A 230,686-nucleotide genomic window follows, 5' to 3' on the forward strand; every position below is an offset into this window, starting at 1 on the left:
GTCGTGCTTTTCAAGGACAAACTTACTTTGGAATTCCAAACTTCATCGAAGACAATTTTGAATTCTTTGTAAACCTTAACCCGATACTAATTTTTATACTGACTCCGATGGTAACTGCATTGACTTCAAAGAAAAATACGTACAATATGATGATTATCGGAACATTTGTAATGGCATCACCAACATTTATTCTTGCTATTGGACCGAATCTGTACACTTTACTTGCCTACATTACTTTGATGACTATTGGTGAAGCAATGTGGCAGCCAAGATTTCTGCAATGGGTAGCTGAAATTGCTCCAAAAAATATGACGGGAATTTACATGGGGATTGGTCAGTTTCCCTGGTTTTTAACAAAAGTGATAACCAGTATTTACTCAGGATGGTTTTTAATGAATTACTGTCCGGCAGATACATTACCTTCTCAGATGAATACTGAAACGATGTGGCTCATATACGGATTCATCGCTATCGTTTCACCTGTTGGTTTGCTGCTCGCAAAAGGATGGATGCAAAAAGGATTTAAAGTAAAACACCAGGACAGCAAATAAGATTGGACTGAAATTATTTTCAACCTGACGGAATTATAAATTTAAAAACTTTGGAGGGGAAAATGATAAAAAGATCACACGATAAAATAATATTATTGTCAATAATTCTTTTTGTTTGTTCATTCCACTGCTGTTCGACTGTGAGTTATAAAGAAATTTACCCGATTCTTGCAGATGGGAAATATGACAGCGAATTCCCATACAAAGGCGCATCAAATGAATTGAGAGAAATAAGTTCTACAGTTCACAGAATTAATAGCAGTGTGATATATAAAACTTATACATTCGACAGTAATTCAAATCTAACTCTCAAAAATTTAAAAAGCATTGACCTGCAGGAAGTTGCAATTAGTGAAGGTTATGCAGATCAAACAAATTCAGGTACCGGAACTATAATTTATTTTAATGAGGGAAAAGTAGCTATTCTCACCTGTGCTCACGTTGTTGATTTTCCTGATACAGTAATCTCATTCATACCAAATTCTGGTGGTGAATTATCGGATAAAATCCAGGTCATCTTTATAAAAGAAAGACAAAATATTTATGTCGTTGGTTTCCCTGAAGGCGGTGAGTTTGAATTAATTGTCTCAGATAAAAAAATGGATATCGCAATCATAGGCAAAGATTACAAAATACTTTCTGATTTAAAATTTCCTGTATTTAATTATCCTTTTGGAAAAAGTAAAGAGTTGGATTGGGGATCGTTTGTTTACATTTTTGGATATCCAATCAATAACCAGATGATAACAAAAGCAATCGTAAGTAATCCAAACAAAGATGAGTTTGGTTCATTCCTTGTTGACGCTGTAGTTAACAATGGGATGAGCGGCGGAGTTGTGCTTGCTATCAGAGATGGCGTTCCCAATTTTGAATTAGTCGGAATCATTCAATGGGTTCCTGAGGAAGAGGAAAATATTCTTGTTCCCAAACCTTTAAAAAATAATGAGCGTTACAGTCCTATCGTTCCATATTCAGGCGATGAATATGTAAAAAGATTTTCTTCAATCAGGTATGGTATTGCAAGGGTAATTTCTGCTGAGAGAATCAGTACATTTATCACAGATCACAAAACCAGGTTAAGCAATAAAAAATATTATCTGGATAGATTTTGGAATTGACCAGACATCGGATTTGTGCGAAATTAGTAATAATTATTCAAATCAAAATATTTTTTAAAATCTAAGATATTGAAGTAACTTTTTAACGTGTAGTGTAGTCTTAATAATATCCTTAGAAAATATCCGATGAAAAAAATTTTACAAAAAGAACCAATAAAAATAAATTGCCCGCACTGCAAGCAGGAATCAACCGATGCCTGGATTTGTCAGATGAGTACAGTTTTAGGTGTAAGATATGCTTATTTATGCAGTAATTGCCAAAAATTTCTGGGTATATCAAAAAGTCCTATTTCAACGGTAACTCAAACAAACGGAAAAATAATATTTGCCTGAATTTTTTATCAATCTATATTCTCAAGAATAACTCCCCCACCGTAACAAATAACACTATCTGTTAAATCTCCGGATGTTCCATCATAAAAAACTGCAAACTGACCGGGTGCAATTCCATTATCTGAATCAGACATTTCAACTTTAACATTTCCATCATCCTGCCATTCAACCATGCAATCATGCACTTTTGCTCCGTGACGGATCTTTACTTTGAGTTGTGTTTTTTCAGCAGGAACTTCAGCGATCCAATTAACTTTTCCGACTAAAAATTCTTTGCGTTCACGATCAGCCAGATTCTGATTGGAGACATAAACAATATTTTTCTTAATATCTTTTTTTACGACGAACCACGGACCTCCGCCAAGTTTCAATCCGGATCTTTGTCCTATTGTGTAGTAATAATATCCCGGATGTTTACCTAAAATTTTTTTTGATTCAATATCAATAATATCTCCTTCAATTTCACCAAGATGATGCTTGATAAATTCTTTAAATTTAATCTGTCCGAGAAAACATATTCCCTGGCTGTCTCTTCTTTCCATAGTTGGGAGATTATAATTCTGTGCGAACTTACGGATTTCAGTTTTTTTGAATTTACCAATCGGAAAAAGAGCTCTTGACAATTGTTTCTGCGTCAGGTAAGCTAAAAAATATGTTTGATCTTTGATCGGATCGGGAGAAGTTTTAAGGAGAAATTTTCCGTTTACTAGATCAACTTTTGCATAGTGACCGCTTGCTACTTTTTCAAACGAGCTGTCAATCTTATCATAGAACTCACCAAACTTTATCAGGCTGTTGCAAAAAATATCAGGGTTTGGCGTTCTTCCCTCTTTAATTTCTGAAATCGTATAGGAGACAACATTATCCCAATATTCAGTCTGCAATGGAATTACTTCAAGAGGAACATCAGCCTGTTCACAGACAGCACGCGCATATCTGAGATCTTCCTCCCATGGACATTCGCCGAGAAATGAGAATTCATCCTGAAGCCAGATCTTGAGGTAAAATGCTGTTAACTGATGACCTTCTTCTTTTAACAGACGGAGTGCAACCGAACTATCAACGCCACCGGAGAGCAAAACTGCAACTTTCATCTTTTGATTTTCTGCTTTCCCTCAACAATTCGCTGAAGAACCTGATCGTATAGCGGACGATTTACTTTACTTATTAAGATTGTAGCAAGCTTGGCTGATTTATTTAACCTCTGATAAAATCCAAAACATAAATTCTTGTTTTCAGCACATACTTTCATAATTCCTGTGAGTTTGTTTTCAAAAATTCCGCCTGAAAGAGATTTTATATCTTCATAATGAAAAACTATTTCTTTTCTTGAAAGAAAAAAATCTGAACAAATAACTTTCTGCTCATCAACTTCAATTTTATACGGCAGGATTTTTTTGAGTTTCATGAAATGTTTGTTCAGAAAGTATATTATAAGCAAATTTATAACCAGAGGAACAGTAAAAATAATTTCTTCTTCGAGGAATGTGATTAGAGCAACAGAATAAAGGATTACTATCGGAGTAACTATTAAATTTCCGTACCGGAAAACAATCCTGAATAAAAAAGGATAAGTAAATACCTGATGTTCTATTATGTTTTGATTCATAACTTGAACTTAAATTTACAAATCAATGGGCTAACTTTGAATTCATTTACTGATACCTCAAGCAAACTAAATGTTAGATTCAAATTGAATTCATAAAAGAAAAGCCCGCGGATGCGGGCTGAATCAGAAAGATCTAAAAACTGATTTATTGAATGACAGCTCCAAGTCCCTTTATTTGATAAATCGTCATCGGACCGGTGATTGTTGAAGGATCAAACGTTTCACCTTTTTCTTCTGCAATATGCTCAAAATGTTCAATGGCTTTTTCCTGAGTGAGTTCAATTTTATAAATTGTGCCTTCAACTAAAGCTGTTTTACCTTTTGCTTCAACGGGGAAAACAATGTCGCCGTCTTTAACTTTTACTTTTATCTTCTCACCTTCCACATCTGATTTTATTTCCATCCAGCATCCCATATTCGGGCAGACATCTAAAACTTCTCCTTCGACCAAAACTGTTTTATCGAGAAAAGATTCAGGGTCTTCCAGTATGGCTGAAATATTTGTCTTCTCGGTAAGTGTTAATTCAGCACCCAATTTATCTTCTTCTGTTTGGGCAATTGTTAAACCTAAACTTAAAAGCAGAAATGAAATAAATAATTTGAACTGCATAGTTACTCCTTCAATTAGTTATAATGAATTATTTGAATTTAATAGAGACCGGTTTTTCAATTTCGATTTTCATTCCTGGAAATTTTTCCATGAACTGTTTCATTTCTTCAATGTTTCCAGGTTCATTGTTTCTGAATTCCTTAAATGCTTCTTTGTTCTTCATCATTTCACCTAAGTCCATTTCGAACAGAGTAATAGTAGATCCATTTACGTAAGATGCATTGCTGCTTGTAATATCTCCATCAACTTTAATTGAAATATTAATTTTCATTCCATCCATCATCTTCAAAGCTTCTTCACTCATTTCATCATCATTTTGCTCTGTAACTTCGTCTGTACTGTCTGAATAAACAGAATCTTGACTGAAATTAATCGGCGGACGATCAATAATAAGTTCTGAAACATCACCTTTTATAAATTTAAAGAAATAGTATTCATCGGAGTCTTCACCTTCACTCATCTCCATTTTTGAATCCGGATCAGGTTGAATTCTAATTTTTGAAATATCATCAAAAGAATATATTGCTTCGTATCCTTCCCATTCGTCATTGCTGATAAATTCATGAGAAACATAGTTTACATTGTCGCCGTATTCCTTTGCATCAGCAATAATTTCGTCATCTTTAAAAATTGAAAATTCTTCTTCAGCAGATGTAGATGAATCCTGAAAGGCGATTGCAAATTCTTTCATCATATTGACAAAGGTTTTACTCATCAGCACTTTTTCATTAATAATTCCGCTTCCATCTTTTTTTAGATTGATTGTGGTATCGACCTGAAGACAGCCAGCTAATAAAAAGGTTAATAAAGTTATGTTGAATAAAAATATTAATTTTCTCATAGTTCTTCCCGGGTTTATAAAAACTAATTCGTATTGTGTAAAGATACAGATTTCCTGATATTTTGGTCAGATTTCAAGCAGGTTTATTGTTTAGTATATGATAAAATTGACAGGAAAAGGAGATTTCTGTTTTTTATATTTCACAATGAATTTTAACACATTAAGAATTGTCCCATATCAAATATAAAAACTACGTATTGATCAGAATTACTATTCTGATACTTGTCAGCCTTGTGCTATTTCTTGTTCCGGATTTCAGGAAAAGTATAGATAATGAAATTGAAAATTTATTCATTAAAACAAGAGGTCAGATAGAACCAGACACAAATATTATTATAATCCATTTTTCAGAAAACGACATAGCAAGGATTGGTCCCTGGCCCATTAAAAGAAATTATTATGCACTTCTCATAAATCAACTTACACATCTTGGAGTAAAAAAAATTGGTCTTGAGGTTTTCCTCAGTTCAAGATTAGTAACACAATCTGTTTACGATAATCTATTGATGAAGGAAATAGAGAAATCCGGCAAGGTAATATTGAGCTGTATTGCAGGCAGTATTGTTGAGAAAAATAATTTGTTCGTAACTGATTCACTCAGCTACCCCAGCCCAAAATTATTGAATGAAAAACTTCTTACAGGTCATATTAATTATCTGAAAGAAGATCGCTATGAAATTCCACTTAACATTAGACAAAACGAGGTATATGAAAAAGCGTTTTCATTGCAACTTTCCGGAAAACAACTTGATCAAAAATCTGTCATTGTAAATTTTGTTTCATCCTGGAATAGTTTTAAGAAGTATTCCGCGCTTGATTTTGCAGAGCTTGTTTATTCACAAAGCAATGAGCTTAAACTATTTAAAAATAAAATTATAATTATTGGTATCAGTGATCCGCAAATTGCTTCTGCAATTCAAACTCCCTTTGACGAACAAATGCCAGGTGTTGCGCTGCACGCTTTTGCACTTGATAATATTCTGAACTCACGCGATGTTGATAATAGATTCTATGTTCTATCCGCAACAACTTTATTGTTGATAATTCTGGGGTTAATCATTTATAGAAGTATTTACAATAATAAGAATATAACCATCTATCTGTTCGCTGTAATTTCTGTAATTATTGGTTCATTTGTTTTAATAAACTTTTACTACTGGAAAATTTCACTTTCCTTTTTCTTTATCCCGCTGTTAGCTATAATCATTACCGATATATCGCTTTACTTTATTCAAGGTAAAGAAGAACTCAAAGGCGCACTTGATGAATCAACTGCATTAAGAAATTTACTTCATTCCAAAGAGAATCAGCTCAACACACTTCAGAGAGAAATAAAAGAATCCGGTAAGGAATCATCACAGCTTATTGAAAAAATAAATTCACTTCAAAGTGATATTAAAAAGCTAAAGGGAAGTGAAGATGACAGGTCACAAGCAGGAATTATAGTTAGTGGAAAAGTTGAAAATTTTTATGGTATTATTTATTCATCAACTTTAATGAAAAGAGTTGTTGATTTAATTCAGAAGGCAGCGCCAACTGATGCAACAATTCTGATTACCGGTGACAGTGGAACTGGTAAAGAACTCGTCGCAAAAGCAGTTCATTCTCTAAGCAAAAGGAAAGATAAAAATTTTATTTCTGTTAATTGTGCAGCTTTAAATGATTCACTGCTCGAAAGCGAATTGTTTGGATATGAGAAAGGTGCGTTTACAGGTGCAGTAACGGATAAACAAGGAAGATTTGAACTGGCTGATGGCGGAACAATATTTCTTGACGAGATTGGTGAAACTTCTGAAAACTTTCAGTCTAAACTGCTTCGCGTATTACAATCAGGAGAAATCGAAAAAGTTGGTTCAACAAAACCAAACTCAGTTGATGTCCGCGTAGTCGCTGCCACAAATAAAAATCTTTCAGCATTAGTGAAGGAGAAATTATTTCGGGAAGATCTTTATTACAGGTTGAATGTCATCAATATTGAAGTTCCTCCTTTGAAAGACAGAAAAGAAGATATCAACCTTCTGGCAAAAAGTTTTATTGAGGCTGAAAATTCCAGCCTGCAAATTTCTGTCTCTGCACTGCAAGCACTAAATGATTATAACTGGAAAGGAAATGTAAGAGAACTTGAATCGGTAGTAATGCGAGCAATTATTTTTACTAAATCAGATGGTCGTAATTTAATTCAACTCGCTGACCTTCCAAAAGAAATAGTAAAAGAAACAACTTTTGGATTTGACGATATAGTACTGGAATCTTTAAGAAGCAAAAAGTTTTCACACTCCGCGATAGTTGAAACAGCAAGGGAACTTGGCAATGTGAACAGAACTCTGATCTCCGAAAACTTAAGAGGTCTTGCATTTAAAATATTGGTCGAATGTAACTTCAATATTGATAAAGCGATCCTGACAATCTCAGAATCCGGTGATAAAGAAACCAATGACAGAGTTCGGGATAAATTACAAACATTCATCAAAAACATCGAGAATGACATATTAAAGTCCGGAGTAAATAATTTCGAAGCCGTTAAAAAGAAATTTGCATCGAAGTATAAAAACCTGCCTGTTAAATTTCATTTATATTTGGACAAAGTCATCCAGAATAAAATTGAGCGATTATTATAACTAACATTGAAATACCGGTCTTTCAATTATTAAACCGTTCATTTAAATTTATAAGAAAATTGGGAAGGTTAACTTAATTTAATGTCGGTATTAATATTTTTTTCGGAGAGATAATGAAACAATTAAAATTTACAATTCTTTATATCATTCTTTTTATTTCACCATATCAGCTAAACGCTCAGGATTCAACTGGAACGGAAGAAACCTGGGAATGGAACGAATTTGATGAATGGACTGATTGGCATAATAAAAGACCTGCAATTTCATTAAACTATGGAATATCTGATATTTCGCGGACAGATGTGGAAGCACCCTTCGCAGATAACCATCTGATTGAACTTAAACTTGGATACAGCTACACCAAAATTTCAAAGTATGCTGATTATATCAATAAAAGCAATTTCAATTATTTATTTCTGAATCGTAATTCAACGGCACTTGCAGGTGGCTCCGATAATATCTCAGATATTGTAACTAATAACTGGCAGTTCGGTGCTGGCTGGTCAGATAGCTACGGATATATACTTAGTGAATCTACTTCGATCAGTCCATATTATGCTTCTTCATTTATCTGGACAAATCTGGATTTTTCTGATGATACACTTAGTCCAAATGACGAGAGAATCAAAGAACTTTACGATGAATCGTTTCGATTTGGTTCTGGTAGTGAAGCAGGCATTCGTTTCCAAACAGCAAACTTAATATCCATTGATGCGGGTTATGAGAGATCTATTGTTTTTGAAAGACACTTGTTCTGGAAATGGGCTGGCAGTGCAATCATTGAAGCTGCAGCTAACGGCGTGCTTGATGTTTTTATAAAAGAAATTTTTAAATCTTCTCCATCGGCAGGACCGATTGTGTTTTTTATTTTGAAGAGTGCTTTAGGTTATGGATTGTATGAACTTCGGCAGGAAAAGATGAATTGGCCATTCCCGAGTGCCCCACCAATTGCAATGGATAACATAAAGTTTGGTGTGACGTTAACGTTTTAACTTTCAAACATGCAACCATGCATTCACGCAGCCGATCAAGCGTTTAAGAGACGTTTGCATGGATGCATGAAGTTATTGTCTGAATATAATTTTAATATTAACGATTTCCGATTTACTTCCGGTTCTGACAGGTGGTCCCCAGGTTCCGGCTCCCGAAGTTACATAATAATGTGTATTACTTTTCTTTTTATATCCCCAACTAATTTCGTAAATCAAATTTGTGATGATATTTGCCGGCCAAATTTGACCATGATGAGTGTGACCAGAAAATTGTAAGTCAATTCCGTTTTTTTCAGCCTGTTCTAATTTAACAGGAGTGTGATCTAAAAGGATTTTTGGAAGGGACTTCGTTGAACTACGTTCGCTTAAATTGTTTGCATTTATTGATTGAATAATCTGCTCAAGAGATTTTCTCTCTTTACCGGTGAACTGTTTCATCACTACATCTTCCCTGCCGATAATATAAAAGCTGCTGTCAATCAAAACATACTCATCACGAAGAACTTTTATTCCCAAATGTTCAGCATATTTAACTGATGCTTCAACTCTATTAATAAATTCGTGATTTCCGTTGATTGTGTAAATACCATATTTCGGATTTAGTTTTCTAAATGACTCGCCTATTTTTCTTTGTTCAAGTACTTCTGCTTTATCATCAACTATATCGCCTGCCAGAAGAATTATATCCGGATTAAGCGAATTCATTTTGTTAATGATTCTGGATAGTAATCTCTCGCCATCAATCGGAGAAAGGTGTAAATCGGAAGCAGCAGCAATGTTGATCTCTGATAATTTTCCATCACCTTTCGGAAAAGTAAACTCTAACGTTTTAACTGTAATATCTCGCTTGTTCAGATTACCTAAAAAAACAATGAGGCTAACAAGTGCAATGATAACAATTGCTGTTATCTTTTTTGTCTGCTCATAATTATCGTGAAGAGATTTTGGAAGAAAATTAAAAAAATGTTCTGCCAGCCTTATTAAATCCAGACCAAGCAAAAGCAAAATGAAGTAAACAAGAAAAGCAAACCAGATTGCTCCAACTGCAAGCCATAAATCATAAACAGCAGGGTGCAGAAATTTATAGAGAACCTTTGCAAAAACGTATCCGTATGCAACAATAATAAACGCCGCTACATAAAAAGGTTTTAGAGCGGGAAATGTATGAAGTGTTTGCCATCCCCTTATAAAAACGTAGTAATTAAGGGCAGTGTAAACCGTGAAGAATATTGTGAAGAATAAAGCCATTTTGCCAAATATATTATTTGAATAAACGTTAAGATAGACTTAATGGTTCAAATGATGAACTGTGGAAAAGTTTTTGTGATTTGAAACAAAACCATCGCGGACAAAAATTAACAGGACAGTAATCTGAGGACAGCTTTCTGCCCGCAATGGTAAGGAGGCTATGCTTATTTGTAGGAATTTAAAACTTTCATATAATTTGCTCGTTCAAATTTTGCCGGATCTTCAACATTCATATAACTCATACTTCCTCTCATCTGTTCGAGAGATTCATATTCTTTTTCTTCCATCCATAATTTAATTTTAGAAGTAACATCGGCAATGTGACCAATTCCAAACTTCAATAAACAGGAAAGCATCTGAGTTACTTTTGCACCAGCCATTATCATTTTAATGACGTCCTCCGCCGTATAAATACCGCTTGTTGCAGCAAGATCAGCATTTGTTCTTCCGTAAAGTATTGCAATCCATCTCAGTGGAAGTCTCATTGCAAATGGAGTACTTAGAATAACATTTGGTTCAACTTCCAGCGTATCGAGATTGATATCCGGCTGATAAAATCTGTTAAATAAAACCAACCCATCAGCACCGGCTTTGTTTAACTCTTTCGCCATATGTGCAACTGAACTGAAAAAAGGATGCATCTTCACTGCAATTGGAATTTTAATTTCTGATTTTACTCTTTTGACAATGTGAACATATTTTTTTTCAAGTTCTTCACTCCTCTGATCAAGATCAGTCGCAAGAAAATAGATATTCAGTTCAAGACCATCCGCACCAGCTTGCTCAATTTGTTTTGCATAATCTATCCATCCACCAAGTGACTTGCCATTCAGGCTCGCTATCAATGGTATATCAACAGATTCTTTTATTTTTCTTATATGATTAAGATATTCTTCCGGACCCATTTTGTATTCGAAAGGTTCAGGAAAATAGCTTGTTGCTTCAGCAAAGCTTTCGGCTGAACCATTTGTATGATGATGAAGTTCTAAGGATTCATGTTCAAGCTGTTCTTCAAACAAAGAATAAAGAACAACTGCTCCGGCACCTGCATCTTCCATTAATTTAACACCTGATAATTCCTGAGATAATGGACCTGCTGAAGGAACAATAGGTGATTTTAGTTTTAAACCTAAGTATGTGGTTGATAAATCCATTTTAAAACCTTTGAATTATATTTTCAAATTATTCCAGATTATTTTTTTCAGCTTTACCGTTTCCCGGATCCCAGGAAGCTAATCTTACGTACTCTTTCCACCGGTTTGTTACATCTTCCTGCGCTTCGTTCATCAATTGTTCAGCAATCTTGGGATGTGATTTGGTAAGCATCTTAAATCTGGTTTCCATATATGTAAAATCTTTAACTGGTATCTTAGGATCTTTAGAATCGAGTTTGAATGGATTCTTACCTTCTTTTGCAAGGTCCGGATGATACCTGTAAAGCTGCCAGTAACCTGAATCAACAGCAGCTTTCTGGTTCTCCATACCTTTACCCATATTAATACCATGAGCAATACAATGACTGTATGCAATAATCAATGAAGGTCCGTCATAAGCTTCCGCTTCGATGAACGCTCTGAGCGTATGTTGATCATTTGCGCCCATTGCAACTTTAGCAACATAAACATTACCGTATGTCATCGCCATCAAACCAAGATCTTTTTTAGCGGTTGGTTTACCGGCAGCAGCAAACTTTGCAACAGCACCGCGTTGTGTGGCTTTTGAACATTGTCCACCAGTGTTTGAGTAAACCTCTGTATCGAGTACTAATATGTTTACATTTTTTCCTGAAGCAAGAACGTGATCAAGTCCGCCAAAACCAATATCGTATGCCCAACCATCACCGCCCATAATCCAGACAGATTTTTTCACAAGATAATCAGCTAAGCTTAACAAATGTTTTAAATCGCTTGCTTTTTCACCGCTTACAGATTTAAGAAGATCATTTAATATTTTCTTCAGAATATCAACTCTTTCCCGTTGCTCATAAATTTCCGCTTCATCTTTCTGTGATGAATTTATAATTGTATTTACCAGATCTTCACCAATATCATTTGCATATTTTCCAAGTAGTTCTTTTGCCTGTCCATTATGCTTATCAATTGCAAGACGGAAACCAAAACCGAACTCAGCATTATCTTCAAATAAAGAATTAGACCAGGCAGGTCCTCTTCCATCTTTATTTGCTGCCCAAGGAGTTGTTGGTAAATTGCCGCCATAAATTGAAGAGCATCCTGTTGCATTTGCAACGATAGTTCTGTCACCAAATAACTGGCTTACAAGTTTAACATAAGGAGTTTCACCACACCCTGAACACGCACCTGAAAATTCAAATAATGGTTCGAGGAATTGTGAATCTTTTATCTTGGTAACATTAATTTTTTTTCTGTCGAGATCGGGAATTGAGAGGAAGTAATCCCAATTAACTCTTTCCTGATTACGAATCGGAATTTGCTCAGACATATTAATTGCTTTAAGGCGTGTTTCCTTTTTATTTTTTGCAGGACAAAAATCAACGCAGAGTTCGCAGCCTGTGCAATCTTCCACAGCTACCTGCAGCGAGTAATACATATTCTCGCCGTAATCTTTCGATTTGAATTTTGTGTACTTAAATGTCGGAGGTGCATTTTTAATATATGACTCATCAAAAACTTTTGCACGTATTGTAGCATGTGGACAAGCAATAACACATTTGTTGCATTGAATACAAACTTCAGGATCCCAAACCGGAACTTCCAGAGCAATATTTCTCTTTTCCCATTTTGTTGTTGAAAGAGGGAATGTTCCATCGATTGGGAATTTACTCACAGGAATGTTATCGCCATCGAATCCTATAATCTTTGCTGTTACATCTTTCACAAATGCAGGAGCGTTAGCACTAACTGGTGGTTGCATCTGAATCTTGCTTGTAACTTTATCAGGGATGCTCACTTCAAACAGGTTAGCAAGTGTTTTATCGACAGCATCGAAATTCATTTGAACTATTTTATCACCTTTTACGCCGTAAGTTTTCTTTATTGAATCCTTAATTAATTTAATTGCTTCTTCTTTAGGAAAGATATTTGAGATAGCAAAGAAACAGGTTTGCATAATGGTATTGATTCTAACACCCATTCCGGTTTCTTCACCAACTTTATAAGCATCAATGATGAAGAACTTCATTTTCTTCTGGATAAGATCTTTCTGAACGTTTTCCGGCAGTGAATCCCAAACTTGCTCTTTCGGCACTTTAGTATTTAAAAGGAATGTGGAGCCTTCCATTGCTCCTCTGAGCATATCAAGTTTTTCCAGAAAAACCTGCTGATGACAGGCAATAAAATTAGCACGATTAATAAGATATGTTGATTTTATTTCTTTAGGTCCGAAACGCAAATGAGATATAGTCATTGACCCTGATTTCTTAGAATCATAAACGAAGTAGCCTTGAGCAAAGTAATCAGTTCCTTCACCAATTATTTTAATCGAGTTTTTATTTGCACCAACCGTTCCATCTGCACCCAATCCGTAAAACTTTCCTTTGAAAGTTTCTTTTGCTTCAACGGAGAAATTAGGATCGAACTCCAAACTTGTATTTGTAACATCTTCTTTAATACCAACAGTGAAATGATTTTTCGGTTTGCTATTACCCAGATTATCAAGTACTGCTTTCACCATTGCCGGAGTAAATTCTTTTGAGGACAAACCATATCTTCCACCAACAATTTTTGGATAATTGAATTTAAGTTCTCCTGCAACAAATTTTTCTGAGATTGAGTTTACAATATCAAGATAGAGAGGTTCACCGGAAGCACCGGGCTCTTTAGTTCTGTCTAATACTGCAATTGCTTTGACTGATTGAGGAAGTGAATTAATAAAATGATCAATTGAAAATGGTCTGTATAATCTGACTTTTATTAAACCGACCTTCTCTCCTTTTTGATTAAGATAATTTACGGTTTCTTCAGCAGCATCAGAACCGGAACCCATCATTACAATAACTTTCTCTACATCCTTTGCACCAACGTAATCAAACAAATGATATTGTCTGCCAACTAATTTTGCAAATTTATCCATCTGCTGCTGAACAATTCCCGGGCAAGCAATGTAAAATGGATTAACAGTTTCTCTCGCCTGAAAGAAAACATCAGGATTTTGTGCGGTACCACGAAGAACCGGATTGTCGGGAGTGAGTCCTCTTTTTCTGTGAGCAATAACCAAATCATCATCAATCATTGCATGCATATCATCTTTAGTCAACTCTTCAATTTTCATAACTTCATGTGAGGTACGGAACCCATCAAAGAAATGCAGAAATGGAATACGTGCATTAAGAGTTGCAGCCTGAGCTATCAGAGCAAAGTCCATAACTTCCTGCGGATTGTTGGAAGCTAAAAGAGCAAATCCGGTTTGTCTTGCTGCCATAACATCACTATGATCTCCAAAGATAGAAAGTGCATGTGCTGCTACAGTTCTGGCAGAGACATGAAAAACGGTAGAAGTTAATTCTCCTGCTATCTTAAACATATTAGGTATCATCAACAGCAAACCTTGCGAAGCAGTAAAAGTTGTTGTTAATGCACCGCTCTGCAATGCACCGTGAACGCTACCTGATGCACCACCTTCACTCTGCAGTTCGCTGACTGAAGGTACTATTCCCCAAATATTTTTCTTACCTACTGCTGACCAATCATCACAATGCTCACCCATATTTGATGAAGGAGTAATTGGATATATCGCAATTACTTCGTTTGTATGAAAGGCTGTATAAGCAGCGGCTTCGTTTCCATCAATAGTTACTTTATTCCGATTCATTTCTCTTCCATTTATTTATTAAAAAGCGAGGAAATCTGACTACACACTGATTCCAACTATTATACCAGCTAAATACTTTTATTAGTTGTTTTATTAGATGCTTTTTTTTTCAAAAGTGGAAATGAGACCATATAACTAAAACTGAATTCCCACTTTTAAGAATGATATAATACTTATCTGTCCGCACAATGAATATGCAACTACACCTGTTAGTATTACTGATAAATCATTAGTCAATCATTTATAAATAATTATTATATTAACACAGTATTTTCATCTGCTGTTTACAAATACTATTAATTACTATTCATCCAAATAATAGGAGGATAAATGGATCAGAACAACTTACCAGGTTCCTTTAGACAAGAAGTATCAGTCGGCGATTGGATGATAACTCTGCTTATCACCGCTTTGCCATTAATTGGTTTAATCATGCTTTTTGTTTGGGCGTTTGGAGATGGAACAAATCCGAGTAAAAAAAATTGGGCAAAGGCTACATTAATTTGGTATGCGATTTGGTTCGTTCTCGTAATTATTTTCTTTATTATGTTTTGGGCGTTCATTAGTGCAATGTTAAGTGGAATGAGTGGAACATATTCTTAATTAAATTTACTTTAAAAAATAATATGAGGGCTTTATGCCCTCTTCTTATTACAGAAATTTTGAGTTTCATTCTTGAAGTTTTGTTACCTTATTTATCATTCAATTAAAAGTTGAACAATGCTGCAACTTTAAATCACAAGGAAAATTAAAATTTCTTTATCCAATAAATCTGGTTCGAATAAAAAGCGATTTGATTTTATAGATCAGTTTCGCGGTTTCGTTGGCATACTGATGCTTCTTGGTCACAGTTCGTACTATTTCAATTCAATCTGGTTATATCTCGATCCTGCCGATCCGTTAATTCCTAACTGGGAACAATTTGCCCTTAGATACATTGGCTACATCTGTGCACCCGGTTTTCTAATGATGAATGGTGCGATGGTTTGGTGGACATACCAAAACAGAATATTAAAAGGATCAACAGATTGGAATGCAAAATGGCATTTAATTCAACGTGGATTATTTCTCGTACTTGTTCAGATTACCTGGGTAAATTCTTCGTGGAGCGGATTCGCATCATTTAAACCTGATCACCTTGGAATTATTTCTACTATTGGTTTTGCAATGTTACTTCTCACAATAATTGTTAAAATGAAATGGCAAATCAGGTTAGCCATCGCAATAATTATTTTACTAGTCCATCCGCTGCTATTAAGGATTCAGTACAATCCTGATATTTACTGGCAGCAGATTTTAATGCAGTCATTTATTGATTCAGGTGATTTCAATAAATATCCGATTCTCCCATGGTTTGCGCTCGCAACACTCGGTTCAGTTATGGCAACGGGCTGGTTAAAGAGCTGGCAGTCGGATAAAGAAAAAATAATTTATAGTTTCATTATTGGTTTCGCTTCATTGCTAATAGCTACATTTATAAGAATGGAAAGAGGGTACGGAAACATCTTTCCATTTTCTGATTTTGGTTCATTTTCATTTTTCTTTGATCAGAAATATCCACCAAGTTTATTTCATAATCTATGGTTCTTCGGTTGGGTTGTGATAGGTGTCGGTACCATCATTTTCATTAATATGTATTTTCAAAATTTGCTGAAATTTTTATCGTTAGTTGGCAGAGTTCCGCTATTTTTCTATTGTGTTCATCTCGCTTTACTCGGAATATTTTCAAAAAGATTTGATCTGTACTATCGCGAAGGTTACGTCACTGAAACTTTAATCGGGTTTGTAATCATGATGATTATTATGCTGCCGCTGACAAAATGGTTTGGTGGAGTTAAACAACGAAGCAAGAATTACTTAATAAAAATGATCTGATGAAAAAAATAAAAGCGCAAAAATATTTTATTTATAATATCGTTTGTCTGGTTATAATTTTTCTACTTTTAATTCCAGGTTGTGCAAGCCGTGAGAGAAGACCGGTTATTCTTGCTGATTCAACATATTATTATAACTCGACTCTTGAAAAAGATTCCTCCGCTGGAATTTCACTCAGCAATAAAATCAGCAAAAAAACAGGAAGACCAATTAAACCCGGTACAATTTTCAAATTGGATGATAATGCAAAATTATTTGCAAGTATCGAAAACAACTTTTCAAAAAATGAATTATCAATGCTTCACATAGATTGGATTGATTCTGAGGGTAATTCTTTTTATAGAAAAAGAATTGATATTTATCCAAAAGATTCGTTGTTGTTGATATCAAGCTCAATTTCTATATCACCTGAAAAAAGAGAAAAAGGAAATTATTCAGTTCGGTTTTATTTGTTCAGGGAACTTTTTGCTGAAAAGAAATTCCAACTTGTTGATTCTTCAACTTACTCAAAACTATTTCCTCCAAAAGAAAAATCAAAATCCGAGAAAAAACAGCAAAAGAAAATTAAAAAGAAGAAAGTAACAAAATCCAAAACCAGCATCGAACAGGTGAAAGCAGAAATAATTTTATGTAAAAAGCTGAGTGAAAAAACCGGTAAGCCAATTGGTGTTGATTCAATATTTGTGATCGGAAACAAAGCCAATGTGAAAGCAGTTGTAAATATTACAAAGCCCGATGTAAAAGCTAATGAACAAATGAAGTTTTATTTTGAGTGGAGCGGACCGGATAATGAAACATTTTATAAAAAAAGAATAGTTTATACAACAAGCAGCCCAACATTTACAATTTCGAATTCAATTTCAGTCACGCCTGAAAAGCGAATACCAGGTGTTTATAAAATTCAGGTAATTTATAAAAAGAAAGTAATAGCTAATCAGGAATTTATACTTGCTGCACCGGAGAAATGAAATTCAATTTCAGGGAACAGAAATTACAACCAAACCTTCCACTTCATCCGCTACATAAATGTAATTATCCTTTAGTGCCACTGCCAAAGCATATTTTGTCTCAACAGTACCAATCCGAACAGGAGAATACAGATTTGACACATCAAATATTTGAAGTCCTCGTAATTCCGTCGTCAGAAAAATTTTATTATTATCATAAACCACTTCCTTCGCATATCCACCTGCAGAATATGAGTTGATTATTTTCACATTTAAAGTGTCGGAATAATCAACTGTAACAAAACCCCCTGTTCCACAAGCAAGAAATGCAATAGGAAGATCCGAATGAATTGCTACATCTTCGGCATAACCCGGTGTATCAAGCAAATCCATAAGCGGATAAATATTAAAGCCATCCTGAAAGTCTGATATATTAAAAATCGTAAATCCAACTTCGCCGCAAGCAACAAACAGTAAATTACTATCGGCTGAAGCTTACAAACTGATTGTGCATAACCAGGGACAAAGAATGTTTGTCTGAAATCAGGGTATGTGGGGTTGTTTATTTTTGTAATATTTACACCTTCTTCACTAACGGCAGTAAAAAGAAAATCGCCCATAATATGAAAATTTTTTGCGGGTGCAATAGCACGAATTTCCGGTATGATTAAAGGATTCATTGGATTAGATACATTTACAATACCAACACCAAAACCACCAGCCGCAAGATAGATCACACTGTCTTTATTAATTAAATTGTATGCGTAACCTCTCAAGCCATAAATCAACTCAGAAATAAATTTAGGTTCTTTCGGGTTTGAAACATTTAAAATCATTAATCCTCCCTGACCCTGTGATATATATGCTAAAGAATCTTTCAAAAAAATATCCTGTGCATATCCTGTGGTAGCATATTTGGTAACTATTTTATATCCTCCATCTCCGCCAATAATTGATTCAGGATCATTCGGGGTACCACAAGCAATTAAAAATAAGAGAATAAAAAACAGAATCACTTTAAATATATTTAGCATAATTATTCTTTCGATAAATATTTGAGTTACTCTTTAAAATTTCAGTGTGTAATTAAAATTTATACCAACACGATACTGTATGTAATCTTTTTCGTCCGAAACATATTCTTTATTCGCTTCAGCGGCAGAGCTGGATTCTCTTTTAAACCAATGATAAAATGCAGTTGCTGAAAAGTTATCCATCAAATTAAAGTTATAATTAACAAAAATGCGATAATTGTAATCATAACGACCGGCATGGAGAGGGTCCAATTCCAAATAATGATCGGTTGTATAAAAAGCTCTTAAATATTGAAAATCGATACTGATGTCATTATTCCGTGAAAAAACTTCTGGCAGGATATAATCAAATCCTGCATAATAAGCATGCTCGAAGTTTGTTGCATCAGAATCGTCTGAATCTTCTTTTGTTTCTGTTGGTTCATCAAAACCTTTTGCATCAGAAGTTGAATACAGGTAACCAATATTGACATCCAGATTTTTGAATAATGATTGGTAAATCCTGAAACCATAAATATAATCGTTACTATCGTATTCTGTGTTAGATTCATCAAGGTAATATCTGTCATAAGTAAAATAAACACGGGCTCGTGTCGTCTTCCAATCAAATATATGTTGCAGCCAGAAACTGAAATCATCTTTTGAAAATATATATGGTCGGAATGTTTCAGGCGTGAATCCATAATACATGACCCAGTCTTCATCTCTGAAATGACGTACATAAAATTCCGGCAGATATGAATACGAAGCTGAGAGAGAAGTTGAAGTTGTTATATACTGACGCAGAAATATGTTATAAGTTTCCCATGTCTTTATTGAGTTAAGAGTGTAAGCATCAGAATCATAGCCTGCACCAAGAATAGTTTTTAAATTCCCGATTATATTATCAGTATAAGTAAGTCCGACCGAGTAACTCCAAACAAGATCATCAACAGTTTCTATGTGAAATCTTCCTTCGTCTTCCAGATTTTTAAATCTGTCAATATATTTTTGTGAGTATTTCAGGATGTTGCTGTCATAGTACGGTCTTACAGAGAAACTCAGGCTCCAATTATCAACCTTTTTCTCTTTATTCGTTTTCTTTTTTTGACCATATAATTCATTACTGCAGATTGAGAATAATATAATAAAACAAAAAATTAGAAAGCCGTATTTGGTCAGGGTGGGATTATTTGTTCTTGTTAACACTTAATTACTTTCCAATCTGATATCTTTTTTAGGAAATAAAATTCTTCCGAGGATTAAATATTTATCGAGGGTGATGATTTCATAACTATGAACACCTGATGGTACAGTAATATAAATTTCATTTGCTTTACCCGGAGTTCTTTTCCCGTCGTTCCTGTACTTTGTAACATCAGAACGGTCTGAACAAAGCATATATGTATTCTTTAATTTCTTATCTTCCCGTACTTCCACACGATAGTTTAATTTACCTTTCAGTTTATAATCAAACTCAACACGATTTAATATCCTCAATGTAGTTGGACCATAAATTTTAATTTTCATTGGTTTATCGGAGGAATATCTGAAGTATGTTACAATATCCTCGTCTGTAACAAGACTTACAGGCTGGTTTGGATATGATGGTGATAAAGAAACCCAATCAATTTTTTTCTCCTTTGTTGCAGTAAAAAGAGAACGAGTAAATATTTTTATTTCCTCCGAACCACTCCATAATTCAATTGAATTTTCACCACGTGATAATTCGACTAATATATTTTCACCGACTGTCGGATATCCAGATATAGTATTCTTAAACTTAGATTTTTCATCAGCGTTTACATTATTGAAATCGACTTTTATTTTATTGCCGCCATTTATTCTGTAATAAACTATGTAATCTAAATCATTCTGATCTTTACTGACTAACTGACAACGAGTAATAATTTTTAACTTACCCGGACCCCTTGTAGTAAGCAAAAGCGCTTCTTTGTTTAATAGCGGATAATATTTATAACTTTCATTCGCAACAATAATGAAAACAGAACTGCTGGCATTTTTGGGAATGAGCACTTTTGTTTTCGGTGCCCCTAACGCAGTTATCTGTATCACAAAGAATGATAGTATCAGGAGAAACTGAAATATGGAATATTTATGCTTCATTTTTTTCAAAGTAATAAATCAGAATCTTGATGATCATTTTCGGAAACTTTCTGCGGAGTTTTCACTTGTTCAGTACCAAGCTGATGACGTTTTCGTTCCATTAAATAGACGAAGCCAATTGCAACTGTCAGAAACAAACTAACTCCGGCAGTTAGCAGAACACTGTATCTTTTTTGAATAAAAATTTCTCCTTCACCTTGACGTGGCAGTGGAGATGGATTTATTGGTAATCCATACTGCTGCGCCAACTGATTCACATTCAATAAGTGAATTACAGGAATATTTTTCTCAGCCATATAAATCAGCAATCCTCTGACCGGATAGTTTTTCATTGGTAGAATTTTTGAAAATCCGGTTGGTATAAACTTGCTGTTCTCTACAGATCCAATACTTGAAATACCTCCACCAACATTTATGAAAGCTTTTATTTTATCTTTCTTCCTGTATTTGTTATACAGTTCGATCCGTTTCTGAATGCTGCTTTCAAGATGCTCTTCATTTATAAATTCAATTTTGTTTCTATTTATTGCATCAACTATTAATTGTCTCCCTTCCGGGCTGAGACCTCTGCCTCTGTCAAGACCTCCGCCAATTGACGCAGCAACTGATTTGTTTTTAAATATTCCGCGATTGTATAATGATCTCTCCATGTCGAGCCAGGTATAATAGGGATCATTCGCACCCCAATTGGATGCACCAACTGATGTGATAATAATTGGTTTCAGTTTTAATGTTTGTAAAGCTGAGTGAACTGCTATGTTGAGTCCGGGAAATGAACCGGTAAAAGCAACTGCCACAACATCATTTTTTTCAAGTTCTGCTTCCTTAAGCATATCAACAACGACGGCTGCAAAATTTGGATTTGTTGCTGTAAGTTTTGCTTCAATATATCCGCGGTCAGTTGTGATTGGGGTAATATCCTGACCTATTAAAGCAGTTTCATTCGGATCATTTATAACATCTACAAATACGCCTTTGCGCATTCTTGATTCTTTTAAATAATCCATTGCTTCTTTTGCCAGCTTTGAAGCTTCAAATTTCTGTTCGTAGAATTTGAGTTTGACATCTTCCTTGTCATATTCAACGGCAAGAAAAGCCATTAGCGCCAGCAGTGATAAAACACTCAGAACAGTTTTCGATCCTGAATTTAAATTTTGTATTTGCAATTTCTATTCAAAAATTTATGTTGGTAATAATTCACCGTTAAAAATTAAAATTACAATCAACCTAACGAGTACTGAAGTAATGAAGAGAACACAAAGAGTTCTGTAAATTCCCTGCTTTCCAAACCAATGAGCGATCAAGCCAGGGACTACCCATCCGACTGCTTGCAATTGAACCATATTCGAAGTTAACTCAATCAGTAAAAATTGCCGCGAAAAATTAGCAAGTAAACATCCAACAAGCAGGCACACAACCATCTGTCTCCGCCCGTAGAGAAATGTATAGTGTCCAAGAATTTTAACAATCAGATATGTTGACAAACTTACCAGGATAATTCCAATAAGTCTGTCCGGTTGAGAAAGCTGCAGTGCAATGTATCCGGGGACAACGATTCCACCTGCTGCCAAACCAAAAACTTCATAAGAAAGTAAGCTGAATATTAAACCGAGTGTGATTGCTAGTTCAACCATAAACAACGCTCCTGTTCTCAAAAAAGTCAGCCACTTTTCCACCCATTCCACCCATATTACCAACAGCTACAACAGTTGATTGCTCAGTTGTATAAGCAAGAATCGCTTCGAATACTGCTTCTGGTTCATTCCAGCCAAGATTAATTATTTTATTTCGCTGTACTCCATTGGAAACAGATAACTCTTCAACAATTTCTGAGGATTGTCCAATCAGAATTAAATTATCGAACTGATTTTTTAGTTCACGTCCAACCATTGCAGTTAATTGTTTCGCTCTGTCTAACCTATCCTGCCTTGTATTTAGCAGTATCATTTTAATTCCCCGTAACTCGTTTTCTGCTCGTAATTTTTCCCAGATCATCAGAGTTGATTGAGGATCATTTGCTGCAAATGCATTATAAAAATTAATTTTTTTATTGAAGGCGTTTACACTTGAGAGTTTCAATGCGCCTGCATCAGGAATTGCTTTATACATTCCGTTAAGCGCTGTTTTTCTTTCAATACCCAAATGCAAACTTACTGCAAGAGCAAGAGCTACGTTTTCTTTGTGTTCTATATAACTGAATCCTTTCATCTCTTTCTCAGTTACAAGATCAGGCTCGGCTAATTGAATTTTGCAATTTCTTTTATCGGCTATTTCTTTCAGCTTATTAAAAACTATTTTTTCAGCAGTTAACAAATATTGATTTTTTGGTATGGTGTTCCCGAGTGCTGTTGCAATTTCCGGGAGAGAATATCCCATTACATCGATGTGGTCTAATCTTACATTTGTAATCACAGCTAATGTGGAGTGCAGCATTTTATTTTCAGTAATCCATTGATACTGAGGTTGAACAGCCATACATTCCATAACGATAGCTTGTGCATTTCTTTTCGATGCAAACCTTGTAATTGAGAGTTGTTCAATAATATTAGCTCCGGCTTTACGATAAATTCCCACTTCGCTGCCGTCTTCAAGGATAAGTCGTGGATATGTTCCGGTAACTTTTGTTATGGTTTTTATACCGCTTTCACGCAGAGCAGCACCAATTAGACGTGTTACGCTTGATTTGCCTCTCGTGCCATTGATATGAACACGAATCGGGATTGAATGAATTCTTTTTTGATGAAAATAAAATTCAATCAAACCGTAGAGAGAAAGAATAATTAATACAACCAGCAGTACAGTAAAAACGTACATATAGAATAAAAATTCTCTCTAAATTATTTTCTCTTCAGTGCTATTGAAGAACAAATTTCTTTTGCCATTATTATTTAAGCAGAATCATTTTCTTTGTCTGTACAAAACTGTTAGCCTGCATTCTATAGAAATAAACTCCTGATCCAACTTTGTAACCTGAACTGCTTTCACCATTCCATACAACTTCGTATCTGCCTGCAGATTGAATACCCTCGTGCAAGATATTTATCAGCGTTCCATTGATATCGTATATACTTATTTTCACATTTGATTGTTCCGGGATCGAATAACTAATTCTTGTTTCAGGATTAAAAGGATTTGGGAAATTCTGATCCAATGAATAAGCAGTTGGTATTAAATGATTAATTTCTTCATCATCGTCAACCGAAACTATAGTCGGTGACTTTGTGGTAAATTTAATTGCGATGCCGTTAACTAATTCATTAGCAGTAGCATCATAATATTCATTGTATAAATAGGAAATACCAATGTCTTCGTTATTGTTCTCAATTCCCACTGTGCAGCTTCCGGGTTCTTTAACTACATTATATTGCAATAATAATTCGCCGTCACCTGTGGGTGTTGGATAGTAAGATGGATCGAGAAGAATAATTTGAAAGGTTTCCTTATCTTCAAGATCTGTATAATGCGGCACTGTATCCCATTCTACTATAAACCTATGATTAACAGGATCGGAGTAATAATAAAGTCTTCCTCCTCCCTGTGGTCCGTTAGAAAAGAAATCATCCCAGAAGACTGCAACCATATTATTGATCGTATCCAGACAAGGAAGCGAATAGTTCAAAGACTTAGTTTGTGTCCCGCTGCCGAATGCAATCCAGCCATCGCCGCTAACTCTTAATTGCGAAAAATCGTTTCCGTAATATTTAAAGTTGAATGGCAAATTAACAGTTTGAGTAAAATCACTCAATCCGCCAGGTTTAGGTATTACCGTTCCAATAGTTTTGATTTCAACCCAATTGAATTCGGGGCGTTGTTCCCAAAGCATATCATGACTTGAATATGCATAATATCCATATCCATCCGGTCCAGTTGGGTCAGAAGCTGTAGGCATGGAAACCGGAAGAGTTATTGGCTCAGTTAATATGTATGGATACAATCCATTCTGAGTTTCGAGCTTTAGTGAAAAGGCAGCGTTATATTGAACGGGACAATTTTGGCTTACGGTTATTGTATAAGTATCGGATTCATTAATTGAATTGCTGTCTGGCAAAATTGTACCGAATATAGCTATCGAATCAACAATTGTCATATATGGGTCGTTGGTGCTGATGGTTCCTTTAACATCAGGTGCTATATCATCTCCAATATTTAAAATTTTAAATCTCACCTTAACCGTTTCGCCCGGATCCATTCTGTAATTTTGAAGAACATTTCCTGCATCATCTACAAAAAATTCGTTGAAATCCAGATTACATCCATGAACAACTGCATTATAGTTATAATCCCAGGAAGTTGTCGTACTTACTATGTGCAATTTAAATGGAATTATTGAACCGACAGGACATTCTGGTTCTATAAAAAATTGAAATGGTGCACCAGTTATTGAATCGTTAGGCGCGATATTTCCAAAAACGATAGAATCAACCACCATCTCAACATTAGTTATCGAATCCGGAATAGATAAAACCGCATAAACGTTGTTAGATATTATTGAACCCCAATTTTTAAGAGTATAAGTGATTGAACAATTTTCATTCGGATTTATGAGACCATCATCGTTTCCATCAAGATCTGTAACAACTGGATTTCCGTAAGGCGTTACATTTTCTGCGCCGAGACTTACATTAATTGTATCTTCACTTGGAATAACGTTCCCACCTGTCACAACCACATTGAGAGTACCGGCCGTATTAGGTGTTATATCCAAAGTAGCAATTCCAAGCCCATCAGTAATTGCAGTTTCATAAACACCATTTCCTGAAATACAAACTCGTGCACTACCAACAGGTAATCCGCTTGATGTGTTCTTTACTGTTATTTGTACTTGGTTATATCCTACAAATATTTCATTTGGATGAGTTACAGTAACCTGATTAGGAATATCTTTCCAGATATGCATACTTGGATCGCCAAGCACACAATAAATCTTATAATGATATTGAACATAGGAATCCCCTCCCCCAAAACGTTCATACATTAATAGCTTTCCTGCTAAGAGAGCTTCACCAGGACTTTCAAGATTTGGCTCAAAGGTACCCGGTTGTGGAAACATCCCCGTATAAATTCCTTTGTCAATTGCATTATTATAAGCTGTGTGCGTATTGGAAGTTGGACCAATAAATGCACAACCACCTCTTAATGGTCCTGTGAGTGAACCCATTTCAAGCCAGGCTTCGCCAAAACAATTACCTGCATCGAACATTGCAGCACCGCAGCCGATATTTGTAACAAAGGTTAACTTATTGGAGTTATTTAAACTATTTACGTGTGATGTTCCAAAATAATAACAGTTTGTATGCCAGCCATCATCCCATCCTTCACCACGATAATTCAGAAAACTTCGACCATTATTAAGAGCTGATACAATGTCGTTTACATCGTAGGTACACTGAGAATTACTCATCATAGTATCTACTGAAGTAAATCCCCCATACAATCTCATACGGTCTGCAGTAAATCGTTTCGTTGTAACTTGTGAAGAATAATTATTATTTGAACAAACTGTTGCTTTTTTATACCATGCGGTCTCTGTCGTGTAAGGATATTTTTCATACTTTAAAAATTTATTTACCATTACCTGCAGAATCTGCTCCCCTCCTCCATTGGTGCCATTGTAATTAGTAAACCGACCAATCATCATTTCAGGGAAGTAATCATTTCCTTCGAGTTCAACAAAGTAATCTTCATTAACAAATGTCCATCCATCACCCGTCCAGTATTTTACAGGTGCATTACCAACAGGTGAACCATAATCTCCGATAAGTAATATGTAATCAGGAATATTCTCCCAAGTGGTGTAAACATTTAGAATATAATTCTTAATAATATCGGCGTTAGACTGATTTGCTCCAATCTCACTAAATTTTGTGATAAAAATTTCTGTTCCTGATTTGTGTTTCCATTCAGCATAGGGCTGAAATTCTTCTATATACATGTCCGGCATTATGCACAACATAATATCATGACCGTTTTCCATTCCATTGTATCTCCGCTGCAGCATTTCTTCATAATTAAAAATATATTTTCTATAAAGTTTAGCAAATGATGGAGCAATTGGTCTATTCGGTGTAGTTTTAGGATTAATACTCATCCCAGGAGTATAATTAATTTTAATTGTTATTGATGACACTGCTTGAATTTCATGCTTTGCAGGTGAATAACGAATTGGGAAAATTGAAATGCGAGCTATTCTAAAATCTCTGAAAACAACCGGGTCATCAGCTTTTGCATAGGTGCTTGGATAAACATCTTCAGAAGCATAAGTCAGAGCATTTTCTGTATAAGGAGTTTCTGGCTGCACTTCCCTCCAACTTTCTCTTGCCGGAGGAATATTAATTCCCTCGAAAACCTGAACTGGTGAAGTTTCAATAACCTCAATATTCACAGAACCATCATTGGGAATTGCCAGAATTTTTGTGATGTGAGAAATTTCAGGAAAACCAACATCAGATATTATGCCTTCACCGCCGCAATTTATCTCGTGATAAATTTTTCCATCAGAAGTAAATTCGTTAATCCGGAAGCCTGGTAAATCAACTTTGATTATCGCACCCGATGCATCATCACTTATTAACTGAACAACCGGAGGTGAATCAGCAATGGAATATTTATCGACTGATATCCATTGTGCAAATGAAATGGAATGCAGAAGAATAATTACAACGCAACCAAGTGATCTGATATTAATCATCACCTTATCTCCATGAATATTTTTTGAAAAAAGTTATTTCTCAAACGGATACGAAGTACGGATGAAACGCAATCTTATCAATAAAATTAGTTGGAATTTTTAATGTTAACAACTATTGTTATAGTATTTTTTTCGTTCGGCTAAAGCATCCGCAAATCGCATTCCTTAAATTTTACCGCAATTTGCAAGGTTTTTTATGAGTGATAGTAAAATGGAAATGAGTTATGTAAAATTTGAAGTTATGATTCTCCCAAAAATTAACTATGCCGGATGATCATAATATCGCCATCTTTAACTATATATTCTTTTCCTTCTAATCTCCAGGTTCCTTGTTCTTTTGCCTTTGCAAACGAACTAGCAGAAATAAAATCATCGTAGCCAACTACTTCGGACCGAATAAATTTGTTATAGAAATCTGTGTGAATTTCACCGGCTGCTTGTTGAGCTGTATAACCTTTTTTTATTGTCCATGCCCGGCATTCAGTATCTCCACAAGTAAAGAATGACTGAAGACCTAATAAGTCATACGCCTCTCTGATTATACTGTTCAATGCTGATTCTTTGATACCATACTCATTCATAAAATCTGCTGCTTCTTTTTCTGATAGTTCAGACATTTCCTGTTCGATCTTTCCAAAGAAACAAAGTGCTTTTGTATGAACGCTTAACTTTTTCTTTGTAAGTTCATCGAGATATTTTGATGCCTCAGCCACCTGGGATTCATCAAGATTAAGAGCAACTAACATTGGCTTAACCGAAAGAAGTTGGAATGATGCTAATATTTTTAATTCATCATTTGTAAGATGAGCATCTCTTAAAGGTTTTTCTTCTTGCAATATTGAATTACATTTCTCAAGCAGTAGCAATTCACGCTTTAATTTGTCATCCTGTGTTTTTTGAATTTGTTTTTTGATTGAATCAATTCGTTTCTCAACTATTGCGAGATCCGAAAAAATAAATTCGGTCTCGAATGTTTCAATGTCTCTCATCATATTTACTGAACCATCGGGATGAGGGACAATCTCGCTATTAAATAATCTGACTACCTGGATAAGAGCATCATTTGTTTTCACTTTACTTAAAAAATTACTCGTGAACTGTGTTGAACCGCTATCTCCCTTAATCAACCCAACTACGTCAAGAACTTCAATCGTAGCACTTGTTTTCTTTTTTGGATTAAAAATTTCTGTCAACTTATCAAGTCGTGCGTCTGGAACTTTTATAATCGACTGGTGGGTTTCTGCTTTTGCCATGGCGGATGCATCAAGATGACTTTTTGTTATGGTCTGAAATAAAGTTGATTTTCCGGACTGTGGTAATCCTACTATTCCTATTTGCATTTATTCTTCTTTTTCAAATGATTTTATATATCAAATATAACGAACTCATTTTTATTATATTTTTTTTTAATTTAAGGAATAATTATCAATCATTTTTTGAAAGAGTAATGATGAAGCAAAACCTAATTACCCTGACGATTACAATTTTAACATTTATTGTTTTACAATCCTGCAGCACAGTTCCATTAACAGGAAGATCACAGCTTAATATGATACCAAGCAGCGAAATGCTCTCAATGAGCTTTCAACAATATGATCAGTTCTTAAAAGAAAATAAATTAAGCACGAATCAGACTGAAGTTAATTTAGTAAAAAATACAGGAGTAAAAATTCAGCATGCTGTTGAGAGATATATGAAAGAAAATAATTTATCTGACAGATTGAATGGGTACAAGTGGGAATTTAATCTTGTTAAAGACGATCAGGTAAATGCATGGTGTATGCCCGGTGGAAAAGTTGTTGTTTATACGGGGATTCTTCCTGTTACAAAAGACGAAGCTGGTTTGGCTGTAGTAATGGGTCACGAAATTGCCCATGCAATTGCTGAACACGGAAACGAAAGAATGAGTCAACAGTTATTACAGCAGGCTGGCGCGGTTGGTTTAATGGTAGCAATGAAAGAAGAGCCAGCACAAACACAGGCACTATGGCTTTCGGTTTATGGAGTTGGAACTACAGTAGGAATTATGCTTCCATACAGCAGAACTCAGGAAAGTGAAGCTGATCATCTCGGATTAATTTTTATGGCGATGGCTGGATACGATCCACACGCTGCACCCGAATTCTGGAAAAGAATGGCTGCATCAAAACAAGGTGGACAACCGCCTGAGTTTCTTAGTACTCATCCATCAGATCAAACAAGAATAAATGACATCACCTCCTGGATTCCTGAAGCGATGAAATATTATAAAAAGTAATCGCGCTAAAAATCTTAAATGATATTTTCAAAAATGTTTTATGATTGACTTTGCGGAAAGAAAGATTAATAAACTTCTGATTAAAATTGACAGGACAACTTGTATTGCCACACAAAACTATATCAAAGCAGCACCAAATTTCTTTGAACTTGATGATGAGAGAATTTGTGCATTTAAGGATTCAACAGAAACTACACCGAATGAAGAAATTATAGAAGCTTGTTCAGTCTGCCCGGTTCAGGCTTTATATGTACTGGATGAAAATGGGAAACAGCTTGTCCCTAAATTTTTGTAGATTTTAATTTTTTTAGTTTACCAGTCCATTACTTTTTTATCACTCCAGAATAATCCTGTTTTATCAATAGGAGTTTCAGTTGCAAGCCAGACAATAGTCTCCGCACCCTTTTTCACAGAACGGGTTGCTGTCCAGCCACCCATATCTGTTCTAACCCAGCCGGGACAAACCGAATTAACTGCTATCTTTTTTCCTTTTAATGCTGAAGCAAACTGTTTTGTAATTGCATTTAATGTTGTTTTAGAAATACTGTAAGCAGGTGCATAACTATCCATATCATGGAGAGCACCGGCATTACTTGAAACATTAATTATCCTACCTCCTTTCTCCAAGAATGGAAGAAATTCTCTTATAACTATAAATGCACCAATTGAATTTGTATTTAACACACTACGGAACTCTTCGGTAGAAAGTTTAATAATTTCAGAATCTTTAAATATTGCGGCATTATTAATTAAAACGTCCAACCGAATTTTTAGCTTTTCAAATTCAGATGCTGCAATCTTAATACTTTCTTCATTGGAAACATCCATCTGGATGAAGTCAGCTATAATTTTTTCATTCCTTAATTTTTCAACTTTATCATTCCCTTTATCACTATTTCGCGCAGACAGGAAAATGTGATAACCAAGTAGTCCTAATTGCCTGCAAACTTCCAGACCAATTCCACGATTGCCTCCAGTTACAAGAACAGTTTTAAGAATTGATTGCCCCATCAATCTGAACTTAGATCAATTATTTCCAACTACTATCTTAAAATTAAATATTGGAGTTCCAAGAGCGCCCCACAATCTCACCCATATCGGAAGTAATTGTTCTGTTCCTCTTGCTGTTGAAATGTCTCCCATATCTATTATATCATTTTCATTCCAACCGAAAGTTGTTAAAAGTTTTTTGATTTCGGATTTTGCACCTCCATCATTACCATTAAGAAAAATATTTGTTGGTTCTGGCAATAATTTTGGATTCACCATCAGATAAGCAGTTAATGTGTTTAGACTTTTCACAACTTTAGTTTTGGTAAATGTTCTTTGGATAAGTTCACTCAGAGAATCTGTATTACTGATTGTTAAAGTTGGAGGCATTCCTTTTGAAAAATCAAGTGGGTTGGAAATATCAAGTAATATTTTATTTGAAAGATTATTTTCACCAGCTAATTTAAGAGCATCGATTGAACCGGTACCACTTGTTGCATTAACAAGCAGTTCTCCGAATGACGCAGCTTCTGAATAAGTTCCAAGCTGAACTTTTGAATTATTTTTCAGCCATTCGTTAAATGGTGGTCTTCCAAAATTATCCTTCCCGGTTTTTGCAAGTGTCGCTTGTTTATCTCTTGTTCCAATGAACACCTGATGACCAAGTTGAACTAACTTTTCCGCAATAGTTTGTCCTACCACACCGGTACCAAAAATTCCTATTTTCATTTTTAACTCCTTAGTTTATTTATAATTATTTGCATCCAATCTAATAAAAAATAATTTAATGAGTCAACTATTTCCATATACTTACTAATGCTCATCCCGGATTTAAAATCATAAATCAGATATATTTTATTAATGCACATTTCGATTATCTCTATTATTTTCTGAATGGTTAATATTTAAAACACTAACTTTAAAGAAAGGAATAAATATTTTTTTCAAATGGAATACTCTGAAACCTTTTCGAAACTCAGATCACTTTTCTTTTCAAATGGACCAATCGCTCCGCAAGGCATAAAATTTGGCGATGTTGTTATTTATAAATTTAATTTTCATTCCTCATCCTACGATCTGCTTCCAGGAAACAACAACTATTATTGCAAAAAACACAATATAAATTTTAACAACTCATTCACGTTCTTCAATGATGTCGGGACCATTCAAAACGGAGTTCATATTGAAGATATTGCTGTAGAAGAAAACAGGAACTTCAGCTACTACATATTAAAACCACAGAACCAAAACAAGATTAAGAAAGTTACATTCCTCTTTCATGGTTTCAACGAAAAAAACTGGGATAAGTATCTGCCTTGGGCTGAAGCAATCTGCGCAAGAACACAAAGTGCAATTGTTTTTTTTCCAATAGCTTTTCACATGCAGCGCTCGCCGCTTAGCTGGAGTGACAAAAGAAAAATGTATGAGTTGAGCGAAAAGAGAAAAAAGAAATATCCAAACATTATCAATTCCACCCTATCGAATGTTGCAATTAGTATGAGGCTTCATTCAATGCCTCAAAGATTTATCTGGTCTGGATTACAGACATATTATGATGTAATCAACTTTCTGGAAGATTGCAGAAATAATAAGCACGAATTGATCGATAAACAATTTTCATTTGACATTTTTGCATATTCGATTGGTGGTCTGCTTGCACTTATACTTAAATTATCAAATCACAATAACTACTTTGATGATTCAAAAGTATGCTTGTTTTGCAGTGGTGCTGTTTTTAACCGTCTTTCTCCAGTCTCAAAATTTATTTTGGATAGTGAGGCAAATGTTGCTCTTTACTCATACCTCATCGAACATATTGATATTTTTTTAAAAAGAGATGCTCTGCTTCATCATTACATTGAAGATGATCATTTTGAAGGGAAAGTTTTCCGCTCAATGCTCGATTACCACAATATGAGAGAATTCAGAGAAGCGCTTCTCAGAAAATTTGAAAAGCAAATCTATGCAATTTCGTTGAAGAAAGATTCCGTTATTCCTTCGTTTGAAATAATGAATACGTTAAACGGAGCGTTCAGGGATATTCAAATTAAAGTTGAAGAGCTTGATTTCAGTTACGATTACATGCACGAAAATCCCTTCCCTGTTAACCACAAGTACTCAGCGAAGATTGATGAAAATTTTACGAATGTATTTGAAAAAGTAGGAAAGTTTTTAAGTGCCTGATGGGAGTATGATAACTCATCTAATAATTACTGTACATATCCCAACCTTTAAAACTCAATATTTTTTCAGAATAATTATAGAAGTTTATTTTTATTTATTATTATTGCGGTAAATAATTAGTTACTACCAATTTTAGGACCGTGCAATGGACATATCATATTTGCTGTCAAAACGATTTTTTTTTATTGATACTCTTCCAATTTATAGGATGAGAACAGAATAACAATAAAAATAAAACAACTACTGACAACTCAACAACACATCGACTAATGCTTAAACATATCAAACTTATAGAGACAATATTTTACGTCAACGACCAAGAGGTAAGTTGCAAGTTTTATCAAAATCTATTTCGTATGCAGGCAGACCTAAATGTTCCGGGTATGACAGAATTTCACTTGTCAGTCAATTGTAAAATTGGGCTAATGCCAAATAAAGGAATTGCAAAAATATTAGTAGACAAAATACCGCATCCAGACAGCGGGAATGGGATTCCGAGATGTGAACTGTATTTGTATGTTGAAAATATTCAGCTTGAATTTGATAATGCAATTAAAAGTGGGGCAAAACTAATAAGTCCTATTATTGAAAGAGACTGGGGAGACAAGGTTTGCTACTTTTCCGATCCGGACGGACATATCATTGCATTTGCGGAGAAAATGGAGAAAGAGAACTAAGTGAACTCAAAATTTATAACTGTAACTTGCAACACCACACCAGACTAATGAACCACTGTTGGTAACACACGTTTTGCGTTGTGCGGGCTGGCGTGCAAACCTGTAACTTTGTACTTCTAATTAACATTAATAATAAATTGAAACTTTGTACTTTGAAACCCGCCGATGTTAAAACAGTAGAGCTTTATTCATCACTGATACTCATCCCTCCAAAGGAGTCCTTTGGACAACTTTTAACCGGCAATGTATCCGTTGTGGATAGTTGAAGAGTTTTTATAAATTTTCCTGTTGTCCGTACGCATTATCAACGGCGAGATTTAACTCTGAAATTTGGACAGTGGTTAATTAATTGAACTCCTCTTTTTGTAAATAAATTATAATAATGTTTTATAAATTACTTGTAGTGATTTTTTAATATAAGAAAAAAATTATGACAATAAATAATATAAAAATTCCTGATGAACGATTAAGAAATATCTGCCAAAAATATCTTGTCAAAGAACTGGCGGTGTTTGGTTCAGCTTTAACTTCTGATTTCAGAAATGACAGTGACATTGACCTACTCAACATATTTCATGATAAAGCGGAACACAGTCTTTTTAGTAAAGTTCGGATGAAAGAAGAATTTGAAGAATTGTTTGGAAGACCTGTTGATCTTATAAGTCGCAGAGCAATTGAAAACAACCGTAACTTATATAAAAGAAAAGCAATACTTGAAAATCTAAAGGTAATCTATGCAGCGTGACATCAGCTATTTTTCAGATATACTTGAGTCATCTAAATTAGCTGTTAATTACCTGAAGAAAATTTCTTTCCAAGAGTTTACACGGGACACAGCAATTCAGGATGCTGTAATTCGCAGAATCGAAATTATTGGTGAAGCTCCAAATAGAATAAGCGACATATCAAGACAAATGTATGTTCATTTACCATGGATTGAGATGAAAGGAATGAGAAACCTCTTAATATATGATTATGACGAAATTGACCTCAAAGAGGTTTGGAACACCGTTAAAAATGATTTACCTTTTCTTATAAAAGAAATTGAAAAGATTCTGAATTAACTGTACTCATCCCAGTTTTTCAACATAAATTTAAACTACCCAAATTTGATCTTTTTTTTCAGTCTCATTTAATTCTTATTATTGTGTCAAATAATAACTGAATAAATTTTCGTGAGTACCAATATGAAAATTAAATTATCAAATTTCTCATTTACTTTTATTTTTCTATTTCTGCTGTTTAATAATTTAATAAGAGGTCAGGAATGGAATACCGATGAGAAAGATTTAACAAAAAGAGTTGAACAGTTCTTATTTTTTGCGGGTAATTACGATATTGAATCGATGTCAAAAATGATGACGGATCATGCAAACGTAGGAATTGCAAGGTTAAAAGATGGAAATAATTTTATAATCACGATGACAATTCAACAATATTTTGAAGAAACGCAAAAAAGAACTCTTCGACCTTACTTCGAACCGGTAAACGAATTTACCATTCATATTGATGATGAACACTTAGCTTTTGTAAGAGCGGATGCAATTCTTTACGCTTATGGAGTACCCCAATCGCATAATTTAGACTACTTTATCTTAATGAAAGAAAATGATGTGTGGAAGTTTTTAAGTCTATCATATACTCCAACTCCAATTCCGTAGAATAAAAAGATTTTTAATCTGAATATTTTTGGAAGAAGTTATGCACAAGCCTGGTGCAGTCAAAGACCCGAATTCGTTTCTTTATTTTTTGCAGAAGGCGGATCATTAACAATAAATGATAGAAATCCAGCAACCGCCAGAGAAGAAATTTCAAAAGTAGCTGAGAGCTTTATGACTGCCTTTCCTGATATTATTGTTACAATGGATAGTCTTGTTACCACTTCAGAAGGTGCAGAGTTTTATTGGACGTTTACCGGAACTAATACAGGTCCGGGAGGAAGCGGTAAGAAAGTGAAAATCAGTGGTGTTGAAATTTGGCAGCTTGACGATAACGGACGAATAAAGAAATCACAAGGAAGTTTTGATACAGAAAAATATAATAGACAAATTAAGAACGGATCTGAAAATAAATGTAAAACAACAACCTTCAACAAAAAACTGACTAACATTTTTATATGATGACACTTAAAATTGAAATAAGATGAGAAAAATAATTGCTGCAATCAATATGACGCTTGATGGGTTTTGCGACCATACAGCAATCATCCCGGATGAAGAAATACATCAACATTATGCTGATCTATTAAGTAATGCAGATGCCGTTCTATATGGAAGGATTACATATCAACTTATGCAATTCTGGCAAACGCTGATAAAAAATCCTTCAGGAGAAAAATCAATGGATGACTTTGCTGTTGCCATGGATAAAATTCCAAAAATTGTTTTTTCAAATAAGTTAAAAAATACAGATTGGGAGAGCGCGAAACTTGCAAAACAATCTCTTGAAGAAGAAGTTTTAAAACTCAAAAATTTCGTCAAAGATGGAGACAAAGACATTTTCGTTGGTAGTCGAAGCTTAATCATACAGCTAATGAATCTAAATTTAATTGACGAATACCAACTGTGCGTTCACCCTGTCATTGTAGGAAAAGGACTACCATTATTTGAAAACATAAATGGCAAAACTATTTTTAAACTAATAAGAGCCAAGATTTTTAGTAGTGGTGCAGTAATACTTTATTATGAACCGACAAATACAAGAACAACGAACCGCTAACAAGATTACTGTAAAAAGACAATAACAAACTACAGACAACAGAGAACTTTATGAGAAAAATAATTTCATTTATGCATATATCGCTTGATGGTTTTGTAGCAGGACCGAATGGAGAACTCAACTGGGCTAAAGTTGATGAGGAAATTTTTGATTTTGTCGGCAAACGGATAAGCAAAGGAGACACTGCATTATATGGACGATTAACTTATCAGATGATGGAAAGCTACTGGCCCACCGCCGGTGACAAGCCGACAGCAACCAGGCACGACATTGAACATTCAAAGTGGTATAGTAAAGTTCATAAAGTTGTTTTATCAAAAACCATGAAAGACGTGAGTTTACTCAACACAGAAATAATTAGCGACAACCTTTCGGAGAAAATAAAAAAAATAAAACAACATGGAGATGATGATATCTTGCTTTTGGGAAGCCCGACAGCAACTCATTCGTTGTTTCAATTGAACTTAATTGATGGATATTGGTTGTTTGTTAATCCGATTATACTTGGGCAAGGCATTCCACTATTTGTAAATGTTAAAGATAGTATAAAACTAAAACTATTGACTACCCGACAATTCACTTGCGGAGTAACTGAACTGAATTACACAGTGGATAGAGAATGAATGAAAATACAAGATCAAATCAAAGAGTATATTGCTAATCAACCTGAACCAAAGCGTACAGACATTAAAGTTTTGCACAAACGCATACTTCAAATATTGCCCAAATGTAGATTATGGTTCTTAGATGGCAAAGATGCTAAAGGTAAAATTGTTTCCAATCCTAATATCGGATATGGATTTTACACCATAAAATATGCTGATGGAACTACCAGAGAGTTTTATCAAATTGGATTAAGTGCAAACAAAACCGGAATTTCTGTTTATATACTTGGTATTGATGATAAAACATACTTACCTAAAACGTTTGGTAAAAAATTAGGCAAGGCAAGTGTAACAGGGTATTGCATTAAGTTTAAATCGTTGAAAGATATAAACATAGATGTACTTGAAACAGCAATTCGCTACGGATTTAAATATTAATTTTATTATTTTGGTTCGGTGCGACAACAAATAAATTCTCTTATTCTTAGCGATACTCATTCAAGTTTTTATTTCAAGATGCTAATTGATTGAAGAAAATCAAGCAGGTTTTTTATTTTGGATAAATTTTAATAGTTTGCTGAAAAAAATCCGTCGGAAAAAGGACTTCCCGCAATCAATTTATTTTATTAGTTTCTATTCGGTTTAGCTCCTTTTTAAGATGGCTTTCCCGCAGTAGAATTACAAATTTTATATTCGATTTTTATTATTGCGGTAAACAATTAGTTATAGGCAATGGCAGACCAATAGCACTACAAATCTCAACAGACGAATAAAATGAAAGCAATCATAAAATCAACAGTAATTGCAACTCTAATTGTAACTGGAATTACTTTAACATCTTGCAACAGCAATAACAATCAAAAACAGGAAACAATGGAAACAGAAGTTCCAAAAATCAGTGAGTTCGCAGTAGGGGAAGAAAACACAGGCTTCGCACAGTACTTTTCTGGCAGGTCGTGGCTTGCACCATTAACAAGCAACAAAGACCTAAACGTACCAATGTTCAACGTAACCTTTGAACCGGGTTGTCGCAACAACTGGCACAGTCACACAGGCGGTCAAATTCTTGTTGCCGTTGGCGGTGTGGGATATTATCAGGAACGTGGTAAACCAGCCGTTCGTATGGAGGTTGGCAAAGTAATAGAAATCGCCCCCAATGTAGAACATTGGCACGGAGCAGCACCCGATAGTTGGTTTTCACATATCGGAGTAGAATGTAATCCTCAAATTAATAAGAACACTTGGTTAGAGCCAGTTTCTAATGAAGAATATAAACAAGCAGTGAGTGAAGCAGTAAAATAATCCTCCAAATTATGAGCAAAGGTAAGATTGTAAAGTGGATTTTATTTTTGGTTTTAATATTAAATGGACATACGATGAATGCACAAAATAAAACGGATAGCCTAAACCAACAGCAACAAAGTTTAGTCATCATTTCTGCACTGACGGCAACAGGAGATTTGGAAAATCTGAAAACCGAATTGAATAATGCATTAGACGATAAAGTTTCCATAAACGAAATAAAAGAAGCATTGGCACATCTATACGCTTATTGTGGTTTTCCTCGAAGCCTAAATGGATTAACCACTTTAATGCAAGTTGTAGAGAAACGAAAAAAAGCAGGTAAAAGCGATGTTGTTGGTCGTGAAGCAAGTCCGATTTCTACAAATAAATCAATGCTTGAAATAGGAACGGAAGTACAGACAAAATTAGTGGGACAACCTGTTTCAGGTGGTGTTATGGAGTTTGCCCCTGTTATTGACCGTTATTTAAAGGAACATCTTTTCGGTGCTATTTTCTCAAGCGATATACTGAACCACCAACAAAGAGAATTAGTAACAATTTCTGCATTAGCCTCAATGTCTGGAACGCTTGGACAATTACAATCACACATTGGAATTGGAATGAATACAGGACTTACAGAAAATCAGTTCAATCAAACTTTCAATTTGATAGAAAAGTATATTGGCAAAAAACAGGCAGACGATGCAAGAGCAGTACTTTCAGAAACAATTAGAAAATAAAAATATGATACTAAATGAAAAATACACCCTTTCAAATGGGTTAGAAATTCCAAAAATAGCACTTGGAACTTGGTTCATTGGCGATGAAACCGTAGCACAGGTAGTAAAAGATGCCATCGAAATTGGATACAGACACATTGATACGGCTCAGGCGTATGGAAATGAAAGAGGAATTGGCGAAGGACTAAAGGCTTGCAGTATAAAACGTGAAGATTTGTTTATCACCACAAAACTGGCGGCAGAAGTAAAATCATATAATGACGCTGTTGCTTCCATAGCCAATTCATTAAAATTATTAGGACTTGATTATATAGACCTGATGATTATTCACAGCCCTAAACCTTGGGCTCACTATGAAAAAGAAAACCGTCATTTTGATGGCAACCGTGAAGCGTGGCGAGCTTTGGAAGATGCGTATAAAGCAGGAAAAATCCGCTCAATTGGAGTATCAAATTTTCAGATTATAGATATTGAAAACATAGTTGCAGGCTGTAAGGTAAAACCAATGGTCAACCAAATATTAGCCCACATCAGCAATACACCTTTTGAGTTGATAGATTACTGCAAACAGAACAACATCCTTGTTGAAGCCTATTCACCGATAGCGCACGGAGAATTATTGAAAAATGAGCAAGTAGTAAAAATGGCTGAAAAATATGGAGTAAGTGTACCGCAATTAGCCATTCGATACTGTCTTGATTTGGGGCTATTACCGTTGCCAAAGACAACCAATCCAAAGAATATGAAGAATAATGCGGACGTAGATTTTGAAATATCAGCAAACGACTTGGAGATTTTAAAAAACATAGAGCCGATAAAAAATTATGGTGAAGCAAGTAACTTTCCTGTGTTCTGGAAATAATCTACCCTAAGCCACAGCCTATAACAAGGTATTGCCAAAAGCGGGGCTGAACGGCTTCGATTGGACATTTGTGCAAGGTTCAACTTTCGTTCTTAGATTAAACTTTAGTGCTAAAAATCCCCGCCTTCGGTAATACCCAAACTGTTACTGATACTCATCCCAACTCTTAACCGGTAATGTATCCATTGTGAATTGCTGAAGTGCTTTTATAAATCTTTTCGTTGCCTGCACGTTTAAACGCAGGCAAGGTTTACCTTTAAAATTTGGATAAAGGCGATTTTCCCGTAATTTTGCCCTTGTAATTTAAACAAAGGTAAAATTCGTCCTCGTTAATAGGAAAAAAATGAAATTTGAGGCACAAAAACCATATAACACTCTTCCCGATTTACCACCGAAAGGTGATATCGAAACAAAAGAAATTCTAAAAAAAACAATTTCTGCAAGCAGGGCTTTATCAGAATTAAAGGGGGCAATAACGAATCTTCCTAATCCATTATTATTTATCGACACCATAAACTTACAGGAAGCTCAGGCTAGCTCTGCAGTTGAAAATATAGTAACTACTCAGGATGCATTATTTCAGGCAGCAGTGGCTGAGAAGAAAATTATTGACAATGCCATCAAAGAAGTGATACACTATAAGGATGCTTTATGGCATGGATTTGAAGAAATAAAAAAGAAACCAATTCTGACTACGAACCTTTTTATCTCTATAATGAGAATCATAAAAGAAAATCAGTCGGGAATCAGAAGCCTGCCAGGAACTCAATTGAAAAATCCTGCAACAGGAGAAATAATATACACTCCACCTGAAGGAGAAAAGTTAATCAGAGAAAAACTGAAGTCGTTGGAAGTATTCATCAACGAAAATATCAATATTGATCCGTTGATTAAATTAGCCTTAGTACATTATCAGTTCGAAGCGATTCATCCATTCTTTGATGGAAATGGAAGAACCGGAAGAATTATTCTGCTTCTTTATTTAAAACTCTGTGGACTTATTGATTTACCCTCCTTGTATTTAAGTGGTTATATTTTAAATAACAGGAGCGAATATTACAAACGATTGAGAAATGTAACTGAAAAAGATGATTGGGAGAACTGGATAATATATATTCTTGATATGATCGAAGTGACTTCGCAAAAAGGAAGTGAAAAAATTTTGTTAATCGGAAAATTAATGTCTGAGCTTGGAGAGCAGATACGTGAAAAATTACCCAAAGTTTATTCGAAAGATTTGCTCGAAATATTATTCAGGCTACCGTACACAAAGAGAAACTTGCTTGAAGCCGCAGGATTGGGAAATGTTAAAACTTCCGGGGGTTATTTGAAAAGTTTAGAAGATGCAGGCTTTTTAAAAAGTATTCAAGTTGGTAAAGAAAAATTGTTCTTAAATTATAAATTAATGGAAGTACTCAAAAGTTGATAAAGTTTCGCTAGCGAAATTAACTACTGATACTCATCCCTCCAAAGGAGTCCTTTGGACAACTTTTAACCGGCAATGTGTCTGTAGTAAATCAATTAAAATTCTATTTTTGTAAATAAGTTATAATAATGTTTTATAAATTACTTGTAGCGATTTTTTAGTGGAAGATAAAAATTATGACAATAAACAATTTAAAAATCTCTGATGAACGATTAAGAAATATCTGCCAAAAGTATCTTGTCAAAGAACTGGCGGTTTTTGGTTCAACTTTAACTTCTGATTTCAGAAATGACAGTGACATTGATCTACTATACACATTTCACGAGAAAGCGGAACACAGTCTTTTTAGTAAAGTCCGGATAAAAGCAGAAATTGAAGAATTGTTTGGAAGACCTGTTGATCTTATAAGTCGCAGAGCGATTGAAAACAGCCGTAACTTATATAAAAGAAAAGCAATACTTGAAAATCTAAAGATAATCTATGCAGCGTGACATCAGCTATTTTTCTGATATACTCGAATCATCAAAATTAGCTGTTGATTACTTGAAGAAAATTTCTTTCGAAGAGTTTACACGGAACACAGCTATTCAAGATGCTGTAATTCGCAGAATTGAAATTATTGGTGAAGCTGCAAATCGAATAAGTGACATATCAAGACAAATGTATGCCCATTTACCATGGATTGAGATGAAAGGAATGAGAAATCTCTTAATTCATGAATATGACGAAATTGACCTCAAAGAGGTTTGGAACACAGTTAAAAATGATTTGCCTTCTCTTATAAAAGAAATTGAAAAAATTCTGAATTAACTGTACTCATCCCAACTCTTTACCGGTAATGAGTCCGTTGTAAATTGCTGAAGTGCTTTTATAAATCTTTTAGTTGCCTGAACATTTGTGAACAGAGGAATATTTAGGTCAACAGCTTTTCTTCTGATAATGTAATCACTGTCAAGCTCAACTTTCTCTGCTGTCTTCGGGATGTTTATCACCATATCAATTTCACCATTGCTGAGATAAGTTAGAATTGAAGGTTCCTTCTCATCAAAAGGTCTGTAAAGAACTTCAACATCAATTCCATTCAGCCTGTAATAATCAGAAGTCCCTTTTGTGCCGTAAAATTTCAATCCCATTTCTTTCAATGCAAGAATATCTTCAAGAAGTTCTGCTTTATTTTTTGGAGTTCCTGTTGAAAGAAGAGCAGCTTTCTGCGGAATTTTTTGTCCGGTTGATAAAACACTTTTCAGAAATGCTTCGTTGAAATCATCACCAAGACAAGCAACTTCACCTGTTGATGACATTTCAACTCCGGTAACAGGATCAGATCCTTTCAATCTGGTAAATGAAAACTGAGAAGCTTTTACCCCAACATAATCGAGATCAAAGGATGACTTATCAATCTTAGCAACTTTCTCACCGAGCATAATTCTCGTTGCAATATCAATGAAATTTATCTTCAATGTTTTGGAAACGAACGGAAAACTCCGCGATGCACGCAGATTGCATTCGATCACTTTCACATCGTTATCTTTTGCAATAAATTGAATATTGAATGGTCCGTTAATTTCAAACTCCTTTGCAATATTCTTCGTGATAATTTTTACTCTTCTCATCGTTTCGAGATAAGTTCTTTGCGGCGGGAGAACAATAGTTGCATCGCCAGAATGAACGCCCGCATTTTCAACGTGTTCAGCAATTGCATAACAAAAAAGTTCACCGTGATCAGCAACTGCATCAATTTCAATTTCGCGCGCATCAGTAATAAACTTACTGATAACAACGGGATGTTCTCTGTTCAACTCTGTTGCTTTTCGTAAATATGTTTCAAGTTCATCTTCTGTAAGTACAATACTCATCGCAGCACCGCTGAGTACATAACTTGGACGGATTAAAACAGGATAACCAACTTTTGCAGAAAACTTTTTCGCATCTGCAAGAGTTGTAACTTCATTCCATTCCGGTTGATCAATTTCCAGTTTATCCAGAATTTTTGAAAACTTATGCCGGCTTTCGGCATTATCAATCTGGATTGGTGAAGTGCCGATAATTTTTACACCAGCATTGTGAAGCTTCATTGCAAGATTATTTGGAACCTGTCCACCCATTGAAACAATAACGCCTTCAGGATTTTCGAGATCACAAATATCAAGAACTCTTTCCAGTGTTAACTGCTCGAAATATAATTTATCGCAAATATCATAATCAGTACTTACGGTTTCAGGATTGCAATTAATCATAATTGATTTGTTGCCACTATTGTTAATGGCATTTACCGCAGTCACACAACACCAATCAAACTCAACAGATGAACCAATTCTATAAGCACCTCCACCAATCACAGCTATCTGTTGTTTTTCCCTGCCTGCCGGCAAGGCAGGATTTACCGATATATCATGTTCATTTCCGTGATAAGTTAAATAAAGATAATTTGTTTGCGCCGGATATTCGGCAGCCATTGTATCAATTTGTTTTACAACCGGAAGAACACTAAGTGCTTTTCTTTTTCGTCTTACTTCATCTTCAGTTGAATTAACTAATTCAGCAATTTGAAGATCAGAAAATCCATTTTGCTTTGCTTCTTTCATTAAAGTGAAATTGAATTCAGTGATTTGTTTTTGTTTCAGCTTTGATTCTGTATCAACAATATTTTTCATTTTAAAGAGAAACCAGGGCGTGATCCTAGTTAGCTGATGAATCTTTTCAACTGAATATCCTCTTTGCAATGCAACTGCGATAGCAAAAATTCTTTTATCGGTTGGCTGAGATAGTTCTTTATCAAGATTCTCAAACTGCAAATCGTTGCATACAAATCCTTTCAGACCAACATCAAGCATTCTGATTGCTTTCTGCAGAACTTCTTCAAAACTTCGTCCGAGTGACATAACTTCACCAACTGATTTCATCTCCGAACCAAGCTGAGTGCTCACCTGTTGAAATTTTTGTAAATCCCATCTGGGAAATTTTAGAGCAACATAATCAAGTGCAGGCTCAAAGCAGGCAGAAGTTTCCCGTGTAATACTGTTTTCAACTTCATTCAATGCATATCCGAGTGCAAGTTTTGTTGCGATAAATGCAAGCGGATAACCAGTTGCTTTTGATGCGAGCGCGGAACTTCTGCTTAGTCGAGCATTAACTTCAATTATTCTGTAATCATCCGAGTTTGGATCAAGTGCGTATTGAATATTACATTCACCGATTATTCCAATATGACGAATTAATTTTATTCCAATTGAACGAAGCTTGAAATTTTCTTGCGCTGAAAGTGTTTGCACCGGTGCAATTACAACACTGTCTCCGGTATGAATACCCATCGGATCAATATTTTCCATTGAGCAAGTAGTGATGCAATTATCATATTTGTCACGAACAATTTCGTATTCAACTTCTTTCCAGCCGTAAAGTGATTCTTCAATTAAAATCTGATTAGTGTATTTGAAAGCTTTCTCAGCTTTTTCTTTCAACTCCATTTCATTATTTACAATTCCTGAACCAAGTCCGCCAAGTGCATAAGCAATTCTCACCATCACTGGAAATCTGATTTCGTTAGCTGCGTTTATTGCTTCATCAATATTTTTTGCAGTTTTACTTCTCGCAACTTTCAACCCTATTTCTGTACACTTGTTTGCAAACAACAGTCTGTCTTCAGTGTCTTTGATTGCTTCAACCGGTGTTCCGAGTACCTGAACATTATGTTTTTTAAGAATTCCTTTGTCAAATAATTGAACGCCAACATTTAACGCTGTCTGTCCGCCAAATTGCAAAAGAATACTTTCCGGTTGTTCTTTTTCAATTACTCTTTCAACAAACTCAGCAGTGATCGGAAGGAAATAAACTTTATCTGCAAAGTTAGCGGAGGTTTGAATCGTAGCGATGTTAGGATTAACAAGAACGGAAGTAATTCCATCTTCCTTCAATGCTTTGATTGCTTGCGAGCCGGAGTAATCGAACTCACCTGCCTGGCCTATCTGCAAAGCTCCCGAGCCGAGGATTAATACTTTTTTTGGTTTTCGTTTTTTTATCATAAAGTTCTATCCAATGTCATTCTGAACTTGGTTCAGAATCTTGATTCTGATTTCAGATCCTGAAATAAACCTGCCTGACGGCAAGACAGGTTCAGGATGACAGTTCTTGTTTTTGTCATGCTGAACTTGTTTCAGCATCTTTATCCATTAAATCTATAGATAAATCTGTCCATTCCTTATTTAGTGATTCAATCAAATTTATTTTCCATCGCCTGTGCCAGTTCTTCAATTGTTTTTCTCGATGAATTGCATCTTCAATGCTATTACACGTTTCATAGTAAACTAGTTTTGTTATATTGTATTTTCTCGTGAATCCTTCAATTAATTTATTTTTATGTTCATACATTCTTCTTACCAAATCATTTGTAACTCCAATATAAAGTGTCTTTGAGGTATTCGTTAATATGTACACATAATAATTTTTCAAAATGAATTAATATCCTACAAACCCAGATCCTGAAATAAATTCAGGATGACAGTCCTTTTTCTTGTCATATTGAACTTGTTCAGCATCTTGATTCTGATTTCAGATCCTGAAATAAACCTGCCTGACGGCAAGACAGGTTCAGGATGACAGCCTGCTCTTTTGTCATTCTAAACTCGTTCCTCTCAAAAAAGTCCATTAGTCAGAATTTAAATTTTTACTCTCATAATCTGAAACAAACCTGTATTATTGTCAGGTAGGTTCGGAATATTCCAACAACATTCTTATTTAATCATTATTTTTTAAGAGGGAGAACTCGAATCCTGTGTCTTGCTTCATCCACTACCACAAGAGTTCCTTCTTTCAAGTAACTTTCTACTTGTTTTAAAACCAAGATCAGTTTCTTTCCAAAATATTCAGGAGTGATATTATTAGATCTAATTTGTATCACACTCGGACCATTTTCGCCCGAATGAGCTAAGATTGCTCCAAAATCTAAATCGTGAGTTAATATTACATAATTGTTCTTCTTTGCATATTCAAACAGGATTGAATCAGATTCGCTGCCCTTACCAATCTTTGACCAATGAACACATTCAAATCCCGCCTCATTAAGATAATTCTCCCAAGAAGGGGAAAGATTCATACCAATAAGTATTTTCATTGAGAGAAAAAATTATTTGAAGTCGAAAGGGATTTCTTTTTCTTCAACCCGCCATGCAGCATAATTTAGTGCCTGCTGTATATCTTCTGCTTCAAGGTAAGGATACAGTTTAATTACTTGATCAAAAGTATTTCCTGCAGCTATAAGTCCAACAATTGTCCCGACAGTCACTCTTAACCCACGAATACATGGTTTCCCACCCATAACTTCCGGATTAATTGTAATTCTATCTAGTTTTTCCATTGTAAATCCTATTAAAAATAGTAGTGGTTCTTAGAAAATTAAGTAATGTAAAATTAATAAAATAACCTTTAATAGCTCATTGTTTAATGTTTGCAGCTTTATTTCAATGCACGCACAAACATATCAAAAATAAATTCACAGTCATCAGGACCGGGAGAGGCTTCCGGATGAAACTGTGCTGCAAAAAATGGTTTTGATATATGAATTATTCCTTCGTTAGTTCCATCATTATCATTAATAAACCATTCACGCCAATCCTGCGGAAGTGAATCTGATTTAACTGCATATCCATGATTCTGTGAAGTTATGTAACATCTTTTCGTTCCCATTTCATTGCACGGCTGGTTGTGTCCACGATGACCGTATTTTAATTTATATGTATCAGCACCTGCAGCAAGCGCAAGTATTTGTGAGCCAAGACAGATTCCAAGTATTGGAATATTTTTTTCCATGGCTTTTCGAGTATGTTCGATTGTGGCAACATTCATCTTCGGATCACCGGGACCATTTGACAACATTATTCCATCGGCTTTTATACTCGTAAAGTCATAATCGTATGGAACCCGAATTACGGAAATGTTTCTTCCAAGAAATGCACGGATAATATTATTCTTTGTTCCGCAATCAACTAAAATTATTTTTTTACTTCCGGCAGAATATTCAACAGGTTCATTTACAGAAACTTCTTTTACCAGATCAGTTTTATTTGGATCTGAATAAGTTGTAGTTGTACTTTCATCGAAAACAATTTTTCCAAGCATTGTTCCTTTATCACGAAGTTTTCTTGTTAACATACGAGTATCAATTCCTGTGATAGCTGGAATCTTTTCTTGCTTCAGCCAATCGCCAAGAGATTTTTTTGCACTCCAGTGAGAAAATTCATTCGAGTAGTTTGAAACAATTAATCCACGAACTTGAATTTTGTCGGATTCAAAATTTTTGGAAATGCCATTTGAACTTTCTTTATCTGGAATTCCATAATTACCAATCAATGGATATGTACAGACAAGTATTTGTCCTCTGTAAGATGGATCTGTTAATGTTTCGGGATAACCAACCATTCCGGTATTGAAAACAACTTCACCATTTGTGTTACCTTCATAACCAAAGCTGATTCCTTCAAATTCGGAACCATCTTCCAGAATTAATTTTACATTATTTTTTAGAGATGATATTTTTTCAAAAGATGTCATCTCTTCAGTTTCAATTTGATTCATCATAATAAATTCAGGCAAAAAAATAGTCCGGGTTTGCCGGACTGGTTAATTCAAACTTAAGATCAGTATTATCAGAGTATTATTTTTTTTGTTCACTAATAGTTAAGAATATTTTGACAAATATAATTCCAGTTGATAACTAATCCAATCCGAATCGAGCAAACATAAACTTTTCGTTTAGGAAAAATACCTGTTGCATTTAATTTAACTTTTATTATAATTGTACTGAAAATTAATCTGTTCTTAACAATAGAGATATTTTTTGAAGATACTCTTAACAGTTCTAATCTTATATCCTTCACTTTTCAATCGTATAATCAACAAATTTTATTTAAACTATTCACACAACCATTAATGAGTAAAAAACCAAAGATTTTTATTCTTGATACGAATGTCATTCTCCACGATTCATCCTGTATTAATCAGTTTGAGGAGAATGATGTCGTAGTTCCACTGACTGTTCTTGAAGAACTTGATCAGTTCAAGAGAGGAAGTCAGGTTATTAATCTTAACGCAAGAGAATTTTCCCGCACACTTGATTCGCTAACCGGTCAGGATATTTTTAACGGTGGTGTTTCGATGGGTGAAGGAAGAGGACAATTGCGTATTGCAATTTCACGAGGACTTTCACCCGAAATCCGTGAAGTATTTAAAGAAGACACACCTGATCACAGGATACTTGGAACCGCACTTGAATGGCAAAAAAAATATAAAGAAACGAATATCGTAATACTTGTTACTAAAGATGTAAACCTCCGGATGAAAGCTAAAGCACTTGGAATTCCTGCTGAGGATTACACAACAGATCGGATCGGAAGTATCGAAGAACTTTACAGCGGTAAACAAGTGATAGAAGATTTTGATGATGATAAAATTATTGAGCTTTTCCAACCGCCGTTTGAAGTTCCCGCAGAACCTTTGCTCGACAGGTTAAATGGCGAAGCTTTTGCAAATAAATATTTTATCCTTCGAAATGGAAATCGTTCTGTGCTTGCTAACCTTGACCAAGACAAAGAACATCTGAGAAAAATTGATAAAAATGTTATTTATGGAATCACTCCACGAAATGCCGAACAAACTTTCGCTGTCGATGCTCTAACAAATCAGGATATTCAATTAGTTTCCTTAACTGGAAAAGCCGGTACTGGAAAAACTTTACTTGCATTAGCAAGTGCACTTCACGTAAGAAAATATTATCGTCAGATTTTTGTTGCACGACCCATCGTTCCACTTAGCAACAAAGATATTGGATTTCTTCCCGGTGATGTTGAAAGCAAGCTTGCACCTTATATGACTCCGTTGTGGGATAATTTGAAAGTAATCCAGGATCAATTTCCTGAAACAGATAAAAATCATCAGCTCATAGATTCATTAATTAAAGAAGAAAAATTAGTAATCGAAGCTTTATCCTACATAAGGGGAAGAAGTTTGCAAAGAATTTTCTTTATAGTTGATGAAGCACAAAACTTAACTCCGCACGAGATTAAAACAATTATCACTCGTGCAGGTGAAGGTTCAAAATTAGTTTTTACCGGAGATATTTACCAGATTGATCATCCGTATCTTGATGCACAATCGAACGGGCTTTCATATCTGATTGATAAATTCAAGGGTCAGAAACTTTACGCACACATAAATCTTGAAAAAGGTGAACGCAGCGAACTTGCTGAGTTAGCGAGTAATTTGTTGTAATTGTCATCCCGAACCTGCCTTGTCGTCAGGCAGGTTTATTTCGGGATCTCTTTTTGTATTCAGATTCTGATACCGGCGCAGATCCTGAAACCAGTTCACGATCACTTTGGTCATTTCGATTACACCATCATCTTCTATCAATTTTCTTGTAACTATTCTTCCCCGGTTTTCATTATACAATTTTTCTTCATTTTCATTTTGCCGATATTAACTTAGTGTAGAAGTAATAAAACATTTTCCGGATTTTATCAGAAATTAAAAAAATGACAAAGCAATCAGAAAATAGTATCAATCCACTCATTTCAATCATTATGGCTGTTTATAACAGAGATGATTATATCCGAAGAGCAGTTGACTCTGTGCTGAATCAATCTTACGATAACTGGGAACTGATTTCTGTTGATGATGGAAGCCGTGATTATTCTGCTTTTCTTCTGGAAGTTTACAAAGCATTCTCGAGTAAAATTAAAGTTGTATTGCAAAAACATAAATCTCTACCTTCTGCAAGAAATAATGGAATAAAACATTCAAGTGGCAGTTATATTACTTTTCTTGACAGCGATGACGAATTTTCAATAGACCACCTAAAACTGCGAATGGAATATTTGATTAATAACCAGCAAATAGATTTGCTTCGCGGCGGTGTAAAAATAATCGGCAATGAATTTGTACCTGATAAAGATAATCCTGATCAGCTTATTCATCTTTCAAGGTGTGTAATTGGTGCAACGTTTTTCGGGAAGAGAGAAGTTTTCACAAAACTTGAAGGATTCAGAGAGATTGCATATAGTGAAGATTCAGATTTTCTTGAAAGAGCAAAAAATTATTTCAATATAATGAAGATTGATTTTCCAACATACATCTATCACAGAGACACGCCTGATAGCATTACGAATACATTTATCAAAAATCAATGATTAACCATTAAGAAGTTGATAAGATGAGGAGTAGTTGGTATGAGAAATACTTAAAGCCCACTCCTAAATGATATTGTTCAAAATATAGTTCATCATTCATTATTCTTTATTCGATATTCAATCTTCATTCCAATAACGAATATCGAACAAGGAATTTCGAAGTCTGAAATGCCGAATAAACACTGGACTTACTTCAACAAAACCATCTTCTTAGTCTCAACAAGTTCCCCAGCTTTTCCATCTTTGTTTTGCAAAGCCGAGACAAGCAACTGATAAAAATAAATCCCATTGGAAAGCCTCACCCCGTCCCTCTCCAAAGGAGAGGGCAGAACGATTTTTCCAACTTCATTTTAATAAAACTAATTTCTTTGTTTCACTAAATTTCTGTCCTGAGCTTGTCGAAGGATCACCTGCAGTTAATCTATAAAGGTAAACTCCACTTGGAAGGTTACTGCCATCAAATTCTATTTCATATTCTCCAGCTGGTTTTTCTTCGTTGACGAGTGTTGCGACTTCTCTTCCGAGAACATCGTAAACTTTTAAAGTAACAAAACCGATTACCGGTAACCGATAACTGATTAGCGTACTAGGATTAAACGGGTTGGGGTAGTTTGGGGAAAGTGAAAACTCATTTACAAATGGAATCTCCACTTCTACAATTTGTGAATATTCAAACGTACCATCGTAATCAATTTGTTTAAGTTTGTATTGATATTTACCTGGCTTAATATTGTTATCGGTGAATGAGTGCTTAGCTTCTGTTGTTGTTCCGTGTCCTGGAACAAAACTAATTATATTCCATCCATTGCTTTGTAAATTACTTGATAAGTTGTTGTCCGGCCAATTGTTCCGTTAAGCGATAAAGATTTCGGTTTACTTCCGGGTGATGTTGAAAGCAAACTTGCACCGTATATGACTCCACTTTGGGATAACCTGAAAGTAATCCAGGATCAATTTTCTGAAACAAATAATAATCATCAACTCATAGATTCATTAATTAAAGAAGAAAAATTTGTAATCGAAGCTTTATCCTACATAAGGTGAAGAAGTTTGCAGAGAATTTTCTTTATTGTTGATGAAGCACAGCATTTAACTCCGCACGAAATTAAGACGATAATCACACGTGCCGGAGAAGGTTCAAAATTAGTTTTCACCGACGATATTTATCAGATAGATCATCCTTACCTCGATGCACAATCGAATCGGCTTTCTTATCTGATTGATAAATTCAAAGGTCAGAAACTTTACGCTCACATAGATCTTGAAAAAGGTGAACGAAGCGAACTGGCTGAATTAGTAAGTAACTCATTGTAATCTATTCTTAGAATCTGATAGATAAGTAAGACTTTACTGAGCATTAGCCGGTACAGATTTGTTTACATCCTCAACATCAAAGTATTCTTCTAAAATAATCTCGGCTTCAGCTTTCTTGAAATTATCTCTAATCAAGTTCTTTAAATCTTGAATCGCCCCTGCATGAATTTCCTCATCCAAATCTTCATTAAGCTCGATGGTTTGCTCGTACTTTAATTTCGCTTTTTCAAATTCTCCCAAACACAAATAGCTAAGAGCAATATTGTATTGCGCGTATAATGCAGTTGAGTCCAGTGCAATTGTTTTTTGGGAATATTCAATGCACTTTTGATAATCTCCCTTTAAATAATAAATCCATCCAACACTACCAAACGCATAAGTACACGTTGAATCATTTGCCATTGCAAGATCAAAAATTACTAAAGCTTTGTTGTAATCATCTTTTTTATAATAATCATAAGCCACAGTTGAGTATAACGTACAATTGTCAATATAGTTTTTAACTCTGCTTCTATAAATTTTCCAGTGATGATCTAAATTATTTAGAATGGACAGATACTCAAACCTAAATGGACCAATTTCAGGATACTTTTCTAACTCCATTAAGGTTGTATAAGAAGCCAGAGCATAATCATAAATAACATCGATAACATTAATATTTTCAACTTTGAATGAGATTCCCAATGAACTGTAATCTTTATCAGAGTAACGCTTTACAGATTTCGATTCCGGATTATCTTTAGAAAGAAGTTCGAGTGCTACTTCCTGATCACCATCATTTAATGCTAAAATATAGCCTTCAATTACAGCAACGATTTCTTTCTTTATATCAGGGTTGATGTTCAAATCGTTTAAATTACTTGGAGGGATGTATTCTTTGCTAATCAAAGTTGAATCCAGGTCAACACCAAAATAGGCAGATAAATTTGTTAACAAATTTTCGACCCCTAGTTGCTTTTGAAAATCGATTTGCCAACCAGTCATTTCTTCTACCTTCAATACATCAGAAACAAATGACATGTAATCTTCTTTGGATACAAAATTTTCATTGAGATTAAATTCCCACCTGATGAGAACTGAATCCTGGAATTCTTCAATAACTTGTTTAAAGCTGAAGTAATTATTAATGACTGAATCGCTTTCAGGACAGTTTTTTATTAATGAGTATTTCCACGGGGCTATCAGCAATTCGTTACCTTTAAGTGTAAATTTGAACGGAAAAACATAGTCAAACCGACGTTCCTCTTCGAATGGAAGAGTAATCGAAAAAAAGACAAATGCTAAACTAATACTGCTTGAATAATGAAATAATGTGTATTCTTTCGTTGGTTGAAGATAATCGAATGTCATAAATTGTTTATACCCATCTTCGTAGTTTAAACCATTCTCATGATTAATATCCTGAACTTTGGCTACTTGATAAAAGTAAGAATCAAATAATTCTTTTAGAAAGTTTTCAAATTCTGATTTCGAATAATATTCCAAAAGACTGGAAAAATAATCGTTGAAAACACCTAGTCCTTCCATTTCTATAATTCCACTTAATGAATCGTCATGGGCATTCATAGTTAAATTGAAAATACCGATATTCTTTTCTGAGACAACTGATGGTGTTAACATAAATCGAACATCATTTTCATCTAGCACCAATGACCATCTGTTTTGGTTATTATAACCAAGATGTGGGTATGCATCAAGTTCAGATGTAGGATCCAGCCAAAACTCAACGCTATCTAATTGTACAAAAACAATCAAGTGATCAAAATATTGTGTCGGTAAAAACTTTTGATGTTCTCTGTAAGAATATGTACTGATTAATGCCGGATAAGCTGTAATATTAACAGCCTGAAGGAGTGACAATAAAAGAACAACCTGGTCTTTACAGTCACCATATTTATTTCTTAGCACATCATCAGCAGAATGTGGCTTAAGACCACCACGATCAAGGTCAGCCTGAATGTAATCGACTTCTGTTCTTACATAATCATAAAGTTTTTTAATTTTTTCCGTAGATGTTTTTTCATCAGCAGTAAGCTCAGATGCTTTCATCTTTAATATTTCCGAAACAGAAATTTCAGAACTAATTATAGAATAAACCCAATCTCCAAAAATTTTCCAATCAGGAATTGAACTGACCGTAATCAAAGGCATAACTTCATATAGAGAAGGCATTCTACTTTCAAGCTTAAATGATGGCAAATCCTGAAGTTCCCAGGTGTATATTGCCATACCATTCTCTATTTTCTTTTCTTCATCAATTTCAGCATTGATTACTTCTGCCCGGAAAGATTCTGTTTCAGAAACGGAAAGTGTAAAACGCGATAGTTTAACCGGATCAATTCTCAGGTAGTACGGATCACTTAAACTATAAAGAACATAATTGAAACCGAATGATTCGAACCAGTAATTTGCAACCATATGTAATTTCATTTTAGCTGTAAGCTGGTATTCAAAAAATTTTCCTGGCTTTAATGCTGGAAGAGAAAATGCAATTATTTTTGAATCAGTATAAGTGTTTACCCCGAAATAATCAGGATAAGTTTTTATCTGGATTGCGTCCTTGGAAACTTCAATAAAGGATTCGTCCGAATCTATTGTTCGCGCATAATCCAGTTTCAAGTCCTCATAATAGCTATTAAACGTCACTGGGATCTGGTTATAATCTTCTTTAGCTTTTTCGTCAAATATTTGTCCAATTACATGATAGGTAACACTAAACAGTCCTCCTTCATCGACAGTCATCTCTGCTTCTCTCAAATGAATTACCGCACCCGTATCACTTTCAGCACCGGTTGTGTTTTCTATAATGGCTTTCGCTTCCGGACTTATACCTGATTTTTCTTCGGTTGGATTAAGTTCATTCTGCGAATTTATATTATTTATCCAGAGTGAGTTGAGTGTTATGATAAAAACAAATTTTTTCATTTTTACTTATACTAAGTTTGTTGAAATTATTTTTTAGAAAGTTTGGTTTACGTAACGCCTATTTAAATTCTCATCAATTCAATTTTGTCATAGTATTGTAAGATATTTGTAAAAAAAAATTCACTGACTATTAAAGTTATTTTATAAAAACCATCTTCATTGTTTCAACGAATTCGCCAGCTTTTAGCTGATAAAAATAAATCCCGCTTGCAATATCAGGACTGGAGTCCTGACCTACGATGAACTCAACTTCATACTCACCAGCAGGTTTTTCTTCGTTAACGAGTGCTGCGACTTCTCTTCCGAGAACATCGTAAACTTTTAAAGTAACAAAACCGATTACAGGTAACCGATAACTGATTACCGTACTTGGGTTAAACGGGTTGGGATAGTTTTGCTCAAGAATAAATTCAGAAGTCACTAAATTATTTGTTTCATCAATAACATTAATAATATCAGATAAATTGCGCTTCCAAACTCCTTTCCCCCGTAAACCAATAAAAATGTTTGAGTCCTTAACAGCATATGAACTAACACCAATATCAGGTAAACCAGTGCTATAGTTATACCAGTAAGTTCCATTATTTGTAGATGCAAAAAGTCCCCCATCAAAATTACCGGCATAGATTTTTATTCCATCATAAAAGAGGGACCATATATCCAAATTTGTAAGACCTGAGTTTACCCCAGACCAATTTGATCCAAAATTTGTAGAAATGAATACCCCTCCGCCTGTTCCAGCAAAAATATTTGATCCGTTATAAGTCAAAGAAAGAATATACGTGTATGTTAATCCTAAGCTTACTTCCGTCCAATTTAAAGCATTATCGTTAGACACAAACACTCCCTCAGTAGTACCTGCGAATATATAAGTACCATTAATAACAAGGCAATTAATCTCTGGATTTGTTAGCCCGGTGTTCATTAATGACCAAGTGCTACCATTACTCGGTGATCGGAATACACCGTAACCCGTTCCCGCAAATAAATAATTTTCGTTTCTTGATAAACAAGAAATGAATGTGTCAACAAGTCCAGTACTTGTCCAAGTTGAACCGTCATTTGTTGATTTAAAGATTCCGACTTCAGTACCTGTAAAAAGATTGTTTCCACTGACCATCATACATTCTACATCCTCACCTATTATTCCAGAACCTGTTTGAGACCAGTTTGTGCCATTGTCAGTTGATACAAGCACCCCACCTCCCCATGTCCCAGCAAAAAGTTTAGTACCTTTAACTACAAGCGAAGATATGACTGAATTTGCAATGCCACGACTGGAATAGACCCAACTGGTCCCAAAATTTGTTGAGAGAAAAACTCCATTATAAGTTCCTGCAAATAAAATATTTTCTCTAAAAACTAAACTTCCAATATGTCTGTTTAATAAACCGGTGCTAACTTCATTCCATGTCGATCCATTATTTGTAGAACGAAATATACCGTCATAAGTTCCAGCAAAAAGATTACTGGCACTATTTGTTATAGAGGTAATATAGAAATTAGTTAAACCGGAGTTTACTTCAACCCAGTTTGCCCCATTGTTTGTAGAACGAAAAACACCACCAGCAGTACCTGCATAGAGATTCATACCATTAACTGCAATTGTATACACTAGTTGATTTGTTAATCCATTGCTTGCTGGATTCCAGCTTACTCCATAATTCGTCGATATGAAAACTCCTCCATATACACCCGCAAAAAGATTGTTCTCTTTGACGACTAAAGAATATATTCTGGTTTTTAAACCTGAGTTTGCTTCAATCCAATTTGTTCCATTATTTGTTGAAATGAAAACCCCGCTATCAGTACCTGCGAACACATATGTTCCATTATTGGCTAAAGATGAGATGAATTTATTTGTTAGGCCTAGACTCATCTCAATCCAATTTAATCCATTATTTGTGCTAAGAAAAATTCCATCGCCTGTTCCGACAAAAATATTTGATTCACTTACAGTAAAAGAACTTATTATGGTATTTGATAATCCCGTATTCACCCCTATCCAATCTTGACCATCGTTTGTAGATCGAAAAATGCCGTCATAAGTTCCAGCAAAAATCATTGTACCACCAACAGCAAAAGAAGTGACTCCACCACCATACGGCCCATTAGTTTGTTGCCAGGCATTCTGTGCAGATATAGTAATCGAAAGAATAAAAACCATGAGAGATATTTTAAGGATTCGCATTCTACACTCCAATAAAATTATACTTAACAGAAACTTAAGAAAATAAAACGTGAATGTCACGTTAGATTAAGATTAAGAGTATGAGTAAGAGAAAGAAAGGCGTATTCTTACTCTTAATCATACTCTTTCTCTTACTCTTACTCTGTGATTCTTATCCTTGTATTTCACTCATCAATCCATTAATTTGATGTTTCGATTTCTGACTAAAACAAACAAAAAAACAGGAAATTTGCTCTGATTAGTGTAATTGTCATTCCGGCGATTCCGACATAGTCGGAAGAGTCAGGAATCTGGTTCACCAGAACGCCCCTCAGATGCTGGACAAGCCAGAATGACAACACTCTCGTTCCAAGCTAATTGGAGTAATAAGTAAAAATTCTAACATTTATTAGAGTATAACTAAGGAAAATTATGGCTAATGATTATAAAAAAAGTCCTGAAATTGATGAAGTAGAAACCAGAGAATGGCTTTACTCGCTTGATTATGTTTTTGAACACGGCGGACCAGAAAGAGTAAAAGAACTTTTACAGCAGCTTCAGATCCGCGCTCACAAAGCCGGTGTTCAGATTCCGTTCACTGCAAACACTCCGTACATAAATACAATTCCAAGAGAAAAGCAGCCACCATTTCCGGGCAACCGTGAAATTGAAAGAAGAATAAAATCACTTCTTCGTTGGAATGCTATGGCAATGGTTGTTAAAGCAAACAAGTTGGAAGCAGGTATAGGAGGGCACATTTCGACTTATGCAAGTGCTGCAACTTTATTCGAAATCGGTTTTAATCACTTTTTCAGAGGAAGAGGAAATGGATATGAAGGTGACCAGGTTTACTTTCAAGGTCACGCATCTCCGGGAATTTATGCTCGTGCATTTCTCGAAGGAAGAATTTCAAAAGAACAATTAAAAAATTTCAGAAACGAATTTGCAGAAGGTGGTGGATTGTCGTCCTATCCTCATCCATGGCTGATGCCAAACTTCTGGGAATTCCCAACTGTGTCAATGGGACTCGGACCAATTATGGCAATCTACCAGGCAAGATTCAACAGATATCTTGAAGACCGTGGATTAAAGAAAGATACTGGCAGCAAAGTCTGGGCATTTCTTGGTGATGGTGAAACAGATGAACCCGAAACTCTCGGTGCAATCACGCTTGCATCAAGAGAACAACTTGATAATTTAATTTTTGTAATCAATTGTAATCTTCAAAGACTTGATGGACCTGTTCGCGGAAATGGAAAAATTATTCAGGAACTCGAAGCAGCTTTTCGCGGCGCAGGTTGGAATGTGATAAAAGTTATCTGGGGCGAAGATTGGGATCCGCTTCTTGAAAAGGATAAAGATGGAAAGCTTATTAAGCGAATGGGTGAAGTTGTTGATGGTCAGTACCAGAAATACACAGTTGAAGGCGGTGCATACATTCGAGAACATTTCTTTGGTGTTGATGAAGAGTTGAAAGATATGGTTGAAAATATGTCTGATGAAGAATTGAAAAAAATGAAAAGAGGCGGACACGATCCTGAAAAAGTTTATGCGGCTTACAGCGCTGCGGTAAATCACGAAGGTTCGCCAACAGTTATTCTGGCAAAAACAATTAAGGGTTACGGACTCGGTGAAAGTGGTGAAGGGAAAAACATAACTCACCAGCAGAAAAAATTAAATGAAGATGAAATGAAAGAATTTCGTGCACGTTTTGGAATCCCGATTTCTGATGAACAGATCATTAATGATCCTTTCTTCAGACCTGATGAAGACAGCTCTGAAATAAAATATCTTACTGAAAGAAGAAAAGCTCTCGGCGGTTATCTTCCTTCAAGAAAAACAGATATTAAACCGTTAAAAACACCAGATGAATCTCTCTTCGAAGAATTCTATAAAGGAACTGAAGGTAGAGAAGTTTCAACGACAATGGTGTTCGTAAGAATTCTTGCTAAACTTCTTAAAGACCCTGAAGTTGGAAAACTAATAGTACCAATCGTTCCTGATGAAGCGAGAACATTTGGAATGGAATCACTCTTCAGACAGATTGGAATTTATGCGCATGCTGGACAGTTATACGAACCTGTTGATGCCGATAGTTTGCTTTATTACAAAGAAATTAAAAACGGACAAATACTTGAAGAAGGAATTACCGAAGCTGGCTCTATGTCTTCTTTCATTGCTGCAGGAACTTCCTATCTTACTCACGGATTGAATATGATTCCGTTTTTTATTTATTACTCTATGTTTGGATTGCAGAGAGTTGGTGATTTAGTTTGGGCTGCCGGTGATGCCGGAGTGAGAGGTTTTATGCTTGGTGGAACTTCCGGCAGAACAACATTGAATGGCGAAGGTTTGCAGCATCAGGATGGACATAGTCATCTTCTTGCTTATGCAGTTCCTAATATGGTTGCGTATGATCCTGCTTTTGCATTCGAGCTTTCAGTTATTATAAGGAACGGAATAAAAAGAATGTTTGAAGATCAGGAAAGAATTTTTTATTACATTACTTTGATGAATGAAAACTACCCGATGCCTGAAATGCCTGAAGGTGCGAAGGAAGGAATTCTGAAAGGAATGTACAAGTTCAAGTCTTCATCAATGAAGGACACTAAACTGAAAGCACAATTATTTGGAAGCGGAACAATTATTAATCAGGTTCTGCACGCACAGGAAATTCTTGAGAAGGATTACAATGTTTCAGCAGATGTGTGGAGTGTTACTAGTTATAAAGAATTGAGAAGAGAAGCACTCGATATTGAAAGATGGAATATGCTCAATCCAGATAAAAAGCAAAAAGATTCATACATCACGCAAATACTTGCGAAGGAAGAAGGTGTATTTGTAGCAGCTTCTGATTATGTAAAAGCGTTACCCGATTCTATTTCAAAATGGTTTCCTCGTAAATTGCATTCACTTGGAACTGATGGATTTGGAAGAAGCGCATCGAGAAAAGCATTACGGGATTTCTTCGAAGTTGATTACCGTCATATTGTTTATACAACACTCGGTGCTCTTGTTAAAGAAGGAAAAATAAAAGATACTGTTCTGGAAAAAGCAAAAAAAGATCTGGATATAAATCCGGATAAATTAAACCCGATGGTATCGTAGATAAGATTGAATAGCCACGGGCTTTAGCTCGTGGTTAACATAGCCAGGCTATAAATTGGTTTTAACCAAAACCTATTTTTATTTTGGCTAAAGCCAGGAAAATATTGATGGCTAATTTTTCCCCGACCTGAAGGTCGGGGCTATTTTGATTGAAATAAAAATCTAATAAAATAAATGGCAACAGAATTTAAACTACCTGAACTTGGTGAAAATATTGAATCAGCCGATATAGTAAATGTGCTGGTAAAAGTCGGCGATTCGATTGAAAAAGAACAATCAATTATCGAGATTGAAACTGATAAAGCAACTATAGAAGTTCCATCGAATGTTTCCGGAAAGATTACTGAGGTACTTGTTAAACAAGGCGATTCAGTAAAAGTCGGACAAACAATTATTAAAGTTGATGAAGGGGCTTCGTCTGACGACTACGCCCTCTTAAAAGGGTTAGACGTTAAAGGAGAATCAAAAACTGAATCAAAGTCACAAGCTAAAGCAGAGATAAAGAAAGAAGAGAAAAAACCTGAATCCAAAAAAGAGATTAAAGAACAAACTCAAACCGGTTCAGGAAATATTGTTGAGTTCAAAGTTCCGGATCTGGGCGAAAATATAGTTTCTGCTGATGTGATTAATGTTCTTGTTAAAGTTGGTGATACCATTGCAAAAGATCAGGGTGTAATTGAGATTGAAACCGATAAAGCTACTATTGAAGTTCCTTCTTCAGTCGAAGGAAAGATTATCAACGTGAATGTGAAAGCCGGAGATAAAATAAAAGTCGGCGATATACTTATAAAAGTGGAATCAACTTCTTCAGTTCCGGCCGCTAAAAAAGAACCGGTGAAAGAAAAAACAGAAGAAGTTAAAATTGAATCTCCTGCTACAATTGAAATTCCAAAAGGTGAAGTAAGTGAATTGAAAGTTGGCGAGCATGATGATCAGCCGCCGATATTAAAAGGCTCCGCCCCTGCAGCTCCTTCTGTAAGAAGAATTGCCCGTGAACTTGGAGTTGATATAAATAAAGTTCCTGGTTCAGGTCAGGCAGGAAGAATTTCAATGGATGATGTTAAGTCTTTTGTGAAAAAAATCATGCAAGGCAAAGGCGAAGCAATCGGATTTGGAATAAAGAAAGAAACTTTACCGGATTTTAGCAAATACGGAAAAATTGAACGCACGGCAATGAGCAAAATTCGTGAGAAAACTGCAACTCATTTAAGTTATGCATGGTCAGTTATTCCTCACGTTACACAATTCGATAAAACTGATATTACTGAATTCGAGAAAGATAGAAAAGAACTAAGTAAAAGAGTTGAAGAGCACGGTGCAAAGCTGACTGTAACAGGGATACTTATCAAAATTATTTCTGAAGGATTGAAAAAATTCCCCCAGTTCAACAGCAGTATTGATATGGATAAGATGGAAGTCATTTATAAAAAGTACATCAACATTGGAATTGCTGTTGATACGGAGAATGGTTTGCTTGTTCCGGTTATAAAAAATGCTGATAAGAAAAATCTAATTGATATTTCTGTTGAGCTGAACCAGTTAGCTCAGAAGGCACGCGATAAAAAATTATCACTTGATGAAATGCAAGGTGGTTGTTTTACAATTACTAATCTTGGTGGAATCGGTGGAACATATTTTACTCCGATAATTAATTCACCTGAAGTTGCAATTCTAGGAATATCCCGTGGGAATTATGAGCCTGTTTACAAAAAGGATGGAAGTTTTGAGCCGAGACTAATGCTTCCGCTTTCTCTTTCTTACGATCACCGGATTATTGATGGTGCTGATGCGATCAGATTTTTACGATGGGTTTGTGAAGCACTTGAAGAGCCATTGAAAATTTTTATGTAAGTTACAATAATTTTAATAGAACGCTGATGACGCTGATTGAGTAGATCAGCGCAGATCAGTTAAATCTGCATTATCTGCGTTCCATTTCTTAAAAGAAACTAATATGAGTGAACAAATTAAAATATGCGTAATCGGTGCCGGACCCGGTGGTTACGCTGCTGCTTTTCTTGCGGCTGATCTTGGAATGAATGTAACATTAATTGATAAAGAAAAAAATCCGGGCGGTGTTTGTCTTTACCGTGGCTGCATTCCATCGAAAGCACTGCTTCACGTTGCAAAACTTCTTGATGAAACTGAACATGCAAAAAACTGGGGAATAGAATTTTCGAAACCGAATATAAATCTTAATAAACTTCGTGAATGGAAAAATAAAGTTGTTGAAAAATTAACAAGCGGAGTCGGTTCAGTCGCAAAATTCAGAAAAGTAAATTACATACAGGGAACTGCATCATTTAAAAATTCCAAAACTTTGATCATTGAAAAAAGTGATGGCACAAATGAAGAAATGAGTTTTGATAAAATAATAATCGCAACAGGTTCGAGGATTACAACTATTCCATCACTTGATATTAAAAGTAAAAGACTACTTAATTCAACTTCTGCACTTGACCTTCCGGCAATTCCAAAATCACTTCTGGTAATTGGAGGAGGATACATTGGATTAGAACTCGGTTCAGTTTACCAGGCACTCGGTTCAAAAGTTTCTGTTGTTGAAATGCTTGATGGATTGCTTCCCGGTGCTGACCGCGATCTTGTTTCCCATCTCTCGAAAAGATTAAAAGAAAAATTTGATACTATTCTGCTCAACTCAAAAGTAGTCGAGATGCGGGAATCCGTTCCTTCGGGAAAGGAAGTGAAAGATGGAATACAAGTTAAGATTCAGGATGCAGAAGGAAAGATTACAGAACAAATTTATGATTATGTTTTAATGTCTATTGGAAGAAGACCTGATACAACTGGGCTTGCATTAGAAAACACAAAAGTAAAAGTAAACGAACGGGGATGGATAAAAGTTAACAACCAGATGCAGACAGACGATCCTGATATTTATGCGATTGGTGATATTGTTGGCGAACCGATGCTTGCTCACAAAGCTTCTCACGAAGGAAGAGTTGCTGTTGAAGTAATTGCAGGACACAAATCAGCATTTGAACCAATGGCAATTCCTGCTGTTGTCTTTACAGATCCGGAAATAGCGTGGGCTGGTTTAACAGAAAATCAGGCAAAAGAAAAAAAGATTGATTATGAAGTTGCAAAATTTCCCTGGGCTGCATCTGGACGAGCAGTTACACTTGACAGAAATGATGGCGTAACAAAAATCTTAGTTGATCCATCTTCACAAAGAATTCTTGGAATTGGAATTTGTGGTCCTGGTGCCGGTGAATTAATTGCTGAAGGAGTTCTTGCAATTGAAATGGGCGCAAACTTAACCGATCTTAAACTTACAATTCATCCTCATCCTACTTTATCAGAAACAATTATGGAAGCCGCTGAGGTTTTCTTTGGACAGAGCACACATGTTTACAGACCGAAGAAGAGTTAGTGTTAATACTCAACTCAACCCTACCCTTATCTTAAAAAGAGAAGGGATTGTTACTACTCACGTCGCATAATTAGGAAGCTTGTCAACAACATCAATTACACATCCGATTGACAATAATTCTCTTTCTTTCTAAGAGAGACCTGCCTGCTGGCAAAGGAAGGGATCAGAGAGAGTTCTTGCAAGCATTTAAACGATTTATGAATCACCTTTCGCATTGTTTAAGTAGGCTTGTTTTGATAATTTTCCACATCAATAATTAGAAATTAAAAGAGACAAAAGAATAGTTTATGACGAAACCACAGATATGGGTAGCAGCATTTTTAGCAGCGTTTATTTTACTTTTTATACTTCAGAGAGTAACGAAAAAAGAAGAAGCTCCATCACGTGATCTTTCTTCTCAAATGAATAATCAAATGACTGAAGAAAATACAACGGAGTTAAATGGAGCTCAGCTTATTTCAAATTTTGGCTGCACAAATTGTCACGGCAGTGATCTTGCTGGAACTAAAATGGCTCCAGCACTAAAAAATCTGTCTCAACATTGGGGAAAAGAATCTCTTCTTAATTATTTACGAAACCCAAATGATTTTATGGATGAAGCACGATTTAAAGAATACAGAGAAAAGTATCCAAACCAGATTATGCCTCCGTATGGAAATAAAAATATAAAAGATCTCGGAAAGATTGTTGATTATCTTTTACAGAAGTAGTGTTTCTTTTTTAAAAATATATTTTGAAACTACTTTTTGTAACCCTGTGTAATTTTGTGGATCTCGTGTTACACCTGGACTGACGGCACTAACATTATCTTAATCATCACTTTCAACTTTATTCATAAGATTAGAGCTTATCAACCTTAGATTACATTCAATATCTAAAATAAAAAGTTAATTTGCCTTTGAGTTTCTTTTTAAATTGTTTTGAGCATATGCTCATAATTTATTTTTAGAAAACAATGCCAAGACCAAGAAAACACAGAAGAATCTGTTGTAATCCATCAGCATATTATTTCAAGCCTCGGGAAATTCCAATGTATGAACTACAGGAATTTATTCTTGATCATGATGAACTGGAATCATTGAGACTTGCTGACCTACTTGCCTATTCTCACGAAAAAGCAGCAAAGAAAATAAAAATTTCCAGGGCTACCTTCGGACGGATCGTTGAAGCTGCACGAAAAAAAGTTACTGATGGAATCTTAAACGGTAAGGCAATCAGGATAAATGAAAATCATTAACTAAAAACTTAATATAATGTTCTACTCAAAAACGGAGATATTAAAATGAATAACCAGGCAAATACTTTCAAAGGGAAAATTGCAATCGCAACGAACGACCAGCATAGAGTAACAGGACACATTGGAAGGTGCAGAGCCTTTATGGTTTATGAAATTGATGGTGAAAAAATTGTGAATAAAGAATTGCGAGAGAATAATTTCACTAACCACAGAAGAGGCGGTGAACATCACCATTCTCATGGAGAAGGCGGTGAACACAAACACACTCACCTGATTGAAGGATTAAAGGATTGTAAATATTTAATATCAAGCGGAGGAGGATGGCGAGTTGTCGAGGATTTAAAGCTGCACAACATTTCGACTCTCTTCACAGATGTTGAAATGATTGAAGATGCCGTGAATATGTTCATAAAGGGTGAACTTAAAAATGAATCGAATTTAGTTTGTGACCATAATCATTAGAGCAGAAAATATGTACGGGGAAAAGCTAACTTCAGCTTAAATTTGGTATATGAAAATTAAATGTTTTCCAATCGTACTCATTCTTTTTATTGCGCAATTCGTAAACGGTCAGAGTTCCGTTTTAACTGGAAAGATTATCGATTCAAAAAACGAAAATAACATTCAAGGGGCTTCTGTTTTTATTTCCTTCAACTACTTCACATACACCAATGGTAATGGTGAATATAGAATAGATGGACTCTCACAAGGACTGCATGAAATTAAAATTTCCTGTCTCGGATATAAACCTCTTTCGACACAAATAAAAATTGATTCAACTTCACTTCAAAAAGATTTTCAACTTGAGCCATCATTAATCGAATTGGATGAGGTTGTTGTTAGTACAAACAGAACAGAAAATTATCTTCGCAACTCCCCTTTTGCTGAATTAGTAATTGATAATGATGAAATTCAGAAACGACCAGCAGTTTCATTAGCTGATATTCTTCAGAATGAACCGGGAATTTCTTTAGTGCGTGATGGAATTTGGGGAACGGAACTCAACATCAGAGGTTTAAGTCGTGAAAATATTGTCACATTAATAAATGGAAACCGGATAGTAACTTCAACAGATATTGCAGCAAGATTATCAATGATTGATTTAAATGATATTGACAGAGTTGAAGTTATTAAAGGCGCTTCTTCTTCAATTTACGGATCCGGAGCCACAGGTGGAATTGTAAATATAATTACAAAGTCACCGCAGTTTTATAATAAATTTTCTCTTAACGGGAATGTGTCAGGTGAATATAATACTGTCAATGATCTTTCAATATTCAGTGGATCTTTTTTGGGTGGCAGCTCTGTCTGGTCAGCAAAAATTTCCGGCTCATACAGAAATGCTAAGAACATTCAGACACCAATCGGCGAATTGAAAAATAGTCAGTTTGAAGATTATACTTTTTCCGGTGCATTGAATATTTATCCGTTTGATAATCACAAATTAATACTTGATTACCAGTTATTCAGAGCAGACAATGTTGGAGTTCCGGGTGCTTCAGTATTCCCCGATAATGCTGATGTCAGATATCCCTTTGAAAGACGTCAATTGATTTCTGCAGGATATGATATTCAAAATATTTCAAAAACATTTTATAAGCTTTCAGCAAAATATTCCTATCAGCTTATTAACCGTGATGTTGAAAACATCCCTCACACCGTTCAGAATATTCCGGCATCGGGAAATAATCCTGCGAGAAGAATAAGTGTTTTAAAAATCACACCGGGTGCTGATCATAAAAATAATAATGCACAACTCCAGGGAAATTTCTGGCTGTTCGATGATCATAATCTCGTTGCAGGATTGGATTATTGGGATAGAAGTTACAATGGTGAACGCGAGCGATATCAGTTAATCGAAATTCTGGACTCAAATGGAAATGTGGTTAATACAACAAACAGGGTTGTAGGTGAAAAACCAATTCCGAATTCAAAATATAGCAGTCTTGGAATTTTTGCTCAGGATGAATTTAAACTTTTTGATGACAAATTATCGACCACGATTGGCTTGCGTTATGATTACATCAATATATCTGCAGAGGAAACTTTAAATCCACTTTATGTAATTACAAATGGTAATTTAGATACAACTCCTCCCAGTCAGGAAGTTTTGTGGGAAAGCACTGAAGCAAACAATTCTTCTTACAGTGGAAATCTTGGTTTCATTTATTCAGTCTTTACTGATCTGGATTTGACATTAGGATTAGGTTCTTCGTTTCGTTCACCGTCACTTGAAGAAAGATTTCAATACATAGATCAGGGAAGCGTTGTTCGAGTTGGTAATCCTGAGTTAAATCCTGAGAAAGGTCTCACAACAGATTTTGGTATCAGATATTATTCAAACAATCTTAAAATAATTTCTAATGTATTTTACAGTTACTATAATGATCTTGTAACAGAAGTTCCCGGTACTTTTGATGGAAGAAACGCATTAATCAAAACAAACATTGGTGAAGCAAGAATTTATGGATTCGATTTCCGGACAGATTATAATTTCTGGAAAGATTTTATTTTTTATTCAACAATTTCGTACGTCAAGGGCGATGATTTAACAAACAACGGATATCTTCCGCAAATTCCGGCTCCAAACGGAAACTTCGGATTCAAGTTTGGTTTGTTTGATTATTTGAATACAGATATTTACCTCACACTTTTTGCTGAGCAGAATGATGTTGCTGAAGGTGAAATTGCAACTCCAGGTTATGCAGTATTTAATTTTCTTTTGAATACTGTTCCGATAAAGTTTTCAAGCATAAGTTTCAGAATTTATTCTGGTATTGAAAATATTTTCGATAAATCATACCGGAATCATTTATCTACAACACGAGGAAGTATTACCATCGAGCCGGGCAGAAATATATTCGTTAAATTAGCTGTGGAGTTTTGATGTTTTTTACCCCTGTCATCACGAGCGGAGCGAAGTGATCTCCTCCTAAATAAAGTTAAAGATTGCTTCGGTCGTTCCTCCCTCGCAATGACAAAGGAAAATAATAGTAATTAATAAACAAATATCCTTATGACCTGGTTTTTCATTGCACTGCTTTCATCTTTTCTTTCTGCGTTTGCTGCGATAACTCAGAAGAAAGTTCTGTTCAATCTTAATCCAGTTCAGTTTTCGTTTTATCTTTCAATCGCAAACCTGGTTTTGTCTATTCCCTTTTTCTTTTTTGTTGATTACAACGCGATTAACTTTTCTAATCTATCAGTGCTGTTTATAAAATCTTTGATTGGTGTTGCAGCATTTTTATGTGTGATGACCTCTCTGAAGAATCTACAAATTAGTAATGCATTGCCTTTGCTTGCACTAACTCCGGGATTTGTAGCTCTGTTTGCTTTTATTTTTCTTGGAGAAGCACTAAAATTTTATGAAGTTCTTGGTTTGATTTCTTTAATCGCTGGAACTTACATTCTCGAAAGTAAAAACCTGAAAGAAATTCTTTTCCCGCTGAATGTATTTTTCAAGTCGAGGTATCATCAATACATTCTTGCTGCACTATTGTTGTTCACTGCTTCATCTGTTATGGATAAACTGCTTGTAGCAAAAATGAATCTTACACCAATATCATTAACAGCATTTCAGCACGCTTATTTCGCCGGACTGTTCTTCATCATTTACTTTGCGTTTAAAGGAAAGCTTGAAAATCATTCTCCGAAAATAAATAAAACTGATGTTCTCTGGATTTTATTGATTTCTGTTTTAACAATTGGCTATCGCTACACACAGATTGTTTCAATAAGTCTTGCTTCAGTCGCACTGACGCTTGCAGTGAAGCGAACTTCGGTTTTGTGGGCAACGGTAATTGGCGGAAAGATTTTTAAAGACACTAACTTGCTCAAGAAAACCATTGCTGTTTTATTTATTCTCCTTGGTGCGATATTAATTTTGAGGGATTAATATTTATCCTGAATTTATTTCAGGATCTTAATGTGATATCTCCAAAGATGCTGTCCAAAGGACTCCTTCGGAGAAACAAGCCTGCCTGCCGGACAGGCAGGTTCAGCATAAATGAATTTGGCGGAAAGATTTTTAATAATCAAGTGAAACTCACCTTCGAGGTGAGTCTCACCTTTAGTGATAAGAAACTTACGCTACTGTTATCTCTTTGGTAAGATAAACATCCTGGATAAGATTAAGCAGCTTCACACCATCTGCCATCGGACGCTGGAAAGCTTTTCTTCCTGAGATCAATCCCATTCCGCCGGCACGCTTGTTAATAATTGCAGTCTTTGCAGCTTCGGCAAAATCATTTTCACCGGAAGCACCACCACTGTTTATTAATCCTGCTCTTCCCATGTAATTATTTATTACCTGGTAACGTGTTAAATCAATTGGGTGGTCAGTTGTTAAATCTGTGTAAACCTTCTTACTTGTTTTTCCGAACTTCAAAGCGTTGTATCCGCCGTTGTTTTCTGGAAGTTTCTGCTTGATAATGTCTGCTTCAATTGTAACACCGAGATGGTTTGCCTGTCCGGTTAAATCTGCTGATACGTGATAATCTTTATCAGATTTGAAAGCAGAATTTCTTAGATAGCACCATAAAACTGTTGCCATTCCAAGCTCGTGTGCAAACTGAAATGCCTGGCTCACTTCAACGATCTGTCTTGTGCTCTCATCTGAACCGAAATAAATTGTTGCACCAACAGCAGCAGCTCCCATATCAAATGCCTGCTGAACTCCTGCAAACATTATCTGATCAAATTTGTTCGGGTAAGTTAACAACTCATTATGATTGAGTTTCAGAATGAATGGAATTTTATGTGCATATTTTCTGGAAACCATTCCAAGCACACCAAGTGTTGATGCACAGGCATTGCATCCGCCTTCTACTGCGAGCTTAACAATATTTTCCGGATCAAAGTACATTGGGTTTGGTGCAAAAGATGCACCCGCAGAATGTTCAATTCCCTGATCAACAGGAAGAATGGAAACATAACCTGTTCCGGATAATCTCCCTGTGTGAAGAATCCAGTTTAAGTTTCTAAGAACATTCGGACTTCTGTCAGTTTGTAAAAAAATCCGGTCAACAAAATCAGGACCGGGTAAATGCAATTGTTCTTTTGGAAATTTTGCTTTGTAGCTTAACAACTCGTCAGCTTCTTTGCCTAGTAATTCCTGAATCTTTTTTAACATAATTAACTCCGTATAGAATTTTTAGTAATGATTAATTTCAATGCCAAGTAGTTTAAAAATAAGGTTAATGCTGATGAAGAGAAAGTCTGAATGTCGGTAGGCAGGAGTAAGAATTAGAAAGGACTTTTAAGTCAACAAAATCAGCTTTTTGCTGAAATATCATCAAAGATATTTAATGCCTGAAATCTCGCATTTTCGATGAACCATTTTCCTGTATCCATTCCACCGCAGACAACACCAGCAAGATAAATTCCCGGGATATTTGTCTCGAATGTTTTCTCATCGAACGAAGGAATTTGTTCCTCATCTTCTGAAATTTTTATTCCTGCTTTTTTGAGAAATGAATAATCGGGATGATAGCCTGTCATTGCAAATACAAAATCATTTTTTACTGACGCTTTTCCTGATGATGTTTTGATCTCGACTTCATCATCGCGGATTTCTGATAATTCAGAATTAAAATATGCTTTGATACTTCCTTCTTTAATCCGGTTTTCAATATCCGGTCGAACCCAGTACTTTATACTATCTTTCAATGAAGGTTCTCTTACAACCATAGTAACCTCCGACCCGCGCCGAAAAGTTTCCAATGCAACATCAACAGCAGAATTTCCTCCACCAACAACCACTAATTTTAAATATGCATAAGGATGCGCTTCATCAAAATAATGTTTTACTTTTGATTTATCTTCTCCGGGTATATTCATCAGATTAGGAAAATCATAAAATCCTGTTGCTATAATTACTTGCGTTGCATCATAAATATTTTTATTGCTGATTACCTTGAATTGATTTGCCGATCCTTCAATACTTTCAACTTTTTCATAAGTTTTGATATTAAGATTCCATGCGTCAGCAACCCGTCGGTAATATTCAAGCGATTCTTTTCTTGTAGGTTTATCGCTATGAGAGACAAATGGTACATCTCCAATTTCCAATCTATCTGCTGTTGAAAAGAAAATCATATTAGTCGGGTAATGAAAAAGTGAATTCACAAGACAGCCTTTATCAATTATCAGATAATCAAAATTTCTTTTCTCAGCTTCGATACCGCAAGCTAAGCCAATCGGACCTGCTCCTATTATTATAATTTTTTTGTTGTTCATCTTCTTTTCTTCAGAATATATTGTTGTAAGATAGCTTTTTTAATAAAATAGTTCGAGTCAGAAATTCTTTAAAATAAAAAAGGCGGTGTAGAACCGCCTGATTATAAATGAAAATATTTTATTAGTCTATAATTTCAATTAATGCACTTGCTACGGTTTTATCATCTTCATCGAGAAGGAACACTCTGTAAAAACCTGCATCTTCAAATTCCATATCACTCTCATCGTTCTTTTCGAAGAAGATGTATTTCATATCTCTGTCAATTGTGAAATAGAATTTTTTGTAGTATTCAAATTTTCCTGTTCTGTAATTATACAGATCATATTGTATTGCGACATCTTCGAGTCTGAGTGGATTATCAGCTTTTACCATAACAGTGATATGCCCTTTTGTGAATCTATCACTTACTCCGATTTCTCCATCGTAATCATCATATCTTTCGCAGAAATACATTACCGGTTCGGATTGAGCGAAGAGATTTGAATTAATTACCACAATAGAAATGAACATTGTGAGAAGAACGAGGAAGTTTATTTTTTTCATAATTGTTCCTTTGTGAATTTATTATTTGAATTAGTGAATTGCATTCTCCTTGATAAAAATCGTACCGTAATTATTTGCTTAATTTTCTTGAAATTGTTCTAAAAACAAGTTATTCAATAAGTACAAAAGTTAATTTTACATGCATTTAATCTTAACATCTAAGAATTACAGATCAAATATATAATCATTGTCCTGCAACAGGAAGAATTCAATTTGATTTCGGATGATAAATTCCAACTTTTATTTATTAAAAACAAATGCACCTGCTAATGGGATTGATACATTAATACATTCGCATTCCTTATATTTAACAAAAAATAAAAATCTAATTTTTTAACTTGGACAAAAAGTATACTATCATCTGTAATTGGTGTAATCAATCAGCTAGTATTATCTGGGTTCACGGACACGGTCAATGTTCAGTTTGCAGAATTAATATTGATGAATGCTGCAGAGGTGAAGGGGCACATCCCTTAACCACTTCCCTACCACCTGTCCGGCATCCGGCAACTGCCGGATTAACGAAGACGGAAGGAAAAGGGAAAAGGAAGAAGAAATAAATGAAAATGATTAAACATGTCTGTTTCGATCTGGATGGAACTCTTGTCGATTCAAAGGATACAATTCTAAATAGTACAAAAGCAGCTTTAGATCAATTAAAAATCACTTACGATTTAGATGAAGATGTTTTCACAAATATGATTGGAAAACATTTCGTTGATATTTTTGAAGAATTAAAAATTGATGTTCCGGACTTCGATAAATTTATTACTATCTACAAAGCTCTCTACTTCGATTATATGGATTCATCCTATCTTTATACCGGAGTTCAGCAATTGCTTCAATATCTGAATGAAAATAAAATTAAAGTTTCGTTGCTCACTACCAAAGTTCAGGAACAGGCGGATAAAATAATTGATTATTTTGAATTAAGATCTTCGTTTGATTATGTGATGGGTAGAAGAGACGGATTAGCACACAAGCCTTCACCTGAACCTCTGCTTTTTATTTGTGATGAATTAAAAATTAAACCATCCGATACATTGATGGTAGGTGATACTGAACTTGATATTCAGTGTGGAATCGGTGCTGGTGCAAAAACGTGCGGAGTTTTATTTGGTTATAGAAAAAAAGAACAGCTTGAAAAGGAAAAATCGGACTTTATTATTGCAAGATTAAACGAACTTAAAAACTTTCTGGATTAAGAGTATGAGTAATAAAAAATCTTACTCATACTCTTTGTCTTTCTCTTATTCTTACTCTTCCTCTTACTTTAAAACCATCATCTTTCGTGTTTGCATAAAAGCACCCGACTTCAGAGTATAGATATAAACACCGGATCCCAAATTGCTCTTTAAATCTTCAGTTGAAAATTCGACAGAGTAATTCCCCGCTTCTTTAAATTCGTTAACAAGAACTGCTAATTCAGAACCGAGTAAGTTGTAAACTGTTAACTTCACCTGTCCGGCTGCAGGGATTGAGTAATTGATAACAGTTGTGGGGTTAAACGGGTTCGGATAATTTTGTTCTAAAGCATATTCTTTAACGAAATCAAATTCAACCATTTCGGCGTTCAGGATTCTGAACGTTCCATCAAAATCAATTTGTTTCAAACGGTAATAAGATACTCCGTTGATTGGATTTTTATCTGCAAAGGAATAATCTGTTTGCTCAGTGGTGGTTCCTTTACCTTCAACACTACCAATTGAAATCCAGTTCAGATTATTTTCACCATCATTGCCGTCTGCTCTTTGAATTTCAAATATTCTGTTATTCATTTCTGATGCAGTTGACCAAGAAAGCAAAATATTATTAGAATTCGCCACAGCAGCGAATGAAAGCATTTCAACCGGAATAATCTGATAAACAATAATTCCAATATCATCAACATACCAGCCATCGCGTTGAACAGAACCATCAGCATTAAGTTGAAACCTGATTTTATTTTGTACAGCTTTGTAGGAAGCAAGACTTATTTCTTCTCTTACCCAGTTAGTTCGCAAGCCATCATAAAGTGGTTCTCCGTTTGGCTGAAAACTTCCAACTCCGGGTTCAGTATATTGTCCTTGCAAAGGATACCAGGTTGATCCGTTATTTGTGGATATATCAACCTGACCATAATCCCAGTTGCTTTCCATATCATATTTTGTCCAGAATACCAATCGCGGATTAATGTATGCTGTCAGATTTATGGCAGTTGTCAATGTCATCGTTACAACGGCATTACTCAGATAATTTCCGACTTTACTATCAGTATAAGAATTTGGTGCAGTATGAAATGAAGTTGTTGTTGCTTCCCAGAATTTGCTGTTGTTACTCGTTAATGTCCATAAGTTCGGTGGATTATTCGTAGTATCGGCAAAAACCAAAACCGGAGTTCCAATAATTAAACTAATTGTATCTTTTCTTACAACACTTGAATTTAAACTGATGACAAATTCGAGTTTAATTTCTTCTTCAGCAGGAGCAGCCGCAGAAATCGTAAAAGTCAATGGAACGGTAACCTGTGCTGATGATCTTGCCTGAATGGAATCCATTGCAGCATTGCCGGAATTAATCGTTGCATAACTGCTTAATGAGTTGACTGTAATATTGACATTGTATCCAGTTGATAATCCTTTGTTCCTGAAAGAAGGAAGCATATTTACAAAATCACCAGGGTTAAAATATTGTTGTGAAAAGTTAGGGTTTTGCAAATGGATTGATTCACCAGCTACCCATGCATAGTAAAGATTTGGTAATAAGTTTTCAACAGCAAGTGGAATAATTTCACTTTGTGATGGCCAGAATCCGGTTGTTCCAACTTCAGGAGTCATCGCAAATATTTTCCCGTGATTGTTAACCAGATCACCATCATAAGCAAAATCATCGCTTGTTCCTCTTACGTTATATCCGACTGTTTGCATTGCCGTTCCGGCGGAATATCCATTATATGCAGTTATATCATTTGCAAATTCAAAGAATGTTAATGAGTCTGCTGTTACCCATGGAAAACATCCATAAGGGTAAATCAAATAATTTCCGTAAGTGTGATAGTTAAGTGTGCAGCTTATATTTTTTGTTGAGTAGAAATCTCTTATTGCTGCAGTTTCATTTTCTGAGAAAGCAGATGAACCACGATAAGTGTCACTGGAAGGATCGGTGCTTGAACCACCGTAGGATGAATTCCAATAAGCAAAAGGTCCATAGTTTCTATTTAAGTCGATACCATAACTTCCACCATTATTCTTTCTGTTCTTTCTCCACATACCACCACCATTCGGATCCGTTTGTCTGTTATATTCATATCCATCAGGATTCAGCACCGGTACAAAATACATTTCCCGGTTGTTAACTAAATATGTTGCTTCAGGATCAGTTCCATAATTTTCAAGTAGATAAAACATAAAGAAAATCATCTGCTCCATGCTTTCAGGTTCTCTTGCGTGGTGAAGTGCTGTATAGAGAATCTGAGGTTCAGTTTCACTTAATGAAGGATTATCAGAAATCTTGACCATATAAATTGGTCTGCCTTCAACCGTTGTTCCAATTGAAACTTTTTGAGTAATTAAATTCGGATACTGATTAAACATTTCATCGAGCTCTGCATTAACTTCGGCGAGAGTATAAAAACCACCCATCGTTCCATAATTAAATCCGGTTATTCCAAAATCCTGTTCCACTTTTTGCAGCTCAGCATTTTTTTCAGCTTCGCTCATTTTAGGAAGGTTTGCATAATGAGTGTACCAATCATCAATCAAAATTTCATAATTAAAACCGGTGGATTGAAGAATTGTAAAATCACTTTCACTGATAAAAACGTCAATTGTGTTATCCTTGTTGAAATTAAAATGATCGAACTGCATTCCTGCATCAACAAGACTTTGTATATCACTTCTATCGTTCAGATATATTTTAACTTCTTTGTAATTCTGTCCGAATAAAACAGACGCAGCAATGAAGCACAGAACAATGATTAGTATATTTTTTTTCACGGATACCTCACTCCAATTTATTTTAACAATTCATTAAACTAATTTGCAAAATTATTTAACACTATCAAATAAGTAAAACTAAATTCTTTTTTGTAATTGGATTGAAAAGCCGTGTTTTGTAAGAAAGCTGTATGAAATCTTAAACAATTACTGGGAAGTAAATCACTATCAAATGTGAAGATAATTCAGAATAGTGTAAACGAATAACAGCTATTCTTTATAAATTCTGTGGTTTTAAAATGATCCCGATATTTTTGTGACCATTGATTTTTACTGCGATCGGATCTTTAAATTTCAGATGTTTGGCAAAATTTAATTCTTCAATCACAGGTTGATTGAGCAGCCAATCCCAATCAATAAAACCTATTTTGCTGGATGCATCAACAGTAAAATAACCGATACGGAAAGAAGTAATATTCTGAAAAAAGTGTGAGCCTTGTGAAGGTTCTACTTCAAAATCTTTAAAGCCAGATTCAACAATTGCAGCAGCGCCAGAAATCTGATCCCACGTAACAGGAATTCCAAGCCAGGGGTCAAGCGATCCCCATCTTCCGACACCAATTAAAACATACGGTCGTTTTTCATTCAATAATTTGGAATTAAGTTTGGCAAGTTCTGCCGCAACTTCTCTGCTTTTACTTCTGTCAAACCGGCTGTGATCAACAAACACCAGATCATATATAGAATCTGTAACACCGTTACCGAGAACCTGTTTGCTTTGACAGATTAAATCTTCTTTTTTAAAATCTATTTTTAGTTCATCAAATTCCTTACTAATAACCAACGGTCTCATCTGCAGCATCGCAAATTCTTTTGGTTTGTCCGGTTGAACATTCAGATTGACAGCAAACTCAATCTCAACAGTTGAACCCATTCCCCACGAACCCAATCCTAAAAGCAAATCAAGTATTTCTGAAAGAGGAAACATCCTATGTTTAAGTATTGGTGCAAAAGTAACTACTCTGATTCCATCGCGCGAGATTCCGTCATATACTGCTTCATCTGCAGGCGAGTAAGTAGAACCAACATTGAGTAATGTACCATCGGATTCGGATTCAGAAAGACTGTAGGTTTTCACGAGCGGATCTTTTGTCGATTCAGGATGATGGACGAGTTTTCCGTTCAGGTCGAGAGCATAAAATTCCTGTTGAGCATGTTTCAGTGTGTCTTTGGTGGAAAAAAATTGAAGCAGATGTTTCGGATAACGCGGACAGAACCTGATTGAATTTCCACCTTGCACAACAGTTTCACCAAGTCCGAGAGCAACCATTGCAATTCCATCCTCGGATTTTTGCGGTGCAACAGGATAAAAGTTGAAAGACTTGGCAACTCCTGCAAAATCAGGATAAAATTTTCCTTTGTGTTCTGATCCAACAAGTCTTTGAACAATAACTGCCATCTTTTCTTCTTCAAGACGATATGCAGTCGCTTTCATATAATCTTTTGTTTTTTGATGATATGTTGAAGCATAAACAGCTTTGATTGTATGAAGCAGTTCATCTAATCGTACATTAATATCAGAGTTACTGTTCGGCAGCATATATGTCTGGTAAACACCAGCAAAGGGTTGAAATTGCGCATCTTCAAGCAAACTTGATGATCTCACTGCAAGAGGTTCTCTCGTTATTTCAAGAAAATCATAAAGCTTTTGTTTTATCTCTTTTGGAAAATGATATGCCTCAATAAATTTCTGGGTGATTTTAACATCCTCGTTTTCACTAAAGGCATAGTTTTCAAGATTATTTTCATTTATGAATTGATCAAAAACTTCTGTGCCGATTACAACCGCAGATGGAACTGATATCTCAACTCCTTTAAAAATATTTTTGATGTTATAATTGGCAATTAAAGTGTTGATAAAACCAAGTCCCCGAGCTTTTCCACCAAGAGATCCGCCGCCAATCCGTGCAAAACTATTTTTGGGATCGAAAGTTTCCTTTTTAAAATCCAGTATTACTCCTTTAATTCCTTCTTCAAGGTAACTATGAATAGCAGAAATAAGAACCTGCCTGAGATGTTCCGGTGAATCAAAATCAGAAACCTTTCGTGGTCTTAGCTGATAAGCGAGATCAAATTCTGTTCTTGCTTTCAACCATCTGGAAAAATGATTTCCTTCAGCATGATGAAGCAAACTTTCTTCGGGAATTTTAGCAATCTGATCGGCAAGTTCTCTTAAATTTGCTGCTCGTCCAACCGCGGTTCCATCCCTCAATTCAAAAATAAAATCTCCAAAACCAAAATGCTCAAGCATAAATTCATGAAGGTCGTGTAAAAGCCGCGGTGAATTTTTATGAAGGTAGGAAGCACCAATATTTTTAACTTTTGCAGCGAGAATCTGGTCACTTGTTTGAATAAGAATCGGAATATCTTTTTGTCGTTGTTTAACTGCCGTTGCAAATTTTAAACCAGCTTCGGTATCCCGAACACCATAATGTCTGAAATTATTGTCTGTGATAATTCCAAGTACATTGTCTTCATACATTTCGAAATAATGCCATGCTTCTTCATAAGTTGTGCAAAGAAGGATTTTCGGTCTGGCTCTCATTCTTAAAAATTTATGAGTGATGTTAATTCCTTCCTGAATAAGTCGCTGCGACTGATTAAATATCTCCGTGTATATCAATGGAAGATAGGATGAATAGAATTTAATGTTATCTTCCACAAGAATTATAACCTGAACGTCAATGTTCTGAGTATCTTCTTCAACGTTCATTTTATCTTCAATATATTTAATTATTCCTATGAGGAGATGGAAGTCGCCGTTCCAAATAAAAATTCTTTCAAAACCAGAAGTATCATAATGAGTAGTAAGTTCTTTTCGTTCTATGTTATCGTAAGCAAGAAGTATAACTGGCAGCTTGACTGCTAAATTCTTAACCTGGTGTGCGAACTTAACTACGTGCATATCTTCAATATGAAGCGTGGTGATAATCAAATCAAAATTGTGTTCTTCTTTCAACAATTCAATTGCTTCTTCGCCTGTAGTAACGTGAGTAATTTCCGGAGCCTGGCTTAGATTAAGATTTTGATATTCGCTTCTTATTAATTCATATAATCTTCCATCTTCTTCAAACAGGTAATAATCATAAATGCTGGATACAAGCAGAATATTCTGAATCTTGAATCGCATCAGTTTCTGGAATTTTTTAAGCCGGGCATGAAAAATGTTTTCGAGCTTGATTTCTTTTATTGAAAATTCTTTATCCATTTTTTGACAAATTATTTTAGGTTTGTTTTTTATTACCAGCTAATATAGAAAAAGAAGAGGTGAAATGCAGTCCCCAATTAACAATGAACAATTAAGAATGAATATTTATTAAAATTTCATCAATGTTTTTAATATTGATTCATGAATAGTAAAAAAAAAAGCGGTTAGAAGAACCGCTTAATTGTTAATTGTAAATTATCAATTGTTAATTATACGAGTCCCTGATCAATCATTGCATCTGCGACTTTTAAGAATCCGGCAATGTTTGCACCGTTAACATAATTTCCCGGTGTTCCGAATCTTTCAGCAGTGGTAACACAAGTATCGTGTATCCGGATCATTATTTCGTGTAAGCGTTTATCAACTTCTTCTCTTGACCAAGGCAGCCGCATACTGTTTTGCGTCATTTCCAATCCTGATGTAGCAACGCCGCCAGCGTTTGATGCTTTACCGGGTGAGTAAAGAATTTTTGCATCACGGATAATATTATAAGCATCAATTGTTGTTGGCATATTTGCACCTTCGCAAATACACATACATCCATTCTTCAATAATTCTTTTGCATCTTCAGGGTAAATTTCATTTTGAGTTGCACAGGGAAGAGCAACATCAACTTTTACTTCCCAGGGTTTTTTACCTGCGAAGAATTTTACTTTAAATTCTTTTGCATAATCTTCAACTATATCTTTGTTGCTAGAACGCAGCTTTAACATATAATCAATCTTTTCACCTTTTATACCATCGGGATCATAAATATATCCATCAGGTCCAGAAAGTGTTACAACCTTTGCACCGAGTTCAGTTGCTTTCCGGACTGCACCCCAGGCAACGTTTCCAAATCCTGAAACGGCAACAATTTTTCCATCGAAGGAAGTCTTTTTAGTCTTCAACATTTCTTCTGCAAAATAGACGCAACCAAAACCAGTTGCTTCGGGACGAACAAGCGAACCGCCCCAGTTCAATCCTTTACCGGTAAGAACTCCGGTGAATTCATTTTTTAATCTTTTGTACTGTCCATAAAGAAACCCAATTTCTCTTGCGCCAACACCGATATCTCCTGCTGGTACGTCAGTGTCTGGACCAATATGCCTGAAAAGTTCAGTCATAAAGCTCTGACAAAAGCGCATTATTTCATTATCGCTTTTACCTTTCGGATTAAAATCTGAGCCGCCTTTTCCTCCTCCCATCGGAAGAGTGGTTAATGAATTTTTAAAGACCTGCTCAAAGGCTAAAAATTTTAATATTCCAAGATTCACTGATGGGTGAAAACGAAGTCCACCTTTATAAGGACCAATAGCACTGTTCATTTCAATTCTGAAACCGCGATTGACTTGAATTACCCCCTGATCATCCATCCATGGAACACGGAACATAATAACTCTTTCAGGCTCTACCATTCTTTCAAGAATTTTTAATGATCTGTATTCAGAATGTTTCTCGACAACTACCTCGAGTGATTCGAGCATTTCCTGAACTGCCTGATGAAATTCCGGTTCGCTGGGATTTTTAGTTTTAACATCCTTTAATATTTTTTCTGTGTATTCTGACATATAAACCTCTGTGTATTAATTGTTTGACTTGTTGTGATGAATTTTTTGTAGTTAGAATTCTATATTCAATACCCCCATTTAATTTAAATGATAAATAAAAATATTTTTTATTTGTCATCTTAAAATTACGAAATAGGCTAATCAAAACCTTAATTATCATCACAAGCAATAAATAATTTTGATAAATATCACTTCTGTCATTTACTGATTTAACATAAATAATAGAATATTCTGCGTTTAATTGATAAATTGCAATAGTCTTTCTTCCAATTATTATTTGAACAGGAGTTTTTATGGATAACACTATTCTTAAAGAAAAAATCACACAGGCAGTTGAGATCTTAAAAGAAAAAGATATTGATATGTGGTTAACATTTGTTCGTGAGAGTTCAGTAATGACCGATCCGGCAATGGAAATGGTTGTTGGAACAAACTCAACCTGGCAGGCAGCTTTTTGTATAAACAAAGATGGTGATACAACTGCAATTATCGGTTCGATGGAAGAGGGAAATTTTAAAAAAGCAGGAGTGTTTAATAATATTATAACTTATCTAAAATCAATCCGCGAACCTTTCAGAGAATACATTGCAAAGAAAAATCCGAAAAAGATTGCAATTAATTATTCCAAAACTTCCGTACTTGCTGATGGTTTAACTTATGGAATGTATCAAATCCTTCTTGATCATCTTGAAGGAACTGAATACAGAAACAAACTAATCAGTTCTGAAGAAATTATTTCCGCATTGAGGGGAAGAAAATCTCAAACAGAAGTTTCATTAATGAAAGAAGCGATCAACGAAACACTGAAGATATTTGATGCAGTAACGAATTTTATGAAACCGGGAATGACAGAAATCGATGTGGCAAACTATGTGAGAAAACTCTACACTGAAAAAGGTTACGAAGCTGGCTGGGAAGAAGATCATTGTCCTGCTGTTTTCGCTGGTCCGAATCCAAATGGTCCACACGAAGGTCCCAGTGATAAAGTAATTAAAAAAGGAACAGTAGTTAATATGGATTTCGGAATTAAGTACAAAGGTTACTGTTCTGATTTGCAAAGAACGTGGTATATATTGAATGATGGAGAAACAAAAGCACCAGCACCAGTACAAAAAGGATTTGAAGTTATCCGCGATTCAATACAAAAAGTTGCAGATGCAGTCAAGCCCGGAGTAAGAGGTGTTGATATGGATACGATTGCAAGATCGTACATAACACAAAACGGCTACCCGGAATATCCGCACGGACTTGGTCACCAGGTTGGTAAAACTGTTCACGATGGAGTTGCGGGAATGTTTCCAGCATGGGAAAGATATGGCAACGCACCTTTCATTCCATTGGAGGAAAGACAGATATTTACAATCGAACCAAGACTTCCGATTGAAGGTTACGGAGTTGCAACAATTGAAGAAGAAGTAATTATTACAAAGAACGGCTGCGAGTTTATTTCTCCTCCGCAAAAGGAATTGATTTTAGTGAAACCGTAATCGTAAGTAAGTGAGACTCACCTTTTAGGTGAATCTCACATATTATGAGTATGATAACACTATCAACAGATACAAATCCTGAAGCTGAAAGAGTTTTAATTTCATTGCTTCGAAAACTTTCTGCAAAAGAAAAGCTTGATCGCACTCTCTATTTCAGTTCATCAATAATTAATCTTTCAAAGCGGACAATTGAAAGAGCAAATCCGGAGTTGAATGATGCTGAGAGGAATATTCTTTTTGTTCAATATCATTATGGGCAGGAGTTAGCTAATAAATTAAGAAACTATCTTAAAAACATCTTGAAAAAAGATTACTTCAGCAAAATTAATTTTTTAGTTATAAGCTGAAAAGATGTTTTCAAAGTATAAAAATAGATTCCACTGCCAAGTAAATTGTTTTCGAATGAGAGAATGATTTCATACTCGCCTTTTTGTTTAAACCCTTCTTCAACTGCACCAACTAATTCTCCAAGTGAACTGTAAATCTCTAGTGAGACAAAGTCGTCTTTCGGTAAACTGTATTTAATTGTAGTTACAGGATTGAAGGGATTAGGAAAATTTTGATACAAAACTATATCTTCAGGAATAGAATTATTATTTGTAGTATCTGAATTAATTTCTTCAATATAATTCTGAAATAATTCCACTAGCTCAGGTGAATTAAATTCATTAAACCCATAGCCATCAGAATTTATAACATCAGGATGAAGGTATTGCCAGACAATTGATGATTTTGTAGATGATCTTTTTATATCTTCAAGCCAATCTGTATAAACGGCTAATTTATTTTCTTTTATTCCAAACTCACCCAAAAGACATGGTTTATTAAATCTTACAGCAATTTGGTAATGATCTTTTATCCAAGTTTTTCCGGCTTTTGCAGATAATCCCCATCCGTTTGGGTAGCTGTGAAAAGAAACATAATCAATGTTTTCCAGTTGAGAGTTTTCATAAAAGCTCGTTCCTTTATAACCGTCAACAAGAAAGTAAGAACCGTTATACATAAATTCTACATTTGAATAAAGATTGGTATAAACGTCATAACCATTTTCACCTGTTGTAATCAAATGATTTCGATCTATTGATTTTATGAAAGAAGATATTTCTTCATACCAATTTTTAATTGTGTTAAAATCTTTTTCAGGATTTTCGGCTTCATTCATAATTTCCCAGGATAAAATTGTAGGATCGTCTTTATACTTTATTCCAGTAAAAGTATTTGTTCTGTCAAGTAACAATTCAATATGGTATTTGAACCATTGTTTCATTGAATCGTTTACAAAAAAATCATTGTGAGAATAATTATCGGAACCATTCAGCTTTATTTGATTTGCCCACTTGATGTATTGCGGTATTCCACCAAAAGCAGAGTAATTATTCGAGAGAGTTAGTATGAGATAAATTCCTTTCTCTTTTGCTTTTTGTAGAACATAATCGAGCGCAATCAAACCTGATTCCTGCACTTCATAAGGTGATTTTCTTATCACAGAAGGATTTGAAAAAGAAGAATCTTCATAGAATGTCCACGTACGAATTACATTTACACCAATAGTTACTGCTGATTGAAATACATCATTAACAATATATCTTCTTTCTATTTTACCTGCTTCACTCTGAAGATAATAAGCATTAAAGCCGAAGAACTTGAATTCTTCGTTATTCAAAATGAATTTATCTCCTGATGTTTTAATGAAGCTATTCTGCGGAAATACTATGTGAGAGACTATTGATAATAATAATATTATTATTTTCATTTCTTTTAGGAAATTATAACCTTCAAAATCTAGAACTCTGCTATCATCGCATAGGACTTGTGCAGCAACTTCGTATATTCTTCAAAAGAAATTTCAACTGCACCGAACATCTTTAAGTGTTCAGTTATATACTGCACGTCGAGAAGAACAAATTTTTTTTCTTTCAAATGTTTCAGTAAAACAGCAAGCGCAGCTTTGGATGCCTGAGAAACTTTCGAGAACATACTTTCACCAAAGAATGCACCGCGGAATGTAACTCCATAAAGTCCACCAACAAGTTTTTCGTCTTTCCACGTTTCAACTGTGTGAATGTGTCCAAGTTTTTTCAAACCACTGTAAGCAGATTTTAATTCTTCAGAAATCCAGGTTGATTCTCTATCCGAACAACCTGCAAGAACTCCTTCAAAATCAGTATCAAATCTTACTTCAAAGTTTTCATCTTCAATTGCTTTTTTAGCAGAACGAGGAATATTAAAATTATCAAGGGGAATAATTGTTCGCACATCAGGCATGAACCAATTAATGATCCCTGTTTTCGAATCAGCCATAGGAAATGCACCGCTTGCATAAAGCCGTATCATATTTTTGGGTTTCAGCAGCTCTTTTGTATCAATATATTCTTTACAGTTCATACAATTCTTTAATTCCAACTAAACTTAAAAATTGTTTAACTATTACCCAAGTTAGTTATTGGTTTTTAGTCCGTGGTTTTAGTTTTTTAGTTCCCAGTTTTAGGAAGTTTATTATAGATTTCAAACCAAATGGCTAAGAAACAAATAACAAATCAACTCTGACGAATAACTACCAACTAATAACCAAAATCTGAGTAAATTTACGCCTCAGTTTTGAATTCTGTTTTTATATATATCTGATATGAATAAAAAAATAGCAGTTGTTGCACTTGGTGGTAATGCTTTGCTGAGAGGCAATGAACTTGGAACAATTCAACAGCAGGAAATAAATACTTACAACACTTGTGTTCATCTGGTCAAACTAATTAAAGAAGGATACAATCTTGTAATTACTCATGGCAATGGTCCGCAGGTTGGCAATATTATGCTAAGAAATGAAGCTGGTTACAAAGAATATAAAATTCCGCAAATGCCAATTGATATTTGTGTAGCTGATTCCCAGGGCGGTATTGGATATATGATAGAACGACAATTGAAGAATATTCTGCGTGAATATAAAATTAGAAAAAATGTTGCTACAATTGTTACACAGGTTTTAGTTGATAAAAAAGATCCGGCTTTTGAAGATCCGACCAAACCAGTCGGAGGATTTTATTTAAAAGAAGAAGCTGAACTTCTCGCAAAATCAAAAGGTTTGATATTCAAAGAAGACCCCCGGAAACGAGGATGGAGAAGAGTTGTTCCATCACCAGAACCAATTGATATTCTCAACAGAAAAGTTATTCGTGATCTCGTTAAACATGGTAACATCGTGATTGCTGCCGGAGGCGGTGGAGTTCCTGTTTATATTGACGAGGATAAAAATTTTGTTGGAATTGAAGCTGTCATTGATAAAGACCTTGCTTCATCATTACTTGCAAATGAAATCGGAGCCGAGATGTTTTTCATTTTAACTGATGTTCCAAATGTTTATCTGAATTTTCATAAACCTAATCAGATTAAGCTTGAGCAAATTACCGTCAGCGATGCTGAGAAATACTTGAATGCAGGTGAGTTTGCTGAAGGCAGTATGGGTCCAAAAATTTTAGCAGCAATCAGGTTTGTTAAAGAAGGAGGAAAAGAAACTATTATCACTGAGTCAACGCAGCTTAGTAACTCCGGTTACGGAACAAGAATAGTAGCAGATAATTTTTAATGACTATCATTTATACTTGCAGTGATTAACCGATCTAATTGTGAAGATTAATTGTTTGATTTTTAGGTGGGATTGAGTATTTTTCTGATAGCGTGAGGGTAAATAAATTTTTATCATAAACAATTGGAGGCGTTATGAACAAAATGATTTTCACTGCACTTTCGTTTTTTTTGATCTCATCATTAAGCTTTGCTGAATTGAAGCTTAATCTTCCCACCAACCTGACTGGTGAAACAACACAATCAATCATCGATAATAATCTTAAAAGTAATTTAAAACTAGCTATTCCCGCAGAAGTAGTTCCATCAGCCGACCTGAAAGAATTTGTTAAGGGAATGATTCTGCTGGGAATTTTAGCAGATGTATCAATACCCATGGGAAGTGATGATGGCTTCAAGCACATTGCAGGAACCGGTTTTTCCGGTCACGCAGTGGGGTCATATTTTCTATCCACATCTTTCTTCTTATCGTTACGAGCTGGTTACATTAAATTTGGAACTCAAACGGAAGAAGGACAGGATCAAATAGGAAGTTATAAGTATGAAGACTCTTATTCACAAATTCCAATTCTTCTCGGCGCATATTATCTGATTGCAACAAATAGTTCCTTTAAACCCTATCTGGGTCTGGCTCTTGGTTTGTTTATGCAGACTTACTCTTTTACCTGGACGTTTAGCTACGATATCGGCGGTCAAACATATACAGATACTCAGGATGGTGATGCGAGTTCTACGGGATTTGGAGTAGTTCCGGCAGTCGGATTTTATCTGTTGTTAGGCTCTGTTGTTCTTCAGGCTGCGGTTGAGTATGCATATATCTTTAGTGAGTTGCCATCAGAGGAAGAGGATGACTACACACCGCCTACTAAAATAATGAAAATTGCTCAAGAAGAAGAGGAAGATACAAGTGAGAAAGCAAGCTATTTCTCGGTTAATCTCGGAGTTTCTTTCCCACTTGGACAATAAATAAATTCTAAATAAGATAATTGAAAGGCGAGGTTTGTTCTTCGCCTTTTTTATTCCGTTCTTTGAATAAACTCTTTGATCGTGCGATCATTTGTTGAGACAAGTTCCTGTGGTGTTCCCGTAAAATAAATTTTTCCATCGTGCATCATCGCTACACGATTCGCTACATTTTTCACACTGTACATATCGTGAGTAACAACAACAGACGTAACATTTAACTTATCAGTCAGATCCTTTATCAATTCATCTATTGAATCGGACATGATCGGATCCAATCCTGTGGTTGGTTCATCATAAAAAATATAATCCGGCTCTGTTATTAAAGCTCTTGCAAGACCAACTCTTTTTTTCATTCCGCCTGATAACTCTGCTGGTTTTAACTTTTGAACCCCTGTCATTCCAACCATTTCCAGTTTTTCAGAAACTTTTTTTTCCAATTCAGCAGTTGTAAACTTTCTCCCTGATTCTACCAATGGCAAAGCAATATTTTCCTCTACAGTCATCGAATCGAACAGAGCAGAACTCTGAAACAAGAATCCGAATCTGCTTCTTAAGGTGTAAAGTTCATTCAAGCTCATCTCATCAACTTTTCTGCCCTGGACTTTTACATATCCTTCATCAGGATAGAGCAGACCAACGATATGTTTTATCAATACACTTTTACCGCAACCGCTTCTGCCAATAATAACCAGAGTTTCGCCGGTACCAATATCCAGATCAACACCGCGAAGTACTTTGTTGCTTCCGAAAGATTTGTGAAGGTTTCGTATCTCAATCATAATTTTTTCCAGCACAAAGATAAGGTTTTATGACTAAAATAATTTGAAGAACGGTTAGCAATCTTCCTGCTGTCTTCATTAAATTTTAATCAACAATTAATTTTTTTTAGAGAAATTTCCATGAAAACATTATCTTTAATAACAGTAATTTTTCTTTTTATCTCTTCCGTAGTTTCAGCGCAAACAAATTACCCATCATATTATGAACAGAATAAATTTAATCTGGCATCACCCGGCGCATTAAAATACGGTTTATACGGTTATGATAATCCTGCAATGCTTGCGCTTCAACCATCTATGGATCTTTACATTACATGGAATTCAAATAACAATTCACCTGACAATTTTAATAACTGGGGATTTTTCGCAGCCGTGCCCTACCTGGGATTTAGCATGGTAAATAACACTGCTGCTAACAGGAACTTTAATGATTTTAAAATATCTACAGGTTTCGGTGGATCCGCTTTGGGAATCGGAGCAGGAATTGGTTGGGCAGCAGGTGATCTTTATAGTGTTAACAGAAGCACTTACTATTCAACCGGATTGTATTTTCGTCCGCTCCAGTATTTATCTATCGGGATAATTGGAAATTTTCCTACGGAAGGCAACGGAGAAGGAGTTCTTGATCTTGCTGTAAGACCACTTGGTAATGAAATTATAACTCTGTTTGGTGATTATTTATACCGGAATAACATGTACGCAGAAGAGAATAAATGGAGTGCGGGATTAATTGTTGAACCGGTTGATGGACTCCGTGCAAGCGGAAGATATTTTGAAAATGAAATTTTTGATATTGGCTTACATTTCAGTTTAGGAAATCTTGGCATCACTGCACAAACTCATTTGTCAGAAGATGGCAACGAATCATATCAAACCTATGGAGTACGAATTGGTGCTTATGATAGAACATTTATGTCTGCACTGAGTAAAAGTTCTGATTATGTACAATTTGACATGAAAGGAACAATAAAATACCAGAATTACAAATTCTTCGATGATTCAAAAACGCTGATTGATATTCTCGAACAGATCGAAGCCGCAAAAAAAGATCCATCAGTTTCAGGAATTGTATTGAACCTTTCGGATATTCGGGTAAATAGTGAAATGATCTGGGAGATTCGCGAAAAGCTGGAGGAATTCAAATCAGCAAACAAAAAAGTAGTTGTTTATTTTGATTACGCAGGAATAACTGAAATGTTTTTAGCTTCTGTTGCCGATAAGATTATTATTGATCCGATGGGAAGTATTCAATTGACAGGAATAATTAAAGGAAGACAGTATTACAAAGGAACTCTTGAGAAACTTGGGATCGGATTTACTGAACTTAGATATTTCAAATACAAATCTGCAGCAGAAACTTTTGCCAATGATAAAATGAGCGAGGCTGACAGAGAACAATATCAGAGGCTTGTTGATAATTATTATGAACTTTTCCGACAGGGAATTTCTGAAGAAAGAAATATTTCCCTGAAAGATTTTGATTCACTTGTTGATAATGAATATTTTATTTTACCTGATAAAGCAGTTGAACTTGGTCTCGCAGATACTAAGTCGAGATGGGACAGCATCGAAGACATAATTGAAAGCTTTATGGGAGAAAAGAAAAATTTGGTTAATCCCGAATCACTTGTCGAGTTCAAACTTCCTGAAGATGATTACTGGGGGAAGAAACCAGAGATTGCAGTAATTTATGCAATAGGTGTCTGTGCAATGGATGAAGGAATAAAAGCAAGAACACTTGTGAAATTTGTAGAGGACGCAGTTGAGGAAAAAAATATCGAAGCAATTATTCTTCGCGTTGATTCTCCGGGCGGCGAAGCACTTCCTTCAGATTTAATTGCCGAGGCTTTGAAAAAAGCAAAAGGTAAAAAACCAGTTATAGTTTCACAGGGATCTGTTGCAGCTTCAGGCGGTTACTGGTTATCTATGTATGGTGACAAAATATTTTCGTCGCCTTTAACACTAACCGGTTCAATCGGAGTTATTGGTGCTTTCTTTTATAACAAATCTTTTAAAGAAGATCTTGGCATTAGTACAGATTATGTAAAAAGAGGAAAACATGCAGAACTTGGTTATGGAATGAGGTTCCCCATCTTCGGATTGACTATTCCCGATAGAAATTTTACGGATGAGGAGTTGTTGAAAACCGAATCCATCATCAAGACTTTTTATACAGATTTTGTAAACAAAGTTGCGACAGGAAGAAATATGTCCGTTGAAGACGTCGAAAAGATTGCACAAGGCAGAGTTTGGAGTGGAGAAGATGCAATTGCTAACGGACTTGTTGACCAGCTTGGTGGATTATCTGCTGCAATTGATCTTGCAGTTGAAGAAGCAGGACTAAAAAATAAAAAATATGAGATTGTTCAATATCCACCGGCTGAATGGTTCAATTTTGAAAGTTTCCTCCCGCAGTTATTCGGGATATCTGATCTTCAATTTGTTGATGATCCGTTTATCAACAATTTGAAGTTCCGACTAAAAAATAATGGCTATCCAATTCCGATTCTGCCGATGAGCGAGATGGATTTGCTGGAGGAATAAATTTTTCCACAAAGCAATTGAGAATAAAAAGTTTAAAGAAGGTGAGACTTCTGAATTATTATGAATGTGTCACTCTGAAGAGCCTCATTTTAATATGACAAATTAGAATTTTTCAGAAGTCTCAAGAACTTAAAAAGTTTCAGGCAGCGTGTACTCCCGTCCTTTATTTTGTTCCTTCAGCCAGATCATTAAAGGATCAAAATAATTCATTAATGGTTTTGCGGTCATTTCCGAACCAGTTGATTTTTTGAGCAGCTCTTTCCAATCAACAGTTGCTCCTTTCGAAAGAATATCCAATAACCACTTGCCGGTTTCTTTACTTCCATAATAGTTTGTTTGGTGAGCATTTTGCTTTAATATTTTTTCAGAAATGTAATCGTGAAACTGAAATAACAATACATTTGAAATTGCATAATCATAATACTGACCGGCATCATCATTAATATGAGTTTTCGTCGCAGCGTCACAATAGTTTTCACTTCGTTTATATGGTGGAATTATTCCCTGGTATTTTTTTACCAGTTCCCACCACTTTGCATTGTACTGATCTTCCGGAAGATTCTTTGCATAAAGTTCATATTCAAACTCAGTCATTACCCCCGCACTCCACGGTAGGAAAACAATATAATCAAGTGCTTCTCTCAGTAAAGATTGTGTTTCATCAATTTTAAAATCTTTATCCATCAATCCCATTCCCTTCAAGAACGGTGGTTGAAGAGAAGCTAGTCCAATCATTGAACCAATTGCTTCATGGAAACCGCGGTTGGCACCTTCCCGAAGAATGATCGGTACATCCGGATTTGAATAACTTATATAATAATAAATGTGCCCAAGTTCGTGCAGAGAAGTTGACCACCAATCGGTGTTAGGAATTACGCTCATAAGTGACCTTACATCTTTATCATAATCCATATGCCATGCAGATGCGTGTGTGTTCTTTTTATAGCCAGCATCAGGTGGTACAGGATATAAACTCGATAATTCCCAAAACGATTGCGGCAGATTCGGGAAACCAAGACTTACATAAAAATCCTCGCCTTTCTTCACAATCCATTCAGATGATTTTTTTTCTAATTGTTTATCTACATTCAATCCTTCAGCTTTGATAATTCCCTGCCAGTCTTGTCCCCAACGATTTGGAAGCCAGTGAGCAGGAAGCATTTCAGGAACTTCAGCATTATATTTTTCTGCAAGAGTATATCGTGCCCAGGTATGCAGCTCTCTATACAATGGCCATATATCTTTTATCATATTTTCACAGAGTTGATTCATTTCTTCAACAGTCATTCCATAATCAGAAACCTGGTACTGGAAGAAATCTTTGTATCCAAGTGCCTGAACTGTTTCGTTGCGTAATCTTTGAAGGTTTGCCAATCCATCTTTTAAACCTACTCCAACTTCTTTGCTAGCTTCCCAGACCTTTAATCGTTCAGCAAGATTAGTTTCATTAACTAACAAATTATCTATTTGATTAGGAGTAATAGATTTTCCATCAAGTTTAAAATCAAATCCGAAGAGAATCTCAGTTTGTTTTGTACTTGCTACAATTTTTTCTTTAACTAATTCGCTCACGGTTTGCGGATTGCTTGCCGCAAGATATAATACTCTGTTTAATTGCCTGACCCGAAGGTCTGTCAATTGATCTTTTTGTTTCAGATATTCAGTTGCCTTTTCAATATTTTCTTTGCTTCCTGTGAACATTGCATATTGTTCCTGAGCTTCCTGTGCTTTTTTTATTGTGATAGTATCGCCTTCAACTATATGTGTATTAAGAAGCCATTCGCCTTTATTCCATTCATACGAATATTTCTGAAATTCTTTATTGTAATTATCAAGATATGATTGAACTTCTTTTTGAAGTTCTGCTGAATCCGAGCAGCCTAAAAACAAAAGTATAGTTACCGAAATAAAAATTAAGAGATGTTTCATTTCATTCCTTTTTATTGCATGATGTATTATTTATTAAATATCTGTTTTATGTGATGATCCATATGATCGACATAATCTTTCATAAGAAAAAAAAGCGTATCAGCGTTTTCAAAAGGTTGCTCTGCTGTAATTTTCAAATTCAGTTTTTCATCCGGAGTATTTTTCAAAATGTTTAGAATATGCTCATTATAGATTTTCCAAAAATTTACTAATTGCCGGGTATCAATTTCGTTATACTTCTGAATTCTTACCCAATCATCCTGAAAATAACCCTCTACAAAATAAGGCTGGGGCATAAATTGAATTTTGATAAACCGAAGATGATTGTTCACGGCAGAATCAATGAGATGTCCGAGTAGTTCTTTCTTCGACCATTTATTTGATGCAGGTTTCTTTCTTAATTCTTCTTCTGAATATTTCAGAAATTTTTGTGATACTATGTTGATATTTTCCTGCAAACGATCAACAACTTTTTTCAGTTCTTCTTTCATTAAATCCTGTTTATTTAATAATTATAATTTTCTTGCAACAACAACTGCAGTTTTCATTGTTTCGACAACACCAGAGCCTTCGTTAATTGATTCGAGAAAGATTATGTAGATTCCAATTCTCAAAGCTTGACCATCATCCCCCATTCCATCAAAAATAATTGAGCCAGAAGAACCGCTTGCCTGGTTATTTGCGAGTGTTCTTACAAGTCTTCCTTTATTATCAAATATTTTTATACGAACCTGCGAAGTGACCTGAGTCAGTTTATAATTGATGATCGTAAAATCTTCAAAGCCATCATTATCAGGTGAAAACGGATTTGGAGATACAGAAATATTTGATGCAATATTTGGATTAACTGTGTAAATGCTGTTTTGCTTTCCGGGTGTTGCACCGATAACATCAACAGAACTGCTCCAGTTGTATGAATCATTTCCATCAAGATTAGGATTGATTCTTTCCAGAGAAATATTTTTTGTTAAAATGAAATTATCGTTCTGCCATTTATCGGAATACCTGACTGAGTCAATAACATTTCCTTTCACATCTTTAAGAAGGATTAATTCTCCGGTATTAACTAAACCGAGACTTGAAGTTCCGGCTTCAGTTAGTAAAACACTTTCATCAAGATCATATTTTAACTTCACCAATGAGTCAGCAGCAAGAATGAAGAAAGAGTTATCCGGAAGTATAAGCGGGGTTTGTGATAACTTAAAATAATTTCCGTTTTCATCTTCGATTTTCCACCCGCCCACGTTCAATGAATCTCCGCTTAAATTCAGAAACTCAACAAACTCTGAATTGTTCTCTCCCGGATCAAACATAATTTCATTAATTGCAAGATCGTTCCTTTGGTAATCAGGAACATTTTCAATAGAGTTGGATTTGCCGGGAGTACTTCCTTTAATACTGAGAGAAGTAGTCCAGTTTGTGCTGTCATTAGTTGATGCTTCAAAAGAAATTCTTTCGAGAGAAAGACCTCTTCCTCCACCCCATGATGAACGATAAAACAAGCTGTCAATAATTCCATTTCTGAAATCATAAATTACAATTCCATCTGAAGTATTTCCAAGCGAACCAAAATTTGTAAAGAAAACTTTTGCCGTTACTCCCGGATATGCTGAGTTGAAAGAAGTATCTTTTGCAATTATTATATATTCATCAGGCTGTAAGATATAATCCGTATTTGTTATAAAATTTTTTGTTGGAGTCGTGAGAACATCGCTAACAGACCAGTCCTTTATATTCAGAGTATCCTCAGAAACATTTACAATCTCAACCCATTCAGGCTTATTTGTTTCCGTATTGTACATAACTTCATTAATCAAAACGACATCTGCGGGGAAACCCGGTTCAACTGACTTCTCGTAATAATTGTTCAGCGTATCTTCATCTGCATAGAAAACAATTCGAACGGCAGAAAGAGTTTTCCTGCTGATATTCTGGATGGGAGAACCTGAAGAAATATTTATCGAATCACCAGCAGCGAGTGTTAATCCGGTTTGTATATCGAGCAGAAGATCAACTACATTATTTGTATCAGTATCAATATAAAATTCAACATCAAAATCAATTGCTGAGGATGATCCATTATTTTTTATAAAGGCTGATATTAATACATCTTCACCTTCAATCGGAAACCGCGGATTGAAATTCATTTCTGCGACCGAAAGATCAAACTGTTTTGGAGTTAAACTATTAATTCTTCCGGGCGTACTTTGTTCAATATCGAATGAACTCCCCCAATTAGCTGCGAGATTTGAATTTGCGTTTACAGATAATCTTTCCAGCGAATAACCGTTGGTTCCGCCCCACTGATTAAAATAAAGCACCGAATCGATTGCAAGTCCACGATCATCTTTAATTACAACTCCATCGATATCATTGTTAAATGAAGGGAGAGAAATAACGTAAACCTCTGACGGAATGAAGCGATGATAATTATAAATTGTACTGCTTCTGCTTAAAATAAAATAAGAGTACGGCTCAATAAAAATATCCTCTTCAATTTGCACTTCAGTCGGTGTTGTAAATACATCCTTGATTTTCCATCCATTCAGATTTATTGACAATTCTGTTCTGTTGAAAAGCTCGATCCATTCCGGTTCACCTCCAAGTGGAGAATACATTATCTCGTTAATCACTACCGATAAAGCAGGTAAACCTGGTTCAATGAATTTATATAATTTATTGTTAGTTGTGTCTTCATCCGGATTGAAAACTGCATTCACAACAAATGCTCTTTGCGTCTGCAGATTTTCAATTGAAAAATTAAAATTGAACAGGGATGAGTCGTCAGACGAAAGAAAAAGACTTTGAATTTCTTCTAAAAACATATCAGGTATTGAATCAAGATCAGTATCTTCAAAAAGCTGAAGAGAAAAATTTGCGTCATTTAATCCCAAATTTTTCACTCTTGCTGATAACGATAGCGTGTCACCTTCAATCGGATACTCTGGACTGAAAATAAATTTAGTAACTGCAATATCATAATTTTTTTCTGTGATTGAATTGATGCTTCCGGGAGTTGCTTTGAAAGTACTTATTGATGTTCCCCAGTTTGTCGGATCAAGAGAAAACCGATTTACTGAAATTCTTTCAAGAGATTTTCCATTAATATTTCCACCCCAATCAGGATAATAATAAAGTGAATCAATTTTTAATCCTATCGAATCTTTAATAGAAATTGCATCACCGGTATTATTCAATGCAGGCAAATTAAATTCTATTATCTCAGAACCAACATTATAATAGTTATGTATTAATGAATCTTTTGTAAGAACAATGTATCCATTTGCCGGAATAAACTTATCTGTGTTTGTAATTGTAACTGATGAAACAGCATCTGCAAATTTCCATTTTTTCAGATTGATTGGGTTGTTTGTTCTGTTAAATAATTCCACCCATTCAGGTTCACTTGTTGAAGGTGCATACATGATTTCATTAATTACAACATCGTTATAGTTTGTTCCTTGTGGAAATACAATAAAAGATTTTATGAGTTCATTATTCGACAAATTCTCATCTTGTGAAAAAAGAACTTTCGCAATAATCTGATAGCTGCCGGCAGAAAGAGAATTCATTATTGCAGTTGCGGAAATGGAATCGGTTGGGAGAAGATTTGAATATTGCTGCGTAAAAATTATTTCCTCCGGGTCTGCAGTAGAATCGAAATCTGCATCGTGAAAAATTTCAATTGTGTAATTGCCAGCAGTGTTTGAACCAATATTTTTCACTCTAACAAAAACTGTAACATCATCACCAATCGTCGGATTTAATGGTTGAAAACTCAATGACGATAATTGTAAATCAAATTGAACCGGTGTACCTGAATTTTGAAATCCTGGTGTTCCGTTTGCGGTTAGTGAATTTGCCCAGTTACTTTGAGAACTATCTTTTATCATTACTCTTTTTTCATCCGAACGGCCTTGCAGGTTATTAGCAGAATAAAAATATGATTCAAGAGTGTCATTTGATGTGTTCAATAACCAGACTGATCTGTTTGTAGTATTTGCCATTCCGGATGTGCCAAATGAATTATCTGATATTTTTAAAACAAGCGCCGATGACGGAATCAGTCCATCATAAATTCCACTTCCGATTACATAATCTCCTTCAAGAATTATTGCAAATGATTTTGGTGGAAGTATTGTTCCTTCTCCTGCATCAACAATGATATCCGGATTTGAAGTGTGATATTTAATCTTATAAGAATTTAATTCGATACTTTGTGTTTCACTTGAATTATATAATTCAATAAATTCATTTGGTCCTGTTTGAGGATAAAACATAATCTCACTAAGCATTAGTGTGGAATCTGATTGAGGAAATAAAAAGACTGATAAAAGAAAAAATATTGAAATTGATCTCAGTGCCATTTTAAGTATTCTTATTTTTTCTTGCAGGTAAAGGTTTGCTCATGAGAAAATCAAATAACCAGTCAGGTAAATATTTTAAAATTTTTGAGCCTATAACTATTGGCAAAGGAAATTGAATTATTCTTTTCTCTTTTCTTATTCCATCAAGAATAATTTTTGCGGCTTTGTCAACATTCATCAGGAAAGGCATTTGAAATTCATTTTTATCTGTCATTGGTGTTCTTACAAATCCAGGCTTGACTGTTAAAACTTTTATATTGAAAGGTTTTAATTCAATTCTCAAACTTTCAAGCAGTAGCGTTGTGGCTGCTTTACTGGCATTATAGAATCCACTTCTTGGAAAACCTCTCGAATCAGCAAGACTGGAAACTCCTACAATAGTCCCATCTTTTCTTTCAATAAAATCGGGAAGTAATTGCTCTACAAAATTAATGATTCCGAAAACATTTGTATCAAAAATTTGATTTGCAATTCCTGACGAATAATTTTCAATGTTTGTACGATTAGAAAGTCCGGCATTCAAAATTGCAATATCAATTTTGCCAAAATCTTTTTTTATTTGCTGATAAGTATTTAATACTTCATTATTATTTCCAACATCGCAAGCATAGGTTATCACTCTGAATTCTTTTTTTTTAAGTTCAAATGCGAACTGGTCGAGTTTATCTTTTCTTCTGGAAATCAGTGCAAGAGAGCAATTTTCATTTGGCAATGATTTTGCAAGTGAAAAGCCTAATCCGGAAGAGGCTCCGGTAATCAGAATAGTTTTGTTTTTGAAATTCATCTATGCAGGGGGTATTTTATCGAAATTTGGGAAGGAATTTAATAATTTGGGAAGAGTATTAAAACTTTGTAGAAAAGAATCAATTGGTTATCTTTTCACAAAAATTATTCCACATTAATGAATACGCAAATTTTACCGGTTGATAATGTATTAGTTAGACAGGAAGTTGCAGAAATTCACTTCAAATGCGATTTATTGAAGTGCAAAGGCGCTTGTTGTACTTTTGAAAGCAAATACGGTGCACCGGTCACATGGGAAGAAGTTTCAATCATTGATCGGATACTGAATAAAGTAATTAAATACATTTCTAAAGAACATAAAGGTGAAATCGCCGAACATGGTTTTTTTGAAGAACATAACGGTGAACCTTTACTTAAAAGTGTTGATAATCGTGCATGTGTTTTTGTTTATTATGAAAATGAAATTGCAAAATGTGCTATTGAGAAAGCTTACTTTGATGGAAAAACCGATTTCAGAAAACCAATATCCTGTCATTTGTTTCCAATCAGGATTTCGGATTTCGGTGGAGATGTTGTGAGATTTGAACATCTCAATGAATGTAAACCGGCATTAGAACTTGGGGAAAAAGAAAACACTACTGTTGCAGAATTCTGTGAAGAATCGCTTAACAGAAAATATGGTAAAGAATGGTACTCACAATTTAAGGAGCTAATCAGGAAATAAAATGCTAACACTCAGTCAACGTTTATCACAACAACAAAAATTATCACCGCAGCAAATTCAGTATCAAAAACTGCTTCAGTTAAATACGCTCGCGCTCGAACAGAGAATCAAAACTGAACTTGAACTTAATCCTATTCTTGAAGAAGAATTAGAGCTAGCACAGGAAACAGATGAAAAAGAAAAAGATAAAGATGAAGAAACCACTACCGATGAAATAAAAGACCCTGATAATGAAGAATTCAGTTTGGAAGATTATATGAATGACGATGATTTTGATCACGAGCGTGTTTACCGTGGCAGCGATGAAGAACAATTCCATCCGCTTGCACCTGTAAGAGAAACTCTTTCTGAACATCTGATTGAACAACTGAATATGTTGAACCTTAGTGAAAATTTAAACAGACTGGGAGAAGAAATAATCGGGAATCTGGATGATGCAGGATATCTTAAAAGAGGTTTGGGCGAAATATTAAACGAGCTTGAATTGTTTGAAAATATTAAAGTTGATCCTGAAGAAGCAGAGAATCTTTTAAAACGAATACAGCTTTTTGATCCGTTGGGTATAGCAAGCAGAAACCTTCAGGAATGTTTGCTTGTTCAGATTAAAAACATAAAGAATGCAGATCAGTATTACCGGTATATCGCTGAGAAAATGTTAGTTGAATTTTATGATGATTTCACGAAAAGAAGATTCGATATACTAAAGCAAAAGATGAACTTGACTGATGAGACACTCCGCGAAACTGTGGACCTGATACAAAGTATGAATCCAAAACCCGGCGAAGGAAATATTGATTCTGCAGAGATGAATCAGATCTCTCCTGACTTCGTAATTGAGAAAGTGGAAAACGATTATGTGATCACTTTGAACGACAGAAGTATGCCATCAGTTACGATTAGTAAACAATATCTCGAAATGTTTGAAAGCAACCGAAGAAGAGGAAAAAAATCAAATAGAGAGAAAGAGACGTATAAGTTCCTCAGGGAGAAATTTGAATCAGCTAAATGGTTCATCGCCTGTATTCAGCAGCGAAGAGATACACTGATGAAAATTATGCAGGCAATATTCCAGAGACAGTATGAATTTTTTGAGAAAGGTCCAAAAGCTCTTCGCCCAATGATATATAAAGATATTGCTCAGGAAATAAATATGGACATTTCAACCATCAGCCGGGTAGTTAATGGTAAATATGTTCAAAGCCCGCAAGGTATTCATGAACTGAAATACTTCTTCAGTGAAGGTCTTGCAACAGATACCGGTGATGAAGTATCAAACAAACACATCAAGGAAAGATTAAAAGAAATTATTGACAGAGAAGACAAGCGAAAACCATTCAGCGATGATAAGCTTGCTGAACTGCTCAATGATGAAGGAATTCATATTGCAAGAAGAACTGTTGCAAAATACAGAGAGCAATTAAGACTTCCTGTTGCACGACTCAGAAAAGAACTTTCATGACCCTGGTTGTTGATGTTTTAACCATCTTATTTCTATTTGCAATTTTCGGTTATACACATTCTCTTTTAGCATCCGTAAAAGTAAAAACGTGGTTCAAAAAAATGTTTGGTGATTTGATCGCTTTTTACAGATTGCTTTATAATTTTCTTGCTTTGCTTTCACTTTATCTGATTTACGAATTATCACCTAAGCCTCACATCATCATTTATGATTTACCAAATCCATACGATTTAATTATTCTAATCCCGCAATTTCTTTCATTAGTGGGAGTAATCTGGGCGTTTAATTATATTTGCTTCAGGGAGTTTTTAGGACTGAATCAGATAAAAAGATTTTTAGAGAAAAGATATACAACCGAACTTGATGAAGAATTTACTCTTCGAATTAAAGGACCATACAGGTTTTCAAGACACCCTGTTTATTTCTTTTCAATAACATTTTTGATGTTCAGACCGGTAATGGATTTGTTTTACCTCACATTCTTCATTTGTATAGTCGTTTATTTTTACATTGGTTCTTACTTTGAAGAGAAGAAATTAGTAAAGTTGTTTGGTGAGGTTTATGAAAAATACAAAAAGGAAGTACCGGGAATTATCCCGATAAAATTATTTAAACCTTACAATCAAAATTTTGAAACTGATAATTGAACAGGATAATATATGAGCAAAAGAATAAGATCAACAACAATACTTGGAATTGTACATAACGGAATTGCAGCACTCGGCGGTGATGGTCAGGTTTCAATAGGTAACACAATTATGAAACATAATGCTATGAAAATCCGGAAACTTTCTGATGGGAAAGTAATTTGTGGATTTGCCGGTGGTGCTGCGGATGCTTTTTCTTTGATGGAAAGATTTGAAGACAAATTGCAGCAGTATCGTGGAAATGTAAGTCGTGCTGCCGTTGAGCTTGCAAAAGAATGGCGGACAGATAAAATACTTCGCAGGCTTGAAGCAATGCTGGCAGTCGTTTCAAAAGATAATGCGCTTATTATTTCAGGAAACGGAGATGTAATTGAACCGGATGATAAAATAGTTGCAATCGGTTCGGGAGGAATGTACGCTTTATCCGCTGCAAGAATGTTAAAAAAGTATAGTAAGTTATCAGCTAAAGAAATTGCGGAAGAATCTCTTAAAACTGCTGCGGAAATTTGTATTTATACAAACGATAAAATTAATGTTGAAGTAATTGAATAAGGAACTTCGTTTCAATAATTGGAACTTCACTCAGATACGAGAGATATTTTGAAACCGAAGATATTTAGAAAGGAAAAAATTTTTATGTATGATAAATCAATGCAGGAATTAACACCTGGCAAAATAGTCGAAGAACTTGATAAGTACATTATCGGTCAAACTGAAGCTAAGCGTGCAGTTGCTATTGCACTTAGAAATAGATGGAGACGTCAGCAAATAGAAGATAACCTTCGTGAAGAAATACTTCCAAATAATATTATTCTAATTGGACCCACCGGCGTTGGGAAAACTGAAATTTCGAGAAGACTTGCAAAACTTGCAGCAGCACCATTTGTAAAAGTTGAAGCATCAAAATTTACCGAGGTTGGTTACGTTGGCAGAGATGTTGAGTCAATGGTTCGTGATCTGACTGACTTTTCAGTTAATATGATAAAAGCAGAAAAAACGAAGGAAGTCCAATCCAAAGCAGAGCATCTTGCTGACGAAAGAATTCTCGACATATTGATTCCGCCTGTAAGAAAACCAGCTCAGCCGGTTCAAACAGTACAGGTTCAGACTCAATTTGATTCTGAACAACATTCTGCCGAAATAAATTCTGAAGAATATCAGAACAAAAAAACACGCGAGTGGATGAAAGTGAAATTGAAAAACGGCGAAATGGATGATAAGCTGATTGAATTTGATTCTCAGGCGCCACCAGCAATTGGTATGCAGGTAATGGGTCCGTTTGGAATGGATGATATGGGAATAAACATTCAGGAAATTGTCGGCAACCTGATGCCGAAGAAAAAGAAAAAAAGAAAAACCACAATTGCAGAAGCACGACAAATACTTGCACAGGAAGAAGCTCAAAAGTTAATTGATATGGAAGCTGTCCAGCGGGAGGCAATTCAAAGAGTCGAAGAATCAGGAATAATTTTTATTGATGAAATTGATAAGGTTGCGAGCAGCGGCGGTAAAGGTCACGGACCGGATGTATCACGCGAAGGTGTGCAGAGAGATCTTCTCCCGATTGTTGAAGGAACAAATGTAAATACGAAATACGGAGTAGTTAGAACTGATCACGTTTTATTCATTGCATCCGGTGCTTTTCACGTTGCGAAACCATCTGATCTGATTCCTGAACTGCAGGGCAGATTTCCAATACGTGTTGAGCTGAATAGTTTATCTGAAGAAGATTTCGTTCAAATTCTAACAACACCACAAAATGCATTATTAAAACAATATTCTGCTTTGCTCGAAACTGAAGGAGTTAAATTACATTTCACTGATGATGGAATTAGAGAAATTGCACGCATTGCTACTGAAGTTAATGAAGCAGTAGAAAATATTGGTGCAAGAAGATTGCACACGATTTTAACTACTCTGCTCGATGAAATTTTATTTGATGTGCCGGATAAAATCCCAACCGAAACTATCAATATCACAGCAAAGTTTGTAAAAGAGAAACTCGATAAAATTGTAAAAGACAGGGATCTGAGTAAGTTTATTTTGTAAAGAATTATCTGGCAGAATTATTTTAAAATAAATCCTGTGTAGTTTGAAGACGTAATTAAATTAAACTCTGAACCAGGGTAAGCATCTTTCCAATCTTTCGGAGGAACAAATCGTTTCCCCTCTACCCATTTTATTTCATAAGCAAACAACTTCCCTTCCCGTTCTTCAATCAGATCAATTTCTTTTTGATCATATGTGCGCCAAAAATAAGAGTTGTAATATCTGTTCAAATAATCATTGGCTTTAATTCTTTCTATCATAATAAAATTTTCAAACAACTTTCCGGCATCATTTCTATCCCCAAGCTTGTTAAATTGTAAAATCACTCCGTTTCTGATACCATTGTCAATAAAATAATATTTGGCTTTGCTGGTAATCTCTTTTCTTAAATTCCTGCTGAACGAACCAATCTTCTTTATGATAAAAGCCTTTTCAAGTATATCAAGATACCGTTGAACAGTTTTAACATCCAGATTAACTTGAGTAGCTAATTCAGTTAATGATATTTGATTACCAACCTGGAAAGCAATTAATTTTAATAAATCTAACAGTTGTTTTGAGCCTCTTATTTTCTCTAATGAGAGTACGTCTTTCATTAAATAAGAATTAACAAGTTCTTTAAGTACGTCGATTTTCTCCTTACTACTTTGAGCTTTTATAACTTCTGGATACGAACCATAGATCATAAAATCCTGCAGATAGTTTTTCAATTCATATTCATTGTAAAGTTCTTTCAGTTCAAGGTTAGCAAACGGATAAAGAATTAAAGTTCGTTTCCTGCCGGTTAATGGTTCACCTACCTGCTGAGAAAGATCAAATGAGGAAGAGCCGGTTACCAAGACTCTTAGTTCAGGATTGTTATCTACAAGTATCTTCAAGCCCATTCCAATATTTTTAATTTGCTGAGCTTCGTCAATCACAAGAAGTTCATAACCTTCGGCATAGTCAAGGATATCATTAAAATTTTGTGAACCCAAAGCTTGCTGTGTTCTTATGTTGTCGCCGGAATCAAATTTATATTTTAGATTTGTCCGTGAAAGGAAGTCCTTAACAAGCGTTGTTTTGCCAACCTGTCTTGCACCATAGACAATTAGAACTTTTCCTTTTTTTAAATGTTCTTCTAATATGTAATATCTTTTAATCATTTGGCTCATAACTGTTCTCTGAATTACTACAAATTTGTGGATTTCAATTCCACGTTTTTCCAATATTTTATGGTTTCACACCCAAAATATTAAAAATATTCAATCTTTTTCAAATAGAGGTCAGTAATATCAGAACTCTTGAATCTAAGCTCAAAACCAAAAAATTACAGAAAGGAATAAATCATAATTGAATAATCGTAGAAAGGTTATCTATAACATCAGAAATTGAGTAAGTTTATTTTGTGAGCAATAGAAAATTTTACTATAAAGGCGACTCTGGTTGTCGCCATTTCTATTTCAAGTACACTTCAAACCACTTTCTTCTCAATTCATCAACTTCTTTTCTGTGTTTTTTCAAAAAGTGATCGCCATCCTCAAATAGTTCCAGGCGATATTGATAATTCAGTTTCTTAAATTTTTCTGCAATGTTTATGCTTTGTTCAACCGTAACCGTCTCATCACTTTTCCCGTGCATAATCAAATAAGGTATGTTCGGAAGCTTATTAACAAAATTTATTACCGTTCTTTCATCCACTTTTTCTTCAAAATCTTTTTCACCAATAAATTTTTTATAGATTGAAATTTTGCTGTCATTGAATACCGCATAACTTTTGAAATCAGAAATTGCAGCAACAAGAACAGCACATCGGAAATTTGAATTTCTAAGTAATGTAAGATAAGTCATCATTCCACCTCGGCTCCAGCCTTCAATTCCCCATTTTGTTGTGTCTGCATTTTCAATTTCACCAGCCAATGGAATTAAGTTCAGCACATCATCCACATCATCGCCGCCAAATTCATCCTGTCCTTCGCCGCCGTCGTTACCGCGATATTGAGAAGCAAACACAACATATCCCCAGCTTGCAAGCTGTCCAAAAATTCCTCGTGCTGTAAAAGTATCAATAGCTCCTTTGTTACCAATCCCACCCCTATTCCAGATTACACACGGAAATTTCTGTGAATTATCCTTCGGATAAGAAATATATCCTCTAACTTTAACTCCATCAGAAGAATAAAAAATCTTTTCAGTTATAGTGTTAACCAAAATGTCATCTCCCCATCCACTCGCAATCATTTTATTTTGCGAATCAGTAAGGAATATTTCCTTCCTTTCGAGAATAGCAGTTTTTGTTTTGCCCATTCTTCCGAACCTTTAATTAAATTTAAGAGTCTATTAACTATATTAATACCCGCAAATATCGGAATTAATATTATGGGTAAAAAGAATCTTAAAAGAAAGCAGGAAGTTTCTGCTTCATTAAAAAGAAATTATAAATCATTAATTATGAAAATCGGGATTGCAGTTGCAGCATTATTAGCTGGTATTATTTTTATTTTTAATAACTGCAATGATGAGAATAGCGAAATGCATTATTATAAATTTAAGAAAGAAGGTGAACTTACTTTTACTGATTCAGTTGGAAATCAAATTATAAAAATCGATGTCGAAATTGCTGACAATGATTATGAACGGCAACTTGGTTTGATGAACCGGCAAAGTATGGAAGAAATGCAGGGAATGTTGTTCATATTCCCTGAAGAAAGATTTCAATCCTTCTGGATGTTGAACACACTCTTTTCTCTGGATATACTTTTCATTAATAGCAATAAAGAAATTGTCACTATCCATAAAAACACAACTCCGCTATCAGAGCAAAGTTATCCTTCATCAAAGCCGGCTATTTATGTTCTGGAAGTAAACGCAGGATTTTGTGAAAGACATAATATTAAACTTGGTGATAAGATTTACTGGATCGGGGGAAGACTTTCAATTTCAAATTGAAATAAATTCCAATTATTAAATACCAAAATTCAAACTTTAACGAATTGTAATTTTAAATTTGGATATTATTTGTGGTTTGATATTTGGAATTTGTGAATTACACTTTGCCGTAAAGTTTATCTTCAACAAGCTCACAAATAATATGTGCAACGGTAATGTGTCCTTCCTGAATTCGTTGAACATTTGAAGAAGGAATTAGGATTGGAAAATCAACAATATCTTTCATCTTGCCGCCATTCCCACCAAGAAATCCAATCACTTTCATTTCTTTTGTATGAGCCATTTCGACAGCTTTAATAACATTTCCTGAATTTCCGCTGGTTGAAATAGCCAGCAGCAGGTCTCCTTTATTGCCTAAACCTTCAACGTTCCTTGCAAAAACATTTTCGAAACCAATATCATTTCCACCAGCAGTAAGATTTGATGAGTCCGTTGTCAGAGCAATAGCAGGCAGAGCTGGTCTCTGAATGTGATGGTTTAGTCTGATCATCAACTCAGTTGCGATGTGCTGACAATCTGCTGCGCTTCCACCGTTGCCGCAAAGCAAAAGTTTGCTGCCGTTTTTGTAACAATCGGAAAGCACTTGAACAACATTAATTATATCATCTATCAACTGATATTTTATGTTATGTTTGGTTTCAGCACTTTCGTTCAGAGAGTCAATAATAAATCTCTTTGCATCCATTTTAATTAATCCGAAACGTTAATAAGATTGGAAAAAATATTTTAGTATTAAGTCAGACTTCAACTGGTAATTTGTAATGAATTGCATTCGAAAAATCTTTAATCAAATCCCAGTTATTTTCATCTTCAAAAAAATTACCTGTTACAATAATGCTTGCACCATTTTCTACTTTCCTTCTGGCAGTTTGAGGAGTTCGAATTCCACCACCAACAATAACGGGAATACTGCATTCTTCCGAAACTACTTTAACCATTTCATCCGGAACTGATTCTTGCGCACCTGAACCTGCCTCAAGATAAATGAATTTCATTCCAAGATATTCTCCGGCAAGTGCAGTTGCTGCTGCAATCTCTGGTTTGTTTCTCGGCACCGGCAAACTTCCGCTCATATATACTGCAGTAGTTGTAACACCAGATTCGATTAAAATATATCCGGTAGAGATTGGCTCAATTTTAGCTCTCTTTATCAGTGGTGAAGCAATAACATGTTTCCCGATCAAATGTTCTGGATTTCTGCCGCTGATTACTGAAAGAAATAGTATAGCATCTGCAATTGAAGAAACCTGATTAATGCTTCCGGGAAATATTATCAGTGGTAGTGTTGTTTCAACTTTTACATTTGCGATAAATGAATCCAGATCACCGCTGATCATAAGACTTCCGCCAATCAGGAAACCATCGACGCCGGATTTTTCGCAGTGGCGAATAAATGGAGCAATTTTAGAACTCGTTAATTTATCGGGATCTAACAGTACCAGGTATGCGGCTCCCTTTGAATGGACAGTATTTAAGAGATAATTGTAAGTTTTCATATAAAGTTATGTACCCGATATTAAATCAGGTTGAAATATATAAAAATTGATTTTTATTAGAAAGAAAATGCTGAACAAACTGATTATTAACTTCAACTAATTTGATAAATCCTTATTAGAATGACTTATTTTTACTTTGTTAATAACTTTAAATAAATCCGGAACATAATTAATTCTGAATATTTTGAAGACCGATGAGTAAAATATTAGCAATTGCAAATCGCCGCGGACGAGTAGGAAAAACAACTACATCAATCAATCTTGCAGTTGCATTTGCAATTTCAGGGAGAAAAACTCTGCTTATAGATCTTGATGCAGCCGGTTCTTGTGCAAAAGGACTCGGACTTATCAGGTGCGATATCAACAATGATTTATTCCAGGATTTCAAAAACAAATTGCCTTTGAAGCGATCTATTCTTAAAACAAATATTAAGGGATTGGAATATATCCACATAAAAAAATTACCTAATCTTGATGAACAGAGAGTAGGAGAAGTTTCACCAAATGAATTAATACTCAAAAGCATTTTAAGACAAGGTGCAATCAATTATGACTATATTGTTGTTGATTGTCCCCCTCATCTAACAGGAAATATTAATGCTGCACTAATTACAGCAGACAGCGTATTAATTCCCGTAGCTCCCGGAAAATTTTCTTCAGCAGCAGTGAGGAATATCCTGTCTCAGATAAATGATGTAAGAGAAAATTATAATCCCGAATTAAAAATTGCCGGAATACTTCTTACGAATTATGAATTTAATAACGGTGATTCATTTAATTTAAAGAAGGAATTATTTAAAGATTATCCCAAACTAATATTAAATACATCAATACCCAGAAGTGCTTCGGTACAAAAAGCATACGAATCTGGTGTTCCCCTGCTCGTTTTTAAACCCGATGATCGGGCTTCAAAATCCTATATTAAATTAGCAGATGAATTATTTGAACGTCAAAATTTATTCACGTTAAAAAGAAAAGTTTAACTTCAAGCTAAAAGGTTGATATGTCAAAAATTACTGTTTATGAAAAACCGACCTGCACAACCTGCAGAAAGGTTTCTAAAATTTTATCTGATAATGGTGTTGATTTTGAAAAAGTCAATTACTATGTAGAACCATTCTCGAAGTCTCAACTCCGATCATTATTAAAAAAGATGAAAATGAAACCATCAGAACTTCTTCGAACAAAGGAAGAGGTTTATAAACAACTTAAGATGAAAGAAAGAAATTTTTCTGAGGATGAGATTCTTGATTTAATGATAAAACATCCTGATCTTGTGCAAAGACCGATTGTTGAAAAAGGAAATAAAGCGATACTCGCCCGCCCAGCAGAAAAAATTAACGAACTTTTTTCGTAAATCCGGAATAATCTAGTGCGTTTTAAAACCGTCCCCCCTCTTTCTCTTTGCAAAAAGAGTCAGAGTTTTACGGGGGACGTTAGGGTGAGGGACTGAATTTTAACAATAGTTTACGAATGTTGCAAATTAATTGTGAAACGTGGTCAATATTTTTTTCAGACTTGTGAAGAATTTACCTGCTGGTAAGATTTATTTACAAATTTTTTATCTTTGAAATAAAAAGAAATAAAAATGATCAGTAAAGAACTTTTAGAAATACTCTGCTGTCCCGAAACTAAAGCAGATTTAGTTTTGGATGGTAACACTTTAGTCTCAACCGATAAAAATACCAGACGGCGTTACCGTATTGAGGATGATATACCCGTTATGCTTATTGATGAATCAGAACAACTCTCCATTATCGAATGGAAAGAAATTATGAAAAAGCATGGGAAATCTATTGAATAGTCATAATCTTTTAAAATCGATTATTCCAAATCTAATTCTACAGTACTTTTTAGTTATATTTTCCTGAAAATTATTTCAGATTATCTACCAAAGGTTAGTTCCATGGACCCTATCAACATAATCATATTGCTTAATATCATTGCAACTTTTGGAGCAAATGTTACAGGTGCAAAGCGTGGACTTAAATCAAAAGTATCCGAGATAAAGGAAAAACCTAAAACAAATCTGCAAAAATTTCCTCCTGTTATTTCAATGCTTTCTCTGGTTGCTTTAATAATTGCAGTTTTTCAGATTGGTACACTGGTTTACTCCGAAGAATATAATGCAATCCGTTACATTGGATTAGTTGTTTACCTTGTTTTCTCGTGGATGCAGGTGTGGTCTTTTAAAACACTTGGTGATAACTATTCACAGGATATTATGATCAAAAAAAATCATGAGCTTGTTACGAAAGGACCTTTTAAAATTATAAGACATCCACAATATCTTTGTCAAATTCTTCTTAACCTTGGAGCAACCGCAGCAACTTTTAGCTACATTGTGGGAGTTCTGACATTAATTGAAATACCAATTTATATAATGCGAGCCTCGCTTGAAGATAAATTGCTTGCTAAATATTTTGCCGATAAATTTTCTGAATATAAAAAGAAAAGCGGATTTATGTTCCCGTTCATTGGATAGGTTTGACTTCTCAATGAAAATTATTTACATACTGTTATTACTTTTCGTTACATTCTTCAATGTATCCGCACAACAGATTGAAAACGTTTTTATAGTTTCGGATAATAAAACAAAATCTGTTTCTGCCTGGGTGCGTGAAGGAATTGTTTACGCTTCGATTTCTGAGCTGGCTGAAGCTCTATCGATCAACTATTTTGAAAATGAAATTACCGGTAAAGTTGAATTAAAATCAAACTATTATTCACTCAAGTCAACTCCAAGAAATCCTTACTTTGTTGTAACCGCACGCTCAGGTGGTTCACCAAAAGTATTTCAGCTTCCCACATCTACATATTTAAAAGGCAAAAAAACTTTTGTACCAATTCCAGCATCAATTGCTGCACTTGAAATTATTATCGAACGAGAACTTGAATTTGAAAAGCCTAACCGGATAATTGCAGGTAAAAAAATATCATCACTTACCGAAGGAAAACAGTGGATGTATGATATTCCGGACTTACCTCCAACAACAGGTTATGACATCACCGGTATTTCGATAACTGAAAAAGTAAATGGAACACTGATACGCATTCACTCAAAAACAAGAATTCCCTCCTATTTAAGTTCAATAAAAGATGATGAACTGACAATAATTCTCAGAAATGTAAATGCTGATGTTCAGAAAATCAAAAGTGATGGGTTCAACAACCTGGTTAAAAAAATTGATAGCAGAAATGTCGGGAACGACGTTGAATTTAAATTTAAAGTCGGAAAAGAATATTCTACAAATGAAGTTATGAATGTTCCTGAAAGCAACGATATCATAATTACAATCCACAATAAAGTTTTCAGTAAGAGTGATCATAATACTAAGAATATTGATAAATGGAATTTTAATGTTGTTGTGATTGATGCCGGACATGGCGGAAAAGATCCTGGTGCAATAGGAGTGGATAAAATTCAGGAAAAGGATATCACTCTATCAATTGCTCTCAAGCTCGGTGAAATAATGAAGAAAGAAATGCCTGATGTAAAAGTTGTATATACAAGAAAGGATGATACTTTTATAGATCTTTACAAACGAGGAAAAATAGCCAATGAAAATGATGGGAATTTATTTGTGTCAATTCACTGCAATTCAACAAAGAAAAAACCAAGTGATGCAAATGGTGCAGAAGTTTACTTACTCCGTCCCGGCAGAACTCAGGAAGCAATAGAAATTGCAGAAACTGAAAACAGCGTAATCAAGTATGAAGACAATCCACAGAAATATGAAAAACTAACGGATGAAAATTTTATTCTGGTCAGCATGGCTCATTCTTCATACATGAAATATTCCGAAAAATTTGCCGAACTATTACACAAAGACTTTGATGTAAATCTTAAAATTCCATCGCGTGGAGTAAAGCAAGCAGGATTTTATGTTTTAGTTGGAGCTTCAATGCCAAGTGTATTGATCGAAACGGGCTTTCTTTCAAACAAGGAAGATGCAAAGTTTTTGAAATCAAAAGCAGGACAAAACGAAATTGCAGAATCAATTTTTGGTTCGATAAAATCGTATCGCAAATATTACGAGGAGATGATGAATGCGGAGTTATAATTCTTACTTTTATTTACTGAAAACCAATTAAATGCTGTGATTTTAATCTAATTTCAAATGAATCCAACCGCTGCTTTTCTTTATCTTATTAGTGTAAATTATTAATCACAAAAGAAAAGGTCAGAGAGTGAAAAACGTAATCGAAGGAACAGACTTTAATTTTGAAACAGAAGTATTAAAATCAGATACTCCGGTATTGGTAGATTTTTGGGCACCGTGGTGTGGTCCATGTAAAATGGTTGCACCGGTCATTGAACAAATTGCAAGCGAATACGAAGGTAAATTAAAAGTTGTTAAACTCAACACAGATGAAAATCAGAACACGGCAATCTCGTATGGAATTAGAAGCATTCCAACACTTGGTATCTTTAAAGATGGACAAGTTGTAGATGCTGTAATTGGTGCAGTTCCTAAAAAGTACCTGGAAGAAAAAATAAAACCATATCTGGCTACTGTTAACTAAAATTATTCAGGCGGGCTTGACCCGCCTTTTTAATTTCTACTTTTTTAATTCTGAAATATTTCCAATAAAAGTATTTATTAAACAATCATAAAAATTTATAGTACTTTTAATCTTACTTCCTGTATTACCAACATAGAAAAGATTCAATGCTTTTATTTTAATTTCTATATTGACCAGGTAAAGTTTCTAAACCGCTTCATAGCAAAGCTGGTATTTATAGAATGAAGTTGAAGTTATTTCAATAACACTCCCACAAAGCGGGATTTCTGACCTGTCTGCTCGCCTCGCTTCCGCTTCGGCGGAGCGGGCCAACAGGCAGGTTTAGTGATATGTTACTTGAGCATCAACATCTTCTTCGTTTCAACAAATGAACCGACTTGTAAGCGATAGAAGTAAATTCCACTTGACAGGTTCTGTCCGCCATTGGCGGATTCGTCAGAATGACGACCGAATTCAACTTCATAACTTCCTGCCGGAAGATATTCATCAACTAAAGTTGCAACTTCATTTCCCAGCACATCATATACTTTTAACAAGACCATCTGAGATTGCTTCTCCGGCAATTGCCGGATCGCAATGACGAACCGTATTTTTGTACTTGGATTAAACGGGTTGGGATAATTCTGATCAAGAAAAAATTCATCAGGTGATTGTGAGTTTTCATCATCAATAGAAGTTGGCGATTGAACATACTTTATGGTTGCATAATCAAGTGCACTCATTCCGGTTACGTAAACATTTGAAGAGGCGTCAACAAATATTCCGGTCAATTGTTCTTCGCTTCCGGCAGCACCAGAATTAGTATATTTAATAGACCAATTTTCTGTTCCGCTGTCATCGTATTTGATGGTTGTATAATCAAGTGCTGTTGTGATTCCAGTACTAGAACCAGCGGCATAAATATTACCGCTTGCATCAACTTCTATATCAACACCTTCATCAATATCACTCGCTTCACCATTGTATCTTTTTACCCAAACAGAATCACCATCAGAATCATATTTAATTGTAACCATGTCGAAGTCATTTATGCTTCCACCATAACTTTTACCTGTTACAAATGTGTTTCCAAGTTCATCAACTGCTAAAGAATTTGCTATATCAGTATTATTTCCGGTCCCGTTATATCTGCTAAACCAAAGCGTATCTCCAGCGGGAGAATATTTAATTGTAAAGTAATCGTCAAAAGATCCGGTATATCTGCTGCTGCCTGTAACGACAATATTTTCAGAATAATCTACCCTGACAAACTTCCCCTCGTCGAGAGCATTATCGGTTCCATTGTGTCTTCTTACCCATTGAATCAAACCGACATTATTGTATTTGATGGTTGCATAATCAAAATGAGGGTCTCCACTTCCTGAGCTGCCACCATCACTCACTCCGGTTACATAAACATTTCCGACAATATCAACATCAATCGAATTTGCTTTATCATAATCACCTGCTGGTCCGTTGTAACTTACAACCCAAACTCTTACTCCATCTGGTGTGTACTTTATGGTTGCATAATCTTCAAATATTCCGTGAGGACTTGTGCTTCCTTCGCTTTCACCTGTCACATAAACGTTTCCTGAATCATCAATTGTTATCGCATAGGCAACATCGTTACCACCTCGTGGTCCATCGTACCTGCGTGTCCAGAGGGTATCACCTAGAGAAGAATATTTTATGGTGAGAAAATCGAAATCAAAACCAGGACCGGAACTTCCGCCGGTAACATAGATAAAGCCTGCTTCATCAACTGCTATTGCGTTTGCATTATCAACAGAACTTCCGGTTCCGTTGTATCTTGAAACCCACTGCTCTACTCCAGCAGAATCATATTTGAGAGTTGCATAATCTTCGGTTCCAAATCCAGCGCTCGGACTTGTACCAGTAACAAAAACATTTCCAATGTGATCAACAGCAATTGCGTTGGATTTGTCTGTTAAACTTCCCGGCCCATTATATCTGACAGACCAGGATTGAGTTACTTGAGCCGTTGATAGTTCGGTAAAAATCAATAGCAATAAAAAACATTTGCTAAAAAAAACCGAAAGTCTAAATGCCTCCATTAGAGCCTCCTATTAAGATTTGTTATACAACTAGAACTGTTAATTAAAAAGTTTTTTTAATTCAGATTGTTTATACGTTTAAATCTTTTTTGATGACTCTATATTTTATAAAATATTATTTAAATCCGCAACTATTAACCCTTTTGTCAGTAAAACAACAATTGTCAATAGCAGGAGTAACACAAATTTATTCTTTTAGTCAGAATTTTCATTCGTCCGACAGTAAACTTTAAATTTAGTTTAGAAGACTTACTTAATTAGTATCATCTTCTTCGTCTCGACAAATGAACCTGCTTGTAAGCGATAGAAGTAAATTCCGGAAGATGGAAAATGTTTGATGGAAGATGTATTAAACTCAACTTCATAAGTGCCGGCAGGTTTTTCTTCGTTAATTAATGTTGCTATTTCATTTCCAAGCACATCATAGATTTTGAGTGTGACCAAAGACCATTCGACTTCGCTCAGGGTGACAGCAGGAATGCTGAACCTGATCTTTGTACTTGGATTGAACGGATTTGGATAATTCTGACCTAACTCAAAATCAGACGATTTTTCTGAAATGTTATTTTCATTCACTTCGGTAACTATATCACTTATTGGTCTTCGCCAAACTCCATATCCGTTTGTTCCGCAATAAAGATAAGTTCCCATAACACGAACTCCAGTTAATTTTAAAGTTGGCAGTCCATCATTAAATGCAAACCAGCTATTTCCGTTATCAAGAGAAACATACAATCCGGAATCAACAGTAGAAGCAAACAAAGTATTGGTATCTTGTATTGCAATAAAGTTTACATCTATCAGTTCCATCCCATTGTTTGATGGTGTCCAGTTGATTCCAAAATTTGTTGAACGATATACACCATTACTTGTTCCTGCAAACATCGTACTACCAATAAAGCGAATGTATCTTGGAATGGCACCACCGCCAAGAAAAGAACCAACCCAATTTGTACCATTATTTGTTGAGCGAAGAACAGATCCTTCATAAATTCCGACGAAGATAGTTCCGGCACCACCGATTGCTAAACAGGTTGGAGCCAAAGTTGTAAAACCACTCATAATTTGAATCCAGCTAAATCCATCGTCTGTTGATCGAAAAACTCCATCAGCAACAGTTTGAGTTGCGAAAATATCGTTGCTCCTCAGAGCAAGACCCGTGAACGGAAATGGATCCATCCCTGCTTTGAACCAACCTAATCCTTCATTAGTGGATTTATATAAACCATCATCTTCTGTTCCTGCGAACCAAGCACTACCTTTGATGAGAAATTGTGTGATAACAGGCAGAGAAAAAATATTTTCAAATCCTGTATTGCGAGTTTCCCAAGTTTGAGCTGAATCATTTGAAATAAAAAATCCACCTCCATAAATAGAAGAATAAAATTTTTCTCCTCCATTCGTGTAGGACAGATGAAGGATTCTTGATTTGACAAGTCCGGTTGATGATTGGATCCACGATTGTCCCTGGTTTGTTGATCTGAAAATTCCTCCGCCCCTTGTTGCAGCAAGAACATCATCCTGAGCAAATGTTACAGCATCAATCCATCTGGGAATTAATCCATTATTATTAGAAGACCACGAAGTTCCGTTTGTTGATACATAAACTCCTCCACCCCACGGAAGCGAAAAGCTGGTTTGGTAAAGAATAGGAACAACTATTCCGAAAGAGGTAATTAATAAATCATTTACATATTCATTGATTGTTCCTATTGAAAGAATATCTGATTGAGACCAGCTCGCTCCATTATCAGTTGAACTGAATAATCTGGCTTCACCCGAATGTGCAGCATAAATTGTGTTTCCAAAAGTTGCAAGGAAGTTTACATCGCTTCGGGTAGAAATATTCCAGGCGGGAAACCATGATACACCATTGTTCGTTGATCGATATACTGCACTGTCAAGCATTCCAGCATAAAGATCACCATTGTGAATTGTAACTGCATGAACCGTAAGTGGAAGATTTCCAGTAACATTTGTCCAATCAGTACCGCTGTTTGAAGAATAAAATAATCCGTTGCCTGTTGGTGCAAGCACTTGAGTTCCGGTTGCAAAAACTTTTCCAATAAAAATTCCGGGATCTAATTGAAGTTCCCAAGTATCGCCTTGGTTTGTAGACCTGTAGAGCCCGTTACTGCTTCTTGCAAATAACGCCTCTGAACCTGCAGTAAGTCTAGTGATAAATACTCCAGGAACTTTTCCTCTCTTAGTCCAGCTAACTCCATTGTCAACAGAAGTAAAGATATCACCATCAGCGGCACCGCAAACAATATAACTTCCTGCGTTTGTGATAGCAGCGATTTCACCACCTTCCGGTCCGTCAATGGAAGTCCATTGTGCAATGCTTACAGTTGATATCGAAACTAATAAAACAAGACGCACTAATAAATTAATTTTCATTTTGTGTTGTCCTTTGCTTATTTGAGAAGAATCATCTTCTTAGTTTGAACAAAGTTTTCTGCTTGAATTCTATACAAATAAATTCCGCTTGCAAGATGAGAAGCATTGAATTGTACAGAATGATTTCCAGCAGATTTTTCTTCATTCAATAAAGTTTTCACTTCTTCGCCAAGAATGTTATAGATTGAAAGCTGCACTAATCCAGAAACAGGAATTGAAAACTGAATAGTTGTCGTGGGATTAAATGGATTTGGAAAATTTTGTGTGAGCGAATATGAATCCGGAATCACTTCAGTTTCCTCATCTTGAATACCAACAGTTCCACCGCCTAAATTATATAAAACAAAAAGTGAATCGCTGGTTGAAGTAATAGCTATATCGGTTCTGCCGTCCCGATCAAAATCGGAAGCTATGATTGACCATGGAACTCCATTAGCATACGGGAAGTAACAATTTTCACGAGCAGTAAAATTGCCAAAGCCATCATTTAGAAAAACAGTAATTCCATTTGTATCAAGCCGGCGATTCATAGTAACAATATCTATGTCTCCATCATTTTCATAATCCATAGTTACAAAACCTTCTGTTTGCCTGGTTATAATCTCTTCATCGGCAAATGTAAAATTGCCTAAATTTTTAAGCAGCACAAGATCATTCTTATCATAGCCGGTTGTTACAATATCATTATCACCGTCACCATCAAAATCAGCCATCTCGATGCTAGAAGTACCGTAACTTGAAGTATTACCAAGTATATATCTGTAGTGTATTGCATATGGATGAATAGACCCCGAAATAATACTGTCTTTAAAAAGATAAGCTTCACCCAAAGTACCAACAGTGAGTGCAAATAATTCAAGATCGGGCTCAGAATCAAGGTTACCGATTGCAAAATCATCCATCACAGCATAAATGGTATCGGGGTAAATACTTCCAGGTTGTCTGGTTTCTCTTATCTCCCAAGTCCCCTCCCAATTCCAGACGTAAGCCAAAAAACTGCGTTGAGGCGGAAAACCAGCATCATCAATTGTTAGATATAATATAGGTTCCTGGTTATATTGATCAATGCCAACCTCCATGGATCGAACATGACCCAGTGACTCGAGGTTTGCAAGTGTAGGAAATCCGCCAGCCCCATCTCCAAAATAAATTTGCAACCAGTTCTCTTCGTATCCGACTATCAAATCAAGATGATCGTCCGAATCAACATCAAAAAATTTAACTCCAGTAGGTGGCCAATTACCGGTTTGAATAGTTCCCGAATGAGAGTAAGTTCTGTCACCATTGTAATGGTACAAGCGAACTTGATTGTTATCATAATCAGGGATAGCAAAACCGTCTGCAAGCAGATTATCAAATGGTGCTGAATCAATTGAGAATGCTGTTCCAGGTAATGCTGTTACGAAAGGATCTCCAAACATATCATTCATACGCGCATCGTATTCGTCGGCGCCCATGACAGGCGAAGTTTCGTTTCGGAGCTCTCCATCAATATCAATTGTAATTCCGTCTATCGGAATTCCTCGTAAATTCGGATCCTGTGATTGGCATTCTGTCAAATGTAGATCATCAGGCGCAACAAACTCTATATCCTGAGAAATAGAATTTGTATCCAGCTCGGTTGCATTTATATAATCTCCAAATGTGTAGTAATAAACTCCATCACTATAAACCAGGATCGAAGAACCATCAGTTCTATAAATATCATTGTAATCTGTTTGAAGATTTAGTGATTGAGAGCTATTACCCTGATCATAAGTTATATTAGATCCACTTTGAACTCTATTAATAATTATATTGTTAAAAACGTTACAATTATTGCCGTGAACACTTAGCCCGTATGTTCCATAACCGACCAAAACCATTGTGTTGAATACAATGTTTACATTACTTGCCGTAACTCTTAGTCCATAAGCTGGTTCATTTGCCCAAACTGGAACAGACGCAACATAAATCATATTATTTGCAATGTATGATGAATCAGCCTGAGCACCACCATATCCATACAAATAAATTGCTTGCGACACCCAACCTTTAAATAAATTCTCTTCAATAATTACATATTGACCGCCATCTAAAACATTTACATAAATACCAAGATATCCTCCTGTAGTGCTTTCGCTAAAATCAATAATGTTTTTCTTAATAATTATATTTTGACCATAAACTTGCATAGCTGCCCCACCCGGACTTCCAGAACCATTAACGGCGTAGTATCCTTTTAGGAATTGATTGTTTTCAATAACAACGTTTTCATTTTGGGTCCCGGAGCCTTCGACCCCTACCAATAATCGAAGGAAAGTACTTTCACGAATTGTAATACCTTTTACCTGAGAAGCAAAAGCAAGTCCTGTTTCGGTACTACTTGGATCCGTACCAATAAATCTGCACCCAATAAACTCAATGTCTTCAACTAATGGAGAATTATAGAAAGAAGTTTTCAGTTCAACGAAACGATTAAAGAACACATGCTGTGATATATCATTCTCCCGGAAAGTTATATTTTGGAAGGTGACATAGTCCAAACTCACCAAAACAAGTTTTGCATCTGCTGTGCTTGGATTAGTTATGTTCCTTTCCAGAATAACATTAGCCACATTTCCTCCTGCTGCATCATCCGGTTGGAAGCTTACCCGATTGGAAGATGACAATCCATTAACTAAACTATCGAGTATAAGGACTGTATTATTGCCTCCATTCTTTGAATATGTTCCGGGACGAATGTTGAAAAACACAGGACCTGAAACTCCATTTGCTTTCAGAGCATTAGCTGCATCCTGAAGGGTTATATAATCCGGATTGCCGCCTCCGATCGTATATGAGCCGTTCAAGGGCTGTGGAAAAATTTCCGATGTAGCGACCAAAACAAAAATTGTTGCTATTATAGTTTTCATAAAACCTCCTCAAATGAAAAAATGAATATTATCTGAGGGATAAAGGTATGTTTTGAAGCGAGCGAAATATTCCTTTGGTGTTTCAATTTTTATAACTGGCGTTACATGCTGCCGGGTTACACCAATAAGATCTTAAAAAGAGGCTATTAATTGAACTTTTTCTTGTATTCGAGAGGTGTGGATTTGTAGATTTCCTGGAAAGCTTTTGTGAAATATGCCTGACTACCGAACCCAACTTGATATGATATTTCTGCAATATTTCCTGCATCCTGTTTCAGCAGGTCGGCTGCTTTCTGTAGTCTAAAATTCCTTATAAATTCTGAAGCTGATTGATTAGTGATAGCTTTAATTTTTCTATGAAGCTGTGTTCTGCTCATACCCATTTCTTCAGATAACATCTCAACAGAAAATTCTTCATTCTCGATATTCTTCTCAATCATCGAGACAAATTTATCCATAAATACTTTTTGTGTTGAAGGAACAACTGTACCCGATGGTGTATAAAGCATCTGCGACTGGAATTTTTCCCTTATCTGCTTACGGATCGTAATCAGGTTTCTCACTCTGATTTTCAGCTCATCTTCATTGAATGGTTTGATGAGATAATCATCAGCACCTGTTTCGAGTCCTTCAAGCTTATCTTCAGTTGCAGCTTTTGCAGTTAAAAGAATTACAGGAATATGATTTGTCTTTTCATTCGTCTTAATTTTTTTACAAAGCTGATAGCCATCCATTTCTGGCATCATAATATCGCTGATGATCAGGTCAGGGATTTTTTCTTCAGCAGCTTCAAAACCTTTAACACCATTTTCAGCTTCAATTACAAAATATTTATCCTGCAAATGCTCTTTCACCATTTCTCTGAGATCGGTATTGTCTTCAACAACAAGAATAATTGTTTTGTTTGCTTCCTTGATTTCCTTTTCAGAAATAATATCTGAAGCAGGAATTTTTATTTCTTCTTTTGTTTCGGTGAACTGTTTTTGATCTTCATCTTGAACTGCTGTTACTATTTCAGTTTTACTTAAATGATTATTTCCAAGTTGAAGATAAATTATAAATGTAGTCAGGTTGTTTTTGCTTTCAACTTCAATTCTGCCTTTGTGCAATTCAACAAATTCTTTAACAAGTGAAAGACCGATTCCGGTTCCCTCAAAATTTCTTGTTCCGCTGTCATCAACTTGATAAAACCTATCGAAAATTTTTGAAACTTTGTCTGACGGTATTTCTGTCCCCGAATTTTCAAATTTGATTTCTATATGGTCTGTGTTTTTTGAAACCGAAACATTTATTGTCCCATCTTTAGGTGTGAACTTGATTGCGTTTGAAAGAAGATTATAAAAAACAGTTTCGAGTTTTTTCTTATCGAAGAAAACAGAAACCGCAGGAGTGTTATTTGAATTTTCAATTTCTTCTCCATTAAAATTCAAATGAAGATTTTTTTGATATGCAAGAGATGAAAATGAAGCAGTGATCCTTTTCGTGAATTTTACAATATCTTGTTCTGCACTTTCCAGCTTTGCGTTTCCTGATTCAATTCTTGAAAGTTCAAGCAATTGGTTTATAAGCTGAAGAAGTCTTGAGGCATTCCTTTTAACAAGATTATAATCTTTTTCATCGGAAGTTTTTTCTGATTTGTGCCTCAGCTTTTCAAGTGAGCCAAGAATAATTGTCAATGGAGTTCTGAATTCATGAGAAATGTTTGCAAAAAATCTTGATTTGATCTGATCGACTTCCTGAAGTTTATTTGCCTCAAACTCTTTTTGCTTAAAATCATTTTTCAGTTTTATTCTGTTCATCTCGTATCTTCGTACAAAAATAAGTGCACCGATCAGAGAAAGAATATAAATTGAATACGCCCACCAGGTTTGCCAGAACGGGGGATTAACAATTAAAGATATTTCCAATCCCGTTTCGTTCCAGTAGCCATCACTGTTTGTACCTTTTACTTTAAATTTATAATCGCCGGGACTCAAATTTGTATAAGTAACCTCACGAATATTTCCGGCGTAAATCCAATCGTCATTAAAACCTTCAAGCTTGTAAGCATACTGATTTTTTTGAGGACTTGTAAAATCCAAGGAAGCAAATGAAAAAGAAATTATGTCCTGATCATAGTTTAAAACAATTTCATCCGTATAAGCGGAGCTTTGTTTTATAGGCGAATCTTCGGAAGGAGAAACAGTTTTATCAAACAATTTAAACTCTGTAAGAATTATTGCCGGAGGAGTTCTCTTTTCCTGAATAGATCCGGGAGAATAAATGTTCAACCCATTTATCCCACCAAAGTACAGTGTTCCTGATTCGAAATCACGTAAACAGGATTTGGAATTAAACTCTTTTCCCTGGAGCCCATCACTCACATCATAATTTTTGAATGATCTGTTTTCCGGGTCGAATCTTGAAATCCCGTTTGTGGTTCCAAGCCACAACATCCCTTCTTCATCTTCTATAACTGATTGGATTGTATTATCTGGCAAACCATCTATTTCCATGAAGTGAATAAATGAGTTGGTTTTTTCATCAAATAAATTTAATCCTCCGTTGTAAGTTCCAACCCATAATCTATTTTTGCTATCAATGAACAAACACACAACCCTATTGCTGCTAATGCTTGTTCCGTCTTTGTGAACATGAATAAAATGTTGAAATGTTTCAGTTTTTTTATCGAACTTGTTCGTTCCGCCTATTGTAGTACCAAGCCATAGAAATCCATTGCGGTCTTCAACTATTGATATAACTTCCCTTGAACTAAGGAATTTATTATTTGTTGGATCATCAGGATTTTCATTGAACCGTTTAAAGGCTTTATTTTTTTTATCAAATCTGTTTAGCCCGTTTCTCCCGGTACCAATCCAGATTATTCCTTCATTGTCCTGATAGATTGAATGAATAAAATCACCGCTGAGTGAGTTTGAATTATTCGGATCGTTTTTGAATATTTCAACTTGCTTTGTTGCTGGGTTGAACATATTCAAACCATAATCAGCCGTACCAATCCAGACCATTCCTTCATCATCTTCGAAGATAGACGTAATATAATTACCGCTTAATGAGAAATTATTTTTTCCTGAGGCGTTCAGATTGAAGAGAATATTTTGTTCATCAGGTATTTTGTTTGCATAAACAATTATACCCTCGTTTTCAGTTCCAAGCCACAATTTCCCTTCGCTGTCAATAAGAAAACTTGTAACACTATTTATTCCGGGTTCTGTCTTATCTATTGTTATTTGATAATGCTGAAACCTTTGGCTTGTCGGACTGTACTTATCAATACCGGTTGTGGTGTTACCAATCCAGACATTATCGTAATTATCAACGAGCAAAGCAAAAAATAAATCGCTGCTCAAACCGTATTTATCATCTGGTGAATATCTCACCGATTCAAATTTTTCTGAAGATGAGTTGAAAATATTGAGTCCACCACCAAATGTTCCGATCCAGAGTTTGCCATTACTATCCTCGTCAATCTCTGTAATAAGATTGCTGCTGATTGAAGATTTGTCTTCAGGGACGTGTTTATAAATTTTAGTTTCGATTGATTGGGAACCGATAGAAATTAATTTTACCAATCCTCCTCTTGTTCCAATCCATAAAGTTCCCTTACTATCTTCGTACAGCGCAGTGATTCTATTAGTACCGGGAGAATTTGGTTCTCCGCTTTCTGTCAAAAAAGTTTTGAACGTATTGGATTCGAAATCATAAAGATTTAATCCATTAGTTGTTCCAATCCACAAATTTCCTTTGCTGTCGGAGAACAAAGTTGCAATAACATTATCACTTATGCTCTTGCTATCACCCGAAACCCGGGTATATTTTTCAAAAGTTTCTTTAGTCGGTTCGAATCTATTTAAACCATTACTTGTTGCAATCCAGATATTTCCATTTTTATCTTCAACACATCCATATACTCTTTTGGCGCTCAATGAATTCGGATCTTTTTTATCCATTTTATAATGCACGAATGTTTCTGTCACGGGATTAAACTTATTTAATCCGTCTCTTGTTGAAATCCAGAATATCCCTTTTGAATCTTCGAAGATATGATTGACAGCATAATCGCCAAGAGAATTCAACTTGCCGGGAATGTGTTTGTAGTGTTTAAAATCATAACCATCAAAGCGATTTATTCCATCCTGTGTGCTTATCCAGATAAATCCTTTTTTATCCTGGAAGATGTGCGTTACATAATTATCGGACAAACCATTGTCTGTTGTTATATGGTCAAAACGGAGTCTCTGTGATTGTGCTGATAGATTACAGGCAATCAGAAATAGAAAAAAGATGAAAAAGCACTTAGTCATTTTCGAAATAGAGAATATTAATCGGTAAAAAACCCTGTAATGAATTTACTTGTCACCAAGATATAGTAAAACCGGATTAGATAAAACTAAGCTATTAGACAAAAAAGCCCCGTTCGATAAAAGAACAGGGCCTTTAGAGAAATGCCAGAATTTATTTCAATAAAATCCCCGCAAAGCGGGATTTCTGCATAAGTGACACATCACTTAAGCATCAACATTTTCTTTGTTTCAACGAATGAACCAGCTTGAAGAGTATAGAAGTAAATTCCCGATGAATAATTTGAAGCATTGAATTCCGCTTCATAACTACCAGACTGAAGTTCTTCATTCACCAGCGTAGTAATTTCGTTTCCCAGAATATCATATATCTTCAATGATATAAAACCCATTTCAGGAATTTGAAACCGGATTTTTGTTGAAGGGTTAAATGGGTTCGGATAGTTATTTGATAAACTGTAAGTGCTAACTTCACCCCCAAGCTGCTCGATTCCAGTCGGAATATATGAATACATAAATTTATCCACGTTCACCCAGACAGATCCATTCCAGGTTTGATAAAGATATCCAGTCAGGTTATTGATTCCATTATATGTGTACGGCCACTCGTAGTTTCCATCATATGTATATGTGTACTTTTTATCTTTCTCCCAGGCAGAATTTTCCCAGGTTTGATAGAGCTCTTCAGTCAGGTCATTGTTTCCATCGTATGTGTATGACCACTTAGAAAAATTCACCCAGCCGGAACCATCCCCATTTTGGCGGAGATATTCAATCTCGTTATTGTTTGCATCATATGTGTATGAAAGCCTACTAACATTCACCCAGGCAGAACCATCCCAGGTTTGATAGATCTCCTCAGTCAGGTCATTGTTTCCATTATAAGCGTATGAATTCTTTGAATAATCCAACCAACCTGAACCATCCCAGTATTGATGGAGATATTGAATCTTGTTATTATTTCCATCATATGTGTATGATAACCTTGAATAAAGCAACCAAGCAGAACCAACCCAGCCATACACGAGCGTCTCAGTCAGGTTATTGTTTCCATCATATGTATATGTGTACTTTTCCCAATTCACCCAGACAGAACCATCCCAGTTTTGCTCTAGGAATTCAGTCCAGTTATTGTTACCATCATAAGTGTATGAAAACCTATAACTATTCACCCAGGCAGAACCAATCCAATTTTGATAGATTTCCTCGGTCTGGTTATTGTTTCCATCATATGTGTATGACCATCTTCTATCATTCACCCAAACTGAACCTTCCCAATTTTGGCGGACATGTTCAATCTCATTATTGCTTCCATCATATGCATAAGACTGCTTTAATACATTTACCCAAGCAGAACCATCCCAGCCTTGGGCGACTTCCATAATCAGGTTATTGTTACCATCATATGTGTATGAGCGATTACTACTATACACCCAGGCAGAACCAACCCAGGTTTGAAGGCTATCGTTAGTCAGGTTATCGTTTCCATCATAACTGTATGAATACCTATAATTCTTCACCCAATTAGAACCATTCCATTCTTCCCAGATTATTTCTACAACCAGGAAACCACCACCAAGCAATGTTTTGTTAATGATTGTCCTTGTATCCTTTGTGTCAAATCCTTCTTCTTCATAAAACTCTCTTTGTAGATTTCTTGAAGCTGTCTGCCAGTTGCTGCTTTTAGATTTAAATAGTAAAGATTCTTTATTATGCAATCCGTGTAAATCATCTACATTTGATTTTAGTAGCTCCAAATTTCTTTTTGCAGTAAGTTTCTCGGGCGTAATCCTTTTGTGAATTCTATCCTGAGGAAACGTTGCTATTAAAAACAATAAAAGGAAAAACAAAGTGTGAAATAAATTCTTCATAACTAACTCCTATCTAATACTGTTTAAGAGAAAATTTTTATTAAGTTCTTCTTTTTTCGATTTTTTAATTCCAATAAAGTTTCAAATTTGCAGATTATTGAAATAAATTTATCTGGGCATTCCTTCCAAAGAAAATTCACCTTTAAAAGTTCTTTCTGGTTGTTCTTCTTTTCGCTATTAAAAATAAGTTAATAGAAATAGCAACGCATCACGCAAATGCGTGATTTTTAGAAATTTGTCTTATGATTATTTGAATAAAATCGTAGAGAAGGAAAACCGGGTTGTAATCTGTGTTGTTTTCCTTCTCTTATATAGGAGAGAGAATAAAAATTTATTTTATTAAAGATGACATCTTTTCAAAAGATGTCATCTTTGTTTGTTTATAATTATTTAATCAAAATCCCCGCAAAACGGGATTTCTGCTTAAGTGACATATTACTTAAGCATCAACATCTTCTTTGTTTCAACAAATGCGTGCCCCTTTGGGGAACCTGCCTGTAACTGGTAGAAATAAATCCCACTTGCAAATTGTGAAGCATTAAATTGCACAGAATAATTTCCAGCGGACTTTTCTTCATTCATTAAAGATTTGACTTCCTGACCAAGAATGTTGAACACTTTAAGTTGAACTAAGCCCGGATTCGGAATTGAAAATTCAATTGTTGTACTTGGATTAAATGGGTTTGGATAGTTTTGTGAAAGATTATAAGAATTAGGTGAAGAATTTGATTCTTCTACATCTGTAATTCCTGATATAACCCAAGTAGCACCGCTGATAGTTCCATTGTTTCCATTACTTGTTTGATCTGCTGTTATTGTTCCCACACCCTCATCAAAATTCCAATAACCTATTAAACCAAATTCATTTCCATTCAACTCCATATACATTGTGGACTGAATTTCTGATTCAGTTCTAGCGACATTCCAAATCCTAAATTCATCGATTATCCCTTCATATGGATATACCCAATCTCTATCCGGATTAAAACCCGTAAAGAAATTCCCAAAAGAACTATTAACTCCGTTACCAACAATTTTCGAGGTATCCAGTACACCATTTAAAAATATTTTTGCGACAGAGCCATTATATGTTGCAGCAATATGCGTGTACTGACGTTCTGGGATTGATGATTTGCTATATAATATTGCCCCACCAAAAACATTAAATAAATAGAATCCCACTATTCCACCGGAATATGTAATTTGCTTATCTTCTTGAAAACCTACCCATTTATTAAAGATAAATCCGGACGCACCCGAATCTGGTTTAATCCAAAATTCATACGTAACCGCAGTATCAACATTAAAAACAATTGACTGACCGAAATTTACATAGTCATTTACTCCATCATAATACAGGGCATTCCCTGACCACTGGGCAAAGTAGCTTTGATGAAATAGAATATTTAAAATTACTATAAGTAAAAGCTTTTTCATTTGGTTTATTCCTTGTTTTATTAATAATGATGTTGTTTTTGTAATTAAAAATAAATTCAATGATAAAGGAATGCATCACGCATTTGCGTGATTTTAAAGGAAGTTTTAGTTGAGAAATGCGAAAATTAAAAGCGAAGGGATATCAAACCCGAGGCTGTGCATATCCCTTCTTTTATATAGGAGAGAAAGAAAAATTTATTTCAACAAGACCATTTTTTTTGATTCAACGAATGAACCGGCTTGTAATCTGTAGAAGTAAATTCCGCTTGCGAGACCTTGCCTACCGGCAGGCAGGTTCTGACCTTCGTCAGAATGACTACCGAATTCAACTTCATAACTTCCCGCAGGTTTATTTTCATTAACCAAAGTTGCAACTTCATTTCCAAGCACATCATAGATTTTTAGTGTCACCAGAGACCCTTCGGCTTCGCTCAGGGTGACGGAGGGAATGCTGAATCTTATCTTTGTTGTTGGATTAAATGGGTTAGGATAGTTTTGCTCTAAAACATATTCATAGGGATTGAATTCATTTTTTTCCTCCTCAAGAAATGTAACACCTCCATTTGTGGTTTTTAGAATTGTTCCTCCGTATCCCACAGCCCAGCCAGTGTTAGCATCTGCAAAAAAAACTGAGTATAATGTGTTTATAGTACCTGCTATTTGTGTGAACCAATTTGTTCCACCGTTTGTTGATTTTAAGATCTTTCCATAAATCCCCGCTGCTTCTCCCACCGCATAACCGGTATTGGCATCAGTGAAATAGATCGAGTTTAAGTTTGCTGCCTGGCTGATTGACTGCGTAAACCATTCAGTTCCTCCATCTACAGTTTTAATAATTGTCCCGTACTGTCCTGAAGCCCAGCCAACATTTTCGTCGATGAAAAAGACAGATGCTAAATAACCTATCGTGTCACTTGTTGTAGAAATCCAATCTGTACCACCATTGGTAGTTTTGAGTATTGTCCCCGGATCATATAAGTCACCGCCAACAATCCAGCCGATGTTTTCATTTATAAAGTGGACTGATCGCAGGGCGACTGTAGTCCCGCTTACTTGTTGTGTCCAGTAGTTTCCGTTAGTTGTTTTTAAGATGTTTCCTCCGATACCAACAGCCCACCCGGTAGAGTCATCAACGAAACAGACTGAAATTAATGAGTAGCCTCCGCTTAGAAGTATCGACCAATTATCACCCCCATCTGTTGTCCGGAGAATTATTCTGTTATCCGCAACAGCCCAGCCAGTGTTTTCATCGAGGAAATAGACCGAATGTAGATTACTTGATATACCACTTGTCTGTGGATTCCAACTCGATCCGCCATCAACAGTTTTAAGGATTATTCCAAATGTTCCCACAGCCCATCCCGTACCACCATTAACAAAATATACATCAGTCAAACTATTTGTTGTTCCGCTGTTCTGTGGTATCCATTGTGCTCGGTTCATTTGCACTAGGATTAAAGTAAAAGTAATTAATAGTGAGATCTTTTGCATAATTCATTGTTCCTTTTATTTATTCTGTGATAAAGTTCATTAGTTATTAAAAATTTTTATTTAGTATATTTTTCATTCATAAACTCTTTCAGATTTTCTTTGGATTAAATATTACCGGATAAGTATCATCTTCTTTGTTTCAACGAATGAACCGGCTTGTAAGCGATAGAAGTAAATTCCACTCGATAGTTCTCTGATTCCGGACAAGCCGGAATGACTATTGGAATTAAACTCAAATTCATATTTCCCAGCTGGTTTATTTTCATTAACCAAAGTTGCAACAAGATTTCCAAGCACATCATAGATTTTTAGTGTCACCAGAGACCCTTCGACTTCGCTCAGGGTGACGGAGGGGATGCTGAATCTTATCTTTGTTGAAGGATTAAATGGGTTGGGATAATTCTGGTAAAGTTCAAATGAAGCTGGCAGTTTATTTTCATCGTGAACAGAAACAGGATCACCAGTTAAATTACCGCTTGAATCAACCATTGAAGCGTAAATATCATAGTCACTACTTCGTCTGTCTTCCCAGGCAATTATAACATTGTAGTTTTCAGAAAAAATTAGTTGCGGCAGTGATTGATCGAGAGCTGGCACACTTACCGGAACTCCGTTGACTGACCACAAAATATTTCCACTGTTATTTATTCGTTGAGCATAGATATCATCTTCGTATTGCTGCCGGTGGTCCTGCCAAACTATAATTGCATTACCACTTTCATCGCTGATGATTTGCGGTTCCGACTGATTATAATTTGCAGTGCAAATTTCTATTCCATCTAAAGTCCACAGAACATTTCCACTCGGATTCACACTTTGAGAATAAAGATTGGCATCTCCTGAACGGTAATCAGTCCAAACCATAACAGCCCCATCGTTCCCATCATTTGTAATTTGCGGGGCAGTTTGATTTCCGGTTTCCTCACAAATTGAAACACCTTCTGCTATCCAAAGTTTGTTTCCATTTGAATTAATTCTTTGTGCGAAGATATCCATGTCGGTACCATTACGGACATCGTGCCATACGATAATAGCTCCACCTGCACCATCCGAAATCATCACAGGGGAACTCTGGTTATTTCCCTCATCGCAAAGTTCAACACCATCAATTATCCAAAGCGGATTTCCATTCTCATCTATTCTTTGAGCATATAAATCAAAGTCACTTGCGCGTTTATCCTGCCATACGATAATCGCACCATCAGCACCATCGCTTATAATTTGCTGAGCGCTCTGTTCGTTTACAGCCGAACAAATTACTACTCCATCAGACTGCCACAACATATTACCGTTAGCATCAACACGTTGAGCATAAATATCGTAACCGAATCCACTTCTGTAATCTTTCCAAACGATTATTGCCCCGCTATTTCCATCACTAATTAGTTTAGGTTCAAATTGCTGGTTAGCTGCTGTGCATACAGGAATTCCATTAGCTGTCCATTGAGCTGAACCGTTATTATTAATTCTCTGCGTATAAATATTTGCATTCCCGGATCGGTTATCCTGCCATACGATAATCGCCCCTCCGTTTCCATCACTGATTATTTGAGGAGTTACCTGATCATCCGTTTCGGTGCTGACAATTATTCCATCATTAGTCCATTGGATGTATCCGTCCGAATTAATTAGCTGTGCATAAAGATCTTGCTGGTTACTAAAAGTCCGCCTGTCTTCCCAAACAATTATTGCTCCTCCATTTCCATCAGTAGTTAGCTGGGGATTTCTCTGATAATCTGCAGCCGTGCAAATTGGATTGTTTATTGTTGAGTCAGATACCCACTGTGCATTAATTGTATTCAACAACAAAAGCACAAGTAAAAATGATTTCATAATTACTCCTTTCTTAATCAGAGGAAGAATTAATTAAATTGTTGTGATAGATAATTTTCAGCATTTGATTGATGTCATCTCAAAAGTTTTAAATCATTCCTGCCACATCGGAATTTTTTATTATATGTTAGAATTATTTAATCATCAACATCTTTTTAACCTCAACGAATTCTTTAGCTCTCAGTTCATAGATGTACATTCCCGTTGCAACGTTCTGTGCATTCCACTGATAACTATATCTTCCTGCTGTCAGCGATGCGTTTACCAGCTCGGCTACCTTCTCTCCGAGTGCATTATAGATTGAAAGCTTTACGTTTGGCACATCTTCCGGCAAAGAGAATTCAATTGTTGTACTGGGATTGAATGGATTCGGATAGTTCTGTTCAAGTGAGTATTTGTCAGGAATTAATTCAACAGATACTTTCAACTTTTGAATTGTTCCATCATTAATCACTAACTCATTTCCGGATTTTAAATTTTCATTTACTTTTTTTATTGTCTCATCCATTAACCTGATATTTATACCCTCTGCTCTAACAGTTAATGGGTAAACAACTCCGCTCAATTCAATAAATTGTGTTGCAGAATTTATATCCTCTGCTATTCTTCCGCTTCCATATCTTATGTCAAACATTCCTGATGGCGGCGTTGGAGGAAGCTCATATTGAGTTAAATCTACTTTGGTTCCATTTTCAGGCGAGTCTTCTTTAATTGCATATAAAGTATAATGCCTGCCTTCTGCATCTGTCAGCAGAATCTTTCCCCAGCCTTGAGGGAAAAATTCTTTTTGCTTGTTCTCTTTTGAAAACGACTCCGGAATTATTATTTGACCTGCAGCGGTCAGCTTTATCCAGTAGCCATATCCCGGGTCTATTGTTGTTGCTATCTGATAACCGGTTGCGTATTTAAAAATTGGTCCACTTTGCAAACCGGGGGGGATAGTTGAGACGTTTGCTGCCGTTACGCTTAGTTCATATCCTCCAATTAAGTTCCATCCCGCTGCTGCGGTTAATGGGTCGTGCGGAACAATCTGAATTCCACCTGCGGGCCATTCGTCTCCGGTGTTATAGGTTCTATCGCCCGCGTGTTTCATCCAGTAACCTATTCCAGGTGTTACGTCTGTTACTTGTTGATATCCAGCCACAAACCTGAATACATTTGCACTCGGATCTCTAAACGCCCACCAGGTATCAACATCCTGGTCAACAGGATGTAATCCTGGAACTGATACCATATTCCAGCCATTGGTTATTAAAACCGATAACTGAAATGTGGTTACAATGTTTTGTCCGCACTCAGTTCCTTCGCCATAAAAATTGCCTGTTATATTTCCAGGTACCCCTGCGCATACATCAGCACCAGCACCAACGTAAATGGACGCACCTTCGCCAATCACAATACTCTGTGCTGTTATAAGCTGTGATGTGAGAAATAATAATGCAAGATATTTTAGGGTTTTCATTTTATTCACCTTTAATTTTTTAATGAGCTAAATTTTAATTCATATTCTGATTTTATGGACTTCATTTCTTGTATCTGTTGGATTAATTCTTCTTTCAACGAGTCAATCTTGGTTAATTCTTTTTCAATTGATAAAACATTTTCAACTTTTGATTTTAGAAATGATATCTCCTCGTTAAGCTTAGATAATTCTCCATCCTTTTCAATTTTCTCCGAATGGAGTCCTTCGGACAATTTTTCATTTTTAATTTCTAATTCATCATTCTGAATTGTTAACCCGACTAACGCAGAGGCAAGTTGTTCATTCTTAATTGTTAATTCATCATTCTCTGCCTTCAGTTCCTGAACAGCTTTAACAATTATCGGAAGAAGATTCCCCGGCGTTGCTTCCCATTTTTCGGGATTATCCTTTAATACAAGATTCAGCCATTCAGCATTTGCATTTATCTGTGCTTCATCAAGTTCTTGTGCTATAAATCCTGCAGTTGGTTCTTCGTTCATTTTACTTCCATCTGAAATATTGTTTTCATACCATTCACGTTTATCCCAGTTGTATTGGCGTGGTTTCAACTTCATAAGGAAATCAATTCCAAGGTTTAAATCCTTAATATTTTTTTTATCTCTTGCATCTGAAAGAGCGGTAATGGTTGTAACTGCACATCGAAGAGATGTAACAGATGAATTACCAAGAGTAATTTGATTTGTTGCACTTCCCGATGTTGGTTGTGCATTATAACCTATGCAAGTTAAATTGCTTCCGCTGCTTATGAATTGACCCGCACCAGTTCCGAACGCTGAATTACGAAAGCCCGTTGTGTTAGCATAAAGAGAGCTTCTCCCGATCGCAGAATTTTCATATCCTGTTGTGTTGCTGTTAAGAGAATAAGACCCGAATGAGGAATTATCAGAGCCTGTTGAGTTTAAGTAATTTGATGAAAACCCGAATGCGGAATTATCAGAGCCCGTAGAATTATTTTGTAATGTTATATATCCTACAGCCGTATTACGGTTTCCTGTATTATTTGCCGGAATTGTTGAGCCTCTGAGTGCCTCATAACCTACAGCCACATTAAAATTATTAAAAGCAGCTAAGGTGTTGTTAGTATAAAACATTGCATTGTACCCTATAGCGGTTGCATTATTTCCAGCATCATTGCTATTTAGTGCACCGAAACCTATAGCAGTATTGTTAATTCCTGTTGTATTCGAATAAAGAGATGCTCTTCCGAATGCCGAATTACCATTGCCCGATGTGTTGAAGAGAAGAGAGTTAAGCCCGAAAGCTGAATTATCAGTACCTGTTGTGTTGTAGTAAAGAGATTGAAACCCAAAAGCTGAATTCCGAGAACCCGTAGAGTTGTAGAAAAGAGACCGGGGCCCTACTCCTGAGTTATAGCTGCCATCATTAGAGTTTACTCCACCCATTGTAAAATTACCGGCATCTATTCCAAGAAATAAGTTGTTTCCATTTGTTCCCGCGCCAAAATATGTATGAAGAAATCTGTTACTGCCTTTAAAGATTGCACTCTGCTGGCTGCTGCCAAGCTGCAATGGTAATGTTATTGTTCCGTTGGACTGATTAAGTATAAAAAAATCTGTTGTGGCGTCTTTTATTTTAAAGTTGCCACCTGGTGCAAGCGTGTTGGTTATATCCTGTGCATTGGATATAAAACTTATAAGCATAAAGCTTATTATTGCTGTTGATAGAATGGTTTTCATTTTTTCCTCATCTTTTTAGTTAGCAGTTTTAAAGATGTCATCTTTTTCTGAATCTGACTGCGGCAAGAAAGATGTCATCTTTGTTCTATGTGTTTTTTACTTAATACCGATAACCAATTACCGATTACTGATTACCGACTTCTGATTTAACTATTTGAACTTTGAAATTCTGCTGATCAGATTTTAACTGTTCAAGTTCTTTAACAAGCATCGTTTGCATCTCTTCATATTTTGATAACCGTGTTTTTAATTCTGCAATCTCCTCATCCTTTTCAATTTTTAATTTTTCATTTTTAATTTCTAATTCATCATTCTCTGCCTTCAGTTCCTGAACAGCTTTAACAATTATCGGCAGAAGATTCCCCGGCGTTGCTTCCCATTTTTCGGGATTATCCTTTAATACAAGATTCAGCCACTCAGCATTTGCAGTTATCTGTGCTTCATCAAGTTCTTGAGCAATAAATCCTGCCGTGGGTTCTTCTTTCATTTTACTTCCATCTGAAATATTGTTTTCATACCATTCGCGTTTATCCCAGTTATATTGGCGTGGTTTTAATTTCATAAGGAAATCAATTCCAAGGTTTAAGTCTTTAATATTTTTTTTATCTCTTGCATCTGAAAGAGCAGTGATGGTTGTTACTGCACAACGAAGAGATGTAACAGATGAATTGCCAAGAGTAATTTGATTTGTTGCACTTGCAGATGTTGGCTCTGCATTATAACCAATACAGGTTAAATTGCTTCCTGTGGTTATGTTTGAGCCCGAGGAATATCCAAATGCTGAATTATTGTCGCCTATTGTATTGGAAGTTAATGAATTATATCCCGAAGCAGTGTTACTAGTTCCAAAAGTATTATTACGTAGAGTATTATTTCCAACTGCAGTGTTCCAACTGCCAGTACTATTAATATTTAACGAATACGCTCCAATTGATGTATTAACCGTGCCAGAGGTATTTGCATATAAAGATTCATATCCTATTGCGGTGTTATAATTTGCTGTCGTGTTATGTCGTAAAGATGAACTACCGATGGCTGTGTTATAATTACCGGTTGAATTTGTATCTAAAGAACGATATCCAATTGCAGTGTTATAGTCTCCAGTTGTATTTTCTTCCAAGGCAAAAAATCCAACACCAGTATTATTATTACCACTTGTATTGCCATATAAGGCTGAATATCCAACGGCAGTATTTTGGTAACCTATAGTATTATAGTATAATGCTAAACCACCCACAGCTATGTTATCACTGCCAGTACTGTTGAAGTATAAAGACGAATATCCAACAGCAGTGTTATACAAACCCGTAGTATTGGAATATAAAGAGTTATGTCCCAAAGCCGAGTTGCCAGGACCTGTGGTGTTAGAAAATAAAGATCTATAACCCACAGCAGAGTTATTATATCCAGTCGTGTTATTATTTAGACTGCTATTTCCTATAGCGGTGTTAGAATATCCGGTTGTGTTGCTGGATAAAGAATAATAACCCACAGCAGTATTTGCAATGCCATTCGTGTTTGCAAATAATGAATAGTCACCCACAGCCGTGTTGTAATACCCTGTTGTGTTAGTTGATAGTGAAAAATAACCTATTGCCGTGTTAGAATATCCGGTAGTATTGAACTCTAAAGCAGACCTGCCCACTGCTGTGTTATAATCGCCGGTGGTAAGATCGCTCAGAGATAGATAACCGATTCCGGTATTTTCGTTTGCAGTTGTTAATGTAAAATTTCCGGCATTAATTCCCATAAAAGTATTATATGAAACACCGTTGTAATAATTGTGTAAAAATCTATTTGTCCCTTTAAATATTACTCCGGTAGTTGTGTTGTCTGTATTTTCAAGCCGAAGTGAATTTAAGATATTCACCTGACCGGTTGACTGACTTAATGTTAAGAAGTCTGTTACGGCATCTTTGACAATAAATTGTCCTCCAGCACCAAGTGTGTTTGTTATATCTTGTGCGTTGGATATAAAATTTATAAGCATAAAGCTTATTGCTGCCGTTGAGAGAATGTTTTTCATATTACCTCCGTTTATTATTTTGACAGATTTACTAATGACATCTTTTTCTGAATCTGACTGCGGCAAGAAAGATGTCATCTTTGTTCTGATTGTTTTTTATTTAATACTGATTACCAATAAATAATTACTGCTTAGGGCTAAATGGATTACTTAATCTGATCATAAGATATATCAGCATATAAAATTCGGCAATCACGCAAATGCGTGATTTTGAGTTACAAAATTGTTAAAGTACTAGAGAAGTTTTTCTTTTATTGCTTTTGAGATTGCGCTGCTTCGGGAGTGTACTTCCAGTTTAGCGTAGATGTTGCGCAGATGAGAATCAACTGTGTGATGACTTAAGAATATTTTTTCCCCGATTTGTTTTTTGCTCAATCCATCAACCAAAAGGCTAAGTATTTCTTTTTCTCTTTCCGAAAGATCATACCCATCCGATTTTATGTTCTGATCTCTGAACATATTCAAAACTTTCTTTGCGATATGCGAGTTCATCGGTGCGCCGCCGGTCATCACCTCATTGATTGAATCCACGATTTTATCTGAGGATAAATCTTTAAGCAGATAACCTGCGGCGCCGGAACAGATTGCTTTAAAAACATTTTCATCGTCATCGTGTACGGTGATGATAATTATCTTTGATGAAGGAGTTAATTTTTTTAGTTCAGGAATTAATTCAATTCCACTCAAGCCTGGAAGCCCAATATCGAGAAGAATTATATCGGGAACCAATTCTTCTTTCTCGATAATATCAAGAGCAGTTTCTCCGGAACTGAAAGTGTTTTGGCATCGGATTGAACTGCTCTTGTTGATAGCCTCCTTTAAAGAATCACGAAATAGATCGTTGTCTTCTATAATTATTACGTCAATCTGTCGATTCATTTTCTAATTATTTATTTTATACTTTTTCAAGATAAAGCGGAAGTAGCCGGATTTCAATCACGCAAGTGCGTGATATTAATATTTAATTCAAGAAGTGTCCCTTTGCCAATCTGGCTTTCAAAGTTTAATTCTGCATCAATTTCATTTGCCCGTGATTTAATATTTTTTAAACCATTACCGCCGGATTCTGATGATATGTCAAACCCTTTGCCATCATCCTTTATGGAAAGAAATAGTTTATTAATATCCAGGTTGAATCTGATATCAACCCGTTTTGCTCCGGAGTGTTTAACAATATTATTCAACGATTCTTTATAAATAAGAAAAAGATTTCGCTTGGTTTCAGGGAGGAGATTTATTTCCGGAACATCTTTTGGATAGTCAATACTCGTAATATATTTTATCAGCAAGTCATCTGCTACTTGCTTCATTTTTGAAATAAGATCTTTTAAACTATCTGAAGACGGATTTGTGAGCCACACAATATCACGTATTGCCTGAGTTGAACCTTTCGCCACTTTACGAATGCGTTTTATTTTTTCCGCTGCTTCTTCATTTATCTTCTCATCTTTCTGAATTAACTCGCTCATAAGCGAAATACTGCTAAGGTTGCTTCCTATTTCATCGTGAAGATCCTGAGCAATTCTGTTTCTTATTTTTTGCTTCTCAATTTCTTTTTCCTGCTCAATATTTTTTGCTTTTAATTCAGCTTCACGCAGCAACGCCGCTTCTTTCAATCTTCTTAATCTTTCTTCTTCTTTCTTTTTTCTTCTTCTGGTTTCTGCTGATCTGATTAAAAGCAAACAACCAACAAAAGCAATAGCATAAATAGAATAAGCCCACCAGGTTTTCCAGAATGGCGGAGTAATTATTATTGAAATCTGTGTTCCCTTTTCATTCCATACACCATCACTGTTAGTTGCTTTTACGCGAAAAGTATATTCTCCTGGATCTAAATTTGTGTAAGTAACAAATCGTCTTGTGCCGCAAAAAATCCAACTCTTGTCAAATCCAACCAGCATATAAGCGTATTGATTTTTTTCAGGTGCATTATAATCGAACGACGCAAATTGAAAAGAAAAATCATTCTGGTAATACGAAAGAGTAATTTCTTTTTCTGTGAAAATGTTTGAAGGTAAATTTGAATTGTTGTTTGTGTCTGACGGCTGATTGAATAATTGAAAATCTGTTATAATTACAGCAGGAGAAAAAGTTGATTGTTTAATATTTTTTGGATTGAAATAATTTAGTCCGGTTGTACATCCGAAGTAGATTAAACCATTGCTTGTTTTTAATCCCGCGCTTGAATTAAATGAGCTCCCGATTAATCCATCTGAAGCACTGAAATTAATAAATGTCTCTCCTTCCGTATTGAAAAAAGAAATACCGGCGCCTGTTCCAATCCACAGATTTCCATCATCATCTTCGATTATACTTTCAATTGCGTTATCAGATAGACCATTCTCGACTGTAAAATATTTTATTTCAACATCCAGTTGAGAACCGTTTCTTGATCCCGAATCATTCTTTATTAAAAATTTATTTAAACCGTTTGCTGTTCCTATCCACAAAACAGTTTGGTTCTGCAAGTTTTTCGCTTTAACAGATTCGCGTATTGTATAGATGTTATCGCTGCTGAGTTTTTTGCCTTCTTTGTTGTTCGAATTCCAATTATAAAAAATGGCGGACGTATCTTCGTTGAATAAATCTAATCCGCCGCCATTTGTTCCGATCCAGAGTCTTCCTTTTCTATCCATATAAAGTGACCAGACATCATTAAAACTCAGACTTGTGGGATTTTCAGGTTCATTCCTCCAGTGATCAACTTTGCCGTTAACAGGATTTAGTTTTGCTAATCCAGCTCCCCAGAATCCCATCCAGAGTTTACCATCAACATCCTGTATAATAGTTTTTATATAATTAAAGGCTGAAAGATTGAAGGTTGGATTATCAATTTTTGGCGAGATAATATTATTCGTTTTTAAATCAAGTTCTTTTAATCCCTGACCGTAGGTGCCTATCCAGATATTACCAGAACTTCCGGCAGATAATGACCAGATATTCAGCGATTGAAGTTCTGAATTCCAAATGCTTGTTTGATTACCCGCATTATTTTTAATTTCAAACAATCCTGCATCCGTTCCGAACCATATTGTACCGTCTTTTGTTTGAGTGATTGCACGAACACTTTTGTTAAACAACTCAGGAGAAATAGCCGGTGTCTGCCCGATGGAAACAGTTGAATTGAACTTGGAATTTTTTGGTGAGTAGATGTTCACACCATTTTCAGTTGCAAACCAGACAACTCCTGATTTGTCTATAAGCATATCCTGAACCTGATTGCTTAAAAATTCAAAATTTGCTTTTTTACTCTGAGTAAATCTCTCGCTGTAACCCGTTATTAAATTTAATCTGACAAGCCCTCCAAACGTACCTATCCACAATATTTTTTCATCAGAATAAATTTCTTCCGCAACGGAGCTTACACTATTGGCAAATTGCAAATCTGAATTAATTGGTAAAGGAACCGAGACAAACTCTTCATTAATAAAATTAAATTTTAGTAAACCGTTTAGTGTTCCCATCCAAAATGAATTTTCAGAAAAGGTTGATTTCGAAAGACTCCAAACCGGAATATTTAAATCTGGTAAAACTTTTTTAAAAGGTTGTTCAACCTGGTCAGGAGTATATTTAGTTAATCCGCTGTAAGTTGAAATCCAGAGACCGGAGTTATTATCCTCAAGGATTGAAGTGATGAAATTATCTGAAAGCAGATTTAAGTTTTCGGTTGTGTTTTGCCAATGATCAAATTTATTTTTTGATGGATTGAATCTGAAAAGCCCATGCTTATAAGAACCAATCCAAAGGTTATTTTTGCTATCCTCATAAATACAGGTAATATTGATTTCATCTGTTGAAGTTGAATCTAATTTGAAGTGTTCAAAGCTATCATTACGTGGATCGTATTTGTTGAGACCACCGCTTTTTGTTCCAATCCACAAATAACCGGAACGGTCTTCATACATAGCCCAGATAATATTTTCCGATATCGAAGATTTAGCATCAGGATTATTTCGATAGACTTTTATTTCATATCCATCAAATCTGTTCAGACCATCGTCAGTTCCAAACCAGATAAACCCGTAGTGATCTTGCAGCAGACAATTAACAAAACTGTTTGATAATCCCTGTTTTGCAGTTAACTGCCCGAACGGAATTGATTGAGAAAAAATTTGTTCATTAACAGTACTGAGTATAACAAAACAAATTAAAAAATGAATTCGGCTGAATTCCGATATTATCGTATTGTTCTTTCCGAATAACATATTAACCGAATATTAAGTTTATCTTTAACACAAATATTTCAATAAAAGTTCTTCGTTTAATGAATTTGCATTCCAGAAAATAAGAAAAAAATAATTAAAGAAAAGTCTCCGTTTTAAATAATTATACTTGTGGCTGAACATTATGAACAATAAAAAACCTCTGCTAACACACAATAGCAGAGGTTAAAATGAACGTTTTTACAAGTCTTATTTCAATAAAATCATCTTCTTGACATCAGTATATTCGCTTCCGTTAACACCAGTAGCTTCAATCTTATAGAAATAAACTCCACTATTGATACCGGCAGCATTAAAGTCATAAGTATGAACTCCTTGTGATAGATCCTGATCAATCAATGAAATTACTTGCTGACCAAGAACATCGAATACCTTCAGACTGACTTTTGAATCAACAGCCAGTGAGAACGTAATCTTTGTACTTGGGTTGAATGGGTTCGGATAGTTTTGATCAAGGCTGAAAGAAACAGGAGCAACGACATCAACAGCAACTTCATTTGAGTAAGTGAATGTTCCATCAAAATCGATCTGCTTCAGTCTGTAAGTATAATGATCTGAGCGAAGATTCTGATCAGTGAATGAATATGACTTTGGTTCAGAAGTAGTACCGAAGCCGGGAACGAAAGCAACTTCCACAAACTCTGAGTTACCGATTTTTCTCTCAACACTGAAACCGCTGTTATTGAGTTCAGTTGCAGTTTGCCAGAGCAGCTTTACATCAGCACCAATAACTGAAGCAGTGAATGATGTCAGCTCAACCGGAACAATCGAAATATTCCAGGTTGCAGCAACTTCTGTTGCATCGAGTGCACGATTGTAAAATCTGAATTCATCCATAATAGATCCTGCAGGCATTCCTGTGGAAGAACCGTATGCACCGACTTTAAAATTATCAGTACCTGTCATATTCAGCGCTCCAGCTTGTGGTTGTGTAACAGTCAGGGCACCATTTATGTACGCATAAACTGTTGGTACCGATGAATCATAAACAAAAGTTAAAACTGAAGGACCAGGGCCAACACCTGGAACAGTTATATCTGATCCACCAATTCCTGTGAGTCTCATCAACACACCATATTGACCAGCCGCACCGGAATAGAAGCAGCGCCAGCCCACAGCAACGGTACCACCGAAAAGATAATTCAGTGCACTTCCAGCCGGGAGATTGTTAAGATACATACTAATTGTCCAGCTGCTCGTACCGAGATCAGGTATCCAGCCTGAATTTACGTAATCAGTTGAAGATGAACCACCGGAACCAATTAATCCATCATCAAATTGACCTGTTGGACCCATAGTCAAACCTCCAAGAACATCTGCAAATTGGGAACCACTTCCAGGAACTGCAAAATTTTGTGTTGTGGATGAACCAGCTTCATCAAATAAATAATAAAGTACTTCAGGCAAACCAAAGCCACCGCCACCTGTTTCGTATATCCAAGTACCTCCACTGAAAACTTCAGATGTAGTCCACGGATTAGTCAGTGGTGTACCATAGGCATTAGCAACAAGATCATAAACATAAATACTTCCCGGTTCGTCTATTATTAAATAGGCGATACTATTATTACTGACAGCTAAACCATCAATATCTGTTTGACCGGATGGATAAGCTGTGATAAATGTTCCGGTACCGTCATTATTAATTCGAAACAAACCTGAACCAAATGGTGTTGTGTCGTCATTAGTTGCATAAATATTTCCATTATTCGGATCAATTGCCAAACCTCCGAGATCGAAATCAGCATCTGCGTAGTCAATAAAAACAGTTGCAACAAACGTTGAAGTATTGATCTTATAAATTGCTTCATTAGCTACATTCTTCATACCATATAACTCACCATTGTAAAAAGCAAGACCAACTAACGATTGATTTGCACCGGCTGTGTCTGTTATTGTACCAAGCAAAGTAGCTGTACCTCCAACAGACCATTCATACAAAGTTGCACCGCTATTGAAATATATTTTATTGTTGTTAATATCAAATGCAGCGCCCCAAACTTGTGTTCCATTAAAAGCCGACAGCCAATTATTAGTTGTGACATCACCAACATATGATGAGACAGTAACGTCATCAACACCTATGAAGAGTGGGTGAGTTACATCAAAAACTCCATCTGAAATTTTTACCTGGTACTTCGACGGAAACAGTTCAGCATCATGCGCTATTGCCTGTTCAAGTAAAGTTTCCTCAGAATCGTTGGCGATTTCTTGTGCGGGTACAGGGCAGCAGAAATATATTAGCAGGGTGAATAAAATGAAAAGTTGTTTCATAAAGCGTCCTCCTTGAAATTTGATTGTTGTTCAGATAGTTGACTATCCTGATTACAACTTTGAAAATTAATTTGAAAAAGTCAACCTTTCATCAAAAAAATTTTTATCTGGGGTAAACCTTCCGGAGGAACTTTAAAAACTTCTATCAACTTGCAAAGCAGGTATGAATTTGATAAAAAAGATTCATATAGCCAGAATTTAGTTTATTGTCGCTCAGTTTGACTTTAACAGAACGAGCTAAATTTTATCAAATATTTTAACATTAATCGATCTTTTGTCACCCGCAAAATTGACGTCTGATCTTATTTTAGGAAATATCTCCGAATGGTTTTCTGTAAAACTGACTTATGATATTTCCAAAAAATCCACTTTTTCCATGTTTGAACAGGTTTTTTTATGATTACTTTATTTTTTCGTCAGATTTTTCGGCAGGAATATTGTCGCTACTTTGAGAAAAGATTGGGAGAACAACCTATAGTAATATGATTCATAAACCACCAAAACTTCAGCTTAGCCTAACAATTCAGTTTGCTGTCTTCTTCATAATTGTTGCTGCTTTCATTTATTTCTACTTCAGCCAGAAGTTTGAAGAAGAAGTACTTGATAAATTTATGTTCAAAGCAGAAGTGATAACTAAATTCATTGAACAAAATCCTGATTATTTTGACTCAAAAATAGTTACCGATAAAACTGAAATTATTCAGTTGATGGCATTAAATGAAATCAATTATCTGGTCATTGAAAACCAGAAAGGAGAACTAGTTGATGCCGTAAATCTGGATTTAGCTGAATATTATCTCTATGTCTCAGCCGACAAACGGGATTATATCTCTTTTGATGAATCAATCTATAAAATTGTTATACCTATTCGTCATGATGAAATGCGAATAGGAAAAGTATACCTTGGTTTTAATGCAAGAAAAATCGCTAGTGAACTTAGAAGTAAAACACTTTTAACTGCACTTTTCAGTTTAACAATTTTATTAGCGGGCATGATTTTCACATACTTCCTGAGTTCAATATCATTCCGCCCAATTACAAAACTTATTTCTGCACTTAGTAAATCAGACATTCAGGAACAAAAACTTCTGCTAAGCAATTTTAAAAATGATGAGATTGGAATACTTGCCGGAAGAATTTATAATATTTTAAATGAATTGGATAAATCATCTAATGAAGTAGAAAATTTAAATGAGAAGCTGAAAAGCCTGTTCAGGGAAAAAATTTATGAGCTTGATGTTGAAATCAGTCATAGAAAGAAAGCAGAAATATTCTTAAAGAAAACAGAAGAAATGTTCAAAATTCTGTTTGAGAGTGCACCGATAGGTATGTTAATTGTTTCGAATGAAGGGAAGGTTTTAAAATCTAATAAGGCATTCTGCAACACTGTTGGCTATGATGAGTTTGAAGTTACAAGACTTCATATCAAAAACTTTTTTGATGATTCTTCAATGGGTAATTTAAAATCTACATATCACAAAATAATGGAGAGTGAAAGTCTGGACCTTGAAGCTAAACTTACTAAAAGAAGTGGACGCAAATTATTTACGTTGTTGAAATCAATTAAAATCCGGGATGAAGAAGGTAAACCAATTAATACACTTCTTCAGGTGCTTGATATTTCCGAAATTAAACGAGTTCAGGGAGAACTTGAACTAGCTTTAGAACAGGCAAAAGAATCTGACAGACTGAAGAGCGCATTTCTGGCGCAAATGTCCCATGAAATCAGAACACCTCTCAATGTTATCCTTCCATCAATCCCGATTTTAGCGGATGAGATTGGCGAGAAAGATAAAGAAATGGTTTCTATTCTTCATGCAGTTGATAATGCAGGAAAGAGATTATACAGGACTATTGATATGATCCTTTCGATGTCTGCTGTTCAAAGTGGAAATTATAAAGCAAAGTTTGAAAAGATTAATCTCGCAGAAGATATTAATAATCTTACTCAGGAGTTTACGACCATCTGTAAGGACAAAGGTTTAGAAATTTATTTCAATAATAAATGTAAAAGTTCTGATATTTCTGCTGACAGATATACAATTGGTCAGGTTTTTCAGAATTTAATTGGTAATGCAATAAAATACACCCAGAAGGGTAAAATCACTGTTTCGATTGAAGATTTTGAAGACAATAAAATTATAATAAGAGTAGCAGATACCGGTATCGGAATGTCTGAAAAATATCAGAAGAATCTTTTTACACCTTTTTCACAGGAAGATGCCGGGCAAACCAGAAAGTATGAAGGCAATGGATTAGGTCTTGCATTAGTTAAAGAATATGTGACTCTTAACAAAGGGCAGATTTCTGTTAAAAGTGAAAAGAATAAAGGTTCTGAATTTTCTGTAGTCTTTGAAAAAATACTAATTAGGGTTACTGCAAAGGATAAAAACCTTATGCTTGACGAAGTTTAATATTCCTTTCCACAAAATATCTCCTCATAAATCTTACCTGTAATTTAAGCAAGCACTATTAAATAATGCTTCACTTTCTGATTTAATTTGTGATTTCACTCTCATTATCTTTGTGATAAAAATTATAATTGAGTAAAAATGAAATGCCGGAAATGTCAGATAATCAAATCAGAAATACAAAAGCACAGGGAGAAAAGGCAGAATGAAGAGTTACAGAATACTTCTTTTCTATAAATATGTGTTTGTTCAGCATCCCGCGGTAATTGTGAATGAGCATTTAAATTGGTGTATTCAAAATGATATTAAAGGAAGAATCTTTTTTGCAAATGAAGGTGTGAATGGAACAGTTTCCGGGACAGTTGAAAATATTGAGAAATACAAAATACAAATAGCAAGCTATCCTGAGTTTGCTGATATTTGGTTTAAAGAAGATGAAGCCGATGAACATGCTTTCAAAAAAATTCACGTGAGGTTAAAAAATGAAATAGTGAACGGTGATCTTGAGAGTGTTTCAATTGAGCACGGAGGGAAAAGACTTTCTCCCGCGGAACTACTTCGATTGTATAAAGAAGGAAAAGAATTTGTACTCGTTGATACTCGTAACTGGTATGAAAGCAAAATCGGTAAATTTAAAAACGCTATTACTCCTCCGATGAAAAATTTTCGTGAATGGAAAAAAGTAGTCAATGAAGATCTCAGGAATCTTAAAGATAAAACAGTTGTTACGTATTGCACCGGTGGAATTCGTTGTGAGAAAGCGTCTGCTTATTTGGTTGAAAACGGATTTAAAGATGTTTACCAGCTTGATGGCGGGATTATAAATTTTATTAAAAAATTTCCTGACACTTATTGGGAAGGTGGAATGTTCGTTTTTGATGAACGAAGAGTTGTTAATCCAAATTCAAAAGAAGAATTAAAACACATCGCTCAATGTTACTTTTGCGGTAAACCAACATCATATTATATCAATTGCCATAATGTGGATTGTGATAAAATAATTGTGAGCTGTCACGAATGCAAAGTCGTAAATGATTATTGTTGTTCGGATGAATGCAGAGCAAGCCTGAATAAAAGAAAAGTTTTTCACGGTTAATGTTAAAATTGTCATTCTGAGCAAAGCGAAGAATCTCAGGTTAGCGAGATTCTTCAGTTGCTTTGCTCTTTCAGAACGACATATACGAAACTACTTCTTCCAATCCTCTAACATCTTTTTCATATTATCAAAATCAAATGGAGCTTCTTCCATTTTATTGCCAAGATCAATAGCTTTTTCCATCGTGATAATTGCTTCATCCTTCATACCAAGTTTATTCTGAAGCTGAGCTTTAACCCTGGTATTCCAATATACTTCGTTTATCAAACACGAAGCTTCTGCCCATTTTAAAGCTTCTTCAAGATTTGAATTTGAAGTCAGACAATATTGAGCAGCCTGAAACGTAGGTGACCAGCTAAGTTGTTCTCTTGCATTACTGAGGAATAATTCCTGTGTGTCAGTTTCGATTTTGAAGGGAACTATTAATTTATCCCACGCAAGATTTACGTTAGCTGAATTATCTGTAACATCTGTAAACAAGAAAGTCATCCTCTCCATAAATGCATGATCTTCAGGTTTTACTTTTATTCGCAGAGCATCTTTTGCTGGATCGTAAGTTGAGCTGCCATCAACTTTTGTGTCTTTACTGAATATAATTTCCCACTCGCTTTCTCCGGGTATAATATGAATTCCGTATGTACCGGCTGGCAAATCATTGCCGTTTACTTTTACAGGATTACTGAAAGTAATTGAAGTAACTTCATTTGCCCCAGTTCTCCACACTTCACCGAAAGGTACAAGTTCTCCAAATATTTTTCTTCCTTTAACTCCCGGTGAACTATAATCAATACTGACTTCAGTAATGCCAACCATTTGTGTCACAGTTGCATCAGGACTCGGGCGCGGTGTTTTTATCTGCTGTCCGATTACGATGATTGAAAAAATAAAGATAAGTATAAGTGAAAGTTGAAATGTTTTCAACATTATTTTCTCCTTAGATTAGTTTGAATGAGGTTTGTTTAGTTAAATTTGGTTGCGAAGTTAATGAGCGATTTCATCATATACAATGCTAACAGATAAAGAAAATTTAGAAACATCTAAACAAAGCTTAAACAAAGCAAAATCTTATACAAAAACGGACCACTTGAAGAGATGGATTCCGTCTCTTATAATATTGCCAATATCATTTTACTGGGTTTTGAATCGGGGTGATTTCAGTTTACTTGATAACATTGATCTGGTAATCCATGAAGCCGGTCACTTTTTCTTTAGCTTATTTGGCAAATATATTTACACGCTTGGCGGTACTTTAATGCAGATTATTCTCCCATCGATTATTGCAGTTTATTTTTTAAGAAATAATTACAGGACGGGAGTACAATTTGGTTTATTGTGGCTTGGGCAGAACTTTATTAACATCAGCGTCTATGCTGCGGATGCACAAGCCAGAAAACTTCCGTTACTTGGGGGCAACAAAGTTTATCACGACTGGCATTATCTTCTCGGAGAAGTTGGTTTACTCGAACACGATTATCTGGTCGGTTACATTTTCTTTGGGATATCAATTTTGATTTTTATTGTTGCTGTGTTAATGCCTCTTTTAACTCACGATTAAATTGTATCTTTTCAAATAAAAAATAATAAACGGAATCAATGCTCAGGTTAATATTCATTTCATTTTTGCTGATTGCTATTAATGTTGATGCGCAAATCGACTCACTCATTTCTTATCACAATAACGGTAAGATTGAATCAATTGTTCATCTACGAGATAATGTGCGTGATGGTGATGCCACTTTCTATTGGGAAAACGGAAATATAAAGGAAGCACTTTCGTATGTAAATGGCCGCGTTGAAGGACTCGTACGAAGATACAACGAAAATGGAGTTTTAATAGAAATGTTCACAATCGAAAATGGAAAAAGAGAAGGACCAACTTCACTGTTTGACAGTACTGGAAAATACTTAAGAGATAATTATTACGAAGAAGGAATTTTGAAAGTTGATAAGATAGTGTTAGATACAGGTGTTAAAAATGAAAAGATGAAATCCGGGGAAGTTACTGTATTAAAAACACAAGATACTCAGAATAAGAAAAAACAAGACAACAACGATTTTGTTCCTCCTGAAGTTGAAGCTGAAAAAAATTATGAGAAGGATACAATATTTTATAAATCAGTTGAGGTAATGCCGGAACCTTATGGCGGAATGGAAGCAATCTATAAAAAAATCGGCTATCCGGAGGATGCTAAAGACAATGACATTGAGGGAGTAGTAAGGATTTTAGCTTTTATTGATCGTGATGGTGAAGTCCTTGATGCAAAAGTTGTTGAAGGTATTGGTTATGGCTGTGATGAAGCTGCGAGATTTGCAATTCTTTATCATCGATTTAAGCCCGGATTAATTAAAGGACAAAAGGTAAAAGTCCAAATGGAAATACCGATTGAATTTAAACTGGATAATAAAGACTAAATCAGTTTTATTTTGAAGTGGATAGATTCAAGAAATGGTATCAGATATTTGTATTGTTCTGAAAGTAAAATAGTATAATTGGTAAACTCTCTTCTCATCGGATAAGTTTTTCTTAACCTGTCAAAGAAAGCTGGCTGTTGATCCGCTTTATAATTTAATATTTCCCGTAATCTGCGATCGTCTTCTTCAATATCGTAAATTGAATTAAAAAGCTTGTATAATATTATTTCATCAGATGTTCCTGCAGACAGCGTTAATTCAGGCTTATCAATTGCTGGAAATTTTGGTATCCAATCAGGTTTTATTTTTAAATGATGGCACAATGAATCATAAATCATTTTTGTTCCGTTAACTTTTCCCTCAAACGAATAACCCGCAATGTGTGCACTTGCGATCTTAGCTTTGCTGAGTAAGCCGGGGTTGACATGAGGCTCTTCTTCCCAAACGTCAAGTATCAATGAAAAATTTTTTTTGTTGGTTTCTTCGAGAAGTACGTTGTTATCAATTACAGGACCTCTTGAAGTATTAATAATTATTGCATTTTCTTTTATCAGATGTAAATTGTTTTCATTAAGTAGATGGTATGTTTTGTCAACTCCTTCAAATGAAAGCGGAATGTGAAGAGTAATAATATCTGCTTTCAGAATTTCATCAAGAGCAGCATAATTTTTTCCGATGCCAGCTCGTTCGAGAGGAGGATCGTTTTTAAGAACATTCATTCCGAAAGATTCTGCAATTCTAACAATGCGGCTTCCGATATTTCCAACTCCAACAACGCCAATTGTTTTTTCTCTTAGCGTAATATTATTTTCTGATGCAGCTTTTAACAAAGCAGTAAAAACATATTCGGCAACTGAATCTGCATTACAGCCTTTTGCATCTGCGAATCCAAGATTTCTTTTTTTCAGATATTCAATATCAATATGATCAGTTCCGATAGTTGCAGTTCCAACAAACTGAACTTTACTTCCTGCTAATAATTTTCTATCTACCTTGGTAACCGAGCGAACAATTAAAATATCAGCATCATCAACAGTACTGTTTGTAATTGACCGTCCATCAACAAGTTCCAATTTACCAAAACCGGAAAACGCTTCATTAGCAAATGCAATATTTTCGTCAACTATTAGATTCATATCGTCTTAAAAATTCAATACAAATTTACTCAATAGCACTTGAAGATTTTTCGTGAATCTTCGGATTGATTTTACATTATTAACAGCATATTTTTGTCACAAATTAAATCTATTTTTTTGTAGAATGTAATCACCATATCATAAATCAATCGGGAGGAATTTCCCATGCTCAGCAAATTACTAATGCCTGAAATCGAATCTCTTATTGCTGAGAGAAAATTAAATATACTAAAGGAAATCCTTACTGATTGGTCACCTGCTGACATTGCCGACCTGATAGTTGATCTTCCTGAACAAGACAAAGTGATAGTTTTCCGGATTCTTCCTGTTGATATTGCAACCGATACTTTTGAACATCTGGAGTTTGACACACAGGAAGAACTTCTCAAAGCAATGGGTAACGAGGAAGTTGCCGCTATACTCAACGATATGTCTCCCGACGACAGAACAGCTTTGCTCGAAGATTTGCCTGGTACTTCTGCCAAAAGACTGATTCAATTACTTTCTGCTGAAGAAAGAAAAATTGCACAGACGTTGTTAGGATATCCTGAAAATAGCGTCGGCAGATTAATGACACCCGATTATGTTGCTGTAAGACGCGATTGGACTGTTGCTGAAACTCTGGACTATATTCGTAAAAATGGTGAAGACAAAGAAACTTTAAATGTTATTTATGTAGTCGATGAAAAAGGAAAACTTGTTGATGACATCAGAATAAGAGAAATTATTCTCTCTCCTCTCGATAAAAAAATAAGTGATTTGATGGAAGAGAATTTCTCCGCATTGAATGTTCACGATGACCAGGAAACTGCCGTTGAAGTTTTTAAAAAATACGATCGAGTTGCACTTCCGGTTGTTGATAACTATGGGATACTCATTGGTATTGTTACAGTTGATGACGTACTTGATGTTGCAGAAGAAGAAGCCACTGAAGATATTCAGAAACTTGGCGGTGTTGAGGCATTAGAAGAACCGTACTCAACAATGCCATTTTTTTCTATGATTAAAAAAAGAGTTGGCTGGCTGACGGTTTTATTTATCGGTGAAATGCTGACCGCATCTGCTATGGGATTTTTTGAAGATGAAATTGCAAAAGCAGTTGTGCTTGCACTTTTTGTTCCGCTAATAATATCTTCAGGTGGTAACTCTGGTTCTCAGGCAGCAACACTTGTTATCCGAGCAATCGCTTTGGGTGAAGTTACGCTGAAAGATTGGTGGTATATTATGAGAAGAGAAATTTTATCAGGATTAACTCTTGGATTGGTTTTAGGAATAATTGGTTTCCTCAGAATTTTTATTTGGGCATCATTCTCAAATATTTATGGTAATCACTGGATGCTGATTGCGTTCACAGTTGGTTTCTCACTTATTGGTGTAGTGCTTTGGGGAACAATTTCCGGTTCAATGCTTCCGTTTATTTTGAAAAGATTTGGCTTAGATCCAGCCACATCATCCGCACCTTTTGTTGCTACTCTCGTAGATGTAACAGGATTGATTATTTATTTCACATTTGCACTTTTTTTCTTAAGTGGAACGCTGCTTTAAAGTAAATCGATATTGTACATCTATTCTTTTTATATTTGTCATTACTTTTTTAGAAATAGAATCATAGAATGAAAAAAAATATAAAAGGAATAATTCTTGCCGGTGGTTCGGGTTCGCGACTTTATCCAATTACAAAAGTTTACAGCAAGCAGCTTGCACTGATTTATGATAAGCCGCTTATTTATTATCCGCTTTCAATATTAATGCTTGGTGGAATAAAAGATGTTCTTATCATTTCTAACAAAGAAACAATTCCATTGTATCAACAGCTTTTTGGTGATGGATCAAATATCGGGATGAAATTCGAATACGTTATTCAGCCGGAACCAAAAGGAATTGCACAAGCATTTATTCTCGGCGAAAAATTTATTGGCAATGATATGTCTTGTTTAATTCTTGGTGACAATATTTTTTATGGAAAGCTTGAGTTTTTCTACAAAGCACTTCAATCTGAAAAAGGTGCAACGGTATTCGGTTATAAAGTAAACGATCCGGAGAGATATGGAATTGTAGATTTTGACCAAAACGGAAAAGTATTATCGATCGAAGAAAAACCTTCAAAGCCAAAATCTCATTACGCTGTTCCGGGATTATATATTTATGATAATCGTGTAATTGATATTTCTAAAAATTTAAAACCTTCAGCAAGAGGCGAATTAGAAATCACAGATGTTAATAAAGCGTATTTAGAATTGGGTGAACTTCGTGTTGAAAAAATTGGAAGAGGTGTTGCGTGGCTCGATACCGGAACGCCTGAAGCTTTGCTTGCTGCTTCAAACTTCTTTGGAGTAATTGAGGACAGACAGGGATTAAAAGTTGCCTGTATTGAGGAGATTGCATTTCATCGCGGCTTCATTGATAAGAAACAATTTGGAAAATTGATTGGTGAAATACCGAATTCGCTTTACAAAGAATATCTTGAAAAAGTTTTAGCAGAGAATTAATTGAAAATTACCAGGACAGATATTCCCGGCATTTTAATTATTGAGCCGGATGTTTTTAAAGATGACCGCGGATATTTTTTTGAATCCTTCAGCAAAAATCGTTATAAAGAAATTGGATTACCCGAAGAATTTGTCCAGGATAATATTTCAAAATCGAAAATCGGAACAGTAAGAGGACTTCATTATCAAGTCGGGGAAAAAGCTCAGGGAAAACTTTGCCAGGTAATTGAAGGTGAAGCTCTGGATGTTGCCGTTGATATTCGATTTAACTCACCAACGTTCGGCAAATATTTTTCGTTGATACTGGATTCAGAAAAAAAATTGCAGCTTTGGATTCCACAAGGATTTGCTCACGGCTTTTCTGTTCTATCCGAAGAAGCTATCTTTTCATATAAATGCACTAACTATTACAGCAAACCCGATGAAAGAACAATTATTTTTAATGATCAGGATTTGAATATTGATTGGAAGGTAGAACAACCAATTGTTTCCGAAAAGGATTTAAGAGCAAAAAATTTTAAAGCGATTGAAAAAGATTTTATTTATGAAAAGAGTAATACAACCAAATGAAGAACATCAACACTAAAAATTTATTAAAATAAATAATCAGGAAATCTATGAAGGTACCTTTGCTCGATTTAAAACCCCAATATCAATCACTTAAAAAAGAACTTGATGATGCAATCCTTCGTGTTGCAGAATCACAACATTTTATTCTCGGACCAGAAGTTGAAAAGATGGAAAAAGAATTTTGTGAATATCTCCATTGCAAACATGCAATCGGTGTTTCTTCAGGAACAGATGCACTTCTACTTGCATTAATGGCTATTGATATAAAACCCGGCGATGAAGTAATTGTACCAACTTATTCATTTTTTGCAACCGCTGGAGTTGTTTCAAGATTAAATGCTATACCGGTATTTACTGATATTGATCCCGTCACATTCAATATAAATCCAGATGATTTTAAGAAAAAAATAACGTCAAAAACTAAAGCTGTAATTCCGGTTCATTTGTATGGACAAAGTGCTGAGATGAATGCAATAATGAAAATAGCCAAAGAGAAAAATATTATTGTTATCGAAGATGCAGCACAAGCAATTGGTACGCAATATAAAGATGTCCGAATGGACTCCTTTGGAGGAAAATGTGTTGGAACAATTGGTGACATTGGTTGTTTCTCTTTTTTCCCCAGTAAAAATCTTGGAGGTTATGGTGATGGTGGACTTGTTACAACAAATAATGATGATCTTGCTTATATGCTACGGATAAAAAGAGTTCATGGCGGTGAACAAAAATATTATCATAAAGTTATCGGTGGAAATTTCAGGATTGATGCACTTCAAGCAGCGGTGTTGAGAGTAAAACTTCCTCATCTGGATAAGTGGTCTGAAAAAAGAAGAGCTAATGCTGAATATTACAACGAACTTTTTATTAAAGCCGGTTTATCTGAAGGTCCGGGCAGAATAAAATTTGATGAAAAGAATAAAGTACTTCTTCCAAAAGCCGTTTATAAAAATATTTCTGGTTTGAAGAACTATCACATTTACAATCAGTATATAATCAGAGTTCAAAACAGAGACGAAATGAAAAAATTCTTAACAGAAAATGAAATTGGAAATGAAATTTATTATCCGGTTCCATTTCATTTGCAGGAATGTTTTGCAAACCTGAATCATAAAGCCGGAGATTTTCCTGAGGCAGAAAATGCAAGCAATACATCTCTTGCAATTCCTATCTATCCGGAGCTTACAAAGGATCAGCAGGAATTTGTTGTTCAGAAAATAAAAGAATTCACTCAAAGCAAATGAAGTTTTTTGTAAAAATATTTTTATATGGGCTGTTTATTTTTATAAGCATGGCATATGCTCAGGTTGTTTATGAACCTTTATATGAAGACGTTTACAATTTTTTGGGAAGGATAAGTCAGAAAGGAATTATTGAATTCGATGATCTGATCAGACCATTACCAAGAAGTTATATCAGCAATAAACTTTTGGAAGCAGATTCACTATCATCACAACTTACGAAGCTCGAACGTGAAGAACTGGAATTCTTTTTAAAGGATTATCTTCACGAACGCTGGCTGAGTGAAGGCAACAACAAACAAACTGAGCATCTCGATTACTTTGGATTTGATCCCGCTGATAGATGGAGGATGTTTTCATACGGCGGTGATGGTTTCAAAATAAATGCAGATCTTATTCTTGGTGCGGAAATCGGCTCAGTTAAAGATGCAAAACAAACTCATTTCTGGAATGGAGTTTATACGTATGGTTACATTTATGATGTGCTGGGATTCAGTTTTGATTTCAGAGATAATACCGAAAGCGGAACTACATTAGATAAAAAGAAAAGCTTTACTCCGGAAACGGGAGTAATTGCTCGCACAGATGCGAATACTGTGAATTATCCTGTGGATAAAATGGAATACAGTGAAGCTAAAATGATGCTTGCAACCAATTGGAAGTGGGGAAGTTTTGCTATTGGCAAAGAGTTTATTGAATGGGGATATGGTGATAATGGGTTGCTTGTTATGTCAAAAAAAGCTCCTTCATTTCCGTTGATGAGACTTGACATTAATCCTGTTGAGTGGTTGAGCTTCAATTATTTTCATGCCTGGCTTAATTCTGATGTAATTGATACTTCGGATTTATATTATACCGAACATGATGATTTAAGATATTCATACAGAAATAAATATCTCGCTTCGCATACTTTAACAATCCGACCGACAAGAGGATTGGATATTTCTCTGGGAGAATCAATTATATATTCTGATGAACTTGAGGTACTTTATCTCATCCCCATTACATTTTTTCGGCTTGCTGATCACTATCTGAGCAAACAAAGTAATTCAGCAGGAAGCAATGCACAATTCTTTTTTTCGGTAAGTTCAAAAGGGCATATACCAAATACACATATTTATGGTTCACTCATTATCGACGAAATTACATTGAATGGATTATTCGATGCGGAAAAGCAAAGAAATCAAATTGGATTTACGCTTGGTGGTTCAGTAACAGATTTGCCGATTAATAATCTAACTCTGAAACTTGAATACACAAAAATTTATCCTTACGTTTACAAGCATTACATAACAGCTACTAATTATACAAGTTCATCATATCTAATGGGTCACTGGATGGGTGATAATGCAGATCAAATATTTGCTTCGGCAAGCTATAGATTTTTAAGGGGACTAGAAGCAATATTGTGGACAAGATATATCAGGCAGGGAGAAGAACAGGATGTTGACTATCAATTTCATCAACCACAGCCGCCTTTCCTTGCCGGACTTAGGACTAATTATTTCTATTTCGGTGGTGAAGTTCGATATGAATTTTTACACGATCTGTTTGTAAGGGCTAGGTATCAACACACAAATATTTCAAGGCAGCAGGAAGATTTGAGTTTTATTGATGATAGTAACCAGGAATTTTATTTTGCTGTTTATTACGGATTGTAATTAAAAATTAAATGACTAATCAATCAAAATATCTGAATAAAAAAATTTACGTTGCTGGTCATACCGGAATGGTTGGCTCTGCGATCACCCGTGAATTTCAAAAAAGAGGATTCAATAATCTTATCCTGAAGAATTATACTGAACTTGATTTGAAAAGACAGGATGATGTTGAAAAATTCTTCAAAGAAGTTAAACCTGAAATCGTAATCGTTGCTGCAGCTAAAGTTGGTGGGATTCTTGCAAACAACACTTTTCGTGCTGAGTTCATATATGATAACCTTATGATTGAAGCGAACATTATCCATAATTCACACACGGCAGGTGTTGAGAAATTAATTTTTCTTGGCAGCAGTTGTATTTATCCTAAACTTGCTCAACAACCATTGAAGGAAGAATATCTTTTGTCTGATTATCTTGAGTTTACAAATGAACCGTATGCAATCGCGAAGATTGCCGGGATAAAACTCTGCGAAAATTATTACAGGCAATATGATTCAAATTTCTTTTCTGTGATGCCGACTAATATGTATGGACCGAATGATAATTTTGATTTACAGACTTCTCATGTTCTTCCTGCATTCATCAGGAAATTTCATGAAGCAAAAGAAAAAAATCAATCCGAAGTTATAATTTGGGGAAGCGGAAAACCTCTTCGTGAATTTCTGTTTGTTGAAGACCTTGCAGATGCGATTTTATTTTTGATGGAAAATGTTAATGCAAAGGATCTTTATGATAATGGAATTTCGCATCTGAATATCGGCACTGGTAAAGATTTAACGATTCTGGAACTTGCAAAACTTATTTCAGATATTACAGGTTACAAAGGAAAAATTGTTAATGATTCAACTAAGCCCGATGGAACTCCACGAAAACTGCTTGATGTTTCCCGGATCAATGCACTCGGCTGGAAATATAAAACAGAATTGCGTGAAGGAATTGAGCGAACTTACAAGTGGTATCTAAACCGATTACACTCTTAATTAAAAATTAAAAATGAAAAATTAAAAGGTTTTTAATTAATGGATGAAGGGCTTGGCGAGAGATTATTTAGATTTACTATTGATGTGTTAACTTTCCTCGGTTCATTACCGAAGAATCCGGAATCTCAAGTAATAAGATATCAATTGGCTAAAGCTTCAAGCTCATCAGGAGCAAATTATGAAGAAGCTCAAGCAGCATCTTCAAAACCTGATTTTGCACATAAAATGAAAATTGTGTTAAGAGAAATGAGAGAGTCGAATTATTGGATAAGAGTTTGTATTGCTTTGAAATTTGGCGATCAGAATAAAGCTGGCAAATTAAAAACCGAATCTGGTGAACTTAAAAATATTCTTGGTTCAATTTGCAGTAAACTATAGTTCATTTTTTTAATTTTTAATTTATCATTTTTAATTGCTTATGAAACGCGCATTAATAACCGGCATTACCGGACAGGACGGAAGTTACTTAACCGAAATACTTCTTGAAAAAGGATACGAAGTTCACGGAATAATTCGTCGCAGCAGTTCGTTTAATACAGGAAGAATAGATCATCTCTATAACGATCCGAAAATTCTCAACAAAAAAATGTTTTTGCATTACGGAGATCTTGTAGATACAAGCAACCTCAATCGTCTTCTTGAAAAAATTGAACCGGATGAAATTTATAATCTTGCAGCACAAAGTCACGTAAAAGTGTCTTTTCAGGTTCCTGATTACACAGCACAGGTTGATGCGCTCGGTACATTAAGATTTCTTGATGCAATTCGTGAAGTTGGTTTGAAGAAAGTAAAATTTTATCAGGCATCAACAAGCGAGCTTTATGGTAAAGCGCAGGAAATTCCTCAGAGTGAAACAACCCCATTCTATCCACGTTCACCGTATGGAGTCGCAAAACTTTACGGTTACTGGATAATTGTAAACTACCGTGAAGCCTATAATATTTTTGCATCAAACGGAATACTTTTCAATCATGAATCACCGAGACGGGGAGAAACTTTTGTAAGCCGAAAAATTACAAGAGCCGCTTCGCGTATCGTTGCAGGGTTACAAAAGGAATTAACTTTAGGAAATCTTAACGCAAAACGTGACTGGGGATTTGCACCAGAATATTGTGAAGGTATGTGGAGAATTCTACAGCATAAAGAAGCTGATGATTTTGTTCTCGCAACGGGTGAAACTAAAACCGTTCGAGAGTTTGCAGTACTCACTTTTAAAAATCTTGGTATTGAGTTGGAGTGGAAAGGTAAAGGTGAAAATGAAAAAGGAGTTATTAAATCTATCAATCTTGAAAAAGCGAAGAAGCTGATCGGGTATTCATCTAAGCCAAAGGGTGAAAATAAAAAATCGTATTTAAAAGATTTTACCACTAAACTAAAAAAAGGCGATACACTTATTGCCATTGATCCTGTTTATTACAGACCAACAGAAGTTGATTTACTGATTGGTGACCCATCCAAAGCAAAAAAAGTTCTCGGCTGGAAAGCAAAAACAAAATTTGAAGACCTCGTTAAGCTGATGATAAAATCTGATATGGAGAAAGTGTTGAGAAGAGGTTTTTAAGATATGCCATCCCGACTTATCGGGATGGCATATCTGAATGCTGTTTACTTCAGCAAAATTAATTTCTTTGTTGCAGTAAAGTTTCCAGATGTAAGAGTGTAGAAATAAATTCCACTTGCAAGGTCTTTTGCCTGAAAAATTACATCGTAACTTCCTGCTTCCTGGTATCTGTTAAGAAGTACTGCAACTTCACTACCCATCATATCGTAAACCGTTAATGTAACTCTTCCAGATTGAGGAATTGTATATTTAATTTTAGTTATCGGGTTAAAGGGATTGGGATAATTTTGTTCCAGCCTGAAAGCTATTATTTCTGATTTTTCATCTTTAACATGAGTAACTGTATCCTGTATTGCTAAAAGTGTTTTTTTCTGATTGGTTGCTAGGCTGCTATGATGTACTCCAATAAATAATGTGCCGTCGTCAGATATTGCCCCGGTATTGTCAACCTGCTGCTCTATAAAAATAAGTGGTAATTTCCATTTTAAGTATCCTTCACTAGATATGGCATAGTAGTAATAACCAACCGTTGACCCCACATAAATTGTTCCCTGCGAGTCACAAATTAATGGTTGAGTAAAATCTTCTGATTCAATTTCATTAAATAAATATTTCCATCGAAAGTTTCCATTGTAATCAACAGATACTAAAGAAAGATAATAAGGGCAACAAGTAGTATCAAAACCAATGAAATATAAATTCCCTTGATAATCTATGGTAGGAATAACATCGCTGCCTGCGACACCAATATTCTGGATAAAATATTTCCATCTTAATGTTCCATTAGGAAATAAAGAATAGAAATATTGAGGATCTTCCTCTGGTAAAAAATAAATATTTCCATCAGAATCAACCATAGCAGCTCTAAAAATATTCCCGCAACTGAATTTCCATTTTATCGTTCCATCCAAATTAAGTGCAATCAGATTTGAATCAATGGCAGGTATATATATTGTATTTCCATCGGGCGATAAAACAGGAGATTTAAATGCGAATCCGCCATCATAAATGACTTTCCAATTTAAATTACCCTCAGGTGATACTGAGTACAAAGCACCCGGTTGAGTAACCGGGAAAACAAAATCAGTAATGTATATATTGCCTTGCAAATCGATATTTGGGATTACCGTTGAAATAATTTGTCCCGAAGTTTTATACTTCCATTTTAAATCTCCGTCGTAGCTTAATGCATATAAGTAATTATCCCGCCCTCCGAAATAAATGGTATTGCTTGAATCAATGATAATACCAGATTCTGGAGCCCGATTGCTACCTGTTTCGTATTGCCATTTTAAACCGTAATTGGGTATGTAACAATAAAAAAAATCTGAATCAACATTGTATGAACCAAAATATAAATATCCTTTTTGATCAACAACAGGTCCTGAGAATATCCCAAACTCCATATCTTCTGACCAAGATACTGTTGGTGTTTGCGGACCCAAATATTGAGATCTGCCAGTAAACTGTGGGTCGTGCTTAATCATTGGCCAGGGTGAATTCGCAAGTGTTGGCCAAGGGATATCAACCTGTTGCTGTGAATACAAAATACTTGATAATGTCATCATTAAAATCATTTTTTTCATTTTTCCACCTTTCTAAATTTTTATATGCTAGTAAGCCTACATCCGGATTAAAAGCATATTCATTCCAAATAATCACACATAATTACTTCATTAAATTCATTTTTTTCGTTTGAACGAATCCACCTGCATTTAATTCATAAAAATATATTCCACTTGGCAAATTTTCAGCATTAAATTTTACAGAATGATTACCTGCTTCTTTTATCTCATTAACTAATGTAGCAACATTAGTTCCAAGCACATCATAAATATTTAATATTACTAAACCAGATGATTCGATTGTGTAATTAATTGTGGTAGTTGGGTTAAAAGGATTTGGGTAGTTATCCGATAGATAGAATTCTATTTTCTCATCAACTTCGGAATAGTCTTTATATAATCCCCCGCTAATCAGCACCGAATTAGTTGGAATGGTTTCATAAACCGATTCAGCCAAATCTTCATAGACTGCAGTTACTCTGTATTGGAGGCTCAAAGGGCCGCCGGTTGCAAAATCATAATCAATAAAGCTATAGATATCACTTCCGACTGTTGCGATTGAAGTATAATTTGGATTTGGTGGCGGTAAACCCGATGAAACTGCACGGTAAATTTTATAATTGTCAACCTCAAACTCTACATCATCAAATGGATGTCTGCCCCAATAAATATTAGGATGACCTCCACCAATCGGCAATGATACCAAACAATTTTCCCAATAGTTTTCTAGCCCAGAGGTAATAAATAAGTTTTCTGTAAGATTCCAAAATGTTTGGTAGCTAGAATTTATATTTAGTGTATTATATAGAAAAATATTATTGGTGACATCATAACTAAATTGTACGTCTGGGTCTTCATTGTTTACACAATAATATGAGGTTCTCCAGTCCATATAGAAATATGCTTGCTCAACTCCATTTTCGATTGCACTTATTTTATATAACCCTACAGCAAAAGCAGGATTAATACCAGGGTGTTTAATGTGGTTAAAAGCAATATAATATTTCGGATTGCTAACTCCAGATGAAATAATCTCATATTCTTGAGTTAAATAATTGTTAGCATCCCACCTTGCACCAATTGCAGTCAATTTAATTGTTACATTCCAAGAAGAACCGCTATTGGTAAGAAAGAAACGTAATTCCCCATCAAAATCAAATTGTGCAAACGTAATAGATGGTAATAGAACTAATAATAATAACTTTTTCATTTTACTCTCCTGATTTTAGAATTAATAAAACAGTGAAATTAATTATTCATCATCTTACTACGTAAAACCAGTTGAATAAAAATCAGTTGAATAGAATAGAGTTGTGAAAAGGTGATGAACATTATTATGGCACAAAAGAATTGGATCGGAGAAAATCTTTGCGCTTTCCTCCAACAGAAAGAGAGAGCGCGCTAAATATAGTGCCAATCCCAAAGGGATCATTGTTAACAAATTATTCATCAGTCAGCTATGAATTAATTTTAGTAGAAACATAGTTTATAATATTCACAAAGTCAAGAAAATATTTCCTCGCGTCTTTTAAAAGTTAATCACAAATTCAACAAGCATTCAGCATTTTAGCTTTTTTACTTCTCCATTTACCGTTAACTTTGTTCATTAAAAATTAACTTTAACGGATCACTTTTGATGAAATTCACTTTCACCATTTTACTTTTTACTTTGCTTTTTTCTTCATTCAATTACACACAAACAGTCCAGACACAAAGGTATAACCCATTCTCAGGCACAGTGGTTTTTTCCGTTGAAGGTGGAACAACTCTCGCAAGCACAGATTACAGCGGACTCGGTGTTGACTATCTCGGCAGACTTTCAATTGAATATTTCTTTCCTGCACGGACAAAAAGTGGTTTCGGAATCAGAGCATTTTATAACGCGGGTTTTCTTACAGGCAGTGATTCAAATATTGATCCTCATGATTTCAGAACTAACATTTCAACTATCGGCGCAGGGGTAATTTTTAATTTAAGTGTTAACGATGTTGCATTCCCATATTTTTTTGCGGGCATAGCAAGCTTATCGTTTAATCCCAAAGGTGAAGGAGGAGTTGAACTGCCAAACAATGCAGCAAATGTTTACAGTACAACCGAAGTAAATTATCTCGGGGAACTCGGAGCGAGATATCCGGTGACGGAAAATCTTTCGGTGTCGTTAAGTTTTGGTTTACAAATTTCACCAAATGACTGGCTTGATGATAAAGCAATTGGTGTTGGCAATGATATGTTCTTTACAGCGATGGGTGGAATCTCATATTCTTTCTTAACAGAGTTTGATACAGATGGAGATGGAGTTGTTGATTCAAAAGATATGTGTGCAAATACACCGGCAGGAGTTAAAGTTGATGAGTTCGGCTGTCCGTTTGATTCTGATAAAGACGGAATTCCGGATTATCTTGATGAATGTTCCGGCACACCACAAGGCGCACCTGTTGATAAAAAAGGTTGTCCGTTAGATTCGGATAACGATGGAGTTCCTGATTACACAGATCTCTGTCCCGATACAACTCCCGGAGTAAAAGTGGATGAGTATGGATGTCCTTTTGATTCTGATGGTGATGGTGTTCCCGATCATCTTGACAGATGTCCCGATACTCCTTATGAAATTCAGGTTGATAAAAACGGCTGCCCAATGGATGAAGACCTCGATGGAGTTCCAGATCATCTGGATCAATGTCCCGGAACATTGCCCGGAGTTCAGGTAGATGAAAACGGATGCGAGTTAGTAATAGCTCCTCCTCCGCCACCTGTTGATCCCAATCAACTTATACTAAATTCAGAAACAAGTTTTGAATTTAACAGTGCTCAATTAAAGCCAGCAGCATTTCCTGAATTGGATAAAATGCTTGAGCAGATGAAAAAATATCCAATGTCCCGCTGGAGAATTGAAGGACATACAGATAACATTGGTTCAGAAGATGGAAATATTAAAATGTCTCAGATGCGTGCTGAGTCTGTATTAAATTATTTTGTATCAAGAGGAATACCTCAAATTAGATTTGAAGTAGCAGGTATGGGAAGTAAATCTCCGATAGCTGATAACAAAACCGAGGAAGGCAGAGCAAAAAACAGAAGAGTGGAAATAACAAGAATAGATAAATAGAAAGCCGGAGTTTTTAATTCCGGCTTGCGAGTTTTAATAAAAGTTATTTAAGTAAAATTAATTTCTTTGTTGCAGTAAAGTTTCCAGATGTAAGTGTGTAGAAATATATCCCACTTGCAAGATCTTTTGCCTGAAAAATTACATCGTAACTTCCTGCTTCCTGGTATCTGTTAAGAAGTACTGCAACTTCACTACCCATCATATCGTAAACCGTTAATGTAACTCTTCCAGATTGAGGAATTGTATATTTAATGTTGGTTGTTGAGTTGAATGGATTTGGATAGTTTTGCTCGAGTTTAAAATTATCGATTAATAAATTAGGCTCATCCTCTACCATTGTTATTATGTAAAAGATCGAAACATTATTTGTGTTAAGAAATGCAACACTATATCCATCAGGATTTTCAATTATTATATCTCCATCACCAGAAATCCACTGAGAACCATTCCATTGTTCACAAAAAGCTGTTAAAGTATAATTCAAACCATCGAATGTAAAAAATCTTCTGATTGTATTTCCCCAGATAACTCCATTCCATATTTGATCTAATTGCAAAATTTGATTGCCATTTTGATCGTTTGTTATTTTTCTGTTTAAATAATTTACCCAGCTTCCTGCGACCCACAATTTAGATAGAAAAAATTCAAGAAACTGCGTCTGTAGGTTGTAGGAAAAAGCAGTCTTACCATAATTTTCCCATCCATTTGTATTCCAAAACTGGAATAGGAGCGAATCTCTTCTATTTGAATTTGAATAGTAGTTACTGATCAAATATTTATTTAGCCAGGCGTTGTTCCATTCCTCTTCTAATATTTGTATTTCATTTCCCAAATAATCATACAAAAAAGTAAATCTCGAATAATTTACCCAAGAATAGGATTTAAAACCCTGAAAAATGTATTTTGTGAGTTGACCTATAGAATCATATTTATAAATAATTCTTGCAAGAGAATCCCAGACCATTTCATTCCAACCTAATATTAAAAATAATACCAATCTACCATCTTCATCGTAAAAGTATTCATTCTTTGAGCTAAGTTCCCATTCAGAACCTAAATTTTTACTGAGAATTAGTTGTTCTATAATATTTGAGTTAGAATTATATTCAAATACGAATTTCAAACTACCACCTGCCAAAGAGTTTGCAATAATACTATCCATCCTTTGATGAATAGTATCAATTTCAATAAGATTAAAATAATTGCATGCTGATAACGATCTTATTTTGTTAGTATCTAATTTATTACAAAAGAATTCTGGTAAATAGCGATTGTAGTTCACAAATTTATCTTGTGTTTGTGCTCTACAAATAATCGCAACCATTAAAACTATGAAATATATTTTCATTCTGCCTTTAACTATACTATTCAAGCCATATTATAAAATTAATCCAATTAAAAACTGATTTGTATTAATAGTGTTTGCGTTATAATTATAAACGTAGCGAATATCAATTTTAGTTGATGCAGACAAATTAAATCGCAAACCAATTCCAATTCCGGCAGTGAATGAGGAACCGTTTTCAAGTTGAGTTTGAGGCATTTTATATTCTTCTGGCACTTCATCTATATTATCATAAATTCCTGCAATACCATCATAATATTTTGATATTTGTTCTTCGCTATTAGAGAAATTATATCCGATAATTGCCATAATATATGGTGCCAAATTACCAGCCAAAATAAAATATTCGACACCAATATTAACTGGAATCATAGTATATTGAATTTTATTAACATCGTATAAGTAAGTAGCTATTTTTTTTATACTATCAATTGTAAAACTTTTATTTCCTTTCACTTCATAAGAAATATCATCGTAGATAATTGAGTATCCTACACATGCTTTTAAATTAAAATTAGAAAATAATCGAGTACTTGCCTCGAAATTTAATGATCCGCCTATAGTTGGAATAGTATTAAAATTAATTCCGCCGAAAATACCAAAGTAATACTTTGTAAAAAGATTATTAGTATCTACTGATTGAGCTGATATATTAGTAAATAGAATTACTACAATAAGAAATATTCTTTTCATTGGTATTAGCTGTCTTTATTAAATCCAAGATTTAAAGTTTCTACAAAAAATTATTGAAAACTCAATAAATAAGAGTGGCCTCCCAGCCACTCTTTGAATGAATTACTTAATTAAAGTCATTTTCATATTTTCAATAAAATCATTAACTCTTAACGAATAAATATAAACACCTGAGGATAATTCGCTTCCATTAAAGTTTACTGAATATTCGCCCGGTTCTTGATAATTATTGACTAAAGTTGCTTTTTCATTCCCTAGCAAATCATAAACTTTCAAAAGCACGAATCCCTTTTCTTTAATTAGATAATTAATTGTTGTGGAGGGATTATAAGGATTAGGATAGTTTTGCTCGAGTTTGTAATCCATTAAGATATCATTATTGCTATTACCCGATTTCCATACAAATCCATAGTCAACAGATTCTACACCCGTGTAGTTGGAATAGTGTGAATTAATGTCATGGGCTCGCATTTTGTATTCGACTATGTAAGGGCCGCTTCCGGCATAAGCAATTGTATAGTCAATATATTGATTTACGTTCCAATTAACTGTAGTCAAAAAAGAAAAATTTTGCTGACCTTCTTTTCTTCTTTCTATATAGTAAGCATCACCATCATACTCTGTGTTCAGATTCCAAGTTAGTTTTGGATAAGATTGATTTCCAGTTGAATGAATCGTGACATCAAAATTTTGAGGCACTGAAGGTGAATAATTATCAACAATGCTAAAAGAAAATTGATTTGCGTATTGCATTCCACTCCATCCTCCTACCCAGTGACCATAGGCTTGACCTCTAATCTGATAAGTTCCCGCTTTGCTGACCCACCAACCTCCTGATTGGCCATTCATCCAGAGAGTTTCAGTTCCATCTGGATGCGTGAGTTTAGCTTGGTACCATTCAATAACCCAACCATTAGCGCAAGTCATGTGGTATGCAATTGGTCCTTCACCACTAGGCCCTATATAATCTATATGTGAAGACGTCGGTTCAGTAAACCATATGTTTTGCCCCAAACATAGGGTACTAAGTAAACTAAATAATAATAAAAACTTTTTCATTTTTTTCTCCAATAAAAATATCTAGAATAATATTTAATTAATCAAATTAGAGTTAGCCTATGTAAAACCTGTAAAGTAAAAACCTTCAACAATTATAATATTTACCTTGCAATTAACTATTGCAACATTTAATTGCGTACAGATTATAGGGCTTGGATTTCTATTTTGAAGTAGTGGGAATGTTAAACCGAATTTTTGTATCGTACGCAACATTATTGTTCACTTTAATTTGTCGATTATTAATTGACAACATTAAACTCTTCGATGCGAACATGCCAAAACAGAAATATCAATTTACTTGCCAGATGTTTTATCAAATATTTGAAAGAGTTTTGAAGAGTTAAAAAGATTGATTTTCAAAATGAAGAGAACAATTTATCACTAATTGGAAATTAATATTTAAGATTAGGATACTCCAGCAACTGGTGACATCATCTGTTCATCAGATAAATTTGAAATACTCGTTTAAGTATTTGAAATGAAGAATATCAGATATCAGCTTTTTTACTTCTCCATTTACCGTTAACTTTGTTCATTAAAAATTAACTTTAACGGATCACTTTTGATGAAATTCACTTTCACCATTTTACTTTTTACTTTGCTTTTTTCTTCATTCAATTACACACAAACAGTCCAGACACAAAGGTATAACCCATTCTCAGGCACAGTGGTTTTTTCCGTTGAAGGTGGAACAACTCTCGCAAGCACAGATTACAGCGGACTCGGTGTTGACTATCTCGGCAGACTTTCAATTGAATATTTCTTTCCTGCACGGACAAAAAGTGGTTTCGGAATCAGAGCATTTTATAACGCGGGTTTTCTTACAGGCAGTGATTCAAATATTGATCCTCATGATTTCAGAACTAACATTTCAACTATCGGCGCAGGGGTAATTTTTAATTTAAGTGTTAACGATGTTGCATTCCCATATTTTTTTGCGGGCATAGCAAGCTTATCGTTTAATCCCAAAGGTGAAGGAGGAGTTGAACTGCCAAACAATGCAGCAAATGTTTACAGTACAACCGAAGTAAATTATCTCGGGGAACTCGGAGCGAGATATCCGGTGACGGAAAATCTTTCGGTGTCGTTAAGTTTTGGTTTACAAATTTCACCAAATGACTGGCTTGATGATAAAGCAATTGGTGTTGGCAATGATATGTTCTTTACAGCGATGGGTGGAATCTCATATTCTTTCTTAACAGAGTTTGATACAGATGGAGATGGAGTTGTTGATTCAAAAGATATGTGTGCAAATACACCGGCAGGAGTTAAAGTTGATGAGTTCGGCTGTCCGTTTGATTCTGATAAAGACGGAATTCCGGATTATCTTGATGAATGTTCCGGCACACCACAAGGCGCACCTGTTGATAAAAAAGGTTGTCCGTTAGATTCGGATAACGATGGAGTTCCTGATTACACAGATCTCTGTCCCGATACAACTCCCGGAGTAAAAGTGGATGAGTATGGATGTCCTTTTGATTCTGATGGTGATGGTGTTCCCGATCATCTTGACAGATGTCCCGATACTCCTTATGAAATTCAGGTTGATAAAAACGGCTGCCCAATGGATGAAGACCTCGATGGAGTTCCAGATCATCTGGATCAATGTCCCGGAACATTGCCCGGAGTTCAGGTAGATGAAAACGGATGCGAGTTAGTAATAGCTCCTCCTCCGCCACCTGTTGATCCCAATCAACTTATACTAAATTCAGAAACAAGTTTTGAATTTAACAGTGCTCAATTAAAGCCAGCAGCATTTCCTGAATTGGATAAAATGCTTGAGCAGATGAAAAAATATCCAATGTCCCGCTGGAGAATTGAAGGACATACAGATAACATTGGTTCAGAAGATGGAAATATTAAAATGTCTCAGATGCGTGCTGAGTCTGTATTAAATTATTTTGTATCAAGAGGAATACCTCAAATTAGATTTGAAGTAGCAGGTATGGGAAGTAAATCTCCGATAGCTGATAACAAAACCGAGGAAGGCAGAGCAAAAAACAGAAGAGTGGAAATTATTAGAATTGATAAATAATAATCTTAAATAGAAACCCGGAGGAATAATGTTCGATCCAAAATATAAATTCACTTGTGTTGATCGTTTTTTGAAGTATGTTAAATACGATACTCAATCAGATGAAGAATCAACTTCATTTCCAAGTACGGAAAAACAAAAAAAGCTTTCCGCTGATCTTGCAAAAGAATTAAAGAGAATGGGACTGAAAGATGCAGCTATGGATAAATGGGGATACGTTATGGCAACAATTCCTGCAACGACTACAAAGAAAGTTCCGCCTGTTGCTTTCATTGCACACGTTGATACTTCACCTGCAGTAACTGGAAAAAATGTAAAACCAATCATTCATAAAAAATACAAAGGCGGCGATATAAAACTGCCTAACGGCGGATGGGTAATCAAAGTTAGTGAAAATCCTGATTTAAAGAATATGAAAGGATTTGATATTATCACAACCGACGGATCAACTTTGCTTGGGGCTGATAATAAAGCCGGTGTTGCTGAAATTATGGATGCAGTAAATTATCTGCTCACACATCCGGAAGTAAAACACGGTCCAATAAAAATTTGTTTCACTCCCGATGAAGAAGTTGGCAGAGGCACAGAAAAAATAGATTTGAAAAAACTTGGAGCAAAATACGCTTACACAGTTGATGGTTCAAGTCGTGGTGAAGTTGAATCTGAAACTTTCAGTGCTGATATGGTTGTGTTAAAGTTCATCGGAAAAAATATTCATCCAGGCTATGCAAAAAACCAGATGATCAACTCGATAAAGATTGCTGCTGCATTTATGGAAAGTCTGCCAAAGAAAACTCTTTCACCGGAAACGACTGAAAAAAGACAGGGATATGTTCACTGCACAACAATAAGCGGACTCGAAGAAGTTACGACACTTAAAATAATCATCAGAGATTTTGAAACTGCAAAATTGAAAAAGTATGAACAGCTTCTTGAAAAACTTGCAAAGCAAGCAGTTGCAAAATTTCCTGGTTCGAAATATGAGTTTAAGGTTGTCACTCAATACAGAAATATGAAAGAAGTCTTGGTTAAACATCCGCATGTTACAAAGTATGCAGTTCAGGCGATGAAGAATCTCGGAATCAAACCGATAATGAATCCGATTCGCGGTGGTACGGATGGTTCCAGATTATCTTTTATGGGTTTGCCATGTCCGAACATATTTGCAGGTGAACATAGTTTTCATTCACAGCTTGAATGGGTTGCTGTTCAGGATATGGAAATGGCGGTGAAGGTGATTGTTGAAATAGCAAAGATTTGGGAGAAGAGAAGTTAATTCAATGGCACGCAGATGACACAGGTTGAGCTGATCAGCGCAGATCAGTTTAATCAGTGTAATCTGCGTTCTATTTTTTAAAATGAAAAGATCATATAAAAAACCTGAACTAATGGCTCCTGCCGGTGATTGGACAATGCTTCGCACCGCAGTTAAAGCCGGTGCAGATGCAGTTTACTTCGGTGTTGATAAGCTGAATATGCGAGCCAAAGCAAAAAACTTTTCAATCGAAGAACTACCAGAGATATCTAAATTCTGTAAATCAAAAAAAGTTAAGACTTATCTTACACTCAACTCAATTGTGCTCGAAGATGAACTTGCTGAAGCAGAAAAAATAATTAAAGCAGCAAAGCGAGCAAAGATTAACAGAATTATTTGCTGGGATCTTGCAGTTGCCGAACTTTGTCACAGGCATAAATTTCCTTTCTGCATTTCAACTCAGGGCTCCGTATCTAATTCACTCGCAGCATCAGTTTACAAAAAACTTGGTGCAGTTCGGATTGTTCTTGCACGTGAATGCTCTCTTGATGAAATAAAAAAAATAAAAGCAAACACGGATCTTGAAATTGAAACATTTATTCACGGGGCGATGTGTATTGCTGTTAGCGGAAGATGTTTTATGAGTCATCATCTTTTCGGACAAAGTGCAAACAGAGGCGAATGCATTCAACCTTGCAGGAGAGAATACCAGGTTTACGATTCCGCTGCAAAGAAATCATTAATGATTGGCGATGATTATGTTCTCTCACCAAAAGATCTGTGTACAATTGAATACATTGATCAACTGATTGAAGCAGGAATTGATTCATTCAAAATTGAAGGAAGAAAAAGAGCACCCGAGTATGCAGCAACAACAGTTTCAGTTTACCGGAGAGCAATTGATCTATACTTTAAAAAGAAACTCTCAGCAGAAAAGAAAAAAGAATTTCTTAAAGAACTTGAAACAGTTTACAACCGTGGATTCTCAGCAGGATTTTATTTTGGTAAACCTTCTTCAGAAGATTATTCAGGAGTTGAAGGAAGCAAAGCAACTACACGAAAAGTTTATGTTGGAAAAGTTCTTAATTATTTTAAAAAACCAAAAGCTGCTCATATTCTGCTTGAATCCGGTAAATTAAAGTTAAATGATAAAATTTTAATTATCGGCGAAACTACAGGACTTGTGGAAATATCTTTGAACGAAATATTTGTTGACGCAAAATCTTCGCGACAAGCACAAAAAGGAGATGAGATAACACTCATTACATCCGGATTAGTCAGGCGAAATGATAGAGTATATTTAGTTGAAGAATTGAAGTAGTTTATAATAGATTATGAATAGAGTTTAATTGATCATCAAATACTTTGAAGAGCCTTTTCAAATCAGTATTTTTTAACCTCAAAATTTCAATTTAAAAAAGATAATTAGATATGAAACTCAGCAAATATTTTGTACCTACACTTAAGGAAGTGCCTTCCGATGCAACTGTAACAAGCCATGTGCTTATGCTTCGTTCCGGAATGATAAGAATGTTGTCTGCAGGAATTTATTCTTTTCTGCCATTGGGTTACAAGGTTGTGCGGAAAGTTTCGCAAATCATAAGGGAAGAAATGGATGCAATTGGTGGACAGGAATTTCATCTGCCCGCACTTAATCCAAAAGAAATCTGGGAAGAAACAGGAAGAGTAGAAGCATTTGGAGATATTCTGTTTCAAATTAAAAACAGAGAATATGTTCTGGCACCGACTCATGAAGAAATAATAACCTTTCACGCAAAGAATGTTGTTAAATCATATAAAGATATGCCGCAGATCTGGTATCAGATTCAAACTAAATTCAGGAATGAACCAAGACCGAGAAGCGGAGTTATTCGCGGCAGACAATTTTTAATGAAGGATTCTTACACTCTTGATATTTCCTATGAAGCTCTTGATGAATCTTATGAATTGCACGACAAAGCTTACAGAAAGATTTTTGACAGATGCGGTTTAAAATATTTTGTGGTCGGTGCATCAAGCGGCGCAATGGGTGGAACAGGTTCAGAAGAGTTTATGGTAAAATCAGAAGCTGGCGAGGATACAGTTGCTTATTGTTCATCTTGTGGATATGCAGCGAATGTTGAAGTTGCTGTTTCGAAAGTTGATGTTATACCAAGAGAGAAAGAAAGTAAATCAATTTATGAAATTCATACTCCTAATGTAAAATCAATTGATGAGCTTTGTGCGTTTTTGAAGACCCGCCTGCCGGACGGGCAGGTTGACGAAACCGTTTGTGCCAAATCAAGAGTTTACATCAATGATGGAAAACCTCTTTTGATTTTGATGCAGGGAAATGATGAAGTCAATGAATCGAAATTGACAAAATTACTGGGCGGAAATGTTCGCCCTGCTCATCCGGAAGAATTATTGGCAATTACCGGTGCTGATGCAGGTTCAATTGGTCCGATTGGTTTTTCCCAAAGGGATGGCAAGCCAAATGGAAAAATTATTGCTGATTTAAAATTAAAAGATCGGAATAATCTTTTCAGTGGTGCAAATAAAAATGATTACCACATTGGTGGAATTGATTTGAAACGTGATACCTTGACAATAGAGTATGAGGATTTGAGGATTGCACAATCCGGTGAAGGATGTCCGAACTGTAATAATAAGCTTGAAGTATTTACTGCAATTGAGCTTGGACATATTTTCAAACTCGGCACAAAATATTCTGAAGCACTCAAGGCATTTTACCTCGATGAAAAAGGAGAAGAGCATCCGATTGTTATGGGAAGCTATGGAATCGGTGTTGAAAGAGTAATGGCTTGTTATGTTGAACAAAACCATGACGATAAAGGAATAATCTGGAATAAAACTCTTGCCCCATTTGATGTTCATCTTATTGCACTGAATATGAAAAATGAAAATGTAGTCGCAGCATCAGAAAAAATTTACAATGAACTGAACAAAGCAGGTTATGAAGTTTTATTTGATGATCGTGATGCAGCAGCAGGTTTTAAATTTAATGATGCAGATTTACTTGGAATGCCCGTTCAGATTGTAATTGGTGAAAAGAAATTGAAGGATGGAAAATGTGAAATAAAAATCAGGAGGTCAGGTGAGAGGTTCGATGTTGAAATCAACAATGTGCAGAAAAAAATTAATGAACTATTATTATAATCCTTTATAAAAATCTTAAGAGCAGGTGTATGATTAAAGAATGGTCAGAAGAAGAAATAAAAATTCTCAGAGAAAATTACTCCAGTAAAGGCTCAAAACATGTTGCTGAGAGTATTGGCAGAAGCAGAGAAGCTGTAATGGCTAAAGCTGTGAAACTGCAACTTCGTGTACCCCCGGTTTGGAGTGAAGAAGAAATAAAATTCATTAAAAGATTCTATAAAAAAAGGGGAGCTAAATATGTCGCGAAAAAATTAGGTAAAAAGCAAGATGCTGTAATAGCAAAAGCCGGTAAGCTTGGCATCAGATACAATGGTCTTCGAAGTTGGGAGATATGGGAGGACAATTATTTGCGAAGGCATTATTATGACAGAGAAAAAATTTCTATCTCGCGTGTACTTAAACGTTCAATACCTGCTATTCTGGCAAGAGCGCATATTCTTAAATTGACTGAAGCCAGAGCAGAAAAATGGTCAGATTCCGAAAAAAATTTGCTTCGTGAATTATATCCTGACAGGTCAAACTCAATTGAAGATATTTCAAAAAAATTGAATCGCACCAGGTATGGCATTCTTCAGCAATCGCAAGTATTAGGTCTAAGCAGACCAAGACATCAGCATGAGTGGTCGAAAAATGAACGAGGATATTTATTGAAAAATTATAAAACTAAAAGTTACGGAGAGATGGCAAAAGACCTTGGTATGACTTACAGTTCGATAGCACATAAAATTAGCAGATTAGGATTGAAAGTAAGAGAAAAGGGACGACCTTGGACAGAAGACGAAAAGGAATTTATCAGACAGAATTATAAAAAGATGCCAACGAAAGATATTGCCCGGAAATTAAACAGAACTGTAAATTCCATTATCACAGTTGTTGGACCACTTGGTGTCAGCAATTCGCGGCCACGACCTTGGAGTGAGGAAGAAAAAGATTTTTTAATAAAAAATTATTCGCGTATTTCAATAGTCGAAATTTGCAAGACTCTTGGGAGAAGTAAACAATCCGTTACCTCCATAGCATCAAAATTAAATCTCACAAAAAAAAGATCTTTAAGCTAAATTTAGTGTGGGAAATTGAGAGTATATCTTAATCTCATCAACAATTGTTCAAAAGAAACTTTATGCCTAATCGCTGGACAGAAGAAGAATTAAAGATTCTTAAAAAATTTTATAGTAAAAGAGGAGCCAACTATGTTGCAGAGTTCGTGGCGCATAGTGCGGATACTGTTATGTTCAAAGCCGCTCAACTTGGATTAAGAACAAATAAATTTCGTAAGTGGGAAAAATGGGAAGACAATTACCTCCAACGTCATCACAATGACCGAAACTACTACTCGATAGCAAAAACACTCAAGAGGTCAAAGAAATCAGTAATACACAGAGCTTCGAAATTAAAATTAACAAATATGCGATCAGAATTCTGGAACCAGGAAGATTTAAAACGATTAGAAGAGATGTATCCAGATCGTAATTTTTCACTTAAAGAAATTGGTGCAAAGCTTAACAGGTCACCTGTTTCAATAATGATTAAAGCACGAAGGATGAAGTTTAAAAGAGATGATCACATTTATCGGTGGTCAAAGAGAGATCATAATTATTTACTAAAAAATATCGGTACGAAAACAAACAGAGAAATTGCACAACATCTTGGCATAAAAACTCATAAGGTTGATCAATACATTCAAAGACATAAACTTGCACGTTACAAGAAAAAACCGGAATGGACAAATGCGGAAAAAGAATTCCTGAGAAGTAATTACAAAAAATTATCCGTTAAAGAAATTGCAAACCAATTAGACAGGACAGTAGTTTCAATTAAAAATACTGCCAGCAGGATGGGTCTCGGTTCAAGAGAAAATAAATTATGGAACAGTGAAGAAGAAAAATATTTGAGTGATAACTATTCGAAGTCAGATGTGAATCAACTCTCTGAATATCTTAATCGTGCTAAAAGCTCAGTTGCCGGGAAAATTCGTAGAATGGGTTTATCGAAGAGGAAAAAGTCTATTTTCAAATCTTCAAACAAGTTGAAAAATAAATAATAAAAAAAGACGCACCTGTGATGCGTCTTTTCAAAAAATAATTATCTCTTCCTTTCGGGGGAAATGTCACGAAGAGACAGAGCAGACCTCTTAATCTGTATCCGGTTTACCTCTCAATGAATCCCAGATCATATAAACACAAAGCAACGCAAACATTACGATTCCAATTAATTCAGCAGCGTGTGATTCTGCCCAATCGTAATTGACCCAGTTCAATCCCTGCCATCTGAGGATTGCACTAACAACTCCCATCAAAGCTCCGCCAGCAATAAAACCTGAAGCGATTAATGTTCCTCTTTCTCTTCTGGCATTATTAATATTTTCATCTTTACTTCTTGTAGAAACGAAATGAGCAATCAATCCACCAACTAAAAGCGGAGTGTTTAACTCAAGTGGAATATACATACCAAGTGCAAATGCAAGAGCAGGAACTTTGATCATTGTTAAAACTAAAGCCAGTATAGCACCAACAATATAAAGCGTCCACGGTGCTGGCTGTTGATCCATCAATGGTTGAATTACAGCAGCCATTGCATTTGCTTGTGGTGCAACCAAAGCACCCTCGCCAACAAAACCGTAAGTTTCATTTAAAATCATAATAACAAAACCAACAGTTAAAGCAGAAACAAGAACTCCAAGAAATTTCCATCTTTCCTGTTTGATTGGAGATGAACCAAGCCAATAACCAATTTTTAAATCTGTAATAAAACCGCCAGCCATTGAAAGAGCTGTACAAACAACGCCGCCGATAATAAGAGCAGCAATCATACCTGAACTTCCTTTTAATCCTACCGAAGTAAGAATTATTGAAGACAGAATTAATGTCATCAATGTCATTCCGCTTACAGGATTTGTTCCGACAATAGCGATTGCATTTGCTGCAACGGTCGTAAATAAAAATGAAATCACAAGAACGATCAGTAAACCAGCCAAAGCCCAGCCGATATCATAAACAACACCCATATAAAAGAAAACAAGCAGAAGAATTGCGGTGAGTACAATTCCTACTATAATAATTTTCATTGGAAGATCACGTTGGGTTCTGACCTGAGTATTGTTGGCGTGTTTCTTTTCAAATATTTCTTTGAATCCGAGAGAGATAGCGTCTCGGATGATTTTGGAAGATCGAATAATCCCGATAATTCCTGCCATTGCAATTCCGCCTATACCAACGTGCCGGACATACTGCCTGAAAATTTCTTCGGCACTCATTGCAGAAATTAATTTTGTGGCTCCAGTACCAAAAGTTTCCGTAAGTCCGCCACCGATGTAAGAGATGACCGGAATTAATAAATACCAGGAAACAAATGAACCTGCAGCTATTATTGCCGAGTATTTTAATCCAACTATGTATCCAAGTCCCATCACTGCTGCACCAAGATTCAAACGAAAGACAAGCTTAAATTTATCGGCGAGCATTTCGCCAAAGCCAAAAACCCTTGTGGTAAAAACTTCACTCCACCAGCCAAATGTTGCAATGATAAAATCATAAATACCACCGATTAATCCACTCACTACTAAAACTAAAGCCTGTTTACCGCCTTTTTCTCCAGCTACTAATATTTCTGTTGTTGCTGTTGCTTCGGGAAACGGAAATTGTCCGTGCATTTCTGCAACAAAATATTTTCTGAAAGGAATCAGAAAAAGAATTCCGAGTACACCACCAAATGAAGAAGCTAAAAATATTTGAAAAAATTCCGCATCAAGATTTAGGATATACAATGCAGGAATTGTGAAGATTGCTCCTGCAACTATCAAACCTGAATTTTGTCCGATGGATTGAATAATTACATTTTGTCCGAGCGGACTTTTTATTTTCATCAAAGTTGAAACTCCAACTGCAATTATTGCAATCGGAATAGCAGCTTCGAAGACCTGACCGATCTTTAAGCCAAGATAGGCTGCTGCTGCAGAAAACAAAACAGCCATTAGTAAACCCATAATCACCGAGTATGGAGTAATTTCCTGCGGAGTCGTATTTGCTGGCATTAATGGCTTATATTCTTCACCGGGTTTTAGCTCTTTGTAAGCATTTTCGGGAAGTCCTTTTATTGCTCCTGATGTGTGTTCACTCATAATGTTTCCTCTTAGAATTTGAATTTAATTGGAAGTTCATACTCTGTCTTTTTTGTTGATGAAGATTCAAATATAATTTTCCCAAACGGATGTGAATTATCCGGGAAATATTCATTCGGCTTTTCGAAATCTATTTGAAGCTGCTTTGGCAACGACGGATATAAATTAACGTTTGGTTTCTTTTCGCTCAATACATTAATGCTGTAGTCGGATTTAAAAGTTGCAATCTCAGTAAGCTTGATATCTGCAGAGCTTGATCCAAGAGCAAAGCCAGGAACAATCTCCAGTATATATTCAGTTGAATCACTATCGGATGTATTAGGTATGCTGATGCTTCCATTACTGTAGCTTAATGCATCTGATTCGACAAAATAGCCATCAGTATCGGAAATCAACAGAGCAAGGTCCGTCAATTTAGCAAAATCAGTTTTTGCCATTTCAATTTTAAATTCTTTTGATGCTTCACCTTTCCTGAGAATGAACGGCATTCTGAATTTTTCGCTCCCACTGATTGTGATATTATGATTTAACTCGTAACCGTTTAATTTTCCATTCAGATTATAAATTGCAGGTCCGTTGAAATAATTTACGACTTCAATCTGATTATCTTCTGCTGATATAATTTTATCATCAAGTCTGTTTATTCCATAAAACTGAATTGAAAGATCATAGGATGAAATACTTTTAGCAAGGAAAATACCATCAACGACGACTTCATAAACTCCCGGTTCGAGATTATAATACGATCCTTCAACTTCATTCTTATTGTCAAGAGTATGCACCTGTGATGAAGCATCAATACTGATTCCATCGGGAGAAAATAATACATATCTGACTCTTGCATAATCTTTACCTGAAGCAGATAATTTAATTTTCATACCGGTCTGACCGGCTGGTACATCAATAAAATATCTTTTGAACAATCCTTGTTCAACTTTTTCATCCTTCCAGCTTCTGTAGTAATTATCTTCATAACTGAATCTGTACGGCATAACGACCGTTGCCTGCATTTCAAATTCCGGAAATCCTGAATTGTCATCGCGGTAAGCTTTAAGTCTTCCTGTGTATAAACCAGGTTCCTTCATCTTTGCCAGATCAAATTTTACATTTACGAAAGTTGATTGTTCATTTCTGATATAAGTTTTTTTCTGAATTGGGATAAGCCAGCCTGCCTGACCGGTAGGCAAGTCACTATCGCTTTCAATCCTGAATGATCTGTAAAATTTTTCACCTTCATGAAATCCATTTCTGGTAATTGAAAATGTGAATGTGTCTTCACTTCTGAGAAAAGATCCGTCTCTCAAATAAAGGTTTTGTGCTTTTCCAAATGGTGCATTCGGCGCTAATGATGAGATTGTGTAGGACTCAAATTTATTTACCTCACCGTCTTCAATATATTTTTTTAATTGATTGTATGCGTTGATCACATTTATATAACCATGACCTTGATCGAGATTGCTGTATCCATCCATTTTTACAGCACCTTCACGAACAGCTTTAAATAAAAGTTGTGATGGAATTTTTACATCAGGATATTCTTGTGCAGCAGCACTTAGTAAAAGCGAAATAACTCCTGCAGAATACGGAGCTGCCATACTGGTACCCCAGAATCTATCCCAACCTGTCCAGTTTGGTACTGTTGATGTATTTGCTCCTGGAGAACAAACATCTGGTTTTCGAACTTCAGCACCTCGCGATGAGAAAAAAAGTATTATATCCCTGTTTAATGTTGCTCCGTATAGATCCGCACCAACATCTTTTGTTAAAACAGCACCGGAAGAAAATATTGAATAAGAAGCTGATGGTAATCCAACACTTGATATTCCGGGTCCTTCGTTTCCACTGCTGCCGCAAATGTAAAGGTATGGATTTTCTTTTGTCAGATCTTCAAGAAATTTTTCGATATCAGCATGTCCCTCTAACTCAGAACCGATACCAAAGCTCATATTAACAATTACCGGCACTTTCATCTCTTTGGAGATTTTATCAGCATAGAGATAAGAATTTTTCATACTTTCGGTAACTGTGCATCCGCCGGAATAAAGATTATTACCAAGTTTCATACTCATCATTTTTGCACCGGGAGCTATTCCATTGAAATTAATTCCCCCGATTTGATAGCCACCAGCTATTCCCGCAACGTGAGTTCCATGCGAACCATCATCAAAATGAAATGAAACAATTCCAGATGAAGCCGGGTCTTCCGACTTCGCTCCCGGAAGAACATTCAAACCCATTGTAAGCGGTGGAAGATCTCCGGGATAGCTAAAAGAGAATGCATCCTGTTTTTCTTTGTAATTTCTTATCGGCTTCTCATCCGAAATATCTCCGTCACCATTCAAATCAACATATACAATCCAGAATGTATCAGTTCCTTTCAGTAGTTTCAAATAATACAATTCCAAAAACATCTTCAAGATCTCCATCTCCGTTTAAATCACCAGCACCGGAACCGGAGTTTTTTAATATATTTTCTGCAAATCCTCCGATATAATAAATATTATCTTTCGATGAATATTGTAATGATGATGATGCAGTAACTGAAAGTGTATCATGCGTAAAAATTGTTTTACCATCATCGGTCTCAACGTCAGCTTCGTAATAACTAACGTCACCTTCGTGAGTAAAATCCTGTACATCGATAAACTTAATTTCACCGGTTGATGTTTTTTTAAGTCCATCAACACCAATATCAACACCCGTATCAAGAATAATAATAATAGTTCCTCTGCCATCGTATTCAGGATGAAGAGTTAAAAATTCCTTTACACCAGTATCTTTTAATTCAAGAAAAGTCTGCCCGATATCCTGAGTGTAAACCGAAATGGCTGCAAGAAAACACAACATAAAAATTTTAATGCTATTCATATTAAAACTCTGTTAATGAAATGAAAATTGTTAAGAGTAGATAAATTTTTTAATCTTTTCACAAATTATATTGATGTGATTTATGATAATTCTGCAAGAAACATACACAAACTTAATAAAGTTGTCAGAATTTACCTTCTGAAAAATAAGAGTTTTGTCATATTGAGTCCCGCATAAGCGGGACGAAATATCTCGGTGTTAATGCATAATGAGATTCTTCATCCGACGGCTGCCGGATTCAGTATGACAGCCGATAAAATTTTTCATAAGTTTCAAAAAACAAATCCATTTTAACTGGATTTGACTAATTTTATTGTATGAAAAAATCTCTTTTTATTGTCTCTACTCCAATAGGTAATTACGAAGATATTACTCTTCGTGCATTACGGGTTCTCAAAGAAGTTGATTTTATTATTTGCGAGGATTTTAAAGAAGCACGGAGACTTCTTTCGAAATACAAAATTGAAAAACAATTGGTAGAACTGAATGAACACAATGAGAATGAAGTTTCAGATGAAATTCTGATGAAGCTGCTTGAAGGAAAATCTGCTGCCATTATTTCTGATTGCGGAACTCCACTATTTTCTGATCCCGGACATTTGCTTGTTGATCTGGCAATTCAGAATAAGATAGATGTTATTCCAATTCCCGGTGCAAGTTCACTGCTAACAACTCTGGTTGGAAGTGGAATGGACTTTGAAAAATTCTATTACTACGGCTGGCTTTCACCAAAGAAAGATATCCGCAGAAAGCAACTGTTCGATTTGAAAAGGAGAAAAGAAACAATTGTATTAATGGATACTCCATACAGACTCAAAACTTTAATGGAAGATATTGTAAAAATTCTTGGCGCAAATATTCCTTGCGTTCTTGCATATGAGCTTACAAAAGAAAAAGAAAAATTTTACAGAGGAAACGCCGGCAATATTTTAAGTCACGTTGAAAAAGAAAATTTAAAGGGTGAGTTTGTGTTGGTCATAAAAAATTAAAATTGCCACGAGGAATGAATGAAATCAAAAAAATATTTTTTGATTTTTATATTATTAACCCCTGTATTTATACAAGCAGAATCAATTGATTCATTACTTACCGATAATTCTGAGAGAACAGATACAATCAAAATAAGATATTCTGATAATGAAACCTTTTGGGGATTTTCTCTTGGTTATTTTCCTATATGGGATGAAGATTTTGAAAGTGGCGGAATGTCAACAACTTTTTACTCTGAAAGTAAAATCTCAAAAATTTTCAAACTTGGCTGGTCGCTTCAATTAAATTTTGCTATCGATGGTGGTGGATATTTATCAGTAAATGGTTATCTCAGTCATCCGATAAAAATTAACAGCCATACGTTATTAATTAAAGGAGGCGCAGGATTAGCTACAATAATTTATCCGTCTTTAGTCGGATTCCTCGAAGCTGAATATCTGATCTGGGAATTTGAAGACTCTGCCATCTCAATATCGGTATCAGAATGTATTCCAGGATTTCAAATGTTAATGCCACCTGTAATTTCGGTTGGAATACTTTTCTAAATTACTTTTTAAGTAGCTGAGTGGCGAACTCAGGCATTGGTCTGCAGAAGCATTTCAACCGGTCTCATCCTATTTCGGCTGTCACGGACGATTCCGTTACAGTATTATCAGTCACGGTACGGAGTTCGTCTGAATACTGTCATTCCGAACCTGCCTTGCCGTCAGGCAGGCTTGTTTCGGAATCTCACACGTGGATTTTGAATTAAATAAAGAACCTGAAACAAGTTCAGGTTGACAAAACACTAGTTCTCAGACAGACTCACGACCGTGCCTGCCTTGGTATGTATTCAAGAACTATTTGAGTTGAGAAAAAGAAATTATTTTCTTACTCACATTCTAACTAACAACGCTGCATTTTCGATATGATAAGTATGTGGAAACATATTAACAGGTTTCATCTTAATTAATTTATATCCACCATCAACAAGCATTTTGATATCTCTCACCGGAGTAGATCGATTGAAACCCATGTAAATAATTATCTGGAGATAAAATTCAATTATTCGATATTGGCAAACTGATATGCAAATGAAGGATAGTCTTTAAGCTTATCCTGAACTAAGTTCATTAGTAAATATTTCAATGAATAATTATTAATTTTTGTCTAATTTAGAAACAGAAAGGAATATAATTATGAAAACAAATTATATAGTATCCGACCCTGAAATAATGATGGGCAAACCCATAATAGCAGGTACAAGAATTACGGTCGAATTAATTTTGGAAAAACTCTCTGCGGGTGAAAGTGTTGATCAGATAGTTCACGAACATCCGCAGATTACAGCAGAAGCTATTAAAGCTGCTCTGGCGTTTGCGGCGCAAGCATTAAAGGCAGATATAATTTATCCCTCCGAAAAAAATATTTGATGCAATTTGTTGCGGACGAAAATATTGACGAGCCTATAATACAGGCATTAAGAAAATTGCATTTAGAAGTCATATCGATTAGTGAATCAATGCCAGGTTCGTCTGACTCGGATGTGCTGGTATTCGCAAATAAAAGAAACGCATTTGTTATAACTTCTGATAAAGATTTTGGTGAATTAATTTTCAGGCAGAGGAAAATATTGAAAGGAGTTATACTACTCAGATTGCATGGACTTTTGATTGATGAGAAAGTCAGAATAGTCGAAGAATTTTTTATAAAACATAATAATTCCTTTAAAGATAATAATTTGTTTATTGTGATTTCAGAAAACAGTGTACGGATTAGAAAAAGTATTTTCTAAATTTACTTAAATAACAAAGCCACATTCTCTATATGATAAGTATGTGGAAACATATTAACAGGTTTCATCTTAATTAATTTATATCCACCATTAACAAGTATTTTGATATCTTGGTGCTTTGTCAAAGGGTTCTGGCTGGCGTCAACAAATCATTGAACTAAATTCCAGAAAATCTTTTTTCAAATAAAAGAAAAATAATAAGCAAAGAGGTTGTAAAATCTGCATTCCTGGATAATGAGTTTGCTCTGATTCTCCAAAACTTTTAAATTAAAGATGAGAATAAAATTAGTGTTATGATTTCTGGATAAAAATACTGAATTTTAATTCGTTAAATAAGGAGTAAATATGAACGACTATGAATTAAAAATAAAAGATGATATCACTGTAAATACAATTTCTAAAGCAATATTAAATGAAACATCAAAACTAGGATTTAAACGGGCAGACTATATTTCGCTCGTAAACAATTTGCTGGATGTTTCTATTAACAATTCTATTTCTGAACCTAAAGTAAAATCAGAAACCGACGTTAAAACCAGTAAATTGAAATTTCCAATTCGCGGTGAGCGAATTCAGCTAAGATTATTTAATCCTAAACACGATTACGATATTATTCAGAATTGGTTAAACGATAACACAAGTCGATGGTTTTTACTCGATCGTTCTTCTTACCGGGACAAAACTCTTATTGAAATTATTAACGATGAAGAGAACATCTTTGGGATTATTTCACTTCCGGATAATACACCAATTGGACTAATGGCTTTTTTAAATTACGACCAGACTAATTGTAAAGCAGAAATGAGAAAATTAATTGGTGAAAAAATTTATCGTGGAAAAGGTTATGCTAAAGAAGCCACAATGTTATGGATTAAGTATGGCACCAGGAATTTAGGTCTGAAGAAAATCTATCTCAATACAATTGAAAATAATATCAGGAACATTACATTAAACAGAGAACTTGGATTTCAGATAGAAGGTCTCCTCAGGAAAGAGTTTTTAATTAATGATCAATACTACGACGTTCTCAGGATGGCATATATTGTTGAGGATTAAGTGCGATTGTTTTTTATTTCCTGATAATTGAACTCAATTCTAACAACTATTTTAACTTACCGAACCAAACTTCATCATCATTCCATCAAGGGACTAAGATAAAAATATTTTTTATTCCGTCGCTTTTAATCTTTCACAAATATCTGCGTATTTATTTGAAACATTAAAATTCATTATTTAAAAATGATTATCGTTTAGAGACAACGATGCATCGATCTTAGTGCAAATAAAAAGTTTATTGATGGTATGGAAATTGGACTTCAGTGATGTACTACTAATTGAGGGCACATTGAGCTTACGAATATTTGCTCTGTCAGGCACAACGTGAAATTTTTATAAACACTATTATCAATCCAAGGAAGTAAAATGTATCCGGACTATAATGCTATGGTTAATGAATTTATCAGACCAGTCGTCTCTTTGTTACTGTTTGTTTTTATGATTTTAGGATGGATAACAGCATTCCATCTGTTGAAAGAAAACACAATACTAAGAATTAAACTTGGGAAAGAAGATGAAAAAATCAAAGAGAATTTTAAAATCTGGGTTTTGAGAAAAAGTGCACCGCTTGTATTTCAATTTTATTCCTTCAAAACTTTTTTGCAGGACAGACAATTCTACCCGGAAATTAAAAGTTCATTCAAAAAGAAAGCACTGAAATTATCTTTAAAGTTTGGTGTTATTGCTACAATAGTTGCAAGTATTTTTGGTATTGATATTACCAGTACAAGTTGAAAAACTATAAATAATATTCAGAGAAAAATTATTTAATTAACAATGCAACATTCTCTATATGATAAGTATGTGGAAACATATCAACCGGTCTGATCTTCACTAATTTATATCCGCCTTCGACAAACAATTTAATATCTCGAACTTGTGTTGTTGGATTACAGCTAACATAAACAATTTTTTTTGGGTTTAATTCAAGAACATCTTTTACTGTTGTGCTATGCATTCCGCCTCTTGGAGGATCAAGAATTATTACATCAGGTTTTGGAAGAACATTTGTGAATGGTAAAAATGATTTATAAAGATCAGCCTGAACAAAGGATACGTTATCAACTTTATTAATTTCCAGATTCTCTTTCGCATCATAAATTGAAGATTCAACAGATTCAAATCCGTAAACTTCTTTTGCATTTCCCGATACATAAATTGCAATCGTTCCTGCCCCGGAATAAAGATCATAAATTATTTCGTCACCGTTTAAGTCAGCGTATTCCAAAGCAGTATTATAAAGTTTTTCTGCCTGAATTGTGTTTGTCTGGAAGAAAGAATTGGCGCTGATTCTGAATTTATATTTTCCGATTTTGTCAAAAATGTATCCGCTTCCGAAATAAACGATTTCATAATCGCCGACAGCAATAGAAGCTTTCTTCTTGCTGATATTATTTAGAATTGTTTTTATTTCAGGAAATTTATTTGTCACTGCCGAGACGTATTCTTTCATCAGCAATTCGTTCTCTTCATAAGTTACAAGATTGAGCATAATCTCTTTTGTATTTTGAGCTTGTCTGATAACGAAGTTACGTAAGTAACCGGATTGAGTTTTAGTATTATAGATTGTAGTGTGACGCTTTTTGAAAAATTCTCTTGTGAAATTCAGTATGTGATTACTAAGTTCTGATTGCAGAAAGCACTCATCTATATCCAGTATTTTTTCGAAGTTATTCGGAACATGAAGACCGAGGAAAAATCCTTTGTCAGGTGTTGTCTCATTTTCCAGAATTTTAACCCATTGCGAGTCAGAAAAAGAAAATTCCATTTTGTTTCTGTAATAGAATACATTCTCTGATGGAATAATTTTTTCAATTTCAAAATTTTTAAATCCGCCATCATGATTAAAGATATCTTCAACCTGTTCCTGTTTGTAAGCAATCTGCTGATTATAATCGAGGTCTTGCTGTTTGCAGCCGCCGCAAATCCCAAAATATTTGCATCGCGGCTGAACCCTCTGCGGTGAAGATGAAATCACTTCTTCAGTAATTGCCTCTGCGTAAGATTTTTTTAACTTCTTGATTTTAGCTGCAACAGTGTCTCCGGGATAAGCACCATTGACGAATACTATAAATGATTCAGGTTCATGATTTCCCGATTGATTATCAATTTCAATTTTTCCAATGCCTTTACCTTCAAAAGCATACCTGTCAACTTTGATTTGAATAATATCACCCTTATTCAATTTACTTTCCTCGCAATTAAAGATTTAAAGCCAATGTATTTATCGCCTCCGTGTTTAAGGTAAGCGTTGGCTTCATGTTTTATTCTTGAAATATATTTTTTGTTGTTGTCTTTTTCTTCTTTGTTTGTGGTTGAAACTTCCAGAAGAGTTTTTTCAAAATACTCTCTTAAAGATGAGGAATGATCCTGCTCGTTCATTACATAAAATCCTTTACTCTCATAAAAACTTTTTATTGATGATGACAAAATTGGTTCAAGATTGCTTCGTTCCCAAATATCCTTCACAAATGCAGGAACTGGCTCATTGAGTGAAACGATTTCGCCAACACAAACTATACCTTCCGTGGTGAGAATTCTCTTAAATTCTTTCAAAATATTTTTTCGTTCATAAACTGAAATTGAACCTTGTGCAAAAATCAAGTCAAAATAATCATTGTTAAAATCTGTATGAACATAATCCATCATTTTAACTTTTATTCTTTCATTGGTATTAAAATTCAGATTGTATTGCAAAACTGAAACATAATCATCTGATACAACAAATATCTTTGAGAATGATTCTAATAGTTTTAAAGCAACAGATTCACAGTTTGGACCGACGATTAATGCATTGTTTCCCTGCGGCTTATGTTGTCCAAGTAAAAACTTAAGCTGTTCAAACCCGCCCGGAAGCTGAATGTTTTCTGTTAAGATTTATTCCTCAGTAAATTATTTTTTCTAAATACAAATTTAATCAATAAAATATTTCGGAAATCACTATAATTTTTTTCTTTGTCTTTCGGTTTATTAAAACTTATTTTTTAGCAGCAATTTTATGATTCTATTGTAAATCTATGTGATCAAAATCATCTTATTTCCATACAAATAATTCGAATAGGAGCTTCAAAATGAGAGAAAATAAAATAGAAGAATATGTTACTGAGGACGATATTTTTGAAGGCAGTGATGATCTTGGAGCCCTTAATTTTGGGCAAATGAATGGTCAGAAGATGGAAGAATACAAAGAGAAAGAAAAATTTGTTGATGAAAATCTTTGGGGCAAACTTGAAAGCTCCGGAAAAAGAATTTCTTTCGCGAAAGATATTCTTGCACTATATCGCTACATGAAAGATCCGTTTGTCAAATGGTATCGGAAAGCTATCGTCATTGCTGCACTATTTTATTTTATTGTTCCGATTGATACTATTCCGGATCTCACACCACTGTTTGGTTATCTTGATGACCTTGGGGTAATTACCGCTCTGTTAAAATATCTTGGCAGCGAATTACTGAGCTATTATCCGGATGGTTATAGAAGCTGAAAATAATTTTGCAAGAATTATTCAGTAGCAGCACAATTCATTAAATCCTGGAATCCAAATGAACTATCGTATTATTAGTAGTCAAGTAATCTACAAGGGCAAAGTGTTTAATACACTTGTCGATCAGATCGAATACAATAGCGGTAACAAAGCTATCCGTGAAGTTGCTGAACATCCCGGAGGCGCAGTTGTTGTTCCTGTTACGGATAACGGAAAAATTGTTATGGTTACACAATACCGCTTTCCGGTTAAAGAAGTTCTGTTGGAACTTCCTGCCGGAAAATTATCAAAAGGTGAAGATCCAAAAGTTTGTGCTGTAAGAGAACTTGAGGAGGAAACAGGATATAAATCTGATGATATAAAATCGTTAGGAAGCATTTACACAACTCCCGGCTATTCAACCGAAAAACTTTGGATATATCTGGCTGAAAATTTGAAACCCGGTAATTATAATCGTGAAGAAGGTGAATTTGGAATGGAAGTTTTCGAATTATCGTTACCAGAAGTTGAGGAAAAAATTTATAACGGTGAGATTGTCGATGGAAAAACTATCTGTGGGATTTATTTAGCAAAAAAATTCTTTTGATGATTAAAATCATAACAAGATATTTTTATTGATATGAGGCTATTTCAAAAGTTTAACAATGTCAGGCTGAGTCTTTCGATAAACTCAGGTCAAGCACTGTTGAAGACTGACAATTTGGGTTAAAATCACCTTTCGACAAATTCAGGTTTACAGAAATAATTAGTTATAAGACAGCCTCTTTTTATTTGATAAATAATTTATGCTCAAATCCTTAGAAGTAAAAGATTACGCTTTAATAGAACACATCTCGGTTGAGTTCGGGAACGGACTTAATATTATCACGGGAGAAACCGGTGCCGGTAAATCAATTTTAATCGATGCAATGAGTTTGCTTCTTGGTGAAAGAGCATCAACAGAAGTTATTCGCAAAGGAGCTCAAAAATCTTTTGTTGAGGGAATCTTTGAAGTAAAAGCAAATAAGAAAGTAAAATCTCTCCTCGAAGAAAATGAAATTGAGTTTGCTGATGAGTTGATCGTACGCCGCGAAATTTCATTTAAAGGATCAAACCGGTGTTTTATTAACGATACTCCCGTAAATCTCAATCTTGTGAAAGATATTGGAAATCAATTAGTTGATCTCCACGGTCAGCACGAGCATCAATCTCTTCTCCGGACAGAAACACACATTGACTATCTTGATGAGTTTGGTAATTATGAGGAACTGCATCAACAATACAAAAATATATTCTCCGAACTGGTAAAAAATGAAAAAGATTTGGCTGATCTTCAGTCAAAAGAAAACAGCATAAAGGAGAAAAAAGATTTTTATTCATTTCAGATAAAAGAAATTGACAATATTTCACCTCAGGAAGATGAGGAAGAAAAGTTAAGTGAAGAACTAAAAATACTGGAAAACTCAGAGAAGCTGGCGGAGGCAACATCTGAAATTTATCAACTTCTTTACGAATCCGATAACTCAATCCAGTATTCTTTATCGAAAGTAAAATCGCTTTTACAAAAACTGAATGAAATTGACAAATCATTTTCTGAATCGTTTAATGAATCTCAATCTGCACTTGCTCAGATTAATGACATTTCAAATTTTATCCGAAGTTATAACACAAAAATAAATCTCGATCCGGAAGAAGTTGAAGAAAAACGACAACGGCTTGGTGCAATAAATCTTCTTAAGAAAAAATATGGCAGCTCTGTGAAAAGTATTCTTGAATATCGTAAAAAGATTGGTAAAGAATACGAGCTGGCTGAAAATTTTTCCGGAAAGATTGATGAATTATCAAATAATATTTTCGAACTAAGAAAGACAGCGGGAAACCTGGCGAAAAGTTTGTCAAAGAAAAGGGAACAAACAGCAGCAATTGTAAAGAAAGGAATAGAAGAAACATTAAGAGAACTGGGTATCCAGAATCCGCAGTTTAAAACAGAAATAAAAAATTTAACTGCAGAAATTGAATCGGGAATTTTTGTTGACAAAAAGTTTTTCAAAGCAACTTCAAAAGGAATTGATGAAATTGAGTTTCTCATCTCAACAAATCCCGGTGAAGATTTAAAACCTCTTGCCCGGGTTGCATCTGGCGGAGAAGTTTCCAGAATAATGCTTGCCCTTAAATCAACTCTTGCAAAGACTGATAAATTACCATTACTTATATTCGACGAAATTGACGTTGGAGTCAGCGGTAGAATTGCTCAGAAAGTTGGCAGAGCACTGAAAAATCTTTCGTCTTTTCATCAGGTAATTTCAATTACTCATTTACCGCAAATTGCAAGTCTTGCTGATCACCATTTTTCAATTGAAAAGATAACAAATAAAGAGCGAGTAATAAGTTCGATAAAAAAATTACCACAATCGGAAAGAATTACGGAAATAGCACGACTTCTGAGCGGTGAAAAAGTAACTGAAGCCAGCCTCAAAAGCGCCCGCGAGTTGATTGGTCAGAAGGAATAATATTTGCTGCTTATAGCTGTTAATCATTATTGATTTTCAGAAGCATTTTTAATCTTCGAACCAACAGGATGAAAAAAACATTTAAAATATTTTTTATCGGATTTATTTTACTTCAGCATTTCACGATGAAGATTTATTCTCAGTCAATTGCTGAAACGCTTTCTAATTTATCTTCCGATGCAGTATTGAAATATTCAGAACCGGTAATCAGTGCATTCGGCTCAAGTATGAACTCAGGCTGGTTCACAGGATTGCCTTCTTCAACAAACGGATTTCATGCAAAATTAAGATTCGTTGGTGTCGGTTCATTCTTTTCTGATGATCTGAGAACATTCAATCATACAGGAAATCTCAGACTCACTTCAGCACAGGTTGATGAAATTCTGATTTCTTCCGGGTATAACCCAAACACAATCCCGAATTACGAATCAGTTAAAAACGAAATACTTTCAAGAGATTGGGAAGTTTTTTTTAACGGACCAACTATCACCGGAAATTATGATGATTTCCTGAGAGTTGATTTTCCATCCGCTGAAGTACAAGGTTACACAATCGATCAGTACACACTCGAACTTACTGATGTTCGAGGATATCTGGACAATATTGACATTATGCCTTCACCGGCTATGCAGCTTGATCTTGGCAGTTTAGTTGGAACCGGTGTATCGGTTCGTTATTTCCGTGGAATAAATCTTCAGGATTTAGGAATAGTGAATATCTGGGGCGCCGGTTTTACCCACAATTTAAATTACTGGTTTGCTGATGAATTACCGATCGAAATAGGTTTCGGATATTATTTCCAGGATTTCAGAGTCGGTGATATTTTTAAGAACACAGCATCACAGTTAGGAATGTTTATCAGTAAAAGATTTGGTGGAAGAATTTCAATTGAGCCGTATGCAAGTTTAACTTATGAAAATTCACGAAGCGAAATAGATTACAAATATGAATTTGATAGTCCGGCAGGAAGACAAGAACTTCAACTGAATATAGATTACGACGGTGATCGGACAGTTAACCTTGCAATCGGAACATCAATAAATCTTTCAATTTTTGTTGTGAATTTTGATTATAAATTCGGCGGTACAAATACAGGAACAGCGGGTGTAGGTTTCGGATTTTAATTATTTACTGTTTCATTTCTTTAGCCTTTCTCATAACTTAGCATTAGAACGATTTCATTTTTGTGCAATTGAAACAAACCGCTTGCTACATACATATTCCTTTCTGCGACCACAAATGTATTTATTGTGATTTCTATTCAATTATTACTTCAGATAACATTAGTTCATTCCTGAAATCTTTGAAGAAAGAAATTGAATACTATGCAGCAAATTATTCTGAGGAAAGAGAATTAATCTCGATTTACTTTGGCGGCGGAACTCCCTCATTGATGGAGCCAGAGTATATTTTTGAAATAATTGAATCGGTTATTAAAAAGTTCGGAGTTATAACTAATGCTGAGATTACACTTGAAACAAATCCTGGTACTGTTTCAATTGATAAATTAAAATTATTCAAGCAAGCCGGAATTAACAGGATAAGTATTGGTATTCAATCCTTTGATAATAGTGATTTAAAATTTTTAACACGTATTCACGATGCTGATACAGCAATTAAAACAGTTTATGCAGCAGCAAATGCTGGTTTCGGGAATATAAGTCTTGATTTAATATTCAATTTACCCGGGCAGACAAAAGAGAAATGGCAAAAAAATCTAGAGCAAGCAATTCAACTTCCTGTTAAACATATTTCCGCTTACAGCTTGATTCTTGAAAGAGGAACGATATTAAATAAAATGGTACTTGATGGAAAAGTTAAAATTCAAGATGAGGATTATGATGCAGAATTGTATGAAATGACAATTGATTTCCTCACTTCAAATGGGTTTTATCAATACGAAGTTTCAAATTTTGCGAAGCACGGATTTGAATGTATTCACAACAATGCTTACTGGCATTACACTGATTATTTTGGGTTTGGTACTTCAGCGCATTCATTTATTGATGGAGAGAGATGGTGGAACTTCTCAAGTCTTAAAATGTACATTGATAAAGTTAATAAATTTGGAAGCGCTGTAGCTGGTTCAGAAATTATAACTGATGATAAAGCAATTAATGAATATGTAATGCTTGAGTTAAGAAGCTCAGGATTAAATTTTGAAAAATTTGAAAATCGATTTGGAATTCAGATCCAAGAATGGATGAAAAGTAAATATGCTTATTTTGAAGTGTTAAAAAATAAAAAATTTGTAACCATCGAAAATAATATTGTAAAAATGACTTCGAATGGATATGCTATCTGTGACGAAATACTTAAAGATCTATTATAGTTTTATAAACAACAAATAATTACGGTGATATAAAATGAAAAAACTTTTTTTGTTATTGATTGTCGTAAATCTGAACTTATTCCCACAAAATTTTAAACAGGTCAAACTCTTCATTAATAATGAAATTGATTTCCAAATAGCATCTTCACTATCAATTGACTTTGAAGAAGCTATTTTTGAAAAATCGGGTGGCGTTACATTGTTTGTAAATGAAAATGAATTTTGGGCTTTAACCAATTCGGGACTCAATTATCAAATACTGATAGATGATTGGAAATCATATTACAACTCTCTGCCAAAATTATCCGAAGCTGAAAAAGAAAATATTAAAATAGATAGTCAGAAAAATTTCGGTATCACAGGATTTGGTTTCGGTTCGATGGGCGGTTACTATACGTATGCAGAAATCCAAACTGATCTTGATGAAATGTTTCAACTTTATCCGAACCTTATCACACAAAAATTTTCAATCGGAACAAGTATCGAAGGCAGAACAATTTGGGCTGCAAAAATTTCAGACAATCCTAACATAAATGAAAACGAACCAACAGCCGGCTTCGATGCACTTGTTCATGCACGCGAACCGCAATCAATGGCAACACAAATGTATTATATGTGGTATCTTCTTGAAAATTACGGAACAGATCCGGAAGCAACATACCTGGTGAATAACCGTGAAATGTTTTTTGTTCCATGTTTTAATCCTGATGGTTATGAGTACAACAGACAAACGGATCCGAATGGCGGCGGAATGTGGAGGAAGAACAGACGAAATAATGGAAACGGATGTTATGGAATTGACCTGAACAGAAACTTCGGTTATATGTGGGGCTATGACAACATTGGTTCCAGTCCTGATCCTTGTGATGAAACATACCGGGGTGCTTCATCATTCTCTGAACCTGAACCTCAGGCGATAAGAGATTTTGCTATCCTTAATAATTACGGTACTCATTTTAACATGCATACGTATGGAGGATATATTCTCTATCCGTGGGGATATATTAATGCAGAAACACCTGACTCACTTACATACAGAGAATTCGCTGCATTACTCACATCATTCAGCGGATATACATTTGGTTCAGGTGGTCAGCTACTTGGTTATAACTCTAATGGCAGTATTCGTGACTGGATGTACGGCGAGCTGACACTAAAGAATAAAACTTATGGTTATACAATAGAAATTGGGGATGATTTCTGGCCTCAACAAAATGAAATTTATCCTATTGCCCAACAGAATCTCAGAACGATGATTTATCAATCATTTCTTGCCGGTGAATATGTCCAGCTTATTAATCCGAATTTCAACGTACAATATTTTCTTCCGAACAATACGGTTGAGCTTTTACCGGAATTTAAAAATAAAGGATTGGCTACTGCATACAATCTCACAATTGAACTGACATCACCAAGTCAGTATGTAGTTATTAATACCGGGAGTTCATCACTTGATTCAATTGAAGCAAGAAGTGTTGCAATATTAACTTCACCATTATCTTTTTCTATTTCTGCTTCTGCACCATTAGCTGAAGAAATTCCTATTGTTATTACAACCAGAACGAACAATGACTTACTTTCTTCAGATACAACAACTTTTGTTATTGGTTTCCCGGTTTTTGTATTTGAAGATACAGCCAACAATCCCGCAATTAATTGGACGATTACTAAAACGCCAACAACATCTCCGCAATGGGATTCTACTTATAAAACATTTTACTCAGAGCCGAACTCTTATGCAGACAGCAAAAACGGCAACTATGTGAATAATGCAACAGTCACCATGACATTAACGAATCCAATAGACATTACTGGTTTAAATAATCCAAGATTAGTATTCTGGACAAAATTTGATATGGAAAGCAATTGGGATTATGGACAGGTACAGGTTTCTACAAATAATGGAACAACCTGGATTGCACTTGCAGGGCAATACACCGAACCTGGCGTGGGAAGTTTTCAACCGAACGGTGAACCAGTTTATGATGCAGCGCAAACAAACTGGGTAAAGGAGGAAATCAACCTGACTGCATACTCAAGTTCACAAGTTAAAATTCGTTTCAGACTTAGAACTGACAGCGGTGTGACCAGAGATGGATGGTATCTTGATGATATCGGTGTTTTCTATTACACAATACCGACAGATGTATCAAATATTACTGAACCACTTTATGATTTTTCATTGGAGCAAAACTATCCGAATCCATTTAATCCTTCAACCAAAATTAAGTATTCTATTCCATCTGTCGCCTTGAGCGGAGTCGAAGGATCTCTTGTTACATTAAAAGTTTTTGATGTGTTGGGTAACGAAGTGACTACTTTGGTGAATGAAGAAAAACCATCCGGTGAATATGAAGTTGTTTTCGATGCTGCCGGATTATCGAGTGGAATATATTTTTATAAACTTCAGGTTGGTTCATTTACAGAAACAAAAAAGCTGGTTTTGATCAGATAGAAATATTAAACGTGTCATGAAAACACTCGTTGAAGTTAGAAAACAGCTTGTTGTTTCATTATTAAATATTTCAGAAAAGGTTCCTGATTCATCGCATTGATGAGCCTTGATGAATATTGTTAATAAATTTTTTTTGACCTATTTTCATTTAAGGGTTTCAAAAAAATTCTTTTCAAAATTATTCCAATAATTCAGATTGACTATGATAAAAATATTTAACTGTCGGATCGTTATATCAGCGTTAGTAATGATTTTGTTTATACTGCAATCAAATTATCCGCAAGTTTCCGGTGTTGTTCGGGATCAGTTAACTTTGTTGCCTGTTGCAGGTGCAATGGTAACATTACAAACCACCAATATAAAAACTATAACTGCTGCTGATGGTTCTTTCGTTTTAACTAATGCAATTGGTGCAGATCTTGTTATCGTCAGTGCAAAAAAATATTATTACAATAGTTCTGTTACAGTTAGTTCACCAACTACAAACGTTGAAATACTAATTGAATCAGTACCACAGGATAACAATCCGAATTACAATTTTATGGATCCTGAAGTTTGTGGTTCGTGTCATCCAGATCAATACGATCAATGGACTGGTTCGCCTATGTCTCTTGCTGGTGTTAACGCATGGGTTTATGATACTTATAATGGTACAGGAACTCCGGGAGGAATGGGCGGTTTCGTTTACACACGAGATTCTTTTCTGGCAGGTAATAATCCTGAATCTGAATGCGCTTCCTGTCATCAACCGGAACCATGGATAAAAAATCCATTTAGTGCTCTCGAACCCATTGATAGTTTGTCTGTCGGATCAATGCACGGAATATCTTGTGAAGCATGTCATAAAATTGCTCACGTTGATGAAAGTAAAATAAACTATCCTGGAATTTATCCTGGGGTTGTAACTTACACACGTCCCGAAGTAACATCCAGCCAGATACAGTACGGAGTATTAGGTGATTCAGATTTTAACCTTTTCAGTCTGATGAGGTCTTCTTATCAACCGCAATTGACTGCTGTTGTTTGTGCATCCTGTCATCAGGATAAAAATGATCCGGATGAAGATGGAGATTTTGAAGAAGAAAATGGAGTAATATCAGAACCAACATATCTTGAATGGCTTGACAGTCCGTATTCAGACCCGCAATCTCCATACTATGCAACTTGTGTTGATTGTCATATGCCTTCTTATGGAGCTAGTTTTGTTTGTACGCAGATTAATCTTCAACGTGATTCGAGTACTATAAGAGCACACGATATTAAAGGAACAACTCCTGAATATCTTGAAAATGCTGTTGAGTTGAATATAAATCCTCAACCATCAGGTAATGAAGTAAATGTGGAAGTTACAATTACAAATAACAATACCGGTCATCATGTTCCGACAGGTGTTACAATTCGAAATATGATTTTGCTTGTTGAAGCATTTACCAAGCAGGACAGCACACCTCTTATTTATACCGGAACTCAACTCGTTCATGAACTTGGTGGTATTGGTGATCCTGCCCAAGGTTATTATGCCGGACTTCCGGGAAAGTTTTATTCAAAGGTTAATCATGATTCAAGCGGAAACGGACCAACATTTTTTACTGATGCGACAGGAATTATTTTTGATAATCGGATTGCAGCACTTGATACCGATACGTCGTCATATTCTTTTGAAATACCGGGCGGAGGTGTGGAATATGTTGTTCGAGCAAGGTTGATTTACAGACGTTCGTTCAGGTTTCTTACTGATGCAAAACAATGGCAATATGACGGACACAATAATCCTCTGGAAGATGTAATGCCTCCATATTTCGGACATTTAATGGAAGAAAAAATTTGGGAGTCAGGTGTAACTTCGGTGAGTGGAATACCTTTAATAAATTTCTCGCTTGAACAAAATTATCCTAATCCATTTAATCCAAGCACAGTAATCAGTTATCGGTTACCTGTGAGTAGTGATGTATCATTAAAAGTTTATGATGTTCTTGGAAATCTTGTTGCAACTTTAATTGATGAATTCAAACCAGCAGGAAGTTATGCAGTTGAATTCAGGAGTCATTCTGACGAAGGTCAGAACCTGCCTGCCGGTAGGCAAGGTCTCTCAAGCGGAATATATTTTTATAAACTGCAAGCAGGTTCTTATACTGAAACTAAAAAAATGATACTGATTAAATAATTATTGTTTCACTTTCTTAAGTTAAGGGCACAGGAAGCTGTGCCCTTTTTTATTTAGTTCAACAGCCAGACATTAAATGTTAGGATTGTTGAAAAAAGCAGATAAAAATTATATGGTAAGAGTAATGAAGCAGCTATTGGTGAGAAACGCCAGATAATGAATATGAGAAAGACGAGATTCACAACCAGTAAAAGTGCCTGAAAAAATGCCAGACCAAATTGCTGATGCGAGAAAAAAAGAATATTCCAACCGACAATTAAAACCCCATTCAAAGCAAATAATCCGATCACAAGTCCAAATTTTTTTTCGGTATAATGTCTATTCCATATAATTAATAACGAGAGTGTTGTAAGAATAAATATTATCGTCCAGGTTAAAACCATCATTGTCCCGGAAGGAGTCCAATCAGGAAGATTGATTGTAGAGTACCACACTCTTCCGGTATCAGCAAAGTAAGAAGCTGCGGATGCTGTGATGATCACGAGCAATGGTATTAAAATATAATTCGGTTTAATCTTTGCCAACAGATATTACCTTAAAATTTTTATTATAGGCAAAGAAATAAATAAAGAATAGTAATTGAAGTCAAACACTCATTTTTTCCCAATTACAGTGTACGAACAATTTGCTCAATTGCCTGCGATATATTATCCACTGGAAGCTGACACATTCGGTTTTCGCAAACATAAATCAGGTTTTTTTCTTTTACATATTTACTTTTCATAATTTCAAGCGAGCCATCCTGTTCTCCACCGAACAGAACAATGTTGGGTAAAAAAGTTTTACTGATAGTTTGTTTTGATGATTCAAATTCATCTCCGAAAATTCCAACCTCATAATTTGGGAAGGTTAAATAAGAAGCAACTTGTAACCAGTATGAATGAAAAGCTGGATTATGAATTGTGTATTGTTTAATCACATTTAACATTTTTATTATCAATTCTTCATAAGATTCTTCGTAGAAAAATTTTGAGAGTTTCAGAAACCCTGAAGCAAGAGAAGAATTGGAAGATGGAATTACGTTATCAGAGAAATCTGTTTTGCGTGCAATCAATGGTTCATCAATATCAGAAGTGTAGAAAAAGAAATCGGAATCCTCCTTTTTAAAATGAAGAATAACATAATCGGCTAATTTTTTTGCTGAGTAAATCCACTTCTCATCAAACGTTGCTTCATATAATGAAATAAATGCTTCTATCGTGTAGGAATAATCATCAAGAAATGCATTGATGGTGCTTTTGCCATTTTTATAGTTTCTGGACAATCTTCCATCTGCATTCATCATTTTATTCAAAAGGAAATTGCCATTTTTCAATGCGACATTTAAAAACTTTTTGTCAGTAAAAGCTGAGAACGCATCAACATATCCTTTTAACATCAGGGCATTCCAGGATGTTAAAATTTTATCGTCAAGTCCGGGTTTTACTCTTTCATTTCTTTTATCAAGCAGAATCATCTTTGATTCGTTGATGATATTCTCAAATGTCTTTTCATCCAATTTATATTTACTTAGCAAGTTTTCTTTTTTTTGAGTAATGAAAAGAATATTGTTTCCTTCCCAATTTCCATTCGCAGTAATTGAGAAGTAATCACAGAATATTTCAGATTTTTCTTTCAGAAGATTATCAATTTCGTCTTTCGTCCAAACATAATATTTCCCTTCTTCACCTTCTGAATCAGCATCAAGCGAAGAATAAAATCCTCCTGATTTATCTGTCATCTCTCGTTCTATGAATTCAAGTGTTTCAAAAACAACTTTTTTGTAGAGTTCATTCCCCGTTACTTTAAATACATTGGAATAAAGACTAACTAGTTCTGCATTGTCGTAAAGCATTTTTTCAAAGTGAGGAACTTTCCAAATTTCATCAGTTGAGTAACGGGCAAATCCTCCACCAAGGTGATCATAAATTCCGCCGTTTGCCATTTTATCCAGAGTTGTAGTAACCGCTTCCAGAGCTGTAGAATTTTTTGTGTGGAAATTATAGTTCAAGAGAAATTGATAAATGTTTGGCATTGAAAATTTTGGAGCGCCTTTCGTTCCTCCATTTACAAAATCAATCACAGAAATTATTTTTTTAACAGCTTCATCTAAATCTTCTTTCGTAAATATGTATCCATTTTCTCCAGCACCCGGAATTCCAATTTCATTTATTGCCTTTGTCAGCTTTCCAGCTTCCTGATCAAATGTCTCGGGTTCTTTTTGAAAAAGATCTTTGAAGTAAAGAAGAATTCTTGTCCATTCATTTTTTCTGAAATAAGTTCCTGCAAATACCGGTCTTCCATCAGGGAGTGCAATTACATTTAAAGGCCAGCCACCTCTTCCTGTAATTAAATAAGCTGCATCCATATAAATCTGATCGATATCGGGTCGTTCTTCTCTATCAACTTTAATGGAAACAAAAAAATCATTCATCACTTGTGCGACAGAAACATCTTCGAAAGATTCGTGTTCCATCACGTGGCACCAGTGACAGGCAGCATAACCAATACTTATTATTAATAATTTATTTTCTGTTCTTGCTTTTTCGAGAGCTTCATTTCCCCACGGATACCAGTTGACAGGATTATTTGCGTGCTGAAGTAAATATGGACTTGATTCGCTTGCTAATTTGTTCTTGTATTTCATCGTGCTGAATATTGCTTTCTTTGTGTCTTCGTTAGAATAACTTTACTTAAAGCTAATGAATTGCCACAAAGACTCAAAGACACAAAGATTATGAATCAAAATTTAAGTTCAATTTCGATTGGACAGTGATCTGAACCCATCACTGATGAATGAATTGTGGCTGATAAAATGTTCTTTCTCAGACTTTCACTTATATAAAAATAATCAATACGCCAGCCAACGTTTCGTTCACGTGCTCGAGTTACCATATCCCACCAGGTATATTGTTCAGGTTCGTTGTTAAACAATCTGAAAGTGTCTATAAAACCAGCATCAAGAAATTTATCAATCCATTCTCTTTCCTGAGGAAGAAAACCTGATATAGTGGAATTCTCTTTTGGTCTTGCAAGATCAATTTCTTTATGGGCAGTATTGACATCACCGCAAACAATTATTTTTATGTTCTGCTTTAAAAGTTTTTTGCAATACTTCAAAAATTCTTCGTAAAAATCCATTTTATATTGAAGTCTTTCAGCAGAGGCTTTACCATTCGGAAAATAAATATTAAAGAGAGTGAACTCATCGAATTCCGTAATTATAAATCTTCCTTCGCTGTCAAATTCTTTTTTACTAATTCCTTGCTTTACACTTTTTGGTTTTAGCTTTGTATAAGTAACAACACCGCTGTAACCTTTCTTTTCTGCTGATGAAAAGTATGATTCATATCCATTTACATTTTTAAGGACATCATCAAGCTGATCAGGATGAGCTTTTGTTTCCTGAAGACAGAGAATATCGGGATTTTCTTTTTTAAACCAATCAAGAAAACCTTTTTTCTGAATTGCACGGATCCCGTTAACGTTCCAGGAGAGGAGACGAATTTTTTTCATAAAGGATTTTTTTCTATGGATTTACTTTTTATTACTTATTTCAGATCAGTTAATCATCATTAGAAAAATAAACAAAAATAATTAATTATGGGTAATTGATGTTTAAATGGAACCTTTATACCTTTTAATAGTTAAAACAGTGATAATTATAAGTTAAAGGGATATTATGAAAAAGTTATACGGGATTCTGTCACTTCTTTTTTTTCTTAACACGGTAACCTTGTTCCCGCAAGTCAGTGTTGATTCGATGGACATCACAACGAGTTTTTATGGGCCATTCAATAAAACAACAGTTAAGTTTTATTTGCATAATCATTCTGAAAGGGATAGCATAGGGGGAACTATTGATTTCGATGCTAACAAAACTTCATTTATTGAAAATATGTATCTCGAAATAGATGGTAAATTAAAAAAAGCACATACACTTCAAGCCGGACAGGGAACTACTATATATAATACGATAACAAGAAGACGAATTGATCCGGCATTGTTGCTGAAAACAGGTGAGGGAAAATATTCACTTAGCGTTTTTCCGTTTAGAAAACATCAAACAAGAATTGTTGTAATAGACTACTACTCTATAGTTGAGAGTAGTTCAATCGTTCTACCAGAATGGTATTTCAAAATTGTAAATGCATATAATATAAAAAGCAGAATCAGCTTCTCTTCATTACAGGAAGCAAATGCAGATGTTTATCAAATAAATGGGAATAACTCCGAACTGATTATAGCCGTAAGAACTATCAATCAATTGAGCAGTATAGAAAAACAAATAATTAATAACTCTTCTCTTCTCAAATTTCAATTTGATTTCAAAAAGATAAAAAACGTTCCCAGATATTTTTCGGGTTCGATAAGTTATTACCATCTGAACAGTATACAAAAAGATTCAACATTTTTTAAGCCTCAAACTACTCTCACAGTAACACCTGCTGAAAACTATCCGCCAGATTTTCTAATGGAACTGCGGATATATATTTCTTCACAAGATGAAACACTAAACATATGTGCTTCAGGCCGTGATAGTTTTTTAAATGATTTTCTTAAATATCTGGATAAGCAGGGGAAAATTCATTTAAGTCTGAGAGAAAATATTTCAAATAAGATCCATGATTGCATTCGCGATAATTACAATTGGTTCAAGTCAGAGAATAAATGGAATTATTTTGATAAGGAATTCTCTCTTGTGCGAAATAAACCCGGCAGAAAATTTAAGTATATTGAAATTAATTGTCCTTTTCTAAATAAGTTTGTTGAATATACCGCATCATTTGACAGCAGTATCAATGCTCAGGTTAAGTGCGGATTTCTGAATTCTAATTTATCTAAACTTGTTATTGAAGACGATGAACGCGCTATACAAATCTGGGAAAATGTTACTAAAACCAAATATGGAGATGAGCCAACATATTTTGTTGCTGTAGAAGAAATGCCTGAACCAATTGGTGGAATAGCTGCAATTCAAAATTCGGTCTACATCCCTGCTTCGCTTAAGCCTTATTGTAATTTTAAAATTTACATTCTGGCATTTATTAATAAGACTGGTCATGTAACTTATATGAAACTGATTAATCCCAAATCAGTAATTAATATAGATTCATATAATGTAACTGATTTTAATAATGAAATTGTATCACTCATTGAAAAAGTAAGTGAGTTCGGAATTAGCATTCCAGATTGGAAACCGGGTAAACAAAGAAATGAGCCTGTTCCAGTACAAGTTTCCATCCCTTTAACATTTAAAGTGGATTCAATTGATACCGCTAACAAGGTTACAGAATATGTTTTTGGGGAAAGAGAATTTATTCCTCTATCACTATCTGATTACAAATGCTATCTATTCGAAAATGGTTTCAAGGAACATAAAAGTGTGAAAGTAAATTATAAATCAGATAAATTTTATGAACTTATGATTCAACATCCCGAATTGATAGAAGTTATGTATAAGGCGATATATTTAAGCTCTTGGGATGGAGTAGGATTTATTGTTAATGTCTCTGGCAAGAAAAAATATTATTTAATAAAAAATTAATTGGTGAATATTCTCCAAATCTGAGTAACAAAAAAAGTAACAATTAATCCCATTGCAATCGGCAGAAAAGTGGATATTAGTGTCCACTTAATACTTTTTGTTTCTTTATAAATTGTATAGATAGTTGTTGAACATGGATTATGAAGCAGACTGAAAAGCATCAAATTAATTCCTGTCAACATGGTCCAACCGCCAGCTTGAAGAACAGCAGCGGTATCGGCAGTAGAATCTAGCTCAAACATTACACCGTTCCCAACACCAACTCCGGCAAGTCCAAGATTTGCAACTGTCAGCATTAATATAGTTGGTATTACAATTTCATTTGCCGGAATAGCAATTATGTAAGCTAAAAATATTACTCCATTCAATCCTAATATAAAAGCAAAAGGATTAACCCAGCCAATAAAAATATTTGCAATCGATTGTTCACCAATATTAATGTTTGCAACAAGCCAGATTACAACTCCGGCAGGTACTGCAAAAACAACTGCACGCCAGAGAACGAAAATTGTTCTGTCAATTAATGAAGTATAAAGTGTCTGAAGAATTCTTGGTGGTCTGTATGGAGGAAGTTCCAGACTGAATGCAGATGCTTCACCTTTCAAAACAGATTTTGATAATGCCCAGGATACTATGAGACTAAATACAACTCCAAGAACAGCAATAAATACAACTGCTGCGGCAGAAACAATTCCTGCAAGATACGCCGGGGCTGCAGCACCGATAAAAATAGTTGCAATAAGAATTTGTGTTGGCCATCTTCCATTACACAATGAAAAATTATTTGTAATTATCGCAATTAATCTTTCTCGTGGACTATCAATTACTCGTGTAGCTATTATACCTGCAGCGTTACATCCAAAACCCATCGCCATTGTTAATGCTTGTTTTCCATGTGCACCAACTTTTTTATAAAGATTATCCATATTAAAAGATACACGAGGCAGATAACCAAAATCTTCGAGCAATGTAAATAACGGAAAGAATATTGCCATTGGTGGTAACATTACAGAAATGACCCATGCCATTGCAAGATAAGCTCCATCAATCAAAACTCCATCAAGCCAGAAAGGTAAACCAATACTTGCTGAAAAACTTTTTAGTATCGGATGAACTGTATCTATTAAAAAAGTAGCAATCATACCTGAAGGGACATTCGCTCCCTGAATAGTTAACCAGAAAACTATACCAAGTAAAAGAAACATAATCGGAAAACCGGTATATCGGCTTGTTAATATTCTGTCGAGAGTTTTTTCCCAATTTGCAGATGATTTTTCTTCCGGTAATGTGACAGCACGCTTGACGATGGTCGAAGCATTCGAGTAAATTGATTCCATCAAAGTGTCGTGGAAATTCTCACCTATTTCCCATCGTAAATTATTTGCTGTTGAGAGTATTGCATCGCTATTCTGATTTTCTTGTAACATTTTTATTTTCGTTCTTTTCTGTTGTCATATCATCTTCTGTTGACTTATTTGTCACGAAGACACTAAGACACAAAGATTTATAATATTATCCTTTTGATACCGTCTTTTATTAACGGAACATTAAAGTTTATTAAGTATCCAAATTTTTATTAGTTAATTTAAAATGACTTAAAACTTGAGCTACCCAGACAGAATTAACTTGTTCGATTGCTTTAGTTTCAACAATAACCAAATCTTCAACCAATAAATCCAATCTCAAGCCTTCATCGAATACAATTCCATCATAGACTATTGGAATCTCCACTTGCCTTCTAACTACCAAGCCTGCTTTCTGAAGTTCGTGTGCAAGTGCAATTTCGTAAATCTTTTCAAGCAAACCTGGTTCTAATTCTTTATGAACTTTGAACGCAGCATTCACAATTATTTTCCCTATCCTCTCTTCTTGTTCTGTCAATGGAATCATTTTTCTTTGTGTCTTAGTGGCTTGGTGGCTAAAAATAAATTTATCATCCTGTAGATAACTGAACTAATTCTTGTTTTTTGAGATTTCCTAATTCACCATTTCTAATTGATTCAATAATACTCTGATCTCCCTCCAGCAATCTGAGAGCGACCCATTTGGCATTTGGAAGATTTGGAAATTCTTCGAGAATCATTTTGTTTAATTTCTCTACTGCATAATTAAGTTCTCTTGAATGACTTTTAATTCTGTATGGTTTGCATACAAACTTTCCTGTTGCAACTTCAAATATTGAATTAAGTAACTCGTTCATTCCCTTGTTGTATCTCGCAACCACTGGAATAACAGGGACACCCAAATCTTTTGATAAGATGCGTTCATCAATTTTAATTTGATGTCGTTCAGCTTCATCCATCAGGTTCAAACATAAAACAACTCTATCTGTAATTTCTAAAATTTGCAGGACCAGATTCAGATTTCTCTCAAGACGTGTTGCATCAACTACCGTAACTGTAACATCCGGTTGACCGAATAGGATGAAATCGCGTGCAACTTCTTCATCAGTACTTGTTGAAAGAAGCGAATATGTTCCCGGTAAATCGACTAGTTTAAATTTTTTATTATTGTATTCGAATCCACCTTCTGCACGCGTAACTGTTTTTCCCGGCCAATTTCCCGTGTGTTGTTTTAGTCCGGTAAGGTTATTGAAGACGGTACTCTTTCCAGTGTTTGGGTTACCGGCAAGAGCAACTACAAAATCAAATGTGCTCATATCAATACCAAGTCTTTTTAAATTGCCAGCATTGTGAACCGGGCAAGTCTCGCAATTATTTTCAGCTAGTTTCATATTTAATTCATACCTTCATTTTCTGAAACAAGATAAATTTTATCTGCAAGATTATTTCGAAGAGCAATTGAGGCTCCTTTAATTCTATAAGCAGTCGGATCACCGGAAGCACTTTTCATTTCAGCAACTATTTCAGTTCCCGGAACTACACCAAGATCCATCAATCTTCTTCTCTGCTGACCTCTCAATGCTTTTGAAATTCCAAGCACAATTCCTTTCTCACCAATCTCTAACGAAGACAAATATTTAAACTTACCTTCGATTGTTTTTTCGAATCGTATCGGAGCTACTGTAATGTTTTTTGCAAAGAGTGGTGCCAAAATACATTCTTCACCATTTGCAGTAAACGTTACTCGTTCATTTGTCAATTCTAACATTCTAACCTGCATACCGGGATAAAGACCTTCAGCAACAAGCTGTTGATAAATTGCATCGGGTTCATCTTCAATATGAATAATACTTGCAAACTCACCAAACTTTAAATCTGTTAACGGTCTGCCAGTTTTTATTGGAAGTTCACCGGAGACTGAAGGTATTGGGTCTCCGTGTGGATCAAAAACAGGATTACCTATTTGAGCTGCAAGTGCATCTGCATCGGACGGAGTGAGCTTGTGTTCAAATTCTTCGGCTGAATGATGCCATTGAGTTTCATCAATACCCGTTTCGTCTGCGAGATATTTTTCCCACAACCTGTGCACTCTGATAATTCTAAGAGCATAAGATCTTCCTTCATTAGAAAGTTGCAAAGTTTCATTTTGTGAAGTTAGCAAACCCATGTCTTCAAGTTTCGTAATTAGTTCAGCAGCTTCATCTTCTGAAATCGATAATTTGCCAGCAACACTATTCAGAGTACAACTTACTCCACTATATTCACAATTGTATAGATGTTTCAATGCGTCTTCAATAAGAACTCTTTTAGTATTTTGACGACTTCGTTTCATCCTGGCGAACAATCCTTTACCAGGGTAGAATAATATAACCCCGATTAAAATAATTGCTGTTCCGATTAATAATATTAATAAAGAATCTAACATTTTTATTGAATTGAAAAATTCTGTTTATATACTAAAATAAAAGCTGGTATTATTATCTGACATTTATAGTTCTGAGCATTTTTCATATTCGATTTTTAATAAAGTGTGTAACAATTTTTAGAAAAGACAATTACTTTAATGCGAACAGTCTCCAAATCCGAGTTAAGAAAAAGATTATTCCGTTTTGATTCTTTTTATGAATATTGATACAAGATTCTTCCGGCATTTTATGCTTCAAACACTTTTAATCAATTACTACACCTCAACCGGTATTGCCAATACAGGAATTCTTACTCTGTGTCTTAATTCATCCACAGTCGCACCATAAATTATATCTTTTACCATCTTATGCCCATGACTGCCAACAACAATTAATTCAATATTTTCTTTCTTACAAACTTTTGCTATCTCTTTTTCAGGATTGCCGCCGCAGATTATGGCATGAGTTATAAAATCATCAATGTTATGCTTATGAGCAAAATCATTTATATATTCGTTCATCTTTTTAGCTTGTTCATCGGCTACAAGGTCACCAATAAATCTTCCTGTAACTGATTCTACACAGTGGATTAAATAGATTTCGCCGGATAAATTTTTTAAGAATGGTCTGACTCCTTTCATAATCTGCTCATCTCTTGCGGATCTTCCTTCTAATGCAATTCCAATTTTCATAACTGATTCCCTTTTTATTATTGCTGCAGGAATTTTTCTTGCATAAGCTAGTGGTTTTTTGATAAACAGTTCTTCTATTTTTTCGAGTTCTGCTTTCTTGAAATACGGTTCAATGATGATCCAGAAGAGCAGCAATACAAGAAAGACAATAACAGGAGTTACAACAAATTTAAATATTGTTCCCGTAATACCCGAATCGGAAAAGTTATGAATGGAAAAATTATAAACTAATTCCAGATTCATGATTATAATAAACCCAGCCGCGATCCATGCAAGAATTTTCACTAAGTACCTTGAAGCAAATTCATTCATTTTATTTTTACTGGATGTAAAATGAAGTAATGGAACTATTGCAAATGGAAGCTGAAGTGATAATATCACTTGTGAAAGTACCAGAAGCGAATCAACAGAACTGTCTCCCGAAATTTTTATTACTATTACTGTAGGAATTATTGCGAGTAAACGGGTAATAATTCTTCTCAACCAAGGACGTATCTTTATCCCAACAAATCCTTCCATAACAATCTGCCCGGCAAAAGTTCCGGTAATTGTTGATGACTGACCTGCTGCAAGAAGTGCAACTCCAAAGGCAATCGAAGCAAATTTATTTCCAAGCAGAGGCGCTAATAATGCATGAGCATCAATTAGGGATGCAACTTCTGAATGTCCCGTATTAAAAAAAACTGCTGCAGCCAGAATTAGAATTGCGGCATTAACAAAAAAAGCTGAATTCAATGCAACAATTGAATCTATAAGATTAAATTTGTTTGCATCCTTTAAACCTTTTTGTGTTCTTTTTACATTCCTTGACTGCACAAGTGCAGAATGTAAATAAAGATTATGAGGCATAACCGTTGCGCCAATTATACCGAGTGCAACATATAATTCATTGCCGTTAAGCATTGAAGGTATAAACCCTGAACCAATTGCAATAAAATCAGGTTTAGATATAATCATTTCAAATGCAAAGCATACTCCAATCGTAGCAATAAGTGCTAATATGAAAGCCTCCATCTTTCTTATTCCAAATGATAACAGAAACATTAACAGAATAACATCAAACGCAGTGATTATCGTTCCCCACAACATAGGAATCCCGAACAATAAATAAAGTCCGATCGCTGATCCAATAACTTCAGCAAGATCACACGCAGCTACAGCTAATTCGCAAATAATCCATAAAATATAATTTATTGGTTTTGGATAGTGATCTCTGCAAGCCTGAGCCAGGTCGCGCCCAAAAACAATTCCAAGTCTTGCCGAGAGTGATTGAAATAAAATAGCTATTAAATTAGCAAGAAGTATTACCCAGATTAATTTATATCCGAATTGAGAACCGCCAGCTAAGTCTGTTGCCCAGTTTCCAGGATCCATATACCCGACAGCGACCATAAATGCTGGTCCGGTAAAATAAAAAAGTCTCTTCCAGAAACCAGAAGAATGGTTTACATCAACTGAAGAATGTACTTCCGAAAGCGATTTGTTTTTTGTTAATTCCTGGTAACTCATACGTAAACTATTGTTTAGCTACTTCTACAAAAACGTTTTCAGCAAGCTTGTGGCTAATATTGCAGTCTTTCCCTTTTACAATGATATGCATAGACTTATCAAAGTTTCTGACTTCAATAAGATTTATAATTTCATTCAATTCTATTCCAATTTCACTGATATAATTGAGAAAACTCTGATCAAAATCATTAACCCGAACAACTTTAGCACTTTCTCCTACTTTCAATAATGATAGAGGAATGTTATTCTTTAGTTTTGGGATTCTGCCTTCTTTCGTGGGAATCGGATCACCGTGTGGATCGAATTCAGGAAAGTCAAGCATTTCTTCCATACGATCAATTAATTCATCTGAAGACGAGTGTTCAAGATTTTCTGCTTCGTTGTGTACTTTATCCCATGGTAAACCAACTATCTGATGTAAGAACAATTCCCAAATTCTATGACGTCTCACCATGTTTTTCGCATACTCTTCACCACTTTTTGTAAGTCTTGTTCCTTTGTAACGTTTATAATCAACATAACCTTCATTGGAAAGTTTGCGAAGCATATCCGTCACGGCTGCTGCTGATATATTAAGCCGTTCAGCGATCTGGTTTACTTTTATTTCACCGCTGCTGTCTGCTGATTTATAGATTACACTTAGGTAATCTTCTTTTGATATATTTTTCATAATTAAGTTTATTGTTGATTCAATCTTAAGCATACTTAAATTTAAAGTCAAGCAACTTTAATTAAAATATTTACAATTTTAACAAATTTCGAAGGATAAGCCTTTAATTTTATAAAGTAGTGAAATGGAGAAAGTGAATCTAACTCTCGATTCCTCTTCTGGAAGTAATCCCCTTTTGGTAATAATGTTTAATTTCCTGCATCTCAGTCACAAGGTCTGCTAAATCAATTAATTCCTCAGGACAATATCTCCCGGTAAGAATCAATTCAACATTTTCTGGTTTCGATTTGATGAACTCAACAATATCTTTTGTTTCAAACAGTTTGAAATATATTGCCACGATTACTTCATCAAGAATTATTATATCATAATCTCCACTTAACATTTTATCTCTTGCTGTTTGTAATCCTCTTTTTGCTTTTGTTAATTCTTCTTCACTAGGTAATTCTTTTTTGTAAACGAATTCATCTCCGCCGAATTGTTCAACCGAAATCAATTCAGATAAATGCTTAAGACTTACTAATTCACTGTAAGGATATTCTTTCATAAATTGTGCGATGTAAGACTTCAAACCAAAACCAGCAGCACGAACTGCCTGCCCGATTGCGGCGGTTGACTTTCCTTTTCCGTTTCCGGTATAAATCTGAACGAATCCTTTTTTTAGTTTGTTCATGGATTTAACTTTTTGGAAAATCTTTATGGCTCATAACTCTTTCCGCCTGATTAAGATGCCGCTCATCGTGCTTCGAAATTATAATCAATACATCTCCCAAATTCATTCTCAATAATTTATTAGCCGGTGAACTTAGTTTTGTTTTTCTAATGTTCAGATGTTTCATTTTCTTCGCAAGTTGAGTCAGATTTTCAGAGGATTTAAAATAATTGTCAATGATATTTTGTGAGATACTGCTTGCATCCGGATAAAAGACTTTAAAAGTTTTTATTTTTCTGACGTTTGACGGATCAATACCTTTAGCTATCATTTTTCCAACAAAACTTTGCTTATACGGAAAATCTTTTTCTTCAGCATCAGAGACTGATTTCAGAATTCTTTCAATTTTATTTAAATAAAGCTTATTTGAATTTACAAGATGGGATATACATTCACCAATACTCCAGGAATCGGAACTTGGTTTCCAATTAAATTGGTTTTCGGATAGCTGTGAAAATGTTTTTAATACTCTTTCAGTATTAGTTTCGGTTGCTTTTATACAATCCTGAATTATTTGGTGTGAACTCAATGAAGACTCCGACTAAAAAATTATTTCGGAAGGAAAGTTAAACTTTTAATGTGAATGTTTCGCCAATATCCCAAAGCCCGACTTTGATCTGGTAATGTTTAATTGTGCGAGCCAACCAGTTTAATGGTTCGAAAATCATTTCGCCGCTGTCAAATGTTTTGGTGTGAATAGGAATAAAATATTTTGCGCCGAGATGATATTCAGCCATTACCAATGCTTCTTCTGGTGTACAGTGATATTTTCTCCATGGTTTATAAGCACCGATTGGCATGATTGCAATATCTACATTTTCCTCTTTGTGCTTTTTAAATTTATCAGCGAAAGTTGTATCACCGCCAAACAAAACCTTCTTGCCGTGTCTTTCCATAATAAAACCATTGAAGCTTCTGCCATCTATAAAATAGCCTGCTGATCTATCTTTCTCTCCCGGATAGCGCCATCCGAAATGCTGGACTTCAACACCTTTAAAATGTATTCCGTTAATATTAATTTTTTCATCCCAGTCAACTACACTTATTGATTTCCATTTTAAATCTTCAACAACATCTTTAGTATTATATGCAACTATGCAATCAAGTTCAACGGGATATTTTTCTGTTAATGCTTTCAAAGTTTTATAATCCATATGATCCATATGTGCATGCGAAAGTAATACAATATCGGGTTTGGGAATATCTTCAAGCATCAATGCTGGCAGACTTGCCCGTCGTGGTCCAAGTATATAACCTTCAAAATAAACTCCGACAGCTTCAAAGAATACCGGATCTGTAAGAATATATTTCCCCAAAAAATTAATAAGAACAGTTGCGTGTCCAATCCAGGCTATATTAATTTCATCATCTTTCCATTTTTCTAATTTCGGTCGTGATGAAGGAACAATCATATCAGCAACAGAAGGAGAAGTATTCATCGCTTTAATAATTTTGGGAGTCAGAATCATCGATCCTGCTCCAACGATTACGCTGCTCTTTAAAAATTTTCTTCTATCCATTTATTCTATTCTGTTAATCAGTTAATTATATAATATTTTTTTAAGCCAACAATCGGAATTAAAACACATTTCATTGATTATGTGTTTGATAAAATTTAGTTTGCATTTGTAAATAAATAATAAATATTTTAACAAAATGATAGACATTCTTATTTCTCTGATAATTGCCGGAATTGCCGGCTCAATTGCACGTTCTCTTTCCGGATTCAGCCGCGGAGGATGTATAATCTCAATCGTAGTTGGTTTTATTGGCGCATTTATCGGAACCTGGCTCGCACGAGAAATGCAACTTCCCGATCCAATTAGTATAACAATCCGGGGAACAACTTATAATTTATTGTGGACGATTATCGGTGCTGTTATTTTCACTGCAGTGCTTAGTTTAATTACACCCGGGAAGAACAAATAGAAAATTTCAATGGGTAATAATTATAAAGGTTCCAAAAAAGAAACCGAATCTTTGAACACTTATATTAAGCTGATTCGTTCGGCGGATTCAATAAGCTCAAAAATAAATCTTGAACTAAGCAATTACCGATTAACTGAAAGTCAATTTGGGGTTTTAGATGCTATCTTTCACCGGGGACCAATGAAGCATCGGGAATTGGGCAAAAAAATTCTTAAAAGCGGCGGTAACATTACAATGGTAATTAATAATCTTGAAAAGCGTGATTTGGTTCAGAGAAGAAGAAGCGAGAAAGACAGAAGAGAATTTATTATCCATCTAACACCAAAAGGGAGAAATAAAATCAAGGAAACGTTACCGATAATTGTTAAAAAGATTAAAAAGCATTTTGAAATTTTGAATAAAGATGAACAGAGAGAATTACAGGAGCTGTGTAAAATTGTCGGAATGCAAATCAGAAAATAGATTATACTTTCAGTTTGTATTCTTCAAATATTATGGGAAGTATTTCTCCTGCTTTTCCAAAATAAGAATAATTCACCGATGATGATATTTCTGTTTCTTCCAGATTTATTTCCACGATTGCTGCACCACTAGCTTTAGCTGTATAAACTAATCCGGCAGCAGGATAAACAACTGCTGAAGTTCCAACGACAAAGAAAACATCTGCTTTCATTGCTGCAAGTTCACCTCCCCGAAACTGATCCTCGGGAAGAAATTCTCCAAACCAAACTACACCTGGACGAATCAAACCACCGCAATCACATTTAGGGACTCCGTGAGAGAAGTCTAATTCTTCATCGTGATTCTTCTTACAACTTATGCAAAAATTTTTTTCAATGTTTCCGTGAAGTTCAAAAATCTTTTTGCTGCCCGCTCTGCGATGAAGATTATCAACATTTTGAGTTACAACGGTGACATCGTCGAAGTGGTTTTGCATTTCTGCAATTGTCAGGTGGGCTGCATTCGGTTTTGCTTCGTGAACAATTTTTCTTCTGTAATTGTACCACTCCCAAACAAGTTCGGGGTTTCTCATAAATGCATCAAAGTTTGCAAGTTCTTCTGGTTTGAACTTATTCCACAAACCTTCTTTCCCTCTGAAAGTAGCAATTCCACTTTCAGCAGAGATTCCCGCACCTGTGAAAAAAACAATTGATTTTGCTCCCTTGAGAATATCAATCAGGCTTTTATCAATCTTAATTCCCATATAATCTCTCTCAAAGACATTTTTAATTTTATTTCTTATGTGGACTTAAACTGATAATTGTATAATTTTTATTGAACTCCTACGGAGTTCGGTTTTAAAAGAGATTTTTCCCACTACTACAGATATTCAACTCCTAACGGAGTTGTTTTTTCTCTTCCTCCGCCTAAATAATAAATTTTCCGGATTAAATTATACTTTGGTTTCCTCGCTCCAGAGGAGCGACATATTTATATGAATATAAACCCTAAACAAACCCGCACTCCGTTAGGAGTGCAATATTCCCCTTATATTAATTTTTATCAAAAAAATCGAAAGAGTTCTCAATCGGATTTTCAGAATAAAAATCTAAATTTAATAATCACTCGAGTTCTTTATTTACCTCTTTTAAAAGCTGTTTAGCTTCTTTCAGATATTCATCATCATCTTCAAGAACAAACGGTGCGCTTTCAACTTTTAAAAGATTCTCTTTTGCAAGTTCATATTCATCTTCTTCGATATACGCTTTAGCAAGGTCAAGGTAAAACATTCTCATATTTGGTCTTAACTTAATCGCATTTTGAAATTCTCTTATTGCAACTTCCATGTCTCCCCAGCCTAATCCTAACGGAAGTCTGAGCAGATAAGCTTTCTCACAAACTTTTGCATGAGCTCTTGCAAGAACATAATGTGCAAGTGCCTGGATATAATTTCCACCATTATTGAGTTGGATTGCTCTTTCACAATCATCTTTAACATCATTCACAGTTCCGATGGCAGAAAAAACTCCTTCGAACAAAGCGATGCGTCCTTTTACAATCGCTCGTCTAACATAATTTACAGATTGATCTGGTGCAAGTTTAACAGCACTGTCAGCATAAGTAAGTGACTCTTTATATTTATTAAATTTTGCTTCTTCCTGCTTATCATTTCCTTCGGGCATTTTGTTTGCAATATCTACTAATGCTCTGCTTATTCGCCACATAACTTCCCAGTTTGCGGGTTTTAGCTTGTCTGCTTCTTTATAAGTCTCCAAAGATTTCTGATGCTGAAATTCAGTGTTGTATTTGTCTCCTTCCTTAATTAATTCTTCAAATGCTTGAGCAAGAAGACAGTGACTCAAAAAAACATAAAATAGAATTGCCAGAAAAAATGTAGAAATTTTCATGTCTCTCCTTTGCTTTAATCGAACAAAGATTTTTTTGTATTTTCTTCAGGAATATTCTCGAAGTTAAATTTATAAAGATCGGTATCAGCCAGATGAATAAACTTTGTCCAGTTTGAATCCGGTTTTAATTCTGATTCGACTGCATTTTTGTATGCATTAACTTTGGCACTTAACTCATCCGCCTGATACAACGTTATTGCTTCAGCAGTTTTTGGAACGACAGGTGAAGCATGTTCAAGTTTTCCCTGATGACTTAGTATTAAATGAATAAGATTGTTCTCCAATTCTGCAGTGAAACCCGGAATTTTTTTTATTTCATCACGGACAAGATTTGAAGCAATTACAATATGTCCGATAAGTTTTCCTTTATCAGTGTATTCAAATGCTGAGTAAAATGCAAGTTCTTCAATCTTACCAACATCGTGCAGCATGGCTCCCGAAACCAGTAAATCTCTATTGAGTTCCGGATGAAATTCACACATCAGTTCACAAATTTTGATTATCTCAAGAGTATGTTCAATCAAACCATGGATATAAGCATGATGCCAGGATTTTCCTGCGGGTGCTGTTGAAAAAAGTTCAAACCTGATTCCGCTAAAAATTTCTGATAGCAATTTATTAAGATGTTTGTTGGAAATATTTTTAATCTTTTGATTGAATTCTTTTTTCATCTCTTCCGGATTACGTTTTGAGTGCGGAAGAAAATCTTTTGGAAATACTTTATCTTTTTCAACAGCTAATCTGATTGATGAAACTCTTATCTGCAGAGAACCTTGAAATTCTTCAATTGTACCGGTTACTTTTACGACATCACCAACTTTTCCTTTTGCAGCAATCTCAGCAAATCCTTCCCAAATATTTGCATTCATTGAAGTTGATTTATCACCAAGTTCAGTAGAAAGAAAATCGCGGTCATTTTTTGTGCTGCGCAATTCAATTCTTCTGATTAACAGGAAGTGATCAACCCTGTCATTTTTTATTAAAGTTTTTAGTTCTGGCTGTTTCATTGATCAGAAATTAATTTATTGGTTATACAAACTGATGTCATTTTTTCAGGCTTATTTACTAACTAAATATCAGAGATTCAATTTTATCATTGAGAAGTTCAGTAAGTGCCGGCTTATCCTTAATTATTTTAACATTAAGTTCCTGATAAGCACTAACCACGTCTTCTGAAGCAGAATCAATAAAAACAATAAATGGAATCCTTATGTTTTTATGCTTGTTGATTGTTGATTTTATAAGTTGAAGACCATCCATTAATGGAAGATCGTGTTCAATTACTACAAGTGATGGTGATTTAGAAGATATTATTTCAATCGCTTCAAATCCATTTTCAGCTTTAAGAATCTGAAGATTCGGATAATTATTTTTAACTCCGTCTTCAATCTCTTGCAGAGCTTCTGCGTCATTAATAACAAGCAGGATATAGCTTTCTGCAGATGGCAAAGTGAAATGAAATTCACTTCCCTTCCCTTCAGTGGAAAAAAACCATATCTCACCGCCGTGCTTTTCAACAATAAGTCTTGAAAGTATAAGACCAAGTCCGCTTCCTTTTTCGCCTTTGGTTCCTTCGGTAGAAAAAAGTTTTCCGATATTAAAAATTTTATCGCGATTAATTTCTGAAATCCCGACGCCTTTATCCTTAATAATAAATTCAGTGAAATTATTATTGTAAATATTTGCGGATATTTCTACCGATTCGTTTTCATGCGAATACTTAATTGCATTACTAATAATATTCATAAATATTTTTGTTACCAGCCGTTCGTCAGCATCAATATGAAATGAATCCGGAATGTTGACATTTATATTTATATTTTTTCGAAAAGCCTGTGCTGTCAGATAGGATATGCATACATACGTAATATTCAAAGCGTGGAGTCTCTGTATATCTGTCTTTACTTTACCAGTCTGTATTTGAGACCAGTCAAAAAGATGGTTAATGAGTCTGAGCTGATTATTTGAAGAATCATAAATAAATTTTACATACTCAGCTTTATCTTTATCAGGAAGTTTTGTTTCGTTAAGAATAATTTCCGCAAAACCGAGAATACTTGTAAATGGTGCACGAAGATCATGCGAAAGTACGGACAGAAAACTATCCTTGGATGAATTGATTAACTCAAGCTGCTGATTTTCAATCTTCAAATTTTCTACTGACTGAATGTATTCCGAAACATCAGATATCACTCCAATTTTGTTTATGACTTTCCCATTCTTATCTGACACTAATTTAATTTTCTCAGATACATTAATGATCCTGTCATCTTTCCTGATTATCCGGTAATCTAACTTTATAGTTTTTCCTTCAGGGTTCAGAAGCCATTTATCAAGAGATTTCCGGTACGATGTTACGTCATCTCCGACAATTATTGATAACCAGCCGCCACGTTCACTCAACTCAGTTGTTGAATAACCCGTAACAGCTAAGAAGTTATCAGAATACGTTATGGACGAATCATTTGCATCTTCAACCCAGAAAAATAAATCATCGAAATGTTTAAAGACTTCATCAAAGTTGAAACCTGCACTTTTTTTCTTTTTGACCAAAGATTTAACGACAATCCTCTGCTTTCTTTTCTAAAAAACATACTTCAATAATAAAAAATAATTCTAACTTATAACAGAAATTAAGTTGGCACTGAAATTTAATATGTTTGAAATTGTTGTTTTAAAAAATATTTAACGACAATATCAATTTATGAAAGAATAATGGGAAATGATCAAACACAATATGCAACTGGATTATCTTACCGTTATTTGTTTATAAATGGTTTTATGTAATCTCATAAGAACTAAAAATTTCCGACTAAAAATTTTCCAGCCAGATTTTCCTGTTTGATTTGCCTGCATCTTCCGATTACATTTGAATTAAACATTCAGGGAGCTAACATGTTTACTAAAATTACTTTTCTCGCCTTATTAATTATATCGACTATCTCTGCAAAGAGTGGTGTTATATCCGGAAAGGTTACCGATGCTGAAACCGGAGAAGTTTTAATCGGTGCTAATGTCATAATATTAAACACAAATTGGGGTGCCGCAACTGACATCGAAGGATTCTTTAAAATAAAATCTGTTCCCCCGGGAATCTATGAACTGAAAGCATCTTATATTGGTTACTCTTCACAAACAATTAAAGATGTCAAAGTAATAGCTTCTGATAGTCTATTTATTGAGATAAAACTCAAAACTGATTTTAATTTATCAGAAATATTAGTCGTTGAATCAAAGCCGACTACGAACAAATATTCAACGAATTCATGTAAAGTCACAAACTCAGAGTTTATTCAAACTCTGCATATACGCGGTGGTCGAGGCAGTGAAGTACTTTATTATATTGAAGGAACAAATATTCAAGTCGGAGGTTATTCAGCAGAATTTAATCAGTGCTTGCAATCTGGACCATCAAATACGGAAGAGTACAGCACAATTGTTGAAAACGAATTCCTTAATGCATTCAGCAATCCGCTATCAACATTTTCAATAGACGTTGATGCAGCATCATATAGTAACGTTAGAAGATTTATTGATGCCGGACAACTTCCGCCAAAAGATGCAGTGAGAGTGGAAGAATTTATTAATTATTTTGATTATGATTATCCTCAACCAAAAGGTGAAGATCCGTTTTCGTTATTTACAGAACTCGGTGTTTGTCCATGGAATGAAAATAATTATCTGCTCCATGTTGGCATCAAGGGAAAAGAATTGATGGATGAAGAAAGAACAGATTGCAATCTTGTTTTCCTTCTGGATGTTTCAGGCTCGATGGTGCCAGAAAATAAACTTCCACTTGTAAAGAAAGCATTTAAGTTTCTTGTAAAAAACTTAAAACAAAATGATAAAATTGCAATTGTTGTTTATGCTGGTTCTGCCGGACTTGTACTTCCGGCAACTTATGGATATGAGAAAGATAAAATTTTTTCTGCACTTGAAACGTTAAATGCGGGTGGTTCAACAGCCGGTGGTGCCGGAATACAACTGGCTTATAAAATTGCTAAAGAAAATTTCATTGTTGGTGGTAATAACAGAATAATTTTAGCAACCGATGGTGATTTTAATGTGGGTGTTTCCAGCACTTCGGAACTTGTTAAAATGATTGAAGAAAAAAAGAGATGAAGGAATTTTCCTTACACTACTCGGTTTCGGAATGGATAATTATAAAGATGGAAGATTGGAAGAATTAGCAGACAAAGGCAATGGCAATTATTATTATATCGATAATATTCTCGAAGCTAAAAAAGTTTTTGATCACGATTTAATGGGAACACTGTTTACAATTGCGAAGGACGTTAAAATCCAGATTGAGTTCAATCCTTTCAAAGTTGAAGAGTATCGATTAATTGGTTATGAGAATCGTTTGTTGAAAAAAGAAGACTTTGCTGATGATAAAAAAGATGCCGGCGAGCTCGGTGCCGGACATACTGTAACGGCTCTGTATGAAATAGTACCTGCTAAAGTAAGATTAATATCAAATGAGTATGAAGATTTGAAATATCAGACAAGTAAATTAACTAACGAAGCTAAGGACTCAGATGAATTACTAACGTTGAAATTAAGATTTAAACTTCCTGATAAAGCTAACAGTAAGTTGATAACATCTGTTGTTTACAATAGAATATTTTCGCCAGATTCGCTCTCTGAAAATTTTAATTTCAGCTCTGCAGTCGCAGGTTTCGCAATGCTGCTTCGAGATAGTAAGTTCAAAGGTCAAGTCGATTATAAAATGATTGAAGAACTTGCAGAAAATAATCTGGGTGATGATAAATATGGATACAGAGATGAATTTATTTCAATATTAAAACGTGCAAAGAAATTAAGTGAGGGGCTTTCTTTGTTAGAGGATGGAAAATAAAGCTTTAACTGATACCTTAGCTCGTAGTGATAGTAATGGAAATGATTAAACAACAAAAACTTTTGCGATATCAACAAGAAGTGACGGTTGGTTAAATAATGCGGTTGTGAATAATCTTCCAAGCGTTCTTTTTTCATAAGGAATTTTATTGAAGGCGTGTGCAATGTTGTTAAACTTCTCATCCGAAAAATTGTATATGCCTTCTTTAATCCTGTTGAAGGTTTCGTGACGTTTACCAAGTCTTTCAGACCAGGCTTTGTCGTAAGTTAAAATATGATCAAGCTTGTTCATTTTGATTGCTTCGGCTGCGATAGTTCCGGCAATTTTTCCGCCGATCATTCCAGAAGCAATCCCTCCACCACTTAAAGGATTAACCTGTCTTGCTGCATCACCAACAAGCATAATTCCCGGAGAAGAAATTTTTTTAAGTGTGATTGCACATGGAACTCCGCCAGCAATTTTTGTCAGAACAGGTGCATTCGGATAATGCTTGTTCATAAAATCATCAAGAAAAGATTGAGCAGATTTTTTCTTACCAACTAATCCGCTGACACCAAGTCCAATATTTGCTTTGTTATGTCCTTTGGGAAATACCCAGAAGTAACCATTTGGTGCAACATCTTTCCCGAAGAAAAAATAGAGTGTGTTTTGATCAACAGGAATATTTGCCGCAGTAATTTGAACAGCGCTTTCCATATCACGGAAATCAATATAAGTATCGAGTCCTGCCCAGCGACCAACACGTGATTCAACTCCATCTGCAGCTATTACAACTTTTGCTTTGATTTCTTTTTGTTCACCATGATATTCATATTTAACACCAGATACTTTTCCATCATCAAACAGCAAGTCATTCACATAAGCACGAGTGAGAATTTCAACACCTGCATCTGCGGCAGTTCTCGCAAGTTCATAATCAAAAATTCTGCGTTCAAGTACATAACCTGCTTCTCCGAAATCAAGAATTACTTCTGTTTCATCTGGTGCATTAAATGAAAACTTGCTGATCTTCGCAGCAATCCATTTATCATCGGAAGAAATAAATTCTTCAACACCAACTTTACTGATTGCTTCTCCGCATCGAACAGGATATCCAACGTCTCTATCTTTTTCGAGCATCAAAACAGAAACACCTCGTTCAGCAGCAAAACGAGCAGCCATACTTCCGGCTGGTCCGGCTCCAACTACTATTATGTCGTACTCTTTTTTCATCATCTGGGTTAATCAGTTTGATCTGCGTCATCTGCGTTCCATTGTTTTTAATAGAACGCTGATTTCGCTGATTGAGCAGATTTTCGCTGATTACTCCATAACCCCTTCTCGATTAAATTTAATAACCTCTATAGGACAACTCCAAACACACTTGGCACAATTAGTACAACGCGGATCGATAATAAATATTTCTGCTTCTTTTAATTCGATTGCATCTTCGGGACAAACTCCAACACAACATCCGCAGAAGTCACACCTATCCGGAAGGATTTCAATCATTAACTTGCCTGTTTTTGCCTGACGGTATTGCATACCAATTAAAAATGAAAAATTAACAATTAAAAATTTGACAGATTCAAATTAAGGAAAGTGGTTGAGAGATTAAAACTAAGTTCTTTTAGTTAGATTAAACTCAAGACTGATTGATTCAGGTTCAACGTTAAAGTTCAATTCGAGCGGGTTGGAATTATCCGATAAATGATATGATAAATTTTGCGGAAGAATTTTCAACTCAAAATCTTTAATTATTTCGTACTGGGTCGAAAAGACAAATACTCTGGAACTATTTTCATAATTGATTACTTTGATGATATAAGTTTTGTCTTCATCATAAAATGTTTTAGCAGATACTTTCGGTTTATCTTCTTCAGATGCTGCTGCCAGAACAAGGTTATTTGATTTTCTTTGGGCGAAGTGCTCTTCTACCGGATAAAGATAAATAATATTAAGGTGTTTATAACTATCAATTCTCGATGCAAGTTTTTGCTTAACTTCAATCGGCAATTCATCAATCAAAGAATTTTTCAAAGAAGAATAAAACTCGATCTCATTATTAAAATCTTGTGAGTTCATCAGAAATTCCTTCTTCTCCTTTGAAATTAACTCCGGATAAAAAACATAATTGAAAATATCTTTTTCTGTTAACTGCATCTTCATATTTATTTATTGTTCTCTTAATTGCTATATATTTGAAAAACCTGATGATTCGGAAATAATATTGAGTGCAATAATTATTCCATTAACTGATCAGCGATATTCTGCTTCAGTAATTTTGATAAATATTCGAGAATGTTATGGTATTTCTGCTTATAACATTCTTCTGTTAGCCCATCAAAATGTACTGATAGATATTTATACAATCCCGGATTAACTCCGCCGTCTTTTAAATCTTCAGCCATATCTTTAATTGTTCTTCTGAATATTTTAACTTCCTCTTCAGACAACTTTCCCTTTGTCAAATAAGTTTCATTCAATTTCTTAAAAGTATTTTCTACCGCAAGATTAATCACAGTATTAATCTCAAATGTTTCGCTTTGTTCTTCAGTTGATTCGCTGACTTTGTAAAGAGCTATGTTTAATTCTTTAAGTTTATATATCAGTGCATTGAATGGAATGGCTGAAGAATAATCAGTATCGTTTGAAATGTAATTAAATAAATTGCTAAATAATTTGATCTTATCTGTAAATAACTCCGGCGGTAACTTTTCAAACTCATCGATTGGAATATTTTTACCACCTAACTCATTGTGATCTGAATTTATAATATAAATAGTACCAAGATAGCTGGCTTTTTTATAATCGTGTTTTTTGATCAGGTAATTAGCTGAATCCATAATTTTTGAAAAGATAGGGTCGGATTCTCTTAATATAAACGATATATGCTGTTCGACTCTTTTCTGAATGAGTTTATTTAAAAAGTATAACGCATCATCTTCAGTTTTAATTGGCGGCTGCCAGGAATTGAATGCAGATGTAATTGTGGTAAACTTTCCATTTTCATCACTTAAAAAAAGAGAAGCTATCGAATCGATTGCAACATCATCCAAAGAAAGTTCATCTCTTAAAATAATATTATGTACTTTTTTATAATTAAACCGAAGCACGTTCAATGCTACTTTATAACATATCTCAATCAATCTGTTCAAAGATTGCTGAGAATCCAGAGATGGGAGTAGTTGCAGAATTCGGTAATCTTTTTCCATTTTACTGTAGGAAATTTAGTAAGTTTTAAGCCAAATCTGAATTTTATTGCGCTTATCAACGCATCAAATATTTATTATATTTGCATTAAAAAAGGAATATCAATATGAAAAAATATCCTAGAATTACCGTTAATCCTCAAAAGATGGGAGGGGAACCTTGTGTTAGAGAATTACGAATGCCTGTCGCTACAATATTAGCTATGATGGCTGAAGGACGGAATGCAGACGACATTCTAAAGGAGCATCCCGAATTAGAACGTGAAGATATAAATGAAGTCCTAAGCTTTGCTTCTGAATTAATAACTGATGTTACGCAGAAAAGCAATTAGCAAAGAGATGACATCTTTATTTTTTATTAAATATTTAAACAAAAGTAACATTGACATTCCAATTTAAGTGCTTATTTAATCTATAAAAAGATGTCATCTCTCCATTTTGCGTAAGGTGAGTTAATAAGATTCAGAGAATTACCTTTAGCTGTGCAATGAAGTTTCTGATTGATAATAATTTGTCCCCCTTATTATCTATTCAATTGAATGAAGCAGGATTTGATTCAGTTCATTAAAGAGCTTAGAATGCAAACCTCAAGCGATGAGCAAATTTTTCAAAGAGCTTATAAAGAAGAAAGAATTATAGTTTCTGCTGATACCGACTTCGGATATATCTTATCTCAATGGAAGTAAAGTCTTCCTTCTGTTATTTTGTTCCGACACTTTTCAATGTTGCCTGATAAGCAAATTGTTCAGCTTCTACCAGTAATTAATACATTCAATAATGATTTACTTAAGGGTGTTCTTATCATCATAGAGCCGGATAAAACCAGAATTAAAAACCTGCCGTTCTAAATCTTTCTTAATATTCATTCTCCCTGCACTCCGTTCATTTTAAAAATTTTATTTTAATACTCTTATGCAGCAATAATCGGATGGTCTATCTTACGACTTGCATAAATCAATGCAGCTTTCAAATCCTCTTGTTCAAGATCAGGCATTTCTTCAATAATATGTTCACTTGACAAACCAGCAGAATAAAGTTCAAGTATGTCTGATACACGAATTCTCATACCTCTGATGCAAGGCTGTCCTCCACATTTTTCAGGATCCGAAGTAATTCTTCTAATTATCTCTTCCATTCATTTCCTTAAAACTTTAGTTGGAAATTTTCAATTATTATAAGAAAGGGCAAATAAAGTAATCCCTATTTAATTTCTCCCTTGGGGATTTCCCGAAAGAGATACCTTTGGCAAGGAGGGCTTCATTATAAAAAAATTTGATTTTATTGAGAGAGGTTTTCCGAAAGATAAGTTATTCCAATTATACAGTTAATAACAATCAAATCTAATTTTATAACTAATAAGAAAGGTGTAGCATGAAAATAATTCTAACAATGTTGTTTTTACTTTTAATAACACAACTAATAACTCTGGCACAGCCAACCCAAGGATTAATTGCATATTATCCTTTTAACGGTAATGCTAATGATTTAAGTGGGAATGGAAATAATGGAGCAACAATTGGTGGTTGCGATTGGGTGCAAGGAGTTACTGGACAAGCTTGCTCATTTGATGGTAATGGATATATATCTGTCCCAAACTCTCCATCTTTACAATCACCAAGCACATCTTTATCAATAGCATTTTGGCTTTATTTAGATGAATGGACTAATGGATGGGCACCAATTTTAGCTAAGTCAAATACTTCATCGTCTTATGGGCAATATTCATTAGAAATTAATAATAATGGTACGTTAAATTTTTGGACGGGTAATGGTGGTAACTATTTCACTCATAATTTGATTTCTGATAACTGGTATCATCTCGCTTTTACTTGGGATGGTAACCAAGCCAAATTTTATATCGATGGTTCATTAAGAGAGACTTTAAACTTTTCAGGATTTATAACTTCCGATGAATTGCCTTTAGAAATCGGAAGACATATTCCTGGATCAACAAACGATTACTTAATCGGGAAGTTGGATGAACTTGTGTTATATAATAGAGCATTGACGAATCAGGAAATTTATCAATTATATAGTTCTACCATATCACAGGGTTTGGTTGCACATTATAAATTCGATGGCAATTATCTTGATGAAAGTGGATATAACAATACCGGGAACGGATTTAATACAAATTTTCTTACTGATCGCTTTGGACAAGAAGGGGCTACAGTATTTTTCAATGGAATTGATTCATACGTGAGTGTCCCAAATTCTGCTTCATTATCTTCACCAACCAATTCTATTAGTATATCTTTGTGGTTTTATTTAGAACAAGCGTATGATTTACACAATTGTTTTTTAACTAAATCAGACCAGCTAAATCAAAGTGGTCAATATACATTAAATTATTGTAACTGTACCGATGGTAATTTAATTGATTTGAATATAGGTAATACTGCAAATTTTATTTACCATAACTTCAATTTACATGAATGGTATCACCTTGTAGTAACTTATGAGGGCCAATTAATAAAATTTTATGAAAACGGTACTTTTATTGGCCAAACTACCTTTTCTGGTAATATACAAGTAAATGATCTACCACTGGAATTTGGTAGAAATATGCCTGGCCTTCCTGATTACTATCATGGAAGAATTGATGATGCTCGTATTTATAATCGCGCGTTGACCGAAACAGAAATCCAAGAACTGTATCATGAAAATGGTTGGACAGGTCGAGAATTAAACACAATAATTATTACCCACGGATTTACAGGTGACGGACTAATCTTCCCTATAAATCCGATAACTGAAACCAAATGGAAACATCTTCGTTGGCAATTTGCAATGGCAGATGCAGTTTCTGATAACAGAGATATTTACTTAATTAGGAAAGGAAATGTCTATCCTATTGAAGCAACATTCTCACAATTTGCAGCCATAGATAGTAATGTAATGCTTCAGACGGAAATGGAATTTCCTAAATTTGTATTAATGTAAACAGAAAGGAAAATTTCAATGTCCGAAACAAAAAGAGAAAGAAAATTTTATTCACCTGAGCAGAAAGTTCTTATTCTTAGAGAACTTCTTGAAAACAATATTCCCATCAGCCAGCTTGCAGAAAAATACTATGTTCACCCCAATGATATATATAACTGGAAGAAAAAGCTTTTTGAAGGAGCAAAAGATATTTTTCAAACAAAAGCAGTAAATAATAAACAAACTACTATTGAACAAAAAAAGATAGAAAAACTTGAATCTAAACTGAGAGACCGGGATGAAGCAATTGCTATTCTGCTTAAAGAAAACATAGATAAAAAAAAAGTATAGATGGGGAAATATGACCGGGCAATGGGTTGAACCGGATATACGAGATAATGTAATTGATTTTATAAATCTCATCAGAGCTAAGGCTGATATTTCTCTTAAAGGAATGATTCGCCTTATAGGAATAAATTACAGTAAATATTATTCCTGGATTGATAGAAAAGGAATCTCTAATAACCATAACGGTAAAACTCCCAGAGGGCATTGGGTGCCTTGATTGGGAGAAAGAAACTATTATCAGTTATGCTAAAGATCATCCGGGTGAAGGTTACAGACGGCTTACTTATATGATGATTGATGATAATGCTGCTGCTGTATCTCCGGCTACTACTTACAGAGTTCTTAAAGCAGCAGGGCTGCTTAACAGATGGAATAAAGTTAAACGATCTTCTAAAGGAGATGGCTTTAATCAGCCAGCAGCAGTTCATCAGCATTGGCATACAGATATTAAGTACGTTAATTATCACGGAACGTTTCTGTTTCTTATTTCTGTTATTGATGGTTACTCCCGATATATTGTTCATCACGAGCTTAGGCAGAATATGCAGCAATTTGATGTTCAGATAACCTTGCAGAGAGCTTTAGAAAAATATCCCGGTTATAAACCAAGAATTATTTCTGATAACGGTCCTCAGTTTATTTCCAAAGATTTTGCTGAATATCTGAAGCAAGCTGGATTACAGCACATCAGAACCTCTATTGCATATCCTCAGAGCAACGGAAAGATTGAACGTTACCACAGAACTATTCATCAGGACTGCTTAATGAAATCTTCTTTAATAAATCTTGATGATGCACGTAAACAGATTTCCTCTTATATTGATTACTACAATACTGAACGACTTCACAGTTCGTTGTTTTATTTAACTCCCGAAGATTTTCTGTTTAGCAGAGTTGAAGAAAAATTAGAGCTAAGAGAAATGAAACTTAATGAAGCCAAACTGAAAAGAATTGAGGTAAGAAATGTCAGTTGATTTTCTACCTTACTTAACTAACCAGAAATTCCATTTTCCGCTGAACCAATACAGTAATAGTACAATAGATTACCTTCTAAATAATTATGTAGTTTCAAGAGTAATTAATCCAGACAAAGATAATATTTTCATTTTTGATTGGACTTTAGAATCAGCAGTAAATAAACATGGATATGCTGAAGCAGCTGCTGATGTATTGGCTGCAACTTTGGTAAATCTTGGAAAAGACTATTCTTTTTTACTAAGTCACTTACATTTTATTGGATTTAGCAGAGGTTGTGTTGTAAATAGTGAAACTATTCAAAGATTAATCTATTGGAAAGATAATGGGATGATAACTGACATAAGCCTTGATCCGGAGATTCATATGACGACATTAGATCCACATCCTGCAGGGCATTGGACAAAATGGTATCCTTGGCTAAATGTAGCTGTCGCGATGAATGATGACGAAGTTAATTCTTGGAATATTATGCATAACCTAAGTCGAATTGGAATAGTCGGTTGGAAAGGAATTAATAGTAAAGTACAGTATCCAGACAATTATTATCAATTCTTGCCAACTGCTTTATTTATTGGTTTAAATGACTATCCCGGATTAAACAGTTCAAGTAACGCAAGTAACAACAATTTAACTTTATTATTTATATTGAATCCATTTGATGCACATAGCTTAGTTCATACATGGTATTTTGGAACAGTTGATACTCTGGTCAATACTGATGAGTTTGGCAATGGACCTGTCATTGATAGAAATGGATGGTATGATAACCAAGGTTCCACTCAAGGTTTTTACTATTCAAGAAACAGAAATGGATTTTTATCAAACATTTCATCAATTGAATCTGATTTAGTTCCAATAAGTAATGATCAAAAGTATAGACCTAAAACCATATTGTTTAATGGAGATTTTACAAAAGGAGATGATGCTATATTCGAAAGGGACTCATTACCAGGTTGGAGTTATCAGGATGGTAGTACATCAAAGCGAGGAGGTATTTTTAATCCAGCTGCATTAATAGATGATAGCCATAATAATCTGATACACAATTCGTTTTATATTCCTACAGCAGCAACTGAAATATCATTTAGGATAAGAGTTTTGGAACCCATACAAAGGTATTTCAATCCAGACATATTAGAAATATATTTAAACAATACTTTAGTCCATTCCGTCCCAATAATATCTTTTGAGTGGAATTATCAATGGCAAGCATTCGAAATTCCATTATCGTTAGTGGGTACAACTGCACAACTAAAATTTGAATTGAATAAAAATCAAACTGAACCTTCAAGTCTCTTAATTGATGACGTTAATTTCTGGAAATCAAACAAAATAAACTCAACTGTTGCTTGTCCAGTAGATTTTCATATCTATGACAACTTAGGCAATCACACCGGGCCAACTTCTGATACAACTTATGTTGAGGAAATTCCGGGAAGTGAATATTATATTTATGAGGATAGCACAGGCGATAAAATTAAAACCGTTTATCTTGAACCTTTGGAAGGTTTGGGTGAATATCAATTTGTTATTGAATCTCAGGATTCAACAAGCTTCTTCAGTTATATTATTGAAGATTATTCAGATACTTCAAGAGGAACAATTACTTTTGAGTTTGACAGCATAGCAATTGAGCCAAATACTGTGGCTATGTGTACATTAAACACAAATATTCAGATACCAATGCTGGAAGTTGATCTTGACGGTGACGGTCAAATTGATACCACGATGATACCCGTCATTATAGAATCGTGTTTCAATAAAAACATTTCATCTGGATGGAATCTTTTATCAGTTCCATTTACTACTGGTCAAAAACTTAAAACAGAATTATTCCCAACAGCTGTTGGACCTGCATATTGGTTCATTCCAGGTCAAGGTTATATTGTCAGTGATACTTTAGCACCAAAAAAAGGTTATTGGCTAAAGTTTGATGAGACTCAAAATGTTGACATTTGTGGTTTAATTACTGGTGATTCTATCAATGTAAAACAAGGATGGAATCTTATAGGAGTGTTGGATAAGTTTGTTCCTGTATCCCAGATATCAACAATCCCCCCTGGAATTATTGCATCCCCTTTCTATGGTTATGACGGAAACTATTATATGACAGATACACTTTCCCCAGGAAATGGATATTGGGTAAAATCTAATGCTGATGGAATAATCTTATTAAATTCACAATTAGCAAAAAAAGAAGAAACCACTTTTCAATTACATTCTGAATGGGCTAACATAACATTCACAGATGCTTCGGGGAATCAAATGAAATTATATTTTAATGAAGATGCAAATCGAGAACTATTTGTTCTTCCTCCAATGCCGCCTGAAGAAGCGTTTGATATCAGATTTGCATCTGATTTAATGCTGGAAAGTCTTAAGAATGAATCGGCAATAATTAGTATTTCAGGTGCAGAATACCCTATAACCATAAGAGTTGACGGCGTTGATCTACAAATTAAAGATATGATTAATGGAAATTATTTGAATGAAACACTTAATGATGGTGATGAAATTTTAATTAGTGATTCAAGAATTAATAAAATAATAATTAATGGGAATTATTCTGATCAGTTACCAATTAATTTTAGCTTAGAACAAAATTATCCAAATCCTTTTAATCCTAACACAACGATAAGTTTCTCAATTCCCAAAGAAGCTCAGGTAAATTTAAGTGTCTACAATATACTTGGAGAAAAAGTACGTGAACTGAAAAACGAGATGATGAAACCAGGATATTATAATGTTGAGTTTGATGCTTCATTATTATCATCGGGGGTTTATCTATATAGAATAAATGCGGGAGATTTTGTTGATATAAAGAAAATGATCCTTCTCAAATAATACGCCCTAAATAAAGAGATGGCATTTCGAATTGAGATGTCATCTCTAATTTATTCTAATTCCTCTTTCTTCACCCATTTGCCATTTTTCCAGTAAAGAATTTTGCTTTTTAGTAACTCTTTATACTCTTCTGTATCTGTATAAGGTGGGTTTAATAATCCGTGTGCAACAAGAGTATCGCGAACTACACGGAAATCACTGCCAACTACAATATTAATATCTTTCAGGTTATAACTTACGTCATAACCTATTTGCACATCTTGATTACGAGAAGAAAATCGTGTTGCAAATTGAAATTTTTTATTTTTATAATTGTTTATAAAACTACTAATTAAATACTGGGGTGTTCTATTACCCTCTTCATAATTATCAAAATCTGATTTAGGAAATCTTATGTATGCTTTCATTTCAGATATTGGAAAATTTCTTATAAGATATTCATTCGTTGTCGGTCTTGATTTAGTGAGTGTATCAATTTCATAAGCAAAGAAAACCAAATCTTCGTAACCGTTTTCGTAACCTGCACCAACAATTTCCGGTTTAGAATCATTATCAATATCTTTAATAATACAATCCATAATGTGCCCGGATGCCCAGAATGTTCCCGGCAGACTTTTACCATTAGTTACATCAATTCTGTATATAGCTGAAGCAAATGATGGTCCGTTTTTAGAAATTAAGTACAGAGATTTTTTATTCTTAAATTTTAGTGTATCAAGCATGTAAACACTGTATTCACTATTCAACGTTTCGCGTTCTGAGCTTACTAAATCTTCAAAACTATGTTTCCAGATTATTTTTTTATCATAATTGTAACAAATAATTTCATTACCAGCGGTATTTTGTATCAAGACTTCATTTCTTTTATCATCATTAACATCTGCTATTAAAATATATTGTTTTGTATGTCTGGATAACTTTGCTAGATCAGGCTCAATCATTTTTTCTTTGCGCCAAAGCACCTTATTATTTTTATTTTTTATAAAAGCATATCTGCCATCAAGAGTATATGTAAATGGGTTATCATCAAAATCCATTACAAACAAATAAGCAAAAAGTATAGCAAGCAAAAAAGTTGTTATTGCGCTTATCCAATTCTTCTTCACAAACTTTCCCGTTCTAACAATAACCGGCTGCTTTTTTATTTCAACGATATTTCTCCTGTTAAGCAGATCGTTTAAATCTTCAATTCCGATTATTCTTAAATCTCTTCTCGGATACTCCTGTTTTAGTTCAATAAGTTTTTCGTTTGCGGGCAACTCTTCATTCTTCGGAACAATGAAAAGAGAAATATCCGAGAAGAAAACCAATTCTGTCTTCTGCTTAATAATATCGTTTGAGGTGTTGGTTATATTTCCAATCTCATTCATTCCACCCGTAAATGCAATTCCATCACCAACTTTGATAGAAACCGGAGAGTTGTAGGTTCTAAAAATTTCTTCAATAAATGAAAGTGTCAAAGCAGTGCCGAGAGAATTGCCTTTACAGAATCCAGCTTTCTTATCAAAGCTTATTATCACTTCGTGAAAAGGATGAACTCTGTTAACATACTGCTTTGCAATTCTGATTGCATTTATCCAGGAAAGTTTAACCTGTTCACTTATTTTTTCTTCAATTTCATTTTCACTTGGAACGATTATAAATTTATCACTGGCTCTGGTAGGATTAACTTTAATAGATACTGATTCTAGAATGCCAACAGTAAGTCCGGTTTCTTTAATTGCTTCTTCTTCAAGCAAAGGGAAATAAGCTTTGGATTCAACTGATTCAGTCGCTTCACCTCTCAAAATTCTTTGAAGTTTTTCAAGTTCATCTTTTAATTTTTTAATAACCTCAGTAAAACCTTGATAGCTGGTTGTTAATCCGTTATCCTTAATTTTCTCAGCTTGTTCGATTAACAATTCGAGATTTTGTGGCTTCATCCCTGTCACAGTATAATTCTTCAAGCAAAAAATATATTCAGGGATGAATTCAGGCAGGAATGAATTAATAAAATTTTTATTCTTTGTCGAAAGGACTTTGCCAAAATATTTAGATAGAAAAATTATTCTGGCTTGTGCAGAATATTGAGAAGTTAATTTCTCTTTTAGTTTGATTCTCTCCTGTTCAAGCTGAATTATGTTCATATCATTTTGTATTACAACTATGGTGATAAAAATAATTATTATATTTAATACATAAAAAAAGGAAACAACATGAATACTATATTCCAAATAAATTCTGATGATCTGGACAACCGGTTTATTGAATCAATTAAAGCTTTGTTTAAGAATAAAAAGCTAATTATTTCTGTTACAGAGGATATTGATGAGACCGCTTACCTGCTGCAATCGGAGAAAAACGCGAAAAGACTTTTTGAAGCGTTAGAAGATATTAAGCGAAATAAGAACCTTGTTTCGATAAAATCAATTGAGGATTTAGAATCTTTGGTAGTTGATGCGAAAAATCGTTCTAACTAAACACGCCCTTGAAGATTTGATCTTCTGGTCAAAAAATGATGCAAAGAGTATCCGGAAGATTTTTGATCTCATATCTGATGCACAAAGAAATCCATTTGAAGGAATCGGGAAACCTGAGGCTTTGAAATTTAATCTCGCAGGCTGTTGGTCAAGAAGAATTGATGATATGAACAGATTAGTGTATCAGGTAACAGAAGATGAGATAAAGATTATTTCCTGCAGATATCATTACTGATCGAAAAGATTCAAAAAGATTTATTGTCACTTAGTTCCTCTCTTATTCTCTTCTTCTCCCGTTCAAGCTCGTTGTTATTTTTCATCAGCTCTAATAATTTTGATTCATCTTCTGTCAATTCAATTTCTCTACGGTTGGATTTAATGCGTTTTTCAATTCTTTCAATTACAAATTTCATTACTGAATCTTTTGCATACTTCATCAATGTCATTTCAGCAGTTATGCTTGGAAATCTTTCTTCCCAATTGCTGCTGATTGAATATTTATCAAATGTTAATTCACGAATGTAAATTTCTTTTTTTTCGTCTTTGAGAATCCCTACCAAACCACTCGTAGTAAAGTTATCTCCGCCATCGGCGGACTCAAACACATCCTTTACTATCTCAAATAATTCACGATTAATTTCATTGTTGAAATCTTCAGGATGCAAATAAGTAAAGATTAGTTCGGCAATAGTTTTTTCGGCTTCAAACAATAATTTTAAAATCTCTTTTTCAAGGCTATAAAGTAAAGGAGATTCTGTTGTTTCCGTTTTATCTGCTAAAATCAGAGCAATCTCTTCTCCGGCATTTTCCATCTTCCTTCTTCCTTCTTCCTTCTTCCTTCTTTCAGCTTTATTTGCTTGCTGCAATTGCTTATCAAGTTCCGATTCAATAAGTTTTTCCCTGAGATTAAATTTTTGGGCAATGTTTCTTATCAGAAGATTTCTTTTTAGTTCATCATCAATCAATGCGACTGGTTTCACTAGTTCTCTTATCGCTTCTGCTGCAGTTGATGGATCTTCAAACTTTCCGAGTGATTCATAATACTTCGTTTCATATTCTAAAAAATTCTCAGCCTTTTTTACCAATTCTTCAAATTCTACGTTACCGAATTTATTTACAAATGAATCAGGATCTTCGCCTTTAGGGAGTGAAACAATTTTTACTTCCATATCTCGCTTCAACAAAATTTCGATACTTCTCATTGAAGCTTTTATTCCCGCAACATCAGCGTCAAAAAGTAAAACAACATTTTTTGTATATCTCGATAAAAGCTGGACCTGGTCATCAGTCAAAGCAGTTCCGGAAACAGCGACAACATTTTTAATTCCGCTTTGATAAAGTGAAATCAAATCCATGTAACCTTCAACAATGATCGCTTTGTCAAGCCGCCGAATATCATCTTTTGCAAATGAAAGTCCGTAAAGAATTCTTCCTTTAATATAGATGAGCGATTCGGGTGAGTTGATATATTTTGCTCCTGTTTCATTTGCATCATCGTCAGATCCGGCTTTTGAAGGAAGAACACGACCTGCGAAAGCAACTACTCTTCCATTCGGTGAGAAGATTGGAAAAATTAATCTACCCGGAAGTTTATCGTATAACTTTCCTTCTGAATTTTTACCAATTAAACCAAGCTGAATGCATTTATCAATATTTAGATTTCTGCTTTTTGCGTAGTTGATAAAATTTTCCCAACCCTTCAGCGAGTATCCTAATCCGAATGAACGAAGTGTTTGTGTTTTTATATTTCTTTCCTGAAGATATTTTCGTGCAAACTCCCCTTCATCGTCATTTAAAAGATTATTTAAAAAATATCTCGCTGCTTCTGTGTTGATATCATAAAGAACTTCCTGTTCGGACTGCTGTTCGATGTACTCAGCTTTATCAAACTCAATTGTTATTCCCTGCTGGTCAGCAATTTCTTGCACAGCTTCAACAAATGAAATTTTATGGAACTCAGTTAAAAATTTAAAAACATTCCCACCGGTGTGACATCCAAAACAGTGAAATATCTGTTTATCTTCGCTAACAGTAAACGAAGGAGTTTTCTCTGAATGGAATGGGCACAAACCAATAAAATTTTTTCCTCTTTTACGAAGCTGAACATGTTGTGAAATCACATCAACAATATCAACCGAGTTACGTATTTCTTCTATTTTTGATTCGGAGATTCGCACATTATATTTTTCTTAAGAATAGAATGGTCATTTTTTGTATGCATCTTTCCTGTGACGAACATAATAAATAATAATTCTTTGATCTTTTAAATCAACTTGATACAGTACACGGTAATCACC

The 230,686-nt window shown here is 35.0% G+C and carries 189 protein-coding genes and 4 pseudogenes (2 of these 193 cut by a window edge); 99 read left to right on the forward strand and 94 right to left on the reverse strand.

Features of this window, described 5'->3' with window-relative positions:
* The 3 genes from HND39_03730 to HND39_03740 form a co-directional block, all read left to right on the forward strand.
* Positions 1-551 carry the 3' portion of an MFS transporter gene (locus HND39_03730; protein QKJ95460.1) on the forward strand. It extends 1,051 nt beyond the left edge of the window, so 551 of the gene's 1,602 nt are visible here — the last part of the coding sequence; its start codon lies beyond the left edge, outside the window; it ends in the stop codon at positions 549-551.
* A 62-nt stretch (positions 552-613) separates the two neighbouring features.
* On the forward strand, positions 614-1,669 hold the full coding sequence (locus HND39_03735; GenBank protein QKJ95461.1) for a trypsin-like peptidase domain-containing protein: 1,056 nt from the start codon (positions 614-616) through the stop codon (positions 1,667-1,669).
* A 126-nt stretch (positions 1,670-1,795) separates the two neighbouring features.
* Entirely contained in the window at positions 1,796-2,002 is a 207-nt protein-coding gene (locus tag HND39_03740) for a hypothetical protein (protein ID QKJ95462.1), read from the forward strand.
* 8 nt (positions 2,003-2,010) lie between these two features.
* Here the strand turns inward: HND39_03740 and mnmA are convergent, their stop codons facing one another.
* The 4 genes from mnmA to HND39_03760 form a co-directional block, all read right to left on the reverse strand.
* On the reverse strand, positions 2,011-3,096 hold the full coding sequence (mnmA, locus tag HND39_03745; GenBank protein QKJ95463.1) for a tRNA 2-thiouridine(34) synthase MnmA: 1,086 nt from the start codon (positions 3,094-3,096) through the stop codon (positions 2,011-2,013).
* Complete coding sequence (locus HND39_03750; protein QKJ95464.1) at positions 3,093-3,611, reverse strand: hypothetical protein; 519 nt, start codon at positions 3,609-3,611, stop codon at positions 3,093-3,095. Before HND39_03750 ends, mnmA begins: the two co-directional genes overlap by 4 nt.
* 145 nt (positions 3,612-3,756) lie before the next feature.
* Positions 3,757-4,221, reverse strand: a complete 465-nt coding sequence (locus HND39_03755; GenBank protein QKJ95465.1) for a DUF4920 domain-containing protein — start codon at positions 4,219-4,221, stop codon at positions 3,757-3,759.
* Between the two features lie 28 nt (positions 4,222-4,249).
* On the reverse strand, positions 4,250-5,062 hold the full coding sequence (locus HND39_03760) for a hypothetical protein (protein ID QKJ95466.1): 813 nt from the start codon (positions 5,060-5,062) through the stop codon (positions 4,250-4,252).
* Positions 5,063-6,000: 938 nt separating this feature from the next.
* On the opposite strand from HND39_03760, the gene HND39_03765 reads away from it, so the two are divergent.
* Positions 6,001-7,680, forward strand: a complete 1,680-nt coding sequence (locus HND39_03765) for a sigma 54-interacting transcriptional regulator (protein QKJ97867.1) — start codon at positions 6,001-6,003, stop codon at positions 7,678-7,680.
* Positions 7,681-7,793: 113 nt separating this feature from the next.
* Positions 7,794-8,672: a hypothetical protein gene (locus HND39_03770; protein ID QKJ95467.1), complete on the forward strand. Its 879-nt coding sequence runs from the start codon at positions 7,794-7,796 to the stop codon at positions 8,670-8,672.
* Between the two features lie 72 nt (positions 8,673-8,744).
* Here the strand turns inward: HND39_03770 and HND39_03775 are convergent, their stop codons facing one another.
* The 3 genes from HND39_03775 to nifJ form a co-directional block, all read right to left on the reverse strand.
* Entirely contained in the window at positions 8,745-9,920 is a 1,176-nt protein-coding gene (locus HND39_03775; GenBank protein ID QKJ95468.1) for a metallophosphoesterase, read from the reverse strand.
* Positions 9,921-10,084: 164 nt separating this feature from the next.
* On the reverse strand, positions 10,085-11,074 hold the full coding sequence (locus HND39_03780; GenBank protein QKJ95469.1) for a dihydroorotate dehydrogenase-like protein: 990 nt from the start codon (positions 11,072-11,074) through the stop codon (positions 10,085-10,087).
* Between the two features lie 28 nt (positions 11,075-11,102).
* A complete protein-coding gene (gene nifJ / locus HND39_03785; GenBank protein QKJ95470.1) occupies positions 11,103-14,708 on the reverse strand; it encodes a pyruvate:ferredoxin (flavodoxin) oxidoreductase in 3,606 nt (1,201 codons plus the stop codon).
* A gap of 330 nt (positions 14,709-15,038) precedes the next feature.
* Here nifJ and HND39_03790 point away from each other — a divergent pair, with 330 nt between their 5' ends.
* The 3 genes from HND39_03790 to HND39_03800 all read left to right on the forward strand — a co-directional run bounded on the left by HND39_03790 (position 15,039) and on the right by HND39_03800 (position 17,551).
* Complete coding sequence (locus tag HND39_03790; protein ID QKJ95471.1) at positions 15,039-15,311, forward strand: hypothetical protein; 273 nt, start codon at positions 15,039-15,041, stop codon at positions 15,309-15,311.
* A 231-nt stretch (positions 15,312-15,542) separates the two neighbouring features.
* Positions 15,543-16,583, forward strand: coding sequence for a DUF1624 domain-containing protein (locus HND39_03795; protein QKJ97868.1), 1,041 nt, complete (start codon positions 15,543-15,545; stop codon positions 16,581-16,583).
* Positions 16,583-17,551: a hypothetical protein gene (locus HND39_03800; GenBank protein ID QKJ95472.1), complete on the forward strand. Its 969-nt coding sequence runs from the start codon at positions 16,583-16,585 to the stop codon at positions 17,549-17,551. The genes HND39_03795 and HND39_03800 overlap by 1 nt, the downstream gene beginning before the upstream one ends.
* A 9-nt stretch (positions 17,552-17,560) precedes the next feature.
* On the opposite strand, the gene HND39_03805 is transcribed toward HND39_03800, so the two are convergent.
* The 9 genes from HND39_03805 to ychF form a co-directional block, all read right to left on the reverse strand.
* Entirely contained in the window at positions 17,561-17,923 is a 363-nt protein-coding gene (locus HND39_03805; GenBank protein QKJ95473.1) for a hypothetical protein, read from the reverse strand.
* Entirely contained in the window at positions 17,884-18,564 is a 681-nt protein-coding gene (locus tag HND39_03810; GenBank protein ID QKJ95474.1) for a hypothetical protein, read from the reverse strand. The genes HND39_03805 and HND39_03810 overlap by 40 nt, the downstream gene beginning before the upstream one ends.
* A 33-nt stretch (positions 18,565-18,597) precedes the next feature.
* Positions 18,598-19,752 carry a hypothetical protein gene (locus HND39_03815; protein ID QKJ95475.1) on the reverse strand — a complete coding sequence of 385 codons (1,155 nt, stop codon included), beginning with the start codon at positions 19,750-19,752 and terminating at the stop codon, positions 18,598-18,600.
* The gene (locus HND39_03820) at positions 19,753-20,670 is read right to left on the reverse strand and encodes a hypothetical protein (GenBank protein ID QKJ95476.1); all 918 of its coding nucleotides are present in this window, start codon (positions 20,668-20,670) and stop codon (positions 19,753-19,755) included.
* Positions 20,671-20,675: 5 nt separating this feature from the next.
* Positions 20,676-21,836, reverse strand: coding sequence for a poly-gamma-glutamate system protein (gene pgsW, locus HND39_03825; GenBank protein QKJ95477.1), 1,161 nt, complete (start codon positions 21,834-21,836; stop codon positions 20,676-20,678).
* 15 nt (positions 21,837-21,851) lie between these two features.
* On the reverse strand, positions 21,852-22,304 hold the full coding sequence (pgsC, locus tag HND39_03830) for a poly-gamma-glutamate biosynthesis protein PgsC (protein QKJ95478.1): 453 nt from the start codon (positions 22,302-22,304) through the stop codon (positions 21,852-21,854).
* Positions 22,297-23,484, reverse strand: a complete 1,188-nt coding sequence (pgsB, locus tag HND39_03835) for a poly-gamma-glutamate synthase PgsB (protein ID QKJ95479.1) — start codon at positions 23,482-23,484, stop codon at positions 22,297-22,299. Before pgsB ends, pgsC begins: the two co-directional genes overlap by 8 nt.
* Positions 23,485-23,554: 70 nt before the next feature.
* Positions 23,555-27,358 carry a T9SS type A sorting domain-containing protein gene (locus HND39_03840; protein QKJ95480.1) on the reverse strand — a complete coding sequence of 1,268 codons (3,804 nt, stop codon included), beginning with the start codon at positions 27,356-27,358 and terminating at the stop codon, positions 23,555-23,557.
* 257 nt (positions 27,359-27,615) lie between these two features.
* Positions 27,616-28,698 (reverse strand): redox-regulated ATPase YchF, encoded by a 1,083-nt coding sequence (gene ychF, locus HND39_03845; protein QKJ95481.1) that lies wholly within the window; start codon positions 28,696-28,698, stop codon positions 27,616-27,618.
* Positions 28,699-28,805: 107 nt separating this feature from the next.
* On the opposite strand from ychF, the gene HND39_03850 reads away from it, so the two are divergent.
* Positions 28,806-29,615 (forward strand): M48 family metallopeptidase, encoded by an 810-nt coding sequence (locus HND39_03850; protein QKJ95482.1) that lies wholly within the window; start codon positions 28,806-28,808, stop codon positions 29,613-29,615.
* A gap of 40 nt (positions 29,616-29,655) precedes the next feature.
* Positions 29,656-29,910: a ferredoxin gene (locus HND39_03855; GenBank protein QKJ95483.1), complete on the forward strand. Its 255-nt coding sequence runs from the start codon at positions 29,656-29,658 to the stop codon at positions 29,908-29,910.
* A 17-nt stretch (positions 29,911-29,927) separates the two neighbouring features.
* Here the strand turns inward: HND39_03855 and HND39_03860 are convergent, their stop codons facing one another.
* Together HND39_03860 and HND39_03865 are read right to left on the reverse strand one after the other, a co-directional pair.
* Positions 29,928-30,626 (reverse strand): SDR family oxidoreductase, encoded by a 699-nt coding sequence (locus tag HND39_03860; GenBank protein ID QKJ95484.1) that lies wholly within the window; start codon positions 30,624-30,626, stop codon positions 29,928-29,930.
* 15 nt (positions 30,627-30,641) lie between these two features.
* Positions 30,642-31,334: an NAD(P)-binding domain-containing protein gene (locus tag HND39_03865; GenBank protein ID QKJ95485.1), complete on the reverse strand. Its 693-nt coding sequence runs from the start codon at positions 31,332-31,334 to the stop codon at positions 30,642-30,644.
* Positions 31,335-31,553: 219 nt separating this feature from the next.
* Between HND39_03865 and HND39_03870 the strand changes: the two genes are divergently transcribed.
* The 15 genes from HND39_03870 to HND39_03940 all read left to right on the forward strand — a co-directional run bounded on the left by HND39_03870 (position 31,554) and on the right by HND39_03940 (position 41,911).
* Positions 31,554-32,789 carry a hypothetical protein gene (locus HND39_03870; GenBank protein QKJ95486.1) on the forward strand — a complete coding sequence of 412 codons (1,236 nt, stop codon included), beginning with the start codon at positions 31,554-31,556 and terminating at the stop codon, positions 32,787-32,789.
* Between the two features lie 269 nt (positions 32,790-33,058).
* On the forward strand, positions 33,059-33,466 hold the full coding sequence (locus tag HND39_03875; protein QKJ95487.1) for a lactoylglutathione lyase: 408 nt from the start codon (positions 33,059-33,061) through the stop codon (positions 33,464-33,466).
* 436 nt (positions 33,467-33,902) lie between these two features.
* A complete protein-coding gene (locus HND39_03880; protein ID QKJ97869.1) occupies positions 33,903-34,211 on the forward strand; it encodes a nucleotidyltransferase in 309 nt (102 codons plus the stop codon).
* Entirely contained in the window at positions 34,201-34,530 is a 330-nt protein-coding gene (locus HND39_03885) for a DUF86 domain-containing protein (GenBank protein ID QKJ95488.1), read from the forward strand. The genes HND39_03880 and HND39_03885 overlap by 11 nt, the downstream gene beginning before the upstream one ends.
* Positions 34,531-34,653: 123 nt before the next feature.
* A complete protein-coding gene (locus HND39_03890) occupies positions 34,654-35,127 on the forward strand; it encodes a hypothetical protein (GenBank protein QKJ95489.1) in 474 nt (157 codons plus the stop codon).
* 9 nt (positions 35,128-35,136) lie between these two features.
* Complete coding sequence (locus HND39_03895) at positions 35,137-35,586, forward strand: SnoaL-like domain-containing protein (protein QKJ97870.1); 450 nt, start codon at positions 35,137-35,139, stop codon at positions 35,584-35,586.
* 22 nt (positions 35,587-35,608) lie between these two features.
* Entirely contained in the window at positions 35,609-36,184 is a 576-nt protein-coding gene (locus HND39_03900; GenBank protein ID QKJ95490.1) for a dihydrofolate reductase, read from the forward strand.
* A 50-nt stretch (positions 36,185-36,234) separates the two neighbouring features.
* Positions 36,235-36,807 carry a dihydrofolate reductase gene (locus HND39_03905; GenBank protein ID QKJ95491.1) on the forward strand — a complete coding sequence of 191 codons (573 nt, stop codon included), beginning with the start codon at positions 36,235-36,237 and terminating at the stop codon, positions 36,805-36,807.
* Positions 36,808-37,227, forward strand: a complete 420-nt coding sequence (locus HND39_03910; protein ID QKJ95492.1) for a DUF1801 domain-containing protein — start codon at positions 36,808-36,810, stop codon at positions 37,225-37,227.
* Positions 37,228-37,563: 336 nt separating this feature from the next.
* Entirely contained in the window at positions 37,564-38,091 is a 528-nt protein-coding gene (locus HND39_03915) for a cupin domain-containing protein (protein QKJ95493.1), read from the forward strand.
* Positions 38,092-38,102: 11 nt separating this feature from the next.
* Positions 38,103-38,813 (forward strand): carboxymuconolactone decarboxylase family protein, encoded by a 711-nt coding sequence (locus HND39_03920; protein ID QKJ95494.1) that lies wholly within the window; start codon positions 38,103-38,105, stop codon positions 38,811-38,813.
* Between the two features lie 4 nt (positions 38,814-38,817).
* Positions 38,818-39,675 (forward strand): aldo/keto reductase, encoded by an 858-nt coding sequence (locus tag HND39_03925; protein QKJ97871.1) that lies wholly within the window; start codon positions 38,818-38,820, stop codon positions 39,673-39,675.
* Between the two features lie 343 nt (positions 39,676-40,018).
* A complete protein-coding gene (locus HND39_03930; protein QKJ95495.1) occupies positions 40,019-41,101 on the forward strand; it encodes a Fic family protein in 1,083 nt (360 codons plus the stop codon).
* A gap of 182 nt (positions 41,102-41,283) precedes the next feature.
* Positions 41,284-41,592 (forward strand): nucleotidyltransferase, encoded by a 309-nt coding sequence (locus HND39_03935; protein QKJ97872.1) that lies wholly within the window; start codon positions 41,284-41,286, stop codon positions 41,590-41,592.
* Entirely contained in the window at positions 41,582-41,911 is a 330-nt protein-coding gene (locus tag HND39_03940) for a DUF86 domain-containing protein (protein ID QKJ95496.1), read from the forward strand. Before HND39_03935 ends, HND39_03940 begins: the two co-directional genes overlap by 11 nt.
* On the opposite strand, the gene carB is transcribed toward HND39_03940, so the two are convergent.
* The 5 genes from carB to carA form a co-directional block, all read right to left on the reverse strand.
* Positions 41,908-45,123 (reverse strand): carbamoyl-phosphate synthase (glutamine-hydrolyzing) large subunit, encoded by a 3,216-nt coding sequence (carB, locus tag HND39_03945; protein ID QKJ95497.1) that lies wholly within the window; start codon positions 45,121-45,123, stop codon positions 41,908-41,910. The two genes, HND39_03940 and carB, sit on opposite strands and share 4 nt — an antisense overlap.
* Positions 45,124-45,238: 115 nt before the next feature.
* Entirely contained in the window at positions 45,239-45,553 is a 315-nt protein-coding gene (locus tag HND39_03950; protein ID QKJ97873.1) for a GIY-YIG nuclease family protein, read from the reverse strand.
* A gap of 289 nt (positions 45,554-45,842) precedes the next feature.
* Positions 45,843-46,211, reverse strand: a complete 369-nt coding sequence (locus HND39_03955) for a DUF5615 family PIN-like protein (GenBank protein ID QKJ95498.1) — start codon at positions 46,209-46,211, stop codon at positions 45,843-45,845.
* Positions 46,212-46,223: 12 nt separating this feature from the next.
* Positions 46,224-46,454, reverse strand: coding sequence for a DUF433 domain-containing protein (locus HND39_03960; GenBank protein QKJ95499.1), 231 nt, complete (start codon positions 46,452-46,454; stop codon positions 46,224-46,226).
* A gap of 98 nt (positions 46,455-46,552) precedes the next feature.
* Positions 46,553-47,674, reverse strand: coding sequence for a glutamine-hydrolyzing carbamoyl-phosphate synthase small subunit (carA, locus tag HND39_03965; GenBank protein QKJ95500.1), 1,122 nt, complete (start codon positions 47,672-47,674; stop codon positions 46,553-46,555).
* A 351-nt stretch (positions 47,675-48,025) separates the two neighbouring features.
* Between carA and HND39_03970 the strand changes: the two genes are divergently transcribed.
* Positions 48,026-49,363 (forward strand): PhoH family protein, encoded by a 1,338-nt coding sequence (locus tag HND39_03970; GenBank protein ID QKJ95501.1) that lies wholly within the window; start codon positions 48,026-48,028, stop codon positions 49,361-49,363.
* Between the two features lie 3 nt (positions 49,364-49,366).
* Here HND39_03970 and HND39_03975 read toward each other — a convergent pair whose 3' ends face one another.
* Complete coding sequence (locus HND39_03975) at positions 49,367-49,543, reverse strand: hypothetical protein (protein QKJ95502.1); 177 nt, start codon at positions 49,541-49,543, stop codon at positions 49,367-49,369.
* Positions 49,544-49,626: 83 nt separating this feature from the next.
* On the opposite strand from HND39_03975, the gene HND39_03980 reads away from it, so the two are divergent.
* A complete protein-coding gene (locus HND39_03980; protein QKJ95503.1) occupies positions 49,627-50,280 on the forward strand; it encodes a glycosyltransferase family 2 protein in 654 nt (217 codons plus the stop codon).
* Positions 50,281-50,625: 345 nt separating this feature from the next.
* Here the strand turns inward: HND39_03980 and HND39_03985 are convergent, their stop codons facing one another.
* Positions 50,626-51,075 carry a T9SS type A sorting domain-containing protein gene (locus HND39_03985; GenBank protein QKJ97874.1) on the reverse strand — a complete coding sequence of 150 codons (450 nt, stop codon included), beginning with the start codon at positions 51,073-51,075 and terminating at the stop codon, positions 50,626-50,628.
* A gap of 36 nt (positions 51,076-51,111) precedes the next feature.
* On the opposite strand from HND39_03985, the pseudogene HND39_03990 reads away from it, so the two are divergent.
* Positions 51,112-51,594 (forward strand): annotated as a pseudogene (locus HND39_03990) (ribonuclease).
* 33 nt (positions 51,595-51,627) lie between these two features.
* On the opposite strand, the gene HND39_03995 reads toward HND39_03990, so the two are convergent.
* Together HND39_03995 and HND39_04000 are read right to left on the reverse strand one after the other, a co-directional pair.
* Positions 51,628-54,519: a DUF3857 domain-containing protein gene (locus HND39_03995; GenBank protein ID QKJ95504.1), complete on the reverse strand. Its 2,892-nt coding sequence runs from the start codon at positions 54,517-54,519 to the stop codon at positions 51,628-51,630.
* Positions 54,520-54,655: 136 nt separating this feature from the next.
* A complete protein-coding gene (locus HND39_04000; protein ID QKJ97875.1) occupies positions 54,656-55,444 on the reverse strand; it encodes a T9SS type A sorting domain-containing protein in 789 nt (262 codons plus the stop codon).
* A 1,677-nt stretch (positions 55,445-57,121) separates the two neighbouring features.
* Between HND39_04000 and aceE the strand changes: the two genes are divergently transcribed.
* From aceE to HND39_04040, 8 genes are all read left to right on the forward strand, one after another.
* Positions 57,122-59,797, forward strand: coding sequence for a pyruvate dehydrogenase (acetyl-transferring), homodimeric type (gene aceE / locus HND39_04005; protein QKJ95505.1), 2,676 nt, complete (start codon positions 57,122-57,124; stop codon positions 59,795-59,797).
* Between the two features lie 174 nt (positions 59,798-59,971).
* Positions 59,972-61,648 (forward strand): dihydrolipoyllysine-residue acetyltransferase, encoded by a 1,677-nt coding sequence (gene aceF, locus HND39_04010; protein QKJ95506.1) that lies wholly within the window; start codon positions 59,972-59,974, stop codon positions 61,646-61,648.
* Positions 61,649-61,751: 103 nt separating this feature from the next.
* Positions 61,752-63,191 (forward strand): dihydrolipoyl dehydrogenase, encoded by a 1,440-nt coding sequence (lpdA, locus tag HND39_04015; GenBank protein QKJ95507.1) that lies wholly within the window; start codon positions 61,752-61,754, stop codon positions 63,189-63,191.
* A 287-nt stretch (positions 63,192-63,478) separates the two neighbouring features.
* A complete protein-coding gene (locus tag HND39_04020; protein ID QKJ95508.1) occupies positions 63,479-63,901 on the forward strand; it encodes a cytochrome c in 423 nt (140 codons plus the stop codon).
* 245 nt (positions 63,902-64,146) lie between these two features.
* Entirely contained in the window at positions 64,147-64,428 is a 282-nt protein-coding gene (locus tag HND39_04025; GenBank protein ID QKJ95509.1) for a DUF134 domain-containing protein, read from the forward strand.
* A gap of 45 nt (positions 64,429-64,473) precedes the next feature.
* A complete protein-coding gene (locus HND39_04030) occupies positions 64,474-64,890 on the forward strand; it encodes an iron-molybdenum cofactor biosynthesis protein (GenBank protein QKJ95510.1) in 417 nt (138 codons plus the stop codon).
* 49 nt (positions 64,891-64,939) lie between these two features.
* Positions 64,940-67,315 (forward strand): TonB-dependent receptor, encoded by a 2,376-nt coding sequence (locus HND39_04035; protein ID QKJ95511.1) that lies wholly within the window; start codon positions 64,940-64,942, stop codon positions 67,313-67,315.
* Positions 67,316-67,444: 129 nt separating this feature from the next.
* A complete protein-coding gene (locus HND39_04040) occupies positions 67,445-68,323 on the forward strand; it encodes a DMT family transporter (protein QKJ95512.1) in 879 nt (292 codons plus the stop codon).
* A 189-nt stretch (positions 68,324-68,512) separates the two neighbouring features.
* Here the strand turns inward: HND39_04040 and HND39_04045 are convergent, their stop codons facing one another.
* The 3 genes from HND39_04045 to HND39_04055 all read right to left on the reverse strand — a co-directional run bounded on the left by HND39_04045 (position 68,513) and on the right by HND39_04055 (position 71,209).
* Positions 68,513-69,559 carry a class I fructose-bisphosphate aldolase gene (locus HND39_04045; GenBank protein QKJ95513.1) on the reverse strand — a complete coding sequence of 349 codons (1,047 nt, stop codon included), beginning with the start codon at positions 69,557-69,559 and terminating at the stop codon, positions 68,513-68,515.
* Positions 69,560-69,699: 140 nt separating this feature from the next.
* Positions 69,700-70,665: a YpdA family putative bacillithiol disulfide reductase gene (gene ypdA, locus HND39_04050; GenBank protein ID QKJ95514.1), complete on the reverse strand. Its 966-nt coding sequence runs from the start codon at positions 70,663-70,665 to the stop codon at positions 69,700-69,702.
* Between the two features lie 121 nt (positions 70,666-70,786).
* A complete protein-coding gene (locus HND39_04055; GenBank protein ID QKJ95515.1) occupies positions 70,787-71,209 on the reverse strand; it encodes a hypothetical protein in 423 nt (140 codons plus the stop codon).
* Positions 71,210-71,547: 338 nt separating this feature from the next.
* On the opposite strand from HND39_04055, the gene HND39_04060 reads away from it, so the two are divergent.
* Together HND39_04060 and HND39_04065 are read left to right on the forward strand one after the other, a co-directional pair.
* On the forward strand, positions 71,548-71,769 hold the full coding sequence (locus HND39_04060) for a hypothetical protein (protein QKJ95516.1): 222 nt from the start codon (positions 71,548-71,550) through the stop codon (positions 71,767-71,769).
* A complete protein-coding gene (locus tag HND39_04065; GenBank protein QKJ95517.1) occupies positions 71,770-72,414 on the forward strand; it encodes an HAD family hydrolase in 645 nt (214 codons plus the stop codon).
* A 63-nt stretch (positions 72,415-72,477) separates the two neighbouring features.
* On the opposite strand, the gene HND39_04070 is transcribed toward HND39_04065, so the two are convergent.
* The 3 genes from HND39_04070 to gdhA form a co-directional block, all read right to left on the reverse strand.
* Entirely contained in the window at positions 72,478-75,183 is a 2,706-nt protein-coding gene (locus HND39_04070; protein QKJ95518.1) for a T9SS type A sorting domain-containing protein, read from the reverse strand.
* Between the two features lie 217 nt (positions 75,184-75,400).
* Positions 75,401-78,313, reverse strand: coding sequence for a histidine kinase (locus tag HND39_04075; GenBank protein ID QKJ97876.1), 2,913 nt, complete (start codon positions 78,311-78,313; stop codon positions 75,401-75,403).
* 287 nt (positions 78,314-78,600) lie between these two features.
* Positions 78,601-79,941, reverse strand: coding sequence for an NADP-specific glutamate dehydrogenase (gene gdhA / locus HND39_04080; protein QKJ95519.1), 1,341 nt, complete (start codon positions 79,939-79,941; stop codon positions 78,601-78,603).
* A 293-nt stretch (positions 79,942-80,234) separates the two neighbouring features.
* On the opposite strand from gdhA, the gene HND39_04085 reads away from it, so the two are divergent.
* Complete coding sequence (locus HND39_04085; GenBank protein QKJ95520.1) at positions 80,235-81,428, forward strand: aminopeptidase P family protein; 1,194 nt, start codon at positions 80,235-80,237, stop codon at positions 81,426-81,428.
* A 44-nt stretch (positions 81,429-81,472) separates the two neighbouring features.
* Entirely contained in the window at positions 81,473-81,775 is a 303-nt protein-coding gene (locus HND39_04090) for a hypothetical protein (GenBank protein ID QKJ95521.1), read from the forward strand.
* Here HND39_04090 and HND39_04095 read toward each other — a convergent pair.
* Together HND39_04095 and HND39_04100 are read right to left on the reverse strand one after the other, a co-directional pair.
* Positions 81,739-83,181, reverse strand: coding sequence for a cellulase family glycosylhydrolase (locus HND39_04095; protein ID QKJ95522.1), 1,443 nt, complete (start codon positions 83,179-83,181; stop codon positions 81,739-81,741). The two genes, HND39_04090 and HND39_04095, sit on opposite strands and share 37 nt — an antisense overlap.
* Positions 83,182-83,210: 29 nt before the next feature.
* The gene (locus HND39_04100; protein QKJ95523.1) at positions 83,211-83,813 is read right to left on the reverse strand and encodes a leucyl/phenylalanyl-tRNA--protein transferase; all 603 of its coding nucleotides are present in this window, start codon (positions 83,811-83,813) and stop codon (positions 83,211-83,213) included.
* 241 nt (positions 83,814-84,054) lie between these two features.
* Here HND39_04100 and arcC point away from each other — a divergent pair, with 241 nt between their 5' ends.
* The gene (gene arcC / locus HND39_04105; protein QKJ95524.1) at positions 84,055-85,008 is read left to right on the forward strand and encodes a carbamate kinase; all 954 of its coding nucleotides are present in this window, start codon (positions 84,055-84,057) and stop codon (positions 85,006-85,008) included.
* A 134-nt stretch (positions 85,009-85,142) separates the two neighbouring features.
* Positions 85,143-85,973: a hypothetical protein gene (locus tag HND39_04110; protein ID QKJ95525.1), complete on the forward strand. Its 831-nt coding sequence runs from the start codon at positions 85,143-85,145 to the stop codon at positions 85,971-85,973.
* Between the two features lie 50 nt (positions 85,974-86,023).
* On the opposite strand, the gene HND39_04115 is transcribed toward HND39_04110, so the two are convergent.
* Entirely contained in the window at positions 86,024-86,752 is a 729-nt protein-coding gene (locus tag HND39_04115) for an ABC transporter ATP-binding protein (protein QKJ95526.1), read from the reverse strand.
* 120 nt (positions 86,753-86,872) lie between these two features.
* Between HND39_04115 and sppA the strand changes: the two genes are divergently transcribed.
* Positions 86,873-89,296: a signal peptide peptidase SppA gene (gene sppA / locus HND39_04120; protein ID QKJ95527.1), complete on the forward strand. Its 2,424-nt coding sequence runs from the start codon at positions 86,873-86,875 to the stop codon at positions 89,294-89,296.
* A gap of 129 nt (positions 89,297-89,425) precedes the next feature.
* Here the strand turns inward: sppA and HND39_04125 are convergent, their stop codons facing one another.
* From HND39_04125 to HND39_04140, 4 genes are read right to left on the reverse strand one after another with little or no spacing between them, the layout of a single operon-like run.
* Positions 89,426-91,225: a M2 family metallopeptidase gene (locus HND39_04125; protein ID QKJ95528.1), complete on the reverse strand. Its 1,800-nt coding sequence runs from the start codon at positions 91,223-91,225 to the stop codon at positions 89,426-89,428.
* 26 nt (positions 91,226-91,251) lie between these two features.
* Positions 91,252-91,716: a DinB family protein gene (locus HND39_04130; protein ID QKJ95529.1), complete on the reverse strand. Its 465-nt coding sequence runs from the start codon at positions 91,714-91,716 to the stop codon at positions 91,252-91,254.
* A gap of 21 nt (positions 91,717-91,737) precedes the next feature.
* Positions 91,738-95,592 carry a hypothetical protein gene (locus tag HND39_04135; protein ID QKJ95530.1) on the reverse strand — a complete coding sequence of 1,285 codons (3,855 nt, stop codon included), beginning with the start codon at positions 95,590-95,592 and terminating at the stop codon, positions 91,738-91,740.
* 1 nt (position 95,593) lies between these two features.
* Entirely contained in the window at positions 95,594-96,376 is a 783-nt protein-coding gene (locus HND39_04140) for an SDR family NAD(P)-dependent oxidoreductase (protein QKJ95531.1), read from the reverse strand.
* Between the two features lie 117 nt (positions 96,377-96,493).
* Here HND39_04140 and HND39_04145 point away from each other — a divergent pair, with 117 nt between their 5' ends.
* The 5 genes from HND39_04145 (at position 96,494) to hslU (ending at position 101,215) form a co-directional block, all read left to right on the forward strand.
* Positions 96,494-97,060 (forward strand): DUF3109 family protein, encoded by a 567-nt coding sequence (locus tag HND39_04145; protein ID QKJ95532.1) that lies wholly within the window; start codon positions 96,494-96,496, stop codon positions 97,058-97,060.
* A gap of 1 nt (position 97,061) precedes the next feature.
* Positions 97,062-98,519 carry an RNA polymerase factor sigma-54 gene (gene rpoN / locus HND39_04150; GenBank protein ID QKJ95533.1) on the forward strand — a complete coding sequence of 486 codons (1,458 nt, stop codon included), beginning with the start codon at positions 97,062-97,064 and terminating at the stop codon, positions 98,517-98,519.
* Positions 98,516-99,166, forward strand: coding sequence for a hypothetical protein (locus tag HND39_04155; GenBank protein ID QKJ95534.1), 651 nt, complete (start codon positions 98,516-98,518; stop codon positions 99,164-99,166). Before rpoN ends, HND39_04155 begins: the two co-directional genes overlap by 4 nt.
* 12 nt (positions 99,167-99,178) lie before the next feature.
* Positions 99,179-99,718: an ATP-dependent protease subunit HslV gene (gene hslV, locus HND39_04160; protein ID QKJ95535.1), complete on the forward strand. Its 540-nt coding sequence runs from the start codon at positions 99,179-99,181 to the stop codon at positions 99,716-99,718.
* 84 nt (positions 99,719-99,802) lie between these two features.
* Positions 99,803-101,215 (forward strand): ATP-dependent protease ATPase subunit HslU, encoded by a 1,413-nt coding sequence (hslU, locus tag HND39_04165; GenBank protein ID QKJ97877.1) that lies wholly within the window; start codon positions 99,803-99,805, stop codon positions 101,213-101,215.
* A 17-nt stretch (positions 101,216-101,232) separates the two neighbouring features.
* Here the strand turns inward: hslU and HND39_04170 are convergent, their stop codons facing one another.
* Entirely contained in the window at positions 101,233-102,369 is a 1,137-nt protein-coding gene (locus HND39_04170; GenBank protein QKJ95536.1) for an ATP-binding protein, read from the reverse strand.
* Positions 102,370-102,652: 283 nt separating this feature from the next.
* The gene (locus HND39_04175) at positions 102,653-103,501 is read right to left on the reverse strand and encodes a prolyl oligopeptidase family serine peptidase (protein ID QKJ95537.1); all 849 of its coding nucleotides are present in this window, start codon (positions 103,499-103,501) and stop codon (positions 102,653-102,655) included.
* A gap of 72 nt (positions 103,502-103,573) precedes the next feature.
* Between HND39_04175 and HND39_04180 the strand changes: the two genes are divergently transcribed.
* Positions 103,574-104,143, forward strand: coding sequence for a DUF192 domain-containing protein (locus HND39_04180; GenBank protein ID QKJ95538.1), 570 nt, complete (start codon positions 103,574-103,576; stop codon positions 104,141-104,143).
* 97 nt (positions 104,144-104,240) lie between these two features.
* Here HND39_04180 and HND39_04185 read toward each other — a convergent pair whose 3' ends face one another.
* Positions 104,241-104,828: a D-sedoheptulose 7-phosphate isomerase gene (locus tag HND39_04185; GenBank protein ID QKJ95539.1), complete on the reverse strand. Its 588-nt coding sequence runs from the start codon at positions 104,826-104,828 to the stop codon at positions 104,241-104,243.
* Between the two features lie 52 nt (positions 104,829-104,880).
* Positions 104,881-105,639 carry a geranylgeranylglyceryl/heptaprenylglyceryl phosphate synthase gene (locus HND39_04190; GenBank protein QKJ95540.1) on the reverse strand — a complete coding sequence of 253 codons (759 nt, stop codon included), beginning with the start codon at positions 105,637-105,639 and terminating at the stop codon, positions 104,881-104,883.
* A 194-nt stretch (positions 105,640-105,833) separates the two neighbouring features.
* Between HND39_04190 and HND39_04195 the strand changes: the two genes are divergently transcribed.
* The 6 genes from HND39_04195 to trxA all read left to right on the forward strand — a co-directional run bounded on the left by HND39_04195 (position 105,834) and on the right by trxA (position 110,166).
* Positions 105,834-106,622, forward strand: coding sequence for a ParA family protein (locus HND39_04195; protein QKJ95541.1), 789 nt, complete (start codon positions 105,834-105,836; stop codon positions 106,620-106,622).
* Positions 106,623-106,642: 20 nt separating this feature from the next.
* Entirely contained in the window at positions 106,643-106,996 is a 354-nt protein-coding gene (locus HND39_04200; protein QKJ95542.1) for an arsenate reductase family protein, read from the forward strand.
* Positions 106,997-107,227: 231 nt separating this feature from the next.
* On the forward strand, positions 107,228-107,443 hold the full coding sequence (locus HND39_04205; protein ID QKJ95543.1) for a hypothetical protein: 216 nt from the start codon (positions 107,228-107,230) through the stop codon (positions 107,441-107,443).
* A 126-nt stretch (positions 107,444-107,569) separates the two neighbouring features.
* Entirely contained in the window at positions 107,570-108,124 is a 555-nt protein-coding gene (locus HND39_04210; protein ID QKJ95544.1) for an isoprenylcysteine carboxylmethyltransferase family protein, read from the forward strand.
* Positions 108,125-108,137: 13 nt separating this feature from the next.
* A complete protein-coding gene (locus HND39_04215; GenBank protein QKJ95545.1) occupies positions 108,138-109,703 on the forward strand; it encodes an N-acetylmuramoyl-L-alanine amidase in 1,566 nt (521 codons plus the stop codon).
* A gap of 127 nt (positions 109,704-109,830) precedes the next feature.
* A complete protein-coding gene (gene trxA, locus HND39_04220; GenBank protein ID QKJ95546.1) occupies positions 109,831-110,166 on the forward strand; it encodes a thioredoxin in 336 nt (111 codons plus the stop codon).
* 332 nt (positions 110,167-110,498) lie between these two features.
* On the opposite strand, the gene HND39_04225 is transcribed toward trxA, so the two are convergent.
* The 14 genes from HND39_04225 to HND39_04290 form a co-directional block, all read right to left on the reverse strand.
* Positions 110,499-112,223 (reverse strand): T9SS type A sorting domain-containing protein, encoded by a 1,725-nt coding sequence (locus HND39_04225; GenBank protein QKJ95547.1) that lies wholly within the window; start codon positions 112,221-112,223, stop codon positions 110,499-110,501.
* 249 nt (positions 112,224-112,472) lie between these two features.
* Positions 112,473-113,108 carry a T9SS type A sorting domain-containing protein gene (locus HND39_04230; GenBank protein QKJ97878.1) on the reverse strand — a complete coding sequence of 212 codons (636 nt, stop codon included), beginning with the start codon at positions 113,106-113,108 and terminating at the stop codon, positions 112,473-112,475.
* A 1,532-nt stretch (positions 113,109-114,640) separates the two neighbouring features.
* Positions 114,641-117,517 (reverse strand): T9SS type A sorting domain-containing protein, encoded by a 2,877-nt coding sequence (locus tag HND39_04235; GenBank protein QKJ95548.1) that lies wholly within the window; start codon positions 117,515-117,517, stop codon positions 114,641-114,643.
* Positions 117,518-117,663: 146 nt separating this feature from the next.
* A complete protein-coding gene (locus HND39_04240; protein ID QKJ95549.1) occupies positions 117,664-121,821 on the reverse strand; it encodes a response regulator in 4,158 nt (1,385 codons plus the stop codon).
* 200 nt (positions 121,822-122,021) lie between these two features.
* Positions 122,022-123,200, reverse strand: a complete 1,179-nt coding sequence (locus HND39_04245) for a T9SS type A sorting domain-containing protein (protein ID QKJ97879.1) — start codon at positions 123,198-123,200, stop codon at positions 122,022-122,024.
* A gap of 924 nt (positions 123,201-124,124) precedes the next feature.
* The gene (locus HND39_04250) at positions 124,125-125,126 is read right to left on the reverse strand and encodes a T9SS type A sorting domain-containing protein (protein QKJ95550.1); all 1,002 of its coding nucleotides are present in this window, start codon (positions 125,124-125,126) and stop codon (positions 124,125-124,127) included.
* Positions 125,127-125,321: 195 nt separating this feature from the next.
* A complete protein-coding gene (locus HND39_04255; GenBank protein ID QKJ95551.1) occupies positions 125,322-126,617 on the reverse strand; it encodes a T9SS type A sorting domain-containing protein in 1,296 nt (431 codons plus the stop codon).
* 111 nt (positions 126,618-126,728) lie between these two features.
* Positions 126,729-127,106, reverse strand: coding sequence for a T9SS type A sorting domain-containing protein (locus HND39_04260; protein ID QKJ97880.1), 378 nt, complete (start codon positions 127,104-127,106; stop codon positions 126,729-126,731).
* Positions 127,107-128,583: 1,477 nt separating this feature from the next.
* A complete protein-coding gene (locus tag HND39_04265) occupies positions 128,584-129,912 on the reverse strand; it encodes a T9SS type A sorting domain-containing protein (protein QKJ95552.1) in 1,329 nt (442 codons plus the stop codon).
* 11 nt (positions 129,913-129,923) lie between these two features.
* Positions 129,924-131,630 carry a hypothetical protein gene (locus HND39_04270; GenBank protein ID QKJ95553.1) on the reverse strand — a complete coding sequence of 569 codons (1,707 nt, stop codon included), beginning with the start codon at positions 131,628-131,630 and terminating at the stop codon, positions 129,924-129,926.
* 124 nt (positions 131,631-131,754) lie between these two features.
* The gene (locus HND39_04275; protein QKJ95554.1) at positions 131,755-133,656 is read right to left on the reverse strand and encodes a hypothetical protein; all 1,902 of its coding nucleotides are present in this window, start codon (positions 133,654-133,656) and stop codon (positions 131,755-131,757) included.
* 234 nt (positions 133,657-133,890) lie between these two features.
* On the reverse strand, positions 133,891-134,535 hold the full coding sequence (locus tag HND39_04280) for a response regulator transcription factor (protein ID QKJ95555.1): 645 nt from the start codon (positions 134,533-134,535) through the stop codon (positions 133,891-133,893).
* A 53-nt stretch (positions 134,536-134,588) separates the two neighbouring features.
* Positions 134,589-137,861 carry a hypothetical protein gene (locus HND39_04285; protein QKJ95556.1) on the reverse strand — a complete coding sequence of 1,091 codons (3,273 nt, stop codon included), beginning with the start codon at positions 137,859-137,861 and terminating at the stop codon, positions 134,589-134,591.
* A gap of 207 nt (positions 137,862-138,068) precedes the next feature.
* Positions 138,069-140,153, reverse strand: coding sequence for a T9SS type A sorting domain-containing protein (locus HND39_04290; protein ID QKJ95557.1), 2,085 nt, complete (start codon positions 140,151-140,153; stop codon positions 138,069-138,071).
* Positions 140,154-140,635: 482 nt separating this feature from the next.
* On the opposite strand from HND39_04290, the gene HND39_04295 reads away from it, so the two are divergent.
* Both HND39_04295 and HND39_04300 read left to right on the forward strand, forming a co-directional pair.
* A complete protein-coding gene (locus HND39_04295; GenBank protein QKJ95558.1) occupies positions 140,636-142,567 on the forward strand; it encodes a PAS domain S-box protein in 1,932 nt (643 codons plus the stop codon).
* Positions 142,568-142,769: 202 nt separating this feature from the next.
* Positions 142,770-143,660 (forward strand): rhodanese-related sulfurtransferase, encoded by an 891-nt coding sequence (locus HND39_04300; GenBank protein QKJ95559.1) that lies wholly within the window; start codon positions 142,770-142,772, stop codon positions 143,658-143,660.
* A gap of 90 nt (positions 143,661-143,750) precedes the next feature.
* Here the strand turns inward: HND39_04300 and HND39_04305 are convergent, their stop codons facing one another.
* Positions 143,751-144,584 (reverse strand): DUF2911 domain-containing protein, encoded by an 834-nt coding sequence (locus HND39_04305; protein ID QKJ95560.1) that lies wholly within the window; start codon positions 144,582-144,584, stop codon positions 143,751-143,753.
* An 82-nt stretch (positions 144,585-144,666) separates the two neighbouring features.
* Here HND39_04305 and HND39_04310 point away from each other — a divergent pair, with 82 nt between their 5' ends.
* Positions 144,667-145,215, forward strand: coding sequence for a hypothetical protein (locus HND39_04310; GenBank protein QKJ95561.1), 549 nt, complete (start codon positions 144,667-144,669; stop codon positions 145,213-145,215).
* Positions 145,216-145,253: 38 nt separating this feature from the next.
* Positions 145,254-146,072, forward strand: a complete 819-nt coding sequence (locus tag HND39_04315; protein ID QKJ95562.1) for a TonB family protein — start codon at positions 145,254-145,256, stop codon at positions 146,070-146,072.
* Here HND39_04315 and HND39_04320 read toward each other — a convergent pair.
* Positions 146,069-147,208, reverse strand: a complete 1,140-nt coding sequence (locus HND39_04320; GenBank protein ID QKJ95563.1) for a 4-phosphoerythronate dehydrogenase — start codon at positions 147,206-147,208, stop codon at positions 146,069-146,071. The genes HND39_04315 and HND39_04320 overlap by 4 nt on opposite strands.
* 165 nt (positions 147,209-147,373) lie before the next feature.
* Here HND39_04320 and mgtE point away from each other — a divergent pair, with 165 nt between their 5' ends.
* The 8 genes from mgtE (at position 147,374) to gmd (ending at position 155,707) form a co-directional block, all read left to right on the forward strand.
* On the forward strand, positions 147,374-148,753 hold the full coding sequence (gene mgtE / locus HND39_04325; GenBank protein QKJ95564.1) for a magnesium transporter: 1,380 nt from the start codon (positions 147,374-147,376) through the stop codon (positions 148,751-148,753).
* 68 nt (positions 148,754-148,821) lie between these two features.
* Complete coding sequence (rfbA, locus tag HND39_04330) at positions 148,822-149,697, forward strand: glucose-1-phosphate thymidylyltransferase RfbA (GenBank protein QKJ95565.1); 876 nt, start codon at positions 148,822-148,824, stop codon at positions 149,695-149,697.
* Positions 149,698-150,267, forward strand: coding sequence for a dTDP-4-dehydrorhamnose 3,5-epimerase (rfbC, locus tag HND39_04335; protein QKJ95566.1), 570 nt, complete (start codon positions 149,698-149,700; stop codon positions 150,265-150,267). It begins immediately after the preceding gene.
* Between the two features lie 47 nt (positions 150,268-150,314).
* Entirely contained in the window at positions 150,315-151,508 is a 1,194-nt protein-coding gene (locus HND39_04340; protein ID QKJ95567.1) for a DegT/DnrJ/EryC1/StrS family aminotransferase, read from the forward strand.
* Positions 151,505-153,166, forward strand: coding sequence for a hypothetical protein (locus HND39_04345; protein QKJ95568.1), 1,662 nt, complete (start codon positions 151,505-151,507; stop codon positions 153,164-153,166). The genes HND39_04340 and HND39_04345 overlap by 4 nt, the downstream gene beginning before the upstream one ends.
* Before the next feature lie 11 nt (positions 153,167-153,177).
* The gene (locus HND39_04350; GenBank protein ID QKJ95569.1) at positions 153,178-154,146 is read left to right on the forward strand and encodes a GDP-L-fucose synthase; all 969 of its coding nucleotides are present in this window, start codon (positions 153,178-153,180) and stop codon (positions 154,144-154,146) included.
* A gap of 39 nt (positions 154,147-154,185) precedes the next feature.
* Complete coding sequence (locus HND39_04355) at positions 154,186-154,524, forward strand: four helix bundle protein (protein QKJ95570.1); 339 nt, start codon at positions 154,186-154,188, stop codon at positions 154,522-154,524.
* Between the two features lie 40 nt (positions 154,525-154,564).
* Positions 154,565-155,707, forward strand: coding sequence for a GDP-mannose 4,6-dehydratase (gene gmd / locus HND39_04360; protein ID QKJ95571.1), 1,143 nt, complete (start codon positions 154,565-154,567; stop codon positions 155,705-155,707).
* A 44-nt stretch (positions 155,708-155,751) separates the two neighbouring features.
* On the opposite strand, the gene HND39_04365 is transcribed toward gmd, so the two are convergent.
* Both HND39_04365 and HND39_04370 read right to left on the reverse strand, forming a co-directional pair.
* Positions 155,752-157,293 carry a T9SS type A sorting domain-containing protein gene (locus HND39_04365; GenBank protein QKJ95572.1) on the reverse strand — a complete coding sequence of 514 codons (1,542 nt, stop codon included), beginning with the start codon at positions 157,291-157,293 and terminating at the stop codon, positions 155,752-155,754.
* 82 nt (positions 157,294-157,375) lie between these two features.
* The gene (locus HND39_04370; GenBank protein QKJ95573.1) at positions 157,376-158,482 is read right to left on the reverse strand and encodes a T9SS type A sorting domain-containing protein; all 1,107 of its coding nucleotides are present in this window, start codon (positions 158,480-158,482) and stop codon (positions 157,376-157,378) included.
* Between the two features lie 426 nt (positions 158,483-158,908).
* Here HND39_04370 and HND39_04375 point away from each other — a divergent pair, with 426 nt between their 5' ends.
* Positions 158,909-160,378: an OmpA family protein gene (locus HND39_04375; GenBank protein QKJ95574.1), complete on the forward strand. Its 1,470-nt coding sequence runs from the start codon at positions 158,909-158,911 to the stop codon at positions 160,376-160,378.
* Positions 160,379-160,421: 43 nt separating this feature from the next.
* Here the strand turns inward: HND39_04375 and HND39_04380 are convergent, their stop codons facing one another.
* The 3 genes from HND39_04380 to HND39_04390 form a co-directional block, all read right to left on the reverse strand.
* Positions 160,422-160,715, reverse strand: a complete 294-nt coding sequence (locus HND39_04380) for a T9SS type A sorting domain-containing protein (GenBank protein QKJ97881.1) — start codon at positions 160,713-160,715, stop codon at positions 160,422-160,424.
* Positions 160,716-161,756: 1,041 nt separating this feature from the next.
* Positions 161,757-162,416: an outer membrane beta-barrel protein gene (locus HND39_04385; GenBank protein QKJ95575.1), complete on the reverse strand. Its 660-nt coding sequence runs from the start codon at positions 162,414-162,416 to the stop codon at positions 161,757-161,759.
* Between the two features lie 102 nt (positions 162,417-162,518).
* On the reverse strand, positions 162,519-163,430 hold the full coding sequence (locus tag HND39_04390; GenBank protein ID QKJ95576.1) for a T9SS type A sorting domain-containing protein: 912 nt from the start codon (positions 163,428-163,430) through the stop codon (positions 162,519-162,521).
* A 610-nt stretch (positions 163,431-164,040) separates the two neighbouring features.
* Here HND39_04390 and HND39_04395 point away from each other — a divergent pair.
* The 6 genes from HND39_04395 (at position 164,041) to HND39_04420 (ending at position 171,965) form a co-directional block, all read left to right on the forward strand.
* Complete coding sequence (locus HND39_04395) at positions 164,041-165,510, forward strand: OmpA family protein (protein QKJ95577.1); 1,470 nt, start codon at positions 164,041-164,043, stop codon at positions 165,508-165,510.
* Between the two features lie 28 nt (positions 165,511-165,538).
* Positions 165,539-166,786: a peptidase T gene (pepT, locus tag HND39_04400; GenBank protein ID QKJ95578.1), complete on the forward strand. Its 1,248-nt coding sequence runs from the start codon at positions 165,539-165,541 to the stop codon at positions 166,784-166,786.
* 82 nt (positions 166,787-166,868) lie between these two features.
* Positions 166,869-168,086: a U32 family peptidase gene (locus HND39_04405; protein QKJ95579.1), complete on the forward strand. Its 1,218-nt coding sequence runs from the start codon at positions 166,869-166,871 to the stop codon at positions 168,084-168,086.
* A gap of 110 nt (positions 168,087-168,196) precedes the next feature.
* Complete coding sequence (locus HND39_04410; GenBank protein ID QKJ95580.1) at positions 168,197-169,924, forward strand: proline--tRNA ligase; 1,728 nt, start codon at positions 168,197-168,199, stop codon at positions 169,922-169,924.
* Positions 169,925-169,953: 29 nt separating this feature from the next.
* Positions 169,954-170,982: a hypothetical protein gene (locus HND39_04415; protein ID QKJ95581.1), complete on the forward strand. Its 1,029-nt coding sequence runs from the start codon at positions 169,954-169,956 to the stop codon at positions 170,980-170,982.
* Between the two features lie 62 nt (positions 170,983-171,044).
* A complete protein-coding gene (locus HND39_04420; GenBank protein ID QKJ95582.1) occupies positions 171,045-171,965 on the forward strand; it encodes a hypothetical protein in 921 nt (306 codons plus the stop codon).
* Positions 171,966-172,055: 90 nt separating this feature from the next.
* Here HND39_04420 and HND39_04425 read toward each other — a convergent pair whose 3' ends face one another.
* The 3 genes from HND39_04425 to HND39_04435 are packed head-to-tail and all read right to left on the reverse strand — an operon-like array spanning position 172,056 to position 176,909.
* A complete protein-coding gene (locus HND39_04425) occupies positions 172,056-174,041 on the reverse strand; it encodes an oligopeptide transporter, OPT family (GenBank protein QKJ95583.1) in 1,986 nt (661 codons plus the stop codon).
* A gap of 11 nt (positions 174,042-174,052) precedes the next feature.
* On the reverse strand, positions 174,053-176,431 hold the full coding sequence (locus HND39_04430; protein ID QKJ95584.1) for a S8 family serine peptidase: 2,379 nt from the start codon (positions 176,429-176,431) through the stop codon (positions 174,053-174,055).
* On the reverse strand, positions 176,409-176,909 hold the full coding sequence (locus HND39_04435; GenBank protein QKJ95585.1) for a S8 family serine peptidase: 501 nt from the start codon (positions 176,907-176,909) through the stop codon (positions 176,409-176,411). Before HND39_04435 ends, HND39_04430 begins: the two co-directional genes overlap by 23 nt.
* Before the next feature lie 317 nt (positions 176,910-177,226).
* Here HND39_04435 and rsmI point away from each other — a divergent pair, with 317 nt between their 5' ends.
* The 6 genes from rsmI (at position 177,227) to HND39_04465 (ending at position 181,464) form a co-directional block, all read left to right on the forward strand.
* A complete protein-coding gene (gene rsmI / locus HND39_04440) occupies positions 177,227-177,898 on the forward strand; it encodes a 16S rRNA (cytidine(1402)-2'-O)-methyltransferase (GenBank protein ID QKJ95586.1) in 672 nt (223 codons plus the stop codon).
* Positions 177,899-177,916: 18 nt separating this feature from the next.
* Positions 177,917-178,444: a hypothetical protein gene (locus tag HND39_04445; protein ID QKJ95587.1), complete on the forward strand. Its 528-nt coding sequence runs from the start codon at positions 177,917-177,919 to the stop codon at positions 178,442-178,444.
* Positions 178,445-179,077: 633 nt separating this feature from the next.
* A complete protein-coding gene (locus tag HND39_04450) occupies positions 179,078-179,311 on the forward strand; it encodes a DUF433 domain-containing protein (GenBank protein ID QKJ95588.1) in 234 nt (77 codons plus the stop codon).
* Positions 179,311-179,673: a DUF5615 family PIN-like protein gene (locus HND39_04455; GenBank protein QKJ95589.1), complete on the forward strand. Its 363-nt coding sequence runs from the start codon at positions 179,311-179,313 to the stop codon at positions 179,671-179,673. The genes HND39_04450 and HND39_04455 overlap by 1 nt, the downstream gene beginning before the upstream one ends.
* A gap of 345 nt (positions 179,674-180,018) precedes the next feature.
* Positions 180,019-180,729, forward strand: a complete 711-nt coding sequence (locus HND39_04460; GenBank protein QKJ95590.1) for a GNAT family N-acetyltransferase — start codon at positions 180,019-180,021, stop codon at positions 180,727-180,729.
* Between the two features lie 366 nt (positions 180,730-181,095).
* Positions 181,096-181,464, forward strand: a complete 369-nt coding sequence (locus HND39_04465; GenBank protein QKJ95591.1) for a hypothetical protein — start codon at positions 181,096-181,098, stop codon at positions 181,462-181,464.
* Positions 181,465-181,492: 28 nt separating this feature from the next.
* Here HND39_04465 and rlmD read toward each other — a convergent pair whose 3' ends face one another.
* Positions 181,493-182,914, reverse strand: a complete 1,422-nt coding sequence (rlmD, locus tag HND39_04470; protein ID QKJ95592.1) for a 23S rRNA (uracil(1939)-C(5))-methyltransferase RlmD — start codon at positions 182,912-182,914, stop codon at positions 181,493-181,495.
* A complete protein-coding gene (locus HND39_04475; protein QKJ95593.1) occupies positions 182,911-183,426 on the reverse strand; it encodes a methyltransferase domain-containing protein in 516 nt (171 codons plus the stop codon). The genes rlmD and HND39_04475 overlap by 4 nt, the downstream gene beginning before the upstream one ends.
* A gap of 374 nt (positions 183,427-183,800) precedes the next feature.
* On the opposite strand from HND39_04475, the gene HND39_04480 reads away from it, so the two are divergent.
* From HND39_04480 to HND39_04510, 7 genes are all read left to right on the forward strand, one after another.
* Positions 183,801-184,214: a DUF1232 domain-containing protein gene (locus tag HND39_04480; protein ID QKJ95594.1), complete on the forward strand. Its 414-nt coding sequence runs from the start codon at positions 183,801-183,803 to the stop codon at positions 184,212-184,214.
* Positions 184,215-184,272: 58 nt separating this feature from the next.
* A complete protein-coding gene (locus HND39_04485; protein QKJ95595.1) occupies positions 184,273-184,800 on the forward strand; it encodes an NUDIX hydrolase in 528 nt (175 codons plus the stop codon).
* Between the two features lie 199 nt (positions 184,801-184,999).
* Positions 185,000-186,703 carry a DNA repair protein RecN gene (gene recN, locus HND39_04490; protein QKJ95596.1) on the forward strand — a complete coding sequence of 568 codons (1,704 nt, stop codon included), beginning with the start codon at positions 185,000-185,002 and terminating at the stop codon, positions 186,701-186,703.
* Positions 186,704-186,771: 68 nt separating this feature from the next.
* On the forward strand, positions 186,772-187,827 hold the full coding sequence (locus HND39_04495) for a hypothetical protein (protein QKJ95597.1): 1,056 nt from the start codon (positions 186,772-186,774) through the stop codon (positions 187,825-187,827).
* 68 nt (positions 187,828-187,895) lie between these two features.
* A complete protein-coding gene (hemW, locus tag HND39_04500) occupies positions 187,896-189,035 on the forward strand; it encodes a radical SAM family heme chaperone HemW (GenBank protein ID QKJ95598.1) in 1,140 nt (379 codons plus the stop codon).
* A gap of 34 nt (positions 189,036-189,069) precedes the next feature.
* A complete protein-coding gene (locus HND39_04505; protein QKJ95599.1) occupies positions 189,070-191,490 on the forward strand; it encodes a T9SS type A sorting domain-containing protein in 2,421 nt (806 codons plus the stop codon).
* Positions 191,491-191,824: 334 nt separating this feature from the next.
* Positions 191,825-193,654, forward strand: a complete 1,830-nt coding sequence (locus HND39_04510) for a T9SS type A sorting domain-containing protein (protein ID QKJ97882.1) — start codon at positions 191,825-191,827, stop codon at positions 193,652-193,654.
* A 53-nt stretch (positions 193,655-193,707) separates the two neighbouring features.
* Here the strand turns inward: HND39_04510 and HND39_04515 are convergent, their stop codons facing one another.
* The 3 genes from HND39_04515 to xth all read right to left on the reverse strand — a co-directional run bounded on the left by HND39_04515 (position 193,708) and on the right by xth (position 197,149).
* On the reverse strand, positions 193,708-194,178 hold the full coding sequence (locus HND39_04515) for a tryptophan-rich sensory protein (protein ID QKJ95600.1): 471 nt from the start codon (positions 194,176-194,178) through the stop codon (positions 193,708-193,710).
* 83 nt (positions 194,179-194,261) lie between these two features.
* Positions 194,262-196,280 (reverse strand): thioredoxin domain-containing protein, encoded by a 2,019-nt coding sequence (locus tag HND39_04520; protein QKJ95601.1) that lies wholly within the window; start codon positions 196,278-196,280, stop codon positions 194,262-194,264.
* A gap of 95 nt (positions 196,281-196,375) precedes the next feature.
* The gene (gene xth, locus HND39_04525) at positions 196,376-197,149 is read right to left on the reverse strand and encodes an exodeoxyribonuclease III (GenBank protein ID QKJ95602.1); all 774 of its coding nucleotides are present in this window, start codon (positions 197,147-197,149) and stop codon (positions 196,376-196,378) included.
* Positions 197,150-197,315: 166 nt separating this feature from the next.
* On the opposite strand from xth, the gene HND39_04530 reads away from it, so the two are divergent.
* The gene (locus tag HND39_04530) at positions 197,316-199,181 is read left to right on the forward strand and encodes a hypothetical protein (protein ID QKJ95603.1); all 1,866 of its coding nucleotides are present in this window, start codon (positions 197,316-197,318) and stop codon (positions 199,179-199,181) included.
* On the opposite strand, the gene HND39_04535 is transcribed toward HND39_04530, so the two are convergent.
* The 9 genes and pseudogenes from HND39_04535 to HND39_04575 form a co-directional block, all read right to left on the reverse strand.
* Entirely contained in the window at positions 199,178-200,608 is a 1,431-nt protein-coding gene (locus tag HND39_04535) for a ferrous iron transporter B (GenBank protein QKJ95604.1), read from the reverse strand. The genes HND39_04530 and HND39_04535 overlap by 4 nt on opposite strands.
* 77 nt (positions 200,609-200,685) lie before the next feature.
* Positions 200,686-201,071: pseudogene (locus HND39_04540) on the reverse strand (GxxExxY protein).
* A gap of 43 nt (positions 201,072-201,114) precedes the next feature.
* Positions 201,115-201,915, reverse strand: a complete 801-nt coding sequence (locus HND39_04545) for an iron transporter FeoB (GenBank protein QKJ95605.1) — start codon at positions 201,913-201,915, stop codon at positions 201,115-201,117.
* Positions 201,916-201,917: 2 nt separating this feature from the next.
* Positions 201,918-202,949 (reverse strand): metal-dependent transcriptional regulator, encoded by a 1,032-nt coding sequence (locus HND39_04550; protein QKJ95606.1) that lies wholly within the window; start codon positions 202,947-202,949, stop codon positions 201,918-201,920.
* A 255-nt stretch (positions 202,950-203,204) separates the two neighbouring features.
* Positions 203,205-205,130, reverse strand: coding sequence for an Nramp family divalent metal transporter (locus tag HND39_04555; protein ID QKJ95607.1), 1,926 nt, complete (start codon positions 205,128-205,130; stop codon positions 203,205-203,207).
* A 7-nt stretch (positions 205,131-205,137) separates the two neighbouring features.
* Complete coding sequence (locus HND39_04560; protein ID QKJ95608.1) at positions 205,138-205,800, reverse strand: metal-dependent transcriptional regulator; 663 nt, start codon at positions 205,798-205,800, stop codon at positions 205,138-205,140.
* Positions 205,801-205,939: 139 nt separating this feature from the next.
* A complete protein-coding gene (locus HND39_04565) occupies positions 205,940-206,473 on the reverse strand; it encodes a cob(I)yrinic acid a,c-diamide adenosyltransferase (GenBank protein ID QKJ95609.1) in 534 nt (177 codons plus the stop codon).
* Between the two features lie 4 nt (positions 206,474-206,477).
* Entirely contained in the window at positions 206,478-207,041 is a 564-nt protein-coding gene (locus HND39_04570) for a DinB family protein (protein ID QKJ95610.1), read from the reverse strand.
* 37 nt (positions 207,042-207,078) lie between these two features.
* Positions 207,079-208,032: a Zn-dependent hydrolase gene (locus HND39_04575; GenBank protein ID QKJ95611.1), complete on the reverse strand. Its 954-nt coding sequence runs from the start codon at positions 208,030-208,032 to the stop codon at positions 207,079-207,081.
* Positions 208,033-208,168: 136 nt separating this feature from the next.
* Between HND39_04575 and HND39_04580 the strand changes: the two genes are divergently transcribed.
* Both HND39_04580 and HND39_04585 read left to right on the forward strand, forming a co-directional pair.
* The gene (locus HND39_04580) at positions 208,169-208,441 is read left to right on the forward strand and encodes a GlsB/YeaQ/YmgE family stress response membrane protein (protein ID QKJ95612.1); all 273 of its coding nucleotides are present in this window, start codon (positions 208,169-208,171) and stop codon (positions 208,439-208,441) included.
* A 9-nt stretch (positions 208,442-208,450) separates the two neighbouring features.
* Positions 208,451-208,903, forward strand: coding sequence for a MarR family transcriptional regulator (locus tag HND39_04585; GenBank protein QKJ95613.1), 453 nt, complete (start codon positions 208,451-208,453; stop codon positions 208,901-208,903).
* A 1-nt stretch (position 208,904) separates the two neighbouring features.
* Here HND39_04585 and HND39_04590 read toward each other — a convergent pair whose 3' ends face one another.
* The 4 genes from HND39_04590 to HND39_04605 form a co-directional block, all read right to left on the reverse strand.
* Entirely contained in the window at positions 208,905-209,645 is a 741-nt protein-coding gene (locus HND39_04590) for an NAD-dependent deacylase (protein ID QKJ95614.1), read from the reverse strand.
* A gap of 358 nt (positions 209,646-210,003) precedes the next feature.
* On the reverse strand, positions 210,004-210,789 hold the full coding sequence (locus HND39_04595; GenBank protein QKJ95615.1) for a hypothetical protein: 786 nt from the start codon (positions 210,787-210,789) through the stop codon (positions 210,004-210,006).
* 14 nt (positions 210,790-210,803) lie between these two features.
* Complete coding sequence (locus tag HND39_04600) at positions 210,804-211,796, reverse strand: HD domain-containing protein (GenBank protein QKJ95616.1); 993 nt, start codon at positions 211,794-211,796, stop codon at positions 210,804-210,806.
* Between the two features lie 58 nt (positions 211,797-211,854).
* Complete coding sequence (locus tag HND39_04605) at positions 211,855-213,342, reverse strand: PAS domain-containing protein (GenBank protein QKJ95617.1); 1,488 nt, start codon at positions 213,340-213,342, stop codon at positions 211,855-211,857.
* 342 nt (positions 213,343-213,684) lie between these two features.
* On the opposite strand from HND39_04605, the pseudogene HND39_04610 reads away from it, so the two are divergent.
* Positions 213,685-215,647, forward strand: a pseudogene (locus HND39_04610) (DUF3520 domain-containing protein).
* A gap of 45 nt (positions 215,648-215,692) precedes the next feature.
* Here the strand turns inward: HND39_04610 and HND39_04615 are convergent.
* The 4 genes from HND39_04615 to HND39_04630 form a co-directional block, all read right to left on the reverse strand.
* Positions 215,693-216,862 carry an NAD(P)/FAD-dependent oxidoreductase gene (locus HND39_04615; protein ID QKJ95618.1) on the reverse strand — a complete coding sequence of 390 codons (1,170 nt, stop codon included), beginning with the start codon at positions 216,860-216,862 and terminating at the stop codon, positions 215,693-215,695.
* Positions 216,863-216,949: 87 nt separating this feature from the next.
* Complete coding sequence (locus HND39_04620) at positions 216,950-217,138, reverse strand: 4Fe-4S binding protein (protein QKJ95619.1); 189 nt, start codon at positions 217,136-217,138, stop codon at positions 216,950-216,952.
* Positions 217,139-217,246: 108 nt separating this feature from the next.
* Positions 217,247-217,795 carry a hypothetical protein gene (locus HND39_04625; protein QKJ95620.1) on the reverse strand — a complete coding sequence of 183 codons (549 nt, stop codon included), beginning with the start codon at positions 217,793-217,795 and terminating at the stop codon, positions 217,247-217,249.
* Between the two features lie 74 nt (positions 217,796-217,869).
* Positions 217,870-218,841, reverse strand: coding sequence for a hypothetical protein (locus HND39_04630; GenBank protein QKJ95621.1), 972 nt, complete (start codon positions 218,839-218,841; stop codon positions 217,870-217,872).
* Positions 218,842-218,945: 104 nt separating this feature from the next.
* Here HND39_04630 and HND39_04635 point away from each other — a divergent pair, with 104 nt between their 5' ends.
* Both HND39_04635 and HND39_04640 read left to right on the forward strand, forming a co-directional pair.
* Positions 218,946-219,170, forward strand: a complete 225-nt coding sequence (locus HND39_04635) for a DUF433 domain-containing protein (protein QKJ95622.1) — start codon at positions 218,946-218,948, stop codon at positions 219,168-219,170.
* 246 nt (positions 219,171-219,416) lie between these two features.
* Positions 219,417-219,524, forward strand: a complete 108-nt coding sequence (locus tag HND39_04640) for a DUF5615 family PIN-like protein (protein ID QKJ95623.1) — start codon at positions 219,417-219,419, stop codon at positions 219,522-219,524.
* 224 nt (positions 219,525-219,748) lie between these two features.
* On the opposite strand, the gene HND39_04645 is transcribed toward HND39_04640, so the two are convergent.
* The gene (locus HND39_04645; protein ID QKJ95624.1) at positions 219,749-219,973 is read right to left on the reverse strand and encodes a DUF433 domain-containing protein; all 225 of its coding nucleotides are present in this window, start codon (positions 219,971-219,973) and stop codon (positions 219,749-219,751) included.
* A gap of 236 nt (positions 219,974-220,209) precedes the next feature.
* Here HND39_04645 and HND39_04650 point away from each other — a divergent pair, with 236 nt between their 5' ends.
* From HND39_04650 to HND39_04665, 4 genes and pseudogenes are all read left to right on the forward strand, one after another.
* Positions 220,210-221,781: a LamG domain-containing protein gene (locus HND39_04650; GenBank protein QKJ95625.1), complete on the forward strand. Its 1,572-nt coding sequence runs from the start codon at positions 220,210-220,212 to the stop codon at positions 221,779-221,781.
* Between the two features lie 18 nt (positions 221,782-221,799).
* Positions 221,800-222,111 carry a transposase gene (locus HND39_04655; protein ID QKJ95626.1) on the forward strand — a complete coding sequence of 104 codons (312 nt, stop codon included), beginning with the start codon at positions 221,800-221,802 and terminating at the stop codon, positions 222,109-222,111.
* 103 nt (positions 222,112-222,214) lie between these two features.
* Positions 222,215-223,082: pseudogene (locus HND39_04660) on the forward strand (IS3 family transposase).
* A complete protein-coding gene (locus tag HND39_04665; protein QKJ95627.1) occupies positions 223,072-225,930 on the forward strand; it encodes a T9SS type A sorting domain-containing protein in 2,859 nt (952 codons plus the stop codon). The pseudogene HND39_04660 and the gene HND39_04665 overlap by 11 nt, the downstream one beginning before the upstream one ends.
* Before the next feature lie 50 nt (positions 225,931-225,980).
* Here HND39_04665 and HND39_04670 read toward each other — a convergent pair whose 3' ends face one another.
* Positions 225,981-228,056 carry a hypothetical protein gene (locus HND39_04670; GenBank protein QKJ95628.1) on the reverse strand — a complete coding sequence of 692 codons (2,076 nt, stop codon included), beginning with the start codon at positions 228,054-228,056 and terminating at the stop codon, positions 225,981-225,983.
* 69 nt (positions 228,057-228,125) lie between these two features.
* Here HND39_04670 and HND39_04675 point away from each other — a divergent pair, with 69 nt between their 5' ends.
* Positions 228,126-228,389: a hypothetical protein gene (locus tag HND39_04675; protein QKJ95629.1), complete on the forward strand. Its 264-nt coding sequence runs from the start codon at positions 228,126-228,128 to the stop codon at positions 228,387-228,389.
* A complete protein-coding gene (locus tag HND39_04680) occupies positions 228,367-228,624 on the forward strand; it encodes a Txe/YoeB family addiction module toxin (protein QKJ95630.1) in 258 nt (85 codons plus the stop codon). The genes HND39_04675 and HND39_04680 overlap by 23 nt, the downstream gene beginning before the upstream one ends.
* A 10-nt stretch (positions 228,625-228,634) precedes the next feature.
* Here HND39_04680 and HND39_04685 read toward each other — a convergent pair whose 3' ends face one another.
* Together HND39_04685 and HND39_04690 are read right to left on the reverse strand one after the other, a co-directional pair.
* On the reverse strand, positions 228,635-230,566 hold the full coding sequence (locus HND39_04685) for a DNA primase (protein QKJ95631.1): 1,932 nt from the start codon (positions 230,564-230,566) through the stop codon (positions 228,635-228,637).
* Between the two features lie 27 nt (positions 230,567-230,593).
* A protein-coding gene (locus HND39_04690; protein ID QKJ95632.1) for a type II toxin-antitoxin system RelE/ParE family toxin crosses the window boundary here: on the reverse strand, positions 230,594-230,686 show its final stretch. 171 nt of this gene lie beyond the right edge of the window; 93 of the gene's 264 nt are visible here — the last part of the coding sequence; the start codon falls outside the window, past its right edge — the gene reads right to left on this strand; the stop codon is at positions 230,594-230,596.

The organism is Ignavibacteriota bacterium (assembly GCA_013285405.1).
Taxonomy (GTDB): Bacteria; Bacteroidota; Ignavibacteria; order Ignavibacteriales; family Ignavibacteriaceae; genus IGN2.

Coding starts and splice junctions, on each gene's coding strand:
- HND39_03735 (QKJ95461.1), top strand. CDS start 614: ATGATAAAAAGATCACACGATAAAATAATATTATTGTCAATAATTCTT.
- HND39_03740 (QKJ95462.1), top strand. CDS start 1,796: ATGAAAAAAATTTTACAAAAAGAACCAATAAAAATAAATTGCCCGCAC.
- mnmA (QKJ95463.1), bottom strand. CDS start 3,096: ATGAAAGTTGCAGTTTTGCTCTCCGGTGGCGTTGATAGTTCGGTTGCA.
- HND39_03750 (QKJ95464.1), bottom strand. CDS start 3,611: ATGAATCAAAACATAATAGAACATCAGGTATTTACTTATCCTTTTTTA.
- HND39_03755 (QKJ95465.1), bottom strand. CDS start 4,221: ATGCAGTTCAAATTATTTATTTCATTTCTGCTTTTAAGTTTAGGTTTA.
- HND39_03760 (QKJ95466.1), bottom strand. CDS start 5,062: ATGAGAAAATTAATATTTTTATTCAACATAACTTTATTAACCTTTTTA.
- HND39_03765 (QKJ97867.1), top strand. CDS start 6,001: ATGCCAGGTGTTGCGCTGCACGCTTTTGCACTTGATAATATTCTGAAC.
- HND39_03770 (QKJ95467.1), top strand. CDS start 7,794: ATGAAACAATTAAAATTTACAATTCTTTATATCATTCTTTTTATTTCA.
- HND39_03775 (QKJ95468.1), bottom strand. CDS start 9,920: ATGGCTTTATTCTTCACAATATTCTTCACGGTTTACACTGCCCTTAAT.
- HND39_03780 (QKJ95469.1), bottom strand. CDS start 11,074: ATGGATTTATCAACCACATACTTAGGTTTAAAACTAAAATCACCTATT.
- nifJ (QKJ95470.1), bottom strand. CDS start 14,708: ATGAATCGGAATAAAGTAACTATTGATGGAAACGAAGCCGCTGCTTAT.
- HND39_03790 (QKJ95471.1), top strand. CDS start 15,039: ATGGATCAGAACAACTTACCAGGTTCCTTTAGACAAGAAGTATCAGTC.
- HND39_03795 (QKJ97868.1), top strand. CDS start 15,543: ATGCTTCTTGGTCACAGTTCGTACTATTTCAATTCAATCTGGTTATAT.
- HND39_03800 (QKJ95472.1), top strand. CDS start 16,583: ATGAAAAAAATAAAAGCGCAAAAATATTTTATTTATAATATCGTTTGT.
- HND39_03805 (QKJ95473.1), bottom strand. CDS start 17,923: ATGGATTTGCTTGATACACCGGGTTATGCCGAAGATGTAGCAATTCAT.
- HND39_03810 (QKJ95474.1), bottom strand. CDS start 18,564: ATGCTAAATATATTTAAAGTGATTCTGTTTTTTATTCTCTTATTTTTA.
- HND39_03820 (QKJ95476.1), bottom strand. CDS start 20,670: ATGAAGCATAAATATTCCATATTTCAGTTTCTCCTGATACTATCATTC.
- pgsC (QKJ95478.1), bottom strand. CDS start 22,304: ATGGTTGAACTAGCAATCACACTCGGTTTAATATTCAGCTTACTTTCT.
- pgsB (QKJ95479.1), bottom strand. CDS start 23,484: ATGTACGTTTTTACTGTACTGCTGGTTGTATTAATTATTCTTTCTCTC.
- HND39_03840 (QKJ95480.1), bottom strand. CDS start 27,358: ATGATTAATATCAGATCACTTGGTTGCGTTGTAATTATTCTTCTGCAT.
- ychF (QKJ95481.1), bottom strand. CDS start 28,698: ATGCAAATAGGAATAGTAGGATTACCACAGTCCGGAAAATCAACTTTA.
- HND39_03850 (QKJ95482.1), top strand. CDS start 28,806: ATGATGAAGCAAAACCTAATTACCCTGACGATTACAATTTTAACATTT.
- HND39_03855 (QKJ95483.1), top strand. CDS start 29,656: ATGATTGACTTTGCGGAAAGAAAGATTAATAAACTTCTGATTAAAATT.
- HND39_03860 (QKJ95484.1), bottom strand. CDS start 30,626: ATGGGGCAATCAATTCTTAAAACTGTTCTTGTAACTGGAGGCAATCGT.
- HND39_03865 (QKJ95485.1), bottom strand. CDS start 31,334: ATGAAAATAGGAATTTTTGGTACCGGTGTGGTAGGACAAACTATTGCG.
- HND39_03870 (QKJ95486.1), top strand. CDS start 31,554: ATGGAATACTCTGAAACCTTTTCGAAACTCAGATCACTTTTCTTTTCA.
- HND39_03875 (QKJ95487.1), top strand. CDS start 33,059: ATGCTTAAACATATCAAACTTATAGAGACAATATTTTACGTCAACGAC.
- HND39_03885 (QKJ95488.1), top strand. CDS start 34,201: ATGCAGCGTGACATCAGCTATTTTTCAGATATACTTGAGTCATCTAAA.
- HND39_03890 (QKJ95489.1), top strand. CDS start 34,654: ATGAAAATTAAATTATCAAATTTCTCATTTACTTTTATTTTTCTATTT.
- HND39_03900 (QKJ95490.1), top strand. CDS start 35,609: ATGAGAAAAATAATTGCTGCAATCAATATGACGCTTGATGGGTTTTGC.
- HND39_03905 (QKJ95491.1), top strand. CDS start 36,235: ATGAGAAAAATAATTTCATTTATGCATATATCGCTTGATGGTTTTGTA.
- HND39_03910 (QKJ95492.1), top strand. CDS start 36,808: ATGAAAATACAAGATCAAATCAAAGAGTATATTGCTAATCAACCTGAA.
- HND39_03915 (QKJ95493.1), top strand. CDS start 37,564: ATGAAAGCAATCATAAAATCAACAGTAATTGCAACTCTAATTGTAACT.
- HND39_03920 (QKJ95494.1), top strand. CDS start 38,103: ATGAGCAAAGGTAAGATTGTAAAGTGGATTTTATTTTTGGTTTTAATA.
- HND39_03925 (QKJ97871.1), top strand. CDS start 38,818: ATGATACTAAATGAAAAATACACCCTTTCAAATGGGTTAGAAATTCCA.
- HND39_03930 (QKJ95495.1), top strand. CDS start 40,019: ATGAAATTTGAGGCACAAAAACCATATAACACTCTTCCCGATTTACCA.
- HND39_03940 (QKJ95496.1), top strand. CDS start 41,582: ATGCAGCGTGACATCAGCTATTTTTCTGATATACTCGAATCATCAAAA.
- carB (QKJ95497.1), bottom strand. CDS start 45,123: ATGATAAAAAAACGAAAACCAAAAAAAGTATTAATCCTCGGCTCGGGA.
- HND39_03955 (QKJ95498.1), bottom strand. CDS start 46,211: ATGAAAATACTTATTGGTATGAATCTTTCCCCTTCTTGGGAGAATTAT.
- HND39_03960 (QKJ95499.1), bottom strand. CDS start 46,454: ATGGAAAAACTAGATAGAATTACAATTAATCCGGAAGTTATGGGTGGG.
- carA (QKJ95500.1), bottom strand. CDS start 47,674: ATGATGAATCAAATTGAAACTGAAGAGATGACATCTTTTGAAAAAATA.
- HND39_03970 (QKJ95501.1), top strand. CDS start 48,026: ATGAGTAAAAAACCAAAGATTTTTATTCTTGATACGAATGTCATTCTC.
- HND39_03980 (QKJ95503.1), top strand. CDS start 49,627: ATGACAAAGCAATCAGAAAATAGTATCAATCCACTCATTTCAATCATT.
- HND39_03995 (QKJ95504.1), bottom strand. CDS start 54,519: ATGAAAAAATTTGTTTTTATCATAACACTCAACTCACTCTGGATAAAT.
- HND39_04000 (QKJ97875.1), bottom strand. CDS start 55,444: ATGAACACCGGGCTAACAAATCCAGAGATTAATTGCCTTGTTATTAAT.
- aceE (QKJ95505.1), top strand. CDS start 57,122: ATGGCTAATGATTATAAAAAAAGTCCTGAAATTGATGAAGTAGAAACC.
- aceF (QKJ95506.1), top strand. CDS start 59,972: ATGGCAACAGAATTTAAACTACCTGAACTTGGTGAAAATATTGAATCA.
- lpdA (QKJ95507.1), top strand. CDS start 61,752: ATGAGTGAACAAATTAAAATATGCGTAATCGGTGCCGGACCCGGTGGT.
- HND39_04020 (QKJ95508.1), top strand. CDS start 63,479: ATGACGAAACCACAGATATGGGTAGCAGCATTTTTAGCAGCGTTTATT.
- HND39_04025 (QKJ95509.1), top strand. CDS start 64,147: ATGCCAAGACCAAGAAAACACAGAAGAATCTGTTGTAATCCATCAGCA.
- HND39_04030 (QKJ95510.1), top strand. CDS start 64,474: ATGAATAACCAGGCAAATACTTTCAAAGGGAAAATTGCAATCGCAACG.
- HND39_04035 (QKJ95511.1), top strand. CDS start 64,940: ATGAAAATTAAATGTTTTCCAATCGTACTCATTCTTTTTATTGCGCAA.
- HND39_04040 (QKJ95512.1), top strand. CDS start 67,445: ATGACCTGGTTTTTCATTGCACTGCTTTCATCTTTTCTTTCTGCGTTT.
- HND39_04045 (QKJ95513.1), bottom strand. CDS start 69,559: ATGTTAAAAAAGATTCAGGAATTACTAGGCAAAGAAGCTGACGAGTTG.
- ypdA (QKJ95514.1), bottom strand. CDS start 70,665: ATGAACAACAAAAAAATTATAATAATAGGAGCAGGTCCGATTGGCTTA.
- HND39_04055 (QKJ95515.1), bottom strand. CDS start 71,209: ATGAAAAAAATAAACTTCCTCGTTCTTCTCACAATGTTCATTTCTATT.
- HND39_04065 (QKJ95517.1), top strand. CDS start 71,770: ATGAAAATGATTAAACATGTCTGTTTCGATCTGGATGGAACTCTTGTC.
- HND39_04075 (QKJ97876.1), bottom strand. CDS start 78,313: ATGCGATTCAAGATTCAGAATATTCTGCTTGTATCCAGCATTTATGAT.
- gdhA (QKJ95519.1), bottom strand. CDS start 79,941: ATGTCAGAATACACAGAAAAAATATTAAAGGATGTTAAAACTAAAAAT.
- HND39_04085 (QKJ95520.1), top strand. CDS start 80,235: ATGGATAACACTATTCTTAAAGAAAAAATCACACAGGCAGTTGAGATC.
- HND39_04090 (QKJ95521.1), top strand. CDS start 81,473: ATGAGTATGATAACACTATCAACAGATACAAATCCTGAAGCTGAAAGA.
- HND39_04095 (QKJ95522.1), bottom strand. CDS start 83,181: ATGAAAATAATAATATTATTATTATCAATAGTCTCTCACATAGTATTT.
- HND39_04100 (QKJ95523.1), bottom strand. CDS start 83,813: ATGAACTGTAAAGAATATATTGATACAAAAGAGCTGCTGAAACCCAAA.
- arcC (QKJ95524.1), top strand. CDS start 84,055: ATGAATAAAAAAATAGCAGTTGTTGCACTTGGTGGTAATGCTTTGCTG.
- HND39_04110 (QKJ95525.1), top strand. CDS start 85,143: ATGAACAAAATGATTTTCACTGCACTTTCGTTTTTTTTGATCTCATCA.
- HND39_04115 (QKJ95526.1), bottom strand. CDS start 86,752: ATGATTGAGATACGAAACCTTCACAAATCTTTCGGAAGCAACAAAGTA.
- sppA (QKJ95527.1), top strand. CDS start 86,873: ATGAAAACATTATCTTTAATAACAGTAATTTTTCTTTTTATCTCTTCC.
- HND39_04125 (QKJ95528.1), bottom strand. CDS start 91,225: ATGAAACATCTCTTAATTTTTATTTCGGTAACTATACTTTTGTTTTTA.
- HND39_04130 (QKJ95529.1), bottom strand. CDS start 91,716: ATGAAAGAAGAACTGAAAAAAGTTGTTGATCGTTTGCAGGAAAATATC.
- HND39_04135 (QKJ95530.1), bottom strand. CDS start 95,592: ATGGCACTGAGATCAATTTCAATATTTTTTCTTTTATCAGTCTTTTTA.
- HND39_04140 (QKJ95531.1), bottom strand. CDS start 96,376: ATGAATTTCAAAAACAAAACTATTCTGATTACCGGAGCCTCTTCCGGA.
- HND39_04145 (QKJ95532.1), top strand. CDS start 96,494: ATGAATACGCAAATTTTACCGGTTGATAATGTATTAGTTAGACAGGAA.
- rpoN (QKJ95533.1), top strand. CDS start 97,062: ATGCTAACACTCAGTCAACGTTTATCACAACAACAAAAATTATCACCG.
- HND39_04155 (QKJ95534.1), top strand. CDS start 98,516: ATGACCCTGGTTGTTGATGTTTTAACCATCTTATTTCTATTTGCAATT.
- hslV (QKJ95535.1), top strand. CDS start 99,179: ATGAGCAAAAGAATAAGATCAACAACAATACTTGGAATTGTACATAAC.
- hslU (QKJ97877.1), top strand. CDS start 99,803: ATGTATGATAAATCAATGCAGGAATTAACACCTGGCAAAATAGTCGAA.
- HND39_04170 (QKJ95536.1), bottom strand. CDS start 102,369: ATGAGCCAAATGATTAAAAGATATTACATATTAGAAGAACATTTAAAA.
- HND39_04175 (QKJ95537.1), bottom strand. CDS start 103,501: ATGGGCAAAACAAAAACTGCTATTCTCGAAAGGAAGGAAATATTCCTT.
- HND39_04180 (QKJ95538.1), top strand. CDS start 103,574: ATGGGTAAAAAGAATCTTAAAAGAAAGCAGGAAGTTTCTGCTTCATTA.
- HND39_04185 (QKJ95539.1), bottom strand. CDS start 104,828: ATGGATGCAAAGAGATTTATTATTGACTCTCTGAACGAAAGTGCTGAA.
- HND39_04190 (QKJ95540.1), bottom strand. CDS start 105,639: ATGAAAACTTACAATTATCTCTTAAATACTGTCCATTCAAAGGGAGCC.
- HND39_04195 (QKJ95541.1), top strand. CDS start 105,834: ATGAGTAAAATATTAGCAATTGCAAATCGCCGCGGACGAGTAGGAAAA.
- HND39_04200 (QKJ95542.1), top strand. CDS start 106,643: ATGTCAAAAATTACTGTTTATGAAAAACCGACCTGCACAACCTGCAGA.
- HND39_04205 (QKJ95543.1), top strand. CDS start 107,228: ATGATCAGTAAAGAACTTTTAGAAATACTCTGCTGTCCCGAAACTAAA.
- HND39_04215 (QKJ95545.1), top strand. CDS start 108,138: ATGAAAATTATTTACATACTGTTATTACTTTTCGTTACATTCTTCAAT.
- HND39_04225 (QKJ95547.1), bottom strand. CDS start 112,223: ATGGAGGCATTTAGACTTTCGGTTTTTTTTAGCAAATGTTTTTTATTG.
- HND39_04230 (QKJ97878.1), bottom strand. CDS start 113,108: ATGTTTGCAGGAACAAGTAATGGTGTATATCGTTCAACAAATTTTGGA.
- HND39_04235 (QKJ95548.1), bottom strand. CDS start 117,517: ATGAAAACTATAATAGCAACAATTTTTGTTTTGGTCGCTACATCGGAA.
- HND39_04240 (QKJ95549.1), bottom strand. CDS start 121,821: ATGACTAAGTGCTTTTTCATCTTTTTTCTATTTCTGATTGCCTGTAAT.
- HND39_04245 (QKJ97879.1), bottom strand. CDS start 123,200: ATGGAAGTCGCCCAAGGCTGGGATGGTTCTGCTTGGGTAAATGTATTA.
- HND39_04250 (QKJ95550.1), bottom strand. CDS start 125,126: ATGAAAAAGCTTTTACTTATAGTAATTTTAAATATTCTATTTCATCAA.
- HND39_04255 (QKJ95551.1), bottom strand. CDS start 126,617: ATGCAAAAGATCTCACTATTAATTACTTTTACTTTAATCCTAGTGCAA.
- HND39_04260 (QKJ97880.1), bottom strand. CDS start 127,106: ATGGTTGATTCAAGCGGTAATTTAACTGGTGATCCTGTTTCTGTTCAC.
- HND39_04265 (QKJ95552.1), bottom strand. CDS start 129,912: ATGAAAACCCTAAAATATCTTGCATTATTATTTCTCACATCACAGCTT.
- HND39_04270 (QKJ95553.1), bottom strand. CDS start 131,630: ATGAAAACCATTCTATCAACAGCAATAATAAGCTTTATGCTTATAAGT.
- HND39_04275 (QKJ95554.1), bottom strand. CDS start 133,656: ATGAAAAACATTCTCTCAACGGCAGCAATAAGCTTTATGCTTATAAAT.
- HND39_04280 (QKJ95555.1), bottom strand. CDS start 134,535: ATGAATCGACAGATTGACGTAATAATTATAGAAGACAACGATCTATTT.
- HND39_04285 (QKJ95556.1), bottom strand. CDS start 137,861: ATGTTATTCGGAAAGAACAATACGATAATATCGGAATTCAGCCGAATT.
- HND39_04290 (QKJ95557.1), bottom strand. CDS start 140,153: ATGAAACAACTTTTCATTTTATTCACCCTGCTAATATATTTCTGCTGC.
- HND39_04295 (QKJ95558.1), top strand. CDS start 140,636: ATGATTCATAAACCACCAAAACTTCAGCTTAGCCTAACAATTCAGTTT.
- HND39_04300 (QKJ95559.1), top strand. CDS start 142,770: ATGAAGAGTTACAGAATACTTCTTTTCTATAAATATGTGTTTGTTCAG.
- HND39_04305 (QKJ95560.1), bottom strand. CDS start 144,584: ATGTTGAAAACATTTCAACTTTCACTTATACTTATCTTTATTTTTTCA.
- HND39_04310 (QKJ95561.1), top strand. CDS start 144,667: ATGCTAACAGATAAAGAAAATTTAGAAACATCTAAACAAAGCTTAAAC.
- HND39_04315 (QKJ95562.1), top strand. CDS start 145,254: ATGCTCAGGTTAATATTCATTTCATTTTTGCTGATTGCTATTAATGTT.
- HND39_04320 (QKJ95563.1), bottom strand. CDS start 147,208: ATGAATCTAATAGTTGACGAAAATATTGCATTTGCTAATGAAGCGTTT.
- mgtE (QKJ95564.1), top strand. CDS start 147,374: ATGCTCAGCAAATTACTAATGCCTGAAATCGAATCTCTTATTGCTGAG.
- rfbA (QKJ95565.1), top strand. CDS start 148,822: ATGAAAAAAAATATAAAAGGAATAATTCTTGCCGGTGGTTCGGGTTCG.
- HND39_04340 (QKJ95567.1), top strand. CDS start 150,315: ATGAAGGTACCTTTGCTCGATTTAAAACCCCAATATCAATCACTTAAA.
- HND39_04345 (QKJ95568.1), top strand. CDS start 151,505: ATGAAGTTTTTTGTAAAAATATTTTTATATGGGCTGTTTATTTTTATA.
- HND39_04350 (QKJ95569.1), top strand. CDS start 153,178: ATGACTAATCAATCAAAATATCTGAATAAAAAAATTTACGTTGCTGGT.
- HND39_04355 (QKJ95570.1), top strand. CDS start 154,186: ATGGATGAAGGGCTTGGCGAGAGATTATTTAGATTTACTATTGATGTG.
- gmd (QKJ95571.1), top strand. CDS start 154,565: ATGAAACGCGCATTAATAACCGGCATTACCGGACAGGACGGAAGTTAC.
- HND39_04365 (QKJ95572.1), bottom strand. CDS start 157,293: ATGAAAAAAATGATTTTAATGATGACATTATCAAGTATTTTGTATTCA.
- HND39_04370 (QKJ95573.1), bottom strand. CDS start 158,482: ATGAAAAAGTTATTATTATTAGTTCTATTACCATCTATTACGTTTGCA.
- HND39_04375 (QKJ95574.1), top strand. CDS start 158,909: ATGAAATTCACTTTCACCATTTTACTTTTTACTTTGCTTTTTTCTTCA.
- HND39_04380 (QKJ97881.1), bottom strand. CDS start 160,715: ATGGTAGAGGATGAGCCTAATTTATTAATCGATAATTTTAAACTCGAG.
- HND39_04385 (QKJ95575.1), bottom strand. CDS start 162,416: ATGAAAAGAATATTTCTTATTGTAGTAATTCTATTTACTAATATATCA.
- HND39_04395 (QKJ95577.1), top strand. CDS start 164,041: ATGAAATTCACTTTCACCATTTTACTTTTTACTTTGCTTTTTTCTTCA.
- pepT (QKJ95578.1), top strand. CDS start 165,539: ATGTTCGATCCAAAATATAAATTCACTTGTGTTGATCGTTTTTTGAAG.
- HND39_04405 (QKJ95579.1), top strand. CDS start 166,869: ATGAAAAGATCATATAAAAAACCTGAACTAATGGCTCCTGCCGGTGAT.
- HND39_04410 (QKJ95580.1), top strand. CDS start 168,197: ATGAAACTCAGCAAATATTTTGTACCTACACTTAAGGAAGTGCCTTCC.
- HND39_04415 (QKJ95581.1), top strand. CDS start 169,954: ATGATTAAAGAATGGTCAGAAGAAGAAATAAAAATTCTCAGAGAAAAT.
- HND39_04420 (QKJ95582.1), top strand. CDS start 171,045: ATGCCTAATCGCTGGACAGAAGAAGAATTAAAGATTCTTAAAAAATTT.
- HND39_04425 (QKJ95583.1), bottom strand. CDS start 174,041: ATGAGTGAACACACATCAGGAGCAATAAAAGGACTTCCCGAAAATGCT.
- HND39_04435 (QKJ95585.1), bottom strand. CDS start 176,909: ATGAATAGCATTAAAATTTTTATGTTGTGTTTTCTTGCAGCCATTTCG.
- rsmI (QKJ95586.1), top strand. CDS start 177,227: ATGAAAAAATCTCTTTTTATTGTCTCTACTCCAATAGGTAATTACGAA.
- HND39_04445 (QKJ95587.1), top strand. CDS start 177,917: ATGAAATCAAAAAAATATTTTTTGATTTTTATATTATTAACCCCTGTA.
- HND39_04450 (QKJ95588.1), top strand. CDS start 179,078: ATGAAAACAAATTATATAGTATCCGACCCTGAAATAATGATGGGCAAA.
- HND39_04455 (QKJ95589.1), top strand. CDS start 179,311: ATGCAATTTGTTGCGGACGAAAATATTGACGAGCCTATAATACAGGCA.
- HND39_04460 (QKJ95590.1), top strand. CDS start 180,019: ATGAACGACTATGAATTAAAAATAAAAGATGATATCACTGTAAATACA.
- HND39_04465 (QKJ95591.1), top strand. CDS start 181,096: ATGTATCCGGACTATAATGCTATGGTTAATGAATTTATCAGACCAGTC.
- HND39_04480 (QKJ95594.1), top strand. CDS start 183,801: ATGAGAGAAAATAAAATAGAAGAATATGTTACTGAGGACGATATTTTT.
- HND39_04485 (QKJ95595.1), top strand. CDS start 184,273: ATGAACTATCGTATTATTAGTAGTCAAGTAATCTACAAGGGCAAAGTG.
- recN (QKJ95596.1), top strand. CDS start 185,000: ATGCTCAAATCCTTAGAAGTAAAAGATTACGCTTTAATAGAACACATC.
- HND39_04495 (QKJ95597.1), top strand. CDS start 186,772: ATGAAAAAAACATTTAAAATATTTTTTATCGGATTTATTTTACTTCAG.
- HND39_04505 (QKJ95599.1), top strand. CDS start 189,070: ATGAAAAAACTTTTTTTGTTATTGATTGTCGTAAATCTGAACTTATTC.
- HND39_04510 (QKJ97882.1), top strand. CDS start 191,825: ATGGTAACATTACAAACCACCAATATAAAAACTATAACTGCTGCTGAT.
- HND39_04520 (QKJ95601.1), bottom strand. CDS start 196,280: ATGAAATACAAGAACAAATTAGCAAGCGAATCAAGTCCATATTTACTT.
- xth (QKJ95602.1), bottom strand. CDS start 197,149: ATGAAAAAAATTCGTCTCCTCTCCTGGAACGTTAACGGGATCCGTGCA.
- HND39_04530 (QKJ95603.1), top strand. CDS start 197,316: ATGAAAAAGTTATACGGGATTCTGTCACTTCTTTTTTTTCTTAACACG.
- HND39_04535 (QKJ95604.1), bottom strand. CDS start 200,608: ATGTTACAAGAAAATCAGAATAGCGATGCAATACTCTCAACAGCAAAT.
- HND39_04545 (QKJ95605.1), bottom strand. CDS start 201,915: ATGAAACTAGCTGAAAATAATTGCGAGACTTGCCCGGTTCACAATGCT.
- HND39_04550 (QKJ95606.1), bottom strand. CDS start 202,949: ATGTTAGATTCTTTATTAATATTATTAATCGGAACAGCAATTATTTTA.
- HND39_04555 (QKJ95607.1), bottom strand. CDS start 205,130: ATGAGTTACCAGGAATTAACAAAAAACAAATCGCTTTCGGAAGTACAT.
- HND39_04560 (QKJ95608.1), bottom strand. CDS start 205,800: ATGAAAAATATATCAAAAGAAGATTACCTAAGTGTAATCTATAAATCA.
- HND39_04565 (QKJ95609.1), bottom strand. CDS start 206,473: ATGAACAAACTAAAAAAAGGATTCGTTCAGATTTATACCGGAAACGGA.
- HND39_04575 (QKJ95611.1), bottom strand. CDS start 208,032: ATGGATAGAAGAAAATTTTTAAAGAGCAGCGTAATCGTTGGAGCAGGA.
- HND39_04580 (QKJ95612.1), top strand. CDS start 208,169: ATGATAGACATTCTTATTTCTCTGATAATTGCCGGAATTGCCGGCTCA.
- HND39_04585 (QKJ95613.1), top strand. CDS start 208,451: ATGGGTAATAATTATAAAGGTTCCAAAAAAGAAACCGAATCTTTGAAC.
- HND39_04590 (QKJ95614.1), bottom strand. CDS start 209,645: ATGGGAATTAAGATTGATAAAAGCCTGATTGATATTCTCAAGGGAGCA.
- HND39_04595 (QKJ95615.1), bottom strand. CDS start 210,789: ATGAAAATTTCTACATTTTTTCTGGCAATTCTATTTTATGTTTTTTTG.
- HND39_04600 (QKJ95616.1), bottom strand. CDS start 211,796: ATGAAACAGCCAGAACTAAAAACTTTAATAAAAAATGACAGGGTTGAT.
- HND39_04615 (QKJ95618.1), bottom strand. CDS start 216,862: ATGATGAAAAAAGAGTACGACATAATAGTAGTTGGAGCCGGACCAGCC.
- HND39_04620 (QKJ95619.1), bottom strand. CDS start 217,138: ATGATTGAAATCCTTCCGGATAGGTGTGACTTCTGCGGATGTTGTGTT.
- HND39_04625 (QKJ95620.1), bottom strand. CDS start 217,795: ATGAAGATGCAGTTAACAGAAAAAGATATTTTCAATTATGTTTTTTAT.
- HND39_04630 (QKJ95621.1), bottom strand. CDS start 218,841: ATGGAAAAAGATTACCGAATTCTGCAACTACTCCCATCTCTGGATTCT.
- HND39_04635 (QKJ95622.1), top strand. CDS start 218,946: ATGAAAAAATATCCTAGAATTACCGTTAATCCTCAAAAGATGGGAGGG.
- HND39_04640 (QKJ95623.1), top strand. CDS start 219,417: ATGCAAACCTCAAGCGATGAGCAAATTTTTCAAAGAGCTTATAAAGAA.
- HND39_04645 (QKJ95624.1), bottom strand. CDS start 219,973: ATGGAAGAGATAATTAGAAGAATTACTTCGGATCCTGAAAAATGTGGA.
- HND39_04650 (QKJ95625.1), top strand. CDS start 220,210: ATGAAAATAATTCTAACAATGTTGTTTTTACTTTTAATAACACAACTA.
- HND39_04655 (QKJ95626.1), top strand. CDS start 221,800: ATGTCCGAAACAAAAAGAGAAAGAAAATTTTATTCACCTGAGCAGAAA.
- HND39_04665 (QKJ95627.1), top strand. CDS start 223,072: ATGTCAGTTGATTTTCTACCTTACTTAACTAACCAGAAATTCCATTTT.
- HND39_04670 (QKJ95628.1), bottom strand. CDS start 228,056: ATGAACATAATTCAGCTTGAACAGGAGAGAATCAAACTAAAAGAGAAA.
- HND39_04675 (QKJ95629.1), top strand. CDS start 228,126: ATGAATACTATATTCCAAATAAATTCTGATGATCTGGACAACCGGTTT.
- HND39_04680 (QKJ95630.1), top strand. CDS start 228,367: ATGCGAAAAATCGTTCTAACTAAACACGCCCTTGAAGATTTGATCTTC.